Genomic DNA, 230686 nt, shown 5'->3' on the forward strand with positions numbered 1-230686 from the left:
GTGGCTTGCCATTTTTGCTCTTCATCGCCGCGTTACGTAAACGCCGTATTGATGTATTGGTTAACGACGCTCAAGTTCGAGGATTCGCGTACCTGTTCGTGTTCTCAAGCTTAGTGATTTCAGCTTGGTTAGTGATTCGAGACGGATACACCATTTTGGATGCGCTACGAGTGTCGATGTTTAATATCGTCTCTGTCGTCACCACAACCGGCTTTGGCTTAGAGGACTTCACCGCGTGGGGCGCATTACCCACAACTCTTTTTGCCTTCTTAATGATGGCGGGCGCATGTTCGGGGTCAACGTCTGGTGGGATCAAAATCTTCCGTTTCCAAATCGCAATGACACTGCTGAACAAACAAATGATGAAATTGATTCACCCTTCAGGTGTGTTTGTACAGCGCTACAACCAACGCCCAGTGAATGATGACATTGTTCGCTCGGTGGTCGCGTTTGGCTTGATGTTCTTTATCACCATCATCTTCATCGCGGGTTGCTTGAGTGCGCTGGGTTTAGACCCCATCACTAGCATCTCTGGTGCCATCACTGCGGTAGCCAACGTCGGCCCAGGTATGGGAAGCGTGATTGGACCGACGGGTAACTTCGCGCCTCTGCCAGATACCGCCAAGTGGCTCCTGAGCTTTGGCATGTTAATGGGCCGCTTGGAAATTCTGACTATTCTTGTACTGTTCTTCCCTGCGTTTTGGCGCCGTTAAGCAGACACAAATAAAAGGTATAACAATGAAAACATGGATCACTCTGGCGACCCTACTTGCCGCCTCATCCACATACGCCGCTGAAGTCATCACTTTAGCCGATGGTCGAGAAGTGAAGTTAAACGATGACTTTACTTGGGAATACGTCATGAAAAAACCTGCGCAGCAAGCAACAGAGACGCAAGCGACAACAAGTGCGGTTGAAACGATCGCATCTCCCGCAATTGCGACAATTCCAGTGGTGACGAAAACTGTTGGCACTACCGTGGTGGTAAACGCCAAAAAGCCAACCATGCAGCTGTCTGACTCTGGTGTCGACGTACTGATTGGCTCCGCGAGCTATCAAGATGGTGAGCTCGTACTGCCAACGTCCATTACCAATCAAAGCTCACAATCGGTGATTCAAGTTGAAGTGGAAGTTCAGGTATTTGATATGTCTGGCCAGCAACTGGCGAAAGAAAAAGTCACAGTTTGGCAATCCATCAAGCGAATGGCGGATACTTACCTGCGACCAAAGCAAGCAGAACAGGGTAAAAGCATCAAACTGGCAGTGCCGCAGTCTCAGCAATACCAGTTTTCAGCCAAAGTGTTAGAAGTGAAAACTCGTTAATGTGATAACATATGTTTTGTCGAGTTCATATCTATCCGTTAGATAGGCTCGACAAAATAATAAATTGCGAAGAAGTGACACACACAACCCGCTAAAACGAAGCCGTGCCAAATCGCATGATTGAATGGAATACGCTTCGCAACGTAGAAAATCACCCCCAGTGAATACACTATCCCACCAGCTGCGAGTAATGTCAGTCCGCCAATATCCAAGTTGATCGCCAACTGATAAATCACAATCAACGACAGCCAGCCCATGACCAAATACGTCATCAAGGAAAGCTTTTTAAATCGGTAAACAAACGCGACTTTCATGATGATGCCGAGTAGAGCAATGGTCCAGATAACAATCATCAAACCAAACGCGAGCGGCGTACGTAAACTCACCAACAAAAAAGGCGTGTAACTGCCAGCAATGAGCAGATAAATGGCGCAGTGATCGAAAGTTTTTAGCCAGCGTTTGGCGTTGGGGTGCGGAATTGCATGATACAGCGTCGAAGCCAAAAATAGCACGATAATACTCGCGCCGTAGACAGCCATACTGGCCAGCGTCAGCGTATCAGCTTGCTGGTCTATGGCTTTGATTAGCAGCAGTATCAAGCCAACAATACCAAAAATCATCCCAATGCCATGAGTGATGGTATTGGCCAGTTCTTCGCGTTGACTGTATTGAGGTTTCTGCAGTTCAGACATCAATGCGCCTATACTAGAGTTTGAAATTTGCTCTAGTATGGCACATTAGGCTTACACGTGTAAGCTTAAATTAAGACTCATGAACGGCCGTGGTTTGATCGAGATAATTAAGTACAAGTTCTCCCACTTGATCAAGCTTAGTCGTGGCTGGAATGGTCAACTCTCGTTTGAGTTTTCCGCTACCCAGTAAGCTTGCGAGCATGCCACCCTCGCCCTTGCGTGTACGGTCAACTTCAAACCATAATTTGAGTTCTCGCTCGCTACGATGAGCGACAAATTCTAACTCACGCCACACACCATGGTATGGCCCGTCAGTCGGCACCATCTCAAATTCTTGCACAAATGGCAGGTCGAACCCTTTTACTTCCTCACACTCCACTTGGCGAATACGCAAACCTTGCGCTTCAAATGCGGATAACACCGCATCCATTAGTGGATCAGGTCGAACGGTGAGGATGTCTTTATCGGTCGGGTCTAAAGCAGCAGCAACGTCCAAGCCGGTTTCGAGCCACACTTTGGCGTCACCAATGGTGACAGGCGTATTCCAAGGCACATCGAGCTGAACATCGAAGGTACGCTCTTCGCCGGAATGGATGGTAAACGCATAAGGGAGGCTCCACTTAGCAAGCACATGAGTCTGAGGTACTCGGCGCATGCTGTGTCCTTCTCGCGCACCACGGTCATCAGGAGCTTCCGCGATATAGCGACAACACAGTTTTAAATCGATATTGTCGATCGCTTGTTCAGTGGCCCCACCATAAACATGGATAGACACATCCACACTTTGACCAGGATATAGCACGTCTTGATTTAGGATTGAGTCGACCTTAGCGCTCCCAATCCCAAAACTGGCAAGTGTCTTCTTCAAAAATGACATAGGCACCTCCTTCGTCGAGATCTCATACTACTACTGCTGATCGAGGGATCAAACAAAAATTGCCTCGATCATCGCGACAAAATGACAAAATCTAAACAATTCAATTGCTCAACTATCGACCAATTATTACAAGGATGCTAATCTTATACGTGATATGCATGCATATCGGTATTCCTGATTCATTAACTGGATTGGCGAGAGCCAGAAGAGTGATTCTTCAATCTTGTTGGAGCCTAGCTCATAATGATTCAGGCCATTACATCGGCAATGGATATGCCTGACAGTTAGGTAAATTAATGCGCCCAACAACAGTCAGGTTCGCACACACTAATACTAGTGCAATGCGCCGCCGCAGTGGCTTTACTACTGCACCAAAGGCAAAGCAAGTTGCGCCAGCAATGACATTGGTTGAGAAGACAGCAATGATGTCGAGTGTTCCGGCCAAAGTTATCAAAGCAGCTTAATCAAAAGCGCGGCGCCAGCTGCGCTTTTTTCTTTGCACGCGACTCAAACCACCTCAACGACTTAGAGCAAAACACAGTGAAATAGATAGTTTTTCCTATTTGGTCTTCGCAAAGCAATTTGGTACCTTTACAGCTAATTACACCTATAAATTCTGTGGAGAAAGAAATGAAGTGTCATCGCATTGAAGAGCTGCTTGAGCTACTAGAGCCTGAATGGCATAAAGACCAAGAAATGAACCTACTGCAGTTCATCGTGAAGCTAGCGAAAGAAGCAGGCTACGAAGGTAAGCTAGAAGATCTGACCGACGACGTGCTGATCTACCACCTTAAAATGCGTAACAGCAGCAAAGACGAAATGATCCCAGGTCTTAAGAAAGACCAAGAAGATGATTTTAAAACTGCGATTCTGCGCGCTCGTGGCATCATCAAATAATCGGTTCAACAGCCCAGTATTCTTTAAGCGACTCCCTCAAATGAGTCGCTTTTTTATAACTAAAATTTTTAGTCCCACAGTTGGTTATAACTGTTCAGCCAATTATCAGGTTAACTGTACTGACTTTTGTTGTTAAACGTTGACTGCGTTAAAGAAAAGGAATTGTTATTGATTGTATAATCGCCGTTCATCAGTATTTACTAAAATAATTATGTCCGGTCATGATTTATGATAAGGACGAAGTAGCAATGTCATCGAGCGACATCAATAGAAATGACGCCGTACATTATAAAAGCCTAAGAAGGATGAGTGCATGAGTCAGGATAAGATCGATATCAAAGATGTGACTCCTAAAACCTACAACCCTAAGACTCATAAAGGGAATGGGGATCGATTCAACCCAAGTAATCGCATCTATGTACGCGAAAGCAAAGGGACCTACCAGAAACTGCGTCGTTACGGTGGTTGGTTCTTACTGCTTCTCTTCGCTTTGATACCGTGGATCCCTTACGGTGAACGTCAAGCGATCTTGCTCGATATTGGCAACCAGCAGTTCAACTTTTTCGGTACCACGTTGTATCCGCAAGATCTTACCCTACTCGCCTTGCTATTTGTGATCGCGGCGTTTGGGTTGTTCTTTATTACCACCTTCTTAGGTCGAGTTTGGTGTGGCTATCTCTGCCCACAAACCGTCTGGACCTTCATGTATATCTGGTTTGAAGAGAAGCTAGAGGGCAGCGCCAATAAGCGTCGTAAGCAGGACTCCAATAAGCTGACGGCAAATTTAGCGATGCGCAAAACCGTCAAACATATCGCTTGGTTTGCCATTGCGCTCGCCACTGGTTTTACTTTTGTTGGCTACTTCGTACCAATGAAGCAATTGGTTATCGACTTTTTCACCTTTAACGCCACCTTCTGGCCCGTCTTTTGGATCATGTTCTTTGCCATTTGTACTTATGGTAATGCTGGTTGGATGCGTTCCATCATGTGTATCCACATGTGTCCTTATGCGCGCTTCCAGTCTGCAATGTTTGATAAAGACACCTTCATCGTTGGCTATGATGCCAAACGTGGTGAAAAACGTGGTCCACGTCCGCGCAAAGCCGATCCAAAGCAACTTGGTTTGGGGGATTGTATTGATTGTGATTTGTGTGTGCAGGTGTGCCCAACAGGTATCGATATTCGTGACGGCTTACAATATGAATGTATTAACTGTGGTGCCTGTATTGATGCGTGTGACAACACCATGGATCGCATGGGTTACGAGAAAGGACTAATCAGCTACACCACAGAGCATCGCTTATCGGGTAAGAGTACCAAAGTCATGCGTCCGAAGCTGCTGGGCTATGGAGCTGTGCTACTGGTCATGATTGGTCTGTTCTTTGCCCAAATCGCAGCGGTAGACCCAGCAGGCATGAGTGTTATTCGCGACCGTAACCAACTGTTCCGCGTTAATAGCTCGGGCGAAGTAGAAAACACCTACACCCTCAAGGTGATCAACAAAACTCAGCAAGTGCAAGAGTACTCGTTGGATGTTGAAGGGCTATCCGATGTAAGCTGGTACGGTAAGCAGACAATTCAGGTACAGCCAGGTGAGGTATTGAACTTACCAATGAGTCTTGGCGCCGATCCTGACAAGCTAAACTCTGCGATTACGACAATTCAGTTTATACTCACCGATAAGAGCAACGAATTCACCATTGAAGTAGAAAGCCGTTTTATTAAAAAACTATAGCGCTACTTCAGTGACTAACGGAAAAAGGCTCAGTAATGAGCCTTTTTGTTTATATGTCCCAAAGTATGTTTAACTTTGACGCCCTTACCCCAGATTTTATGTGGTACGCGTTAGAAAGCATCGGCGTTCGCGCAGAATCAGGCTTTCTTCCCCTCAATAGCTACGAAAACCGTGTTTATCAATTCACTGACGAAGAGCGTCGTCGTTATGTCGTCAAGTTCTACCGCCCTGAACGTTGGAGCAGCGAACAGATCCAAGAGGAGCACGACTTCACTTTAGAATTAATTGGCAACGAAATCCCCGTCGCACCACCTGTGCGCATCAACGGTGAAACCCTGCATCACTATCAAGGCTATGCCTTTGCGCTGTTTGAGAGCGTGGGTGGTCGCCAGTACGAGGTTGACAACTTAGATCAGCTCGAAGGTGTAGGGCGCTTCCTTGGTCGCATCCACAAAGTGGGTAGCCGCCAAGCCTTCCAACATCGCCCAACGATTGGCTTGCAAGAATACCTGTATCAACCAAGAGAGATTCTGCAAAACGCCAACATGATTCCAATGCATTTGGAGAACAGCTTCTTCAATGACTTGGATATGCTGATCAAATCGATTGAAAGCCACTGGCAAGAAGGCTTCAATACCATTCGGCTGCATGGCGATTGTCACCCAGGCAACATTTTGTGGCGAGATGGCCCTATGTTTGTTGATTTGGATGACGCTCGTAACGGCCCTGCTGTGCAGGACTTATGGATGCTGCTTAACGGTGAGCGCCAAGACAAACTGATGCAGCTGGATATTGTTTTAGAAGCTTATCAAGAGTTTTGCGACTTTAACCCCGCAGAATTGAAACTAATTGAGCCACTTCGCGGTCTACGAATGGTGCACTATATGGCATGGCTAGCAAAACGTTGGCATGACCCTGCGTTTCCTCTCGCTTTTCCATGGTTTAATGAGCCAAAATACTGGGAAGGTCAGGTCCTTGCATTTAAAGAGCAGATCGCCGCTTTAGAAGAAGCACCGCTGTCTTTAATGCCTCAATGGTAAGTCAGGCCACAAATTCAAAAATGGAGATATTTCGATGAAAAAACTGTTCGCACTGTTTTCTATGCTGATGCTAAGCCTGTCGGCACATGCAGCGCAATTCAAAGAAGGTGAACATTACAAAGTATTGGATCTTGAGGCATCAAAAAAACCTCTTGTGACGGAGTTTTTCTCTTTCTACTGCCCACACTGTAATAGCTTTGAACCGGTTATCCAGCAACTGAAAAAGCAGTTACCAGAAGGTACTAAGCTATTAAAAAACCACGTTTCTTTCATGGGTGGCAACATGGGCCCATCAATGAGCAAAGCCTACGCTACTATGGTTGCACTAAAAGTGGAAGACAAAATGGTGCCAGTGATGTTTAACCGCATCCACAATCTAAAGAAGGCACCACGTAATGATGAAGAACTTCGTCAAATCTTCCTTGATGAAGGTGTAGACGCGAAAAAATTCGATTCTGCATTCAAAGGCTTTGCGGTTGATTCCATGGTTCGCCGTATGGACAAGCAATTTGAAAACAGCGGTCTAACCGGCGTTCCTGCGGTTATCGTTAACAACAAATACCTAGTTCAAGCACAAAGCATCAAAACGATGGATGAGTACTTCTCTCTGGTGAACTACTTGCTGACACTAAAATAAGCACATCGATATCAATCAAAAGGGGAGCACATCGCTCCCCTTTGTTTATTTGTAAATCTCTTGTAGCAACCGATCTTTTTCTTGCCACACATCACCCAACCATTGCTGAAATTGTCGCTTATAGGGCTTATCGTTAAAGTAATCACCAAGCACTCGTTCATCGACGGGCAACACATTCACACGCACAACCACCTTGCGCATGCGGCCCATCAATAAATCCTTGAATGGCTTATTTGTATTTTCTGGGTACGCCAGCGTCACATCGATAATGTTCTCGAACTGCTCCCCCATTGCCGCTAACGTGTATGCGATCCCGCCCGATTTTGGTTGCAGCAAATATTGGTAGCTCGTCTTGCTCTTACGCTGTTTTTCTTCGGTAAATCGAGTGCCTTCGACATAATTAACCACTGTGGTTGGTGCATGTTTGAACTTGGCGCACGAGCGACGTGTCGTCTCTAAATCTTGACCTCGTTTGTGCGGGTTTCGGATCAGATACTCTCGCGAATAACGACGCATAAATGGCATGTCGAGTGCCCAACACGCCATCCCAATGAAAGGCACATACAACAGTTGTTGTTTGAGGAAAAACTTCGGCATAGGAATGCGGTCTTTAAACACGCAGCAAAGCACCACAATATCGGTCCAACTGAGATGATTACTGATCAGCAGATACCACCCGTCTTTTTTCAGCGCCTCACCGCCCTGAACATCCCAGTCAACACGGTTAGAAACCGCCAGAATGCCCGCATTGACGGTAGCCCATAACCACATCACCTTGTTGGCACAAGCGGTCGCTTTCGCTTTTAGCTCCACGCTTGGAAGCAATACTTTAAACACAGCGATAATACAAATTGCGAGTGAACACAGCGCAGAATTGAGAATCACAAAAGAAGCGTTAAAAAAAAATAACAAATATGCCAACATGATAGTCAAACAACAGTGATAATGTGTGAAGAATAAAACAGCGTGTAATTATACTGCGCCTTTGCCACATTGGAATATGCGTGGGAATGGTCAGATTTGTTACCTCAACCAATATTTGCACCACTCATTCGACAATAAGGAGATAACGAATGAAACCAAGGCTAATTCTCTTGCCTTTGGCCTTTGTCGTCAGTTCTGCTCAGGCTCAACTCGCTGAAACCGCAGGTTTTGGCGGTGAAATTTCGCTAAATGCCGGATTTGTATCATCAGAATCCAACTTCAATACGGAAAATAGTAACACCATCGATTCTCTCGATAAGCGCGCCGATAGTGACAGCTCCGTTATCGCTGCGCCGCTAGGAAGCATTACTTACACTTTTGGTAACCGACTCAATCACCAAGTGTACGCGGGTACCACACGTTCCGATGTCGCGGTTGGTACCCTCGCTTTTCAGTTGGGCTATCAACACGAGTTGCCGTCCGGCACCGTGCTAGATATTTCCTATCTACCGACCGTGCTCAAAAGCGAAACTTGGCGTAACCCATATCAAGTCGGAACCGCCCGTCAAGAAACGGATGTGGACGGCAATGCCTATCGCTTTCAAATCAAAGGATTGATTGATAAAAACTTCAACCTTGATCTCGCTTATGCTGATAAAGACATTGAGCAAGAAGAAGTAACGGACCGTTCACTCGCTCGCGATGCGAGCCTTTACTACGTTAAAGGTGACTATCGGATTTCACTTAATCAAACATCTATATTGCAACCGGCGTTTACCTACATTAATCAAGATGCCGACGGTAAGGCGGAATCATTTGATTCGTACGGATTTGACATCAGCTGGTTTAAATTTATCAACCGCCATCGGTTGGCCCTCACCGCAGGTTATGCATGGAAAGACTATCAAGCCGCTAGCCAAACTTTTGCTAAAACACGAAATGACGACACCGTCAGCCTATTTGCAGCCTATGAATATCAAAACGTATTTGACTGGCAAAACTGGTCGTTCATCTCTTTAGCCGGCTACAGCCAAACGGACTCAAATATCACGTTCTATGATGAGAAAGAGTACCTATTGTCGCTTGGTCTCAACTACACCTTCTAACGTCCTTCATCGCAACAAGGCACTTACAACACTTGTTGCGGTGATATTTGCACGTCTCTATACCGCTTGCGCCGTGAGTTGTTTCAGTAAGCGATCCATCGCTCGATACCCAAGCGCCTCGGCTAAGTGCGCTCGTTCAATCTGCTCCGCCCCATCAAGATCTGCTATCGTTCGTGCTACTTTGATAATGCGATGATACGCGCGAATCGAAAGCCCCAAACGATGCAAAGCGGTTTCAAGAAACTCCGCATCACTTTTGTGTAAGGGGCAAAACGCCTCGATTTCTCGACTGCCTAACAGTGCATTTACCTTACCGCTGCGGTTCAACATATTGGTACGCGCATGATTCACACGTTCTTTAACGATAGCGGTCGGCTCACCGCGATCACCACCTTCTGCTAATGTCCCTTTGGGCAAAGCTGGGATTTCTAAAGACATATCAAAGCGATCTAACAGTGGTCCAGATAATCGACCAAGGTAACGCAAAATAGCTTGTGGGTTAGTGCGAGCTTGATTGCCTTCGTAATACCCTGTCGGACTTGGGTTCAGTGCACCAACTAATTGGAAGCGAGCCGGAAAACGTGTTTTACCTTGCGCCCGAGAGATAATGATCTCACCAGATTCGAGCGGTTCGCGTAACGAGTCCAGCACCTTTCGGTCAAATTCGGGCATTTCGTCGAGAAACAACAAGCCGTTGTGGGCTAAAGAGATCTCCCCGGGTCTGGGTACCGAGCCACCGCCAACTAATGCCGCCATTGAACTTGAATGATGCGGCGAACGAAACGGACGCGACTTCCAATTGTGCTCATTAATTTCACTCTGCGTCAGCGACGCCACCGAAGCGGTTTCCATTGCTTCTTCGTCACTCATTTCCGGTAATAAGTCACACAAACGCGAAGCCAACATGGTTTTTCCAGTACCTGGCGGGCCAAGGAAAAGTAAGTTGTGGTTTCCAGCGGCAGCTATCTCCAATGCGCGCTTACCTTGTTGTTGGCCAATAATATCTTGTAAGTCTCGACCATGTTTTTCGACTATTTTGCGCTTAGGCGTTTGAAAAAGATTCAGTCGATGTTGACCACAAAGCTCGGCACATACTTCCAGTAATGATTGAGCCGATTTATGTTGTTCTTTCCCCACTAGCGCCGCTTGATCGCCATTCACATGTGGGACCACTAAATGACGTTGAATCTTACTGGCTTCCAGCGCAGCAGGCAGCACACCTTTTACAGGTCTCAAACCACCAGATAGCGCTAACTCACCAACAAATTCGTAGTTTTTAAGCTTATCTGTCGCGATTTGCTCCGAAGCGGCCAAAATTCCCAATGCAATAGGAAGATCAAAACGCCCTCCCTCTTTGGGCAAATCTGCTGGAGCTAAATTAACGGTGATCCGCTTAGCTGGAAACTGAAAATTAGAATTAATGATCGCGCTACGAACGCGATCTTTGGACTCTTTTACCGTCGTCTCTGGTAGCCCTACCAAGGTAAACCCAGGCATACCATTGCTAATATGAACTTCTACACTAACCGATGGCGCTTGCACCCCGACGCTTGCTCGACTATGAATGATTGCCAGCCCCATACGTTCCTCAATTTTTTGAACACTCTGTAAACAAATGTTTTATCTAGTTGGTTATGTTATATACCGCGTCCCAATTGAGAGTTAATGTGAAAAAAGAATGACTTTTTGCTTGTCATGCAGCGGAATTGTGTGATACCACTAATGACGCAAACAATTTCGTAGAACATTACACAACATTTTTTAACGAAAAAAGAACGACAGACAGATGAACCTTTTCGCTCATATCAACGCACTGCTAGCCCTGATTATCGTGGTCATTATTGGCACCGCGCGGGGTATTGTGGGCGAAAGGTAACCACAAATTACAAAAAACCCCCGCACTGAAAAGTCCGGGGGTTTTTTTACAACTACAAGTTGTCATCTGTCTAACCCTCGGACAGTTTAACGGGAAGAATGGGAGTGCACATGAAGTGCAATAAATATGGCAATCGCTACGAGCCACAACGTAGCAAAGGAGGTTTACGATGACTGGTGCACAACTTGTCGTAGCCGCTTTAAGACAGCAAGGCATCGAAACCGTTTTTGGCTACCCTGGCGGGGCCATCATGCCAATCTACGATGCTTTGTATGACGGAGGGGTGGAGCACATCCTATGCCGTCATGAGCAAGGGGCCGCCATGGCCGCCATCGGTATGGCTCGTTCCACACAAGACGTTGCCGTATGCATGGCAACTTCCGGCCCAGGGGCCACTAACCTTGTTACCGGCCTTGCCGACGCTTTCCTTGACTCCGTACCTCTAGTTGCCATCACAGGCCAGGTTGCTAGCTCTCATATCGGTACCGATGCATTCCAAGAAATGGATGTGATCGGAATGTCCCTAGCCTGTACTAAGCACAGCTATCTCGTGACCGAAATTGAAGACCTAGCGCCAACGCTAGCCGAAGCCTTTGAAGTGGCCAAAACGGGTCGTCCGGGTCCAGTCATTGTCGATATCGCCAAAGACGTTCAACTGGCTCAAACCCCAACAGATCTACTGCCTCCATACGTAGCGCCTGCAATCGAAGATGTCAGCGCTGAAGACATTAAGCGCGCGCAAGATGTACTGGCAGCCTCAACTCGCCCTGTGTTGTATGTTGGTGGTGGCGTGCAACTCGCGAAAGCAACCGATGCAGTACGCGAATTCCTTCGCTTAAACCCAATGCCAGCAGTTAGTACACTAAAAGGCCTCGGTACCATTGAACGCCATGATCCTCACTATCTTGGTATGTTGGGCATGCACGGCACCAAAGCCGCTAACCTAGTGGTTCAAGAAGCCGATCTATTGATCGTGGTTGGCGCGCGCTTTGATGACCGTGTGACGGGTAAGCTCGACACGTTTGCACCAAATGCGAAAGTGATTCACATCGACATTGATGCCGCAGAAATTCATAAACTGCGCCACGCCAACGCACCATTGCGTGGCGACATCAACACCATTCTTCCTCAGCTAGAGCTGACTCAAGATATCTCACCGTGGGTACATCACAGTGAAAGTCTGCGCAGCGGCTTTAAGTGGCGTTACGACCATCCGGGCGAGTTAATCTACGCACCGCTATTGCTTAAACAACTGTCAGACATGATGCCAGACAGCTCAATCGTCTCGACTGATGTAGGTCAGCACCAGATGTGGGCAGCGCAACATATCCAGCCACGCGAACCACAAAATTTCATCACTTCTGCTGGCCTTGGAACCATGGGCTTTGGCTTGCCAGCAGCGATGGGTGCAGCAGTCGCACGTCCTGATGATCAGTCTATCCTTATTACAGGTGACGGTTCATTTATGATGAACGTGCAGGAATTGGGCACGCTGAAGCGTCGTCAGATTCCAGTGAAGATTGTCCTTCTTAATAACCAACGTCTTGGCATGGTTCGCCAATGGCAATCGCTGTTTTTCGACGGTCGCCACAGTGAAACCATTCTTGATGACAACCCAGATTTCGTGATGCTAGCAAAAGCGTTCGATATCCCGGGCAAGACCATCACCAAGAAAGAAGAAGTCGAACCGGCTCTCAAAGAGATGCTAGCGAGTGAAACTTCTTACATGCTTCACGTTTTGATTGATGAAGAAGAAAACGTGTGGCCATTGGTGCCACCTGGCGCATCAAACAGTGATATGTTGGAAAATACATAGGAGACAATCGCATGGACAGATATTTACTCGACATCAAAGCCGATGACAAACCGGTACTGTTGGAGCGCGTTCTACGTGTGATTCGTCACCGAGGCTTCGTGATCAAACAAGTCGCTGCTACGCAAAACCATGAAAGTAAAGTAGCCAGCGTCGAGATCATCGTCGACAGCGATCGACCAATCTCGTTTTTGATCAATCAAATAGAGAAGTTGTGGGACGTTCGTAAGGTTGAGGTGCTAAAAATCCGCAACGATGAACTGCCAAATCACAACTTACAACAACACGTAAGTGCATAAGGAAGGCAACAAATGGCAACGAAAACTGCAGATTTCATTTGGTTTAATGGTGAGATGGTTCCATGGGCAGAGGCGAACGTGCACGTTCTGACTCACGCAATGCACTATGGTACATCCGTGTTTGAAGGCGTGCGCTGTTACAACACACCAAAAGGCCCAATTGTCTTCCGTCACCGTGAGCATGCACAACGTCTAAAAGATTCTGCCAAGATTTACCGCTTTCCGATACCTTTCTCTGTAGAAGAAATCATGGAAGCGACCCGCGAAACACTGCGCCAAAACAAACTCGATAGTGCTTACATTCGTCCATTAGGTTTTGTCGGTAATGTTGGTTTGGGCGTGTGCCCACCAGTTGGCACTGAAATGGATCTAATCATTGCGGCATTTCCTTGGGGCTCTTACTTAGGCGAAGAAGCGCTAGAAAAAGGTGTCGATGCGATGATTTCAAGCTGGAACCGCGCTGCGCCAAACACCATCCCAACTGCGGCTAAAGCAGGCGGTAACTACCTATCTTCACTACTGGTTGGTGGTGAAGCGCGTCGTCACGGTTACGACGAAGGTATTGCGCTAAGCGTAGATGGTTACCTATCGGAAGGCGCCGGTGAAAACATCTTCGTTATCAAAGATGGCGTAATCACCACACCACCAGCAACTAGCGCGATTCTACCGGGCATCACTCGTGACTCGATCATGACGATTGCACGCGATAAAGGCTACGAAGTGCGTGAAGCGAACATTGCTCGTGAAGCCCTTTACCTTGCCGATGAAGTCTTCATGACAGGTACTGCGGCTGAAATTGTGCCTGTGGCAACCATCGACAAAATTGAAGTGGGCACAGGTAAACGCGGCCCAATCACTAAAGAACTACAAGCAGCCTACTTTGGCCTATTTGACGGCACCACGGAAGATAAGTGGGGCTGGTTAGACTATGTGTACCCAGAACAGAAGTAAGAAGGATTTAAGAAATGCCAAAATATAGATCAGCTACCACCACACATGGTCGTAACATGGCGGGTGCACGCGCGCTGTGGCGTGCAACGGGTGTGAAAGAAGAAGACTTCGGTAAACCAATTATCGCCGTGGTGAACTCGTTTACTCAATTTGTTCCGGGTCACGTACACCTGAAAGACATGGGTCAGCTTGTGGCACGCGAAATCGAAAAAGCTGGCGGTATTGCGAAAGAATTCAACACCATCGCGGTTGATGATGGTATCGCAATGGGTCACGGCGGCATGCTGTATTCACTGCCATCGCGTGAGCTGATTGCAGACTCAGTAGAATACATGGTGAATGCGCATTGTGCTGATGCCATGGTATGTATCTCTAACTGTGACAAAATCACTCCGGGAATGTTGATGGCATCCATGCGTCTCAACATCCCGGTGATCTTTGTTTCTGGTGGCCCGATGGAAGCGGGTAAAACCAAGCTTTCTGATCAGATCATCAAACTAGACCTTGTTGATGCAATGATCCAAGGCGCGGATCCAAAAGTATCTGATGAGCAAAGCGAGCAGATCGAACGCAGCGCATGTCCAACCTGTGGATCGTGTTCAGGCATGTTCACGGCAAACTCGATGAACTGCCTAACAGAAGCACTGGGTCTTTCTCAGCCGGGCAACGGTTCTATGTTGGCGACTCACTCTGATCGTGAACAGCTATTCCTTAACGCGGGCAGACGCATTGTTGAACTGACTCGTCGTTACTACGAGCAAGATGACGAATCCGCGTTGCCACGCAACATTGCAACTTATGATGCCTTCGAAAATGCAATGGCACTGGATATCGCCATGGGTGGCTCAACCAACACCATTCTGCACCTACTGGCCGCGGCGCAAGAAGGTGAAGTGGATTTCGATATGGAAGATATCGATCGCCTATCACGCCAAGTACCACACCTATGTAAAGTGGCACCATCTACCCAGAAATATCACATGGAAGACGTACACCGCGCTGGTGGCGTCATGGCGATTCTCGGTGAGTTAGATCGTGCAGGTCTTCTACACAATGATGCGCGCACCGTGCTTGGCCTTTCGATGAAAGAGCAGTTGGCAAAATACGACATCATCCAAACGGAAGACGAAGAGGTACTTAAGTTCTACCGCGCAGGCCCAGCGGGTATTCGTACCACCCAAGCGTTCTCGCAAGATTGTCGTTGGGATCGCCTTGATGACGACCGTGCAGAAGGTTGTATTCGCGCGAAAGACAACGCCTTCAGCCAAGAAGGTGGCCTAGCCGTTCTATCAGGCAACATCGCATTGGATGGCTGTATCGTTAAGACAGCCGGTGTTGATGAAAGCATTCTTAAGTTCACTGGTCCAGCTGTGGTATTTGAGAGCCAAGAAGATGCGGTGGAAGGCATCTTGGGTGGCAAAGTCAAAGCAGGTGACGTGGTTGTTATCCGTTACGAGGGCCCTAAAGGTGGTCCGGGCATGCAAGAAATGCTTTACCCAACCACTTACCTAAAATCGATGGGCCTTGGTAAAGAATGTGCACTGCTGACTGACGGTCGCTTCTCTGGTGGTACATCAGGACTCTCTATCGGCCATGCTTCTCCTGAAGCCGCTAACGGCGGTGCTATTGGACTGGTGAAACCGGGCGATATGATCGCGATTGATATTCCGAACCGTTCAATTTCACTCGAAGTGTCTGAACAGGAACTTGCAGAGCGCCGTGCAAAACAAGACGAACTTGGCTGGAAACCTGTTGATCGTCAAAGAGAAGTTTCCTTTGCACTTAAAGCGTACGCGAGCATGGCCACCAGTGCTGACAAGGGTGCAGTACGAGACAAGTCGAAGCTAGAGGGCTAGCAATGATGGAATCTCAACCCGAAAAGAAAGTAAATCAAACTGGCGCAGACTATCTGCGCCAAATCCTCCGCGCTCCGGTGTATGAAGTCGCAACAGTAACACCACTGCAAGAAATGCCTCGTTTATCTGCGCGTATTGGTAACAATGTGCAAATCAAGCGCGAAGATCGCCAACCCGTGCACTCATTTAAATTACGCGGTGCGTACAACATGGTGGCAAGTTTATCTGAAGCGCAGAAAGCCGCTGGTGTCATCGCTGCATCGGCAGGTAACCACGCTCAAGGCATGGCACTGTCTGGCACTAAGCTGGGAATCAAAACCACTATCGTGATGCCAAAGACCACGCCGGATATCAAAGTCGACGCCGTACGCAGCTTTGGTGGCAATGTGGTACTACACGGCAGCAACTTTGATGAAGCAAAAGCAGAAGCCGAACGTTTGTCAGAGCAATATGGCTATACTTTTGTGCCCCCCTTTGATCACCCACTGGTGATCGCAGGTCAAGGCACCATCGGTATGGAAATGCTGCAACAAAATGGTCACCTTGATTACATCTTTGTTCCTGTCGGTGGCGGCGGTTTGGCCGCTGGTGTTGCGGTACTCGTGAAGCAGTTAATGCCAGAAATCAAAGTCATTGCTGTAGAGCCGGAAGACTCATCTTGTCTTAAAGCCGCGCTGGATGCTGGTGAACCTGTCGTACTAGACCAAGTCAGCATGTTTGCCGATGGCGTCGCAGTAAAGCGCATTGGTGAAGAGACTTTCCGTCTGTGCCAGAAGTACATTGATGGCCATATTGCGGTCTCTAGTGATGAAATCTGCGCAGCCGTAAAAGACATCTTTGAAGATACCCGTGCGATTGCTGAGCCTTCGGGTGCTCTTGCTCTGGCGGGGCTGAAGAAATTTACTGAACAGAACAAACTGAAAGACAAAAACCTAGGCACGGTACTGTCTGGCGCAAACACCAACTTCCACGGGTTACGTTATGTGTCAGAACGTTGCGAGCTAGGTGAAAAACGTGAAGGTTTATTGGCAGTGACGATCCCTGAACGCCAAGGAGCGTTCTTTGAGTTCTGTAACTTGATTGGCGGCCGTGCAGTTACGGAGTTTAACTATCGTTATAACGATGACGAACTCGCTAATATCTTTGTCGGTGTTCGTCTGCAAGGCGGTCAAGAAGAGTTGGAAAACATCATTCACGATCTACGTGAAGGTGGCTATCCGGTGGTTGATCTTTCTGATGATGAAATGGCGAAGCTACACGTTCGCTACATGATCGGCGGGAAGCCATCGAAGCAACTCAAAGAGCGACTCTACAGCTTTGAATTTCCAGAGTACCCAGGTGCCTTGCTGAAATTCTTAAGCACTCTTGGTACCCATTGGAATATTAGCTTGTTCAACTACCGTAACCACGGCGCAGACTACGGACGCGTTTTATGTGGTTTCGAGTTAGATGAAGGAGATTTAGCTCAGTTTTCGGCACATTTGCGCGAACTTGGCTATCAATGCAAAGACGAAACAGACAACCCGTCTTACAAGTTCTTCCTATCATAAAACGCCACGCTCCAAACATATCAAATAAAACACCTCGCTATTGCGAGGTGTTTTTTTATGACTGTAACCAATCTTGATGTAGCTGATTAGGCGATCCTAGGTAATCCACCATCCATTGGATCAATTTATGATTATCATCTTTGCGCCAGACCAAGCAACAATGACTGAGCGGCTTATCATCTGGCATCACCTTCTCCACCAGCACACCATCATTGATTAAGGGTGTTGCAATATGACGTGGCATGTAACCCACGCCAACTCCATTTTTCAAACATTCAATTGCACTGTACCAATTGGGCAATAATAATCGGCGCTGTTGCGGATAATGGCCAGTATGGCGTTTTGGCAGCACGTTCGAAGTATCATCAAGACAGATCGCCGGAAATTGACTCACAAACTCTTCAGTAAGTACTTGTTGTCGAACGCAAGGATGAGCGGGTGACATTACAAATGCCCAATCTAATACGCCCATATCTTTGACTTCAAAGTCTCCCCCAACGGGAACCGCAGATGTCGCGCCAACGACTATATCAGCTCGTCCTTGTGCTATAGCCTCCCAAGAACCATTGAAGACCTCCATATTGATCTGCAATTCAGCAAATTCAAACTCGCGATAAAAATCTTCCACCAAAGGTTTTAGCTTCTCCAGTTTCACCACGTTATCTAAGGTCAGTTTTAATGTACTCTTCCATCCCTGAGCGGCTCGGCGTGTTTGTGCTTTCACCTCTTCCATTTGACGCAGCAAAGAGCGCGCCTCAGCCATAAAAAGCTCACCTGCTGGAGTTAACTCCACTTTCCTCGGTAAGCGTCGAAACAGCACCACATCTAAATCTTGCTCGACCTGCCTTACTCCATAACTGATGGCTGAAGGGACTTTATGCAGCACCTCAGCCGCAGCGGTGAAACTGCCTAAACGGGCAACCGTATCCAGCATTTCCAGAGACGCTTTAGAGAACATGATTTAACCTTTCAAAAAATTTGATTGATAACCAACAATTTTAGCGTTTTATTTTCTTAAAATCGAAAAATAGAATAATAAGGTAAATAAATCAGGGTTGGCGCCAACTGATGTTGATTAAAAAATGATTAAATAATTTGACTGGTTGAATCATGAAAATATCAAAACTACAGCTCATTTATCTGGCAGCATTATCGATGCTTGGCTTCGTTGCTACCGATATGTATCTGCCAGCATTCAAAGCGATGGAAATCGACTTTGCAACAGGCCCTGAGCAAATAGCGCTCTCTTTAACAGTATTCCTAGTTGGTATGGCGGTTGGCCAGCTAATGTGGGGATTGGCATCCGATAAATTTGGCCACCGCAATACACTCGCGGCCGGGTTAGTGCTGTTTACTATCGCGTCATTCGGTTTGGCTTTCTGTGACCAAGTATGGCAACTACTGACACTGCGCTTTATCCAAGCTATCGGTGTATGTGCACCAGCCGTGATCTGGCAAGCCATGGTCATTAAACGCTACTCAAGCAGCAGTCAGCAAATTTTCGCAACGATCATGCCGTTAGTCGCGCTATCACCAGCACTAGCACCTCAATTAGGGGTAGTGTTGGCAGATAACTTCGGCTGGCACAGTATCTTTATTACGCTAACACTAGTTGGTGTCTTCTTGGTCTTTGCGACAATGGCCCAAAAAGACGAGAAAGCAGAAATCAAACAAACCAGTATGTCTGCCGACATCAAAGCGCTGCTGAGTTCTAAAAAATACCTTGGCAACGTATTTATGTTTGCGACGGCTTCGGCTGCATTCTTTGCTTACCTAACTGGTATGCCAGAAATCATGGCGCAACTAGGCTATGAAGCAAAAGATATTGGTTTGAGCTTTATCCCACAAACTATCGCGTTTATGGCTGGTGGTTACTTGGGTAAAGTCGGCGTTCGTAAATTTGGTGATGAAAAAGTTCTACGTCAATTGATTGGACTATTTAGTGTCGCGGCAATAATGATATTCATTGCCTCACAATGGGAACTGTCTTCTATCTGGCCAATTCTAGCGCCTTTCTGTTTAATTGCGGTAGCCAATGGTGCGCTATACCCAATCGTAGTAAACCGCGCGTTGGCAAGTGCTAAGCAAAGCCCTGCAACAGCTGCAGGCCTGCAAAACAGCTTACAAATTACTGTGAGCAGTCTATCAAGCGCATTAGTTGCTGCAATGGCAAGCCAAGCTCAAATGGTAACGGGCGTTGCAATCATCATCTGTATGGGTGGTCTTTGGATGGGTTACATCTTATCTAACCGTGAATTGTCTCAGCACTTCACGACTCCAGACAATGCTCGTGTAGTGAGTGAAGACGAACTTTAATTGTTCAGATAATAAAAAAGAGCCGCGTAATGCGGCTCTTTTTGTTTATAAGCTTTTCAACCCCCACTTCTTGGCAGTCAGCTTGAAAAAGCCTTGGGTCTTTTTCAGCTCAACCCAATGGTTGATGTAATTAATCCATACTTGATCGTCTTGCGGCAACAGCATCGCAATTGGTGTCGGTTTACGCGGAGCGGTCACTGGCACTATCGCCAACTGTTTAAACTTGTCCACCAACGTCGCTGCTTCCACATTGGACGTCACCGATACATCGGCCCTGCGAGCTAGTAATTCTTGGAAGTCGCGCGCTGGCGCTTCAATCACAATGTGTTGAGCCTGCGGGAAAAACTCTTTCACCATTTTTTCTTGCACCGTTCCTAGTGTCGCCGCGACTTTCACATCAGGCGTATTAAAATCTGCCCAATCAGAGAATTTGGCGAGATCTTTCTTTTGCACAACGGGTACAAAGGCAAGGTAGAAATACGGTTGGCTGTATCCAGCGACTTTCGCGCGCGACATATTCAGGGACGCGCTGCCAGTAATATCGTATTTGTTGGCGGTAATGCCATTGACTAGTGTCTTCCAATCCGTGGCTACATACTCTACTTTTACACCGAGATCTTTAGCAAGCTCGGTCGTTACGTCGATATCAAAGCCACGATAACTGTTGGTTGCAGGGTCTTTCATCGTCATCGGATTCCAATCTCCCGTCGTTCCAACACGGAGTACACCATTGTCTAAAATGGATTGAAGACGGCTTTCAGCATGAGCAATTTGAGTTGCAGCAAGTAAACACATTCCTAGCGCTAGTAAAATCTTTTTCATTTTTATTCCCTTAAAAATAATGACCTTATGCGGTTTAATGATTAACCTTTATTAAAGCTCTATTGATAACATAGCAGCAACAATGGAAGTTTTTTAGTTAATTCAGGGAGTAAATGTGACCTTTCGAACTCTATGGCTGATTTCGCTGCTGTTGCTCACAGGTTGCTCAGATTATCAATGGGGCTGGTATGTGCTCGATCCCTCCACGGAGCAAGGACTCACCAATCTGAAGTTTTTAATCGCCGGATTTAGTGACACCATCCAAGTATCACTCCTCAGTATGTTATTTGCCATGACCTTAGGTTTAATCATCGCCCTACCGGCTCTGTCGAACTCTCCCTACTTGAAGTGGATCAACCGCATTTATGTCGAGGTAGTCCGTTCAGTGCCTGTTTTAGTCTTACTACTTTGGGTGTATTACGGCATGCCAACGCTATTGGATGTCTCGCTTAATCATTTTTGGGCAGGAGTCATTGCACTGACCATTGCTGAGAGTGCGTTTATGGCGGAGGTGTTTCGCGGCGGAATCCAAGCCATCAGTCGTGGCCAGCATGAAGCGGCTGAATCTTTGGGCTTAAGCTATTGGCAAAAGATGCGCTTGGTAATTCTTCCTCAAGCGTTTCGGCAAATTCTCCCACCACTGGGCAATCAATTTGTGTATATCCTGAAGATGAGTTCTTTGGTTAGTGTGATTGGTTTAAGCGATCTCACTCGCCGTGCCAATGAGCTGGTGGTGAATGAGTACTTACCCCTAGAGATTTATACCTTCCTCGTTTTGGAGTACTTGTTGCTCATTCTATTCGTATCCCAAGCTGTTCGTTGGCTCGAAAAACGCATCGCCATTCCCAGTTGCTAACGATGAAACCTTTAGCTAGAAACAACAAAGCCGCTCTTGTTGAGCGGCTTTGACAATATAGCGACAGAGTGCAGGTACTGCTTATTTCTGTTTTACAGGGCGTTGCCAACCATTAATTTTGCGCTCTTTGACGCGAGTAATCACTAACTCGCCTTCTTCAACATCTTTTGTCAGCGTCGTGCCTGCACCGATGGTTGCGCCATCAGCGATAGTGACGGGAGCCACCAGCTGGCTATCAGAACCAACAAATACATCATTACCGATGATGGTCTTAAACTTGTTCGCACCATCGTAGTTACAAGTGATAGTGCCGGCACCGATGTTCGTACGTTGACCTATTTCAGCATCACCAAGGTAAGTTAGATGGTTCGCTTTTGAGCCTTCTCCGATACGCGCATTTTTCACTTCTACGAAGTTACCCACATGGGAATCGTTACGCATCTCAGCACCAGGACGAAGGCGAGTAAATGGACCAACGGTACATTCTTCACCAACCGTTGCACCTTCAATTACACTGTAAGGGCGAACGATGGTGTTGTCGTCGATTTCGCAATCCTTCAGTACACAACCCGCACCGATAACCACGTTATCACCGAGTGATACTTTACCTTCGATGATAACATTCACGTCAATTTCACAGTCCATACCGCACTGCAACTCACCACGCAAATCAAAGCGTGCTGGGTCGCGTAGCATCACACCTTGCTCTAGTAGCTTCTGAGCTTGCATTGATTGGAAAGCACGCTCTAAACGAGCAAGCTGTGCGCGATCGTTGACCCCTTCCACCTCAATGGCATTGACTGGGTGTACTGCTTCAACGGCGCGACCTTCATCGTGTGCGGCTGCAATAACGTCAGTTAGGTAGTACTCGCCTTGCGCGTTGTTATTGTTTAAGCCAGACAACCAACGCTTAAGATCCCCACCAGTCGCAACCATCACGCCAGTGTTGATCTCTTTAATTTGTTTTTGTTCTTCCGTTGCATCTTTTTGCTCAACGATCGCAACAACAGGACCATTTTTACGAATAATACGACCATAACCTGTTGGGTTATCAAGCATCACTGTAAGCAGTGCAATACCACCAGTTGGTTGAGCATCCAACAAGTTCTCGATGGTTTCGGCTGAGATTAATGGCACATCACCATAAAGCACGAGGATTTTCTCATCGTCTTCAAAGCGAGGAGATGCTTGGTCAACCGCATGGCCAGTTCCCAACTGATCCGCTTGCAGCACCCAGTTTACTGGCTCTTCAGCAAGAGTGGTTTGCATTTGATCACCACCGTGACCAAATACTAAGTGAATATTTTGTGCACCAAGACCAGTACATGTATCAATCACATGTTTTGCCATTGGCTTCCCTGCCAAAGTGTGTAGCACTTTAGGCATGTTCGAATGCATACGGGTACCTTTACCCGCAGCAAGAATCACAGCACTGAATTTCATTGATAACCTATTGACGTTTTATGTTAATTGGCCGTTATTTTAAACAGCTCTTTTAAAATAGTTAATGGAGTAAGGTAAATTTCCAACTAAAATTAATCAAAAAGGCGACCATTTGGCCGCCTTTTGTCATGCAACGTTGCTAATTGAGCTTAGCGACGCTTTTTTGTCAGCTCGATAACTCGTAGCTGAGCAATGGCTTTAGCCAGTTCACTGGCCGCTTGTGCGAAGTCCATGTCACCATGCTGATTCTGGATTTGCTCCTCAGCGCGGCGCTTGGCTTCTTCTGCCTTCGCTGCGTCTAGCTCTTCACCACGGATAGCGGTATCAGCCAGTACAGTCGCTGTACCAGGCTGAATCTCTACCATACCACCAGAAACATAAATGATTTCTTCGTGGCCGTGCTGTTTCACAATACGCACCATACCAGGCTTGATAGCGGTCAGCAGCGGTGTGTGACCATGGAAAATACCAAGTTCACCTTCGCTACCGGTCACCTGAAACGTTTCAACACGACCAGAGAAGATTTTCTTCTCAGCGCTTACTACGTCTAGGTGAAAGGTTATTGCTGCCATATCGCCTCCTAGTTAGCCTTATAGCTTCTTCGCATTCTCAATAGCATCGTCGATGCTACCGCAGTACATGAATGCCTGCTCAGGAATGTCGTCGTATTCACCAGCTAGTAGACCTTTAAAGCCACGTAGAGTCTCTTTTAGAGGTACGTAAATACCAGGGTCACCTGTAAATACTTCTGCTACGTGGTAAGGCTGAGTTAGGAAACGCTCAATCTTACGTGCACGAGATACAACTTGCTTATCTTCTTCAGATAGCTCGTCCATACCTAGGATAGCAATGATGTCTTTCAGCTCTTTGTAGCGCTGAAGTGTCTGCTGAACGCCACGAGCAACTTCGTAGTGATCTTGACCAACTACTAGTGGATCAAGCATACGAGATGTTGAATCTAGTGGGTCGATCGCAGGGTATAGACCCATTGCAGCGATGTTACGGTTAAGTACAACCGTTGCATCCAAGTGCGCGAACGTTGTTGCTGGAGACGGGTCAGTCAAGTCATCCGCAGGTACGTATACCGCCTGTACAGACGTGATAGAACCTGATTTCGTTGACGTGATACGCTCCTGAAGTACACCCATCTCTTCTGCAAGAGTTGGCTGGTAACCTACCGCAGAAGGCATACGACCTAGCAGTGCCGATACCTCTGTACCTGCAAGTGTGTAACGGTAGATGTTATCAATGAACAGTAGTACGTCACGACCTTCGTCACGGAAACGTTCTGCCATTGTTAGACCAGTCAGTGCAACACGTAGACGGTTACCTGGTGGCTCGTTCATCTGACCGTAAACCATCGCTACTTTCGATTCTTCAGGCTTCTCAACGTTTACAACGCCCGCTTCCTGCATCTCGTAGTAGAAATCGTTACCTTCACGAGTACGCTCACCAACACCCGCAAATACGGATAGACCTGAGTGCTGTAGTGCGATGTTGTTGATAAGTTCCATCATGTTAACGGTCTTACCTACACCTGCACCACCGAATAGACCGATTTTACCACCCTTAGCGAATGGACAAATTAGGTCGATTACTTTAACGCCCGTTTCTAGAAGTGCGATCTCGTTTGATTGTTCTTCGTAGCTTGGTGCGCTGCGGTGGATAGAGTAAACCTCTTCCGCGCCCACTTCACCACGCTCATCAATCGCGTCACCTAGGACGTTCATGATACGACCTAGAGTTTTAGTACCGACTGGTACTGAAATTGGAGCGCCAGTGTTAACCACTTCAACTCCACGACGTAAACCATCAGAGCTACCCATTACGATACAACGAACTACGCCACCGCCTAGCTGTTGTTGAACTTCAAGAACTAGACGCTCTTTTGAGTCCGTTACGTTTAGAGCGTCATATACACTAGGTACATTGCTCTGTGGGAACTCTACGTCGACTACCGCACCGATGATCTGTACGATCTTACCTGTAGCCATCGTTAATCCTCTAAACTATTTCGTTTTACCTAAGCTTAAACCGCAGCTGCACCACCAACGATTTCCGATAGTTCTTGTGTGATCGCAGCCTGACGGGCTTTGTTGTACACAAGTTCCAAATCGTCAATCAAGTTGGTTGCGTTATCCGTTGCAGCCTTCATCGCAATCATTCGAGCCGCTTGTTCACAAGCAAGGTTCTCAACCACACCTTGGTATACCTGAGACTCTACGTAACGCACTAGTAGCGTATCCAGTAGAGGTTTTGGCTCAGGCTCATAGATGTAGTCCCATGAGTGCTCACGCTGCATCTCTTCGCTGTCCGATTTAGGCAAAGGTAGCAATTGATCGATCGTTGGTTGCTGAACCATAGTATTCACAAACTTGTTGAATACTACGTATAGACGGTCCAGTTCACCTTCATCGTATTTCTTCAGCATTACGCCAACAGAACCGATTAGGTCTTCTAAGCTTGGGTTATCACCCAGGCCAGAAACCTGTGCCGCAACTTTTGCGCCACCATGTTTAAAGAAAGCTGTTGCTTTTGAGCCAACAACGGCAAGCTCAATCTCAGCACCTTTCTCTCTCCATGCTTGCATGTCTGTAACGGCTTTTTTGAACACGTTAATGTTCAAACCACCACACAGACCACGGTCTGTCGAAACGATGATGTAACCAACACGTTTAGCTTCACGCTCTTCTAGGTACGGATGACGGTACTCTAGGTTTGCGTTAGCCACATGACCGATCACTTTACGCATTGTTTCAGCGTATGGACGAGAAGCTTCCATTGCATCTTGAGAACGACGCATTTTTGAAGCTGCTACCATTTCCATCGCTTTCGTAATTTTCTGCGTGCTTTTAACACTACCGATTTTATTACGTATCTCTTTTGCGCCGGCCATCGTTACTCTCCGTTAGTTGGTGGCAGAAACTGCCACCGACCTAATTACCAAGTTTGGGTTGCTTTGAAGTCGTCAGTCAGTTTCTTCAACTGAGCTTCGATTTCATCGTTGTAAGCGCCAGACTTGTCGATCTCAGCTGCTAGTTCAGCGTATTGACCGCGAGCGTACGATAGTAGAGCCGCCTCGAAATCTAGAACTTTGTTAAGTTCTACATCATCAAGGTAACCGCGCTCTGCCGCGAAGATAGTTAGAGCTTGGTCAAATACAGACATTGGAGCGTACTGCTTCTGCTTCATTAGTTCTGTTACTTTTTGACCATGGTCTAGCTGTTTCTTCGTTGCTTCATCAAGGTCAGAAGAGAACTGAGCAAATGCTGCTAGTTCGCGGTATGCAGCTAGTGCTGTACGGATACCACCTGATAGTTTCTTGATGATTTTCGTCTGAGCTGAACCACCTACACGAGATACTGAGATACCTGGGTCAACCGCTGGACGAACACCGGCGTTGAATAGCTCAGTTTGTAGGAAGATCTGACCATCGGTAATCGAGATTACGTTAGTCGGTACGAATGCTGAAACGTCACCGGCTTGAGTTTCGATGATAGGAAGAGCAGTCAATGAACCAGTCTTACCTTTCACTTCACCGTTAGTGAAACGTTCTACGTACTCTTCGTTTACACGAGCTGCACGCTCTAGTAGACGCGAGTGTAAGTAGAATACGTCACCTGGGAATGCCTCACGGCCTGGTGGACGTTTAAGTAGTAGAGAGATCTGACGGTAAGCTACCGCTTGCTTAGATAGATCATCGTAAACAATCAGTGCGTCTTCACCGCGATCGCGGAAGTATTCACCCATCGCACAACCTGCGTATGGCGCTAGGTATTGCAGCGCTGCAGATTCAGAAGCTGATGCAACTACAACGATCGTGTTTTGTAGTGCGCCGTGCTCTTCTAGTTTGCGAACTACGTTAGCGATAGTCGATGCTTTCTGACCAATTGCTACGTAGATAGAGAAAATACCAGAGTCTTTCTGGTTGATGATCGCGTCGATCGCCAGTGCTGTTTTACCAATCTGACGGTCACCGATGATAAGCTCACGCTGACCACGACCGATAGGGATCATTGAGTCAACTGACTTATAACCAGTTTGCACAGGTTGGTCTACCGATTTACGGTCGATTACACCTGGTGCGATCACTTCTACAGGCGAAGTCATTTTCGCTTCGATTGGACCTTTACCATCGATAGGCTCACCCAGCGTGTTTACTACGCGGCCTAGTAGTTCTGGACCAACTGGCACTTCAAGAATGCGGCCAGTACCTGTAACTTTCATGCCTTCCTTAAGGTCAGCATATGGGCCCATTACAACCGCACCAACCGAGTCACGCTCAAGGTTAAGTGCCAGTGCATAACGGCCACCCGGTAATTCAATCATTTCACCTTGCATCACGTCCGCTAGGCCGTGGATGCGGATGATACCATCGCTTACCGATACGATAGTACCCTCGTTGCGAGCTTCACTAACAACTTCGAAAGATTCGATACGTTGTTTGATTAGATCGCTAATTTCCGTGGAATTAAGTTGCATGCTCCAATCCCCATTAAGACTGCAATGCATCGCTCAGGCGGTTCAAACGACCACGCGCTGAGTCATCGATGACTAGGTCTCCGGCTCGAATAATAACCCCACCAAGTAGGGTCTCATCTACACTGCAATTCAGCTTCACTTTGCGTTCAAGACGCTTTTCAAGTTTGCTGCCAATGTTTGCAAGTTGCTCATCAGAAAGTTCTGTAGCTGAAATGACTTCAACATCGATTTCTTTCTCATGCTCTTTCTTCAGAGTGTAAAACTCTGTGCAAACATCAGGAAGGGCCGCTAAACGACCATTCTCAGCCATCACCTTCAAAAGGTTTTGACCGTGCGTATCAACTTGTTCGCCGCAAACTGCAACAAAAATCTCTGCCATTTTATCAGCAGAAACCGAACCGGTTAGAAGTTCGTTCATTTGTTCGTTTTTGGCCACTTCAGCAGCAAAAGATAACATTTGGCCCCATTGGTCCAACTGGTCTTTCTCTAAAGCAAAGTCGAAGGCTGCTTTAGCATAGGGGCGTGCGATAGTAGTCAAATCAGACATATGCGCCCCCAGACTTAAAGTTTTGCAGTAATGTTGTCGAGAATATCTTTTTGCGCATCTTTATCGATAGAACGCTCAAGGATTTTCTCAGCACCAGCTACAGCCAGAGTAGCAACTTGTTTGCGCAGGTCATCGCGCGCACGATTGCGTTCAGCTTCAAGTTCTGCTTCTGCTTGCGCTAGGATTTTCTGGCGTTCTGCCTGAGCTTCCTCGCGAGCTTCATCAAGAATTTGAGACTTGCGCTTGTTCGCTTGTTCGATGATCTCAGTTGCTGTGCGCTTCGCTTCTTTCAATTGATCAGAAGCGTTGGCTTGTGCTAGATCCAAGTCTTTCGCAGCACGTTCTGCTGCTTGAAGGCCATCAGCAATTTTCTTCTGACGCTCTTCGATCGCTTTCATCAATGGTGGCCATACATACTTCATGCAGAACCACACAAATAGTGCAAACGAGATTGCTTGACCTAGCAGAGTTGCGTTTATGTTCACAACAGCTACCCCTCTATTTGGACTTAGTGTTAATCAGTGACAAGCGCTAATCGCTCGTCCCGAGTTAAAGGTGATTAACCTAGTTGACCAACGAATGGGTTTGCGAAAGTGAATAGTAGCGCGATTACGATACCGATCATTGGAACCGCATCAAGTAGACCCGCGATGATGAACATCTTAACTTGTAGCATAGGAGCCATTTCTGGTTGACGTGCAGCACCTTCTAGGAATTTACCACCTAGCAGTGCGAAACCAATCGCTGTACCAAGAGAAGCAAGACCGACGATAATACCTACGGCGATTGCAGAAAAGCTCAGTAAAGTTTCCATTACTATCTCCAATTTATAGTTGTTGGCTTAGTGCCCAAATAAAAAGCTTTAAAAAAATTAATGATCAGGATCTTCGTGTGCCATTGACAGGTAAACAATTGTCAACATCATGAATACGAAGGCTTGAATCGTAATAACCAAGATATGGAAGATTGCCCACGGTAGTGAACCCATCCATTGTAAGTACCATGGTAGCATTGCCGCACAAAGAATGAATACAACCTCACCCGCGAACATGTTACCGAATAGACGCATACCAAGTGATAGAGGTTTCGCCAATAGCGATACCACTTCAATCAGTAGGTTAAACGGAATCATAAGTGGGTGATTGAATGGATGTAGTGCAAGTTCTTTTGCGAATCCACCTAGACCTTTCACTTTGATGCTGTAGTAAATCATCAATGCAAAAACGCCTAGAGCCATAGCCATGGTGATATTCACATCAGCAGACGGTACAACCTTAAGGTAAGGGATACCTAGCCAATGTTCTGCTGGGTACGGTAAGAAGTCGATAGGAACTAAGTCCATCACGTTCATCAAAAATACCCAACAAAAGATAGTCAGTGCTAAAGGCGCGATCAGTGGGTTGCGTCCATGGAACGTGTCTTTGACGTTATCGGCGACAAATTCAACGATCATTTCTACAGCACACTGAAGCTTACCCGGTACACCCGCTGTTGTTCTCTTCGCTACTTTGTAAAAAATTCCGAGGAAGATTAAACCAGTAAACCAAGAAAAAAACAGGCTATCGATATGTACGTTCCAGAAACTTGTCTCCGACCCTACTAAACCCAACTTATACAGCGATAGGTTAGAAAGGTGGTGGGCAATGTAACCGGACGATGTTAGCGCTTCACCTGGCGCAGCCATAACTCATCCTATTTTTTGTTGTTAATGAATAGCACTGGTGCACAGATATTAATACCTAGTACCAGCAAATAGGTTAGTTTGAGGGGAACAAGTTCCACCTGCATATACATGTAGGCAACATAGAACAGTGCAACCGTGATGAGAATTTTCAGTACTTCACCCGTATAGAAGGAAGCCGCGATGCGCTTGGCAGCGCGAGCCCCACTAAACATGAAAGCACACAACGCGAATACTGCATTGGCAACAACAAAAATGCCTCCGCCAATCAACGCTGAAAATCCCCAGTCAGGATTTATGGCTACCGCCATTCCTGCTGCCACAAAAATAACCGCGCCAGACTGGATCATTAACAATTGCCTTGCGAGCTCTCGTCCTGGTCTAGCTAACGCAGCTACCATGTATTCGTACCTCTAGTAATATCCACTTCGCACTAAACTCTCTGTGCTGGGAAATTGGCGAAAATTATACGTTCAGTTCAACGTAAAGCAATTCGATTGCATCAAAAACTTACAGTTTTGTTTACAAAACGACAACTTTCGCACAAAATTCGATTAATTAGATTAATTGACCTAAATCAATTATCTCATCTAGGCCTCAAGCTTGGCAATTAGTTGGTCCAATTTGTGAGGCTCATCAAGACTTATCGTCAATTTCGCTTTTCCGTTTGCAGAACGGGTCAGAGAAACTTTTGCATCAAGCAGCTGACTCAATTTATGCGACATTTGCTCAGCTTCGGTATCTTCTTGTTGCCCTTTTTGCTTATTTTGTGGGGCTAAGCACTTTTTTACTAACTGTTCGGTTTGGCGAACAGTCATTTGCTTTTTCGCGACTTGTTGAGCAACCTCAACCTGCTTCTCACCCTGCAAGGCCAATAGCGCTCGCGCATGACCCATTTCTAGCAATTTATCCGCAACCAAGCTTTTCACATCGGACTCAAGCTGGTTTAAACGTAACAAGTTACTGACCGTCGTTCTCGACTTACCAATCACTTCTGCGACTTGTTGATGCGTAAGCGTAAATTCGTCTTGTAAGCGCTCAAGCGCTTGTGCTTCTTCAATCACATTCAAGTCTTCACGTTGAATGTTCTCAATCAACGCCATGGCAATCGCCGCGCGATCTTCGACTTTCTTCACCAAACACGGCACGCGTTTTAAACCAGCCTGCCTTGCCGCACGCCAGCGGCGCTCACCTGCGATGATCTCAAACTGGCCGCTTTCAACCTGGCGAACCACGATTGGCTGAATAATGCCTTGTGACTGAATCGAAGCCGCTAATTCTTCTAGCGCTTCAGGCGCCATATCTTTACGCGGTTGGTATACGCCCGGTTGCAATTGACCAATCGCTAAGTCGGTTAACTCACCGTCTGCCGATAATTCTTGGCTATGCGATGCAATATGCTGTTTTTCACGAGCAAACGAACTGGTCGACAATAACGCATCCAGTCCTTTTCCGAGACCACGCTTAGACATGGGATTGAATTCCTTAGGTTAGAGTTAAACTGGGATTTCTTCGCGGCGGAGCATTTCGCCCGCTAGAGCAAGATACGCTTTGGCCCCTGCAGAGTACTTATCGTAGTACATCGCTGGTTTACCGTGACTTGGCGCTTCAGCCAAACGTACATTACGCGGAATGACGGTACGGTAAACTTTATTGCCAAAGTGTTTTTTAAGTTGATCGGACACTTCATTCGATAGGCGGTTGCGCGGGTCGTACATAGTACGCAGTAAACCTTCGATTTTGAGGTTTTCATTAACCACAGCCGCTAACTTGCTGATTGTGTCCATAAGAGCAGTTAAACCTTCTAACGCAAAGTATTCACATTGCATCGGCACCAGCACAGAATCAGCTGCCGCCATCGCATTGATTGTAAGAAGGTTTAGAGAAGGAGGACAATCAATAAAGATGAAATCATAGTTATCGCGAACTGACGACAATGCATTTTTTAAACGCACTTCGCGAGCGAACACTTCCATCAATTTGATCTCTGCCGCGGTTACGTCACCGTTCGCCGCGATCAAATCATACTTCCCTGTGGTTTGGGTACATACGACTTGATCGAACGGTGTATCTTCGACCAAAAGATCGTATGCGGTGGCATCGACCATATATTTATCCACGCCACTGGCCATCGTAGCATTGCCTTGCGGGTCGAGATCGATCACCAAAACCTTGCGCTTTGTTGCCGCCATCGAAGCCGCTAAGTTAATGCACGTTGTTGTTTTGCCGACCCCACCTTTCTGGTTGGCGATTGCTACAATTTTACCCACGATTACCTCGCTAATTTTCCTTGCGCGATAAGATTACTAGATGACGATCACCTTCCAACTCAGGAACAGCTAAAGATATGATCTCTGTCACACTGCACCATTCAGGAAGCTGATCCATTTCATCTTTAGGGTGCTGTCCTTTCAGCGCTAGAAACACCCCATGCTCTTGTTTCGGCAAATGGTGGCACCATTCCACCATGTCTGTCATTGAAGCAAAAGCTCGACTCAAAACGCCATCAAATTTTTCTTCAGGTTGGAATTCTTCGACGCGACTTTGAATTGGTGTCACGTTTTTCAGCCCTAATGTGTGCACGACCTGCTTGATAAAACGGATGCGTTTGCCAAGACTGTCGAGCAAGAAGAAGGTCTTCTCAGGGTTCATGATTGCCAAAGGTATGCCCGGTAAGCCCGGACCAGTACCAACATCAATAAAGCGCTCACCGGGCAGGTGTGTGCTCACCACGATGCTATCAAGAATATGTTTCACTAACATATCAAGCGGATCGCGCACCGACGTTAAGTTGTACGCTTTGTTCCACTTGTCGAGCAGTTCGACGTAACCGACCAATTGCTCTCTTTGTTGCTCTGACACTTCTAAATCGGTTTTCGCGATCAGTGAATCCAGTTTTGTTCGCAATGCGCTCATTATTCTTCCTCACCTTTCTTCAGCAAACCATGCTTTTTCAAGTGAACAAGTAGAATAGAAATTGCAGCAGGCGTAATACCAGAAATGCGCGATGCAATACCGATGCTCTCTGGTTTGGCCTCACTCAATTTAGCAACGACTTCGTTTGATAAACCTTTTACATCGCGGTAATCCAAATCAGCAGGTAACTTGGTATTTTCGTGACGCAATGATTTTTCGATCTCTTCCTGCTGACGCTTGATGTAACCATCGTATTTTACTTGAATTTCAACTTGCTCCGCCGCTTGCTGATCTTCAAGTGCAGGAGCAAACGCTTCAAGTTGCGTCAGTTGCGAATAAGTGATCTCTGGACGACGCAGAAGATCCTCACCACTCGCTTCACGTGCCATTGGGGTTTTCAGCAGCTTGTTCAGCTCATCAACGCCTTCTGATTTCGGATTCATCCACGTTGATTTCAAACGCTGACGTTCCGTTTCCATGTTATTGATTTTCTCGTTAAAGCGAGCCCAACGAACATCGTCAATCAAGCCTAACTCGCGTGCTTTTTCCGTTAAACGTAAATCGGCGTTATCTTCACGTAGCAACAAGCGGTATTCCGCACGAGAAGTGAACATGCGGTACGGTTCTTTCGTACCCATGGTCGATAAATCATCAATCAATACGCCCATATAAGCTTGGTCACGACGTGGGCTCCAGCCTTCTTTGTCTTGGCTGTACAAGCTTGCGTTTAGACCCGCCATCAAGCCTTGCGCTGCGGCTTCTTCGTAACCAGTCGTACCATTAATCTGACCAGCAAAGAACAGACCATGAATAAACTTGGTTTCGTACGTTTGCTTCAAATCACGTGGATCGAAGAAATCGTATTCAATCGCATAACCAGGACGAACGATATGCGCATTTTCAAAGCCTTTCATTGAGCGAACGATTTGTACTTGCACATCAAATGGCAAGCTAGTCGAGATACCATTAGGGTATAGCTCGTGCGTCGTTAAACCTTCTGGCTCAATGAAGATTTGGTGGCTATTTTTATCCGCAAAACGCATCACTTTGTCTTCAATCGACGGGCAGTAACGCGGACCAATGCCTTCAATCACACCCGCGTACATCGGACTGCGATCCAAGTTGCTACGGATCACGTCGTGCGTTTGCTCATTGGTGTGCGTAATAAAACATGGGATCTGACGCGGGTGTTGTTCGCGTTTACCCATGAATGAAAATACAGGGGTAGGGTTATCACCGTGCTGAGCTTCAAGCACTGAAAAATCAACAGTGCGAGCATCAATGCGCGGTGGGGTACCCGTTTTTAAACGATCCACACGGAATGGCAGCTCACGTAATCGATCCGCTAATGCGATCGACGGTGGATCCCCTGCACGTCCGCCTGAAGAGCTCTCCATGCCAATGTGGATCTTACCACCAAGGAACGTACCTACCGTTAGTACGACGGCTTTCGCATGGAAGCGAAGTCCCATTTGAGTCACCACGCCAACCGCGCGGTCTTGCTCAACAATCAGATCATCCACTGACTGCTGGAACAGCGTTAAGTTAGGTGCATTTTCTAATGCGTTACGGACATACGCTTTGTACAGAGCTCGATCCGCTTGAGCTCGAGTCGCTCGAACTGCAGGACCTTTGGAGGCATTTAGTGTACGGAATTGAATACCTGCATGGTCGATGGCTTCAGCCATCAAACCGCCCATAGCATCCACTTCTTTTACTAAGTGACCTTTACCAATACCACCAATCGCCGGGTTACAAGACATCTGGCCTAATGTATCGATGTTATGGGTAAGGAGAAGCGTTTTTTGTCCTGTGCGTGCAGATGCGAGCGCGGCTTCCGTTCCTGCGTGTCCGCCACCGACAACAATGACGTCAAAGTTTTCGTGATAAAGCATGAACTGACCTCAGGTATTCAAAGGGATTTAATGGACAGATAAAGGAGCAGTATTTTACCTGCTTTATGCCACAGAGAAAAACGTTTTCTCGTTTTATCCGTTTTAAGCTTCAAGATAAATATATATAAGATCTATATATATGATCTTTTATTAGATCTACTATTAGGATCGACCGTTTCTGTGGATAACCTAAAAATGATCAACAAGATCATGGATCTTCTTTGGATCATATCTTGTGATCATGATTGGATCAGATCGAGGATTACCTGGGATCAAAAGTGGTAGTTATACACAGGGGGTAAAATTGATCAAAGTTGTTATTGGGATAACTAAAGGAAAATCACTGGATCTTATCGTAGTTATCCACAGATCGTTTGGTTGGTTTTTGAGCAGTTAAACAAAATAATTTGACGGGAGTTATTCACATTGGGGAAAACAGAGCCGAATTTCGACTCTGTTGAAGGGAAAGCGGGGAGCTTAAAAGCGTTCGATATTCTCTTTTAACCATGCCTCAGCGGCGTCTTCGGGTACTGCATGGCTCAGTACATCAATCTTAAGACAATCAGCGAGCGGTGTGGCACCAATGTCCTCTAGTAAATCATAAGCGTGTTGACCAGCGGCGCAGAACGTATCATAGCTTGAATCACCAATCGCAATCACTGCGAACTTTACGTCGGTCATTTTCGGCGGGGTATTTTGTAATGCCGTGATAAAAGGTTGAATATTATCAGGGTACTCACCAGCCCCATGGGTTGAGGTGATCACCAACCACGTTCCTTGATTTTCGATCTCATCAAGAGATGGCTGATTGTGGATCGTTGTTTCAAATCCATTCTCGTTGAGTAGATCACTCAGGTGATCCCCTACGTATTCTGCGCCACCTAGCGTGCTGCCTGTAATAATGTGGATCATACTTCTTCCTTATTGAATGCGACGGCTAAAGCTCATGGATGGCTTGCCGTACAAAAAGAAACGCGGTGTGAGTTAAGCTCAGCACCGCGCGTTCGATTATTTACTTACCGATACAGAAAGTGAAGTTTCCCATAATAGCTGGCCTCGCGCGACGTCTTGGGGACCGATTGGGGACCAAATTGCAATTTATGGTCAAATTCTTACTTCCCAAGATGACTTCCATCATAGATCAGGATGGGAAAAGTGGGAATGGTGGGAAACCGGATCAGCTTTCACTATCTTTCTCTTCAGAAACGACAAACAAGAGAGGTTTTCCACTCTCTAGCAGGTAAGGTGCGATGATCGTTTCCTTACCAAAGTGAATCTTCCCTTTTGCTATATAAATGAAGATCCAATCGGGCAACTTATTACTAATAGCAGCATAAAGTGCATCAGAAGGGATGTCACTATTCTTGCCTGGCGAAATTCTAAATCTCTGGTAGTAGACGTGATGGTTGGATTCAAATGCAAAACTTTCCTGTCCATCGTTGACGAAAGATGGTGACATCGTTCTTCTCGGTTCGAAAACTTCTGCGGTGATATAGCATAGGTCCTGGTTTGTCATACCAGCTTGGTATTTTGGACATTGGTAGTCTGCACTATGGAAGTAGAACTCTATCTTTTGTTCTGAATTGCCATTCGTGCGCTCATAGTTAATAGATTGTTCTTGAAGCACGGTTTCGATGGCTGCGTTGAAGTGGTAGAGCAATTTTTGCTGTGCGTCTCGAGCGGATGTCGCTTCTTGTATAGGCATCCAAGCAATAATGCTGTTTCGTGAAGCGGTATCAGGTTGTTCCAGCAATGACGTTAGCAAACCAAGGCTTAGTCCTTCACTTAACTCAAGTCCCGCGCCTACTGAAGGCGTGAGCAACAATGTATTTCCTACGGCAGCTTTCGCGAGCTTAAATGCCTCAAAATCTTTCATTGGAATGACTTTGTCTTCTGTTTGGTAGAGCCCACCTGCATGAGCAATGTTATGAGCACGGCTATGGCTGTTGTCATATTGGATCGGAGTTGATGTAGAGGCGCATCCAGTGAGCAAAATGAGTAACGATAATAGAGTGGACCTAGCCTTCGGTTTCATGAGAAATTTCCTTTTCAAAACAATTTGATTTTGCAGTTATTTATCGGGTGATCACCAAATAGACACATTGTGGATAAGCAGGAGATATCTTTTGATCTTTAAACTCACCAGTTGTTGATCGGAGGCTTTGCTATGGATCGTGGATCATTTTGTTATTACGATCCTTCCCAGTGGGAGCGAAAGTGATCATCACCTACCCGTATCAATCAATCTTCCAGCCATAAGCTTCACCTGTCATGTCAAAGTGCCTGTTCTTCATCAACAAACCAGTGCTTGGGTTGATGCGTCGAGGCGCTCGCTTAACGTAAGACGAGTCATTGAGCGGAATGTTCTGTTGGTGCAAATGCCAGACATGAATGAAGAAATAGGTGAGGGCGGCGGCACTAGCGAATAGCCAGTTTATATAAAAGAGTACAAACCAAAATAACAACGCGATGTACTTATTTTTGTGGATAACATCCAGAGGCTTATGTAGCCAAATAACGCTTGGGAATACCATCAACATCACACCCCAGCTTTGATATACAGTCACTAACGCACCAAGACAAAAAACGCAAAATAGTGCGAACTTTTTTAGTGTTTTCATCTTAGTCTCCATCTTGTGCTTAGTTTTCCTAAGTATACAGGTATAATTAAAACTTAGAAAATCTAAGCATCGTAGGTTGATGATGATTCTCACTTGTCTAAAACAAACCCATTTCCACAGCGCCTTAAACAGGCAAGAAATCGCGTTGGTATCAGCCAGAGGGAGCTTGGTATCCGTTTGGGTATGGACCCAGGTTCAGCGAGTGGCCGTATGAATCATTATGAAAAAGGGCGTCATATGCCCGATATCGGTACGCTACAAAAGCTTGCTCAGGAGCTCGGTGTGCCTGTTGCGTATTTCTTTTCAGATTCCGACAGCTCAGCAGAACTGGCATGTTTGATTGAAAAGCTCAGTGAAACTAAAAAGCAGGCGCTTATTGAGCAGCTCAGGCTGGAGCTCGATAACATCGACCAGCAATAAAGTTATCGCTCTCGTCCGGAATACCAAAATACTCCACCGACTGCGGCGACTGTCAGTAATAAACCACCCAGCCAAATCCAAAGTTCCATAAAACCTCCATTATTTTTGTTTCTCTTTAGCTTAGTATTCCTAAGCCTCTACTTCCTTAATTTTACCATCTATTTTGAAAATGCAAGCCCAAGCGACAAAGCTCCACACCAAGCGATGTGGAGCAAGCAAATACATTAAGTGTTGTATTTCTTGGTGGCTTTAGTGAGTTCTTTAATGGCTTCGGTCAGTGTGCTTATACGGATGACACGTTGATCCAGCTTTTCTAACTCATCGAGCAAATGCAAATACAGCGGGATCTCCCAGGGCATTGCGTATGAAAAACGTCTCAATACACCGTTCGATACTTCTTTTTCTTCGAGCTCTTCGTCTGGGTAGCGATGAAGAATAAGGCGATACCATGTGATCTTTGGTAAGCCTTTTGATTTTTTGACTTTGAATTTGTAGCGTATTGGATATTTCACTTTGTACTCAGCTGTCAGAGCTTTGCACAGCTTTTCCAATCGAGCTTCAAGGTCTTTGGCCGCAACCATTAGTATCTTCGATTCATCGGCGACAAATAGAGGTAAATCTTTTATTAATTCTGGCTGTGGTGATTGTTCTGGCAGTGCAATATCAAAGTCTGACAGGTCTAGCTCTCCGTAATAGTTTGTGATGCCAACGGCAGGTTTTTTAGTCATGTTGCATCTCCATTTTTTTGAAGTGTTTATGTAGCTTGTGAAGTCGTTTTGTACAGGTTTGGGCCTTCTTCTTGATGGATAGGATTTCATGCCGCACTTCTCGTATAAGGGCGAAGGCATCTTCGGTGTACTCTATAAGGTCGGATTCCCATTCAGCGTTAGCTTTTGAAAAGCGGCTTGGTGGGTAGCGAAAGCCTTTTCCTTTGCGGATATGTGTCGAGCGAACACGGTGCTTTTTATTGTGTCGCTGCGCCATTTGATTCTCACTCATGTACCAGTTATGGTGCCATGCGGCCTCGAACGCGTTGTCACGGTTGCGGACTCGACAGGCGAAATGACCGGGGTTTGTGTCTTTATAAGAACGGTGGATTCGCCAGAAGTTGTTGGCGTAGCAACTTGCTAAAAACTCCAGCAAATAAGGCTCTTGATCAGTAAAATGCTCGACTTGTGCCAGAGCATTGAGTGATTGTGAAAGTGCTAGCTCGAAAGCTTGCTTCTCTTCGGTTGGTTTGCACTGCTGTGCCATTTTATGCCAGCGATAAGCTGCGCTGTTCTCATCTAACATCGTTACGTTACTCCTTGGTTTTGCTTGTTCGTCACCAATTACCGTAACCCAGACGTCCTTTAGCTATAACACGCGAAGTTGCCCATTTTGGGCGTTAGATATTTGCCCCATATCCCAGCAGCTAAAGCAGCAATAGAAGAGATTCCTTTCCTGGGAGCTGACCTGTTGCTTTCCAAATCTCTATCTTTGTGGGAGGTCGAAGCTAATAATCCATGACTGGTTAATGATGGTTGTTGGGATGCTGATACTCACAGTCCGGTATTTGTGGGATATGGCTTAAGATTTTTGTTTGTTCTGGGATTTGAGGAGTAGTAATCCAATTATTGTGGGATGTTGGAAGGATTTATTGTTGATGCTCCTGGCAACTTTCACATGTGAAAGCCCATGGGGCTGCACGTGGAGTGCTGTGAGCAAGAGTGCTTTTGGGTTGCTTTTCGGTAAGTAAAGATAAGTGGTACATGAAAAAATAGATTGAAAAGCTATCCTTAGATAGCATTTCATCGGCTTTTGTCCATTATCATGGCACTCTATATTCGTATTGAAATCACAGTAATACAGTGCATTTTTTAGTAATATGTAACCTATTGATTATTTGAAGGAATAATGACCGTTGAAATTTGCACAAGCTCTCAGCATTCTCTCAAAGTCTTCACCGTATGCGGTCAGTACTGAGAGAGAGCAGAATCAAGACCACCTTGCTGAATACAAGCGCTACATCTACATCAAGACAGATATAGAAGCGGATTTTAAGAAAGCTCTCTTATCGGCCAAGCCCAATCAAATCATCTTCCTATGCGGAAGTAGTGGTGATGGCAAATCCGAGATCTTGACGCAGTACAGCCAAAGAAACAAAGTGACTCATGACTTCCATTTGGATGCAACGCACAGCTTTAATCCGAGTCAGACTGCCATTCAAGCTCTCGATCAGCGTTTCTCCGAGTTCAAGCAAAGCAACAAACCACTCGTTGTGGGTATCAATGTGGGTATGTTGGGTAACTACGCAGAAGAAGGCTCTGAAGAACATAGCGACATCAAAAAGGTGGTTAGAGACTTTCTCTCCCGCAAGCTTTCGAAAATTCCAGAGCAGTACGTGTTCTTGGATTTTGAAGACTATCCAAAATTCACCTTCGATGCAGAGGGTAGTGCATCAGACTTTGCTGAGCAGTTTCTGAAAAGACTGACTGCGCAGACGCTTGATAACCCGTTTTATGTGCTTTACGACAATGAGCGTAAATCTGGAGGACATAATCGCCTGACCGCTAATTATGCGCTGCTGAGTCGGCCAGCAGTTCAGGAATCCCTGATTGGATTACTACTCAAAGCTCGCCTTATCAAAGATCAGTTCCTCACGGCTCGAGCGTTACTGGATTTCACTTTCCAGTTGCTTGCAGCTGATGGCTACTTGTTCGACAACTTGTTTTCAGGCAGCGATAACGAGCTGCTATCCCGCATTCAGGGTTTTGACCCAAGTAATCTGCACACGCGTAAAGTCGATGAGTTTGTGCTTCAGCATGGGCTGGGCATTGAAGATGAGCGGTTCAGTGCATTTAGGTCAAAAATTAACGAGCTTGGTTTTTACGAGTTAACCGAAGCAACGTCTTTCCTTCGCCTTTTCTATTTGCTTCGGGGTGACAACGAGCTAAGCAATGAGTTTGTAACGCCTATCCAAAACGAGTTTACAAACAATCTGGTAGAAACCTATGCATCTGTTTGGATGTTACATCGTGATTTCGATGGTTCAGGAAAGATGCGTAAAGAGCTTGGTAGTTTCTATAAGGAAACCCTGATCTCAGCGCTTCACCGCTATTGCAACCGACATGCACCAACACTCGATAAAGACGAGTATTTAGTCTCTGAGCTTAATGGCTACAAAACGGCGGTGTCTCTTGAAGTTAAGCCAGATTTTTCAGCAATACAAAACAACGTACTCGAAAAAATAGGCACCTTCAATGCGTATTTGAAAGTCGGTGATAAGTCGCTTAAGCCAATGCCGATTAGTGTCAGGCTGCTAGAGCTGCTCGTGAAAATTGGTCAAGGGTACCGCCCTAACAAGCATGACAAAAATGCAGTGCTTTTACTTGATGAAGCACTGGAGCAGATGCTGACAGTCGCTAAGCAAAAAGAGACCTTGTTTATCCTGAAGGGTGATAAGCGCTACAAAATCGTGAAAGAAGAAAGTGACTATTTTGAAGTGAGTGGTATGCGCTAATGACGACCGATAATTTTACATTACCGATAAAGACTGGTTTGCCACAAACTGCTGCCGACAAGTTCCAAAACAAGAACATCTTGAACAGTTACATCCCCATTCGAACCAAAGGCAACGACTTTGATTGGTCTTCTGTTGTGGGGTTGGTGCTTCGCGGATTACTTCGTAAAAAAATCGAAAAGTATACCTACCTAGATTTCGCAGCGGATTGTAAAGCCAACTTACAAAGCAAACTGGGCGAGGAAGATTTTTGGGAAGTACTGGAAGATATGTATTTTGCCAACCGAGACATCTTCTCGGTAAGCCCAGAATTTTTGTTGTTTAAGAGTCAGAAAAGTGAGTGCAAAGCAGGCGATCTACGTGTGGCATCTCTCTTTATCAACCTGTTAAATGGTCGACAAATTGAGCAGTTTGATGCCAACTTGAACTTCATCGAACAAGAGCTGTTAGAAACCCTGCGTTCCAAAACCAAACCAGATACCGACAAATCACTACGTGCTTCGGAAGCGCCCTATTTGCCATACATGGCCGAGGCATTTAAACGTGATCTCGAATTTTTAACCACGTATCCCAAATACCTGCTGGATGAGTTTGAACAATTCTTGGCATTTTACGGGTTTGCTTACACGGCTCAGCTCAGTCTATCGCTATCTGATTGGAAAACCGGTGAAGCCCCCAAAGCAAAACCGCTCTATTTCATCATGGATCATGAACGCGCCAGCGGTGAGCGAATTCATGTGAAAAAGCACGGCTACAAGCTCTTTAGTGAGTCTTCTTTCAAGCTGTTTCCTGTCCTTTCTATGTTGGAAAACATCCAGCCCAATCCGGACGAAACGAAGAAGCCTTTATGGCAGCTGGCGAGAGATATCGAAAACTCGCAAAGAAGCGACCTGGCTGATCAAATTAAAAACTATGCGCTGATGTTCCGAGCCAACCGCAAACTGGACACTGATATTCCCAGGGACGCAGTAACGGCCATTGATTGGCTGGAATACGCGTTAAAGCTAGCAGAAGAGCAGTTCCGGGACCCGAAAACAGACCGACCAGCCATTATCAAAAAGTACATGACTGAGGTTGAGAAGAATATGGCCGCTGACTTTGTGCAAGCCCGCGGTCGCTCAGGCCGAGTGCTTGTCCTTACGCAGGACCATATTATTTTGCTGACCAACCTGGTGGTGGGCAAAGAAGAGAAGCTCCGCTTCCATGAGCTAGTTCTCGGCTTTCAGGATAGGGGAATATTTGTTGATAAGCAGACAGAGCAAGAGCTTATCAAGTTCTATGAACGAATTGGTAACGTTGAACGCATGAGTGATAGTGGAGATGCAGTGTATGTGCGCAAAACAATTTGAATCGTTTCTGGTTGAGCAGTTTTTACTGCATGCGGAAGGAAACATACGCGCAGGCTATCGCTACCAGTTTAACTCACCTGATCACGGTAACAGCCAGCGTTTGTTTGATGCGTTACTCCGTCGTAAGGACGGTGAGATTATAGTTAGTAACAAGGTGGCGTTGAGCTACGTGAGCGTCCAAGGCTGCAAAGTGGTTCCTGTGCTTCATGGCGAAGAAGACGGAGAAAGCGGGTTTACCGAGAACTATATTTCTCACCTGCGTGATGAAATCGCAAGCCAAGAAGGTGCTCTGAAGGGCTGTGCGCTGGTGGTCATTCACAACAGCCGCCTTGATACCCTTATCAACTCAGCGGAAGACTTGGGGCAGCCTGGGCAAGTTTGGAGCCCTGAGAACATCAAAGTCGCACTTAGCGGTTTTATTGAACAAACTGACAAATCCCGAGATGTATCACTTTGCCTGCTGGATGACCAGTTTGACGCGATCCTAGAAGATGGCGCTACCATGTTTGGCTTCGAATCGCTGTACAAAGCGGTCGAAGATGGCGAGCTTTGTTTTAGCGAACTCGGGATGTTCGATGATCCTTTTGTCGCGGAGCTATCTGGTAATCGAAAGCAGATCAAACAACGGCTGGAAGAGAACCGCGCGCTTTACCAAGAGTTGTCGTTTGAAGTCGAGCACTTTGGTCAGCAACTCGAAGAAAGACTGAAAGGCTTTAGCAGCAAGTTTATCAAAGAACATTTTTCTGACGATGGTTGGAAAGATGTGGAGTTTGAAACTTATCGAGAAGAGATCAAAAAGAACAAGATTCAGCACCTTAAGCATGAAGGTGAAGAAGAGACCAATGATGCGCAAGTAATTGGTCGCTACCCAAAAGAAACCAAAGCGGGCTTGCGTGACCGTCACCTGATCATTGCCCTCGAGGAAGGACAAAGTGAGTTTGAACTTAAACTGAGCTTTTCTGGCACCAGTGATTTAAGCAAAGAGCAGTTTAAAGTCTCGCCAGCGAATGCACTAGGCAAGCAAGAGATCATCAGTACGCGCCTAACCAGTAAAGGAGCAAACGCCACTCTAGCGGCCAGTTATGCCAATGAGCCTCTGTTTTTCACGCTAGCATTGAAGCGTGACAATACCTCTGAAAATCATAACTTCCGTTGCTTGGTCGTCAGAAAAGGCGAGTTTGACTTCGAGGCATTTAAAAACATTTTCGTCGTTGAGCCTTCGAAAAAACGCCTTACCTTGAAAACAGAAGATAACAGCCTGGTTATCAACCCTGCGTTAACTGTAAGCCGAAGCCTAGATGATGTTGGTGAAGTGGTTGACCGCGCAGAATTTGGTGTTGTCGATTTTGAATCTTTGGCTAACGAGTCAGAAGATATCGGTTTTGTGGTGAAATCAGGTGATAACACACTGGCATTTCGCATAGAGGGTGAGACGGTAGAAAGCAGCTTGTCCTTCCCACTGCTGCTTAACCAATCGCGCTTCCATAAGTTGTTTGATGATGACGTGTTTGGCGAGCTTTACCCGAGTAAAGATGTTGTCGCGATTGATAATAGCGAATTTCGCGTTATGGAGCCGCGCATTAGCTTACTTCGTTGGGAAGAACGTTTCGTTCAGCAAAAGCAAGTCTATCTGGCTGAATCCAACAGCATATCGTTGGAAGAGTTAAGGTCTATTGATGACAATCTCCACTCTGCATACCAAGCACTGTTTGACTATCTAGCAAGCCGAAGGACAACGATTTCGCTAGTGTCGTGGGGGCCTCAATTTACCGCACTCGTGAAAGCGACCGTGGATGCATTCCTTGATTATTTTAATGCGATCAAAGTTGGCGGCATGCTAACCAAAGAGCAAAAGTTTGTGATGCAAATCGGTTTGGTTCGCGAGAATGGCGAAGAATACTACTCGCCTTTTCACCCGCTGGTGCTGGCGTACTACTTAAACCTTTGCAATGAAATGCAAAAAGATGACAGCTTTGCTGACTTGCCAACAGTTACGTTCAATCGCTTGGGGCCAAGTGGATTGCTTCCGTATGTTTATCATCCAAAGCATGAGTTTGCCTACAACCAGCAAGTGACTGAAAACGGGTTTTGGGTAAAAAGCGTCCCTCACCAGAAAAGCTGTCTGAAGTTCGTTCGCAAGCTAGTTAAAGAGAAGATCAACGAGTTCCAGAAAGCGTTTCGCCACTTGTTTACCGGCTCAGAGAAGAGTGTGCTGGTGAATGCAGTCAATCAAGAGAGTGCAGAAGAGCTATTCCTCGGTTTGGTCGACTATGTAAAAGACAACCTGGATAAAGCGGCGTCAATCCATATCAACCTGTACGATGATGCCTTGGTTTTCAACGCCTTTGATCAGTTTGCAGAAACGTCGAACTACGAAGAGTTAAAGTCTTGGCTGGAGCTGGACCGCGGAAAAGTGCGTGAAAACGCCGACACCATTATCGACATTCTTCGTACCCGCCTTACTTACAGCAAGTTCACCAATGCCCATAGCGAACGCGAAGGGCAAGCTTACTCGCACCTGTCATTTTTCAGAAACAACGACAACGTGAAGTTAACGACCTTGAGCGTTGACGACATGCCGAGCGGTATTGCGTGTGATGGCCTGCTAACGGGCGACGCCTCCAAAAGTGATGAAGGATCGTACTTCACTGCATTTGGTTTGCAAAACGTTCAATACCGTAACCAACCGCACCTGGAAATGGCGAAGTATGTTGGTTCGTTAATGGAGCCAGCATTAAAGCCAAGCACGCAATACACGGGTGCCAATGCTCCCGCGCTTGCGGTCAATGAAGACTTTAAATCGCTGCTAGATCGCTCTTATGACAGCTCGATTTGGACCACCATCATCGACCCTAAGGTGACGCTGGACTTCTTCCACGCCAATCAAGATGTTGTGCTTATCCATTATTCCGATCAGTACACCAGCTCTGCCAGTTACGATGCCATTACGGTAACCGCACAGCGCGGATTGTTCGAAAGGGTGGTGGCGCAAAGTGGCGGTGGTCAAATCAACGAGTTCAATGCCTTTAACGGTGATTGGCTGCTGAAGATGATGACCTGCAACGACACCATTCGCAAAGAGCGCACTGGCATTATCGGTGCCTATAAGTTTGCGACCTGTCTTGTGCATAAATCTGATATCACCTGGGTGCCGCTATCTGTCGGTGAGATGATCCGCGTATCAGGCAACATCGGCCTGAAAATGACGGACAGTGATTTCTCACGCAATGTGCAGGGATATAAAAAAGGCGCGATTTCAGATGATGTATTGCTGGTGGGCTTTAAAGAGGGCAACCTTTATCTGCTTCCTGTCGAAGTGAAAGCTGGCTCCACGCCAGACTACAAAAAAGCAGTACAGCAAGCGAATGAGCTTCGCCGCTATCTAACAGAGCTTTTGAGCGACGAGACACTGGCGTCGAAGCTATACCGAGGCTTGTTTATCCGCCAGGTGTTGATGCAAATCGACAAATACCGTCTCTACAACGTATTCAGCAATGACTATTTCGAAGCCCTGCTTGCAGAGAAAGAAGAGTGGCTGCGCGGCAACTACACAATCGCAGAGCTTGAGAACTACCCGGCAGGTCTAGTGGTTAGCCATCTTGAAAGCGGAAGCTGCTTCGAGCCTGGCTACAACATGCAAGATGGCGTGTTGAAGGTTGACCTTCCGATATCTTTGCTGCCTTCACTGGTGCAACACCCGCTTCAAGTGCTAATGAATGAAAAGGACATCGCGCAGATCTGCCATGTGCCAGCTGAGTATATGTTGGTGGAGCAGACAGCGTTGAAAAAAGAAGAGTCACTCGTCCCATTAGACGTTATGGTCGACAAGCCAGAGAATTTAAAACCGAACCTCCAAACTGAGGTTCCGTCAAAGTTAGCTGCAGAGTCAACCCCAGATTATGCGAGCGAATGCCGAGTGGAGATTGGTCAGAATACACTTACCGGCGAAAAAGTGTTCTGGGAGTACGGGCATAAAGATCTAGCAAACCGCCACCTGATCATTTTTGGTAGCTCAGGGCAGGGTAAAACCTACTGTATCCAAGGTTTGTTAATGAGCTTGGCCGATGCTCAAATTCGATCGCTGGTGATTGATTATACAAACGGCTTCTTGCCGAATCACCTTGAGCCGGAGTTCATTGAAAGATTGAACCCTAAGTCTAACATCCTCTGTAATGAGCCATTCGGCATGTCGCCATTCAGAGCTCAAACTCAGGATTTTGGCGGGATTTTAATCGAAGAAAAGCCTCATACAGTAGCGGGACGCGTCGCCTCTGTGTTCAACAAGGTTTATTCAACAATTGGCGAGCGACAGATCGCAGTGCTTAATGAAGTGATTGAGTTTGGTGTCCAGCGGTATGGCAGTGCTTACAGCTTGCAGAACATGCTGGATGATTTAAACGAAGAAGAAACCGCAGGTCCCGCGCTAGCCAGTAAACTTGCACCTCTCGTTAAGTCCAATCTCTTCTCATCTGACAGTGATAAAAGTTGGAGTGAGGTGTTTGAGAGTAAAGAACATAGTTCAACAATCATGCAGCTCGCGTCGCTTAACCACGATATTTCAATGCTTTGTACTGAGTTTTTGCTTTGGGATCTATACTCCTACGCATGTAGTTACGGTAGTAAGGAAAACCCGCTACCTATCGTGTTAGATGAAGTGCAAAACCTTGATCATCGTCTTGAGAGCCCGTTAGGAAAAATGCTCACGGAAGGGCGCAAGTTTGGGGTATCTCTGATTCTGGCGACTCAAACGCTAAGTATGCTACGCAAAGATGAGCAAGATCGCTTGTTCCAAGCGTCTCACAAGCTGTTTTTTGCTCCAGCTAAAACAGAGACAAAGACGTACGCGAAAATTCTTGAACTGAGCATGCCAGGAACAAAGCAGGCTGAGTGGGAAAAGCAACTCGGGGACCTATCAAAAGGGCAATGTTTATCAGTTGGTTACCATTTGGACAAAGGGCAGCTGAAGATGAGTGTGAAGAAAGTGAAGGTTTCTTCCATGTCATCCCGCCAGAACCGCCCTGAAGCTTGAAACGAGGTAAGTCGATGGAGCTTTCTGAAAAAATTCAGTTAATTTCGCGCTGGCGGCGAGGGGACCAAAGGGCCCCTCATAAGCCTTTGATGTTGTTATATGCACTGTCTGAGTACAAGCAGGGGCATCAGCGTCTCTTTCGGTTTGAGGATGAGGTAGACCAGCAAGTCAGAGACTTGCTGGTGCAATACGGCCCAACCAGGAAGGCCTATCATCCTGAGTACCCATTTTGGCGTTTAGCCAATGAAAAAGAGCCCTTCTGGGAGCTCATCAACGGTGAAGAGTGCATTCCAAGGAAGAGTAACACTGACCCCAAGAAATCTGAGCTGATTAAATACAATGTGATGGCAGGGTTTGATGAAGAGTCATTTCGGACAATTCTCGCAAACCCAAAGCTTATTGATGATATTGCATCAAAGATCATTCAGGATAATTTCCCTGAGACTCTGCAAGAAGAGCTGTTTGTGCGATTTGGCTTTGAGGTGAACACCTCGACCAAGTCGAGAGACCCAGAGTTTCGTAGGAAAGTGCTTCGCGCATACAACTATAAGTGTGCAGTATGTGGTTTTGATTTAGCGATGGATAACGTCACTGTTGGTGTTGAAGCTGCTCACATAAAATGGAAGCAGTATTTTGGTCCCTGTGATATTTCAAATGGTATTGCGCTTTGCAGCATTCACCATAAAGCATTTGATCGTGGAGCTATAACCTTAGATAGCCATTTCAAAGTCAACGTTTCTCCTGCTGTTACAGGTGGAGAGTTGGTGGAAAGGTTAATTTGGGATTTTGATGGTAAGGCTATTCGTTTACCTAGAGAGTCATATCATTATCCAGCTGACAGCATGGTTGAATGGCATGTGAGTGAAGTGTTTAAAGGTGAATAATTGATGAGTCGATTTTGTTTTGTCTATAACCGAGATTCCGCAGCCAATTTAGGAATAAACTGCTTCATACAGAACACCAAGAAGCTTAAGCAGCCGAGTCTGATGCTCTTGAACACCCGTTATGAAGCTTTGGCCGCCAAATTCGAGTGTGTCGATACCTTCGAATTTTAAGAATACCCAACGTGCCGTCGGTTTAGTTGTCGTCTTGTTCTTTACCATGCTAGGAAAGAATTCCTCGGTCTTAGTGAGACTCTCTCGGATTTTGTGCTCTAAGCTTGCGTAGACGAGTAGGCTCAGCGTCATGATCATCAGTAGTGCCTCGATTCGCTGAGGTTTCTTCAGGAAAATTGATGATGTTAAGAACTCAGGGCTTTTCAAAAAGCGAAAGCCGCGTTCGACCTTTTGCTGAGACTTGTAATGTTCAAGCAATGCAACCATTGTTAGGTCGGTGTTGTCAGTATCGTTGGTGGCGAGAATAAACATACCTACTTTAAGCTTGGCCAGTTTCACCTTTTCTAGATCGGTATAAGGCGTAGCATCTATCAAATAGTGGTATCCCGTCGGCTTTTCATCTTTCTTCGGCCGACCACGACCTGAATAAATTGGCTCTTTAACGATGGTTGATTGCGCGAAGCCAAGCAAATGACACTGGTTGGCGAAGTCGCTCATTGCTTGCTCGGCATCCACTGCGCAAGCAAACTGCTTTTTCTTTAGTTGTCCCAGCGCTTTCAGCTCTTTGGTGATATTTTTGTCTAAGTTCTTATAAAACGTTACCTGTTCTCGCTTGGTTGCTTGTTCACTATGAATCAACAGCCACTTCTGAGATACCGAGCCATAATCAGCGTCAACCCAACAACCCGAGTAGCCATTGCCGATATGGCTCAGCTGCTCTGGCTCAAGGTTCATTAAGGCCTCTTTGGCTGATTTAATGGTCATTGGAACACGCGTAATAAACTTCTGTTGTTGCTCATCCAGTGAACGAATGCCACGGAAAAGCCAGCTACCGCCTGAAGTAGAACAACAGGTGATGCCGCAATCTATGACCTTATCCCGCGCTATTTTCTGGCTCGTTACCGGTTTGGTGTTGCTGGTCGCGAGCTCTCGCATTTTAGTGTGGGGAGCGGTCAATATTGCTCAGGAACTGGGTGTCAGTGAACTGACGATTGTCGCTCTGGGGACTTCATTGCCGGAACTGGCGGCATCGCTTGCGGCAGCGCGTAAAGGTGAGCATGACTTGGCTGTCGGTAACGTGGTAGGCTCAAACATGTTTAATTCGCTGGCCGTGGTCGGTATTGCCGGTGCCATTGAGCCGATTTCCGATGTTGGAGCGGAAATTTTCTGGCGTGACTGGTCATCGGTCCTGTTCTGTACGGCCTTGCTGCTCTTCACTGCGGTAAAAATTGGTAAAGCAAAAACTATTTCCCGCCTGGAAGGGGGAGTGTTCGTTCTGTGTTATTTAAGTTATAACATTTACTTGATTCAAGGCAGTGTTGGTTAGCGCTGCTTAATGCTGGTGCCTGGTTGAGATATCCGGGTACCGTTTTACAACATCCATAACCCGTTACGGAGATAAAAATGGAGTTACTCGTCAGCTTTTACGAGACACATCAGGCGTTGATTCTGGATATCATCCAGAACTCAATTTTAACCCTGCTTATTTTAGTGATTGCTTCTATCGCATCAAAACTGATGCGTGCCGGTATTCAGAAAGCCATTATGAAAGTGAGCAATGGTGATGAGATTGTCGCGTCTCTGATGTCTAAAGTCGGTGGTTATATTGTCTACATTCTCGCTCTGGTCATTATTCTCGACCTGTTTGGTGTCAATACCACCAGTTTGGTTGCCTTAGTCGGTGCGGCCGGTTTGGCGATTGGCCTGGCATTAAAAGATACCCTGAGCAATATTGCTGCGGGGATTATGATTTTGTTCCTGAAACCGATAAAAAAAGGTGAATTCGTTGAGTTTGCCGGTTACAGCGGTACGGTAAAAGATATTGGTTTGTTCACCTCAGTATTTGAAACCGGTGACGGCCTGTATATTTCCAGCCCGAATCGCACCGTCTGGAACGCAACCATTCGTAACTTCAGCCGTAACGGCCGTCGTCGTATGGAAATCGTGGTAGGTATCTCTTACGAGGATTCAATTGAAACCGGCCTGAAAGTGCTTCAGGATTTAGCGCTCAGCCATGAAGCAGTCATGCTGGATCCGAAACCGCAGGTGATGGTTCAGATGCTGGCGGACAGCTCAGTGAATCTGCAACTACGCGCCTGGTGTACCACGGATAAATACTGGGAAACCTACTGGAGCATTCAGCGTCAGGTGAAAGGTAAGATTGAGGAAGCGGGTATGACCATTCCGTTCCCGCAACGTGATCTGCACATTACGATGACTCAGCCTCAAGCGCAGGAATTGCTGGGTCAGAACAAGGCCTGATGCTCAGCCATTAGCGTTTAATGCTACATAAAAAAGCCTCGCAGTTATCACTGCGAGGCTTTTTCGTATCAGTGTCTCGTCCTGAAATGTGTTTACATATTGATGACGAGAGACTGAATAGTCACTTTGTCAATGAGTGGCTCCGTTACACAAACTCGGACACGGAGCCTGCCCATTGTCTTTTAAAGTAAACCGTTATTTGGCTTTCTTAACCCGCGGTTCACTCATCAGGCCTTTAATCAGCGATATTGTCGCTATCAACAAGACGATAGTGAACGGGAAGCCGGTTGTTACCGCCATCGCCTGCGCCGCAGCCAAACCACCACCCAGCAGCAATGCTATCGCTACTAAGCCTTCGAAGGTACACCAGAACACGCGCTGTGGTGTCGGTGCATCCACTTTACCGCCGGCAGCAATGGTATCGATAACCAGCGAACCTGAATCCGATGATGTGATAAAGAACACAACGACCAGTACGATACCGATGAATGATGTAATTTCATGCAGAGGCATAACTTCAAGCATTTCGAACAGTTTCAATGGCAGGTCTGCGTCCATCACGGCTTTATAACCATCGTTGACGTATTGACTGATCGCGGTACCACCGAACGCCGTCATCCAGAACACACACACGGTTGACGGAACAATCAGCACACAGACGATAAACTCGCGTACGGTTCGGCCACGTGATACACGAGCAATGAACATACCGACGAATGGTGACCATGAAATCCACCACGCCCAGTAGAACGATGTCCAGCCTTGAGAATAGTTCACATCTTCACGGCCAAATGGCATCGACAGTGCAGGGAAGTTGGTCAGATAAGCACCGATATTATCGAAAAATCCGAGCAGAATCGCGGCTGTCGGACCGATGACTACCACGAAAAACAGCAGCAGTGCAGCCAGCAGCATGTTCATTTCTGACAGGCGTTTTACGCCGCCATCAAGGCCAGCCAGTACAGACAGCAGTGCAAATGCAGTGATCACAATGATCAGAATAATTTGCGTGGTGTCAGTCAATGGGATATCAAACAGGAAGTTTAACCCGGTCGCAGCCTGAGACGCGCCGTAGCCCAGAGATGTCGCCAGACCGAAGACCGTCGCCACAATTGCCAGAATATCGATGATATGACCAGTCCAGCCCCAGACTCGTTCGCCAAACAGCGGATAGAACACTGAACGCATAGTCAGTGGTAACCCTTTGTTGAACGAGAAAATAGCCAGTCCCAGAGCCAGCAATGCGTATATTGCCCAAGGGTGAAGTGCCCAATGGTAAATCGTCGCTGCCATACCGAGCGAACGTGCGGCTTCGGTATCACCCATCGCACCACCCAGTGGTGCCCAGTCGGTACGCACACCATTTTCCAGTGTGGTGCCGCCCAGCGCGGTAGTGAAATGGGTCATGGGTTCAGAAACGCCAAAGAAGACCAGGCCAATCCCCATGCCGGCCGCAAATAACATCGCCAGCCATCCTGAATAGGAATAATCCGGAGTGGCATCGGTACCGCCGATTCTGACCCGGCCTAACGGTGATATGGCCAGTCCGAGACAGACGACAACAAAAATGTTACCTGATAACAAGAAGAACCAATCAAGACTTGAGGTGAGCCAAGATCTTAAGTGAAGAAACAGGGGTTCGACTTGTTCGCGAAAGATTAGGGTTGCAAATACAAAGATGACAATCGCTAAGCCTGAGACGGCGAAAACCCGGTTATGAATGTCCAGGCCAAACGGACCGGCGGAAAGAACGACGTTGTCCTGACCAACGGTATAATCTGTATCGATTGGGTTTGCTTTGCCACTAGGGTGGGGAACACCACCGTTATCGCTACTCATTTTCTCTCCATTGTTGGTTATAAAAATTCACTAGATGTCGTGAGAAGCTAAGCACTCAGATAATGTGAGTGCTTCTCTTTTTCCAAGAAAATGATTTAGGTCATTTCCATTGGATATAAAACTCTCCTAATATAAAAAATACCCAGTTAGTACTGCCATAAATCACCATCTGAGATGGAAAAAATAATGAAAAACATGGCATTAAAAGGACCTTATTATTGTCCGTTATCTTACTGGTTGCAATCTCCGTTGCATTGGCCAATTTCGCCTCTTACTACGAGCAAAAACCTCTTTGACTAAGAGTATTATGGCTCAAAGTAACAGTTTTGTATTGGAGCAAGCGGAAATGATCAGCTCCTACATCGATGAGAAAGGGCTTTGTTGCGTAATTCGATGGAACTAAATCAAGAAACTACGATCTGAGCGGCTACGCCCATCAATCGTCGTAGCCTCATGCCTAAACCTCGTTACAAAACAACTAACTGGAAGCAGTACAATAAATCCTTAATCAACCGTGGTTCTCTGACCTTTTGGATTGATGAGGAAGCGATAGCTGAGTGGAAGCAAAACAAACAAGGCAAGCGTGGTAGACCTCGCCGATTCAGCGACTTAGCCATTACTACTGCACTGATGGTGAAACGCGTTTTCTCTATGCCCTTGAGAGCGCTACAAGGTTTTCTAGACTCCGTATTTAAGCTGGCTAACATCCCGCTTGTTTGCCCGCACTACACCTGTATAAGCCGCCGAGCTAAGGAAGTTGAAGTTTCATTTAAAACCAAAACCAGAGGAGCAATACAACATCTGGCCATTGATGCCACTGGCCTCAAGGTTTATGGCGAAGGTGAATGGAAGGTCAAGAAGCATGGAACTGATGGGAAGCGAAGAGTCTGGCGTAAGCTGCATATCGCGGTAGATACAAGCACCCACGAAATAGTCGCAGCAGAGCTGAGCTTATCTAACGTCACTGATGCCGAAGTGCTCCCCAACTTACTCAAGCAAACACGTCGTAAAATCATTGAGATATCAGGCGATGGCGCTTATGACACAAGGAATTGCCATGATGCCATACGGATCAAGCGAGCTGTTCCGCTCATCCCGCCAAGAGAAGGAGCAGCCTTCTGGGAACAAGGGCACCCTCGTAACTTAGCGGTAGGTTGCCAGAAGCTCTACGGCTCCAACAAGAAGTGGAAAAAGCGGTATGGCTATCATAAGCGCTCTCTGTCAGAGACCGCAATGTACCGAGTAAAACAGTTGCTAGGTGGGAAATTAAGTCTAAGAAATTACAACGCTCAGGTTGGCGAGACTTACGCCATGATCAAAGCACTGAACAAACTTACAGGGCTTGGTATGCCTGAAACTCAGTATATTGTATAAAAGTCGCTCAACTTTAGGAGGTTTGGTTTCTCGTCTGAATTACGCAACAAAGCCGTGTGGCGGCGCAGTTTTCACTATTAAAAGAGTTATTACTTAAGGGAAAGGTCACGCTTAACTCAGAGTTGGATTTTGATGAATTATTGGCTTGCTTTCAAGATATAAATCTTGACTCTGAATACTTTAGTCCAAGAACAGCGACTAAAAAAAGGTTGCTGGATGTGTTTAGACTCAGGTTAGCTCTAATTAAACCTGAAGGTTTGGATGAAGAGATAATTAGGGCGGCTGCTTTTAAATAAAGCATAATCTCTATTTACAACCCCTGTAAGTGTCTTAAATGACACTTTCAGGGGATAATTTAGGGTGTATATCTAAATGGCTCTTGATATCTCGCTGCAAGATTTAAAGTTTCTAATACTAGCTATTCCATCTTCAATATGCGCAGCCCAAGCTTGTTGATACTCTTTACTATCAAGCCCTGGGTAGTACATTTTCAGTATAAGTTCCGTCACATCACCAGTTTCACCTAGCCACGTGTACTTATCTAGTACAAGTGAGCCATCCAATTTAGCTTCTTGGCCTTGGTATCTAAAGTCACTTTCAATAGAACGGAAGAAAGCGATGCGAGCTGATACGTTTGGAGTGATGCCAGTATATCCCTTCAACTTTTTAAGCTGCTCTTCAGTAGTACGAGTCAGGTTCATACGATTAGGTAGCATTACACAGCCTCCTTAGTTGTTTCTCTCCAGAAGTAACCTTCCTTCAAGGTTGAAGACTTAGTTGTACCGTCGAAACAGATCTCATAAGTACGAGCAATATCGTCTTGGATAAGGCTGGTGTAGTTTCTATCGATCTCTGTATCGGTAGATAAAATCACAACTTGATGGCTAGCGGTAGGGAAGTAGTTCTCTACCAGTTTGTCACGGTGATGTGAGTCTAATCTGCCTAGCGGAGTGTCAATGATGATGGGCAGTTTACGACCAGATGTACGGCCAAGAGCCTCTAGAATCGAGATCGCGTAGATTTGCTTCTCACCAGCAGACATCGCCTTACGGTTGATCTTAATACCGTGTTCATCAACTAACTCAACATCGAATGTTGCTGGGTTGATTGAAGCTGTGAGCTGTAAATCTTCCTTACGAGCAAGCTTTTTGTAGGACTGAACGAACTCGTTTTCTAACTGATTGACGCGAGCTTTAGTTAACTGTTCGCCAAATTTCTCTAGCAGTAAGATTGAGTTTTGGGCATTGCTAATACTCTGATCTTTATTGGATTGATCTTTATTCTTATCGTGTAGCTTCTGAATTTGACGGGCTGTTTCTAGTGCTTGGCGCAATTCGCGTTTTGCTTCTTCAAGCAAAGCATGGTATTCGATAATCAGCTTTTCTTTTTTCTTATCTAATGCGCGCACGTCCGCAAAAAGCTCTTGCACCTGCTCTTGCTCAGGAGCTCGCGCGATATTGTTTGAAGCGTTGTCGATCTCTTCTTCGACTTTTTGAAGACGCACTCGTGCTTCATCGAAACGTGAAAAAGATTCTCGAGCCAGATTTGAGAGTTGATAGTCAATCGTATTCGCTTGACGGTCGGAGATATCTAAAAGCAGCTCAGCAGAATCAAATTCACCCACGTGTGCTTTAAAGCTATCAGCAATCGCACTTTGAGCCATCTCGGTATCAAAACTTGGGTACTTTGAACGTAGTGTTTCTAAGAATGAGTCCAGTTCATTGCCAAAGTTCTGTTTCTTCTTAATCTGTTGTTCTTGCTTGATCTGAGTTTGAAGGCGCTGCATTGCATTAGGTGCTAGTGCGAATGGAAGACTTGTCTCCATCTCCATGCGGATTTGCTTTTCAAGCTCTACTTTCTCTTTAAGCAAGCTATCTACTTTTTGTTGCTCATCTTCTCGAGTTTTAGCCCAAGCGCCGCCGTTTTGAGATAGCTTATTCTCTAGGCTAAGGATATCACGTGATACGAGCTCAATTTGTGCATCAACGATGTCCGCTTCACCACGAAGTTTCTCTGCATTGCGCTCGTGGCTGATACGTTGCTCATCAAGAGAATCCATTTCCTCTTTTAAAGATTGGCTTAGTGCGCTAGAACCTTGTTTCTTCAAGAATATATTTAAGTCACTCTTGAGCTTTGCGATAACATCTAGGCCCAATAGTCGACGGACTGCGGTCTTTAGCACCGTGCCTGACTCATCTTCCGCAAGCTCTGCGATTTTCTCGCCGTCGAAGAAGAACAGGTCAGCAATGCCTGTTGGGATCAGTTCATTAAGGAAGCCCTGACACTGCTCGTAGTTGAGCTCTGGTATTTGGATGCCATCTTTCTCAAGACACAGGCTATCTTTCTTACCGCGTTTCCAGCCGCGAATCACTTTATAAGTGTTTTCTTCGCCGTTTTGGCTGTATTTAAACTCAAGCTCAATCGATGCGTTATCTTGCACACCACCATGACCTACACCCTTGTGAATAAGCTCAGATAGAGCTTCAACATATTCGCCATTGGAAAGGACTTGGCTAAAAGATTGACGCCCAAATAGAGCTAAACGTACAGCGGTTAGGATCGACGTTTTACCAGCACCGTTAAGGCCACCAAACAGAATAATTGGTCGTTCGGTTCCTTCAATAGGGCCATTTTTACTCAGACGAGCAGGAGCAGGGCGCAAGTCGATTTCATGTACGCCACGGAACACTCGAAAGTTGTTTAGAGTTAGTTTTGTAATTAACATTTCAGTATTTAAAACTCTTTTTGAAGCTGCTTATCTAGCTCTGCAAGTTGGTCGTTGTAGCGCTCGATCTCTTTTTGGTGAATATCAAACTCAGCTTTACTCTGTAGTGAAGCATGTTTTTGTTTGATTTCTTCTAAGCTTCCCCAATCCCTTTTTAATAGCGATGCGATTTTATTGGAAATGCCACTACGACGGCTTAAGCCTTCCATCGAGACTTCTAGCTCGATAAGCTTCATGATCATCTCTGGTGCAATATCAAAGTTGTCACAAAGCTCATGGATAAGTTGAGCGTCATCTTTACCAAAGCTTGCGTTATCGTCATATACCCAATCAAGGTCGTAACCGTAAACTTCTTTGAAAATTTTAGGTAGAGAATCGTCCCAATCTGGCTCATTTGGATCGTGAATCCACTCTTGGCGAATAGCATGAAGTTCAGGTACTGTGATCAGCTCAATCTCTCTTCCTTCAGCTTTAAACTTCTTATCCAGCTCAAGTAACTCGCGCAACCATTGTCGACGATACTTGAGCCAGTAAGGTCCAGGGACGTGCTTACGCTCTGTTGCAATGTCTTCGCCTTCTTTTGCGTATTGGTAGCTAACTTTACCTGTGCGACGTTTATGGTTTCGGTACTCTTCTTTGTTCGCTGGGTCGGTTGTCATGGATAACTTATTGCGGAACTCAAGAAGAGGAGCCATCCACTCTTCACCGTTTTGGATAAGGCTTTCCATTGCACGGTCTTTGGTTACGACAGTACATGTCCAGCAACCAAAGCGAGAGTTACCACAAGACGGTGTTGTCTCATCAATGACCATTGGACATTCGCCTTGACCAGAGGAGTCTTTGTAGAGGTTCCACAGCACAAGATTTTTGCCGCCCCATGGGTTTTCCCATTCAAGATCATATTTATCGATCCAAATGTTTTTAGGCCCGTAAGGTGTTTGTTTCGTTTCTAAATGACAAAGACGCAGTAATTTCCATACATCGTCAACACCCCATGTATCGATGGGAGTAAAAATGAACGCATTCGCAAGTGTTGTATGGCGGGCTAATCGTGAGCCGTCAATTTTGTGTTTCGCGATGACCTGCGCGCGTGATGCACTCTCTTGGCTACGAGAGCCAAGTACAACAATCACTTCGTCAAACTGTGAGACTTTAGACTTGATAAAGTCACTCACAGGGTCAATCTTCATTCGCTCTGTACACCAACGGAAAGAGCGTGTTGGCGCTGGGTAGCCTTTACCAAGCAAGTTGGCCCAAAACGTTTGATTGTCTTTAGGGACGACTTTATGGCAAGTGATTGGTAGGTTATCGCGCTTTGCGCCTTTCTCTATAGCGGCTAACGAGTCTTTGATGTGGTTAACGACGACAGGTGTTTCAACTAGTGTGTCTGAAGATACAACAAAGACAGGCTTGTGGCGGTCTTTGGGTTCCAAACCAAGCAGTGCCAAGTAAACCAACGACATAACTGCTGATGAGTCTTTACCACCACTGTAACCAATTACCCATGGACGTTTATCCGCACAGTAAACACGCTGAACGTCAGCAATATAGTGGCTTAATTTGTTATTAGCGAAGTCTTCTGCATTGATAAAGTCTTCGTACTCGGCTAGGTCTTCTGCCAATTGTAGCTCGTGTATCATGATAACTGCTTCTCTAGAGCCTTTTCTTCAGGGGTTAGCGGTAACCCAAGTTCAATTTTTAATGCGTTGGCGGTAAGTTGGATATTCGTCGTCGACTTACTCAATTTTCCGTGGTTCATGCTTCGTTTAATCCACTCTGGGTTGGTTTTTAACCAGTTTACGTTTGCCAACTGTTGTAGTTTCTGTTTCCAATTGTTTGGCTCCTGGCAGAGGAGGTGCTTACCCAAAACACCAATGGCATGTAAGCCAACACCATGTGCATGAATGTACTCTTGTCTTAGTTGTGCAGGTGATACTTCTTTGTCTATTACCATCTGCCAATCTTTTATATGGCGAGTAACTTCAGCCCAAAACTCAGCAGCAAGTTTTTTTTCGTCTTCGTTGAAGCCGTCTTTTGGCCCTTTACTCAACAGTGCTCGGGTAGATTGTTTGATGCTACTTAATGTGAAAAGTTTATTTGATTTTGGGCTGATGCTGGATTTCTCCATTTCAGTCAGACCTACGAATGGTTTTACTTTGGTCGCTAATTCACGAGCGAGTTCTGAACTTTCATCTCTGTGGTCGTAAAGCGTACCCAGAGATGGACTTGGTTTGACGGCATACTTGTTTAGATCAGCAAACATTTGTTGGCTTCTATCTAGCCCTTCATCGATAAAGAACAAGACAGGAATATTGTCTTGGCCCAGATCGGGATTTTCTTTTAGAGCTTCTTCGATTGCTTTACGCCTATGCTGACCATCATTGATCAGAATTTGAGCGTCCATAGGGATTTGAAGTGTTCCCAAATTCGGAGCACCTTGATGATCGTGAAAAGAAATATTGACACCAACTGAAGCCGTTAATGCCGAAAATACATACTCTTTCGGGTTGTCGAGCAAGTACTTCACCATTTCAGGGATCCGAGTTTTGTTAAGCGTTCTTTGAGCTCGCAACTCTGGAGGGACATCATCTTCGTTGTAGCTGAATATCTTAGGGATAATCCGAAGAGGGCATGTCGCAATGTAAAACGGACGACCTGCTTGAATACCTCTGACAGCGGGAAAAGAGTAGCAATAGCCGGAATCTTGATTTTGCATAGTTGGCTCGAAGGTTATGTTATTTGTCCATGACATTTAATATAGATGGTGTGTCATTTTTTGACAAAGTTAATCTTTGAGTTTGTGATATTGTGTGTTTGTTATGTTTTATTGTTGGTAGATATGACAAACCAAGTCGTGCATTCTACAGGTATCAGGATCAGATTTCTATGGGGTGCTTGGTTTTTAAACTCTTTTTACGAAAGCGAGTGTGCCCTTAAGGTAAAGCCTTTGATTTCCTTGCTATGCTTTTCAAGCAAGACCTCAAATTCAGCGCGAACCATGTGGCTTTCTTCGGTTGGTTCAAAATCTAATAAGGTGGCTAAGCGTTTATCAAAGCTCAGTTGCTTTTTGTAGTTCTCGTGTTCGGGGGGCATGTAAAGATGCTTGTTTAACAGAGGCGGTCTACGCTTTTCATTCACATAATCAAAGAAGTCGATATCTTGTTCTGCCATTTTTATTTTTATGCGCTCAACTAAAAACGGTACGGAATGCTCGAAGTTATCATAAGCGGTTAAGGTGAGTTTACCTGACGTGATATGGATTTTGACAAGATCTATTTCTTCATCCAGTTCCCCGTACATTTGTAAACCTGCCCCCACGTATACACGTAGCAGCAAAGGTAAATCATCAATATAGTCTCGGTGTAGGATGATGGAATGCCCTTCATTCAATAAACTTGCGGGTAGTTGTTGGTGGGCCTTTTCACATTGCGTATTGATTAAGCTTGTATCGGCTATCGCAAACAGTAACTCCGCAGCTAGGTTAAGTGCGGTTTTATAATCATCAAATAGAGCTTTGATATCGCGTTTGAGTGACTCTGGTTGCTGCGTGTAAGGCTTTCTCTTTTCAAATAGCCCCATAGCAAAGTAAAGCAAAAGGTCTTCTTTGCGACGCTTTTCTGCGTTTTCGAACTCTTTGGTATCGAACATTTCTTGCAGTAAACCAAACACTTTTTTATGAGAACCAATTAGACTTCTCACTTCTTCAGAACGGTTAAATTCGTCATTCGCCGGTACCCGGCCAAGTTCCAGACATACGTTCCAAAAATCATCAAACAGAGTGCTGTTTTGGCTAATGGCCAACTTGGCTTTATCTTTACTCTCTATAGGCTGAGGCGATGTCAGTTGATGCCAAGTATGGTGCCGCTGGTACTTACTTTGGAGGTAACGTTGTTCTTCTAGCTTATCTTTGAATATGTAGAAGATGCCCGGTGCAACGGCAATCGCGTCTTCTTGCAAAGAACGTTCTAGGTACCCTTTGAATTCTGATTGTGCGTAGTATTTTTGGAATGTATTTCTTGTCGTAATCACCCCATCTTTATAGGGCTGAAACTGCGCAATGTACGAATCATTAGCCAGCATGACAGAGACGACCAGAATTTTGTTGGCGAGCTCCCAAGCGCTCAATAGTGCTTCAAGACGTTCATCTTGGTCTTCGATAACATTTAGGACAAACCCCAAGTTCACAATGTCCGAATTGACTTTATCGTTATCAGGCGAAAAAACCGGGTCCCAGCCCAATACATCGAGCCCGTGTGCTTCAAGTTCTCTCAGGTCGTCCCCTCGGCCGCATCCGTAATCGAAAATAGAAAACCGTCCATCTAAGTAACCTTGCTTCGCCAATGTCTTCATTGGGCCTGATAGCTCATGGCGTACAATGGCGGTTTTGTGACGATCTATTCCAGGCTCTTGTTGAGCATCATTCAATGCATCTGGTTCGTCTTTCAGTATCCTCCCATCGACTAACCGGTATCCCTTTTTTTGGATCAAATTTAACCACGACTGTTTGAAGCCAATAGTGCGGGTGTTCTCGTATAGGCCTGCCTCCACCCCTTCTTTAGTCAGCGCTGTGAAGAGCTCATAATGGTCACTGCTCGGCAGAATCATCGTCTCTTTTCTATGCAGGATCGGTGGGTTTTCTGAAGAGCGATAACAAGTCACTTTATGACTAAGTTTGCTCAAATCTACATTCAGGCTTTGCTCTAACGCTGGGTAGGAGTCGGTATAAAAGGTTGGGTAGTTCAACAACGATAAACGGAATTCCTTTTTAAACAGCTTGATGAGGTTCCATTGATTATCCGGCAAGTTCACTGCCTGAGCTACAGCTGGTATGAACTTTCTCAGTTCAGGTGGAATCTCACTCATAGCATCTCTGTGCAGGTATACCGCATCTGGGAGTTGTTTTCCGATATGAATTTGTTTTACAAGTTGCTTAAATGATTGAAAGTCCATTTTTTAGTAGCGATTCCAGTTTGTAGAGCCAAATAGATATTTTAGCTTTATTGTTAATGGATTCGCCCAACCAATCAGACATGTTTGACAGTAATTATAAAAAAAACACTTTCACATGTGAAAGTGAGTCTCTAATCACTATGCGTTAAACATGGTGAGCAGCTTAACGCATTAGCGGGTGACTTAACGCATAGCGATTTGTGGCTTGATGATTAACGGTGAAGCAGCGCCGAATCGCATTACTGCATCATTATCTGATCTTAATTTCCCTCTAGGGGCGCTCTGGCTTCAAGTTATCTGCTCTAGTTGCCCAAAATGGGCCTGAGCACCGCGCGCCTTTGCGTTACTCACCCTGCAAACTATTCCTTGATTATTCATTAACTGTCAGGAGTAGTTATGACCGAACAAAAACAATCAAATCAGCTATTAAGCTATCAAGAAGTTTGTCAGTTAACTCAGTTGTCTCAGGCAACCATTCGCCGTTATGTGAGAAATGGCTCCTTTCCTTCTCCAGTGAACTTATCACCAGGTGCACGAAGTGTGAGGTTTCGTCTTGAAGATGTGCAGAAGTGGCTTTTGAGCCTGTGACGGTGAGGTGTGTATGTATAGAAACAAAAATAACGCACTGGAATACTGTGACAAGGAAGAAGGTTGGGTGGCTATTAGCTCTGAGCTTTCTGTCGTAGCACGAGTTAGAGCGCAAGATAAAAAGTCAGGTTACGGTGCCTGTATTGAGTTTGTGAATATGGATCTTGTTCCTGTCCGGTTGGTTGTACCTGCAAATCGAATTTTAGGTAGCGCAAGTAACACACTTCGTGAGGAGCTATTTGATCGTGGCTTTTGGCTAGAAGATGAGAAGTACAACTGGAGCCTTGTACTACGCTACGTACGTCAACAGATAAAACAAGCGCCATCTGGCATCAGTGCATTTAATACAGGCTGGCATGACGATGTATTCGTGACGACGGAAACCACTTTTGGTGCATCCGAGGAGCCATATTTTTATGCGGGAGCAATTGTTGATAGTAATTTTCAAGTCAAAGGTAGTCTAGCTAATTGGCAACAGGAGATAGGTTGTCTTTTGAGTGGAAACCCAACCTTGATATTTGCTGTTGGAGTCGCACTTGCCGCACCGCTACTAGCACCATCGGGAGGAGAAAGCTCAGTCTTTCATTTAATGGGTTCATCAAGCCAAGGTAAGTCTGGTGCTATTTACGTTGGATCGTCTGTTTATGGTTCCCACTCTTACAAGAAGACTTGGTATAGCACGAACAATGGTATCGAATCTGTATCAGTCAATTACAACGATGTCATGTTGCCGCTCGATGAGATTGGCATGGCGAGAAGTGAGAATTTGGATACAGCGGCTTACCAGATTGTGAATGGCGATGGAAAGTTAAGAATGTTAATTACAGGGGCTTTGGGTAAACAAGCAAAGTGGCGAACCCTTGTACTTAGCACTGGTGAGGTTGGTTTGATTGATTTGCTGGAAGAGATCGGCAAAAAACCCGCCGCAGGCCAATTGGTCAGAATAGTTGAGATACCGCTGACGGAAAAATATGGCTGTTTTTCTAGCATTCACCGATTTAATGACTCTCACGAATTTGCCAAACATTTGGAAGAGGCAACGAAAAAGCACTATGGTTCGTTATTTCCAGCTTGGATGTGCTTGATAGTAAAGCAGCCAGATCTGGAACTGTTGTTAAGATCGGAAACGGATAGGTTGATGCAGCGCTGGAAAGAAAGCTGTATGTCAGCTCAAGTTCTTAGGGTGCTGCATCGCTTTTGCTTGGTTGCCGTTGCGCTCTCACTGGCCTCTCGACACAAACTCGTACCGTGGAGCGAAGAAGAGTCTTTATTCTCTGTGTACAGTATTTTTCAGCGCTGGATTGCAGCCAGAGGGCACACTCAAAATCACGAAGAGTTTGAAGTGCTTTTAGCATTGAAGCGGGCTCTCGCCAAATGGGAAAAGCAGTTAAGTGAGATATCCAGCGGAAGATCATCAAACACGGGGTACTTCCGACGTGATGGAGATGAGATCCAGTGGCTGATTCATAAAAATGTGTTTATTCGTGATCTCCAGCTGCGCAAGCAATACATCAGCCAGCTGACTCCTTTGGTTCAACGACGCTGGTTTGAATCAAACGAGGGAGCCAGGGGGACACTACGAGTAAAAGTGAACGGTAAGTTGGAAAGGTTTTTTGCTTTTACTCCAGCTCAAATTATCCAAGAACTAGAGGAGCTGACCGCCGATGCGTAATCCGTTTCCCAGTTTTCCCACATTTCCCAGAGCAGTGGCATGGAGGGGGAGTTATGACAAGCAATGAACAAGTCCTTCTCCAGTCCATTTTAGCAAAAATCGATCATGTAGAACGGGTTGTGTTAGAGCAGCGTTTGCAGCAACAAAAGGTGGAGCTGCTTGGAAAGGACATTCTAACCGTTGATGAATGTGCAGCCTTGTTGGGTTTATCAACCAACCAGCTTTATAAGTTAACGAGCTCGGCAGAGATCCCTTATTTTAAGCTTGGCAAACACCTCAGATTTGAGCGTCAAGCAATCATGGATTGGGTAGAGAAAATGCGAGTTTCATCTCGCTATGAGATCGAAAAAAGGGCAGCAAACTATGTCGCCACCACTTCTCGTAAGTAATACTTTCATAGCAGCGGCCTTAGGCCGCTGAATCTTTTCCAGAAGAAGCAAAAATATCGGGGAATGTGAGCATGGCTTCCATCCTACGTTGCTCTATGATGTCAGCGTAGATCTCGGTTGTCTTGAGTTCGCTGTGGCCGAGCAGTTTCGATACAGCGTATATATCGATTCCTCGGCTCAGCTGAATTACAGCAAAGGTATGACGACCAGCATGGAATGTAACGTGCTTACTTATTCCAGCAGCCAGAGCCCATCTAAGCAGTTCTACATTTATATAAGAAGAGTATTTCAATCCCTTGAATACGCGCTCGTGAGAGGCTTTGGGGCTACCCAAAAGTGATTCTGCTGACTTTGGGATGTCTAAATACTGAAGGCTCTTAGCATCGCCGTGAGAGAGTTTTACCTGGTCGAAGATAATTCGTTTGTGATTATTGAATGTCTCTATTTCTGACCAAGTAAGTCTGTGGATATCGCACCAACGCATCCCCGTTGCACATGAGAACAAAAACGCACTTTTAAGGACAGGGTAGCGACATTCTGTGTGAGCTAACGCGTTGACCTCATCCAGTGTTAAATAAACCCGCTTAGTCGTTTTCGCTTTAATACTGGTCACTTGTGCAAGCGGGTTATCACGAATAATACCTTCTCGATGTGCTTCGTTGATCGCCGCTCGAACTTTATTGAAGTAGGAGCTTTGTGTGTTGCGAGATAACGCGGTATCACTCTTGGTTTTCGCTTCATTGGTCAGGTAATACTTAAACCCATCTAACCAGTCTTTATCCAGCTCATCAAAGCTAAGATCATGTTTCCCGCAGTAGAACAGCAGGTGTTTACGAGCTGACAGCCATATCGAGTGGTTGGAAGTTGAGGTGGTTTGTTCTTTGATATCAACTTGCCGTTGAAAGTAATCAATGAAGCTAGCTGAACGCTTGGTTCGATCCTCAAAACCGTGCTTTTGGGATTGCCACTCAACCAGTCGTTTACTCTTAATGGTTTCGGCGAGAAGCATATGTTCTTTGTTGTGTTGGCGCTGGGTGGGTGTTTTAGGTTTGTCGTGAACGTACAGGTCTAAGGTTTCGTAGCTGCGCTTACGTTTATTTTGGCGTCCACCTTGCGTATTTGTGGTGTAGCCATAGTCATAAACTAAGCGTAGTGAGCGTGTGCCATCGGTTCTAAGTGTTCGTTTTTCAATGGAAATTTTCATTTTAGCCCCCAATTGGTCCCCAATACGGCATTTATCATGTCATTGGGGGCCAACTGGGGACTAGAATTGGCAATTAACGGCAATAGATGGAAACAAATGGCAAATGACGATCTAATAAAATCAGTGTGTTATCTACCGTTGCTTGCTGTTGTTTTCCGTTATTTGCCCACTTTACTTCCCGATACAGAATGAAGAGAAGATTCGGCCCAGTAAGTCGTCAGAACTGAACTCGCCGGTAATCTCGTTGAGATGCTGCTGGGTGATGCGCAGCTCTTCTGCCAGTATCTCGCCAGCCATATAGCCTTCAAGCTGTTCCTGGCCTATTTGAAGGTGCTGTGCGGCGCGCTCCAACGCATCGAGGTGACGGCGACGAGCCATAAAGCCACCTTCACTGTTGCCTGAGAAGCCCATGCACTCTTTTAGGTGTTCACGCAGAGCTTCAACCCCTGCACCAGTTTTCGCTGACAAGCGGATGAGGGTAGGGTTATTGACGTGGCAGATCCCCATTTCTTCACCCGTTTGATCCGCTTTGTTTCGGATCACGGTTATGCCGATATTGTCGGGTAGGCGATCCACAAAGTCTGGCCAGATATCTTTCGGATCGGTGGCATCGGTTGTGGTGCCATCCACCATGAACAAGACGCGGTCTGCTTGAGCTATTTCATCCCACGCGCGCTCGATACCGATTTTCTCGACTTCGTCGGAGGCATCACGCAGACCTGCTGTATCAATGATGTGCAGTGGCATTCCATCAATGTGGATATGCTCACGCAGGACGTCACGCGTGGTACCTGCGATATCGGTTACGATTGCAGACTCTTTGCCTGATAGCGCGTTCAGTAGGCTTGATTTGCCCGCATTTGGACGACCAGCAATCACGACTTTCATCCCTTCACGCATGATCGCGCCTTGGTTGGCTTCTTTGCGCACCGCATCTAGGTTGTCGATGATTGCTTGTAGGTCACCAGCCACTTTGCCGTCGGCCAGAAAGTCGATCTCTTCTTCTGGGAAGTCGATGGCTGCCTCAACATAGATACGCAAATGAATCAGCGACTCAACTAAGGTATTAATGCGCCCTGAAAAGGCGCCCTGTAAGGATTGCAGCGCCGATTTTGCTGCTTCTTCAGAACTTGCATCAATGAGGTCTGCAATTGCTTCTGCTTGAGCGAGGTCGAGTTTATCGTTCAGGAACGCGCGTTCAGAGAACTCACCAGGACGAGCAGCTCGAATACCATTAATACCTAGAATGCGTTTTATCAGCATATCCATCACGACGGGGCCGCCATGGCCTTGCAGCTCAAGTACGTCTTCACCTGTAAATGAGTGCGGGTTAGGGAAGTACAGAGCGATGCCCTGATCAAGCACAGTGCCATCTTCTGACTTAAACGGCAGGTACTCTGCATAGCGGGGCTTTAGTGTCTTACCCGTGACTTCTAACGCCACTTGGTTGGCTTTAGGGCCTGATACTCGAATAATACCGACACCGCCACGACCAGGCGCGGTCGCTTGAGCGACAATCGTATCTGTAGTCATAATTTTGCCTTTTGAGCTGGGCTCAAATTGAGCCATAACTTTAGTTAGCTGAATTGTAATCAGCCAAAAACAAAAAGGCGACCTTTTGGCCGCCTTTCTCAATCATTTCCTAAAAGGTTACTTGCTGTGTAAGCCTTTTTTCTCTAACCCTTTGTAGATAAGAGTTTGCTGGATAAGCGTTACGATGTTCGACACCAACCAGTACAGAACGAGACCTGATGGGAAGAACAAGAAGAAGAAGGTAAACATAACCGGCATAAAGGTCATGATCTTCTGCTGCATTGGATCCGTTACTGTTGTCGGGCTCATCTTCTGGATTAGGAACATAGACGCACCCATCAATAGCGGCAGGATGTAGTAAGGGTCCTGCGCTGACAAGTCGTGAATCCAACCAAAGAATGGTGAGTGACGAAGCTCTACCGATTCCATTAGCGCCCAGTATAGTGCGATGAAGATAGGCATCTGTAGGATAAGAGGTAAACAGCCACCGAGTGGGTTTACTTTCTCTTTCTTGTACAGTTCCATCATTTCTTGGCTCATACGTTGGCGGTCATCACCGATGCGCTCACGCATAGCTTGCAGCTTAGGCTGAAGCATACGCATTTTCGCCATAGACGTGTATTGCGCTTTCGTTAGTGGGTACATTGCACCACGAACGATGAAGGTCAGACAGATGATTGCCACACCCCAGTTACCAACAAAGCTCTGGATGAATGAAAGCAACATATGAAGAGGCTTCGCAATGAACCATAACCAGCCGTAGTCCACTACTAGGTCTAGGTTAGGTGCCACTTCTGCCATTTCATCTTGCAGTTTTGGACCAACCCAAAGTGTTGCTTCAAACTTAGCCTGATCGCCTGTTGCGATAGTTTTGTTCGGCATACGAACGCCGATATCGCCTAGGTTGCCAATTACACGAGTGTATAGGTTAGTACCTGGTTCGTTACGTGGGATCCAAGCTGCGGCAAAGTAGTGCTGAATCATTGCTGCCCAACCTTGGCCATCGGCTAGGTTAAGAGACAGGTTGCGATCCTGCATATCATCAAAGCTGTACTTCTTGTAACGCGTATCTTCTGTTGAGTATGCGCCACCACGGTAAGTAGGCATTGTGATGCTACCACCATCGTCCATTAGGTTTTGACGTAGGTGAGCGTACATACCAAATGTTGCGTTATTGCCTGAGTTGTTTACTACATCGTATTCAACATTAAGCGCGTAGCTGCCGCGTTTAAAGATGTAAGTTTTGGTGTATTCGATGCCGTTTGCAGTGAATGTCATCGGAACACGAAGTTCATCTTGACCGTCAGCTAGAGTGAAGCTGTCTGCACTTACGTTGTAGTGAGGGCGATTTGTGCTGCTCAAGTCGATACCTTGAGGACCCACTAGACCGCTTTGAGCGATAAATTGGTGACCTTGAGCGTCTTTAAGCAGAACAAAAGAATCTGATGAATCTAACTCAGCAGAGTATTCGTTAAGGTTGGCATGTACCACATCGCCACCAACGGTGTCGATCGACAGAGTTAAAACATCAGTCGTTACTGTGATAGTTTTTGCAGAAGCTTGCTGTTGGCCAGGAACTGGGTCAAGTTCATCAGCAAAAGATGGTGCAGGTAGAGTGCTGCTTGATTGAGCCTGTTCAACTGCTTGAGGTTCTGGATTCTTTGCAACTTGCCATTGTTGAAACAGCAAAAAAGAAACCAGGGCCAAACCGATGAGCAGGATATTACGTTGAGAATCCATCGTTAGTTATCTCTGTCTTGTTTTTGGACTGGTGGAACGGGGTCATACCCCCCTTCATTCAAAGGGTGGCATTTTAATAGACGTTTGCCTGATAACCAACATCCTTTTACAAAACCGTGAGCTCTCAAAGCTTCTAGCGCGTAAGTGGAACAAGTTGGTGTGAACCGGCAACGAGGACCAATCAAAGGGCTGATAAACCAGCGATACAGATAAACGAGCCCAATGGCTATCCACGTGAAGGGCGAGACAGGCGTTGCCATAGCTTATCAAACAACTTAAAAATTTCCTCATTGCTTAAATCTTGCGCGCTTTTCTTCGCAATCACAACAAAATCTTTGTTTGGAAGCTGATGTTGATTGTTACGAAAGCTTTCACGAGCCAAACGCTTAAATCGGTTACGACCGACAGCCGTTTTGATTTGCTTTTTTGGAACCGCTAAACCTAATCGTGGATGAGAAAGTTTGTTATTGCGAGCAATGATGGTGAAATGAGGCGAGCCAGCTCGATGAGCTTGCTGGAAGACGTTTTGATAATGCTCGGGAGTTAACAAACGTAACTCCCGATTAAACGCGTACGTGTTCAAAATAAACTAGCGATTATTTTGATAGGCGCGCACGGCCTTTTGCACGACGTGCGTTGATAACTTTACGACCGTTCTTAGTTGCCATGCGAGCACGGAAGCCGTGAGTACGCTTGCGCTTTAGAACTGTAGGTTGAAAAGTGCGTTTCATGATAATTACCTTTACTGATCAGTAGTTTTAGGTTCTTGTTAAACCCGGCGTGGGTATTTGCTTTCTTATATAAAGAAGCTCTTTATATAGAGAAGGACAACCGACGCCTCTCAACAAAGAGGCGGAATTGTAATCACACTCACATAATGTGTCAATGACTCAATGAGTACGAAATTCCGGCCGGGCGATTATACGTAGTGTGAGTAAAATCTCAAGGATCAATCGATCCTGATGCTTGATCGTTACTCTATTCCTACTTGGTTAAGGAATTTTTTCAAACGAGGATCTTGTGGATTATCGAAGATATCCTGTGGAGAACCTTGCTCTACGATATTGCCTTCCGCCATGAAGATCACTCTATCAGCGACTTCTTTCGCGAATTGCATCTCGTGCGTCACCACCAGCATGGTTTGATGCTGATTAGCTAACTTCTTCATTAATGAGAGAACTTCACCGACCCATTCAGGATCCAGCGCAGAAGTTGGTTCGTCAAATAACAGCAGTTCTGGTTGCAGCGCCATCGCTCGGCCGATACCCACACGTTGTTGTTGGCCGCCAGACAATGCCGCTGGATAACTATCGCCTTTATCCCCAAGGCCGATGTCATCCAGAATTTGTTGCGCTCGTTTGAGAGCATCGGCTTTTTTCCAGCCTCGAACGGTCACTAGACCTTCGGCAATGTTCTGGCGCGCATTCATGTGGGCAAACAGGGCATAGTTTTGGAACACAAAGCCAGTTCGACGACGCAGCGCTAATACTTCGGCTTTAGTGTGTTTTTGAGTATCAACGGAGATGTCATCTATCGTGATACGACCTTCATCTGCTTGTTCTAGAAAGTTCACCGTACGCAGCAAGGTTGATTTACCCGTGCCACTTGAGCCGATAATCACGATGATCTCACCTTGCTTAATATCGAGGTCGATGCCTTTCAGCACTTCAGTCTCACCAAAACGTTTGTGAATATTTTCTAACTTAATCATCGTACGTACGCCTTATTCAGTTTTGCTTCTGCCCAGATTTGTACGCGAGTCAGAATCACCACCACGCCCCAGTAAATAAGAGCAACCGCAAGGAAAGCTTCAAAGAAACGGAAACTTGATGAGGCTTCCATCTGTGCTTTCGCCATGATTTCGGCCACACCAAGCGTGAAAGCGAGAGACGTTGACTTGATCATATCGATGAAATAGTTCATCAATGAAGGCAGTGCGACACGCGTTGCTTGAGGTAAAATCACTCGGCGCATTGCTTGGGATGTCGTCATACCGACCGATAAGCTCGCTTCCATTTGGCTGCGATCAATACCAATAATGGCGGCACGAATACTTTCCGCCATATAAGCGGCAAAGTGCAGCGTTAAACCGATCACCGCTGCTGAGAAGGCATCAATACCCACCATCAATGGGAAGATTTGTGGTAAGCCATAATAAAGCAGGAAAAGCTGAACTAAGAGTGGGGTGCCACGGAAGAAGCTGATGTACAGTTGGCTTAATTGATCCAGAACTGGCAGTTTAAATACGCGAATATTGGCTAAAATGACGGATAAAATCAGTGAAAACACCAATCCCCACGTCGCCATTTCCATGGTAGTGCCAAGATATTTCAGCAATATCGGCAGCAGTTCCAACATGTAATTAAAGTCAAATCCCATACGGCTTACCTAAAGGCTAGAGAAAAGAAAAGGTGGAAAACAAGTTCCACCTTTACGTAAGTTTATTTTAGTCCGAGAGTGATACCACTTTGCGGCCTAAAGTACAAAGAGTTCTTATTTCGTGATGTCAGCGCCAAACCACTTCACGGAAATTTTCTCTACTGTACCATCTGCGCGCATCTCAGCCAGTGCTTTGTTTACTTCTTCTTGCAGCTTACGACCTTTCTCGTTGTCCACGAAAGGCCATGCGTTTTGAATGGTCTCAAACGGTTCGCCCGCCAATTCCAGAGGAAGACCGGTTTTCTTAATCAGCTCTAATGCAGAAAGACGATCCATTACAAATGCATCTGCACGACCGAGTGCCACATCATGTTCGATACCAGTGTCGTACGTTTTGATGTTGATCTTGCCATCTTTGTCGTACTGACGAAGCAGTTGCTCGAAGTTAGATCCTAGGTTCACAGCAACGGTTTTACCCGCGAGATCGTCAACACCTTTGATGCTGTCGTTGCCTTTACGCACGGTAATTTGTGCGCCATCTACAACGTAAGGGTCTGCGAATAGGTATTTGGCTTTACGCTCATCAGTCATGGTGATTTGGTTGGAGATCGTATCGATGCGACCGGTTTCTAGCAGACCAAATAAACCAGAGAAGTTGGCTGTTACGTATTCGATTTTGTAATCGTTGCGTTTGCCGATTTCATCCCACATGTCGACTTCAAAGCCTTGTAGCTTATCTTGCTTTACAAAAGTAAACGGGAAGTAGCGACCTGACATACCAACTTTGACTTCAGTAGCGGCTTGTACGGTTGCTGCCGACAGTGCAATGGCTGCAACGGCAACCTTAATCCAGTTTTTCATAATACATCTCCATAATTTTATGGTTGGAAATACTACTGTTAGTTAGCTCAATTAAATAAATAACCAAGAGCAATAACCTAGACCTGTGAGTTATTAGATAATAGAAGAAGAATGTTAAATGTGACGAAAATGCGAACTGAACCAGGGGAAATGATCGACAAAATCAGCATTGGGAATAAAATAATACACAGACTTATCACCAATCACTCGATCTTGTGAATTTTGCCCAATTGTGGATCGTTGTGTGGGCAAATTTGGGGCAAGGTGTGTTGATCTCATCAAGTTTGCAGAAATAATTGTGAATAACTTGGATCTTATTCACTGGATCGTCGATCAATCGCTGGCGATCTTGGTTATCAACAGGTAAAATTGCCAGTCTTTTCCGATAATTCAATTACTCAGTGGGGGCACCGTGTCATCTTCGCTTTGGCTGCAATGTTTGCAGCAGCTTCAAGAAGAGCTACCAGCTACAGAATTCAGCATGTGGGTTCGTCCGCTACAAGCGGAGCTCAATGACAATACTCTCACTCTATTCGCGCCAAACCGCTTTGTGTTGGACTGGGTGCGTGATAAGTATCTGAACAATATTACTCGCTTACTGCAGGAATACTGTGGTGGCGACATTCCTAACTTACGCTTTGAAGTGGGGAGTCGACCTGTCTCTGCTCCAAAACCAGCGCCGACACGTACGCCTGCAGATTTGGCTGCGGAGTCATCTGCACCTGCGCAATTACAGGCACGTAAGCCAGTACACAAAACCTGGGATGACGACGCTCAAGCGATTGCGGCGATCAATCACCGCTCAAACATGAACCCAAAACACAAGTTCGACAACTTTGTTGAAGGTAAGTCGAACCAACTGGGTTTGGCTGCGGCGCGTCAGGTATCGGATAACCCAGGTGCAGCTTACAACCCACTATTCCTATACGGCGGCACGGGTTTGGGTAAAACCCACTTATTGCATGCGGTGGGTAACGCGATTGTGGATAACAACCCGAACGCGAAAGTGGTCTACATGCACTCAGAGCGTTTTGTGCAAGACATGGTGAAAGCGCTGCAAAACAATGCGATTGAAGAATTCAAACGCTACTACCGCAGTGTGGATGCACTCCTTATCGATGACATCCAATTCTTTGCTAATAAAGAACGTTCGCAAGAAGAATTCTTCCATACCTTCAACGCACTATTGGAAGGTAACCAGCAGATCATCTTAACGTCTGACCGTTATCCTAAAGAGATTAATGGCGTTGAAGATCGTCTTAAATCTCGCTTTGGTTGGGGTCTTACTGTTGCGATCGAGCCGCCTGAGCTTGAAACGCGTGTGGCGATCTTGATGAAAAAAGCCGAAGATCACCAAATCCACCTTGCTGATGAAGTGGCATTCTTTATTGCCAAGCGTCTGCGTTCGAACGTTCGTGAGCTAGAAGGTGCACTGAACCGCGTTATCGCTAACGCGAACTTTACTGGCCGCCCAATTACGATTGATTTTGTTCGTGAAGCGCTGCGCGATCTGCTCGCTCTGCAAGAGAAGCTGGTAACTATCGACAACATTCAAAAGACGGTGGCGGAATACTACAAGATAAAAGTGGCTGACTTGCTGTCCAAACGTCGCTCTCGTTCTGTAGCGCGTCCTCGTCAGCTGGCCATGGCGTTAGCAAAAGAGCTAACCAACCACAGTTTGCCTGAAATTGGCGATGCGTTTGGGGGCCGTGACCATACGACCGTACTTCATGCGTGTCGCAAGATTGAGCAGCTGCGTGAAGAGAGCCACGATATTAAAGAAGATTACTCTAACTTGATTCGCACCCTGTCCTCGTAATCGGTTAGAATAACGGTATTCTAAGCAAATCATTTATTGAGCTGACAGCGTAAAGAGCCAAGCATGAAATTTACCATTGAACGTAGTCATTTAATCAAACCGCTACAGCAGGTTTCGGGCGCTTTAGGTGGTCGACCAACTCTGCCAATCCTAGGTAACCTACTTCTTAAAGTAGAAGAGAACGTATTGTCGATGACGGCAACCGATCTTGAAGTAGAGTTAGTAAGCAAAGTGACGCTAGAAGGTGATTTTGAAGCGGGCAGCATTACCGTTCCTTCGCGTAAGTTTCTCGATATCTGCCGTGGTTTACCGGACGATGCGATCATCACATTTGTTTTAGAAGGTGATCGCGTACAAGTTCGCTCTGGTCGCAGCCGTTTCTCATTGGCAACGCTTCCTGCGAACGATTTCCCTAATATTGAAGACTGGCAAAGTGAAGTGGAAGTATCACTGAGCCAAGCTGATTTACGTACGCTGATCGACAAAACTCAGTTCTCGATGGCGAATCAAGACGTTCGTTACTACCTCAACGGCATGTTGTTTGAAATTGACGGCACCACGCTACGCAGCGTGGCGACGGACGGCCACCGTATGGCGGTATCGCAAACTCAGCTAGGTGCAGACTTTGCGCAGAAGCAAATCATCGTGCCACGCAAAGGTGTGCAAGAATTAGTGAAGTTGATGGATGCGCCAGAGCAGCCCGTAGTACTTCAGATCGGTAGCTCCAATGTTCGTGCTGAGGTGAATAACTTTACTTTTACCTCTAAGTTGGTTGATGGTCGTTTCCCTGACTACCGCCGCGTATTGCCTCAGAGCACCAATAAGACCCTAATAGCAAGTTGTGACGAGTTGCGCCAAGCCTTCTCTCGTGCTGCGATTCTTTCCAACGAAAAATTCCGTGGCGTGCGTGTGAATCTGGCTGATACTGAAATGCGCATAACCGCGAATAACCCAGAACAAGAAGAAGCGGAAGAGATGCTTGATGTGACCTTTGAAGGTGACGCCATCGAAATCGGCTTTAACGTAAGCTATGTGCTTGATGTTCTGAACACGTTGCGTTGTGAAAATGTACGTGTGTCGATGTCGGATGCTAACGCTAGCGCATTGATTGAAAATGCCGACGATGACAGTGCCATGTACGTGGTGATGCCAATTCGTCTATAAGCCAACTGAATGCCTCTTTCTCGTCTCATCATTCAGCAGTTTCGAAACATTAAAGCCTGTGATATTGAGTTATCAGCAGGCTTTAACTTTCTTATCGGGCCGAACGGCAGCGGTAAAACCAGTGTCTTAGAAGCGGTTTACCTGCTCGGGCATGGCCGCTCATTCAAGAGTTCTCTCACCGGACGAGTGATACAAAATGAGTGTGACGAACTGTTTGTTCATGGTCGTTTTTTGAACTCGGATCAATTTGAGCTACCTATCGGCATTAATAAGCAGCGTGATGGCTCAACAGAGGTTAAAATAGGCGGTCAATCTGGACAAAAATTAGCGCAGTTGGCACAAGTTCTGCCTCTGCAGTTGATACACCCAGAAGGGTTTGATTTACTGACAGATGGCCCTAAACATCGTCGTGCGTTTATTGACTGGGGCGTGTTTCATACCGAGCCCGCTTTTTATCAAGCATGGGGAAGGTTCAAGCGCCTGAACAAGCAGCGCAACGCGTTGTTGAAAACCGCCAATAGTTATCGTGAACTCAGTTATTGGGATCAGGAAATGGCAGGGTTGGCTGAAAACATCAGCCAATGGCGAGCAAGTTACATCGAGCAGATGAAAACCGTCGCAGAAACTATCTGTCAGACATTTTTGCCAGAATTTGAGATCCAATTGAAGTATTATCGTGGCTGGGATAAAGACACCCCATACCACGAGATACTAGAAAAGAATTTTGAGCGTGATCAGGCATTGGGATACACCTTTAGTGGCCCAAACAAAGCTGATTTGCGCATTAAAGTGAACGGAACGCCCGTTGAAGATGTTCTGTCACGCGGTCAATTAAAACTCATGGTGTGTGCATTGCGTGTCGCGCAAGGGCAACACCTGACAGAGATGACCGGTAAACAATGCATTTACCTAATTGATGACTTCGCGTCGGAATTAGATAGCCAACGTCGCAAGAGTCTTGCTGACTGCTTAAAAGAGACGGGCGCACAAGTATTTGTAAGCTCTATCACTGAAAGCCAAATCGCCGATATGTTGGACGATAACGGTAAATTGTTTCATGTGGAACATGGCAGGATAGAGTCAAACTAGAAGAGAGAAACTCATGTCTGAAAATTACGATTCATCGAGTATTAAGGTACTGAAGGGTCTGGATGCGGTACGTAAGCGTCCAGGAATGTACATCGGCGATACGGACGACGGCACCGGCCTTCACCACATGGTTTTCGAGGTGGTGGATAACTCAATTGATGAAGCGTTGGCAGGTCACTGTAAAGACATCGTTGTGACAATTCATGAGGATAACTCGGTTTCCGTTAGCGATGATGGTCGTGGCATTCCAACAGAAATCCACTCAGAGGAAAATGTCTCTGCAGCAGAAGTAATCATGACGGTACTTCACGCGGGTGGTAAGTTCGACGATAACTCATACAAAGTATCGGGTGGTCTTCACGGGGTAGGTGTTTCAGTAGTAAACGCACTATCAGAGAAAGTTGAGCTGACGATTCATCGTGGTGGCCATATCCATACACAAACCTACCGCCATGGTGAGCCTCAAGCGCCACTAGCCGTTGTGGGTGATACGGATAAAACCGGTACACAAATTCGTTTCTGGCCAAGTGCCGAGACCTTCTCTAACACTGAGTTCCACTATGACATTCTGGCGAAACGCCTGCGTGAACTGTCATTCCTGAACTCTGGTGTATCGATCAAATTGGTTGATGAGCGTGAAGCGGACAAACACGATCACTTCATGTATGAAGGTGGTATTCAAGCGTTCGTTGATCACCTAAACACCAACAAAACGCCAATCATCGAAAAAATCTTCCACTTTAACTCAGAGCGTGAAGACGGCATTTCAGTTGAAGTGGCGATGCAATGGAACGATGGTTTCCAAGAGAACATCTTCTGTTTTACCAACAATATCCCACAGCGTGATGGTGGTACTCACCTTGCTGGTTTCCGTGCTGCGTTAACACGTACATTGAACAGCTTTATGGATAAAGAAGGTTTCTCTAAGAAAGCAAAAACAGCGACTTCAGGCGACGATGCGCGTGAAGGTCTAACTGCGGTTGTTTCGGTGAAAGTGCCTGATCCTAAGTTCTCAAGCCAAACAAAAGACAAACTGGTTTCTTCTGAAGTGAAATCAGCTGTTGAGTCTGCAATGGGTGAAAAACTGTCTGAGTTCCTGATTGAGAACCCGACAGAAGCGAAGATGGTTTGTTCGAAAATCATCGATGCAGCACGTGCACGTGAAGCAGCACGTAAAGCTCGTGAAATGACGCGCCGTAAAGGTGCACTAGACCTAGCTGGCCTTCCAGGTAAACTTGCAGACTGTCAGGAAAAAGATCCGGCACTCTCTGAACTATACATAGTGGAGGGTGATTCGGCAGGCGGCTCCGCAAAACAAGGCCGTAACCGTAAGAACCAAGCAATCCTACCGCTAAAAGGTAAGATTCTTAACGTAGAAAAAGCACGTTTCGACAAGATGCTGTCTTCGCAAGAAGTGGCCACTCTGATCACTGCACTTGGTTGTGGTATCGGTCGTGACGAGTACAACCCGGACAAGCTGCGTTACCACAACATCATCATCATGACCGATGCCGATGTCGATGGTTCGCACATCCGTACGCTACTATTGACCTTCTTCTACCGTCAAATGCCAGAGCTTATCGAGCGTGGTTACGTGTACATCGCTCAGCCACCACTTTACAAAGTGAAAAAAGGCAAACAAGAGCAGTACATCAAAGACGAAGAAGCGATGAACCAATACCAAGTATCATTGGCTCTGGATAATGCATCGCTACACGTAAACGCAGAAGCACCAGCATTGGCAGGTGAAGCACTAGAGAAGCTTGTTCAACAGTACAATGCGGGTATTAAACTGGCGGAACGTATGAGCCGTCGTTACCCAAGTGCTTTGGTAAACGAGCTGATTTACACTCCTCGTCTAACGCCTGAGCAATGCCATGACGCATCAGTTGTTGAAGCGTGGACGAAGCAGCTTATTGAGCAGCTGAATGCGAAAGAAGTGGGCGCTAGCCAATACAGCTACGAAGTTGAACAGCACGAAGAACTAGGCTTAAACTTGCCTAAGATCGTGGTTCGTACTCACGGTGTGACGCACGAACATGCAATTAGCATCGATTTCCTAAACTCGAAAGAGTACGGCAAATTGGCTGATCTATCAGAAGCACTGGATGGGCTTCTGGAAGAAGGCGCGTACATCAAACGTGGTGAGCGTACGATGCCAGTAGCAAGCTTTGCAGAAGCGCTTGATTGGTTGGTTAAAGAGTCAATGCGTGGTCTGAGCCGTCAGCGTTACAAAGGTCTAGGTGAGATGAACCCAGATCAGCTGTGGGAAACGACTATGGACCCAGAAACGCGTCGCATGATGCAAGTAACGATTGAGGATGCGGTAGGCGCAGACCAATTGTTCACAACACTGATGGGTGACCAAGTAGAACCTCGTCGTAACTTCATCGAAGAAAACGCGCTGAAAGTAGCGAACTTAGACGTGTAACGACAACTTATCTTAATAGAAAAAAGCAGCGAGAAATCGCTGCTTTTTTTTGTTTTAACCACCAATGAAAATCGCCACTTTCTGCCAAGACTTTGGTTTTTCTGGTGCTAATTGCCAATAACCTGATCAAGCTTGCCATTTTATTTCTGTTTTCTTTTTTTCTCGCCATTTTGTTCGCTTGGGCGCTTTTGCTTTCTTTTTTCTGCTCGCTATAGTGCTGAAGAGCTGATGAATAAGGAGGTTGAGAAAATGGTGATGACTTTCCTGAACTAAGCCGGAGGTGATGCACTTCCGGTTCAATGCACTGAATTTATTTGTAAGACAAGGCATTAAGAAGGAAATAATCATGTTTGAACGCTGGTTCTCGGCGTACTGTTTGGCGCTGCGAACTTGGTGGTTAACCAGTCGCTTTTTAACCTATCAATCACCACTAAGGTTGTTATCGCTATTTGAAACCTGCGAGCAACAGGCCCATTGCCGTAACCGAGCTCGTATTGCGGTTGGGGACACGGTTCGCTTAGTGGATGTTGAACGCGCCTATCAATATCGCATGACGTTAGTTAGCTCGCGCAAGGGGCAACCGATGACAGGTATGCTCGCGGTCGATTCTTATTTGGGGTCTCGATTGTTAGGTCGAGCTAAAAATGATGCGCTCGAAGTGGAAATTTTTAATCAGCGACGCTGCTTTGTGATTACTGAAATTGTTCATCAATCGCAGCCACCAGCGCAGAGAATGCTGTGTGGCTGTCTGTTGTGCCAATAAATAGAGGTGAAGTCATGAGTAAGAAAGACAAGAAACAACCACAGTTGAGTCTGAAAGAAAAGCGTAAGTTAAAACAGGAAAAAGCGGCAGAAAAGAGCGTTGTAAAAGCGCGTAAATCCTCCCGTAAGTAGAGTGCAGATTGAGCCCACCAGAAAGGTGGGCTTTTTAATACCGATCGCAAAGCGAGGGTAAACTGACCTTTCTGGGGGAGATAGCGAGCGCACTTAAAATTTTTTATTTTTTCCCTTGAAAGTCATTTTTGACGACCTTATATCTAGTTGTGAAGAGGATGACTGGCTTGCTAGAGACTAGAAGACAGCCCTCTGGAATCGCTAAAACGAGATCGCTCAAAAGAGGATATGGCGTTTTAGCACACAACTTAAACCTTTAGATTCAATATCATGTCTCCGAGCCAAACCAAGGCCAGTGGAATGATAAGAATCTCTTAGTTCGGCGTCGGTTTTTGCATAAACACGCCAGTAGGATGAAGTTCATCCGAACTAAGACTATTGCTTAATTAAGAGGATAGATTTATGCGTAACGTAGATTTCTCACCACTATACCGTAATGCAATTGGCTTTGATCGTCTGCTAAACCTGATGGAAGCGAATACAGCGAAAAATACTTCTGGCGGTTACCCTCCGTACAACATTGAGCAAAAAGACGAGCATAACTACCGTATTACTATGGCAGTTGCTGGCTTCTCTGAAGACCAACTCGATCTGACTCAAAACGAAAACATGTTGATTGTGAAGGGCGAACGCAAAGCAGAAGAAGGCAAAAACTACGTGTACCAAGGCATTGCTGAGCGCGACTTTGAACGTAAATTCCAGCTAGCGGATTACGTCAAAGTGACTGGTGCATCAATGGAAAATGGCTTATTACACATTGACTTGGTTCGTGAAATCCCAGAAGCAATGCAACCACGTAAAATTGCTATCGGCAGCAACAACCTGCTAGAAAATAACTAATCAGCAAGTAATTTGCTTATAGAGTGAGAAAGAGCGCCAGTTGGCGCTCTTTTTAATTTGTGTCTTTGATGTGGGAGTTTGCTTTACTGACCTTGTTGGTAAGCCTTTTCAACTTCTTCCGCGATAATCGCAATCCCTTTCTGCATCATCTCATCGTCTTGAACGTAGTTCATGCGTAAGCACTGATGAGCGTGGTCCCATTCGTCTTTCTGGCCAATAAAGAAGTATTCACCCGGGACTATCAATACCCCACGCGCTTTCAAGCGTTGGTACAGTTCCATTGTTGTTATTGGCAGTTCATCAAACCATAACCACAAGAAGATAGCGCCTTCCGGTTTGTGAATACGGAAGCGCTCATCGGTAATCGCTTCTTGCAGCAGTTCAACCGCACGTTGCGACTTCTGCTTGTAAAACGGCTTAATCACCTCTGAACTCAGTTTAAGCAGGTCGCCTTTAGCGATGATGTGGTTTGCCAGCGCTGGACCCACACTGCCTGGTGCTAGGCTGATGATGCCGTTCATATTGGTTAACGCTTGAGTGATTTCTTCACTCGCAATCACAATCCCGCAACGCACGCCAGGCAAGCCAAGTTTGGATAGGCTCATGCACAAGATGGTGTTTTCATTCCAGAACGGTTCGACATCTTCAAAGATGATGTTCGGGAACGGCAAGCCGTAGGCGTTATCGATGATCAGTGGGATGTTGTTTTCACGTGCGAGTTTGTCCAGTTTACGCACTTCTTCGTCTGTCAGTACGTTACCCGTTGGGTTGGTTGGGCGAGATGCGCAGATTGCCGCAACAGAATCGTCGACGGTTAGCTGTTCAAAATCGACGTGGTATTTAAACAATCCGTTATCTAACAGCTCGATTTCTGGGTGGTAAGAGACAAAAATATCTTCATCAATGCCAGCATCACCATAGCCGATGTACTCAGGCGCGATAGGCAGTAGCACCTTCTTATGCGAACCGTCAGGCTGTTTACCTGCGAGTAAGTTGAACAAGTAGAAGAAGCCACTTTGGCTGCCGTTAGTTAGGCTGATGTTCTTCTCTGAAATCTCCCAACCGTAAGTTTCACGGAATAACTGAGCCAGCGCTTTCACGAACGCGTCTTTACCCTGCGGCCCATCGTAGTTGGCGAGTGCGGCGACGAGTTCGCCACTGGCGAGCATTTCCTCACTGGCTTGGTGAAAGTAATCGAGCATGGCAGGAATGGCGGCTGGGTTACCTCCACCGAGCATGATGGCACCTGGTGTGCGTAGACCATCATTCAAATCGTCCATTAACTGCGTGATACCTGAATACTGATTAAATTTTTCACCAAACTTTGAGAACTGCATGCTGACTGATACCTAATTCATTGTGATTGCTTATGTGTATTGAATGCTGATGAAACATCAGCTTATAGAGTAATACTTGACCTTACCCTAATGTTATTACGACGCAAAGTGTGAATTTACTCGAAGAAGAAAAAAGTTTGTCATCAGACCAGATGATGGGGATATGAGCAGTGAACAGAAAAGGGAAGCGGGATGCTTCCCTTGCTGGTGGAGTGAATCGGCTATTCGCCAGTGTAGACGATCAGCACTTTGTCGTCGTGGTATTGGCGCTCGAACGCGTAATACCCTTCTTGATTGCGAGTGATGTGTTTGCCTTGCGCAACCGCTGGGTGGCGTTGACGGAACTCGCCGAGTTTTTGCCAATGTTGCAGCAAGTCTTCACGTTCGCCATGAATCTTATCCCATGGCATATCAGAGCGAGTACCTTGAGTAGGATCGGAGCCAGTCACGCCAAAGTCACGAGCAATCTCATCGCCGTAGTAGATTTGGACTGCACCCGGAGCCAGCATTAGTGCATTTGCAGCGCGTGCTTGGTCATCGAAGCTGCGGCTGCGCGCTGACCAAAACAGTTGAGTATCGTGCGAAGACAGGTAACTCAACACGTTGAACTCAGGATCGGAGTTAATACGTTCCGCGTAGCGGCGATAATCGCTATCGAGTTGAGCGAAGCATTTCAGCGCTTTTGGTGCTACGTCAGATTGGAACTCGAAGTTGATGATGGAATCGAAGCCGTTATCGAAATACGGGCTCTTCACCACGCTGTGTGCCCACACTTCACCTGTCATCCAGAAAGGTAGATCATCCAAGGCTTTGTCTGGGTTGTTTTGCTTCCACTGGGCAAGCGCTTGAGTGGTGCTGGCTTTCAGCTCTGCCCACGCTTCCATTTCAACGTGCTTAGCAGTGTCGACGCGGAAGCCATCAATGCCGTAGTCGCGTACCCAGTCGGATAACCACGTAATCAGATGCTCACGCGGGGTTTGCAGCTCATCTTGCGCATTGGTGTCTTTATTGCGGAAGAAGTTTGGTAATCCGGTTTTCTGAGTCGATTCGGTTTTGAGATCCGGTAGGTAGTTCAAAGACATGGTGATGTCATTGTAGCCTGGTGCATCGTAGTCGCCGATGTCGGTACGAAGCCAATCTTTGCCCCACCACTTTTCCCACGCTTCTCTATCACCGTATTTGATGTAATCGTTGAAGCTGTGCCAGCTTTGTCCCGATTTTGGCTGCCAGTCGGTCCATTTCTCACCAAGGATTTCTTTGGCTTCTTGGTCATCAAGGTAAAGCTGACCAAATCCGAATTCCTGCATGTCTGCTAATGTCGCATAACCTGTGTGGTTCATGACCACATCCCAAATCACGCGGATGCCTTTCTTGTGGGCGGTATCAACGAAGGTTCTGAGTTCATCTTCGGTACCCATGTTGGCATCAAGCTTGGTCCAATCTTGGTGGTAGTAGCCGTGGTAGCCGTAGTGCTTAAAGTCGCCTTTATCGCCGCCGCCAACCCAGCCGTGGATTTGTTCCAGTGGCGAGGTTATCCAGATAGCATTCACACCAAGTGATTCGATGTAATCGAGTTTTTTCGTCAGACCCGCCAAGTCACCACCGTGGAAGGTGCCAATCTCATATTTTCCGTCTTTGCTGCGACCGTAGCTGTTGTCGTTGTCTGGGTTACCGTTGTAGAAGCGGTCGGTCATGACGAAGTACACCGTCGCGTTATCCCAGCTGAATGGTTTATCGGCTTGTTGTTCAACTTCTTCTAGCAGCAATAGACCTTGGCTCATAGGACCCGGCTGCATGGTGACGCTGCCATTGGCGACTGTGGCTTCTTGTCCGGTTAAGGCATCGCGAACGACAGTGCCATCATTAAAGGTTTGAGCAACATTGATGGTTTTTGGCGTGTCAGTTGCGACAGGGCAAGAGTAGGTGATGTCCTGAGTCTGTTTTGGTTTGATCTTTACCGTCAGCTCGTTGGTGGTTGGATTGAGCGTAAATTGATAGGTATTGGCTTTGAAGATGCGCAGCGGCATTTGTGCATCAGTGGCGCAGTTATCCATTTTTAATGGACGATTGAACTTGATGCGATCTTCTTCTGTTAGGGCAAAGCTACTGCCACAACTTTGCTTGCTGTCAGCAATGGTAAAGGTATAACTGCCTTTTTCGAGTCTTTGCTCGGCGACAAGTAAGCCCTGTGAGTTTTCCTCAAAAACAGCGGTGTCATCACCAACGCTTAATACGATGGCATTTTCTGGAATCTGGCTGCAGGCGCTCAGTAGACCGATAGAGAGTGCGAGAATTGTTTTTTTCATTGTGTCCTTCCCCCGAATAAACAGTTCAGTTATAGCAAAACTGTGCCTCTACAATCCGAGCTCTACACCAACAAGTTAAACGCGTCTCACCCTACAAATTTTAGTCTTGTTCACAAAATGAATAATAAGCGTCACCTTCATCGGTTTGAAGGCAACAAAAAAGGGAAGTATCTGCTTCCCTTTTACTTATTTCTTAATCACTTCGAAGAGTAATGAATTACTTTTGAAGCAAAGAAATGTCTGCGATCTGAAGGAACAGGTTACGCAGGTTGTTCAGTAGTGTCAGACGGTTCTTCTTAAGTGCTTCGTCGTCTGCCATTACCATTACGTTATCAAAGAACGCATCCACTGGCTCACGTAGATCTGCTAGCTTGCTTAGGGCTTCTTGGTAGTTACCGGTCGCAAATGCAGGCTCTAGTGCTTCAGTCATGACTTCAACGCTTTCTGCTAGTGCTTTCTCTGCGTCTTCTTGTAGAAGTGCTAGGTCGATGTCTGCTGCTAGTTCGCCGTCGAATTTCGCTAGGATGTTACCTACACGTTTGTTCGCTGCTGCTAGAGACTCAGCTGCTTCTAGTTCACGGAAGTGAGAAACCGCTTTAACTCGTTGGTCGAAGTCTGCTGGTTTCGTCGGACGACGAGCTAGAACCGCTTGAATGATGTCTACGCTGAAGCCTTCGTCTTGGTACCAAGCACGGAAACGACCAAGCATAAACTCGATAACGTCTTGTTCAACGTTGTCGTTGGTTAGGCGGTCGCCAAACAGTGACTTCGCTTTCGCTACTAGGTCAACAAGGTCTAGGTTGTAGCCGTATTCAACGATGATACGTAGTACACCTAGAGATGCGCGGCGTAGTGCGAATGGGTCGCTGCCTTTAGGTGCTTGACCAATACCGAAGATACCTACGATAGTGTCTAGCTTGTCTGCCATTGCAACTGCAGTTGAAACGCCGTTTGATGGCAGTTCATCACCTGCGAAACGAGGCATGTATTGCTCGTTCAGTGCTACTGCAACTTCTTCTGCTTCACCGTCGTGGCGAGCGTAGTGCATACCCATAACACCTTGAGTATCCGTGAATTCGAATACCATTGAGGTCATTAGGTCACATTTTGCTAGTAGACCAGCACGCTTTGATTTCTCAACGTCAGCACCGATTTGCTCAGCAATGTAGCCAGCAAGTTCTGTAATGCGGTCTGTTTTGTCTTTGATCGTACCCAGTTGCTTTTGGAAGATCGCTTGCTCTAGTTCTGGCAGACGGTCGATAAGCGGACGCTTACGGTCTGTGTTGAAGAAGAATTCTGCGTCAGCAAGACGAGGACGAACCACTTTCTCGTTACCTTCGATTACGTAACGAGGCTCTTTTGATTCGATGTTCGATACGAAGATGAAGTTAGGTAGTAGCTTCTTGTTTTCATCGTAAACAGGGAAGTACTTCTGGTCACCCTTCATGGTGTAAACCAACGCTTCAGAAGGCACTTTTAGGAACTCTTCTTCAAACTTCGCTGTTAGTACTACTGGCCATTCAACCAGAGACGTGACTTCTTCTACTAAGTCATCTTCTAGGTCAGCGATACCGCCAACCGCTGCTGCCGCTTTTTGTGCGTCAGCTAGGATGATGGCTTTACGTGCTTCGTAATCAGCCATAACTTTACCGCGCTCTTCTAGGATTGCAGGGTATTGCTCAGCAGAATCGATAGTGAACTCTTGCTCACCCATGAAGCGGTGACCACGGATAGTGCGGTCAGAAGCAACACCAAGGATCTCGCCTTCGATTAGGTCGCTGCCCATTAGCATGGTTAGCGTCTTAACTGGACGGATGAACTGAGTCGTTTTGTTACCCCAGCGCATTGGTTTTGCGATAGGTAGGTTTGCTAGTGCTTTCGCTGCAAGTTCAACGACGATCTCAGACGTTGGCTGACCTTTCACTTCTTGTTTGAACAGTAGCCATTCGCCTTTGTCTGTAACCATGCGTTCTGCTTGGTCAACCGTGATGCCACAACCGCGTGCCCAGCCTTGAGCTGCTTTTGTTGGGTTGCCTTCCGCGTCAAACGCTGCAGAAACCGCAGGACCACGCTTTTCAACCACTTTGTCAGACTGGCTGTCTGCTAGTGCTGCTACTTTTAGAGCAAGACGACGAGGTGCCGCGAACCATTTCACGCCTTCGTGAGCAAGCTCAGCGCCTTTTAGTTCTGCTTCGAAGTTTGCTGCGAATGCTTCAGCTAGAGTGCGAAGTTGCGTTGGTGGTAGCTCTTCTGTACCTAGCTCGATTAGAAATTCTTTTGCCATGTTACTCTACCCCTTACGCTTGTTCTTTCTTACACATTGGGAAGCCTAGAGCTTCACGCGATGCGTAGTATGCTTCTGCAACTGCTTTCGTCAGGTTGCGGATGCGTAGGATGTAACGTTGGCGTTCAGTTACTGAGATCGCTTTACGTGCGTCTAGTAGGTTGAATGCGTGACCAGCTTTTAGAATGCGCTCGTAAGCAGGTAGTGGCAGTGGCTTTTCAAGCTCAAGCAACTCTTTACACTCTTTCTCACACTGCTCGAAGAAACCAAATAGGAATTCAACGTCTGCGTGCTCGAAGTTGTAAGTCGATTGCTCTACTTCGTTTTGGTGGAAGATATCACCGTAAGTCACCTTGCTGCCGTCTGGCGCGATGTTCCAAACTAGGTCGTAAACAGAGTCTACTTCTTGGATGTACATTGCTAGACGTTCGATACCGTAAGTGATCTCACCAGTGACTGGTTTACACTCAAGGCCGCCAACTTGTTGGAAGTAAGTAAACTGAGTTACTTCCATACCGTTTAGCCAAACTTCCCAGCCTAGACCCCATGCGCCTAGTGTTGGGTTTTCCCAGTTGTCTTCTACGAAACGGATGTCGTGTACAAGAGGGTCAATACCAAGAACTTCAAGGGAGCCAAGGTACAACTCTTGAATATTGTCAGGCGATGGTTTTAGCGCTACTTGGAATTGGTAGTAGTGCTGAAGACGGTTAGGGTTTTCACCGTAACGGCCATCAGTAGGACGACGTGAAGGTTGTACGTAAGCTGTCGACATTGGCTCTGGGCCAAGCGCTCGTAGACAGGTCATTGGGTGAGAGGTACCCGCACCCACTTCCATATCTAGCGGTTGAACAATGGTACAACCATTTTGAGCCCAATAATCCTGCAGCGCGAGGATCATTCCCTGGAAGGTTTTGATATCGTATTTTTGCATAAGTCAGGTTCGCGCGATTCTCTTGTTACTCGTTAATTCGTCATCTATGCCGAGTTTTTCAACTCTAACAACGGCGATAAAGAGTAATTACGGTTGAATAAATTAACAATCTAGTATAACCAGATATTGAGCATGGGAGTAGAGCTAATCTTGATTAATTCGTGGGCGATTTTCTCCTTTAATGAATTTTTACCGCGTTATCTGCTGTATTTTTCTTAAAAGGGAGTTTTTGCCTGCTTTGGCTCTTGAGAAGCGCAACAAAGGTGGCTAGAATTGCGCCTGTCTTTGGGGAGTAGCTTACCTGATGAAGTTTCTGTTTCATCTGGTTCGTCCGTCAACATAATTGGTGCAAAATCACCATGGCGTTCGAGACTTGAAGCCTTTCAAGTTTAGCAAGACCTTAGACAAATCATCACGAACCGGGGTAGGGGCGTGAGGTTTGTCTTTGGTTAAATATAATAATCCCTGCCCCAATGAGCATGTCGTGAGCGTTTTAGCTATTTCAATTACTACTGTAGCGTTAGCAGAAATTGGCGATAAGACCCAATTGCTATCTCTATTACTCGCAAGTCGTTACCGCAAACCAATCCCAATTATTGCAGCAATCTTTTTGGCAACCATTGCCAACCACGCTTTGGCTGCATGGTTAGGTGTGGTTGTCGCTGACTATTTATCACCTGATATTTTAAAGTGGGTGCTGGTGGTCAGTTTTGTCGCGATGGCGGCTTGGGTGTTGATTCCTGATAAGTTGGATGATGACGAACAGATTTCAAACCGAGGTCCTTTCATTGCCAGCTTTATTGCTTTCTTTGTGGCTGAGATTGGTGATAAAACTCAGATCGCCACTTCTATCCTAGGCGCGCAATACGCGGATGCGCTGAGTTGGGTCATACTTGGCACGACCATTGGTATGTTGTTGGCTAACGTGCCTGTGGTGTTAATTGGTAAGCTTTCAGCAGACAAGATGCCCCTGGGGTTGATTCGTAAAGTCACCGCTATTTTGTTCGTGTTGTTGGCGATTGGTGCGGCCTTCTTTTAATGTTTTTAGGCGGATAACGCAGCCTGAAAATGGAAAATGTTATCCGCGAACAATCGTTAAAATGATGCAAATAATCAATAACTAGCGAATTAGTGGCGTAGCTCAAACTCTGACTTAAAATCGCTCCGTAGCGTGACGGATGACATATTAGTGTCATACTTGTCATGGTAGTTTAATGGTGTGAATGATAGCGAGAGGGCAAGTTTATGCTTACACGTTACATGGGGATGACCCCAAAGAGTCAGAGTTATTTATTCACCTTTGGTTTGGCGCTGTGCTTGTTAGCGATGGTACTGACTGATATGTGGTTGCCGATTGTGGCAGGATCGTTCGTTCTTACTGGATTAACAGTAGAGGCGTGGATTCGCGTAGCCCACATCATTCCTATGCATGAAGAGATGCGGGCAATGAAAAAACAACTCAACAAGCTCCAATCAGAAGTTCGCACACTCGAATACGATGAATAAACAAACGGCAGCCAATCGGCTGCCGTTTTTAATTCGACCAGATTATTCCAATCCTTTCTTGATCAGGTACTGATACGGAACTTGCTCCGTTTGTGCCGCAATTAATTGGTGATCCATAAAACGGCAGAAACTCGGAATGTCTCGAGTCGTGGATGGGTCATCTGCTTTGACCAGCAAAATCTCACCATCTTGCATGTTGCGAATTGTCTTCCTGACCATCATCACTGGCTCTGGGCAGCGCAGTCCTTCCGCCTCTAATGTCTTTGTTGCCAGTTCAGGATTAAAGCTCATAGTGTGATTCTCGTAACTAACTTAGCGGTGAATTCTACGTTCGTTGAAAAAATATTCAATAACCACTTGGCAAACGGAATTTTTTGTTTTACCTTAAATTAACAATTTGGTAACAACTGGCAAGAGAGAGGCAATGTTAACAGCGTTAGACAGACTTACGATTTACTCCGTACTTTGTTTTATCTCGTTTTGTGCTTTGGTACTCAGAACGCCAGCTGACACCTCTTTGATGCCTCTTGTAGGCATGGTTGCCACTATTATTGGGATTTGGATCGAGATGCGCAAATGGTCAGGTGCATCTGAGCAAGAAAATTAGCGCTTTTTGCTTCGATCAGAATACTTTAATAACGCTCACCTATTTTTACCGACACTTCATTCCGACACTATCCCCATTTTTCTTGGGCTTCCCCGCTGAAAGGCGGGATTTTTTTTGCCTGAAGAGTACAATTTACCCAAACACATACAAAATAAGTGGCTAATTCGTGGAACTGGAAGACATCTATCGCCGAGATTTAAATTTACTGGTTGCGTTGCGAGTACTGATAGAAGAAAACAGCGTCAGTAAGGCGGCAACACGTCTGAATTTGAGTCAATCAGCAATGAGTCGTGTGCTTGGTCGTCTGCGTGACTTATTGGGAGACCCGCTGTTTACTCGTCAGGGGCAGCATTTGATCCCAACTCAGAAAGCGTTAGAGATCGATCGCTCATTAGGCGAGCCATTAGAGTCTTTACGTCAGTTGTTATCTCCGGTTGAGTTTGACCCATTGCAATGCGTACAGACTTTCAACATCGTGACCACCGACTATGCCATGCAAACGATCTTACCGTTCGCTTTGCCGAGAATTTACCAAGAAGCGCCAAACGTGTCTTTTAACTTCTTACCACTGCAACACGACCGTTTATCAGATCAGCTCACTTATGAAGGTGCAGACTTAGCGATTTGTCGCCCGACAGGCCCGGTGGAGCCGCTACGCAGTGAAGTGTTGGGGCGAGTGGGGGTGCTGTGTATGCTTTCAAAACAGCATCCATTAGCGGATAAAGAAATGAGCTTAGATGATTATCTGAGTCATCCACATGCCATGATCGCCATCAGTGATGGTGTTAAGGCACTGATCGAACAAGCTTTGATGGAGAAACCTAAGCGTAAAATGGTTCTGCGGGCTTACCATTTAGAAGCTGCATTGGCGATCATGGATACCCTGCCTATTATCATCACAGTGCCCGCGGATTTGGCGTATTTGGTTGCCGAGCGTTATGACTTGGTGGTGAAACCACTACCCTTCCAATTTACTCCATTTGAGTATTCGATGATTTGGCATGCGCGTTGCGAGCATTCTCCTGCTCAAGAATGGTTAAGAACGATTGTGCGTGAAGAATGTAGCCGTCTAATAGCTAAGCGTATCGAAGATATGGGACTAAACTGCTAACAAAAAGAGCCAGCATTGCCGGCTCTTCGTTTGTTTACGCTGAGTCAGTGTTTATAGCTTGATAACCACACGACCTGTTACTTGACCGTTGGTGATGTCTTCTGCGTATTTTGGTGCTTCTGCTAGTTCTACTTCAGTACACGCTTGCTCGAAATAGCTGTCTGGTAGTAGTTCAACCAGTTTTTCCCATGCTGCGATGCGTTTCTCTGTTGGACACATTACTGAGTCCACACCTTGTAGACGAACGTTACGTAGGATGAACGGCATCACTGTAGTTGGTAGATCAAAACCACCTGCAAGACCACAAGCGGCGACTGCACTGTTGTAATCCATTTGCGCCAGTACTTTTGCTAGTACTTTGCTGCCGACGGTATCTACCGCACCTGCCCATACTTGCTTTTCAAGTGGACGTGCTGGTTCCTCAAATTCAGTACGGTCGATGATGCGGCTAGCACCTAGTTTTTCAAGTAGCGGGCCGTTTGTCTCTACACGTCCTGTCACTGCAGCAACTTTGTAGCCAAGCTGTGCTAGGAGCGTTACTGCAACCGAGCCTACGCCGCCACTTGCGCCCGTTACTAGGATTTCACCAGCTTCAGGTTTGATGCCTGCATCAAGCAGTGCTTGAACACATAACATACCAGTGAAGCCAGCAGTACCAACCATCATTGCTTTCTTGCTGTCTAGACCTTTTGGTAGTGGCACTAGCCAATCCGCTTTTAGACGAGCACGTTGAGCCATGCCACCCCAATGGTTTTCACCCACGCCCCAGCCAGTTAAGACCACTTTGTCACCTGCTTGGTAACGCGAATCTTCAGAACTTACAACCGTACCCGCTAGATCAATGCCAGGTACCATCGGGAAGTTACGGATGATTTTACCTTTACCTGTGATCGCCAAACCATCTTTGTAATTCAACGACGAGTAATCGACTTCAACCAGAACGTCACCTTCCGGCAGTTGTGTTTCATCGATTTTCTCGATACTAGCGATAGTGCGTTTGTCTTCTTGGTTTAGAACTAGAGCATTAAACATAAGGTTCTCCGAAATTGCGTTAGCGTGACTCAGTTGCCACATACAGCAAGATATTAACTGTCTATAAGTCTATGTCTTCTCTATCTATGAATAAAATGAAAGTTACTCATTTCATGTATGCTTTGTATGCATGTTTACTATGTTTGGCGTAAAACAAAGGGCGACATCTGATGTCGCCCTTAAGTGTAATACTAAATTATTTTAGTATTTATTCATTTCATGCTGGTTGTTGAGTAGATCACTACGACCATCGTCGTTTTGAGCCTACTTCACTCAAAGCGTTAAGGCCTCTCAAATACGGTCGCTATACCCTGACCCAAACCGATACACATGGTGGCTAGACCGTATTTCGCGTCTTTCGCTTCCATTAGGTTGATCAACGTTGTTGAGATGCGTGAACCAGAACAGCCTAGTGGATGACCCAATGCTATCGCACCACCGTTAAGGTTGACCTTCTCATCCATCACATCAAGCAGACCTAAGTCTTTAGCACACGGCAGAGACTGCGCTGCAAATGCTTCGTTTAGCTCAACCACATCCATGTCTTCAATTGAAAGACCAGCACGCTTGAGCGCTTTTTGCGTCGCCGGTACCGGACCGTAACCCATGATGGATGGATCGCAACCTGCGATCGCCATGCCCTTAATACGTGCGCGAATTTTCAAGCCAAGCTCATTGGCTTTCTCTTCACTCATGATCAGCATCGCTGATGCGCCATCAGACAGCGCTGATGATGTACCGGCTGTTACTGTGCCGTTTGCTGGGTCAAACACAGGACGAAGCTGAGACAGACCTTCAACTGTTGTCTCTGGACGAATCACTTCATCATAGTCGAGAGTAAACAGTGTACCGTCAGCCGCATGGCCTTCAATTGGTAGGATTTCGTTTTTAAAGCGACCCTCTACGGTTGCTGCGTGCGCACGAGCGTGAGAGCGCGCGGCAAACTCGTCTTGTTGCTCACGGCTAATGCCATGTAATTTACCAAGCATTTCAGCCGTTAAGCCCATCATGCCCGCAGCTTTTGCTACGTTCTTGGACATACCAGGGTGAAAGTCTACCCCGTGGTTCATCGGCACATGCCCCATGTGCTCAACGCCACCAATTAGGCAGATTTCAGCATCGCCAGTCATGATCGCACGTGTACCGTCATGCAGCGCTTGCATGGATGAGCCACACAAACGGTTAACCGTCACAGCGCCAATTTCAATCGGCAGGCACGCGAGTAGCGCGGCATTACGTGCAACGTTAAAGCCTTGCTCTAGTGTTTGCTGTACACAACCCCAGTAGATGTCTTCAATCTCGCTTGGGTTCACTTGTGGGTTACGTGCAAGAATGCCTTTCATTAGACGCGCAGATAGATCTTCTGCTCGTGTATGACGGAAAGCACCACCTTTAGAGCGACCCATTGGAGTACGTAGACAATCGACTACGACAACATTTCTTGTTTGATTAGTCATTTTAGAATCCCTCCTTAGATAGAACCTTGCTGTTGTGCACCGTAAAAGCTTTCACCTTTCGCCGCCATATCAATCAACATTTGCGGTACTTGGTACATCGCACCTAGCTCGGCGTGTTGTTTTGCCATTTCAACGTATTCAGCAATACCCACGCTGTCTAGATAGCGGAATACGCCACCGCGGAATGGAGGGAAACCAAGACCATAAACCAATGCCATATCTGCTTCCTGAGGAGTCGCGATGATGCCTTCTTGTAGGCACAGCACCACTTCGTTGATCATTGGAATCATCATACGTTGAATGATGGTCTCATCGTCAAAGTCCTGCTTATCGGCACAAACGTCAGCAAGTACCGGTAATATCGCTTCTGAGAAGGTTTTCTTCGGCTTACCTTTTTTATCTATGGTGTAGCTGTAGAAGCCATTACCATTCTTCTGACCATATTTGTCTGCTTCGAATAGTGCATCAATCGCATCACGACCTTGTTTACCCATACGCTCAGGGAAACCCTCTGCCATCACAGCTTGTGCGTGGTGCGCGGTATCAATGCCGACTACGTCAAGCAAGTACGCCGGTCCCATCGGCCAGCCAAACTTACGCTCCATGACTTTGTCGATTTTCGTAAAGTCAGCACCATCACGAAGTAGCATGCTGAAGCCGCCAAAGTATGGGAACAATACGCGGTTAACGAAGAACCCTGGGCAGTCATTGACGACAATTGGTGATTTGCCCATTTTCGCAGCATACGCCACAACACGATTGATGGTTTCATCAGAGGTGTGCTCACCACGGATGATCTCAACAAGAGGCATACGATGCACTGGGTTGAAGAAGTGCATACCACAGAAGTTTTCTGGGCGTTTTAGTGATTTTGCCAATAGGTTGATAGGAATCGTCGAGGTGTTTGAGGTGATAACGGTGTCGTCACCGACATGGGACTCAACTTCACTCAAAACTGCTGCTTTTACTTTCGGGTTTTCAACGACAGCTTCAACAATCACATCAGAGTTTTCAATACCTGCGTAATGTAGGCTCGGTGTGATTGACGCTAAAATACCTGCCATCTTAAAGCCGTCAATGCGACCGCGAGATAAGCGTTTATTCAGCAGCTTAGATGCTTCAGTCATGCCTAGGTCGAGCGACGCTTGCGCGATGTCTTTCATTAAGACAGGCACACCTTTTAGCGCTGATTGGTAAGCAATGCCGCCACCCATGATACCTGCACCTAACACGGCTGCACGTTGCGTGTCTTTACTTGCTGACTTCGCTGCTTTTTTCGCAATGCCTTTGATGTATTGATCATTAAGGAATAGGCCAACGAGTGATTTTGCTTCTTCCGATTTAGCCAATTTCACGAAGTGCTTACGTTCAATGTCTAACGCTTCATTACGTGCAAAGCGAGCACCTTCTTCAATCGTGATAACGGCTGTCATTGGGGCAGGGTAATGAGGACCTGCTTTTTGTGCCACCAGACCCTTCGCCATGGTGAAGCTCATCATTGATTCAAGCTTACTCAGCGTTAGCGGAGATGTTTTCTGTGCTCGGCGTGCTTGCCAGTCAAGTTTCTCGTTAATTGCAGAGTTCAGCGTTTGTAGTGCCGATTCGTATAAAGCATCAGTCTCTACAACAGCATCGAGTAAGCCAATTTTCAATGCTTCATCAGCTCGGCATGCTTTACCTTGGGTGATGATTTCCATTGCGCTGTCTGCGCCAATAACGCGAGGTAAGCGTACACAACCACCAAAGCCCGGCATGATTCCCAGTTTCGTTTCTGGTAGGCCGATGCTGGTGGTTTTGTCACCAATACGCATGTCTGTTGCTAGCACACATTCACAACCGCCACCAAGAGCGTGGCCTTTGATCACCGAGATGGTCGGAACGGGTAAGTCTTCTAATTTGTTAAAGATGCTGTTAGCAAATTGCAGCCATTGGTCGAGCTCGGCATCCGTTTTAGCAAACAGACCTAAAAACTCGGTAATGTCTGCGCCTACAATGAATGCGTCTTTATCTGAAGTGAGCAACAACCCCTTAAGGCCTTGATGGGCAATGAGCGCATCAAGAGCTTTATCTAGCGATTCTAATGTCGCTAGGTCGAGTTTGTTGACGGATTTTGGAGAGCAGAAGCTTAGCTCTACAATACCATCTTGTATTTCCTTTACCTGTAGGGTTTCGGCTTGGTAAATCATTGTCTATCTCCATGACATACAATCGTGGATTGTCTGTATACCTATTTCAACGACGCCGTGTACCTCGGCAAATAGGTATCGAGGAAGTCGTTTTATTTTTGTTCTGGTTTGACCAGTAAAGTTAGTTTGGATCGTGGATTGTCTAATTTCAATACATTTTTTAAACAAGTGTTTAACATTGTGCGCTGTGGCAGATCTTATGCGACGGGTAAATCACACTCGTGATAGACTTCAGGCAAATAGACCTGAATCCATAATCCTATGAATGACAAGCCTTATCTGATTCCAGCAGAGCCCGCTCAATTTGAAGAAGAAATTAAAAAGAGCGTCTTCATTACTTATTTGGCACACACGCCAAGTATCGAAGCTGCAAAAGCATTTGTTGATCAAATCAAAGCTAAACACGCTGATGCTAGACATAACTGTTGGGGCTTTGTTGCTGGTCGACCAGAAGATTCGATGAAGTGGGGCTTTAGTGATGATGGGGAGCCGTCCGGAACTGCAGGCAAACCGATCCTGGCGCAGCTGTCTGGCTCTGGGGTGGGGGAAATCACGGCAGTGGTCACGCGATACTCTGGTGGAATCAAGTTAGGTACAGGCGGCTTGGTTAAAGCGTATGGGGGTGGGGTACAACAAGCGCTCAAGCTGCTTCAAACTATTGAGAAAAAAATAACCACAAAGCTCAGACTAACGTTAGACTATGGGTTTATGCCGATCGCACAGTCAATCATGCCGCAATTTGGTGCGGTAGAAGTCGAGGCTGAATACAGCGATCAGGTGGTATTAGTGGTGGAAATTGAGCTTCGAGAAGTGAGCGCGTTTACCCAAGCAATCATCAATAAAAGCGGGGCAAAGGCAATTGTCACTCCGCTAGACGGACAATAATGAAAAACAGGAAGCAACAGGGACAGCTTCGCTAGTCAATTTATCCATGCAATTTCGTTCAATTATTCGAATCGTCGGGCTACTGCTCGCACTCTTTAGTGTCACTATGCTTGCGCCAGCACTCGTTGCGCTGATCTATCGAGATGGTGCAGGTGTGCCTTTTGTCACGACATTTTTTGTTCTGCTGTTTTGTGGGGCCGTTTGTTGGTACCCAAACCGCAGGTATAAGCACGAGCTTAAAGCTCGAGATGGCTTTCTTATTGTCGTTCTGTTCTGGACAGTACTTGGCAGCGCAGGCTCGATCCCCTTTCTAATAGCTGACAACCCAAACGTCTCAGTCACGGATGCGTTTTTTGAATCGTTTTCTGCTCTCACTACGACCGGGGCGACCGTTATTGTTGGTTTGGATGAGTTACCTAAAGCGATTCTATTCTATCGACAGTTATTGCAGTGGTTCGGCGGTATGGGAATCATCGTATTAGCAGTGGCGATTTTGCCAGTACTTGGCATTGGTGGTATGCAGCTTTACCGCGCCGAGATCCCTGGTCCAGTCAAGGACACTAAAGTGACGCCGCGCATAGCAGAAACCGCTAAAGCGCTTTGGTACATCTATTTGAGCCTGACTATCGCCTGTGCATCGGCTTTTTGGTTAGCTGGTATGACGCCATTTGACGCCATCAGTCACAGCTTTTCCACCATTGCCATTGGTGGCTTCTCTACCCACGATGCCAGCATCGGATACTTTGATAGTTACGCGATTAACCTGATTACGGTGGTTTTTCTGCTTATATCTGCATGTAACTACACGCTGCACTTTGCTGCATTTGCATCGGGTGGTGTGCATCCCAAGTATTATTGGAAAGATCCTGAGTTTCGCGCCTTCTTGTTTATTCAAGTGCTGCTATTTGTTATTTGCTTTCTATTATTACTGAAACATCACTCTTACACATCGACATACGATGCTTTCGATCAGGCACTTTTCCAAACCGTGTCAATTTCGACAACTGCGGGCTTTACGACGACAGGTTTTGCGGATTGGCCGCTCTTCTTACCTGTACTGCTATTGTTCTCCTCTTTTATAGGTGGTTGTGCTGGTTCAACAGGCGGCGGCATGAAAGTGATCCGTATCCTGCTTCTTACCTTACAAGGTGCGCGTGAACTAAAACGTTTGGTCCATCCACGCGCGGTTTACACCATCAAAGTAGGTGGCAGTGCCCTACCGCAACGTGTTGTCGATGCGGTTTGGGGCTTCTTCTCCGCATACGCATTGGTATTTGTGGTTTGTATGTTGGGCTTGATTGCTACAGGGATGGACGAGCTCAGTGCATTCTCTGCGGTGGCTGCAACTCTGAACAACCTCGGTCCAGGCCTGGGGGAAGTGGCGCTTCACTTTGGTGATGTTAACGACAAAGCAAAATGGGTATTGATAGTTTCTATGCTGTTTGGTCGTTTGGAAATCTTTACCTTACTTATTCTACTTACGCCGACATTTTGGCGTAGCTAAGGGGAAATCGTGGCAAAAGCATTATTTCTATACTCTTCCCGCGAAGGGCAGACTAAAAAAATTCTCCACTATATAGATGAACAACTTCCAGACTTCGATTGTGAGCTGGTGGATTTACATAATGTCGAGACGATTGACTTCAGTCAATACGACAGAGTGTTGATAGGCGCCTCTATTCGTTATGGTCATCTTAATAAAAAGCTATACCAGTTTATTGAGCGAAATCTCAATCAATTGGAGCAAAATAAAGTGGCATTTTTCTGCGTAAACCTAACCGCTCGTAAAGAGGACCAAGGAAAGGATACACCTGAAGGTAGTGCTTACATTCGTAAGTTTCTAATTAAGTCGCCTTGGAAACCAACGCTAATCGGTGTTTTTGCTGGTGCACTTTATTACCCACGTTACAGCTGGTTCGACAGAACTATGATTAGGTTCATTATGTCGATGACAGGTGGCGAAACCGATACGACCAAAGAAGTGGAATACACCAATTGGGAAAAAGTGGCTCTTTTCGCAGATAAATTCAGAGAACTGTAGAAATAACGTGCTCTTTTGACTGCTTTTGATGCAAATTTATCCGAACGATAAAAAAATCAAAAAAAACGAGAAAAAGGGCTTGCCAATGTGATCGCAATCTCTATAATGCCACCTCGCTGACACGGCAACGCTTCGAAAGAAACGAAGTCGAGGTTAGCAAGCCAAATTAGCCAAGCGGAAACGCTTGAAGAAAGTTTGAAAAAAGTGATTGACACTAAACTTTAACTCGCTAAAATGGCCGTCCTGTTTTGAGCAAAGCTCAACAGGAAAAGCTCTTTAACAATATAGACCTATCAATCTGTGTGGGCACTCGTTGATGATAATCCAATTAGAAGCTTCGGCTTCAAATTAGGTTTCAATGAAACGAAGTGACCATTGAATCTTCGGATTCAGCACAGTCAATTCAAACATTACTTATGTAATGTTCAGTATTCATTGAGCCGAACAAAATCTTAAATTGAAGAGTTTGATCATGGCTCAGATTGAACGCTGGCGGCAGGCCTAACACATGCAAGTCGAGCGGAAACGAGTTATCTGAACCTTCGGGGAACGATAACGGCGTCGAGCGGCGGACGGGTGAGTAATGCCTAGGAAATTGCCCTGATGTGGGGGATAACCATTGGAAACGATGGCTAATACCGCATGATGCCTACGGGCCAAAGAGGGGGACCTTCGGGCCTCTCGCGTCAGGATATGCCTAGGTGGGATTAGCTAGTTGGTGAGGTAAGGGCTCACCAAGGCAACGATCCCTAGCTGGTCTGAGAGGATGATCAGCCACACTGGAACTGAGACACGGTCCAGACTCCTACGGGAGGCAGCAGTGGGGAATATTGCACAATGGGCGCAAGCCTGATGCAGCCATGCCGCGTGTATGAAGAAGGCCTTCGGGTTGTAAAGTACTTTCAGTCGTGAGGAAGGCGGCGTCGTTAATAGCGGCGTTGTTTGACGTTAGCGACAGAAGAAGCACCGGCTAACTCCGTGCCAGCAGCCGCGGTAATACGGAGGGTGCGAGCGTTAATCGGAATTACTGGGCGTAAAGCGCATGCAGGTGGTTTGTTAAGTCAGATGTGAAAGCCCGGGGCTCAACCTCGGAATAGCATTTGAAACTGGCAGACTAGAGTACTGTAGAGGGGGGTAGAATTTCAGGTGTAGCGGTGAAATGCGTAGAGATCTGAAGGAATACCGGTGGCGAAGGCGGCCCCCTGGACAGATACTGACACTCAGATGCGAAAGCGTGGGGAGCAAACAGGATTAGATACCCTGGTAGTCCACGCCGTAAACGATGTCTACTTGGAGGTTGTGGCCTTGAGCCGTGGCTTTCGGAGCTAACGCGTTAAGTAGACCGCCTGGGGAGTACGGTCGCAAGATTAAAACTCAAATGAATTGACGGGGGCCCGCACAAGCGGTGGAGCATGTGGTTTAATTCGATGCAACGCGAAGAACCTTACCTACTCTTGACATCCAGAGAACTTTCCAGAGATGGATTGGTGCCTTCGGGAACTCTGAGACAGGTGCTGCATGGCTGTCGTCAGCTCGTGTTGTGAAATGTTGGGTTAAGTCCCGCAACGAGCGCAACCCTTATCCTTGTTTGCCAGCGAGTAATGTCGGGAACTCCAGGGAGACTGCCGGTGATAAACCGGAGGAAGGTGGGGACGACGTCAAGTCATCATGGCCCTTACGAGTAGGGCTACACACGTGCTACAATGGCGCATACAGAGGGCGGCCAACTTGCGAAAGTGAGCGAATCCCAAAAAGTGCGTCGTAGTCCGGATTGGAGTCTGCAACTCGACTCCATGAAGTCGGAATCGCTAGTAATCGTGGATCAGAATGCCACGGTGAATACGTTCCCGGGCCTTGTACACACCGCCCGTCACACCATGGGAGTGGGCTGCAAAAGAAGTAGGTAGTTTAACCTTCGGGGGGACGCTTACCACTTTGTGGTTCATGACTGGGGTGAAGTCGTAACAAGGTAGCGCTAGGGGAACCTGGCGCTGGATCACCTCCTTATACGATGATTATTGCGATGAGTGTTCACACAGATTGATACGGTTTATGAAGTTTAAGAGATAGAACATCCCCCAAGATGTTCAACTTAGTGTCCCGTTCGTCTAGAGGCCTAGGACACCGCCCTTTCACGGCGGTAACAGGGGTTCGACTCCCCTACGGGATACCATTGGGTCGTTAGCTCAGTTGGTAGAGCAGTTGACTTTTAATCAATTGGTCGCAGGTTCGAATCCTGCACGACCCACCATTCCTTCCATTAGGAATTAAAACTCAAAATATGGGGCTATAGCTCAGCTGGGAGAGCGCCTGCCTTGCACGCAGGAGGTCTGCGGTTCGATCCCGCATAGCTCCACCATATTTTGAAACAATGGGCGATTAGCTCAGTTGGGAGAGCACCTGCCTTACAAGCAGGGGGTCACTGGTTCGAGCCCGGTATCGCCCACCATCTTTAAGCGCATTCAATGAGTGCTTTTAAAAATGGTTTTCATCAGAAAATCTCGCTCTTTAACAATTTGGAAAGCTGACAAAACAACAATTTATTGTTGTTTGTAAAGTTCTCAAAGTATTCCTTATGGAATACAACTAAAAACACATTCAAGTGTTCTTGGAATTTGAGTCCGGCAAAATCGATATGTCTCTCGCTCATTCAAATAATGAGAGACAACTTTGGTGATTTGATTATCAACTCGAAACTCCTTCGGGTTGTATGGTTAAGTGACTAAGCGTACACGGTGGATGCCTTGGCAGTCAGAGGCGATGAAGGACGTATTAACTTGCGATAAGCCCAGATTAGGTAGTAAAAACCATTTGAGTCTGGGATTTCCGAATGGGGAAACCCACTTACATAAGTAAGTATCGTTATGTGAATACATAGCATAACGAGGCGAACCGGGGGAACTGAAACATCTAAGTACCCCGAGGAAAAGAAATCAACCGAGATTCCGAAAGTAGCGGCGAGCGAAATTGGACTAGCCCTTAAGCTTTATAGGCGTCAGGTGAACAAGCTGGAAAGCTTGGCGATACAGGGTGATAGCCCCGTAACTGACGACGCATATTCAGTGAAATCGAGTAGGGCGGGACACGTGATATCCTGTCTGAATATGGGGGGACCATCCTCCAAGGCTAAATACTACTGACTGACCGATAGTGAACCAGTACCGTGAGGGAAAGGCGAAAAGAACCCCTGTGAGGGGAGTGAAATAGAACCTGAAACCGTGTACGTACAAGCAGTAGGAGCAGGCTTTGTCCTGTGACTGCGTACCTTTTGTATAATGGGTCAGCGACTTATATTCAGTGGCAAGGTTAACCATCTAGGGGAGCCGTAGGGAAACCGAGTCTTAACTGGGCGTTTTAGTCTCTGGATATAGACCCGAAACCAGGTGATCTAGCCATGGGCAGGTTGAAGGTTGAGTAACATCAACTGGAGGACCGAACCGACTAATGTTGAAAAATTAGCGGATGACTTGTGGCTAGGGGTGAAAGGCCAATCAAACCTGGAGATAGCTGGTTCTCCCCGAAAGCTATTTAGGTAGCGCCTCGGACGAATACTACTGGGGGTAGAGCACTGTTAAGGCTAGGGGGTCATCCCGACTTACCAACCCTTTGCAAACTCCGAATACCAGTAAGTACTATCCGGGAGACACACGGCGGGTGCTAACGTCCGTCGTGGAGAGGGAAACAACCCAGACCGCCAGCTAAGGTCCCAAATTACTACTAAGTGGGAAACGATGTGGGAAGGCTCAGACAGCCAGGATGTTGGCTTAGAAGCAGCCATCATTTAAAGAAAGCGTAATAGCTCACTGGTCGAGTCGGCCTGCGCGGAAGATGTAACGGGGCTAAGTAGTAAACCGAAGCTGCGGCAATGCACTTTTGTGCATTGGGTAGGGGAGCGTTCTGTAAGCGGTTGAAGGTGTGTGGTAACGCATGCTGGACGTATCAGAAGTGCGAATGCTGACATGAGTAACGATAAAGGGGGTGAAAAACCTCCTCGCCGGAAGACCAAGGGTTCCTGTCCAACGTTAATCGGGGCAGGGTAAGTCGACCCCTAAGGCGAGGCCGAAAGGCGTAGTCGATGGGAAACGGGTTAATATTCCCGTACTTCTTACAATTGCGATGGGGGGACGGAGAAGGCTAGGTGGGCCTGGCGACGGTTGTCCAGGTTCAAGTGCGTAGGCTGAAGAGTTAGGTAAATCCGGCTCTTCTTAAGGCTGAGACACGACGTCGAGCATCTACGGATGTGAAGTCATTGATGCCATGCTTCCAGGAAAAGCCTCTAAGCTTCAGATTGTAAGGAATCGTACCCCAAACCGACACAGGTGGTCGGGTAGAGAATACCAAGGCGCTTGAGAGAACTCGGGTGAAGGAACTAGGCAAAATGGTACCGTAACTTCGGGAGAAGGTACGCTCTCGACGGTGAAGTCCCTCGCGGATGGAGCTATTGAGAGTCGCAGATACCAGGTGGCTGCAACTGTTTATTAAAAACACAGCACTGTGCAAAATCGCAAGATGACGTATACGGTGTGACGCCTGCCCGGTGCCGGAAGGTTAATTGATGGGGTTAGACTTCGGTCGAAGCTCTTGATCGAAGCCCCGGTAAACGGCGGCCGTAACTATAACGGTCCTAAGGTAGCGAAATTCCTTGTCGGGTAAGTTCCGACCTGCACGAATGGCGTAATGATGGCCACGCTGTCTCCACCCGAGACTCAGTGAAATTGAAATCGCTGTGAAGATGCAGTGTACCCGCGGCTAGACGGAAAGACCCCGTGAACCTTTACTACAGCTTGGCACTGAACATTGACCCTACATGTGTAGGATAGGTGGGAGGCTTTGAAGCGCAGTCGCTAGATTGCGTGGAGCCGTCCTTGAAATACCACCCTTGTAGTGTTGATGTTCTAACGTCAACCCCTTATCGGGGTTGCGGACAGTGCCTGGTGGGTAGTTTGACTGGGGCGGTCTCCTCCCAAAGCGTAACGGAGGAGCACGAAGGTGGGCTAATCACGGTTGGACATCGTGAGGTTAGTGCAATGGCATAAGCCCGCTTGACTGCGAGAATGACAATTCGAGCAGGTGCGAAAGCAGGTCATAGTGATCCGGTGGTTCTGAATGGAAGGGCCATCGCTCAACGGATAAAAGGTACTCCGGGGATAACAGGCTGATACCGCCCAAGAGTTCATATCGACGGCGGTGTTTGGCACCTCGATGTCGGCTCATCACATCCTGGGGCTGAAGTCGGTCCCAAGGGTATGGCTGTTCGCCATTTAAAGTGGTACGCGAGCTGGGTTTAGAACGTCGTGAGACAGTTCGGTCCCTATCTGCCGTGGGCGTTGGAGAATTGAAAGGGGCTGCTCCTAGTACGAGAGGACCGGAGTGGACGAACCTCTGGTGTTCGGGTTGTGTCGCCAGACGCATTGCCCGGTAGCTAAGTTCGGGATCGATAACCGCTGAAAGCATCTAAGCGGGAAGCGAGCCTTGAGATGAGTTCTCCCTGATACTTTAAGTATCCTAAAGGGTTGTCGTAGACTACGACGTTGATAGGCAGGGTGTGTAAGCGTTGTGAGGCGTTGAGCTAACCTGTACTAATTGCCCGTGAGGCTTAACCATACAACACCCAAGGGGTTTTGATGGACTCAATGAAAGAACATTGAATGTGTAAGAACGAGAATTAAAAAACAGCTTTCCGAATTAAAGAATTTGCTTGGCGACCATAGCGTTTTGGACCCACCTGATTTCCATGCCGAACTCAGAAGTGAAACGAAATAGCGCCGATGGTAGTGTGGGGCTTCCCCATGTGAGAGTAGGACATCGCCAGGCTTTAAATTTTGGACACTTGCTGATTAAAAGCGAGTGATACCACTGCGGAGTGGTAGTTCAGTTGGTTAGAATACCGGCCTGTCACGCCGGGGGTCGCGGGTTCGAGTCCCGTCCACTCCGCCACTTAATATCGACAACCTCGCTCATGCGAGGTTTTGTCAAATCTAGAATATAAGAATTCTACAGGGGTGTAGCTCCAATTGGCAGAGCAGCGGATTCCAAATCCGCGTGTTGGGAGTTCGAATCTCTCCACCCCTGCCAGATATCAAGGCTCTGACTTAGGTCAGAGCCTTTTTTGTATCTGCTTGCCACTATGCATTTGTCCTCTTATCCCACCCATATGCCTTTCTGCTGCCTGCTGCTCTTTGTAAGTATTTATTACTTACCAACCTATTAGACTAGTCGTTATAATCAAGTGCTCCGAAATGTTAGCAATAAATGAGAATCATTATTTATATTTAGTTACACTCAACCGATCTGGATTAATGGGTAACTATGTATGGATATATCTCGTCGACGCTTCCTTCAATCATCCTTAGCGATCTCCGCGCTTACTGTTCTACCTGCATGTTCTCTATCTAGGAGTGCTAATAAGCAGGGGCAGTATATATACGATATCACTGCAGAGCCTTCTACGGCTGAACTAGTGCCCGGTTTCAATACTGAGGTATTAGCTTTTAATGGGCGTATACCTGCACCTATAATTCGTTGCTGACAAGGGGAAAGGTAACAATCAACTTCATCAATAAGCTATCAGAGCCGACGACGATTCATTGGCATGGCTTGAGGATTCCTATTGAAATGGATGGAGTTCCGTTTTTAAGCCAGGCTCCTATCATGCCCGGAGAGACTTTTACGTATGAGTTTATTCCGCCAGATGCAGGTACGTTTTGGTATCACCCACACATGAACAGCGTTAAGCAGCTTGGTATGGGGTTGGTTGGGCTAATAATTGTTGAAGAGGCTGAGCCTGTTCAGTTTGATGAAGAGCATGAAGTCGTCCTCAAGCATTGGCATTTAGACAAGCAAGGACAGTGGAAGAATCTAATGGTGCCGCGCTTGAGTGCACGTATGGGAACGCCAGGAGAGTGGAGTAGCGTCAATGGTATTCATGAGCCTGTTTATACGCTGAAGCAGAACGCGACTACGCGATTAAGAATTGCTAATGTCGATAACACCATTACCTATCCGATCGCGATTGAAGGCACAGAGGCTTGGGTTATTGCTATCGATGGCAATCCAGTTAAAACGCCTTATAGGCTCACTCAACACAAAATTGGTCCGGGAATGAGATTGGGTATCGGATTGATTGCTCCGAAGGCTGGAGAGCGTGTTTATGTGCGTCAAATGAAAGGGCGCTTCCCATTCTCTTTGTGTGAGTTTGAAGTTGTTGAGTCTGACCTGCCAAGCAACAAGAAACTGCCTTTATTGCCTCTCAACCCTGTGCCTGATCTTGATTTGGAAAATGCGGAGCAAATCGATTATGTGTTTGAATGGGAGGGGGCGATCACTCCTGTCGATAAATCGGGCAAAGCGATACCTAAATTCTGGCTGATGAACAAACGGGCTTGGGAGGGAATGAGCATAGATAATATCCCTGCGCCACTTTCAACATTGGAGCTTGGAAAAACCTATATCTTCAATTTGAAGAACGTTACTCAATATCATCATCCTATTCATCTTCATGGGCATACATTTACTGTTCTTGAGTTAGATGGAAAGAAACTCGACGAACCGTTCCATACCGATACGGTTTTACTTGGAAAAAATGGCAGTGCCAAAGCTGCCTTTGTTGCTAACAACCCTGGACGTTGGATGTATCACTGCCATGTTATTGAGCACATGAAAACCGGTTTGATGGGGTATATTGAAGTAAAGTGACTCCTGTAACTTTTTTAATCTCAGCGTGTTTTAAATGCAATACGTTGTCGAATTCTAAAATTTCACCATCAATATTGCTTTAGTTTTGGTTACAATATCGTCATCAATAGTGTTGGGGGAATTATGGGGCAGTTTTCCATTCTTGGTTTTATTGCACTAGGTGGTGCTTTCGGTGCGTGTTCTCGTTACTTGATATCTGAACTGTGTGTCATTTTATTGGGGCGTAGTTTTCCATACGGTACGCTAACCGTTAATGTGGTTGGTTCATTTATCATGGGCTTGTTGATTGCTGCGTTCGACAATGAACTGTTGGCAACAGAACCTTGGCGACAAGTGATTGGTTTGGGCTTTTTAGGGGCACTGACGACGTTTTCCACCTTTTCTATGGATAATGTTTTACTTATGCAGCAAGGTGCGTTTTTTAAGATGGGGTTAAATATTTTATTAAATGTGGTGCTGAGCATCTCTGCTGCGTGGATCGGTTTCCAATTATTGATGCGCAGCTAGCAAAGTAGTTAAAAATTAAACAGGTCGGCTTGGTTTAACCAGGCCGTTTTTATATACTGATATCACTTGTCGGAGTGCCATAAGGCTGAGACCGTTAATTCGGGATCCGTTGAACCTGATCAGATTAGAATCTGCGAAGGGAACAAGAGAAGATATTTATACCGGAGTTCTTTCTGGTTGACCTATCAAATAGTCGAATGTTGTTATAGGCAAATTACTTAAGCTTTATTTAGCCTTAATTTGACTCCTCTTGTCGCATCTATCCGCCAAGCATTTTTATCCAATTACTTTTTATCTAGTATAACAAAGCAAGGAAAAATGCTATGTCGAGTCGCAAACAAGCGAGACTGGAAGCAAAACAGTTTATTGAAACACTCTCGGTACAGCCGTACCCAAATTCCACAAAAGTATATGTAGAAGGTTCACGTCCAGATGTTCGTGTACCTATGCGTGAAATAGCGCTAGCAGATAGTCTGATTGGTGGCACAAAAGAAGCGCCTATTTTCGAGCCGAATGAAGCCGTCCGAGTCTACGATACGTCAGGTGTTTATACTGATCCGAACTACGATATTGACCTTTATAGCGGCTTACCAAAGCTAAGAGAAAGCTGGATTGAAGAGCGTGGTGACACAGAGTTACTCGATGAAGTAAGCTCGGTGTACACCAAAGAACGCTTAGAAGACGAAACACTAGACGATCTTCGTTACGGTAATCTACCACGTATTCGACGTGCCAAAGATGGGCAATGCGTCACTCAACTGCACTATGCTCGCAAAGGTATTATCACCCCAGAAATGGAATTCATCGCGCTGCGTGAAAACTTGGGTCGTGCCAAGTACCGTGATGATGTGCTGAATCAACAGCATCCTGGTCAAAGCTTTGGAGCTAATCTTCCAAAAGACATTACCGCCGAGTTTGTTCGCAAAGAAGTTGCCGAAGGTCGCGCGATTATCCCTTCTAATATCAACCACCCAGAATCCGAACCAATGATCATTGGACGTAACTTTTTGGTCAAAGTGAACGCCAATATCGGTAACTCATCGGTGACGTCTTCGATTGAGGAAGAAGTTGAGAAGCTCGTTTGGGCGACACGCTGGGGTGGGGATACCGTTATGGATCTCTCTACTGGACGTAACATCCACGAAACTCGCGAGTGGATTCTGCGTAACAGCCCGGTTCCGATCGGTACCGTACCTATGTATCAAGCGCTGGAAAAAGTGAATGGAGTTGCCGAAAACCTTAACTGGGAAGTGATGCGCGATACTCTGATTGAGCAAGCAGAGCAGGGCGTTGATTACTTCACTATCCATGCCGGTTTACTACTTCGCTATGTGCCAATGACTGCAAAGCGTGTTACTGGCATCGTCTCTCGTGGTGGTTCTATCATCGCGAAATGGTGTTTAGCGCATCACCAAGAAAGCTTCTTATACACCCACTTCCGAGAGATCTGTGAAATCTGTGCCAAGTATGATGTGGCACTTTCTCTCGGTGATGGTCTGCGCCCTGGTTCGGTTGCCGATGCTAATGACGAAGCGCAATTTGCGGAGCTTCGTACTCTTGGTGAGTTGACTAAGGTTGCGTGGGAATACGACGTACAGGTGATTATCGAAGGTCCTGGCCATGTTCCAATGCACATGATCAAAGAGAACATGGAAGAGCAGCTAGAGCACTGCCATGAAGCTCCGTTCTACACCCTTGGTCCACTGACGACAGACGTCGCTCCTGGTTACGACCATATTACGTCAGGAATTGGCGCTGCCATGATTGGCTGGTATGGCTGTGCGATGCTTTGTTACGTAACACCTAAAGAGCATCTTGGCTTACCAAACAAAGAAGACGTGAAGGTAGGCATGATCACTTACAAGCTTGCTGCTCACGCTGCTGATTTGGCTAAAGGGCACCCTGGCGCACAAGTTCGTGATAACGCGCTTTCTAAAGCACGTTTTGAATTCCGCTGGGAAGACCAATTCAACTTGTCACTTGACCCAGAAACCGCGCGCGCTTTCCATGATGAAACCTTGCCTCAAGAGTCGGGAAAAGTTGCTCACTTCTGTTCGATGTGCGGACCAAAGTTCTGCTCGATGAAGATTTCGCAAGAGGTTCGAGAATACGCGAAAGATACTGAGCAAGTTGCTGCGGACCAAGCTATCTCGATCAAAATGCTTGATGATCCTCTTGAGGGGATGCGTCAGAAATCGCAAGAATTTAGAGAGTCAGGTTCTGAGTTATACCACCCAGCAGCACATGCCGAGGTAAGTGACTAATGAGCAAAATCCTTATTCCGTCATCATTGATTGAACTGACAGGTTTAGTTCAGCAATGTTTGTTGTTGGCGAAAGAACAGGGTTTTATAATCGAAGACATTGAGTTGGGCGTGAGCCCAACTCAATCTATTAAGCTTGTTCGCGACCAACAGACCACACACATAACGACTGATCTCATTGATGGATATGACTCTGAACATGAGAGTTTATTTGTGCTTTATTACCGCTCTACTTTGTCGGTAGAAGCGTGTGCTAAGCAACCGTCGAAAGCGATTTATATTGGTATTGCTGATACTCAGGTTTCCGATAAAAAGGAGAAAGTGCATCAGCTTGATATCTGGCGTCACCCCTTTAACGACGAAGTGAGAGCGCTTTCCGTTAAGTCCAAACCCAACGCAATGTTCGATCCCGAACATCACCTTGCTTGGATAGTAGCGCTGACAGTACTCGATTTTCCTATCGAAGATGCGTTAACACTTGCTCGAGGAATGCTAACTCAACAAGCGAATGTTTCACGTGAAACACTGTTGAATGACAACTTCGACGGAGAGCGAACTACTCAGTGGGCTAACCAATTTGATGATTTCCCCACACCAGTACTGGAAGATAACCGACTCGGTATTCAAGTTGGTTGGTCAGCACAAGGAGAGAGCGTTAGCTTTCCAACTCTAACTAAGCAAAGTCTAGGGCTCTATCCAGTCGTTGATGATGTTGCTTGGATTGAGCGTTTACTGCCTTTAGGCATCAACACTATTCAACTACGAATCAAGAACCCGCAACAAGTCGATTTAGAACAACAGATCATCCGAGCGATTGAGCTAGGTCGTCAGTATCAAGCACAAGTGTTCATCAATGACTATTGGCAGTTGGCAATCAAGCATGGCGCTTATGGCGTTCACCTAGGACAAGAAGACATAGAAGAGTCGAATTTGGCTCAGCTAACTAAAGCCGGCATTCGTCTTGGTCTTTCTACTCATGGTTATTACGAACTACTGCGCATCGTACAAATTCATCCTAGCTACATCGCGCTAGGGCATATTTTCCCAACCACCACAAAACAGATGCCATCGAAACCACAAGGTTTGGTGCGCTTGGCACTGTATCAAAAGCTGATTGATAGCATTCCTTATACAAATACAGAGTCGGCTTTCCGTCCTTCAAAAGACAAAGCAGTTAGTGACGATGTGCTTGGCTTTCCGACGGTCGCGATTGGTGGCATTGACCAATCTAATGCAGACCAAGTTTGGCAAACAGGTGTTTCTAGTTTGGCAGTTGTGCGAGCTATTACGTTGGCGGAATCGCCTCAGTCCGTCATCGAGTTCTTTGCACAACTTATGAAGGAAAGACAACTAACGCTTACTGATCAGAATAGTGAATTGGCGGATACCAAGAGAGGCGAGCATGCTCACGGATAAGCAGTTCCTTCGCTATCAACGCCAAGTCGCTCTGCCCGAAATTGCTGAAGGTGGGCAAGAGCGTTTGAGCAAATCGCATGTGCTGATCATCGGTTGTGGCGGGTTAGGGAGCGCAGCGAGTTTGTACTTGGCATCAGCGGGCGTTGGTAAATTGGTTGTGGTTGATGATGATGAGGTTGATAGCAGTAACCTACAACGTCAGATCATTTATCGTGAACAAGACCTCCAAGTTGCGAAAACAGAAGCGACTATAAAGCAACTCACTGAACTTAATTCTATGGTCCAAGTTCGTGCTCTCAATAAGCGATTAGACAAAGCACAGCTGCAGCTTGAGGTGATGCTAGCGGATGTGGTGCTCGACTGCACCGATAACATGCCAACGCGCCAGCTCATTAACCAAGTTTGTTTCGAACAAAATACGCCGCTCATCTCGGCGGCGGCAATTGGTTGGCAAGGGCAATTCGCTGTCTTTGATTACCAAACACCAAGTGAACAAGAAGCGCAGAGTAAAGCCTGTTACCGCTGTTTGTATCCGTTCGACGAATTACCGCAAACGCAAAAGTGCAGTGACAGCGGTGTCGTTGGTCCGGTGGTGGGCACACTTGGTAACTACCAAGCGATAGCGGCAATTCAAAAACTGGCGACGGGAAAGTTTCATGTCGAGACTGCCAAGTTGCACCTATTTGATGGATTGAAACTGCAATGGCAAACCATGGCGATAAGCAAAGACAAACAGTGCCAAGTGTGTGCTCAGATTTAGCTTACGAGTAATGGGCAGAATTAAGAGAGTTGGAAGCAATGACGTTATCAGAACAACAAACAACACAAATGACCGCTGCTGACCTAGATGTGATCACTATTGTCATCAATGACCAGTCACATCAAGTTGCCAGTGAGTCGAATCTACAGCAAATCATTAGCCAATTTGCGCTGCCTGAAATGGGCTGTGTTTTTGCAATTAATAACCATGTTGTGCCGCGCAGTGAGTGGGCTAGCACAGTTCTTTCACAGGGAGATAGCATCTCTTTGTTTCAAGCGATCGCAGGGGGTTAAAGTCGATGCTTAAAATTGGTGATAAACAATTCGAATCTAGACTGTTCACAGGAACAGGGAAGTTTGCCAACAGTCGACTAATGGCAGAAGCGATTAAAGTGTCGGGTTCTCAACTTGCGACTATGGCGTTGAAGCGTGTGGATGTGAACGATCAACAAGACGATATTTTGCTGCCGTTAGTACAAGCGGGCGTGAACTTATTGCCGAACACCTCAGGTGCAAAGAATGCTAAAGATGCTGTGTTTGCTGCACAACTGGCGCGAGAAGCGTTGGGTACTAACTGGCTAAAACTGGAAATTCATCCAGACCCGAAGTACTTGATGCCCGATCCTATTGAGACACTAGCAGCCGCTGAGCAACTGGTTCGTGAAGGCTTCATTGTGCTTCCTTATTGTCATGCTGACCCGGTTCTGTGTAAACGATTGGAAGAAGTAGGCTGTGCTGCAGTCATGCCATTAGGTGCGCCGATCGGTTCCAATAAAGGGATAGTTTCTCACGACTTCCTAGAGATCATTATCGACCAAGCTAATGTTCCTGTCGTTGTTGATGCGGGTATTGGTGCTCCTTCACATGCCGCGCGTGCGATGGAAATGGGCGCGGATGCCGTGCTCGTCAATACTGCGATTGCAGCTTCGAGCGATCCCGTTGCGATGGCGAAGGCATTTAAGTTGGCGGTAGAGTCGGGGCGTATGGCTTATGAAGCCGGACTTGCAGGTAAGGTTTCTCATGCGGTTGCGTCGAGTCCACTGACGTCATTTCTAGATGAGCTTTAGTCCTAGGTTGATTAGCTATTAAGCGAGGAAAACATGAGCTTCGTTGAGCAATTTAAGCAGCTTAATTGGGATGACATTTCGATGTCGATCTATGCGAAAACAGCACAAGATGTTGAGCGAGCATTGAATAAATCCAAGCGTGATTTGGAAGATTTTAAGGCGCTAATTTCACCGGCGGCAGAAGCGTACTTAGAGCAAATGGCGCAGTTGTCATACTCGGCAACTCGCAAGCGGTTTGGCAATACTATGTCGCTTTACATTCCACTGTACCTTTCTAACTTGTGCGCCAATGCTTGTACTTATTGTGGCTTCTCAATGGAGAACAAGATCAAGCGTCGTACCTTGAATAGGGACGAAGTGGCAGCAGAAGTTGAAGCCATTAAACGCATGAAGTTTGATAGCGTATTGCTGGTGACTGGCGAACACGAAACCAAAGTGGGCATGAAATACTTCCGCGAAATGGTTCCGATGATTAAGCAACGCTTTAATTATTTGGCGATGGAAGTGCAGCCGCTAGATCAAGACGAATACGCAGAGCTCAAGACATTGGGTTTGGATGCGGTGATGGTTTATCAAGAAACGTATCATCCTTCGACTTATGCTGAGCACCATTTACGTGGCAATAAGATGGATTTCGAATACCGATTGGATACACCCGATCGTCTTGCAAAAGCGGGCATCGATAAGATCGGTATTGGCGCTTTGATAGGATTGGAAGAGTGGCGTACAGATTGTTTTTATGTGGCAGCTCACTTGGACTATCTCGAGCGCACGTATTGGCAGACTCGTTACTCAATTTCTTTCCCGCGTTTGCGTCCTTGTGAGGGCACGCTCCAACCAAAATCAGTCATGACGGATAAGCAGCTTGTTCAGTTGATTTGCGCTTATCGTTTGTTGAATCCAGAAGTGGAGTTGTCATTATCGACTCGTGAGTCACCGAAGTTTAGAGACAACGCATTGGCTTTAGGCATTACCAGTATATCTGCAGCATCGAAAACTCAGCCGGGTGGTTATGCGATGGATGATGTTGAGCTCGAGCAGTTTGAGATCAGTGATGAGCGAAGTGCTGGTTCTGTGGAAGATATGATTCGAGCCAAAGGCTTTGACCCTGTATGGCGAGATTGGCACTCGGCGTATTCTGGATAAGCAACAAATAAAGTCACTGACCATCGTTATGTTTCACGTGAAACATAGGAAAAGAAAGAGGGTTGATGCAAAACATCAACTCTCTATTTTTTCTAGCTTCTAGCTTCTAGCTTCTAGCTTCTAGCTGTGTGCTACAGGTAGCGTTGCTTGACGAAGCCACTCTTTCACATCACCTTCAACTAGCGGGCTGATCTCATCCCATACTTTCTGATGGTAATCATTCAGCCAAGCAAGTTCTGGACGAGTTAGCATATCAACATTGATGTTGCGTTTGTCGATTGGGCAGCGTGTTAGTGACTCAAATGACAGAACAGGGAAGTCACCGTTAGTTGGTGTTTCAACAACAAGCTCTAGGTTTTCAATACGGATACCAAACGCATCTGCACGGTAGTAACCTGGCTCGTTGGATAGCACCATACCTTCTGTTAGAGGCACGTCGATTTGCTTCTTCGAAATGCTCGCTGGACCTTCATGAACACTTAGGAAGTGACCAACACCGTGACCAGTACCGTGATCGTAATCGTAACCTTCCGCCCATAGGTGCTGACGAGCTAGAGTATCGATTTGGTAACCACGTGTGCCTTTCGGGAAACGAGCTCGAGCAACGCCAATATGACCTTTCAGCGCCAACGTAAATTGCTTCTTCATTTCTGAAGAAGGTTGACCAATCGCGATAGTACGCGTGATGTCGGTAGTGCCATCGAGGTACTGACCGCCTGAGTCCACAAGGTAAAGCGTGTTGAGTTCTAACTTCCCAGGTTCAGGTTGGTTCTCGTGATTGTAGTGACACATGGCCGCGTTGCCGCCCGCGGCTGAAATGGTATCGAAGCTGAGATCCATTAGCGTAGGGTCTTCGCTACGAAATGCTTCCAGTTTGTCTGCTAATGTCGCTTCATCATGCAGGTTACCAGCAGCAACTTCCGCATCTAACCAACATAGGAACTTGCTCATTGCCACGCCATCGCGGATATGACAGGCCTTCATACCGGCAATTTCAACCGCGTTCTTCGCCGCTTTTGGCATCAGACATGGGTCTGCTGCTGCAATCACGGACGCACCAGAGTTTTGTAGTACTAGCTTAAACCAAGCGTTACTGATTGCAGGGTCAACTAATACCTTTTTACCTGTCATGGCTTCAAGGCGAGATTGAAGTGCTTCCGGGTGGTGAACGGTCACACCGGTGCCTACGTGAGCGTCAAAATCAGCAGGTAGGCGAGCAGGATCGAGGAAGTATTCCACGCTTGAATCTGAGTGCAGAATCGCGTGAGAAAGCAGAACTGGTAGGCGTGATACATCTAAACCACGTACATTCAGCAGCCAACAAATAGAATCTAATGCTGTGATCACAGCGCTATCTGCACCCGCTTTTTTTACCAGTTGGGCGATCTCTTGACGCTTACTCTCACTTGATTGACCGACGGCTTCTGTTGGCATCAGGCGAACGTTAGAGACAACAGGCGCTGGGCGGTCATGCCACAACTCATCAATTGGGTTGTTGGTCAGAATATTTAGCTCAAGCTTTCCAGTCAGTTTAGCTTGTGCCATGTCTAGCCAAGCTGAGCTGTGCATACGAGGATCAATTGCGACAGATGCGTTTGTTGGCAGGTTGTCTAGAACCCAATCTAAAGCTGGTTCTTCAATAAGGTGACGATATTCAAATAGGTCACCAGGGACTTGTTTGGTGACTTGAACGGTATAGCGGCCATCAACAAAGATAGCGGCTTTGTCTTTGGTGATTACCGCAGCACCAGCAGAACCAGTAAAGCCTGTTAACCAATGTAAGCGCTCGTTGTGCGCTGGGACGTATTCACCCAAATACTCGTCCTCGTGCGGAACCAGTAGGGCATCAATATTATGTTGTACAAGCCATTCGCGAATCGCATTCACGCGGCTGAGAGTTTCGTTGTGCATCTGTTTTATTCCTTCAAATTACCGCTCCTTCATGCTCAGGTGTGGGAGCTGTTTCCTTCTGCTTCATGCAGTTTATGATCAACGCAAGTTTGCAATGACTTAGGTTGAGTCGGAGTACAACTAGGCCATAGATGAGCCAAAAAGGACTACGACAGTTAAGCTACTCATTTTACCCGCTAAGCGCAAATTGAGTGCGGTATTTTTATCTAAGGTGATCGGTTTTTTGTGTGATCATCGTACGTAGCCAACCCAATGCAGGGTCGTTTTCTCTGTCTCGGTGCCAGAATAAAGTGTAAGCCATAGGTGGAAATTCTAGCGGGAGTGGTAGTACGACCAAATCAAGCTGTTTAGCAGCGAGCTGCACAAAATGGCTTGGGGCGGTAAAAATAAAGTCAGTGTAGGAACATAAACTTGCGGCACTATTAAAGTCCGGAACGGTGACGGCAATATCCCGGTCGGCTCCAATATCGGCAAGGCGATAATCTAACAGCCAACGGTCGTTGCCGTCACAACGCACTTGTACGTGACGCAGGGCGAGATACGCTTCGAGGTTCCAAGGCTGTTTTAATGCTGGGTGATTTTTGCGAATAATACACATCTGGTGATCTCGATAAATTTCCAGTTCGCATATGTCATCGGGTGGCAGCAGAGTCAGCTTGGCATCATTAATATCGATGTCTTTGCCAGTTAAGCCTAAGTCTAGCTCGCCACGTTGCAGCATTTTAAAAGTATTATCGGACCAAGGGTGAGTGCTGATCGTCACCCCTGGAGCTTGCTGAAAAATCGCCGGTAAGAAATGAGGCAGAATCAGAGGGTAAACACTTTCAACCGCTGCTATTTGAAAACGGTATTCGCTGCTTTGTGGAGAGAACTCTTCTGGTTGAGTCAGTACTTCTAACTGGTTTATCAACAGATCCAGTTTCGGTTTAAGAAACAAAGCGCGTGGTGTTGGCGTCAATCCATGCGAGTTTCGGGTGAACAGGGGATCATCAAATTGGATACGTAATTTCGCTAAGGACTTACTCACGGCAGACTGACTCAAGCACAGTCGGTGGGCGGCTCGGGTGACATTTAACTCTTCTATCAAAACTTTAAAACAGACCAATAGATTTAAATCGATACGAGCCAGTTTTTCGACGTTCACGGTGAATTTCCTCTAAGGAATAATGCTCATGATTATACATCATTTCCATTCATATCATCAGATGATTAAGCTCTATCAAAAGTTCTTTATCCAATTCGGAGTGTTGTGTGCCTAGCCAGTTTTCTAATAGTAAAAAACAGATGGCGTTATTGACCCTTTTGGTTCTTTTCAGTCCTCTTGCGATTGATATTTATCTACCTGCTTTACCTCTTATTGCTTCCACTTTTCAGGTCGATAATGCGCTAGCACAAGACACGATCACTTGGTTCTTATTTGCGATGGGTGTCGGGCAACTGTTTGCTGGCCCTTTGGCAGATAAACTCGGACGTCGAACTGTTGCATTGGGCGGTATCACTATCTATGCGATGAGCGCTTTATTGGCGTGGAGTGCTCAAAATATTGAATGGATGTTGGTTTCCCGACTGCTACAAGGCTTAGGTGCGTGTGCGACATCGGTAGCAGCCTTTGCAACAGTTCGCGATATCTTTGGCCCGGAAAAAAGCGGCAAAATGATCAGCTATCTTAACGGCGCGATTTGTTTCATTCCGGCATTAGCTCCAATTCTAGGTAGTTGGTTAACTCAGCAATTTGACTGGCGTGCTAACTTTAGCTTTATGGCGGGTTTTGCTGTGGTGTCTGGATCATTGATGTTTTTCATGATGAAAGAGACTAACCCGTCAACGGAAAAGCAAGCAGTGTTTAAGCTCAGCCGTTATTGGGCAGTGCTTAGTACGCCATCTTTTGTTTTCCATGCGTCATTATGCTTGATGGCTATGGCGGTTATTCTTGCTTACGTTACCTCAGCACCGTCGGTATTGATGACGGGGATGGGGTTGTCGATGAATGAGTTCACCTTCTGGTTTGGTGTGAATGCGGTGATAAACATTGCGGCATGTATGTTGGCGCCTAAGTTTATGGAGCGCGTTGGCACGCACAACACTTTGGTTACGGGGATCTCGACTCTGGGCCTCGCAGGTGTGATCATGCTAGTGATGAATGGTCAGAATACCGCGCTTTCTTTCATGCTACCTATCTTCATGTCTTCTGTAGGTTTTGCATTCATTCTGGGTGCAGCGGCAGGGAAAGCATTAGAGCCGTTTGGTGATAAGGCGGGCACGGCAGCTGCACTGCTTGGATTGTTCCAAATGAGTGGCTCTGGTTTGTTGGTTGGTACGTTGCAGCGTTTATCTTTGGAACCTCAAACACTGATCGCAATTCATATGTGGGTTCTATTGCCTGCGTTAGTGGTTCTGTTTACAAAAGCAGGTAAGAACTGGCATTCAAGCTTTGCGAAAGCGTAAATCAGTGTAATTTAGTATTTTCCAATGTAAGTAAGGCGTGTATATTTGTCGTTCAGACTTTTCCTGACACCATAACGGAACTCAAAAAGTAATGTCGTTAACCACGTATGAAATGGCTCGTATTCTAGAGCAAATGGAAGATTCACCAGAAAAGGTGATGTTTGGCAAGTTGCTTAATGAGCTGGGTAATCAAAGCTCCGAGCGTATTCGTAGTGCGGCTAAACAAGTACCTCTGCCAATTTTGCGTGATATCGTGTACCAATTCCAGCAAGTGATTGAGTCGCGCAAAGGTGAACAAGTTGAGCTGTTGGCAAAAGATCTTGCTCAACAGGGCATCTCAGCTGATGAGCTTCTTGCTTACTTAAATAAACAATAAAAAGTCCCCGCCACTGCGGGGATTTTTTTATCGCGTCAGCTTGTTCTTTATAACATGGTCGATAGAGATGACTCCTGGTCCCCATACGATGACCACTAAAATCATGAATCCCCACAACTGATGGTCATAGAACCCTTTTTCCCACAGTACCGGGTAAGAGATGACCGCGATGATATTGAACACAAACAGAATCGCAGCCATCGGGCGGGTAATTAATCCCAACGCTAAAAATACTGGCAGAATCAACTCGGCAGCCGTTCCCATGTAGGCCGCTAACTCCCAAGGTAAAAGTGGTACTTGGTATTCCAATTCGAATAGATACAGCGTGCTATCCCAAGAAGAAACTTTGATTAACCCTGAATTGAAGAACACCCATGCAACCCATAAGCGACAAAAGAGAAGTAGTAAAGGGACAAAGCCAGCTTGTAAGGTATTGATCAAGTCGTCGTACCGATTGACTAAGTTTTTAACCGTATTCGTCATAGAGTGCTCCTTAGATTGATTTCAATGTAAAGCCGTCAACGAGATCGAGTGCCATGATGCTATTAAGGTGAACGAGCAAAGCTTCGGGTATTTCGCTCAAACTCTGCTTCTGCTCTAAACATTGCAGCAGTTGAAAAACATCGGTATCGAGTGCGTGACATTGAGCTTCTCCATTGGCTTGAATCGATATGACACCTCGCTGTAATTGATTGATATTGAGCTGTTCAAAATCTTGGTGTTGAATCGTATGAAAGAGATCAAATACGGCGTAGTTTGAGTCAAAGCTGCGACTGCCAGTGCGCAAATGAAACACCAATTGAGGTTGTTGTTCTTCCGTCACTTGGGCAAGTGCAGATAAAGGGATTCGATTTGGTTTTTCGACTTTCTCATTCTGTATTTGTCGAGCTAAGTCTATATGCCATTCAAACCTTGCGACTTCAGGAGTGTACGGGGCTTGGGTCATGACCTGACTAAACTGCATAATCGTATCTTGAAAGCCCACACCATAATGTACGACATTACCTTCTGCTAAGGGGTGAGAAAGTACGTATTGGCGAGCAATTTGATCGAAGCACTCTTTTCCAACTAAGGCTTCAACCATTGGGTAGGTCGCTGCCAATACCTCACTCAAGCTGATGATAAAGTTATTGCGGTAAATCTGTATGCGTTCATCTGCGGTAAACTTGTCACTCACAATGTCGCATTCTTCACCGAGCGCTTGATAATGTAGGGCTTTAGCAAATTGACTCTGCAAGGTCGCAAGATTCATGACGCTTTCCTTTTGCTCTTTTGGTCAATTAAATGATTTTTCTGCAATAGTGAGGATGCTTTTTCTGCTTCGCCAAGAAGTATTGCTGGTGCAGGAATATCCAAATCCCATTCAATCAGCGTATGGCGAGGGCCGTGTTTTTGTGTCCAACTAACGAACAGCTGCCATACTTCATCACTGACGGGACGGCTATGAGTATCAATCCAAATCTCACCTTTATCCAACGTCTTAATAGTAAAACCTGCCAAATGAATCTCGTCGACTTTGTCGGCTGGAATCGCATCTAGGTATGTGTCGCAATCAAAACCGTGATTGAAGGCGGAAACATATACGTTATTTAAGTCGAGTAATAAACGACAGTCGGTGCGCTTTTGCACTTCGGTAAGAAAGTCCCATTCACTGATGGTTGAATGGTGAAACTTCACATAACTAGATGGGTTCTCAATTAAGATTTCACGTTGTAGATGTTCTTGCACTTCAAGCACGTTACGAGTGAAGACTTGCAGCGCTTCTTCCGTGTAAGGCAAGGGAAGTAGGTCATTGAAGTAGTGACCAACATTTTCACTCCAACTTAAATGGTCAGAAACGAAGAACGGGTCAACTGTATTTATCAATGCTTTTAGTTGCGCTAAATGTTTTGGGTTCACACGTTCCACCGAACCCAGCGACAAACCAATACCGTGGCAACTAATTTGGTAGTGCTCGCGTAATGCTTGCAGTTGATGGCGCTCTACTGAGTTGGGCTGAAAGTAGTTCTCGCTGTGGATTTCTAGCCACGACAGCTCAGGTTTGTGTTGGCTAAAATAATCGAGATGAGGGGAGCGTAATCCAACGCCAGCAAGAGGATGGAAAGAGTGATGTTTCACGTGAAACTCCTTTTCTGATTGGCGAGTAACTGGGGGCGTTGGTTAAAGTGCAACGCGCCCCACAGAAACTTGTAATGTTGAGTTATGAGTCGCTGGTGCTACCGCCAGCCAATTTGTCACACAATCCTTTAGGAACGACAACAAAAGCATCTTTTTGGTTGTCTTCTTTAGAGGTACCCGCGCAAGAGCTGTTTTTCGTTGCGCAGTCATTTTTACCGGCTTTCGCCACGCCATAACACTTTTCTTTTTCTGCTGCGACAGCAGGGGCTGCGGTGAGCATGGTGCCACCAAGAGCAAGAAGGCCAGTAACAGCTGCAGTAACAGCAAGGTTCGATTTTTTCATCATAATTTCCTCTGAGTGATTTCCTTTTACTTTCATTCGGCAAGTCGATTCGCCGTTTGGCGTACAACCTTTATCCACTTGCTTAAATTAAAAGATAGAGATGAGGCAGAAAAACTTTCATAAAAATAACTGTCGCGAATGGTTTTGGGGTGATTACCTTCGTTAACTCTTTGAATGAAAGATTAAAAAAACAACGAATTTTTTATCAAGTTTTGTCTAAACAGCACCCAGCTGTTTAGGTTATAATCGGTTTTTATGTATAAATAACCAGTAGCTCATCATGATGGATCCATCTCTATTACTCGACGGTCTAAACGATAAACAGCGTGAAGCCGTTGCAGCTCCTCTAGAAAACTTACTTGTCCTTGCTGGTGCAGGGAGTGGTAAGACTCGCGTTCTTGTTCACCGTATCGCTTGGCTTATGTCAGTCGAGCAAGCTTCTCCTTTCTCGATCATGTCGGTCACCTTCACCAATAAAGCGGCAGCAGAAATGCGTGGTCGTATTGAAGAGTTGATGATGGGCAGTGCATCTGGCATGTGGAATGGGACTTTCCACGGTATTTGTCACCGCATTTTGCGTGCACACTATCTTGATGCCAAGCTACCGGAAGATTTCCAAATCATAGACAGCGATGATCAGCAGCGCTTGTTAAAGCGTTTGATCAAAGCACAAAACTTGGATGAAAAGCAGTGGCCTGCACGCCAAGTTTCATGGTGGATTAATGGTAAGAAGGACGAAGGATTACGCCCATCGCATATCGACGCTTATCACGATCCAGTGACCAAAACTTATTTGCAGCTGTATACCGCTTACCAAGAAGCGTGTGATCGTGCTGGCTTAGTGGACTTTGCGGAAATTTTGCTGCGCGCGCATGAGCTACTGCGTGACAACAAGTTTGTGCGTGAACACTACCAAGCACGCTTTAAGCATATCTTGGTTGACGAATTCCAAGACACCAACAACATTCAATACGCTTGGCTACGCATGATGGCTGGCCCAGATTGTCACGTGATGATTGTTGGTGACGACGACCAGTCAATTTATGGTTGGCGCGGTGCAAAAGTCGAGAACATTGAGAAGTTCACGCTGGAGTTTCCGAGCGTGAACACCATTCGTCTCGAACAAAACTATCGTTCGACCAAGACGATTCTTGAAGCGTCCAATACCTTGATTGCGCACAACACTGAACGCATGGGTAAAGAGCTGTGGACGGATGGCAATGTGGGCGAGCCGATCTCGGTTTACAGCGCTTATAACGAGCTTGACGAAGCGCGCTTTGCGGTCAATAAAATCAAAGAGTGGCAAGAGAATGGCGGTGCATTGAATGATGCTGCGATGCTGTATCGTAACAACGCGCAATCTCGTGTTTTGGAAGAAGCATTAATTCAGGCAGGCTTACCGTACCGTATTTACGGAGGTATGCGATTCTTCGAGCGTCAAGAAATCAGAGATGCGTTGAGCTACTTGCGTTTGATGGCGAACCGCAATGATGATGCCGCGTTTGAACGTGTCGTGAATACCCCAACACGTGGTCTGGGTGATAAGACGCTTGAAACTATCCGTCGTGCAGCTCGTGATAGAGGGTGCACCATGTGGGAAGCCAGTCTGGCAATGCTCGATGAGCAAGTATTAACGGGTCGAGCAGCTGGTGCGTTAAGTCGTTTTGTCGAATTAATCACCGCGCTGGAAGACGATACACTAGAAATGCCATTGCACGAGCAAACGGACCACGTGATCAAGTACTCGGGTTTGTTTGCGATGTATGAGCAAGAGAAGGGCGAAAAGTCTAAAGCTCGCATAGAAAACTTGGAGGAGCTGGTTACCGCCACTCGCCAATTCGAAAAACCAGAAGAAGCGGAAGAAATGTCTCTGCTGACGGCATTTTTAACACATGCGGCTCTAGAAGCGGGCGAAGGTCAGGCGGACGAATTTGAAGATGCAGTCCAACTGATGACGCTTCACAGTGCGAAAGGTTTGGAATTCCCATTGGTATTCATGGTCGGTGTGGAAGAAGGTATGTTCCCAAGCCAGATGTCCGCTGAAGAGGCAGGGCGCTTAGAAGAAGAGCGCCGTCTGTGTTATGTGGGTATGACGCGCGCGATGCAAAAGCTCTACATTACTTACGCGGAAATGCGTCGCCTATATGGCCAGGACAAATACCACAAACCATCGCGCTTTATTCGTGAATTACCAGAAACGTGTTTGGATGAAGTGCGCATGAAGGCGCAAGTGAGTCGCCCTTCAAGTAGTGGACGTTTTAGCCAAACCGCAGTAAAAGAAAACTTCAATGAGACTGGTTTTTCACTAGGTTCTCGTGTGATGCATCCGAAATTTGGTGAAGGAACGATCATCAACTTTGAGGGCAGTGGCCCACAAAGCCGAGTGCAGATTGCTTTCAATGGTGAAGGCATTAAATGGTTAGTCACCGCTTACGCGAGACTGGAGAAGCTGTAGGGCTTTATGAAAAAATAAACATAAGAGCTGCTTCGGTGGCTCTTTCTGTTTTGGCTGTTTTGAATCAACAAAATGCTGAAAGATAGGGAGCTAAATGACGCTATTCGAAAAGGCTCTTAGTCTAAATCGCTTATCTTTAGACAAAGAAAAAACCCGAGGGCTTACGCCCGTCGGGGTTATAGTCTTACTCGCAGCAATCCAGCTACTAAAAGTGCTCCATGCATCAAATCCTTGATAGCGTGCTGCATTCCTTCAGCTTAATCCTTTCGTCGCCTTCCTAGCGGTGTCCTTGACCTTATCCTGGTCTGCTAACCATCCTCGTTAGCTCTCATCACTTGTTCCCTGAGCGGTGTCCATGACATCATCCTGATGTTCAGTCCTTTCCTCGTCCAGAGGTGTCCATTTCCCGTCCTTAGTAGCAACCGTCCTAGTTGCTATTGATTCCGTTCAATGTCCAGTTTTGCAATCCATGCCCGACTATTCATCCTGAATACCCGTTTCTTCTTTCTGAAGTTCACCAAATCCGTGGTGTTTCCTGTTCCGTGTCAGCATCCTTCCGACAAGGTTCATATTACGCTCTTCACGATTCTCAACAATGGTCGAAGCCCACATTTTTCTCAATCAAAAGCGTTTGAAAAACAAACATATTTATATTATTCAATATCTTATGTTTGTTTGTGGGCTGTTTTACCATTAAAAAAGAGAGGTTTGCTCCACTCCTTGTGAGAGATCTCGCACAAGGAGTCGAGCAAAACAGGCCTATTTGCCGATTGCTGCTCCTTCTCGACGAGGATCTGCGGCACCTTCTAGTCCATCTTTTGTTATGCGTATCGCATGCAGTCCAGAATTCAAATCACGAACATTGGTTTTAAAGCCCATCTTCTCCAGCTCTGGCTGTAAGCCTTCTGCAGCGGTACCTTGTTCAATATCTAAGGTGCCAAAACGGTCGAGTAATCGTGGTTGATTGATTGCTTGTTGGATATCCATATCCCATTGCGTGTGGGCAATGATGGTTTGCGCCACGTAACCGATGATTCGACTGCCACCCGGAGAACCTATCGCCATGTAAGGTTTGTTATCTTTCATCATAATGGTCGGGGCCATTGAAGATCGTGGACGTTTGCCTGGTTCTATGCGGTTGGCGATTGGGATTCCTTCGTTATGAGTACGGAAAGAAAAATCGGTCAGTTCATTATTGAGCAAGAAGCCACGCACCATTAAGCGTGAGCCAAACGCATTCTCAATGGTGGTCGTCATGGAAACCACATTGCCTTGCTTATCGACGATATTGAAATGGCTGGTGGAAGGGAGTTCAATGGATTCGTCCATGCTTAAGTTCATTGCGTGCGACCACGGAGGATTGCCCGCTTCAACTTTGCTTAGTGCTTTGCCGACTTGGATCAGCTCTGCTCGCTGCTGGAGGTAGCTTTTATCGAGCAAGCCTTGAGTTGGCATCGGCACGTAATCTTGGTCTGCCATGTATTTACCACGGTCAGCAAACGCTAGACGCGATGCATCGGCGAGTACTTGCCAAGATTTAATGCTGTTGGCCCCCCAGCCTTTGAGATCGTACTGTTCAGTGATCGCCAAAATCTGACCAATGGTGAGCGCGCCAGAGCTTGGTGGTCCCATGCCGCAAATGTCATAGCTTTGGTATGCTGCACAAACCGGCTCACGTTGTCTGATTTGGTAGGTATCAAAGTCGGGTTGGGCTAATACGCCGGGGTTACCCGGCGCGTTTTGTACCGTCTTGATAATGTCTCTGGCGATATCCCCGTGGTAGAAGGCTTGAGCACCTTGCTTAGCAATAGCACTCAGCGTTTGTGCGTATTCAGGGTTTTTTAATAGCGTACCTTCGGTTTTTGGCGAGCTATCCGAGTTAAAGAAATAGGCTTTTGTGACTGGAAAGCGTGATAAACGCTCGGCGTCTTTTTCTATCAAGCTTGCTAGGCGAGGACTGACTTTGAATCCTTGCTCCGCAAGCGAGATAACAGGCTGAATGATCTTTTTCCATTCCAGCTTGCCGTATTTCTGGTGGGTATCCCACAATAGTTTCACGGTGCCTGGTGTTGCGACAGAGCGTCCACCAACCACGGCATCGTAGAATTGCAATGGCTGACCGTTCTCATCTAAAAATAGCTTTGGCGTTACGGCGAGGGGGGCGGTTTCACGCCCGTCGTAAGTGGTCAGTTTTTGCTTTTCGCTATCCCAATACACTAAGAACGCACCGCCACCAATACCTGATGACTGGGGTTCAACTAAGCCAAGCATCAATTGCACCGCGACCATGGCATCTATCGCATTCCCGCCTTGCTCAAGTACGTCTGCACCCGCCTGGGTCGCCAGTGGGTTAGCAGCGGTAACCATATAATCTTTAGCTTTGACCAGCTGCTTTTGCTCAATGCCAGTGCTGTGCTCTGGTGCGACCGAATCTGCAGCTTGGTTAGCGAAGGCTTGTCCAATGAAGGTGAAAGGGGAAGTAAGAAAAAGACCCGAGAGTACGAGTCGGTTAAATGTCCATTGCATGATGACTCTCCATGTTGCCAACTAAGGTCATTCAGCTTGGCAGCCACGGAGATAGTCGTCGAGTTTCCTATTAAAGAAATGTCGAGTGTGCGACGCTTTTAAATCAGAGAGTTATCGAGAAAGGAGCGGAAGGTTTGCACTAAAATACTGCTGCCAACTAGAGTAAATACCACACCACATAAACCATCTATATAAATGCTGGCTTGCTGCAATCTTGTTTGCAAGCGCTGCGTTGACAGCATCCATGCAAGGCTAGAAAACCAGAGTAGCGACAAACCAAACAAAATCACCAGAGCAATTCCTTTTCCTGTCACCGACATGCCCACTGGGACAAGGCTCGACATTAAACTCACAAAAAATACTAAGGCTTTGGGGTTGAGAATATTGGTTGCGAACCCCTTGGTAAACGCCTGACGTTTATTACCGATCACAAGGTTACTGTTTTTGCTTGGCTGATCAGAAAGTGGGTTTTTGATCATCGCGATCACGCCGCGCAGTGCACCGATACCCAAATACAACAGATAGCTGCCCCCAAGCAATTGTAAGACGGAATAGAGCAGAGGATGCTGGTGAACTAAATAGCTCACCCCCGTTAGGCTGAATAAAGAATGCAGCAAAATACCGACTGATAAGCCAAGCGCAATGTATAAGCCAGTTTGACGGCCATGACGAGTGGCATTTTGTACCACAAGCGCAAAATCCGGACCTGGGCTCATTAAGGCAATGAAGTGGATACTGGCAAGCGTTAAAAGGATAGTCGATTCATTCATAACACATCTCAAAACATAGTGGATATGAGCTATTGTCGTGATTCTTATTCGGTAGTGCTTGTAAAAAACTAGCAGTACTGAATACCACCGCGTATGAGATATTAGCGTGCCACTTGTGAAGGCGAGACGCCATAGGTTTGTTTAAACGCTTTACTAAAGTGGGCCTGATCATAAAAGCCCACTTGATAGGCGACGTCCGTACCACACCATCCTGCTTGGAGTAGTTTCATTCCTTGCTCTAATCGCAAGCGAGCAAACCAAGCGTAGGGAGTCATACCTGTTTGCGCTTTGAAATGGCGTTGAAATTGCGTGGGGCTCAGTTGACAGAGCTCTGATAGTGCATCTAAACGAACTGTTTGGTCGAGATTCGCCATTAAGTAATCTTTTAAGGTATGCAAAGACTGTTTTCCAAGCGGAACCACTTTTTGCCTCGCGAGTGATCCGTAGCGATCAAAAAGTTGATTAAATCCTTCAAAAGGAAGGCAATCTTTGGTGAGTTGGCTGAGGTTCTCGCGGCGAAGAAGAGCATGCAAGTTACTAAGTTGTGAAAATATCTGTGGATCGGAGATGATCAATTCATTAAAGCGGATTATTTGACCATTTTGACTAAGATCGGCAAGATCGCTGAGTAGGTGCGGCTCGATCGCAAATACATTCACTTCATAGCCACTTTCGAGCTTAGAGTGCCCATCGTGCAGTTCATCTGGCGGCATAATTACGATTTGCCCATGACCCACTTGATGGCTACAGCCTTGATATTGGAACTTTTGCGTGCCATGCGTGATCAGACCGAGGTGAAAGTCCAGATGATAGTGCCTTTGGAAGGCAAACTTCTGGTATTTCGCCTCGATCAGGCTCAGCTGATCATGGTCGGTTGCGTAGTATTGAATCTGTTCCATTACATACAAAAAAAGCTTGGTCACATTATGACCAAGCTTATCTGGCAATTTCTAACTTGTCTTGTAAAAAACGATCACTGTGGCTGAACGATTCGGCGTGAGTGACGGTTGTTGCGCAGTCCATCAAAGCTAAATACGACTAGCGCTCCCCAAATAAAGGCAAAGGTAATCGCTTTATCCATGGTAAAGGGTTCGCCATACATCAGTACTGCCAGTAAGAACATCAAGCTTGGGCCGATGTACTGGAAAAAGCCCAACGTTGATAATTTGAGTCTTGTTGCCGCACCCGTAAAACAAAGTAGGGGCAGTGTGGTAATCACCCCTGCTGCAATCAACAAGCTATTTAATGCTAACGGGTTAGTGAGCATATTCGACGTTGGGGTTTCTGCAATAAACAGCAGATACACGGCGGCGACAGGCAGAAGAAGTAATGTTTCGATAAACAATCCTGTTTTTGCATCGACACTGACTTTCTTCCTTAAGAGGCCATAGAAGCCGAAACTCATTGCTAACGCCATCGCAACAACGGGCACGGAGCCGAATACAATCAATTGGACCAGTACGCCACAGCCCGCTAATACGACAGCAAACCATTGCAACTTACGAAGTCGCTCTCCCAAAAAGACCATGCCGAGCAAGACATTGATTAATGGGTTGATGTAATAGCCTAAGCTCGCGTCAAGCATATGATTGGAATTGACCGCCCAGATGAAAATCAGCCAGTTTCCGCCAATTAATACAGAACTTGCGATCAGGTAAGCGATCTTCGTTTTGTCTTTCGCGATGTAGTAAACCGAGCGCCAGTGACGGCCAAAGTGAAGGAGTGCGGCAAGCAAAAAGAAAGACCAAATCACCCGGTGGCTCAGAATTTCCAAAGGGGATACTTGTGCGATGGATTTAAAATACATCGGCGCAATGCCCCACATGGTATAGGCACCAATCGCCAGCAAGATACCTTGCCGAGCGCGTTGTTGTTCGTCTTCTGGTGTCATGAGGTGTCACCTAATTGTGTGTTTATAGAGCAGAAAATCAGTATACGAGTCGTGATGCGAAACACCTAGCAATTTGCGGTTTTATTCACCACGAAACCCCATTACAATGTGCCCTCACTTTGTGTGCCTGGGCATGCAAAAGCATTTCTACGATCACTCAATCTGAGATTATTCATGACCTCAACCTTGCTAGCCGAACAATCAGATACGCCTGTAACGCCTCAACGTGTGTTGGAGGAAGTCTTCGGTTACCAGACGTTTCGTGATGGTCAGCAAGAAGTTATTGAAGCCGCTATCGAAGGCAAAGACAGCTTAGTCATCATGCCGACTGGTGGCGGTAAATCTCTCTGTTACCAAATTCCGGCGTTAGTGCGCTCAGGGATTACCTTGGTGATTTCACCGCTGATTTCATTGATGAAAGACCAAGTTGATCAACTGAAAGCCAATGGCGTAGCTGCGGAGTGTGTGAACTCGACCATGAATCGAGAAGAGCTACTGAGTGTGTATAATCGCATGCACTCTGGTCAGCTTAAGCTAGTGTATGTTTCGCCAGAGCGCGTGTTAATGCGTGACTTTATTGAGCGTTTAGAAAACTTACCCTTATCTATGATCGCCGTGGATGAAGCACATTGTATCTCTCAGTGGGGACATGATTTTCGCCCAGAATACGCGGCTTTAGGTCAGTTAAAGCAACACTTTTCACATGTACCTTTTATGGCACTCACTGCCACTGCCGATGATGCGACGCGTCGTGATATTCTAGAACGCTTACGCTTACATGAGCCTCAGGTGTATCTAGGAAGCTTTGATCGTCCCAACATTCGTTACACCTTGGTAGAAAAGCACAAACCGGTTTCTCAAATCATTCGCTATCTAGCCACCCAAAAGGGAAGCTGCGGCATTATTTATTGCGGCAGTCGTAAGAAAGTTGAAATGGTGACCGAGAAGCTATGCAACAACCATATCCGCGCTGCTGGTTATCATGCAGGGATGGATACTGAAGAGCGAGCTTACGTTCAGGAAGCTTTTCAACGTGATGACATTCAAATCGTCGTTGCGACGGTTGCATTCGGCATGGGTATCAATAAGCCAAACGTGCGCTTTGTTGTGCATTTTGATATTCCACGTAACATCGAGTCCTATTATCAGGAAACTGGTCGAGCAGGGCGAGATGGCCTGCCTGCCGAGGCGATGATGTTGTATGACCCAGCCGACATCAGTTGGTTGCGTCGTATGTTGGATGAAAAAGATGATGGACCGCAGAAGCAGGTAGAAAGCCACAAACTCAATGCGATGAGTGCTTTTGCGGAAGCGCAAACCTGTCGTCGTCAGGTACTGCTCAACTATTTTGGAGAGTATCGCGAAAAGCCGTGTGGTAACTGCGATATCTGCCTGGACCCACCAAAACACTTTGATGCGACCGAAGAAGCGCGCAAAGCGTTGTCGTGTGTTTACCGCGTTAACCAAAGTTTTGGTATGACGTATGTGGTTGAGGTGCTGCGTGGGATGCAAAACATTCGTGTGCGCGAACATGGCCACGATAAAATTTCGACTTACGGCATTGGTCGTGATCACAGCCATGATTACTGGGTGAGTATCTTCCGCCAGTTAATTCATAAAGGGCTGCTATTTCAAAACATCACTCGTAACTCGACGTTGCAATTAACCGAAGAAGCACGTCCATTACTACGTGGTGATGTGTCTTTAGAACTTGCAGTTCCACGTTTAGATACCGCAGCACGTGCCGCGAAGTCGGATAAACTGACCAGCAAAAACTACGATAAGAAGTTGTTTGCCAAATTACGTAAGCTACGTAAGTCGATCGCCGATGAAGACGGTTTGCCACCATACGTGGTATTCAGTGATGCGACCTTGATTGATATGGCAGAAATGCTGCCAACGTCATACGGCGAAATGTTAGCGGTTAGTGGCGTTGGTCAACGTAAACTAGAAAAATACGCCGATCCATTCTTGGATCTGATCCAAGAACACATTACTCACCACGGATAAGGAATCCATATGCACAAGGAATTTGGTCTCGCTGATTACATTGTTGAAGAAGGACGTCTTATTATTACCGCTCCAAGCTTCGACCTCGATACTTTTCCGGCACTGGGTGAGCGTTTGGTGGGATTATTATCTGCGTCTGTGGTAGAAAAACAGTGGGATGCGGATATTCACTCTTGGTTGATCGATTTTGAAGGCTGCCGCTTATTTATGAAAGCGGAGCACTACAGCGAAGCGATTTGGTTTGAAGCGCTAACAATAGAAGAGAGTAGGGAAGAGCTCGATTATTTAGCCGGATTGTTCCAACGCGGCTTCTAAATTCAAGTTATCTATTCTTTAAAGGGTGTTTCACATGAAACACCCTTTCTTATTTTTGCATCAAAGCCCTTGGTTTTGACGTGATGTTCGCGATGAAACGTTTGCGTATAAAACACCGCTTGTGAGTAAAATTGGTTAATGTATAATCGCCCACCGCTTTACTCTGAATGAGTTAAGTTAGTTTAATCGTCATTTTTTACATTGTTGGTAAGAGTGCTTTTCTCTGTAGAAAACGCTCGATTTGGGTTCCCTCGCCCCCAAACCAAACTAAAAAGGTATCGCATGAGTAACTTTACCCCTGCGCAGCAGCGCAACGCCCTTATCTATCTGGTTTTATTCCATCTAGTCATTATTGCATCCAGCAATTACCTAGTTCAGCTACCGTTTACTATCTTTGGCTTACATACCACCTGGGGTGCATTCACCTTCCCATTTATTTTCCTTGCGACGGATTTAACCGTACGTATTTTCGGTGCTCAGTTGGCGCGTAAGATCATTTTCTTAGTAATGTTGCCTGCTTTGGCTGTATCTTACTTCTTATCGGTGGTGTTCTTCGAAGGGCAGTTCCAAGGTTTTGGTCACTTAGGGGAATTTAACTTATTCGTTGCTCGTATCGCGATTGCTAGCTTCATGGCGTATCTGCTTGGTCAGATTATGGATGTGCACGTGTTCAACCGCCTACGCCAAATGAAACAGTGGTGGGTGGCTCCAACGTGTTCAACGCTTTTTGGTAATGCACTGGATACCATCGCCTTCTTCGCGATTGCGTTCTACCAAAGTCCAGATCCATTTATGGCGGAACATTGGACGGAAATCGCGCTGGTGGACTACGGCTTTAAGTTAGTGATTAGTCTTGGTCTGTTTGTGCCTATGTACGGCGTACTACTGAATTACTTAATTAAGAAGCTAACGGCAGTGAACCCTAACTTTAAAGTTACGACGACGGCATAGTTTTCATCAGTTAATAGCAACAAAGCCGCTTTTGATAGCGGCTTTGTTGTTTCTAAAGCAAATGTACAGCGAAATGAGTATTTAGATCATCGGTGTCTCAAAACTCTATGAGTTGTACATAGGATAATAACGGGTATTAAAAAGGCTCCAGAAGGAGCCTTTGTCATGGGATAACAACCATTAATCAGAGGTAATCGTTAATGGCCAACCGATATCAGTTTGACGGTTGGATTCGATTTCTAGCTCAGCGGCGGTCAACGGGTTGGCCGCTAGCCACTGTGCATCAATGTTTAATGTTAGGTTGTCACCTTCAGCCGTTAATACGACGTTTGGCTCTAAGTTTTGGTTGCGACGGTGAGTCAACAACACCGCTAAGCGCAACAACCGCAGTACGCGCTTGGCACTTGAGCCTGATAACGCGTGTTGCTCAGGCAGTGAGGTGAGTTGTTCTCGATAACGACGGGCAATCTCACCAATAAAGAACTTCTGCGCGCGAGTGTAGCCAGGTAAATCCAAATTCTGGAGTAGGTAAGCACTGTGCTCACCGCCTTTTTTGAAATCGATCGTTAAGCCGATTTCATGCAGCTTTGCGGCGGTTTCAAGCAATATCTTGCCTTGAGGTTCCGTAATCCACTCATCGCCGCCGGCTTGCTCCAACAGTTTGCTTGCCAGTGTCGCAACTTGTTCACCGTATTGGTGATCGAGCTGATAACGATTTTGTACGCTGGCAATTGTGCGAGCACGGATGTCTTCTTGACGTAGCTCTTCAACCATCTCGTAGACTAAGCCTTCACGTAGTGCGCCGCCAGCGAGTGTCATCGCGTCGATTTCCAGTAATTCAAAAACGGCAATCAAAATAGATAGGCCACTAGGGAATACTAACGCACGCTCAAGTGTTAAGCCTTCAATGTCGAGCTCTTCTAAATGATCGGCTAACATGGCTTGCTTCTGCAGGCGTTTCAATTTGGAGTGAGTGATTACTTCGTCCATACCTTGCGCTAGCATTATTTCTTGCAATGCCTGAACGGTGCCTGATGCGCCAACGCACACATCCCAACCGATTTCTGTATAGCGCTCTAGAATTGGCTGGATTGTCTGCTTCGCGCCTTCAATTGCTGCGTCAAAGTTACGCGCATTCAACTGGCGATCTTTAAAGAAGCTTTCCAGCCAAGTCACACAACCCATTTTTAAACTGGTCAGTGCTTTGGCTTCGAAACCTTCACCGATGATGAGTTCTGTACTTGCGCCACCAATATCGACCACAAGACGGCGACCGCTGCCTCCAGAAGTGTGTGCGACACCTTTATAGATAGTGGCCGCTTCTTCTTCACCGGAGATAACGTCGATTGGTTGACCAAGAATCTGGTTCGCTTTCTCCAGAAACACATCTACATTCGTGGCGGTACGTAAAGTGGCTGTGCCTACAATACGAATGTTTTGTTTAGGAATATCCTGCAAGCGTTCCGCAAATAGACTTAAGCAGTCCCATCCTCGCTGCATAGCTTCCATACTAAGAGAATTATGTTCATCTAGGCCCGCTGCTAGACGAACCTTGCGCTTAATTTTAGCCATTGTTTGAACGCTGCCATCGATATGACGCACAACGAGCATGTGAAAACTGTTCGACCCGAGGTCGATGGCGGCGTATAGCGGCGATGATCCTGCTTGACTCATAAACGAACTCAGTTTCCTTTTACGATTGTTTTGGTGCCGATTGACGCGGTTGGCGCGGACGACGTCCTTGCGGCTTGCGGTTACCTGAACCTGAACGAGTACCGCCAGTATTCGTACGACGCTGTTGGTTGCGTGGCGCACGCATACGAATTGGCGCTGGCAGATCTTGGATCAGCGCTGACGAATCGTATTCTGAAACTGGGATAGTGTGCTCAATGTATTCTTCGATTGCAGGCAGGTTAATTGCGTACTCTTCACACGCAAAACTGATCGAGTGACCGCTTGCACCAGCACGACCGGTACGGCCAATACGGTGAACGTAATCTTCACAGTCGTCAGGAAGGTCATAGTTGAAAACATGCGTCACTTGAGGAATGTGCAGACCACGCGCAGCAACGTCAGTTGCAACAAGAATGTCGACATCACCTTTGGTGAATTGCTCAAGAATCTTTTCACGTTTCTTCTGCGGTACATCACCAGTAAGAAGACCGACACGGTGTCCATCGGCAGCCAAGTGACCCCAAACCGATTCACACTTGTGTTTCGTGTTCGCAAAAATGATGGCGCGATCTGGCCATTCTTCTTCAATCAAAGTTTGAAGGAGGGCCATTTTATCTTCGTTAGAAGGGTAGAAAAGTTCTTCCTGAATGCGGTGACCAGTTTTCTGTTCTGGCTCTACCACAACATGCTCAGGAGTGTTCATGTGCTCAAATGCCAGTTCTTGAACACGGTAAGAAAGCGTCGCTGAGAACAGCATGTTCAAACGCTCTTTTGGTTCAGGCATACGACGGAACAAGAAGCGAATGTCTTTAATAAAGCCAAGATCGAACATGCGGTCGGCTTCATCCAGAACAACGGCTTGAATGTTGTTAAGGTTGAATACGCGCTGTTTGTAGAAATCGATGATACGACCTGTCGTACCAATCAGAATATCGACACCATCTTGCAGCTTATTCAATTGCTTATCGTAGCTTTCACCACCGTAAGCCAAAGCGGTTTTTAGACCAGTGCTCTCAGTTAATGCTTCTGCATCATTGTAAATCTGAATAGCAAGCTCACGTGTTGGCGCCATAATGATTGCGCGTGGCTGCGTAGGTTTACGACCTTCATGCTCCGGTGTCGTCAGAAGGTGGTTGAATGTAGCAGTAAGAAACGCGAGCGTTTTACCAGTACCCGTTTGGGCCTGGCCTGCGATGTCTTGGCCGGTGAGCAGGACCGGCAACGCCAAGGCTTGGATAGGGGTACAAAATTCGAACCCTTTTTTGTCCAATCCTTCAATAACTTGGGGCTTTAAGCCCAAATCGGCGAACTTTTGCTCTGTGATATGCGTCTTTTTCATGGCTATAGAATATCAGCTAAAGCTTGCAATACGAAAGTAAATACATTCCAATAGGGCATCTAATTACTGGTTATCATCCAACCAGTTTCGAAAAACACATTGGAGTGGAAGATGAGTGATAAGATTTTGCAGCTAACTGATGACGGTTTTGAAAACGATGTAATCAACGCTGCAGGCCCGGTTCTAGTGGATTTCTGGGCAGAATGGTGTGGTCCTTGTAAAATGATCGCTCCTATTCTGGACGAAATCGCAGACGAGTACGAAGGCAAACTCACTATCGGTAAACTAAACATCGACCATAACGCAGGTACACCACCTAAGTTTGGTATTCGCGGCATTCCAACGCTACTGCTATTCAAAGACGGCAACGTAGCGGCAACGAAAGTTGGTGCTCTGTCTAAAACTCAACTAAAAGAGTTTTTGGACGCAAACTTATAATCACCAAGTGATTACAGATAAAACCGTGCAAAGTAACAACGCACGGTTTTGTTTTTCTAACTCTGGACTAGAATACTAATTAGTGCTAACTTATCGCGCGTTAATTGAACAAATTTCTCTTCTTGGTCGATCCTGAGACCAAATCCATCTTAACTAGAAAACAGATCTTATTTTGACTAAACAAGAATCCACCACCATGAACCTTACCGAACTGAAGAACAGACCTGTGTCTGACCTTGTAAAACTGGGCGAAAGCTTAGGATTAGAGAACCTAGCTCGCTTAAGAAAACAAGACATCATCTTCGCGATTTTAAAAGCGCACGCTAAAGGCGGCGAAGACATCTTTGGCGATGGGGTTCTGGAAATTCTGCAAGACGGCTTTGGTTTCCTACGCAGTGCAGATAGTTCATACCTTGCGGGTCCGGACGATATCTACGTATCACCAAGTCAGATTCGTCGCTTTAACCTACGTACTGGTGACTCTATCGCTGGTAAAATTCGTCCACCAAAAGACGGTGAACGCTACTTTGCCCTTCTAAAAGTCAATACCGTTAACGACGACAAACCAGACAACGCTCGTAACAAGATCCTATTTGAAAACCTTACCCCTCTGCATGCAAATGAACGCATGGTAATGGAGCGTGGTAACGGTTCTACAGAAGACATCACAGCACGTGTTTTAGATTTGGCATCGCCTATCGGTAAAGGTCAACGTGGTCTGATTGTTGCTCCGCCAAAAGCGGGTAAGACAATGCTTCTGCAAAATATTGCTCAAAGCATCGCATACAACCACCCAGAGTGTGAGTTGATGGTACTTCTTATCGACGAACGTCCAGAAGAAGTAACAGAGATGCAGCGTCTAGTTAAAGGTGAAGTAGTCGCGTCGACTTTCGATGAGCCAGCATCTCGTCACGTACAAGTAGCGGAAATGGTAATCGAGAAAGCGAAACGTCTTGTTGAACACAAGAAAGACGTGGTTATCCTGCTTGACTCTATCACTCGTCTCGCTCGTGCTTACAACACCGTAGTACCTTCATCAGGTAAAGTACTGACAGGTGGTGTGGATGCAAACGCACTACACCGTCCTAAGCGTTTCTTTGGTGCAGCACGTAATGTTGAAGAGGGCGGTAGCCTAACGATCATCGCAACGGCACTAGTAGATACTGGTTCTAAGATGGATGAAGTTATCTACGAAGAGTTCAAGGGTACAGGTAACATGGAACTGCACTTGAACCGTAAGATTGCTGAGAAGCGTGTATTCCCTGCGATTGACTTCAACCGTTCAGGTACACGTCGTGAAGAGCTACTGACGAAGACTGATGAACTACAGAAAATGTGGATTCTGCGTAAGATCGTTCACCCAATGGGCGAAATCGACGCGATGGAATTCCTCATTGATAAGCTAGCGATGACGAAGACCAACGATGAGTTCTTCGATGCGATGCGTCGTCAGTAATAGCTGAGTCCTTATTCTAAAAAAGCCACCGTTAACGGTGGCTTTTTTGTTGCTTTCTCCCGATGGAAGCATCAGAATGAGGAGAAATGTTATCGGGAGGTTAACATGCAACAAGGAATGTTGTCGTCATTACTCCTGAGCTTGTCACTTATCACACTACCCGCGACGTTATCTGCCAAGGAAATGCAGGAGTCTGTAGTAGAACAGTGGCTTCAGGATACTCAAATACAGGCTAAAGTCTCTGAACTGCTTGATTACGTTGTCAGGGATGAGGTCGACTCGCTTAAATTTGCCCTTGATCGACTAGCTTTACCTCAACAAGAGGTCGTGCGTTTTCGGTTATTGGAAAAGCTTGAGAAGCAAGATGTGATTCTCACGCCTAGAATGGCTCTGTTTGTTGAGTCTCAGATCCGTATGACTCCTACTTATCAGGTTCTAGAGCGAGGGGACGGGTATGAGTTTAGTGTGCCTGCCTTTAACTTTCCTGCCATTGCAAGCCGCTTGATTAAGCGTTGGAAGCAAGACCAAAGTACCTTGGACTTTGTACTACAAGCTGAGCGGAAAGAGCTCGACTTAAAGCAATGGCTTACAGGGCAATCTCAACAAGCTCAGGCGCGTGAAGCACTTTTGATTCGAGAGTTGGACAGCTTATCACCGCATGCGCTTGCCGCATTAACCACTCAGTTAACCAAAGCGAATGTGACCAGTTGGCTACCATCGACAGCCGTGATCGTGAGATTAGCGCAAGTAAGTCAAGATGAGGAAGTGTACAACTTACTCTGGCGGATGAGAGCGGATTACAATAGCCAGTCCGAACTCGAGCGTTTAGCTACGGTTGGGGACGTTTTTTCAATTCAGCAATTGATGAACTCCACCGTCAATCCGTCACTCAAACCAGAAGCCATTAGTCTACTCACAAAATCCAACCCTTTATCTCCGCAAGTGAAACAGTTTCTAGTGAGCAAAATGGCACTATCGGAAGAAGCTACCATGGTCGCTCGAGAGCTGGCGCAGCAAGGGCATCAAACCTGGTTGGAAGAGTTAGTCTCTAACAACCATCAAGTGAAGACCCGGCAGATAGAGCAAGTATTAAAGTAATCTGGCTCACATACCCACACAAAATAGGAGGATCTTAGCGTCCTCCTATTTGTTATACTGCGGACAGTTTAATCAGCCAGTCATGAAGGCCTATGAGTTTTAAGGATTTACGCGAATTTATCGACCACCTAGAACAGAAAGGTCGACTTAAACGCATTGCTCACCCCGTCGACCCCGCTTACGAAATGACAGAAATCAGTGACCGCACCTTGCGTGCTGGTGGACCTGCGCTGTTGTTTGAGAACCCAATTGGCTACGACGTACCTGTTTTGACCAACCTATTTGGTACACCAGAGCGTGTCGCGATTGGTATGGGACGTGAAGATGTTAAAGAATTAAGAGAAGTCGGTAAGCTGCTGGCTTATTTGAAAGAACCTGAGCCACCAAAAGGCTTCAAAGACGCATTGGAAAAATTGCCAGTGTTCAAGCAAGTATTGAACATGCCAGCCAAGCGCTTAAGAAAAGCATCGTGCCAAGAGACTGTGTGGCAAGGTGATGAAGTCGACTTGGACAAAATCCCGGTAATGAGTTGCTGGGCGGAAGACGTTGCACCACTGCTTACGTGGGGCTTAACCGTGACCAAAGGTCCAAACAAGAAACGTCAGAACCTAGGCATTTATCGTCAGCAGAAAATTGCCAAGAACAAAATAATCATGCGTTGGTTAGCTCACCGTGGTGGTGCGCTTGACCTGCGCGATTGGATGGAAACCAATCCAGGTAAACCTTTCCCAGTTTCGGTCGCGTTTGGTGCAGACCCAGCAACCATTCTTGGCGCAGTAACGCCAGTGCCAGATACGCTATCGGAATACGCGTTTGCAGGTTTGCTGCGTGGCAGCAAAACGGAAGTCGTTAAGTCAGTCAGCAATGATTTGGAAGTGCCAGCAAGCGCGGAAATCGTCATGGAAGGCTATATCGACCCAAACGAGTTTGCTGATGAAGGCCCATATGGTGATCACACTGGTTACTATAATGAAAAAGAAAAGCACCACGTGTTTACCATTACGCACATTACCATGCGTAAAGACCCAATCTACCACAGTACCTACACAGGCCGTCCGCCAGATGAGCCAGCTGTATTGGGTGTGGCATTAAACGAAGTCTTTGTGCCGATTCTGCAAAAGCAGTTCCCAGAAATTGAAGACTTCTATCTACCGCCTGAAGGTTGTTCGTACCGAATGGCAGTCGTCACCATGAAGAAGCAGTACCCAGGACATGCCAAGCGCGTAATGATGGGTGTGTGGTCTTTCTTACGTCAATTCATGTACACCAAGTTTGTTATTGTGTGCGATGAATCGGTAAACGCGCGAGATTGGAATGATGTCGTTAAAGCCATGTCAGAGCATATGGACCCTGTACGTGATACCTTGATGATAGATAACACGCCAATCGACTCGCTCGACTTTGCTTCACCAGTGGTTGGGCTTGGCTCCAAAATGGGCTTGGATGCGACCATTAAATGGGATGCTGAGCTGGCGACGCGAACCGAGGTCACTGAGCGAGACAGCAAAGCGATTACCGAAGCAGAACTTAATGAGTTGAAACAGCAACGCCCTGAGATTGTTGACGTCTATCTTCCAGTTACAGCAAACAACCAATTTGCTGTCGTAACTATGAAGAAAGACCAAGCTGGTCAATCCCAAGAATTGATGGAATATCTATGGGGCTTCTTTGCTCAGTACACGGATAACAAATTCATCATTTTGTGCGACGATGACGTTAATGCACGAGATTGGAATGACATCATTTGGGCGGTGACAACTCGAATGGACCCAGATAGAGACACGATTCAAGTGCTTGGTAAGACTGAGAGTTCATCCAAATTAGGACTGGATGCGACCAACAAGTTCGAATCTGAAGTCACGCGCGAGTGGGGTACGCCTATCAAAAAAGATCCTAAACTTGTGGCTAAAGTCGATGAGATTTGGGACCAGTTAGGTATTCTATGAGTCATCAAGTCCACCTTCTACCAATGGACGTTACGTTTCCAGTAAAAGAAGGGGAGACGGTGCTGGAAGCTGCGCTCAACAACAATATTTGCTTCCCACACCGTTGCCAAGTTGGCGCTTGCGCCATGTGCATGTGTAAAAAGCTAACGGGCGAGGTGAGCTATCACCTCGAACCTATGCTAACCGAAAAAGAGCAACAGCAAGGTTGGATATTCCCTTGCCAAGCCTATACAGAAAGTAATTTAGTGCTTACTTTTGACGAGTAAGCGAGAGGAACACCATGACCATCCAATGTAAAGTAAAGTCTATTCAGCCGTTAGCTTGTAATACTTACCAAATCCTTCTTCATCCAGAATCACCAGTGCCTTTTAAAGCGGGTCAGTACCTAATGGTGGTGATGGGTGAAAAAGACAAACGTCCTTTCTCTATCGCGAGCAGCCCTTGCCGTCATGAAGGTGAACTTGAACTGCATATCGGTGCGGCGGAACACAACGCTTACGCTCAAGAAGTTGTCGAAGCAATGCAAGCGGCGCTTGAAACTGATGGTCAGATTGAAATTGATGCCCCGCATGGTGACGCTTGGGTTCAAGAAGAAAGTGAACGTCCACTATTATTAATTGCTGGTGGTACAGGTTTTAGTTACGTGCGCTCGATTCTGGATCACTGCGTCGCGCAGAATAAAACCAACCCTATCTATCTATATTGGGGTGCGCGCGATAACTGCCAACTTTATGCAAAAGAAGAACTGATCGAGATCGCCGATAAGTTTACTAACGTTCACTTTGTTCCAGTTGTAGAAGAAGCACCTGCTGATTGGCAAGGTAAGGTTGGTAACGTGCTACAAGCGGTGAGTGAAGATTTCGAAAGCTTAGAAAACTACGATATCTATATTGCAGGTCGATTCGAAATGGCTGGCGCAGCACGTGAACAGTTCACTCAGAACAAGAAAGCGAAGAGCGAACGTATGTTCGCAGACGCGTACGCATTCATTTAAATACGGCTTGTGAGGCAGAAAAAGAGGGTTTTTTACCCTCTTTTTTGCTTTTTTGATGAAATAGTCATCGAACAGTCGGTTTTTCCCATTTTTTTCCAAAAAAGGGTTGCGAACGGATCTGAGTTCCCTATAATGCGCATCCACCGACACGGCAGAGGCGATAAGGCTTCAGCAGGGTCGGAGAGGTAAAAAGCTTCTGCGAAAATAAAATTGAAAAAGTGTTTGACACTGCCAATTAAATCGCTAGAATGCACCTCCGCTTTGAGAGAAAAACTTCTCGTAAAGCAAGCTCTTTAACAATATAGACCTATCAATCTGTGTGGGCACTCGTTGATGATAATCCAATTCGATACTTCGGTATCAAATTAGGTTTCAATGATACGAAGTGACCATTGAATCTTCGGATTCAGCACAGTCAATTCAAACATTACTTATGTAATGTTCAGTATTCATTGAGCCGACAAAATCTTAAATTGAAGAGTTTGATCATGGCTCAGATTGAACGCTGGCGGCAGGCCTAACACATGCAAGTCGAGCGGAAACGAGTTATCTGAACCTTCGGGGAACGATAACGGCGTCGAGCGGCGGACGGGTGAGTAATGCCTAGGAAATTGCCCTGATGTGGGGGATAACCATTGGAAACGATGGCTAATACCGCATGATGCCTACGGGCCAAAGAGGGGGACCTTCGGGCCTCTCGCGTCAGGATATGCCTAGGTGGGATTAGCTAGTTGGTGAGGTAAGGGCTCACCAAGGCAACGATCCCTAGCTGGTCTGAGAGGATGATCAGCCACACTGGAACTGAGACACGGTCCAGACTCCTACGGGAGGCAGCAGTGGGGAATATTGCACAATGGGCGCAAGCCTGATGCAGCCATGCCGCGTGTGTGAAGAAGGCCTTCGGGTTGTAAAGCACTTTCAGTCGTGAGGAAGGCGTTGTAGTTAATAGCTGCATCGTTTGACGTTAGCGACAGAAGAAGCACCGGCTAACTCCGTGCCAGCAGCCGCGGTAATACGGAGGGTGCGAGCGTTAATCGGAATTACTGGGCGTAAAGCGCATGCAGGTGGTTTGTTAAGTCAGATGTGAAAGCCCGGGGCTCAACCTCGGAATAGCATTTGAAACTGGCAGACTAGAGTACTGTAGAGGGGGGTAGAATTTCAGGTGTAGCGGTGAAATGCGTAGAGATCTGAAGGAATACCGGTGGCGAAGGCGGCCCCCTGGACAGATACTGACACTCAGATGCGAAAGCGTGGGGAGCAAACAGGATTAGATACCCTGGTAGTCCACGCCGTAAACGATGTCTACTTGGAGGTTGTGGCCTTGAGCCGTGGCTTTCGGAGCTAACGCGTTAAGTAGACCGCCTGGGGAGTACGGTCGCAAGATTAAAACTCAAATGAATTGACGGGGGCCCGCACAAGCGGTGGAGCATGTGGTTTAATTCGATGCAACGCGAAGAACCTTACCTACTCTTGACATCCAGAGAACTTTCCAGAGATGGATTGGTGCCTTCGGGAGCTCTGAGACAGGTGCTGCATGGCTGTCGTCAGCTCGTGTTGTGAAATGTTGGGTTAAGTCCCGCAACGAGCGCAACCCTTATCCTTGTTTGCCAGCGAGTAATGTCGGGAACTCCAGGGAGACTGCCGGTGATAAACCGGAGGAAGGTGGGGACGACGTCAAGTCATCATGGCCCTTACGAGTAGGGCTACACACGTGCTACAATGGCGCATACAGAGGGCGGCCAACTTGCGAAAGTGAGCGAATCCCAAAAAGTGCGTCGTAGTCCGGATTGGAGTCTGCAACTCGACTCCATGAAGTCGGAATCGCTAGTAATCGTGGATCAGAATGCCACGGTGAATACGTTCCCGGGCCTTGTACACACCGCCCGTCACACCATGGGAGTGGGCTGCAAAAGAAGTAGGTAGTTTAACCTTCGGGGGGACGCTTACCACTTTGTGGTTCATGACTGGGGTGAAGTCGTAACAAGGTAGCGCTAGGGGAACCTGGCGCTGGATCACCTCCTTATACGATGATTATTGCGATGAGTGTTCACACAGATTGATACGGTTTATAAAGTAAAGAGACGATACTGGGTCTGTAGCTCAGGTGGTTAGAGCGTTCGCCTGATAAGCGAGAGGTCGGTGGTTCGAGTCCACTCAGACCCACCAATTTCCTTCCCAAGGAATTGGCATACAGTATCGACACCTTGATGGGGCTATAGCTCAGCTGGGAGAGCGCCTGCCTTGCACGCAGGAGGTCTGCGGTTCGATCCCGCATAGCTCCACCATCTTTAAGTGTTCTTGAAAAAGAATCTTTAAAAATGGTTTTCATCAGAAAATCTAGCTCTTTAACAATTTGGAAAGCTGACAAAATAACAATTTATTGTTGTTTGTAAAGTTCTCAAAGTATTCATTTATGAATACAACTAAAAACACATTCAAGTGTTCTTGGAATTTGAGTCCGGCAAAATCGAATGTCTCTCGCTCATTCAAATAATGAGAGACAACTTTGGTGATTTGAACATCAACTCGAAACTCCTTCGGGTTGTATGGTTAAGTGACTAAGCGTACACGGTGGATGCCTTGGCAGTCAGAGGCGATGAAGGACGTATTAACTTGCGATAAGCCCAGATTAGGTAGTAAAAACCACTTGAGTCTGGGATTTCCGAATGGGGAAACCCACTTACATAAGTAAGTATCGTTATGTGAATACATAGCATAACGAGGCGAACCGGGGGAACTGAAACATCTAAGTACCCCGAGGAAAAGAAATCAACCGAGATTCCGAAAGTAGCGGCGAGCGAAATTGGACTAGCCCTTAAGCTTTATAGGCGTCAGGTGAACAAGCTGGAAAGCTTGGCGATACAGGGTGATAGCCCCGTAACTGACGACGCATATTCAGTGAAATCGAGTAGGGCGGGACACGTGATATCCTGTCTGAATATGGGGGGACCATCCTCCAAGGCTAAATACTACTGACTGACCGATAGTGAACCAGTACCGTGAGGGAAAGGCGAAAAGAACCCCTGTGAGGGGAGTGAAATAGAACCTGAAACCGTGTACGTACAAGCAGTAGGAGCAGGCTTTGTCCTGTGACTGCGTACCTTTTGTATAATGGGTCAGCGACTTATATTCAGTGGCAAGGTTAACCATCTAGGGGAGCCGTAGGGAAACCGAGTCTTAACTGGGCGTTTTAGTCTCTGGATATAGACCCGAAACCAGGTGATCTAGCCATGGGCAGGTTGAAGGTTGAGTAACATCAACTGGAGGACCGAACCGACTAATGTTGAAAAATTAGCGGATGACTTGTGGCTAGGGGTGAAAGGCCAATCAAACCTGGAGATAGCTGGTTCTCCCCGAAAGCTATTTAGGTAGCGCCTCGGACGAATACTACTGGGGGTAGAGCACTGTTAAGGCTAGGGGGTCATCCCGACTTACCAACCCTTTGCAAACTCCGAATACCAGTAAGTACTATCCGGGAGACACACGGCGGGTGCTAACGTCCGTCGTGGAGAGGGAAACAACCCAGACCGCCAGCTAAGGTCCCAAATTACTACTAAGTGGGAAACGATGTGGGAAGGCTCAGACAGCCAGGATGTTGGCTTAGAAGCAGCCATCATTTAAAGAAAGCGTAATAGCTCACTGGTCGAGTCGGCCTGCGCGGAAGATGTAACGGGGCTAAGTAGTAAACCGAAGCTGCGGCAATGCACTTTTGTGCATTGGGTAGGGGAGCGTTCTGTAAGCGGTTGAAGGTGTGTGGTAACGCATGCTGGACGTATCAGAAGTGCGAATGCTGACATGAGTAACGATAAAGGGGGTGAAAAACCTCCTCGCCGGAAGACCAAGGGTTCCTGTCCAACGTTAATCGGGGCAGGGTAAGTCGACCCCTAAGGCGAGGCCGAAAGGCGTAGTCGATGGGAAACGGGTTAATATTCCCGTACTTCTTACAATTGCGATGGGGGGACGGAGAAGGCTAGGTGGGCCTGGCGACGGTTGTCCAGGTTCAAGTGCGTAGGCTGAAGAGTTAGGTAAATCCGGCTCTTCTTAAGGCTGAGACACGACGTCGAGCATCTACGGATGTGAAGTCATTGATGCCATGCTTCCAGGAAAAGCCTCTAAGCTTCAGATTGTAAGGAATCGTACCCCAAACCGACACAGGTGGTCGGGTAGAGAATACCAAGGCGCTTGAGAGAACTCGGGTGAAGGAACTAGGCAAAATGGTACCGTAACTTCGGGAGAAGGTACGCTCTCGACGGTGAAGTCCCTCGCGGATGGAGCTATTGAGAGTCGCAGATACCAGGTGGCTGCAACTGTTTATTAAAAACACAGCACTGTGCAAAATCGCAAGATGACGTATACGGTGTGACGCCTGCCCGGTGCCGGAAGGTTAATTGATGGGGTTAGACTTCGGTCGAAGCTCTTGATCGAAGCCCCGGTAAACGGCGGCCGTAACTATAACGGTCCTAAGGTAGCGAAATTCCTTGTCGGGTAAGTTCCGACCTGCACGAATGGCGTAATGATGGCCACGCTGTCTCCACCCGAGACTCAGTGAAATTGAAATCGCTGTGAAGATGCAGTGTACCCGCGGCTAGACGGAAAGACCCCGTGAACCTTTACTACAGCTTGGCACTGAACATTGACCCTACATGTGTAGGATAGGTGGGAGGCTTTGAAGCGCAGTCGCTAGATTGCGTGGAGCCGTCCTTGAAATACCACCCTTGTAGTGTTGATGTTCTAACGTCGACCCCTCATCGGGGTTGCGGACAGTGCCTGGTGGGTAGTTTGACTGGGGCGGTCTCCTCCCAAAGCGTAACGGAGGAGCACGAAGGTGGGCTAATCACGGTTGGACATCGTGAGGTTAGTGCAATGGCATAAGCCCGCTTGACTGCGAGAATGACAATTCGAGCAGGTGCGAAAGCAGGTCATAGTGATCCGGTGGTTCTGAATGGAAGGGCCATCGCTCAACGGATAAAAGGTACTCCGGGGATAACAGGCTGATACCGCCCAAGAGTTCATATCGACGGCGGTGTTTGGCACCTCGATGTCGGCTCATCACATCCTGGGGCTGAAGTCGGTCCCAAGGGTATGGCTGTTCGCCATTTAAAGTGGTACGCGAGCTGGGTTTAGAACGTCGTGAGACAGTTCGGTCCCTATCTGCCGTGGGCGTTGGAGAATTGAAAGGGGCTGCTCCTAGTACGAGAGGACCGGAGTGGACGAACCTCTGGTGTTCGGGTTGTGTCGCCAGACGCATTGCCCGGTAGCTAAGTTCGGGATCGATAACCGCTGAAAGCATCTAAGCGGGAAGCGAGCCTTGAGATGAGTTCTCCCTGATACTTTAAGTATCCTAAAGGGTTGTCGTAGACTACGACGTTGATAGGCAGGGTGTGTAAGCGTTGTGAGGCGTTGAGCTAACCTGTACTAATTGCCCGTGAGGCTTAACCATACAACACCCAAGGGGTTTTGATGGACTCAATGAAAGAACATTGAATGTGTAAGAACGAAAACAGCTTTCCGAATTAAAGAATTTGCTTGGCGACCATAGCGTTTTGGACCCACCTGATTTCCATGCCGAACTCAGAAGTGAAACGAAATAGCGCCGATGGTAGTGTGGGGCTTCCCCATGTGAGAGTAGGACATCGCCAGGCTTTAAATATCGTTATTTGCATAGACAAGTAACAACATCATCAGTGTACTAATCTGTTGATGACAATTTGTGGAGAGATGGCTGAGTGGTTGAAAGCACCGGTCTTGAAAACCGGCATACGTTAATAGCGTATCTAGGGTTCAAATCCCTATCTCTCCGCCACTATTCAGAAGCCTCGCTAGAAATAGCGAGGCTTTCTTCGTTTCTGACGCTTGGAAATTCGTTAGGGACTGGAATCAATCCCTTAGCTGATCGTATCCCCGGACTAGGTATCCCTGCACTATGTCACTTGAGAAGCCTTGCTTTAAGCGCGTTCTCGTTATCCACGGGTTGTGCAGCGACAGAAGTCTATAACTTTATCTTCTAACGAGAACCATCAAGTCTGAGTATTGGCATTCTTACCTCTAAGGGTGAAGTGTTTCTGTTAACAAGAGACTTGTTTTTACTCTTTACTCGATGTTACGTGCGTTAGCGCTCTTAGTGTTACCTAATGGCTCTTCGCTATCTTGCCCTAGTTGGTACAATAAACACGCTCTAAGCATTGTATAGGACAGCCCTTCATTGAAGAGAATGGAGAGTATCGGAGCTTATGTACCTATTTTGCTTCCTGCACTATTTCAAGTTACCTGTATTTTGTTAGTAGAGCTCCTTCCTAGAAACTTATATTTGGTTGTTCGCCTTGAAGAAAGTGAGTAAGCTATCTTTTAGAGGCTTTTAGTGAGCTTAATGGAGTGCTTCTGGGAACGAACTAAAGAAGCTTTGCTGGGGCTTCCCAAAGAAGTTTAGGCGATTACAGGGCATTAGCTCTAGTGGATATTGCAGGTTTGTGTAGTGTTGATGAGTGACAGGCAATAAAAAAGCCGACAGTAAACTGCCGGCTTGGTTAGATGACCGCTACTTAGTCGTTCTGGACGAGCGTGAGAGCTTTACGAGAGACTTCGTGAGCGGCTTTAGTTAGATTCTGCTTCTCTAGTGTATCTGCTAGGAATGCATAATCAGAGACGTCAGAGCGAAGCTTTAAGGCGATCTCAAAGTGGTCTTGGGCTTCTTGCCACTTCTCTTGACGGAAATAGAAGTGCGCTAATGCGCTATGCGCAGCGGCGTTATCTGGCTCTTTCTTCACTACTCCCTCTAAGAAAACCACGACAGGGTGGATATCTGGCAGGTTTAGATCTGGCAGTAGTTGATAAAGCTCAGGAGCCGGTTGTTTTTTCAATGCTTCTTTTAGCACAGTAAAGGCTTCAGCATCTGCTTTCCGGGCTATCAACTCACGAGCAAAACAGGCGACTAGGTGTGTGTCTTGTTTTACTTTGCGTGCAAGGCCATTCCAATGAGAGATAAGCCCTTCGCTACCTTGCTGCTGTGCCACTTCATGGAGTAAGCCGCATTGCGCCTTTTGAATCAGCTCTGCGTGTTCTTCTTCCGTGATGAGTTTTGCTTTGGTGAGTTGTGGCAAGAGGTCAATAAGAGGTTGCCACAATTTTAGCTGCATGTACGTTGTTTTCAGCAAGTTCAATACAATCGAATTACTCGCATACTGACCTTTTAACGATTGCAAAGTATCGAAAGCAGCCTCGAACTCGTTGTCGCGGATAAATTGTTTCGCTCGAGTCAGTTCTACTGCGAGATGGGCGTTCTCTTGTTGGCTCGCTAGCTCTAGATAGTGATCACGTTTTGCTTTATCACCTTGACCTTGTGCAGCTTCAGATGCGACTAAGTAACAAAGTAGCGGCATATCGTGATGATTCGCCCAACGAGTCACTTTTTTCTCGGCACCTTTCCAGTCTCCTTCTAGGAGTTTAATAATGCCTTCATTGGTGTATCGACGAGAATGGCGCATTTTGCGCACACTGAAGTAGTTCCATGTTGTAGAACTTGCGTAAACTAGCTTTTTAATTAGGTACTCAAGTAGAAAAAGACCTGCGAGTGCTGCGATAACGAATACGACCAATGTCGTTACGCTCATCTCGATCGTTTTCTCAGCGATGGAGATGAGTACATAGCCTTGCTGACCAGAAAATTGAGTGCCAACAAATAGTCCTGCACCTAGTACAACAAATAGGAAAATAAGACGAAACATTACTTATCCTCCATACCTGTCATCGTTGTGACTTCGCGACGTAGGCGCTCACGGATGACATCTGATAGTTGAGACTGACTTTGCAGCTTCGTTGGGTACTCCACTTGAATGTTTTGCTGGCTTAACTGGTTAACCGTTTTGTTGAACTCTTTAACGGAATTATCGTCTTGGTTGAAGAAAGCTAATGCCCATTTGTCGGCCGTTTTTAGAGACGTGGTGTAAATTTCACCTTGCTCTTGGTACACCGCTTTTATTGCTGTCTCCAATTTGGCTTTGATGTTTTCTTTTAGGTAAAAGTGTTGCTCAGGAGAAAGCAGTGGAATGACGTTACCATCGCGCGTGCGGAAGGTAATGAAGTTTTCTGAAAAGTCCTTCAGAGAGGTCATTAAGTTATCTTGCCAGTTTGCAATATCTTCCGACACTTCAGTGTTCTCTACGGCTTCTGCTTCTGGGAGTAGTGCATTGGCGAGAGGCAGCTTGTCCACTTGCTGTTGCAGAGCAGTTAAGCGTAGTACCAATCCATCACGGTCAATCAGCGGGATAGTACGAAGTTTGGTGATATCGTTCGCCATTGCTTTACGTAGTTTGACGAGGCTAGGGTCATTCAGTGCTGCAATGCGTTGATCAGCACTTTCCATTAGTTGAGTTGCGCTTTCTACGTCATGTTCTAAGAACAGTTTACGACCTGCTAATTTGACGAGGTAATCGGCTTCAGCAAGTAGCCAGTCGTTTGGTCGACGACCTTTCACATCGGCAACGGCAAGCTGTAAGCTTTCAATGCTCTTCTGTTGCTGTCCAAGTACCACTTCCGCTTTGTGTGTAACGGTCGTTGCTTTCTCGATGGTTTCTTCTTGTATCCGGCTGAGCTCTTGCTTCATGGAAGCTTGAGTGCTTTCTAGCTGACTTTTTAGTTGGGCGATCTGCGCTTGGTAATCGGCTTGCTGCTGATGCAGCTTGTATGCGAGGCCACCGCCAAAAATAATCGATAAGATGATAGCTACTGTGCCTAGTTTAACTCCGCGCTTGCCTTGTTTTTCTTCAAATTCGACTTTGGCTGGCTCGGCTGTTTTTGGGGGCTCGGCCACTTTTGGCTGTTCTTTTTTAGGGGCCGCATCCTGCTGCGATGTGTTTTTTTCGGCTAGCGGTGCCGATGAGGTTTCTTCGGAAAGGTTTTTATCGTTATTTTTTTGGTCGTTATTTTTACTTGTCATGCCTATATCCTGTGTAGCTAGGGCTGGAGAGCCGCCAGTAATTCTTGGTTGGATGCGCTTCCCGTGCATCTCACCCGAGTGAACCCCCTTTGAAGTGCGATATCAGCGATACGCTGACTGGGGATATACAACTCTTGTTGATTAAGCCAAGTCAATTGCTCTGACGTCAATTGGCTGCACAAATAATCCAGTTGCTCACCACTGGTGACGATGATCTGGTCAATTTGTAGGGTTTTCCATAGTGAGACACAGCTTACTGGATCGAATGGGATGAATTCTCTCTTGTAAGTCTCACTATAGTGAACTTTTGCGCCACGTCTCACCAATGCATCTTTGATCAGCTCTCTTCCACCGTTCCCACGAAGGATAAGAACCTGTTGTTGGGCCACATTATTGAGCTCTGGCAGTCGCAATAAATGTTCACTGTCACTGACTTGGGGATAGTGTACTTTCTGTTGGGTACATTTGCTTAAATAGTGTGCTGTTTTTTGACCAACGGCAAGGTAAATGGCTTGTTTCGGCCATGATGTCTCGTTGCTGGCTAAGATTTGCTGTGCACATTGCACGGCATGTCGACTAACAGCGATAACAATTTGAGCTTGATGCAGGTGTTTAGAGAGGTGCGTGTCCGTGAGATCGGCGACAATGTCGATCAGAGGATGGTGATATGCAGAAATGCCGTGCCTTTCGAGCAGAGAGCAAAGCGCGCTGCCTTGCTCTCCCGGCCGAGTGACCAACACTGCCATGATTATTCGTGATCTGCGTACAGCTTAGTTAGGATTTCACGAGCGCCGTTATCCAGTAGTTCATTGGCTAACTGCACTCCTAACGTTTCGCCGTCTTTACGATGGCCACGGATTTCACCACGAACAATTTCGCTGCCATCTGGTTCGCCAACTAATGCGCGTAGCCAAATGTTATCGCCATCTAGTAGGGCATAGCTGCCGATAGGTACCTGACAGCCGCCTTCTAGCGTCAGGTTCATTGCGCGCTCACACAAAACACGGTCTACGGTGTCTTGGTGGTTAAGTGGCTCAAGTAGCTTAAGCAGCCTTTCATCGTCAAGGCGGCACTCAATACCGACAGCACCTTGGCCAACCGCAGGTAATGATTGCTCTGGCTCGATAAAGTTACGAATGCGCTCTTCAAGCTTCAATCGTTTAAGGCCTGCCGCAGCAAGAATGATCGCATCGTATTCACCCGCATCTAGTTTACCAAGGCGAGTGCCCACATTACCGCGAAGCTCTTTAATGATGATATCTGGACGATATTCTTTCAGTTGGCATTGACGGCGCAAACTGCAAGTACCAACCACTGCACCTTGAGGGAGTTCATCAATGTTGCTATAGGTATTAGAAACGAAAGCATCACGAGGGTCTTCACGTTCACAAATGGTCACGAGGCCAAGACCTTCCGGGAAATCGACGGGCACGTCCTTCATTGAGTGAACGGCAAGGTCTGCACGGCCTTCTAGCATTGCGACTTCAAGCTCTTTTACGAATAAGCCTTTGCCGCCAACTTTTGCTAGCGGTGTATCTAAAATCACGTCACCTTTGGTCACCATGGTTACTAACTCGACTTCCAAACCAGGGTGAGCGGCTTGAAGGGCGTCTTTGACAAAGTAAGCTTGCCATAAAGCAAGAGGGCTTTTTCGAGTTGCAATGCGAATAGGTGTGGATTGTGTCATGATCTTCTCAATGCTGTTTGGATTTGGGTTTATCCTACCATTCTCATCAAGAAATGCTTACTGTTAGTTCGTTATCTCTGAGAGCTATGAATGGAATTACATGACGTTATGAAAATAGTGTGACTGGATTCTCAATTAGACTAAGGACTATTATTAGTAATAGGTAATAAGAGCGACACTACCGCGCGATTAATTTTGTGACTAAAGTATGGTTTTGCACCCTGAGTGGTGCGTGGGCGTGAAACTTTACCCGCACCAATAAAAGTGTTAAATTGATCACGTTTTTAGGCCGTTTTGGTTTAAAACGTCAGCAGATTTTCGTGATTGTTCAACCAAGGAATTCCCCTTGCAGGCTTACACCCAAAAAATCATTCAGCGACTAGATAATTTGAATCAGCAGCGAGTTGATCGCGCGCTGGCGCTTATGGATTCGCAAAGCCAGCAAGTCTTCCACTTGATTCCTGCCTTGTTGAACTACAACCACCCTGTGATTCCTGGCTATTACGATGCCGATGTCCCGTTTGGTGTACATGGGCTGGCGCTAAATAGCATTCAACAGCAATTCATTGATGACATTCAACTCGCGATTGGTCAGCCACTTAAGACGGCAGAGAAACCGGCTATCTTGGGCTTATACACCATGGGCAGTACCTCATCAATTGGTCAAAGTACTTCTAGTGATTTAGATATTTGGGTGTGTATTTCGCCAGATATGGATTGTGACGAGCGAGAATTGCTGACCAATAAATGCTTGCTGATCACCGACTGGGCACAAAGCCAAGGGGTGGAGGCGAACTTCTTCTTAATGGATGAAGAACGCTTTAGAAGCAACCATTCTGAAGAGATGACAGGTGATAACTGTGGTTCATCTCAGCACTTACTTTTGCTTGATGAATTCTATCGCAGCGCGGTGCGTATTGCTGGACAGCGTTTATTATGGCAAATAGTGCCGCCAGAAATGGAAGAGTGTTACGACGAGTACGTTTCTCAATTGTGCAGTGAAGGTTACATTGACTGTAGTGAATGGATCGACTTTGGCAAATTGAACCGCATTCCTGCTGAAGAGTACTTCGGCTCGAACTTGTGGCAGCTATACAAAAGTATCGATTCTCCCTACAAATCGGTATTAAAAGCCATTCTGCTTGAAGCTTATTCGTGGGAATACCCACATACGCAACTGTTAAGCATCGACACCAAGCGTCGTTTCTTTGCCCATGAGCCAGACCTCTATGGCATGGATGCGTACTACTTAATGCTGGAAAAAGTGACTCGCTATTTAGAGCGAATCCAAGACGACACTCGTTTGGATTTGGTGCGCCGTTGCTTCTATCTCAAAACCCACGAAAAGTTGTCGCGTGAACCGGATGTCGGTTCAGTGGCTTGGCGCCGTGAAGCGCTGAGCGACATGATTGCAAAATGGGATTGGGATGCCAGCGTTGTTGCTGAGCTCGATGATCGCCGCAACTGGAAAGTTGAACAGGTAAAAGTGGTGCATCATGCGTTGCTGGATGCGTTGATGCAGAGCTACCGTAATTTGATTCAATTTGCGCGTCGCAACGACATTACCTCCGCTATCAGCCCGCAAGACATCAGTATTTTGGCTCGTAAGCTTTACGCCGCTTTTGAAGTATTGCCGGGCAAAGTGACGTTGCTCAACCCACAGATTTCCCCTGATTTGCATGAACCGGATTTAAGCTTCATCGAAGTGAAAGATGGTGGTGTGAACAAGTCTGGTTGGTATCTCTATAAACAACCTCTGATCGCGCACCGCATTTTGGGGCAGCCATACTTAGAACATCATGAATACTTGAGCAAGTTAGTCTCTTGGGCATTCTTTAATGGTTTAATCACCGAGTCGACTCGTTTGCACGCGGTGGTGCGTGAAGCGCAACTGGATATCGATAAGTTCTACCAAATGGTGAGCGACTTACGAAATACCTTTGCGCTGCGTAAGCGCCGTCCGACGATGCAGGCATTAGCGAGCCCATGTGAGATCAGCCAGCTAGCGATGTTCATCAACTTTGAAAATGATCCTACGTCAGAGCTTTCGGGCCGTTCACTGAAAGTGGATGTGAAAAATACCGATATCTTCAGTTTTGGTCCGGAACATAAAAACTTAGTCGGCAGTGTCGACTTGGTTTACCGTAACTCCTGGCATGAAGTGCGTACGCTGCATTTCAAAGGGGAAACGGCGATGCTGGACGCACTGAAAACTATTCTGGGCAAAATGCACCAAGACGCGTTGCCACCAGAATCGGTGGATGTGTTCTGTTATGCGAAGAACATGCGTGGTGTGATGCGTAATATGGTCTACCAGCTTTTAGCGGAATGCATCGACTTACGCTTGAAGCCAGTAGAGCAAGAAAAACGTCGCCGCTTTAAAGCGATGCGCCTTGGTAACCAAACTTACGGGCTGTTCTTTGAACGTCGTGGTGTGTCGGTGCAGAAGTTAGAAAACTCCATTGATTTCTATCGCAGCATTTCTACTAACAAACTTAAAGGCTCGCCGCTATTAATGCTCGATCGTGAGCAAGAGTATCAAATGCCAGAAGCGGTGGATGGTTTTGCTAGTGAAGGTCTGGTGCAGTTCTTCTTTGAAGATAACGAAGATGGCTTCAATATTTATGTGTTGGATGAGTCAAACCAAGTTGAAGTGTATCACCAGTTCAGTGGCTCCAAAGACGAAATGATTTCGTCCGTGAACAGCTTTTACACATCAGTAAAAGACGACAGTCGTGTCGCGTCGAAATTTATCAACTTTAACCTGCCGCAGTACTACCAGATTATCCATCCTGAAGAGGGCAATGCTTATATCATCCCTTATCGCAATGATGGGTGCTCACCGCATCGTCCCACTAAAGCGGTAAACGCGTAATTAAACCCGTATCAAAAAACAAAAAGAGCACCGAAGTGCTCTTTTTGTTTTGGTGACGATTGACGGACATTATGCCCAATCAATGGCTTCGCCCGCGTGCTTTTCACACTCTTGCTTCACCATTTCAAATAGCTCCATGCCCGTTTTTGAGCAGGTCCATTTATCTTCAATAAGCTTGAAGTGGAAACCACCAGATTTGGACGCTAGCCAGATCTCATGCATCGGCTCTTGGCGGTTAATGATGATTTGGCTGCGGTCTTCAAATTCCAATGTCATTACGTTGCCAGTGACTTCGTAATCAATGTCTGCGCCTGAATCATCGATGGATTCTTCGATGATTTGTATCTGCGCATCCACCAGTTGATGAAATTCAGTATCGTTCATCCGTCTATCCTATTGCTTTTCCTGAGTGTGGTGCGATTATAGGGGGCATTGATTCAATAATCACGATATGCGAAATGAAAAAATTAGTTACTGTGTTGTTTGTGATGGTTGCCGCGACGTTAGCGGGATGTGGCCAGTCTGGCTCACTATACATTCCAGATGACACTCAACAGAATGAGCAATCACAATAAATAACCGCGCCTTAGGGTGAAATTAGGGTTCAGCAGTCGAATAAAATAAGGGAAGCGAATTTTGGATTACTTCAACTATCAGGATGATGGCCAGCTTTGGGCCGAAGACGTCCCACTTCAAGCTCTTGCAGAGCAATATGGCACTCCTCTTTACGTATATTCTCGAGCCACGCTAGAGCGCCACTGGAAGGCGTTTGATAGTGCTGTGGGTCAACATCCTCATCTAGTTTGCTACGCGGTGAAAGCGAACTCAAACCTAGGCGTATTGAACGCACTGGCGCGTTTGGGTTCGGGCTTTGATATCGTATCAGGTGGTGAACTTGAGCGTGTGATTGCCGCAGGCGGTGATCCGAAGAAAGTCGTCTTCTCTGGTGTTGGGAAAACACCTGCAGAAATGAAGCGTGCTCTTGAGCTAGGTATCAAATGTTTCAACGTTGAATCTGAGCCCGAGCTAGAACGTTTGAATAAGGTTGCGGGTGAGCTTGGTGTGATTGCGCCAATTTCTCTGCGTATCAATCCAGATGTCGACGCGAAAACACACCCTTACATTTCGACTGGTCTTCGCGACAATAAATTCGGCATTGCATTTGATCGTGCGCCAGATGTTTATAAATTCGCGCAAAGCCTGCCGAACTTGAATGTGCAAGGCATCGACTGCCACATTGGTTCTCAGCTCACTAATATCGACCCATTTATCGACGCGACAGACCGTTTATTAGCCCTGATTGATGATTTAAAAGCGCAAGGCATTAACATTCGTCACCTTGATGTCGGCGGCGGTTTGGGTGTGGTCTATCGTGATGAATTACCACCTCAGCCTTCAGATTACGCGAAAGCGTTACTAGGCCGTCTTGAAAATCACCAAGACTTGGAGCTGATTTTTGAGCCGGGCCGAGCAATTGCTGCGAATGCAGGTATCTTGCTAACGCGTGTTGAGTTTTTAAAACATACTGAGCACAAGAACTTTGCCATCATCGATGCGGCAATGAACGACTTGATGCGTCCTGCACTATACCAAGCATGGCAAGATATCGTGCCAGTTTCGCCGCGCACGGGGGAAGCACAGACTTACGATTTGGTTGGCCCTATTTGTGAAACCGGTGACTTCTTGGGTAAAGATCGCGCACTCGTTTTGCAAGAAGGTGATCTACTCGCGGTTCGTTCAGCAGGTGCCTATGGTTTTGTGATGTCTTCGAACTACAATACTCGTACCCGAGCGGCAGAAGTAATGGTGGATGGTAAACAAAGCCACTTAGTTCGCCAGCGTGAGGAGCTGACCAGTTTGTGGCAGCTGGAACAGATTCTACCGGAGTAACACACAACAAATGCATTTCCACTTTTCCAAAATGCACGGTTTGGGCAACGACTTCATGGTCGTCGACTGTATTACCCAGAACGTGTTTTTCTCGCAAGACCTGATCCGCCGTTTGGCGGATCGTCATACCGGCGTTGGTTTTGACCAATTGCTTGTGGTAGAAGCCCCTTACGACCCTGAAACTGATTTCCATTATCGGATTTTCAATGCCGATGGTAGTGAAGTCGAGCAGTGCGGGAATGGCGCGCGCTGCTTCGCGCGCTTTGTTCGCTTGAAAGGGTTGACCAATAAATACAGCATCAGCGTGAGCACCAAAAAAGGAAAGATGATTCTCAACATCGAAGATGATGGAGAAGTGACGGTCAACATGGGTGTGCCAGAGTTTGAGCCGAACAAAATTCCTTTCAAAGCCAAGCAAAAAGAGAAAACCTACATCATGCGCGCTGGTGAAAAAACGTTGTTCTGTGGCGCGGTAAGCATGGGTAACCCGCATGTGGTGACGGTGGTCGATGACGTGGATACTGCTGATGTCGATACATTAGGCCCGCTGCTTGAGTCGCACGAGCGTTTCCCAGAGCGCGTCAACGCTGGCTTTATGCAGGTGGTGAGTCGTGACCATATTCGTCTTCGAGTTTACGAGCGAGGCGCAGGTGAAACACAAGCTTGTGGTAGTGGCGCATGCGCGGCGGTAGCGGTAGGGATTCTTCAGGGTCTGCTGGATGAAAACGTTAAGGTTTCTCTACCAGGTGGTGAACTGCGAATTGCGTGGCAAGGTCCGGGTAAGCCGTTGTTTATGACCGGACCTACAACGCATGTATTTGATGGTCAATTGTCTTGCTAGTAGAAGAAAAAGGAAACGGTTTGTCTCAAGTAGAAGCAGATGCCTTAACGGCTGAAGTGGTGGCCGAGTACCTCAAAGATCATCCCGATTTTTTTGTGCAGCGTCCGGAGCTTGTGGATCGTCTATCTTTCCCACACTCAGACTTGGGTGCGGTGTCTTTGGTGCACATACAAATGAATCGCCAACGTCAGCGCATTGAAGAGTTAGAGGAAGAGATCACCACACTGATGTCGCTTGCGGCGAACAACGATCGCACCTTTTACGAATTTATGGATTTGCAGGGGCAGATTCTAAAGTGTGGTGACTTTAAACAAGTCATTCATTCTATTGAAGAGAAAGCTAAAGCACTTGGCTTACGCGCGTTTGTTCGATTGTTTAGTCAATGCGACGCATCGATTCAATTGAGTAAGGAAAGTTATCAACGTTTTGCGACCACTCACTTAAATGGCAAAGACGCGTACTTAGGACGTCTTCGCAAAGTGGATCGTGAAGCTTTGTTTGGCAATATGGATGTGCCGGAAATGGGGTCCTATGTGGTACTGCCGCTCGTGAAACAGCAAACACTGGGCGTGCTTGCTTTTTCTAGTGAAGATGGCGGCCATTTTCAGCCAGATATGGATACCTTGTTTTTGCGTCACCTATCATTAGTAGTGGCACATCTCGCTCAAACATTGGTATGGCAAAGTTACGATGACGACAACTCCCAACACTCCTCTGCCAAATAGTCTGCAAAAGCCTCTTGAGCGCTTCTATGAATTCTTACGAAGCGAAAAGGGGCTCAGCCTACATACTCAACGCAATTACAAACAGCAGCTAGAAACCATGGCGCAGCACTTGGCTGAAATGGGACTTAAAGATTGGTCTCAAGTGGATGCAGGCTGGGTACGCCAATTAGCAGGTAAGGGCATGCGGGAAGGCATGAAAGCCAGCAGTTTGGCGACGCGCCTCTCATCGCTGCGTAGCTTTTTCGATTTCCTTATTCTGCGTGGCGAGATGTCAGCTAACCCTGCCAAAGGGGTTTCAGCGCCACGTAAAAAGCGCCCGTTGCCGAAAAACCTCGATGTTGATGAAGTGAGCCAACTGCTTGAGGTCAACGAAGACGACCCGTTGGCTGTGCGTGATCGCGCCATGATGGAGCTGATGTACGGTGCAGGCTTGCGTTTGGCTGAGTTGGTGAGTGTGGATGTACGTGATGTACAACTGCGCAGTGGCGAGCTTCGTGTTATCGGTAAAGGCGATAAAGAACGTAAAGTACCATTCTCTGGCATGGCAACTGAATGGGTTGCCAAGTGGCTGAAAGTCAGGGGCGATCTTGCTGCGCCAGGTGAACCCGCCTTGTTTGTGTCTAAACTCGGAACGCGTATTTCGCACCGTAGCGTGCAAAAACGTATGGCAGAATGGGGACAGAAACAGTCTGTGGCGAGCCATATTAGTCCGCATAAATTGCGTCACTCGTTTGCGACACATATGCTCGAATCCAGCAATAACTTACGTGCGGTGCAAGAGCTTTTAGGGCACGAGAACATTTCGACGACCCAAATCTACACGCATTTGGATTTCCAACATTTAGCGCAAGCCTACGATCAAGCCCATCCACGCGCACGTAAAAAGAGCGGGGAGTGAGCCGAAGTATGAAATTCTATCGCCGTATTGAGCCCATTAAGGCCATGACCTTCGATCTTGATGACACGCTGTATGATAATTACCCGGTGATTATCCGTATGGAGCGTGAGTTGCTGGCTTGGTTGCAGCAAACACATCCTGCCGTGGCGCACATGGATAAGGCTGATTGGATGCAGGTAAAAAAACATGTGCTCCAGCAGAGACCGGATCTCAGAAGCGATGTGACGCTTTGGCGTTTAGTGCAGCTAAAGCATGGTTTTCTTTCAGTTGGCTATGATGAAGCGCAAGCTCAAGCCGCAGCTGAAGAGGGTGTGCAGCTCGCTTTGGATTGGCGCAGTCAGTTTGAAGTGCCCCAATCAAGCTTAGATGTTTTGACACAATTGGGAGAGCGAGTTCCGCTCGTGGCGATCACAAACGGCAACGTCGATTTAGATAAAATTGGCTTAACGCCGTATTTTCAATGTGTGCTCAAAGCGGGGCCAGATGGGTTAGCGAAACCCGCCACTGATATGTTTACTAAGGCGAAACGGTTCTTGGATATCCCAGCAGAGAACATTCTGCATGTCGGTGATCACCTAACCACAGATGTGCATGGTGCAAAGTCGGCTGGTTTTGCGGCTTGTTGGTTCAATGATATGAATAAAAATGTCATTAACCATTCAAAAACACGTACTTTACCTGATATTGAAATCAATAGTTTGCAGCCGTTACTCACACTTTTTTAATTGCTTTCGCATTAATCCATTCTAATCTCATTTTGTGTCTAGAAAAGCAGCGTAAAGCCACGTAAATTATTCACTATTAAGTAAAAAGAGTAACGCCACACGTCGTGGTGAAGATAGTGTTACGGCAGTGGTAGGTGCATGCGAGCTTTTTCAAAACTAGTTCATGATGTCAGTCAGTTAAATGACTTTTTAGTCACTTCTCAGTTCTCTTCAAGTAAACAATATTTGGTGCAAATATTGTCGACTCAATCACGCGACTTTACGACCACACTTGCGGACGCTGTTTTATTGTTGCTGCCGAATGCTCATGTCATGGGGCATAGTACGCGTAATGTCATTCTGGAGGGGGAGATATTTACCTCTGGCTGCCTGATCAGTGTGACTGAGTTCGAACAAACCACGCTTACTTCTGCCGTCCAAACCTACTCTTACTCCCCCGATATTGATGGTGGAGAGCTCAAACGCTCGCTTCTGTTGCAGTATAATTCGCAAGTGATCCTCAGCTTTGCTGTGCAAATTGAACGACGTGACTATCCCTTGTTTCAAACCTTCGCCAGTGAAGAAGTCGTGATCTCTGGAGGGTTGGCACAGAGTATTGATGATGGCTGTTGGGTGCTATATCAAAACCGAGTTTACGATAATGCCGTGGTCGCCGTAGCTTTGCACAGCGATACCTTGAAGCTATGGACGGATGCGTATTCGGAATGGAACCCGATTGGCATGCCACATAAAGTCACCCATGCAAAAGGAACGCGCTTGTATTGCTTAGGTGAACAGAAAGCGTTGGACGTATACAAGCGTTACTTGGCGGATGGGCATGACGTGACGCTGAGTCAACTGCTCAGCTTTCCTTTATATCGAGAAAGCTTGGGGCGCAAGGAAGTTTGCACGGTAACGGAGCTGCACGCTGATGGCAGTATGAGTTTCGACAGGCCTTGGTGTCTTGGTGACGAAGTACAATTTTGCTATAACCACCCCTCATTAACGCTCGAACAGGTGCGACATGGTGTGGTTGAGTTAGCCATGCACCAACCTGAAGTCGTGATGATTTTTAACTGCGCGTCACGGTTAGACTTTATTGACAGCAGCGACGAAGTCCAAGCCTTCAAAGATATCGCGACGACGTTTGGTAGTTATTGTATGGGGGAACTGCATGGCGGTATTGGACAGCCAGAAATTCTTCATCACAGTCTGACGTATTTAGCGATGCGAGAGGGAGATGAAGTACAAGCATTGAACTTGCCTAAGTCGCCCGTTAGCTCCTCTATTTCACCATTGTTTAGCTTGATTCGAAATGCGATTGGCGACCTCAACCATATGAATGCGCATATGGGGTATCAACTCGATCGCCAAACGCGCAAGTTACAAGAAAGCTATCGGCGAGATAGTCGCACTGGATTACAAAACCGAGTCGCGCTGCAAGAACGGCTGAGTAGCATTGATTTGGATGAGCACTTGCTGACTCTAAAACTACTTAACTTCAGCCATATCAATGAAAAATACGGTTATAGAGTAGGGGATCAGCTACTTAAAGACCTCTCAATGCATTTTACGAATCGACTGCGAAAGCGTTTTGGCATGCCAACGGCTTTGCAGCTTTATAGTATTGGGGTTGGTGAGTGGGCGTTCATATTTAAAGCTGACCAAAGCAGCGAAACCATCAAACAGCACTTTACTCGTTTTGCCGACGCGGTAGAGCAAACTAATTTTGAGCCAATTGGTCTGCGCGAAATAGATTATCTTTCTATCTCGCTGTGCGGTGGCTTAGTGAGTCGTCGAGATTTTCCATCAGCTTCTGCGGATGAGCTATTGCTCAAAGGCATTGAAGCGAGGCGTTCCGGTGTGCGCAGTAATACCCATATCTGCAATGCGAAAGACATCGAAGTCAGTGAGGATGTACGTAAAGAGCAACTTGGATGGTTGAGTTGCGTCAGTAAAGCCATTCTCAAACAGAACATCATCACCTATAGCCAGCCGATAGTGCATGCGGATAGCCATAAATTGGCAAGCCAAGAATGTTTGGTTCGCATTTTGGAGGAGGATGGAACGGTGATTGCGCCAGGGCGCTTCCTGCCTATTATTTCCGATACGCATCTTTATACTCGATTGAGTCGGCACATGATCCATTCTACGTTACATTACATGCGAGATAAGCAAGGTGACTTTTCTATTAACTTATCGCCGCAAGATTTGCTTAGTGATAAAACTTTAATGCTTTTAGAGCATGAAATTTGTCAGCTCAATGACCCTAGGCGAATTGGTTTGGAAGTGTTGGAATCTGAGCAAATCAAAGACTACGGTCGAATGATCGAAGTATGCAGTCATTTCAGAAGTTTAGGAGCGCGTATCATTGTTGATGATTTTGGCTCAGGCTATTCCAATATTGATGAAATCCTAAAGCTGGAGCCGGAAGTCATAAAGCTCGATGGCAGCTTGATCCGTGATATCGATAAAGACTTAAAGCAGCGCAAAATAGCTTCTCAGTTGGTGCGTTTATGTCAGGTGTTTAACGCGGAGACGGTGGCGGAGTTTGTCCACAATCGAGAGGTGTGCAAAATCGCGCAGGATATGGGCGTCGACTATCTGCAAGGCTACTACTTGGGTGAACCTACGCGTTTGTTTTAGTTGTGTTTCACGTGAAACCATTCCAATAAAAAAACGCAGCCTTGGCTGCGTTTTTTTATTTTGAGCAATTCGGTTTTAGTTGAGTTAGCTCGGTGATTGCTTGAGAGCGTGTCCACTTTTTTCGGCTTGAAATAGTGCAAGGTAGTGAGCAAAGAATGTGAGCATTTTTTGCTGGTTATTTTGCTCGCCTAGTTGTCCGAGTAAATGTGCGGCGACTTCAAACGTGCACAAGTTACCTTGTTGTTGGTTGCGTCGCAGCTGATATTGCGAGTCTGCCGATGTAGACAGCGCCATAGTAGGGATACTTTCTAACCAACGGCTCTTGTTGATCATCTTGCGCGCCTCTTGCCAGGTAGCGTCCAAAATAATAAACAGCGGATTTTTGGTTTGTTGCTGGCTTTGGAGCGCCACATGTTCGAGTGTGACGCTTTCTTCACTTGGGAATAGAAGCACTGGATACAGCGACGGATCAGCTAATCGAGCGAGCAATTCTGCTGGTGGTTGTTTTCGGTCCCAGGTTACTCGCTCAATATTGAGTTGGCACTGCTCTAGTAGCTGGCCGGTATTAGTATCACGCGTCAGTTCATTCGGATGCATCAACAGCAAGATGTTGTGCTCGCTGGTAAGTTTCGGCACCAGTGAGCACATACAGTTGAATTGAAAACCACAATTTGGACACGGTTGCGACATTACAGACGAACTCCTTCGCGAACCGGGCTAATCCCATCCGAGAACAGACGCACGCCACTGATTTGGTTTGGCGTTGCCGTTGGTGCCATGCTTGGGTTGAGTGGGTAGCTAACCCCACTGTATTGCATCACGTGTTGGGCCGCCTTAGATCCGCCACCGCTGACATTAAAAATAAGATCTCGCCAGCCATGAGAGGTTTGTTGGCCGAGCATAATTGGGCTTTGTACCAGTGTGATGCGGCTATTGAAGCGCCACTCTTTTTCGTGATGTTCAAATATCAGCAATGTACAGCCACCGGAACCACACCAATCCAGCTGTACTAATAGCTCTTCGTTACCATCGCCGTTGAGGTCGTAAGTTAGCCAACGGTACTGGTTGTTGTTGGGGTTGGTTTGGTGAATGAAGAAGTAGTTGCGCACGGCGGCATCTACTTTGGAGTCAAACTCCGCACTAGAAGGTACGTCTGCACTGCTGATGGGCTTGTTAGCGCGTTTCTCGGCTGGTTGCATCATGCCCTCATCACGAGTGGTGGCAGGGTAAAGCACTAAACCACCATCGGCGATTGGGTATACCAAGTTACCGACTTTTTCTTTGGTCGCTTTGAGCTGATTGCCTTCTCGCGTAAACAGTCGTTCTGACATCAGTCTTTGTTGTTGATGATGCGTCATGACGACTTGAACCTGAGACGGACTTAATTGTTGCCAGTACCCACGCTCGATTAACGGTGCTTGCCCATTAGCGTAACTGTATTTTGTTGTGGCGCTGTGGTCTGGGTTTAAGGTCATTTGCACCTCAAAACCTTGTGATTGGGTTGAAGTCGCGACATAGGTATTGGCCCAGCTAAGCGTAGCGTCCACGTTTGCAGCCGTACCACAACCTTGATAAGTGTCGCCATCATGTTTTAGCGTCGCTTTCCAGCCATACAAAGAATCACTCATCGTATCTGAGCAGAGGTTTTCTGTTAGGCGAAGTTCACCATCTTGTAGTTGATATGTGCGCTGGCGAGGTTGAAGTTGACTGCTCTTAATCGCTAATTTTTTGGTTTGTTTGCCGATTTGCTGGAATGTCAGTCCATTAGCCTCAAAGCTTGCCGACCAAGAAGGCTCATTACCAAACACGCGAGTTGGTTTGTTTGGTTGCTGACAACGGTTTGGATTTTCCGTTGTGAGGAAGTTCACTTGTTCCACGACAAAGTTAGCATCGAAATCGGCAGAGAACCCATCGATGCCCGGTGGGTTGAGATGGCCGATAACCTCGCCATACATGGTCTGGTAAGGCTCGTTATTTAACTGAATTGCTCGTTGCATTTGCTGTGGTGACAGTTGTAACCAATATTGCTTGTCGCTGCCACAAGGCATGATGTATTGACTCTCGTGACCGACGATCACTTTTCCACGTAGCATAAAGGTTTGAGGTTGAATGGTGTCAGGCTTATCTAAGGTGGCTGGTGGAGAAGTTGGGTCGGCAGCGCCAGATTGTGGCGGCTGCGAACTACATGCTTGCAGAACCAGCAGAGTGGCAAGCGCCACTGGGTTTTTCAAAGCCTTCATGTTATATCTTCCTCATTATTGTTACTCAATCGGCATCGGATGGCATTATGGCATATTGGTTATTTAAAACTGAACCAGATACCTTTTCTATTGACACGCTTCGAACCCAAAAGGTTTCATGTTGGGAGGGAGTTCGTAATTATCAGGCGCGCAATATGATGCGTGACCAAGTAAAGGTGGGCGATTTAGTCCTGATTTATCACTCTTCTTGCAAGAATGTTGGCGTTGCCGGTATTGCTAAAGTCGTGAGAGAAGCCTATCCCGATCATTTCCAGTTCGATCCTGAAAGCGATTATTACGATCCAAAGTCAGACCCAGACAACCCGCGTTGGATTATGGTGGATGTCGAATTCGTGCGTAAAACGACGCGAGTGATTCCGTTATCGGTGATGAAAGCGATGCCAGAACTTGAGAACATGCCATTGGTGAAACGTGGAAATCGCTTGTCGATCATGCCTGTGGCAGAAGAAGAGTGGGAAGCGATCCTTGGCAAAGAGAAGTTGCCAAGTCAGCGATAAAAGAAAAGGGCTGCGAATGTCAGCCCTTTGTTATTGTTTGGAGTATTGCTGCTTATAGCAAGTGATCTTGTAGGTAGTGTGCAACCGCATCTTCTGCATTGCTGCCAATCACTTCGTTATTTGGCAATGCTTTCATCACTTTCTCGTGTGATGTACCCATGACCAATCCTTTACCTGCCATCGACAGCATTTCTACGTCATTCATGCCATCACCAAATGCCACGCAATTTTCTAACGTGAGGCCGAGTTTTTTCGCTACCGCTTCAAGAGCATGGCCTTTAGACACACCTGCACTCATTACTTCCAAGCACCATGGTGTTGAAAACGCAATATTCAGCTTATCGCCAAATTGTTCACGTAGTTTGTTTTCAAACACCACCAAGCGTTCGTGGTCTTGTGCTGGATGGGTGAAGAAGATTTTCGCAATACCGTCAGTTGGCGCTTGGTCTTCATCGAATAAGACGTATGTGAATTCGTCATGGAAATCACGCAATGTTTCGTCGTCTTTGTTCATCAACCAACTGTCATTTTGATACATGTGGATAAGTATTTCTTGATCGTGCTTGATCGTGTCGATCACGCCTTGAACCAGTTCTGCAGGGACATTCTCGCTGTACATCAGCTGATCTTCCTGGTCATGCACACGGGCACCGTTCGAGGTGATCATGTAAGCCGGAATACCGACCTGACGACGGATGCTCGCAACGTCTACGTGGTGACGGCCTGTTGCAAAGACAAAGGTGTAACCCTTTTCATGCAGCGCTTTTAGCGTCTCTTTTGAGTAAGCACTGAGCTGATGGTTTGGTGCGAGTAACGTGCCATCCAGATCAGAGGCAACGATTTTAGTGATCTCTTTGCAAGGTAGCGATGTGCTCATGAAGTCCTCGTAAACGGTTTGGATAGTGTGGAACAGGTGAATTGCAAACGGAGTACAGCAGACTGACTAGATCATGCTGCTCCGAATGCGGGGGAACTTTGGTCGGTTGCATCTGCATGGTTCAACGCAGCCAGACCCAAGCAGTGTACGTCAAAATGAGGATGAAAAAGAGGGCAAATCAATGTGCAGACATTTCCTCTTTAATCATGGCCGTGAAATGGTCGCCTAGAGTTCTTATTATGTTTTTTCGTTTGGCGATGATTTCGGGTCATTCATAAAGCGGAAGATCGCATCGAGTGCTTGATTACGATACTGGTCGGTCTCGAATAAGATCTCATGCTGTGCGCCTTCGATAGAAAGTAGCTCCGCATATGGGTTGGTTTTACGCAATTTATCGATAAAACGTTTTTGTGCCAGATTGCTGACAATACGATCGTTCCCAGCTTGAATCAGGAGCACCGGTACTTTGACTTGGCGAGTCAATAAAAAGCATTGTTTTGCTGCCATTAGCCCTTGCCATACCCATCGAGTGCTCGGTCCACCGACTTGCAGTTCCGGTTTTTCCGTATAGAGATTTCGGAACCATTGGTAGCGACCATAGCTTTGGCTGAGCGGGTTATCTTCAAAGGGTTTAGGAAAGTAGGCCTGATGTCCTGGCGCATAACGTGGCAAAGTGGATACCGCTGACATAATTTGTGTCACTGGAATCGCTATTGGTGATAAGTACCATGGCAGATTAATACCAAACATAGGCGCACTAAGAATCAAACCAGTAAAGGGATGCTCTGGGTGAGTTTGCAGATAACGTGTAGCGATTGCGCCGCCCATGGAGTGGGCAATGATGAAACATTGCTGATAGTCGCTAAGGTCGTGTTTGTTTACGACCATGTCCATATCGTCAATATAATCAGTAAAGTCATAGACGTGACCCATATCTGAGTCAGACAATAGACGATCTGATAAACCTTGTCCGCGGTGGTCAAAGGAATAGACGTCGAAGCCTTGGCGATAGAGATCGTAAAACAGTTCTTGGTATTTCCAGGAAGATTCAATGCGCCCATTAACGATGAGCACGGCTTTTTTATGTTCTGGGTTGGTCAGTTTGCACCAGTAGATGTTCTTTTTCTCAGTTCCTTTAACAAAGCCTTCTTGGCGAGTTTGCCAAAGTGCCGCGATCGGACCACCAATTGCTTGCTCAAATAATGACTCTTGAGTATAAGTCAAAGGTGAATGGTTAGTAGCCATTAGTCGATTACCTGAAGATACGTTGTTTACGCGATGTATCATCGAAGAATTAGTGAGGAAATGCAATGGATACCCACGTCTGGTTAGCTTATGTAGTAACTGCAATCGTTTTTAGTTTGGCTCCGGGGTCTGGCACGGTGAACTCAATCAGCAATGGTTTGAGTTACGGTACTCGCAAATCTTTGGGGGCTGTGATCGGTCTCCAAATTGGTTTGGCCATTCACATTGCGTTAGTTGGGGCGGGAATTGGTGCGCTGGTCGCACAGTCGGCAACGGCATTTTCTGTCATTAAATGGGTTGGTGCGGCTTATTTAGTTTGGTTGGGTATCCAGAAATGGCGAGACACCTCCAGCTTGGTGGCGGCTGAGAGCCACAAAGACATGTCTGGCATGGCACTCTTGTACAAAGCTATTTTGATTAACCTGACGAACCCTAAATCGATTGTTTTTCTGGTGGCGTTGTTTCCACAGTTTATTGACCCGGCACAAGACCAACTGACGCAACTGTTGGTGCTTGGTGTTACGACTGTTGTGATCGACGCGTGTGTGATGTTGGGTTACACCACCTTGGCGGCGCAAATGGGACGTTTTATTCGCTCCGATAAAATCATGGGGAAAATAAACAAAGTCTTCGGTTCAATGTTTATGGGTTGTGGTGCATTATTAGCAGCTGCAAAGTCATAAGCCATTTATAGGTCCTTCTTTAGCATGAATACAACGTATGTTGCTCGCCAGCCGATCTTTAACCGCAAAAGACAGACGCTGGGTTATGAATTGTTGTTTCGAGATGGTGAGAGTAACGCATACCCTTCGCACATTGAGTCAAACCGGGCAACATACCGATTAATTGTCGAGAATTTCCTATCACTGGGCACTAACCCAGTGATTGCTTCTTCGCGATGCTTTATCAATTTTCCTCATCAAAGCTTGGTGCGCCGCTTACCGCGCAGCTTGCCAAAAAACAAAATCGTCGTCGAAGTCCTGGAAACTTGCCAGCCGACCGATGATCTTCTCGATGCGATTCGCGAGTTGTATCGAGAAGGTTATTTGATCGCGCTGGATGATTTCACCTTAACGCCGGAGTGGCGTCGCTTCTTACCTTACGTGCACATCGTTAAACTCGATATCATGGCAATGGGGCTGGAAAAAGCGTGTGCGTTGGTCAAAGCTCACCTTGCTAAACGCGTCAAATACCACTTTTTGGCGGAACGTGTTGAAACCGCAGAAGAGTTTGAGCAAGCCAAAGCGGCTGGCTTTAAGTTTTTCCAAGGCTACTTTTTTAGTAAGCCATTAGTTTCGCAAACAAAATACGTGAGCCCTGAGCAAGTGTTAGCGCTACAGCTTTTTCGTGAAGTCTGCTCACCAGAGCCAGACTTTACTCGTATTGAAACCATCATTACGCAAGATGTCGCGTTGTCGTACAAATTATTGCGCTTTGTAAATACGCAAGCGCCAAACCTCGCTGTCGAAATCAGCTCGTTTCGTCAGGCCTTGATCTACCTTGGTCAGGATAATCTTAAGCAGTTTGTCTCCTTGGTCGTGGCGTCGTATATCTCTAGTAACAAGCCTCGAGAGCTGTATCACCTTTCATTACAACGAGCGCAGTTCTGCCAATTAATGTCGCGTTATCAGCCATTTTCCCACCTCAACGAACAAGGGTTTATGGTCGGCTTATTATCGATTTTAGATGCGATGCTTGATTTGTCGGTGGAATCTTTAGTCAAGCAATTGCCACTCAGCGAATCCGTACAACAAGCCTTATTACATCGCAAGGGGGTTTATGGTGCGCTGATTTCTCTCGAAGAGTGTTACGAGCGTGCCGACTGGTCAGGCGTTGAAAAAATCACGACGCAGTTGGGATTGTCTTTGGAAGAGGTCAAGCTCTCGTTAGGCGAAGCGGTTCGCTGGAGTCAAAACGTCGCAACCGCGTAAATTTCTGCCGTATCTTTATTCTCTCTAACCGTTCTTCTCTCAATCTTTATTGGCTGTTTCGATGTGAAACTTTTATGACGATGATGGGATCACTCTTGACGACATCTCAGAGTTAAATAAATATATACGCATATCCATATATAGGTATGTTTATTATGCTTCCACATCAGTTTTTCAAGCTGTTATCCGATGAAACGCGCGTACGTTGTTTAATGCTGGTGGCCCGTGAAGGCGAAACTTGCGTGGGTGATTTGGCGTTTGCGTTGCAAGAGAGTCAGCCGAAAGTTTCTCGTCATCTTGCTCAGTTACGCTCCAGTGGCATCTTGGTGGATAAACGCCGAGGGCAATGGGTGTACTACGAGTTATCGCAGCAATTACCAGGTTGGATGCGTAAGCTGATTGAAGACTTAGTGGCATCAAACTGTTTGAAGCAAGAGTACCAAGACGACATCACACGCTTGCACGATAAAAGTCGTGAGGCTTGCTGTTAATAGCAAACAGAGATTCAAGGTAGAAGATTAAAGGGTAAAACTATGACAATTAAAGTAGGCATTAATGGCTTTGGCCGAATTGGTCGTTTAGCACTGCGAGCGGCATTCGACTGGCCAGAGTTAGAGTTTGTGCAAATCAACGATGTCGCAGGTGATGCAGCGACGCTTGGCCACTTATTAGAGTTCGATTCAGTGCAAGGTCGTTGGCACCATGAAGTGCAGGTTGAGGGCAATGAGCTCGTCATCAATGGCAAGCGCATCGCCACGACTCAGCAACGTGACATTGACGCCGTGAACTGGTCTGGCTGCGATGTTGTGATTGAAGCGACAGGTGTACACCGCAAAACCTCGTACCTAGACCAATACCTCGATCAAGGTGTGAAGCGCGTGGTGGTGAGTGCGCCAGTGAAAGAAGAAGGCATTGCGAACATTGTAGTTGGTGTGAATGACCACATCTTCGATCCTGAAAAACATCGTATTGTGACAGCCGCTTCGTGCACAACAAACTGTATAGCGCCTGTGGTGAAAGTTATTCATGAGAAGTTGGGCATTGAGCAATCCTCTTTCACAACAATTCACGATTTGACCAATACGCAAACCATTTTGGATGCGCCACATAAAGATCTGCGCCGTGCTCGTGCGTGCGGCATGAGTCTTATCCCGACCACTACCGGTAGTGCGACAGCCATTGTGGAAATTTTCCCAGACTTAAAAGGCAAGATTAACGGCCACGCGGTACGTGTACCGTTGGCGAATGCGTCATTGACCGACATCATCTTCGATGTAAAACGCGATACCACAGCAGAAGAAGTGAATGCTTTGCTGAAAGAAGCGTCGGAAGGGGAGCTAAAAGGCATTCTTGGCTTTGAGGAACGTCCGTTAGTGTCGATCGATTACAAAGGCGACCAACGCTCAACCATCGTTGATGCACAATCCACCATGGTGGTTGGATCACGAATGGTGAAGATTTACGCCTGGTACGATAATGAAATGGGATACGCAACACGCACCGCAGAATTGGTTCGAAACGTTGGTCTGGCATAACAGGAGTTCATAATGTCTCATCCTACATGGCAATTAGATTTGGACTCCGGTGCATTAGTTCTGACACCGTGCCCGGGTACCAAAGACGTCGAGTTGAAAGCGTCGTTGGAACAGTTGAAGGAGCAGGGGGTTCAAGCGGTCGTTACCGCATTGGATGATAGCGAGTTAGCAGCGAAAGACGTTGCGGCTTTGGGTGACACCACTCAGCAGCTGGGCATGAAATGGTTCCAGATCGAGATTGAAGATGACTGCGCACCAAGTGAAGAATTTGCGGCGAAGTGGCACCAAGCCAGTCCGGAACTGCATGCGGTTCTTGCTCAAGGTGGCAAAGTCGCGATGCACTGCATGGGCGGCTCGGGCCGCACAGGTTTGTTTGCGGCTCACTTGTTGCTAGAGAAGAAATGGCAGTTAGAAGATATCGTGCGAGAAGTGCAGGCTCTTCGCCCTGGTGCGTTTACAAAACCGGTGCAGCTTGAGTACATCGAACGCGTGGCGAAAGACGCTTGATCAGCTTAAATAGCTTTTGGAACATCATGATCCAAAAGCTATGTTCCAGTTTATATAATGGAACATAGGTCAGCAGTAAAACTAAAAATTTCAATTTAAGTTTTTGTTTTTATTGGTTATCTTTGTCCATTTGTAAATTTCGGTGTGTTTGTGAATTCGAACTAAGGTTGTATCGCCTTATGGTTGGTGTACAGGTTAATAAGCATTTGGCACATGATGATCTAAATGCTTCTATCGCTGTACATAAGAGGTCAATATGATTTCTCAATTGAGCAAAAGTATTCGTCAGTACATGTTAGTGACGTTTAACTATTGGAACTTTACCGTGACCGACGGAGCGCTGCGTATGCTGGTAGTGCTCTATTTTCACGACTTGGGTTATTCCACGTTAGCTATTGCCTCACTGTTCCTTTTCTATGAATTTTTTGGTGTGGTGACCAATTTGATTGGTGGTTGGTTGGGCGCAAGGTTAGGCTTGAACAAAACCATGAACATTGGTTTAGCGATGCAAGTGTTTGCGTTGTTGATGCTGGCAGTACCCAACGCATGGCTGACGATTCCTTGGGTGATGGCGGCACAAGCTTTGTCGGGGATTGCCAAAGACCTCAACAAGATGAGTGCCAAGAGTGCGATTAAAACGCTAGTGCCAGACGAGCAGCAAGGCGCGCTTTACAAATGGGTGGCGATTTTGACGGGCTCGAAGAACGCGCTCAAAGGAGCGGGTTTCTTTGTCGGTGGCTTGTTGTTGTCTTGGGTGGGTTTCCAAAACTCGATGTTTATTATGGCGAGTGTGCTGGCATTGGTGTTTGTTTGCAGCATGATCTGGCTAGAAGCTGACATGGGTAAAGCAAAGAGCAAGCCTAAGTTTCGCCAAATTTTCTCCAAATCTGAATCTATAAATATTTTATCTGCGGCACGTATGTTCTTGTTTGGGGCGCGTGATGTTTGGTTTGTGGTCGCTCTGCCTATTTATCTCGGCAGTGTGTTTGGCTGGGATCACTTGTGGGTCGGTGGCTTTTTAGCCGCATGGGTCATTGCTTATGGGTTTGTGCAAGGCTTTGCGCCGCGTATTACTGGCAAAGCGCAAGGTCGCGTGCCTGATGGTAGTGCAGCATTAGTATGGGCAGGAACTCTTGCGTTAATTACGGGCGGTATTGCTTATGGTGTGCAAATCGGCTGGCAGCCTGAGTTGGTAATTGTTGTGGGGTTAATGATTTTTGGTGCTGTGTTTGCCATTAACTCTTCACTTCACTCGTATCTGATTGTGAGCTATGCCAAAGGCGATGGTGTGTCTCTGGATGTTGGCTTCTATTACATGGCCAATGCGATGGGACGTTTGATTGGCACGGTATTATCGGGTTGGATCTACCAAGAGGCTGGTCTTGCGGCGTGCTTATGGGTCTCCTTTGCTTTCTTGGCGCTGACGACGTTGATTTCGATTAAGTTGCCAAAAGCTAACGTTGCCACAGCGTAAATTTTGCCCGGTGTTTTTATCTGTAGATCGTACAAAATGGCTCCAACTTGGAGCCATTTTTGTTTCTTATGCGCCGTTTGATGTAATCAAACTGTGTGGGTTTGGCATCGAGGGTGAATGCTGATGTTTGGTTCTCGTTAATTGATTAGAGTGGCGATGAAATCCCCGTTGTAGGTCATTGTTGCGTTAAAAATAAGCAAAAACAGATTGTTAACCATTTCACTGGCTGAGATTTACCCTATGCTATAAACGATAAGCGACTCAAAGTAGGGAAAGGTATGAGAGAAAGGGTTCTGTTTTTTGATTTATTGCGCTGCTTTGCTGCGGTGGCAGTGATCGCCATTCACGTCTTGGCCCCTTATCGAAATGAGTTAGGAGTGATTCCGTTTGACCAGTGGTTGACGGCGGTAGGCGTTAATAGCGTTACCCGCTGGGCGGTGCCAGTTTTCATTCTGATCACCGGAGCGTTGATGCTCAGTGACACTCGACCATTTGACGGTAAGTATTATATCAAAAGGCGTTTAGGCAAAGTCTTAGTCCCATTTCTTATTTGGTCGATGTTTTATGCATACCTCTCTGGCTGGACGGCTCAAGGGTTTGACTTTGAAACCGTAAAAGAGGTGTTAAGCAATAGCCCATTTCACGCAACGTATTACCACCTCGGTTTTTTCTATTACTTTATACCGCTGTATTTTGTGATTCCGTTGTTCCAATGGATGGTACGCAACGTTGATGACAATGTGTTGTATACCTATCTCGCATTTTGGCTTTTCACCAGCACGCTGTTTTTGTTCAAGATTGATGGTCCGTGGAGCAACCAAATGTGGCTCTACATGGGTTACCTTCCTCTGGGTTATGTTCTATTTCAAAAAGTGCCTTTGAACCGCTCTATGGTGGCCTTATTTACAGGGTTTGGCCTCGTCGCGTTGGCTGTGACATTTACTATGGTCGTGACGAACAGTTTAGAGGCGGAGAAGTACACGGTTGGACGCTGGCTTTCTTACAAAACACTGAATGTCATTCTAGCGGCTTCGATGATTTTCATGATCGGTCGTTACTTTGGGGAAGGCTTGTCACCAAAAGTACAAAAAGTGGTGAGTGTGATCAGTCAGCACAGCTTGGGGATTTACTTACTTCACCCAATTTTCTTATGGCCGATGAAAGCGTTTGGTTGGTACACCGGACATCCCGCATGGGTGATTCCAGTCTGGATCATTATCAGTGGAGCTGGAGCCTTGGCGATGAGCTATCTCTTTTCTCGCTCTGCCAAGACTCGTTGGTTACTGCCTTAACGTTTGATGGCGAAGTGAAGGAATTTGTTACCACGATAGGTTAGCGTTCCTTTATCTCCAGGGTTGAGTGCATGGTAGTAGTGCACTCCAATTTGGAACTCTCGTTTAGGGCCAATAGAACCGCGTTGGACATAAATCCAATATTCTTGGTCGTCTTGGCCTGGTGGTGCATCTGGGACGTCGATAGCTTGCTTATCTAAAATAGTTACCTGTGCACTTTGTTCTGGAGCGTCTTCGCCCACATAGTGCTTGCTATAGAAACGAAAAAATACCCATGCGCCCAAAGCAATAAGGGCGAACAGGGCGACAATAAGTGAGATTGGCATGTTAACCTCCGATGTTTCATTGAGCTCTATTCTACAGAACTCACTGATGAAACGATGAGTTGAGATAACTTATTCATAATCTAATGAAAGGGACATGAATTTTATTCGGCGCACTTCACGGTTTACCTCAATGGGCGCGCGATGAAATCGTTGCTTCATCTGCAAGCTACGTCACTAAAGCTGAACTAAGCAGCTTTCACTTGTCTGGCTATATGCGCTCAAGGGCACAAATTGAAAGTAAAATTGCACTTAACGGCTCGAAAAAGCTCTAAATTTATAGAAGAATAAAAATAACGAACACGGGAAGGGTCTGGTAAGGAGGGTTACGATGTCAGATATTGAAAAAGTAGTCATGCGTACCCGAACGATCGAAAAACTTTTGCGTACTCAGTACCATGCAGAAGGGAAAGGGTTACACCAACTTATTAATAGTTGTGAAGAACGTTTACCACATGACGTGATAGCGAAGCTTCGTTTTATCGCTACTGTGCGTAATAAAGTGGTTCACGAAGACGATTATAAGCTGGATGATCGGAAAGGCTTTATGGCGGCATGTGACGCTTGTGAAAAAGAGCTAACGCCAAGAAGCTCTCGTTTTATTTGGCGTGCAGCAATTTTGCTAATGACGTTGATTACGCTCGCCGCTCTTGGTTTCTACTACATGCATTGGGATATCTTGTCCAAACACATACAGTAGAAAAGCACAGATAAATAAAAAAGGACGCATTTGCGTCCTTTTTTATTTTTAATCAGTAGGTTAGTACATCATTGGCAGTGTCATTAAACCCACAACCACTGCAATCATTACCAGCCCTTGTTTTTGAGAAGATGAAATCATAACACTACCCCTTAATCTTTGATGAACTCGATGAATTTAATATAGCACTGTTTTTGGGGTTTGATCAACATATGCTCGATAATCTTTTCAAAAAATACACTTAACTTGTCTTTTTTTACGTGTTTTTGACTAATGAAACTGTGTTTTTTGTGTTGTATTTAAAATGCTCGTATTGTGTGATTGTTGTTCGTGTTTGATTTAAGTGTATGATTTTAAAGTGTAAATATTGGTTTGTTGTTGGCTTGGAAATTGTTTTTTGTTTCGGTTGGTATGTTGATTGCCTATTTTGTCTGTGTTTCTCAAAAATTGAGAAAATAAAAAGATGTGCTATGGAGGTGCATCATTGAGTTGCGGTGTGGAAGGGGAATTTTCTTATCTAATGAGAAAATATGGGCTTAAAAAGTGTTTAGTGATTTGATGGTTTATGAAGTCGGTGTTTTCGATGGTTATTGAGAGTGTGGCTTTATTTATCATTAGCTTACGTTCGCTATTTGATGTTTTTGTTATTGAGTTAAGATTGATTTTTCATGTTGTTCTAATCTGTTCATCGGTGGTTTCTACTATCTTAGCTCGCTACCAAGACGATTTTCTGTTTTGTGTCTGTTATTTATTCTTGTTGCCTGTGATGTATACAGTCTGATGGTTTAGTCATCAGTTTTTGACGTGATGGGTTACCAAGGCCATTGGGCTGCTTTTTAGTTAAATGGCCTGACTAAGCGCGGGTTATTGTGCCGTGTGATTTGATGAACTTGGCTCATGGGATAGGGCTCTGTCCCATATTTATGGCCGTCACTAAGGCTTATCGACTTAATTGTTGTGCAGACTGAGGGTTACAAAATGTTTCGAATCGCTAGCGAGATCCAACTTTCGCAGATTGTGTCTTTACATCAAAACTGGTCTACCTAGACTAGCGGCGAGTTTAAGTAAAAGGTGTATACGGCATGTGGAGTTGGCTGGCGATAGGGCTATCAGGTGTGTATTCCGTGTTGGGAGCAAAACAAGCTAACCCGACACAATCCCTCGTGTTTAAAATCTTTACTCTGCTACTTCTTCTTGTGTTGGTGTTAACTCAAGGCGCATCCGCAACATATACCTACTGGATTGCGGGTGGGCTTATTGTGTCTATGGTGGCAGATACGCTGCACTCGTTTAAAACTCGCAAGCTAATTTACTTTGCTGCGTACTTACTTGCTCAGGTGTGCTATAGCAAGTCATTTTGGGTGCAGCTTAATGGTGAGATTGTCTGGTGGCTGTTGGCCCTACTGCTCGCAGCGAGTATCGTGGCGTTCTTTTTGTTGCTACCTCAACTCGACTCTCTGGTGTTTCCTGTTGTGATCATGGGGATGATGTTGGTTCAGCTTGCTTGGGCGGCGGGTGAAGTTTGGTTGCAGGCCCCGAGCTATGCCAATGCTATCGGTTTCAGCGGAACCCTAGTTTTGATCTATTCGGCGTTGGCGTATGCGATACACGGTTACCGAAAACCGATGAAACACGCCTATTTGTGGGTAAGTGGTAGCTACTTCTTTGCCCACGCCCTCATTGTTGCCTCCATCATTTACTAATTTAAGTCAAAGCAGCTCCCGAAGATTTCAGTAAACTGGACGTATTGTTCTTGATGACTGGAGTAAATAATGAGTGAAATCCATGCCCACGAGCTGCTAAACCTACTTCGAGAAACGCCAATGGATCGCGAAGCGCTGGCACAGCACTTTGGCAACACCGTTCGCTTTCACACCTGTAAACTGAATGATCTAGACTTAGATACATTGCTAGCATTTTTGCTCAAGCGCGACAAAATCCGTGAGCTTGAAGGTAAGTTTGTGGTCAATATGGCGCGTGTCTGCAATCACTAAGCGGCGGCTATGATGCGAGGGTGAATATGCTGTTTTCGCCCTCAGCCATATACTCACGTTGTCAGTTTGCTATACACTGGCCGCCATTTTTTAGGTGAGGCCAGAATATGGACATTCTTTCTGCAGCGACCATGCTGTTTCTAATCATGGACCCTCTCGGTAATTTGCCGATTGTGTTGTCTATTCTCAAGCACATCGATCCTAAGCGTCGCCGTAAGGTATTGATTCGTGAACTACTGTTTGCCTTACTGATCTTGATGTTGTTTCTGTTTGCAGGACAAAGCATCTTAAGTTTTTTGCATGTCCAGCCAGAAACGCTCAGCATTTCAGGTGGCATTATTCTCTTCATTATTGGAGCTACCCCTAAAACTATAATAATCTACCGAGTGAGTGAGTGGGTGAGCAGAAATACAAAGGGATTGGTGGGTAAATCAAAAATGTTATACATAACATTTTGTCATAATATTTCTGCTCACCAGAAAAACAGTTTCTCCGAACCCCTTATGGCGTAATCGCTCTAATATGATCTAAATAGCTATGGATACCATTCAAGAACATCTGTACCGCAATCATCAATAGCAACATTCCCATCAATCGTTCTACGGCCTTCAGGCCTCGTTCTCCGACTAACCGATCGAACACTTCACCAAACATTAAAATAACGGCTGAGGCTCCCCACGCTAAAACTACCGCTATTGTCCAGTCCAGCATTCGGCTTGTGTCTTGATGCGCAAATAAAATCAGGGTAGCTAGTAAAGATGGGCCAGCAAGCATAGGGATAGCAAGCGGCACAATAAATGGTTCATCACCTGCCGCAGTGTGACTGTTTGTGTCATGAGACGGAAATATCATCTTAAGCGATATTAAGAACAGAATGATCGAACCAGCAATAGAGATAGCTTCACGTTGTAGTGACAGAAAGTTCAGGATTGACTCTCCGGCATACAAAAACAACAACATAATTGCGAGTGCAATAAATAGTTCTCTAGCAAGAACAATACGACGCCTTTTCTTCTCAATATGACGAAGAATCGATGAGAAAACAGGTAGATTTCCCATTGGGTCCATAATCAAAAAAAGCATGACAGCAGCGGAAATTGTATCCATAGAACAGCACTCAAATTAACAGGGTCGAGAAAGTCGCCACTATACACCATCAAGATGGTCACTTTTACCTGCTTTAGGTTAATTTTGTATTGATCTAAATGTGCGGATATTTGTTAGGTTCTGGGCTTTTATGGCTCTGTTATAGTTACGTATTGTTGGTAACAACGCCATGAAAAGTACCATTTACTAGAACCATAGGGGGTAGATGAACGGGTGGCGTGACACGTTTTTGGACATATCGTTGTAGAGATTGATCTTTAGAGTATTTTTCGCGAACGTAGGTTCTAAGTGGTTGATAAGGCTGCCACTAACTCAAGAGTAGACATTTGCGCGTTTGATATATAAATTTCATTCCACTCACTAAGTTCGACTGCTAATGCAAATCCTGATCTGGTTTAATGCAAATCCTGATCTGGGAGCTACTTTAATGCAAATCCCGATCTGGTTTAATGCAAATCCCGATCTGGTTTAATGCAAATCCCGATCATCAAGTGATAGTGAATGCTAATCTCAGTTAGTCCATATTTCGTTGAGGGGGTGTTGCGCTTTTCGTGAACATAGGAAAGATCGCACATGGACTACATCATTGATAGTAAAACGTATCTGGACAAACCTGAGCTCGGTTAGAGCATTTCATTCGTTGTTATCCGAAAACGAGGATTGTTAGAATGATGAGCAACGCTATTGGTACTGCAAGGAGTCAAAAATGGAACTGGAACTGACAGATGAGCAAGTGCAAATATTATTGCATCTAATAAAAACAGAGATGAGCGGTTTTTGCGGTGACGTGGGGTACGCAGAACTTTCAAAAATACGAAACATCTTAGAGCGGCAACTAGATAAAAACACTATAGATGAGCCCTCTATCTCATAACGAGGCAAAGGTGTGTTTGCCGTGATCGGATCAAGCACACCTCAGGACAATACCTTGATGGAGGCTTTGCTAATTTAGCATTTAACGGATTAACAGCGGTATTGAAAATACTCTAATCTGATGGCCAAATTCACTCATCCACTGAACTAAGCTCTATCTAATTTTGAAAATCAAAATGTCGCTTAACGACGTGTCCAAACTTGCTGGTGCAGATCATTCTGGTTGGTAGAGGGTAAAAGGGCTTATTTTCTTCTTTCTCTCTATCCGCAACAACCTTACGAATTACCATCACATAATTAACTCAGGTCAATAGTCTAATACATTGAAATAAAATAGAATAATGTGACTATTGTTCAAAGATGCGTAATGTTATGGGTGAGTTTTCAAAGTATGTTGGTGAAGTAGGCGAAGGGATTGTCAATGACTTCCTTACCTTATTCAGGTGGAAAAACATGTGCAAAAACAAGGAGTTACCTTGTTGCACTCCTGCTCATAATAAAAAGACCCACGGGATTGACTCGCTTTTTATCTATAATTCACCATTGCAGAAGCAATCACTCGTAAGTGTAGTGGTTTCAACAAAATACTCGTCTAAACCTTATGATAAGGTTAGTACAACTTTTGGTTCACATTTCAGGGACATAGCCCATACCGTGGAATGCTATGGCAAGTCTCGTCTTAAAAGAGATTTAACCAAGGGGTTCAAAGGCAGCTCTCGCAAGGACGATGTAGGTGTTCTATTTTACATCAATAATGATAACAGTGGGACAAAAGACGACATCAAGCAGGACATAGCCAAGCGTCGAATTGGTGGTGATTTGAAGTTCAATACCATCCATGTGATTGACAATGCAAGAGCGGACTTCCTGTATGAATCACTGAATTTCATCAATAATAAATACTCGTCCTATGAGTTCTTCTGTTTAACGACATCACTAAATGTAGCAGCAGATAACCAGACAAACCACTCGCCGATAATGCCTGTCGAGTACATCACATCACCAATCATTCCTCTATCTGTATCAACCGATTCAGGCAAGAAGTTCGTAATGCTATGTGATTTTGCATTCACACAAGAATCTCTAGTGCTGGTCTACAAACTTGCACGTAAGTTGTGTGCTGAGTTTGCCAACCATTATGAAATCTATTTCCAAAACTACAACGCACTAGAGCATGACCCTATCCGTGATGAGGTCAAAATGTCCTCTGAGTCAGAAGCAGAAATCGAGCTATTCGTTGGAAGCTACAACAAGAACTTTAGGAGTGAAGTTAATGGCTGACACCAATTTCATACCGTGGGGTGAGAACCTGAAAGGCTTAGTTAGCCAAACCAAGTGTACCGCTCCGACAATCAATGACATTCTGCGAGAACGTGGTGTATTCTGTTCATCCTCTGAGAAGGTCAACACTGTGCCAAACTTGATTAAGTCACTACTTAGTCCAGCAGAATCATACGAGTTACTAAACGGTATCAAGACCAAAGAGAAGCTAGATAAGGTCAACTTTCGTAGCTATGAGGTTAAGCAAGATAGTGACCTTCTTGATTTGGTAAGTGGGCTAATGGATACCGATGACCTTCAATCCAATGATTACGTAAATTATCAGATTTCCGACTTTAATGACTTCACATCCCTAGACGGAACAAGTTCTAACTCCCTTATACTTGATTTCGAGGTCTGCCGTAAGGACATCCTTGATGATTGGTATGAATCAGAGAAGTTCTTCAAGGGTTCGGTTGAAATCAAGAAAAGCTCAGATGACAACAAAGCCATAAGCATGAGTGTTAAATTGAATCACTCATCACCTGAAACTAAAGAAGTAGCGGATAAAGTCATCTCTATCGTAGAAAAGTCCCTTATTGAAGATGGTGTGATTGACGAGCCAAAGCAAGGCGGTCGAGTTCTCTTCGATGACTTTACTAACGAGAACAGGATTAATTTCTTGAACTCTCTTGCTTCTCAGCACACTGGCTACGACTTCTACCACACGAAGATTGATGATTTCAGCTTCACCCCAGATAAGGATTTGGACACAAAACACCTCAAACAGGATACCAACCTTCTTGAGAAGGACATCAACAGACTCCGTGTATCAGGTGATTTAGAAAAGATTATTACGGTGAAGTGGAAGCACATTCACCCTTACATTAAAGCGACTAAGGTAGTCGCCACTTACACTATTGACCATAAATCCTATTCGGGTGAATGCAGGGTCTCTTACGAGTTTAGTGACTACAACAAAAGGAAGTTGATTAACCCAGAGTTGTGCATCAACTTTGTCAATCTAAAGCTCAAAGGCGCACCACCATCTGTTATTCATGACGTCCAGTCAATCATCATGAGAGAGATTGAAACCCGTAAGAATGAGTTACTGGCAAAATACAAGAAGCCATAAGCCCCAAATATAAAAAGGGAGGTGATTAAGCCTCCCTATCTTATTGAGCAAAAATTACACAACACGCTTAAATGCTGGTAGAATGTACAGGCATTTTGCAAATCACATTAACAACCCAGAGGTGACATTATGGGAAGAAAGCGTGTAACTACTACTCAAGAATCTAGTAGCGGAAGAAATACCAAGTTTCGTGACAATTACACTGGCGAAAGCATGACTAGAAGTCAGTTCGTTAAGAAGATTGAGAGTGGTGAATATTCCAAGTACCACGTAAGAGAAATCAAAGGTGTTAAAACTCCAGTATCAAACCCAGACCCAAGCAAAGACAATAACTTGGACTAATCCACAACCTGTAGGGAATGGAGTCCCTAGCATTATCCCACCGTCTTCTTTACACGCTGCACTAACTAACACCCCACAACCTAGCTTTTCAGCGATCTTGAAACTTTTCTTATCACGACCAGCTTGAGCACTAGCAACGCGCGCTAGTAACGTCAACTGCCCACCAACAAGCATGTCCTCAGTAGCCTTACCTATGTATTTAATCACTAACTCTTTGTTCATTGTCTTCAATACAACACCACGCTTGCCAAGCATTTGAGCCATTTCCCTAGCATCGTGATAGTTACTACCAAACGGTCACACCACCACACCATTAGCTCGTCGCCTCTGCGTAACCCCGTCACCTACAGATCACTCAACCAGACGTTATGCCATTAGCAAAAGTACGGGAAAAGGAGAGTCAGCTACCAGTGTGGAGTATCTGCTCTAACGAAGAATGGGGCACTTTTGAGTTACATGAAGTTACTAAGCTAACGAACGTTAGCCTAACATCCGTTAGCTTAGTGAAGAGGTTTGGTTCGACTATCCATGCCCTCGGACACGTTTTAAAGCCAAAACGATCTACACCTTCATAGCATCAGTAAGCCAGCAATATGTAAGTACAACAGAGCTTTTTTATGGGCGCTACTCACTTAGTTGATGAATGGCGTATGTGAACATAAAACAGAGGGCTGGTTATACATTTCAGCTGTAACACGTCGACTTGTAGCGGTGGCAAAAATTGTTACTTCGAAAGAAGGTAAAGAAGAAGTACTTGAGAGTTAAGAGAAACATACCTAATATTAAGTGGCTACAATAACCGTGTCACTAATCCCAAAGATGTTGCCGCATCAGTTGGGCTGAGCTGGGAGTTTGGCGACTCCCAGCATTCGGCAGTCTCTTTTTGCTCATCTCGAAACGTGTGTCAACAAGCCTTAGTAGCAATTATCTGTGATATCAGAGCATCACTGATACCTTCATCAAACTTACTTACTAGATAGCGATTCGGAAATGACTTGAAACGTTCATCAGACGCTATATCACCACAGACGTACCACTGCGCATCCAAAGCACTAGCATGAGCAAACATACGCCGAACTGGATCGCTGTCATCAAGTCGCATTTTCAAAGACAAGTCTACAAATGGTGCTAGTTGCCAATCGAAGAAAACTCTGTGCTTTATTAGCAACTCTCTAGTGTAAGAAGTACCTGTCGGATATAGAAGTAGATTTGCTTCATGTGCGGCCTGCGCCAGCTTTTGAGCGCCTGCTCTGTCTGGCTCAACATTTCCCAGTAAAGTGTCTGTGGAGCAAAATTGTTTTTGCGACTTAAACGAATCAAACACATCCTCGTGTTTGTTCAAGTAGTCAATTGAATACAGGAGCGCATGTAGGTCAATGTACAGAATTCTCAATAGTATCTCCTTAAGTCAAGGTAATTGGCTCAAAGGATTTGATTAATGATACTTGATAATCTGACCTTTTCATCAGCATCACCTTCCTGTTTGAGCTTCTTGGTAGAACTGGGGAGCTGCAACTCCCCAGTTATTAAGATTCACTCACCTTGCGATGTGCTGCAATATCCAATGACAAGGCTATTGTAGCAGGGTAATGACGTCGTTTTTTGGCTATATAGCCAACTTTTTACATTGTGTGCGTTGTGTGTCGGTAGGGGCTTGGCAGGGGGCGCATTGCTGCGCATGTAACTTTGCCCCATGAACTATGTAGGGTTTCGGGCGGGGTCTAGGTTTGGTGGCCTCTTGAACCGCTTTTCCGCCCTTATATCGCTGCGCGATGTTATGCCGCCAACAATCGATGTAATGTTGTTTTACGCTGTTCTGCTGCGCTAGTCCGTCGAATTGCATCCTCGAACTGCTGTGGGGTGCCAACAATGTCAATGTGCGTTTCTGCTCGGGTCAGGGCTGTATAAATCCATGAGCGGTCAATCATTCTTGAACCAGTTAGTGCCACGATCACCCTCGGGAACTGGCTACCCTGAGCTTTGTGTAGGCTCACAGCATAGGCTGGCTGTACGATGTTGATTAGCGATTCTGTCAGTTCCACTGTACGCCCATCATCCAGCTCAACCATACCGAACTGAGATTCTTCGCCAGTGCTAACTAAGCGCCCCATGGTGCCGTTTTGAATATCGTTATCCCATTCGTTTTCGGTGAAAATGATTGGGTCGTTTACTCTGATGTTTAGATACATCCGGTCACCAAACAAATCGAACTCTAATCGCTCACCTGTCGGGTTACATTGTTCCTGACATAGATTGTTCAGAGTATTGATGCCGCCATAGTTTGCGCTGTATGTAGCACCTACAATCTGAGTGTTACTTGGATCTTGAGCATATAGTTCTGTGATTTTTTGGTTCAACGATTCAGGCTGGGCAAAATGGAACCTGATATTGGGGCTGGTGAATGTGGGAACTTGCCCATTCCGAACCGCTAGGGTGAACTCAGGGATGCCCGTTGAACCCTTCTGACGCTTAACGATATTCAGTTCTGTTCCGGCAATGGATGAGGTCTTAACAACATCATGCAGGATAAGGCCATAGCCGATTGGTGACAGCTGTGCTGGGTCGCCAACTAGCAATATTCGAACGTTACAATGCAAAGCCATTACCAGTCGATACATGGTGTGTAGGTCAACCATGGACGCTTCATCGATAACGATAATGGCCTGCTCATCATCCGATATCTCAACATTTTTCAGGAATCCAGCAATGGTGCTAGCGTGGAAACCTGTGCCTTCCTTAATGCGCTTAGCTGCACGGCCTGCGAGTGCCATCGGATAAATCTTGTAGCCGAGTTTTTGATAGGCTCGGAGGATAACTCGGAGGACTGTGGTTTTGCCCGTCCCAGCCCCTCCCGTGAGCACTGAAATAGGATTCAAAAGACTCGAACAAACCGCATCAACCTGCCGCTCTAACAATGGAAATGCTAGGTTTTCCATACCATGTGCAAGCGCCTCATCAAACCGACCATCCCATGTGTCATTCTGACCTGCTAGATGTAGGAAGCGATGAGCTACAACCTTTTCCATTACCAATGCAGATGTTGGGTGGTAATTGCCGTCGTCGTCGAGAATAAAGTCGCCGTTCTCATGTGATGTCATCATCGCCTGTTTAGCCAGTTCAGAACAGTCTAGGACTCGATTTAAGATGGTTTTTAGATCACTGTGGCTAGCAACCGTATGACCCTTCTTGGTGAACCTATAGAGTGACTCCTCAACTGCCGCAACCAGCCTGCGGGAGTCGCTTTCTGCTATCTTAAAATGGCTTTTCGCCATCTCATCAACAGCACTAAAATCCATACCGAATGACTGGAGGATATATGGGTTTGCTTTTACCAGCTCAATGGCTCTTTCATCGTGATACTTCATAATGTTAGAGCTAATGCTAGGTGGTACGGCATGTTCAGCAAACCAGTGGAGATGCTTCAGGTTGGAGTACTTTTTCCATGCCTCGACCATCGTTTGGGCGGTTTTTGTGGTCAGTACCATTTCCAGCATTTCTACATCACCAGATTCGAGGATTTTGTAGATACCAGTTTGGAACTTATCCCAGAGTTTCCTTGCGTACACATCGCCAACACCAACAAACTCCTTGTCCGAAGCTACAAATTCGACAAAGTTATCGCCAGTTTCTGGCATGGTTACCCTCAGTCGAGTTGCCTGAACATCTACTTGAGTTTGAATAAAACCACCACGTTGCACCTGTCCTTCTGTTTTTGAGCCCGATATGCGCCAGTGCTGGCCTCTGACGGGCAACATAGGGAGCAACTTGATGTTGGCCTTAACTACAATGACTTTCTTTGCAGAGGCTCGTTTGGAGCCTTTTAGCGGCACACCACAGAAAGTGATGATTTCATCCTTAGTATTCCAGACCGAAGTTATACGAATATTGAAGCGGCTGATTTTCATCGTGGCAGCCTCCCGACATCCGCCAATGCTGAGCTCAAAGCATCAAAACGCTCTAACTTACGCTTTAACTCTGCGTTTTCGGCCTCCAGTTCGACGACTCGTTGCTCTAGACGACGTGTGTGAACCCCTTGTTTGTCGCGCTTAATCTGCGCTTGGTCTAACTCCTGTGGTTCATTGTCAGAGCTAGACTTTTTCTCATTTAGCGATGGAAGCACACCACGGACGCGCAGATCTGACTCAAGTTCGCCAAGCAGCTTTTTTACTGCTGGGTTTTGCTGCAATACGGATTTGGCAAAACCACATCCTTTGGCTATTGCACTTCGTTTAAGGTTGCCGCGATATTCCATTTCACGATAATCATCATCAGTCAGAGACGCACGCCAACTCTCGAACTTTTCGATGTTTTCCTTCGCTATCTCTTGCCCATTAGCCATTATTCAGTCCCATTAACATCCAATGTCTTTTCAATCGCTTTTACAAATCCCGGTTTAAATACAGGTTTGCCGTCTGAACCGATAATTTCACCGCGCTCACCGATACTCAGTCCTTTACGCCTTAGATGGTTGGGGTCGATAGCTGACTTGAGAGCATTAATCTCACTATCTGTATAGCTGGCCTTGCTAGGCAGAGCATCCAACTCAGGGTTCAGGGCGTTTTTACTGATCACCTGAATTGGCACTTCCGCGTTGTGTAAGTCGCTTTTTAGCTGGTTAACCTCTGCTGTCAGTGCTGTCTTCGCAGCTATCAAATCACGAACTAACCACTGTATAGTCGGGTTTTCGATGCCATTAACCCAGTCGTGTTCTTTGTTTCGAATAGCCGGAGAGACTGACTTTGCTACAGATTCGGCATAGACGTTAATCAAGTCGCGATATAGTTGCCCAGACGTATTGCGGATAGCCTGTGTGCTGGGGCCGCCTTTCGTCTCAGAGTATGCCCCGATATTTGCTACAGAGAAATTAATCTCACCTGATTGCAATTGCTCCAGACAAATATCATTAATAATCCCAAGGCTCTTTCGAGCCTTGTTGGACTTGGCTTGTTCGCAGATCGCCTCATAAGCGATTTTGATTTGGTTATTAGGCGTATTCATGAGAACGATCCTCTATTTTATTAGCGTTTTCTAGTAGGGCTTTAACGTCTTCTGATAGCGGGGTTAAGTCTGTGTTACTGGTGTGGCCTAGGACATCTAGGGGGCGTTTACCATCAAGGACATTATTAAGCTCACCCCATCCACCTAGTCGGGCTAGCATGGTCTGTGTCAGGTGGTTACCGAGCGCTAGCTGCTGTTTCTCATTGAGCTTGAAGAATTGAGGGGCAATGCCATTTGCTTCTAGCATTTTGTCCATCATTTGGCTGCGGCGAGGAAGGGCACTATCGGCATTAGCAGACATGAAGATTTCTGCGTTTTCACACACCTCAGCAAGAGCTTGGTGGTGTGAAACTTCATCAACACTAATCGACAGCTTATTACTGTTCATAAGCATCGGTACTTTCTCGCCATTGGACACAGGTTTGTTCAGTAGCTCGATAGCACTATCGGTTAATTGGAATGCTGACAAGAAGTCACAGGACAGCATGTCACAACGAGTTTGCTCTTGTTCAAGCAGATTGTTGAGTCGCTTGTATTCCATTTTGATATCGGCAGGCGCTTCTTTCCCGCTTATTTCAAAGTCGTAGACCTGCTCATCCAGTCTTTCGATTTGATCGTTAATATCCAGCGTCTTGTTTAATACGTGCTGTCTTGCCTCAGCGATTTCGTTCCCTTTGGCGACCAGACCACCAATGTAAGCTGCACCAGTGACAAAATGCCTGCATCGGAAGCAGTTTTGACGCCCTAAGTATCCAGCGGGAACGGGGTTAAAGTAAGTGAGGTTGGCGTTTTTTTTGGTTTCTTCTCGCTCTTCGCCACCATCATGACAGCGACTTCCACCGTATGGACAGAGTCCATAATCGAAAAACTGAATAGACGCTTTCGGCCAGTCAGGGTCGTGCAGAGCTGAGTCGTCTGGGATTAGCAATTCGGCCTTGTGATTATGGATTTTGTCTTCCATAAGCAGGGCATTTTTACGGTCTTGTGACCGTTCCAATGCCTTTTTCTCACCCGCGCCAACCTTATAAACGATGTCTGCGTGCGTAACTTTCGTGTAATGCATGGTCATGATGATTTGTGCATGACCAACTACCTTCATCAAAACGTGCAGAGGCACATCCCCATACAGCACTAGCGCAGTAATCAAGGTTACTCGCATACAGTGAGGTGTGTATTTTGAATTGTACAGAGAGCCAACTTTCTCCGCCAGTGGAAACGATTCATCCTGAATCTCGTATAGGACTTTAGCTAATGCATTAGCGAAGATACTCTGACTACAGGGTAGATAACTTGCTGTATCTACTGAGCGGTTGCTGTTCGTTGGGTTACGGAATAGGAAACACTGAGTGCCTCGTCGGGCTAACACAGCGTCGGATGGCCTTTGCTTCTTAGAAAAATTAACATCCATCCAACGTGTTGGTTCTTTCAAAGGGTTGTATTTAGATTGCCAGTCTCTTAAGCGGATAATCCAAGGGATGATGCGGGTTGGAATGTATGACGAAACAAATGGTTTGCCCGTTTTGTTCGTGTTGGTGAACATACCAATTTCGTCACCCATCTTATGCAATACACCTAGGTTTGGCTTTTTTTGCATACCAACAAGTGGATTATCGTTTTTGACCCACTCAAAATCAGGTACAAGCTGAATTTTCTCATCCAGATTGATTGATTTGAAACCTTTATTGACGAGCTTGAAGTCATCGGCTTCTCCAGAGTCGAGCCAAAGAATTTGCTGGCCGCGAGTGGGCAGGCTAAGCAAGCAGTAAAGCGCCACAGCACGCACTGGTGACCACATTTCATAAACTGTCATCTTGCAGTGTCGCTTGCCATCAACCTTTTTGAATTTTGTGCGTACACGCCAAACGCAATTTGGGTCATCCTTGTCGATGATGGATTCATCAACTTCATACCAGTCGGCGCTATTAAGTTCTTGAGCTACACTCAGCTGACTAAAGTATTCACAACGGACTTGTTTGCCATTCTCCTCTACAAATTCAGGTATCAGATGTTCACGAGCTTTAACAACGTATTCATAAGGCAAGTCTGGCTTGTTAGTTCCCGTTTTGTTATCGGTGTCAGTGTCGATATCCACGTTCAAGTAAGGGATATGGTACAGACCAAAGCCGCCGACAGGGGTTCGCTCACCAGTCTCTTCATCTTCGATATAGAATGATTTATCGAAGACATACTTCAAAAAGCTAACAATTATGTTTTTTCCAGCGTTATTTCGTTGGCTTTTAGGTAGCGAGTTTATGTAGCTTTCAATAGAGGGTGCTTCATGCCTACGCTCAAAAAATGGCGCTACCATATCCACGGCACCAACTTTAGAGATAAATGGCATGCAGTGTAATAGGTAGTGCCCAATCCGAGCTTGGGTTGTGCCAACATTGTGTTTAAGCGAACTGCAATAATCTTCGGCAAGTTCTGCCCATGTAGTCATGCCAAGATCTAAAAGAGGCTGGAATGTCGCTGGCTCCCACAGGATGTCTTTCGAATTTTTATAGCCCTCAATCTGATTTGGATTAACTTTTAGCTTCGGATGCAGATGTGCGTGTTCTTTGTACTCCCTAATTTTGGAAATTCGTTTTTCTTGGCAATATTGCTTCACTTCTTCCAGTGACCAATACTGCAAGTTAAGAAAATCTTTGTATGAATCAAAGCCATAGTGAGATGATGGGTTTGACGGTAGGCGTTTGTTGCTCTTGTAGTTTTGGTTGTATTCGGTACGCGTCCACAGTTCTCGTTCACGGCAGAACGTTCTGGCTTCCACTAGAGTGTATTTTTCTACAACCTCTCTGCCAAAGAACACATCCCAGCACGGGAAATCTGGGTAATGTTTATCAGGATTTGAATGAAGTTCTGGGTCTTGTTTGTAATGCTTGCTATAGCCAGTTTTTGTCTGCTCCTGAACAGGCACAATTTTACAAGCGGCCTGAGATGCCTCCTGCCATGTATTATAAAATCGCTGACATAAAAATGACGACCAATGCGGTAAGCCATAGCTCTTAACTGGATCTACTGGTAGTTTTTTATCCAATGAGCAAATTGCAGCATACGCAAGTATTGTTGGTTCGGCGTCACCAATCAGCATCTTAAAACGAGTAAGTGCTTCTTTTGCTGTAGGGTAACAAATTTTTTTACCAAGGAACTCAGACCATGATGAGAAGTTGTCATAATATACATTAGGGGTTATTGGAAGCCTCGGGTCTTCCTTGTAATGTTTTATGTATAAGGCGGAAGTAGGCTTTTCGATGCCATGTTTCTTGAATAGGGTAATGGTAGCGGCAGAGGCTTCTTCTAGTGTCTCGTATTTTTCCACAAGCGCTTCTCTGCCCAAGAATTCAGACCATGAGGTGAAGCTCTCGTAGCATCTGTTTGGGTTTGCTGGGAGTTTTGGATCTAGTTTGTAATAGTCTTTATATGAGGCTCTCATAGGCTTTTTACCCAGATCTTTAAGCAGGGCAATAGCAGCGGCAGAGGCTTCTTCCAGTGTTTTGTATTTTTTCACAGGCGTTTCTTTGCCCAAGTATTCATGCCATGAGATGAAGTTGTCATAGCTTTTATCTGGGTTTGCTGGGAGCCTCGGGTCTTCCTTGTAATGTTTTATGTATAAGGCGGAAGTAGGCTTTTCGATGCCATGTTTCTTGAATAGGGCAATGGTAGCGGCAGAGGCTTCTTCTAGTGTTTTGTATTTTTTACTCATGCTGATTCCTTGAGTGCCAGAATCCTAGCTTTGTTTGGCGATAGTTCTTCTTGTTTCATTTCTAGTAACTTGGTTTTTTCTGCTGTTGAGGCGCATGCTTTTCTTTCAGCCTCAATCATTGCTGCTTGAATCTCTTCATGTGTTTTGTGACCGTAGGGATCTTGGGACTTGATGCTCTTGTGATGCATCATGGTCATGATGGATAGCTGATTTAAACCAAGGTCTTCCAGCTCGGCCTTAAACAGATGGCGGAGGCCATGAGGCGTAGTACCTTCACTCTTCCTACTTACTAGCCCAACCTTTTCCACAGCCCGTTTAAGGCCGTCTTGCATTGCTTTGTAGGATAATGGTTTTCCATTCTTGAGATTGGAAAAAGCAAAGGGGTGAGATTGATTTCTAGGAGCTTGATATTTCAAATACAGCTGCCAGTAAATCATAAATATTTCAGCTGCTTGCGAATTGTTGAAGTACGCAACCATGTAAAATTGATCTTTGATTAAGACAGGGTTTTTCCAACCTGTGTATAGACATTTTGGAGAGCTATTGTCGTCTCGTGGCAGTATTGCGTACTCAGCTTTTAAGTACTCAGCTCTGGTCGCAGTTGGCTTGTTGTATTTTTTACGCCATTCGTTGGGAGCAAAGCCTTTCTCTGGGTGATGGACTTTAACTAAAGGTATTTTCTTATCTAGTTGTCTGTTGGTCAAAACAGGATCAACGGAGATATCACACACATATACATTAAGAGACTCGGAAATTCTGAGCCCACAGAAGCGCATGAGCATAAAAGCCAGCACTTTTGCCAAATCTAGGCGCTTATGAACAGGATCGCCCGTTTTAGAGCCACGGATAGTGAAGCCTTCCTCAATTACCTCCCACGTTTTATCTTTAGGGAACGTGTATGTCGCTTCTGTTGTTTGTGGCTCCTTGTGCCTTCCGACAGACCGCACATACTCTGCTTGTTTGTTAGCTTTTGAGTCATCAAAGGTATGTTTCAGAAAGGAGTTGTTCTTTCTGTGGTGATAGGCAGCTAGGTTCAGCATTTTTTCATATGGCGTTGCCTTACGGAGTGGGTTCAACAATGCTGATTCCTCACCAGTATCATTAAACAGCCAATCCGAGTATGCCGTAATGTGTTTTATTAACTTGTTTGCTTGAGCTGCACTACGTGGGTGCCAACGTAGCCCCGTTGGATCTGAGCCATCGGCTAATATCGTTCCATAGCGAACCGCATCTGAATATGCTTCAAACATCAATCGAGGGGAGGCAAATTTTCCTTGTGTTGTTTGCCAGTAGTTGAGGAGCAGAACCATGGCTTGAGCATTTTCTCTATGCCACGTCTTCCCTCTGTGCTTTCTGCTGATCTGATAGTGCAGGAAGGTTTCCAGTAGCGCACCGTTCAAACTGATCACTCGCAATGTAATTGTTCGTAATCCATCTAGCGAGACTTTTCTATCTCTGCAAATAACGGTGAATCTGTCCATAATTATGCACCCTAAAAATATTAAATATTATATTTATTGGGTGTATCATATGAATCTTGGGGAGTAAAGTAAATGCTCTAAAAGCCTTTTGAGAAGAAAAAGTGAGAAAAATCAATAAAAAATATTATGCTTTCTTAGGGGTATCTCTTATCGCGATTAAGATGATCTTTCCGAGTGCTGGCAGCATCACTGGACTGGCGGCAGGCGAGGAACCCTTTATTGTTCCGATGGCCATTCCTATGATCGCGGGCCCTTCAGTGATTGCAGCATTGCTTTTGCTCTCTTCACAGCATCCAGAAAAAATGTTGGAAATGTCCGCATCAGTTGTGATTGCGTGGGGCGCAACATTTTTTATTCTAATGTTTTATGGCTTCTTTAATCGTTTGTTGGGCGAGCGTGGCTTAAAAGCGGTAGAGCGTTTAATGGGCTTGTTGCTGGTGATGATCTCTACTCAAATGTTTTTGGATGGTGTTAAGAGCTATCTTGGGTGATGGAAGAAACGCAATAAAAAAGCCGCTCTTGTGAGCGGCTTTTTAGTATTTGGGCGATTACATCATGTGTTTACGACGAATATCGAGCAGGGCAAAAATACCAAAGATCAGGATGGAATATTTTTCCCAACTGCTCATTTTAATTTTGTCGCCAAATGCGCCAATGAAGATGGCCATTTGTAAACCGTGCATGATGAACAAAAAAGCGGTCATGATGTACAGCGCAATCGCGGCATTACCGGGAAACGGCATAAAAATATTTAGGATTAATACTAACCAAACAAAGGCGATAGCCGCTTTGGCCAGCATAATTAGTGCTTTCATTTAAGTATCCTTTTAAATCGAGGCGTTATGCGGAGGTACGTTCATACAGACGATAGCTCACTTGGCCTGCTGTTTTTTCTCGATGTAACTGCCAGTTTTCTGGTAAGTCGGCAATATTGAGTTCTTTTTCTGTTTCAATATAAATCATCGCATCTTCCGCGAGCCAGCCATTTTGTTCTAGCAGAGCCACGGTTTCATCTAATAGTCCCTTACGAAACGGTGGGTCAATAAACACCACATGGTGAGCAGTACCCGGCTGTTCTAAAAAGCTCAGTGCGTCGGTATTTACCACTTGGATGTTGTTCGCGTTAAGAGAGGCAACATTCTTTTGTAACTGTTGGAAAGCTTGTGGGTTCAGCTCGACCATGGTCACTTGCTCTGCTTGGCGCGAAGCCGACTCAAAGCCTAAACCGCCGGAGCCGGCAAATAAGTCGAGACATTTTGCTTGCGGCACATCTTGAGCCAGCCAGTTAAATAGCGTTTCTTTGACGCGATCGGTCGTTGGGCGTAAGCCTTCAGCATCGTGTACAGGAAGTTTTCTGCCTCTCCATAAGCCACTAATAATGCGAACAAAGCCCGTTGTTGGCTTTTTTTGTGATGAGTTTTGCTGGCGACGTCTTACCATAGATTTTTTGACCGCTAATAAAGTGATACTATATCTAATCGCCCAAGCCGTGAGCTTGGAGCTTGGATACAGCCCAGAATATTCAAGATGACAGAGTGTAACACTAATAAGATTAGAATTACCTAATCGGAAAGTTTTCACAACTTTGTCATTAGCCTTTTTTAGACAGATAATAATCTTGTCAAAAAAGAGTCATTAATAGATAAAAGAACAATCTAGGATAGCCCCAGATGACGGAAAAAAAGAAGCGCGGATTACTTTCGTGGCTAGGTTTTGGTGACGAAGAACAAAGCCCAAAACCAAAAACTGAAGAAACAGTAAAAGAAGAAGCAGTGGAAGCGCCTTCTGAAGAGCAGCAAACCGACGCGGCTGCTGAGCAAGCGGAAGCAACGCCAGAACTTGAAGAAGAATCGAAAAAAGCGGAGGCTGCCCCAGCAGAAGCAGAAGCAGAAGCAGAAGCAGAAGCAGAAGAGCCTGCTCCACCTCGCGTTCAAGAACAAGAAAAGCCAACAGAGAGCTTTTTTGCTCGCCTCAAACGCAGCCTAAGCCGCACAAAAGCAAACATCGGCGCTGGCTTCTTCGGTCTGTTCAGCGGTAAGAAAATCGATGAAGACTTATTTGAAGAGCTAGAAGAGCAACTGCTTATTGCTGATGTGGGCATGAATACCACAACAAAAATTATCAACAACCTGACAGAAAAAGCCACACGTGGCGATCTGAAAGACGGCGAAGCCCTTTATGGTTTGTTGAAAGAAGAAATGGCTGAGATTCTTTCTAAAGTCGAGCAGCCACTAGAAATCGATAGCAACAAAACGCCTTACGTTATCTTAATGGTGGGTGTAAATGGCGTGGGTAAAACCACGACCATCGGTAAGCTTGCCAAGCAGTTCCAAACTCAAGGCAAAAAAGTGATGCTTGCAGCGGGCGATACTTTCCGTGCCGCAGCGGTTGAGCAGCTACAAGTGTGGGGTGAACGTAACAACGTTCCTGTGATTGCCCAGCATACTGGCGCAGACAGTGCTTCTGTTATCTATGATGCGATTGAAGCGGCAAAAGCACGTGGTGTGGATGTTGTGATTGCCGATACCGCGGGTCGTTTACAGAACAAAGCGAACCTAATGGAAGAGCTGCGTAAGATTGTACGTGTGATGAAGAAAATTGATGACTCTGCACCACACGAGATCATGCTGACGCTAGACGCAGGTACAGGGCAAAATGCCATCAGCCAAGCGAAACTTTTCAGTGATGTTGCCCCTCTAACCGGGATTACCTTGACTAAGCTGGATGGTACAGCGAAAGGCGGCGTAATTTTCGCTATTGCCGATCAGTTTGGTATTCCAATTCGTTACATTGGTGTGGGTGAAGGTATCGAAGACTTGCGTCCATTTGAAACTCAAGAGTTTATTGACGCACTGTTTAGTCGTGAAGAATAAAAAGAGTTAGAGGAAATCAACGGTGATCAAATTTCAGCAAGTGAGCAAAGCTTACCGAGGTGGTCGACAAGCACTGCAAAAAGTCGATTTTCACCTGAGGCGCGGTGAAATGGCGTTTTTAGGCGGGCATTCCGGGGCTGGTAAAAGTACCTTGCTGAAATTGATCTGCGCGATAGAGCGCCCAACCGATGGAAAAATCCATTTTAATGGTCACGATATCACGCGTATTCCAAGCAAAGACATCCCTTTTTTGCGCCGCAATATTGGGATTGTTTTTCAAGATCATCGCCTATTGATGGATCGCAGTGTGTACGACAATGTCGCTCTGCCAATGCGTATCGAATCGATTTCTGAAAACGAAATCAAACGCCGTGTTTCTGCGGCGTTAGATAAAACGGGCTTACTCGATAAAGCTCGTTGCCTACCTAGTCAACTTTCTGGTGGTGAGCAACAACGCGTCGGTATTGCTCGTGCCGTAGTCAATCGACCAACGTTGCTGGTGGCTGATGAGCCGACAGGTAACCTTGACCCAGAATTATCCAACCGTGTGTTGCGTCTATTCGAAGAATTTAATCGTGCGGGAGTGACCATCTTACTCGCCACGCACGATGTGGGGTTAGTAAATACTCGCCCACAGTATCGTCATTTTGAATTAAACCAAGGCTTCCTAAGTGAGGTAGAAGACTATGGCAGGTAACAAGCACTCCCAAAAGAAGGGGAAAGGCCGCAGTGCCAAGCGTGCAAATACCGATGGTTTTTTCTCTGTCCACGCAAAACAAGCAAAATCCTCTTTTAGCGCCTTATGGCAACGACCTTTAGGTAATATCCTGACCCTAGCCGTGATTTCAATGGCACTTGCTATGCCAGCTTGTTTGTATCTACTGGGCAAAAACGTCGCGGGTGCCGCGGAAGATGTGGCATCTCCCTCGCAAGTTAGTGCTTACTTAGTAGAAGGCATGCCGGATGCACGTGTGATGGTTCTCAAAGATCAAATTGAAACTTGGCCTTTGGTAAAAGAGGTGGAATATATTTCACCGCAACAAGGTCTATCTGATTTAAGCCAATATGCAGGATTCGATCAGGCTATCAGCCTTTTAAGTGGCTATGCGCTACCCGGTGTGTTGGTGATTACGCCAGCCTCGGAGCTAAAGAGTGATATTCAGTCATTAGCCAAAGACGTTCGAGAGCAACAAGATGTGACCGACGTGAGACTTGATGAAGATTGGCTGGCGCGTCTTGATGCGATCAAAACTCTCGCGAGTATTATTGTCATTACTCTGACAGTGTTGATGCTCGGTGCGGTATTTTTAATCGTTGGCAACACGTTGCGATTTAATGTGCTGGCGAATAAAGAAGAGATTCAAACCATGAAACTGATCGGTGCGACGGACAGTTTTATTCTGCGCCCTTATTTGTACACGGGGATGTGGTTTGGCGTATTAGGTGCCACCATCGCGTGGTTGGTAACGGCTTTAGTGACCATTGTTATGAATAGTGCGGTGGAAGATCTTGCTGCGTTGTACGACAGCCAGTTTCGCCTGATTGGTCTAAGCTGGGATGAATCTTTGCTATTAATCATCATTGGTAGTCTTTTGGGATGCATTGCGGCGCGCTTTTCTGCGCAACGACATTTAAAAGAAATTGAACCAGTTTAAGTGATGAAGGTCTTACTACTTGGATTTTATTAGCACTAGCTAATCTGGATCCCTTGTTTAGACCGAATGTTTATGGATAATTGCTTCCCCTTCTTGAAACTTGTTCATTTTGAGTTCAAGATATCGAAGCTAAATTTGCAATGTAATGCTCCAGATCAGAGATTGATGAGGAATTGAATGACAAAAGAAGCGTATCCGATGGCTCTAGTCACGCAAGATAGCCTTGATAGCTATATTCGCTCAGTAAACAGCTACCCAATGCTGACTGCAGACGAAGAGCGTGAGCTGGCAGAACGATTACACTACAAAGGTGAGATTGAGGCTGCAAAAGGTCTAATTCTTTCGCACCTACGATTCGTTGTTCACGTTGCTCGTGGTTACTCTGGCTACGGTTTGCCAATGGCGGACCTTGTGCAAGAGGGTAACATCGGTCTAATGAAAGCCGTTAAGCGTTTTAACCCAGAGGTAGGGGTTCGCTTGGTGTCTTTTGCTGTCCACTGGATCAAAGCAGAGATCCACGAATACGTGCTACGTAACTGGCGTATCGTGAAAATTGCGACCACTAAAGCGCAACGTAAGTTGTTCTTCAACTTGCGTAAGTCGAAAAAGCGCTTGGGTTGGTTTAACAACGGTGAAGTCGAAACCGTTGCGCGTGAGTTAGGTGTTGAGCCTTCTGAAGTTCGCGAGATGGAATCACGCTTAGCGGCGGTGGATTCAACCTTTGATATGCCAACTGATGAAGACGACAGCTCAAACGCTTACACAGCGCCGATGCTGTACCTAGAAGACAAATCGTCTGATGTGGCTGACAACATCGAAGCTGCAAACTGGGAAATGCACACCAACAACCGCTTGGGTCATGCATTAGCGAGTTTGGATGAGCGTAGTCAGCGCATCGTGCGTTCTCGTTGGTTAGATGATGAGAAAGCAACATTGCAAGACTTAGCTGATGAGTTTGGCGTTTCTGCAGAGCGTATTCGTCAGTTAGAAAAAAACGCAATGAAGAAACTAAAATTGGCCGTGGGTGAATTTTAAGTTCCACTGCTAATTGAAAGTAAGATTTTCATAGAAAGCCGAGATCATGTGATCTCGGCTTTTTTATTGTCGATCGAAAATCGATAGCGTTTGCGATCCGGATTTTATGTGCTACCTGTGTATAACTCTGTGAAGTAATTATTTATCAACTGTTCGAAACCCGGACAAAATAAGGGATTCAAGCACTTTTCCATCTGGGGATAGTTATAGATATACACACAGTTAGATCAGGATCATCACTACATATTGTGGATCAAAAGATCCAAATATACTTTATCAACGCAATTCACAGCTTTATCCACAAATGGTTGGAATGTGTACACTTTTTAAAACCCTGATTATCCATGTGTCTAAGTTTTTCGTTGGATAGGTTACAATAGCGGCAGTATACCCAAGCGGCTTCAAATATAGACTTTATGCTGTACCACGGGTGCTGATTAGTACGTTAGGTTCGAGGTTGCTTGGGTATATTAATAAGACAATGAGAAAGTAAATGGATCAGTTTAAGCATATCGATGTACAAGGTGCGCAAGCGCTGCTCGAGCAGGGTGATGCGAAGCTTGTAGATATCCGTGACGCTCAATCGTTTGCCGTTGCGCATGCGGAGTCCGCGTATCACTTAACCAACGATACGATCGTTGCGTTTATGGATGAAGTGGAGTTCGAGCAACCCATTCTGGTGATGTGTTACCACGGCATTAGTAGCCAAGGTGCCGCACAATATTTAGTTAACCAAGGCTTTGAACAGGTGTACAGTGTGGATGGTGGCTTTGAAGCCTGGCACCGAGCAGAACTACCGATAGTGAGAAGTTAATGAAAAGATTGGTAACGTTAAATAATCCACGTATGGCGCAAGCCTTTATTGATTATATGGCCTCTCGCCAAATTGACATCGAAATGATGCCAGAAGGGGATGGACAATTTGCGCTGTGGCTGACCGATAGCCAGCATGAAATAGAAGCGGAAGCCGAACTCAAGCAGTTCCTTGCTAACCCGTCTGATTCAAAATACAGCGCCGCCTCGTGGGACGTTGCCGATACTCGCAAGAGCACCTTTCATTATTCTAGCCCGAGTATCATGAGCATGGTCAAAGCAAAAGCTGGCCCCATGACTTTGCTGATCATGACGGTGTGTACCATCATCTACTTGTTACAAATGTTTGGCTTTGGCAATGGCGTGTTTAAGTTGTTGCACTTCCCAGCCTTTGAGGGACAACAATGGCAAGTGTGGCGATGGCTAAGCCATGCGTTACTGCACTTTTCAGTGACTCACATCGTGTTCAACTTACTATGGTGGTGGCAGTTGGGTGGCGACATCGAACGTCGTCTCGGTTCCGGTAAGCTATTGCAACTCTTTGTGGTGTCGGCAGCGCTTTCTGGGGCTGGCCAATTCTATGTTGAAGGGGCAAACTTCGGTGGCTTGTCTGGCGTGGTCTATGCGTTGCTTGGTTATTTGTGGATATTGGGTTACCGCTTGCCACATTTAGGCCTTACGCTACCCAAGCCAATCATCGTTTTTATGTTGGTGTGGTTAGTACTTGGTTTTGTGCAGCCGTTCATGGCGATTGCAAACACCGCTCACTTGGTGGGTTTACTGTCGGGGATGGCGATTGCGCTGTTTGATTCAGGCAAGATGAAATACCAACAGCAAGCCTAAATCTGAAATGAAAAGACCGCTCAAGAGCGGTCTTTTTTATGCTCAAAACGATTTGGGTTTATTGGTAAAGGTATTTTGTAAACAACAAATCGGCAATGATGGTTTTACCTGTTTCGGGCAAAAGTGTTTCGTTGAGGGTCGTCACTAAGGTTTTGCGCAGATCTTCTCGGCCAGAAAGGGACTTAATAGTATCTTCTGTTTGCTTACCCAGTAATTCAATTACTGCATCGCGAATCAAAGGTTGGTGATGCTCAACAATCGATAAATCTTGTTGGCTCATTACCATGATGTCGATGCGCACTTGCACATAACCTAACTTTTTGCCTTTGGTGTAAAAGTTAGTAGTGAGATCAGGCTCAAGGGTAAAGTATGCCAACTTAGGTCCAGTTTCTTCCGTTTCAGCCCAACTTGGTGCGGCGAACAGTATGGTTAACGCAAAAATAATTTGGGCTATATAACGTTTGTACATATTTCTAACTTTTCTTTCTCTGGATCGCGATATTCGAATCGCTTCAGTCTTGATACAATGGGCCGTCTATAACAAATAACGGAACTTACGGTTACATACATTACTATGGACGGTAAGTTGTTGCTTTATTGTACGCATAAAGCCTCCAATTGAATACTAGTATGAATCAGCCAACATCACTCTATCTTGCTTCTTTATTGGAAGTAGAGTGGCAAAACCCCGAAGAATTCGAATTTCCAAATGAATTTGCCAAGCACTGGCTTGAAGAGCAAGGGTCTTTGTCACGTCGTTTAAAGCAACACTGCCAAGCATTAACGGTAGAATTGCTACAAAATCAGATCGTCACTGCGGCGACGTTAAAACAGGACGAAAGCCAGTTATTGTCCGAACAAGATTGCTTACTGCGAGAGGTAATTTTGTGTGGTGACAATGATAACTGGGTTATCGGACGGACATTAATTCCTCGCTCAACCTTAGTTGATCAGCAGTATGATTTGGCTCAACAAGGGGATATCCCATTAGGACTAACAGTGTTCAGCGCAGACAACGTTGAGCGGGACTCTTTGCAAATGGGATGGGTAGCCGTACCAGAAGGACGTTTGTTAGCGCGACGCTCAAGGTTGTGGATGAATCACAAACCGATGCTGGTCGCCGAGTTATTCTTATCTAATTCACCAGTTTACGCTAAGGAGACAGTGTAAATGTCCGCAGAAAAAGCCAAAGCATATTGGCAACTGATGCGCATGGATCGCCCAATTGGTTCACTGTTACTGATGTGGCCAACGATTTGGGCGCTGATTATCTCAGCCCAAGGGATGCCGAGTTGGGATGTATTTATCGTGTTTGTATTGGGTGTATTCCTAATGCGTAGCGCGGGGTGCGTGATTAATGATTTTGCTGACCGCAAAGTCGACGGCCATGTAAAACGTACCAAGCAACGCCCACTGCCATCAGGGAAAGTGACAGCAAAAGAAGCGATTGGATTATTTTTGGTTTTGGGTATCAGCTCATTCTTGTTAGTGCTGACCATGAACCCGTTGACGATTCAGCTATCCTTCGCTGGCATCGTGTTAGCGTTCATTTATCCATTTATGAAGCGTTACACTCATATTCCACAGCTCTTTTTAGGCTTGGCGTTTAGCTGGGCAATTCCAATGGCGTGGGCTGCACAAACCGGGGAGCTACCACTGATAGTTTGGTTTGTGTTTCTGATTAACGCTTTATGGACCATTGCTTATGATACTCAGTATGCGATGGTCGATCGCGATGATGATTTAAAGATTGGCATTAAATCGACGGCAATTTTGTTTGGTCGTCATGACAAACTCATCATTGGGGTATTGCAACTGATTACGCTCGCGATGTTGGTTTGGTTAGGGCAGTTCTACCAATTGGGGCAAAGTTACTACTGGACCCTTTTGATTGCAGCGTCGTTGTTTGTTTATCAGCAGCACTTAATTCGTCACCGCGAGCGGGAGTTGTGCTTTAAGGCTTTCCTCAACAACAACTATGTTGGCATGGTGATAGCGATAGGGTTATTGGTCGCATTTTGGTAAGCGAAGAAATAGCAAAAAGGCATCCGATTGGATGCCTTTTTTCTTATTTTGGAAGAAGGTAAAACGGTTACGACTGAAGTTGATGAATACTCTCTTCGATCGTCAGTTTCACTTCTGGATAAAGCAGAGTGAATAGTAATCGTGCAAATTGCTGCGTTTTCTTCGTGTCACAGTTACCATCGTTATCGAGGTATTTTTGCTGTTTGAGCGTATTGAACATAGCGGTAAACACACCTTTATCGAAGAATTCTGGCGCATTAATACCGTGTAAGCGTCCTAAACGTTGAGCAATATCTTGGCTCTTCTGTTCTAGGTCCGATTTACCGAGCTCTGGGTAAGCAACAAGCAAGTTCATCGCGATAGAGTAGCGCTGCAGTGTTTCCGTGATTGTACGACCTAGCAGAACCAAAGGCTGGTTGTTCGACTGATTGATCTCCAGCTTATCACCATCGAGGCTAATCATTTTCTGATCGGCAAACTCATGCAGTGTTTTAACGACCAATTCATCCAACTCGTCTTCTTGATAGCTTAAGAACAACTCTTTCTTCAAGAATGGGTAGATTTGCGCGACATTCGCTTGAATCTTTTCTACCGAGAGGTTGCGCTGACGAATGATCATCTGAGCAATTAATGATGGCAGAGCAAACAAGTGGATGATGTTGTTGCGGTAGTAGGTCATCAGGATCGACTGGCTACGATCCAGCGAAATGATGTCACCCATGCTATCGGTTTCAATCACGAACTTATCAAGCGAAATTGCATGATCGACCAACTCCTCAGCACTTTCGGTAGGGATAGTGGAGGTGCTTGAGTACGGGTTGTTTTTGAGTAGCTTTAAGTAACACTCAATCTGGTTGATCAGCGAGTCACGAGAAAGTGCACGTTGACGAGAAGCAAGCAGTGCGGTTGCACACAAGGTCAACGCGTTTGCCGCCGCCGCATCGTTGATGTGCGTCATCATCTTATTAGCAAGGTCGTTGACCACAGGGTTCATCCATTGTGGTTTGTTACCACCCATGCTGTCGATGTCTTTCGTCCATTCAGGAGCGTGCTCGTTCAAGTATTGGTTGAGCTGAATTGGCTCACCGAAGTTCACATAGCCCAAACCAAAGTTACGCAGTTTACGCAGAGTACGCAGTACAAGCCCTGCGTTTTCTTTCTCTTTGCGTTTGCCACGCAGCTCTTTCGCGTAAGTGCCTACTTCCATTACGTGCTCGTAGCCGATGTAGACCGGCACTAGCGTTACTGGGCGGTTTAGACCACGTAGCATTGCTTGGATGGTCATAGCCAGCATACCCGTTTTCGCTTGCAGTAAGCGACCTGTACGTGAACGACCACCCTCACTGAAGTACTCGACTGAATAGCCTTTGGCAAACAGCTCAGCTAGATACTCGCGGAAAATGGTTGAGTACAGTTTGTTACCTTTAAAGCTACGACGAATAAAGAACGCCCCACCGCGACGGAAAAGAGGACCGGCCGGGAAGAAGTTCAGGTTAATGCCTGCCGCAATGTGCGGAGGCACCATGCCTTCATGGTATAGAACGTAAGACAACAGTAGGTAGTCCATGTGACTACGGTGACACGGAACGTACACAATTTCGTGGCCGTCTTGCGCTAAACGACGCACAGTCGAGGCGTTATTGATGTGCAACCCTTGGTATAGCTTTGTCCATAGCCAACTCAGTATGCGGTCGCCGTTTTTCACTAGACCATAGGAGAAGTCGGCGGCGATTTCATCCATGATGTCATGTGCTTCTTTACGTGCCTTATCAATCGAGATGTTTTTGCTCTTGGCTTCGTCAGCGATCGCCAGTTCAATAGCTGGAGATTTTAGTAAACGAGCAAACAACACTTGGCGTTGTGGCAGGTTTGGGCCTGAAGCCGCAAGTTTTTGGCGAGAGAAGTGGATACGCGCCACGCGAGCCAATTTGTGCGCAATTGCGCTGTCGGTACCGTGAGAGTCTGCCATATAACGCAGAGATACCACGGGACTAAAGCGAACCAAGCAGTCGCGTCCTGCTGCTATTACCGCTTTCGCCTTTTGCGGGCCATTCATTGGCTGAAGGTAAGGCTTTTGGTTTTCTTCTTTACCTGGTTTACGACCCCAAAGCACGGTTGCAGGGATCATTTGAACGTCCAATTCACTGTCCAGTTTATGCAGTTCCAGCAAGTCCGTGAACAGAGAGACAGAGTCGGTTGGGACATCATTATCGTTGTTCATCACAGTTGGACGCGCAGCGATAAAGACGAAACGGTTCAACGTTTTGCCATTGATTTCCAGCGGACTGAGCGGGTCAGGCAGACCAAGGCTCATGGCTTGTTTTTGCAGTGTCAGCAAATCCACGTTCGAGCGGAACGGTAGGGCATATACAATCGGCTTAGCGAGGTCGATATTCAGATCTTCAATCGGGTTCGACGGGATTGTGGTGCCCTTTACCAGTACCGATAAAGGTAGTTTTAGTAATGAACGTGAAAATGATTGTCCAGAAGACATAAAGTTCACAGCCTCAATAGGTATTCAAACAGGCCTAACCTTATTTCAGTGTCCGCTTGCATGTCTTCTATAGAAAAAGAAATGAGTACGGCAAAAGAAATAAGCCTAGGCGATAAAATTTAAGCGCAGCAAGGATACCAGAAACTGGTCAAACCTTTTAATTTTATTGGCTGTAAATTAGTCGAACTCCTAAGTTGTTGCTTTACTTTGATTAACTGAAAAGGCGGTGTTTTAAACGCATGAATAATGAACTTGGGCAGCAAACGAAGTGCACTCCACAAATAAATTAAAAAACAACCAATTGGGTTTTCATTTGAGCATTTACTGGATATACTCACAGTTAACTGTATAAAAAGACAGGTGAGACATGAAGCCGTTAACGCCACGCCAACAACAAGTCTTCGATTTGATCAAAAGTAAAATCGATGACACCGGAATGCCACCAACTCGTGCAGAGATTGCGCGTGAGCTTGGCTTCCGCTCTGCGAATGCCGCAGAGGAACACCTAAAAGCGCTTGCTCGTAAGCAAGCAATTGAAATTATTCCAGGTGCATCGCGTGGGATTCGTATCCTACTTGATGACTCTGCCGCTAATGACGAACAGGGCTTGCCTTTGATTGGTCAAGTTGCTGCGGGTGAGCCCATATTGGCTCAGGAACACGTAGAAGCGCATTACCAAGTCGATCCTGCGATGTTCAAACCGCAAGCGGATTTCTTACTTCGTGTAAATGGCGAAAGTATGAAAGACATCGGGATTATGGATGGCGATCTGCTCGCGGTGCATAAAACCCAAGACGTGAGAGACGGTCAAGTTGTCGTTGCGCGCGTTGATGATGATGTGACAGTAAAGCGTTTAGAGCGCAAAGGTTCAACCATATTACTGCATGCTGAGAATGAAGAGTTTGCCCCAATTCAAGTGGACTTAACGTCTCAGCACCTTACGATTGAAGGCTTAGCCGTTGGTATTATTCGCAATACCGATTGGATGTAAGTGTGTTTAAGCAGCCCAGTTCATCTGGGCTGTTTTGTCTCTTCTCTTCTTTTCTCTTTTTCTACTTCCTCCAAAAGCTTGCTTATCATCTTGACCTTGTTTGTTTTGAGCAATTTATAAGCTTGATAATGTAATTGATATTCATTATCATCTTTATTAATGTCTATGTTTTCTCTCTGGCGCAGGAAATGCCCATGTCTCAGTCTAAACATCAAGTTCCTAACCATTTATTAAAGCCACTGTTATTGCGTAGCCGTGAAAGCATGGTCGACAATGGCTTGGTGTACGATCCGATAGCTGCTAAAGCGTGTTTGAGTTGTAAGATGGCGCCGGATTGTTTGAGTGGTGATATTGCGCAGAAGCAATTGCTGCACGTGACGCTGACTCAGCTTTGTGACCAGCAGGTTAGTCACTTCTTACAGCAGTATCCCGATGCTTGGATAATCAATGTTGGAGCTGGGCTGGATACCCGCTTTTATCGTTTGGATAATGGGCGCTGCCATTGGATAGAGCTGGACGTGACGGAAAATTTGGTATGGCGTCAGCGCTTGTTCCACAAAAATGAACGTTATGAACATCGCTGTGGCAGTGTGGATGAAATGTCGTGGCTAGAGACGTTAGCCATTCCAGAGCAAGCACCGGTGCTCATTTTATGTGAAATGGCACTGCTCGATTGCACAGAGCGTCAAGTCGCGAAATTTATTCAAACCTTGGGTCGACATTTTGTTTCTGCTGAACTGTGTATGGTGCTGGCAGGAGATTTAACGGAAACCAAGTGGGGGCAAAAGCTTGGCTCTGATCGTTATGCTCATGGCTTTGAAGCGCCTGCAGCACAGATATTGCAATGGTTACCATGGGCACAATGGGTGAAAGCTTTCTCGCCATTCGATAGATTCTGTTCTCGTTGGAAAGCTTGGCAGCGTTGGCTTAATAAGATTCCAATGTTGAAGCATCGCCTCACGCCAGTCCTCGTTCACATCAAGTGGTAATTGGCTAGTCGTTAAGCGCTCAGGTACACTCGTCGATCTTACTGATGAGGTGCCTGTGACAAATTCAATCTTCTCTCCTTTATCTAACCCAAAAGTTCATCGCCAAGTCTTAGCTTTAGCGATACCTATGGTGCTGTCGAATATTACTGTTCCATTGCTCGGTTTGGTCGATGCTGCGGTGATTGGTCATCTAGACCACGCTTGGTATTTGGGTGGTGTTGCGTTGGGCAGCACCATGATCAGCGTGACGTTTTGGCTGCTTGGTTTTTTGCGTATGTCGACTACTGGGTTGGCGGCGCAGTCCTATGGCGGTGAAGACCGAAAGCAACTTGCCTTGGTGTTTATGCAAGGCTCACTTATGGCGCTGCTGTTTGCGTTAGTCTTCCTTATTGCCCATACCCCGATTGCTGATTTGATCTTTGGTTGGAGTGACGCCAGTGCTGAAGTGAAGCACTACGGCATGCAATATTTCTCTATCCGAGTGTGGAGTGCCCCCGCTGCGCTAATGAACTTTGTGTTGTTGGGGTGGTTGCTCGGAACGCAAAATTCCAAAGCACCAATGTGGATGGTGATCATCACCAACGTGACTAATATTGCCCTCGATTTGTTGTTTGTGATGGGTTTGGGGTGGAAAGTAGAAGGTGCTGCGCTGGCATCGGTGATTGCTGACTACTCAGGTATGGGTTTTGGTCTCATGTGTGTCTGGAAAACCTGGCGAGAGAGGAAATTACCATCACCTCAAAAGCTGCTAGCCAGCACTCAACACGGGTTAGGGCGCTTCGTGAAATTGAATCGCGATATTTTCTTGCGCTCTTTGTGTCTGCAAGCGGCTTTTAGCTTTATGACGTTCCAAGGCGCAAGCTTTGGTGATGAGGTTGTCGCTGCAAATGCGGTACTGATGAGCTTCCTGATGATTATCTCGTATGGCATGGATGGCTTTGCTTATGCAATGGAGGCCATGGTCGGGAAGGCGATTGGCGCCAAAGATAGGCAACAATTGAGTGCATCACTTGTCGGTACTTTTTTTTGGAGTTTGGTTATTTGCTTAGGACTGACCGCGCTCTTTGGTTTGGCGGGATCGCAGTTGATCGCCATGATCACTTCAATTGAGGCGGTACAACAGCAAGCCGCGGTGTATCTACCTTGGCTGGTGGTGATGCCACTTGCGTCGATGTGGTGCTTTTTATTGGATGGCATTTTTGTCGGTGCAACCAAAGGCAAAGACATGCGCAATAGTATGTTTGTCGCGACCAGCAGTTTCTTCGTTGTCTTTTACTTGTTCGCCGAGTGGGAAAATCACGCGCTGTGGTTTGCAATGACGAGCTTTATGTTGATGCGGGGTATTGGCTTAGGGGTTATCTTTCTCTACCAATGGCGTAAGGATACCTTCCTCGCACAATGTTGATATAAAAACAGCAGGTCCAAGCCTGCTGTTTTTCTGTTTGCTATCAAGAAGCATAGATTAGAACAAGCGGTTCAAACCATTCAATGCAGCGACACGATACGCTTCGGCCATCGTCGGATAGTTGAAGGTGGTATTGACGAAATACTCGATGGTATTCGCTGAGCCTTTTTGCTCCATAATGGCTTGACCGATGTGGATAATTTCCGCGGCACGTTCGCCAAAGCAGTGAATCCCTAAAATTTCTTTGGTTTCACGATGGAACAATATCTTCAAGCTGCCGATGTCTTTCCCTGCGATCTGTGCACGAGCTAGATGCTTGAAGGAAGAGCGTCCTACTTCATACGGTACTTTCGCAGCTGTTAGTTCTTGCTCGGTTTTACCCACAGAGCTAATCTCTGGGATGGTGTAGATACCTGTTGGAATATCATCAATCAGATAGTTTTCTGCCTGACCTTTCGTAATGGCTTGTGCGACAAATCGCCCTTGGTCATAAGCGGCGCTTGCAAGGCTAGGGTAACCGATGACATCGCCTACAGCGTAAATGTGCTCAATATCGGTTTGGTAGTTACGGTTTACTTTTAGTTGTCCGCGAGAATCCGCTTCCAGACTCACTGCACCCAAATTCAACTTATCGGTGTTACCTGTTCGACCATTCGCATACAACAAACAGTCCGCCTTCATCTTCTTGCCAGATTGTAGGTGAATAATCACGCCATCTTCTGTGCCTTCGATTTTTTCATAGGTCTCATCATTACGAATTACCACACCGCTGTTCCAGAAGTGGTAAGACAGCGCATCTGACACTTCGTTATCCAAAAACTCCAACAAGCGGTCTCGGGTATTGATAAGGTCGGTTTTCACTCCAAGTCCGCGGAAGATAGATGCGTATTCACAACCGATAACGCCTGCACCGTAAATGATGATATGGCGAGGGTCGTGTTTCAGGCTCAAAATGGAATCACTGTCGTAGATGCGCTCATGCAAGAAATCAACGTCGTTAGGCTGATACGGACGAGAACCCGTCGCGATGACAAACTTATCCGCAGAATAGATTTCTTCTGTGCCGTCGCTTTGCATCACTGCAATAGAGTAGTTATCGATAAATCGCGCGGTCCCGAACAAAAGTGTGCATGAGTTACGGTCATAAAAGCCCTGACGAAGTCGAGTTTGCTTATCAATGACCGACTTGGCATGACCTAAAATGTCAGAAAATGTTGCATGAACGCTGGTGTTGTTTCGACAAAATAGCGGGTTGCTATTAAATTCGATGATGCGGCTAACGGCATGACGCAGTGCTTTTGATGGAATGGTACCCCAGTGAGTACAACCGCCGCCGACACTGCTTTCTTTCTCGACAATGGCAACATTCAGTCCCGCTTTGGTTAATCCCATTGCAGCCCCTTCTCCGCCAGGGCCACTACCGATTACGATCACGTCATAGTGATTAACATGCGCCATGATGCCTTCCTTGTTATATTTGCTTAACATTGCTTTAGCGCGATTTTAACTCATTTACTCTATTGGTACACGTCATGCCTGTTAGAGAGTGGAAGTGATCACGCAGAATCGAACAAAAGGATGATTTGGTATGTTGTATGTCTATAAATTGCATCGAGAACATTGCAATTAGATGCATGCCAATAGTAACGTTCTCGGCGCTCAGAGCGAGCGAAGTAACATATCTTTCTCCGTAGGAGCAAATTGCGTTATATTGAGGCTCTTGTACCCTACAGAAAAAGAGCAAGTTAAGAATGAAATCGATGGGAATCCGCGCACAGCAAAAAGAGAAGACACGTCGATCATTGATCGATGCGGCATTTAGTCAATTAAGTGCGGATCGCAGCTTTTCCAGCCTTAGCTTGCGAGAAGTCGCCCGAGAGGCAGGGATTGCACCGACTTCTTTTTACCGCCACTTCAAAGATATGGATGAGCTAGGCTTAACTATGGTCGATGAAGGCGGTTTGCTACTACGTCAACTGATGCGTCAGGCGCGTCAACGTATTGTGAAAGAAGGTAGCGTAATTCGTACCTCGGTCGAAACCTTTATGGAATTCATTGAAAGTAGTCCGAACGTCTTTCGTTTGTTGTTGCGTGAGCGCTCCGGCACTTCTGCTGAATTTCGTACCGCAGTTGCTCGAGAAATCCAGCATTTTGCGGCAGAATTAACCGAGTATTTAATGAGCACCGGCGTGACCAGAGAAGAGGCGTATACTCAAGCAGAAGCGTCTGTGACTTTGGTTTTCAGTTCGGGGGCTGAAGCTTTAGATTTAGATCGACGTGAGCGCGATGAACTCGCCGAGCGATTGATCATGCAATTGCGAATGATAGCCAAAGGGGCCTATTGGTATCGCAAAGAACGTGAACGTAACCGATTAAAAGGCGGGATAGAATAATGTCGAATGGAAATAAATCTGAAAAGAAAACGCTGATTTTGGCACTGGTTGCAGGTATGTGTGGTGATGCTTTGTTGTCATGGTTGACCATGAGCGAAGTGTCTTTTTCCATCTTCCCTCTGATTGCACTCGTGCTAGCTGTACAGGCGCTTTACCAAGAATATCTTAACAACCCAGTATCAGAAGATATCCCACTTGTTGGTCTGGCGTGTTTCTTCGTGGGTGCATTTGGTCACTCTGCGTTTATCAAAGCGCAATACCCAGAAGCAGGCTCAAACTTCTTTGCGATCATGGTTTCAATGATCTTACTCGCATGGATTGGTAAGAAGCTAGGTTTTGTCAGCAAGAAGACTTCTGCGGAATAAGCAAAACGAATCAAATTAAAAAAAGCGAGCCATTGAGCTCGCTTTTTTGTATTTGACGCGGTGGGTTAAGCTTTGCGTTCCAATAGCACGCCCGCTTCCATATGGTGGGTATAAGGGAATTGGTCAAACAGAGCAAAACGCGTCACGTTGTGTGTTTCGCATAGAATGTCCAAGTTCTCTTTTAGAGTCTCAGGGTTACAAGAGATGTACATGATGCGCTCGTAACCTTGCACCATTTTACAAGTATCGACATCCATCCCAGCACGTGGTGGATCGACAAAAATCGTATTGCAGTTGTAGCTCTTCAGATCCACGCCTGCATCTTGTAGACGACGGAATTCACGTTTACCTTCGATTGCTTGAGTAAATTCCTCTGCTGATAGACGTAGGATTTGTACGTTATCAATCTTATTGGCGGCGATGTTGTACTGTGCAGATACAACCGATGGTTTTGCTAGCTCAGTTGCCAGGACGCGGTCGAAATTCTGTGCCAAGGCCAGCGAGAAGTTACCGTTACCACAGTAAAGTTCTAGTAGGTCGCCAGTGCTTTCTTGGGTGCAGTCGACCGCCCATTCCAGCATCTTCTCTGCGACTTTGCCGTTCGGCTGAGTGAAGCTGTTCTCTACTTGTTGGTAGATGTAGCTCTGACCATTTACATCGAGTTTCTCGACCACGTAGTCGCGGTCTAGGACAATCTTCATCTTACGAGCACGACCAATGATGTTTAGGTTGAAGCCTTCATCATTTAAGCGCTGTTTAAGGGCTTTCGCGTTTTCAATCCACTCTTCATCAAGTTGGCGATGGTAAAGGAGTGAAACCAGAATCTCACCACTTAGCGTCGATAGGAAATCCACCTGGAACAGTTTACGACGTAGCGAGTCGTTGTCTTTCATCGCTTCAACCAATAGCGGCATCAGGTCGTTGATCAGACGGCTTGCTGCAGGGAATTGGTCAACTCGGTATTTTTCACGAGTTTCTTGGTTGAACATGATGTAGTAAAGATCTTCGCCTTCATGCCAAACACGGAACTCAGCACGCATGCGGTAGTGCTGCTCTGGTGATTCAAACACTTCCAGTTCTGGCATGTTGTATGGCGCGAACATATCCGTGAGACGTTCGACTTTTTCAGCCAGTTGTTCTTGGTAGCGTTGTGGGTTTACATCAAGAGTAGCCATGATCTTACCTTTTATGGTGCATTCAATTTAAGAGCGCAGATTTTATTCAATCTCAATAGGATGTCCAGTTTTGTACTGGAATTGATTTAAAGATAGTGCGTACAGACAGAGTAGAAAGCAAAATCAATCAAAACGTTACAACTTGTAAGGGCAATATTGGCTGGACAAATAATCAATAGCTGAATAATATTTGCCTCAAGCTGGTGCTATCTAGCAATCTAGATGGCTGAAATGGGAATCTGGTGTGAATCCAGAACTGACGCGCAGCGGTAAAAGAGAACGAACGCTCATCAGACACTGCATTAGTTTATGTGGGAAGTCGAGTAAGTAGGCGGTACACCCGTGCTCTTGAGTCCGAATACCTGCCAGCAACTGAGCCACAGCACTGGACTGTCATGACGACAGGGCTCGGAAGGAATTACGCGATTTAGGACAATACAATGAGAAAATCCGCACTGGCGATCACTTTGGCATCGCTGCTTTCACCTGTCTCTTATCTACAGGCCCAAGAAACCTCTACTGACGAAACCATCGTTGTGACTGCAAACCGTTTTGAGCAAGCCGAAAGCCGTACGTTGGCAGATGTCGAAGTGGTTACTCGACAAGACATCGATCGCATTCAAGCGAAAACCCTACCAGATGTATTGCGTCGTCTTACGGGGATTCAAGTTTCACAAAATGGTGGCCGTGGTCAGTTAGCGTCTTTATTTGTTCGTGGAACCAGTTCCGACCAAGTTTTAGTACTGGTTGATGGCGTACGTTTTGCACGAGCAGCGAAGGGCGCTGTGGACTTTAACCAAATCCCACTTACTTACGTTCAACGGATTGAGTACGTGCGTGGTGCGCGTGCGTCACTTTATGGCTCAGAAGCGATTGGTGGCGTGATCAATATCATCACCATTGCGCGTGCTGACGAAGAAGGAACGAAGTTAAGTGCGGGTTTAGGTAGCTTAGATTACCAAGAATTGAGTGTGGCATCTGGCATTAAAGTCACAGAGAGCGGCCAGCTGAATATCGCGCTTGGTAGTGAAAGTGATGATGGTTATAACGTTCGTCCTGTACCTGGAGTTAATGACGGCGATCGCCATGGCTTTGATACAAAGAATGGTCTGCTAGGTTACGTGCATAACTTCAATGATCAGTGGTCTGTATTTGGTAACCTACGTGCTTACGAAAATGTTTATCAATATGACAGCAGCTACGGCAGTCGTGGTTATTACGAAGCAGAAAAAGACGACCTTTCTGCCACTCTGGGCGGTAAGTATCAGTCTGATAATGTAATGTCAGAACTACAAGTAACAGCACAGAAACAGAAGTCTTGGAACTATGAGCAAGCAAAAGGCAAACACTCAGGTACTGAAGATGAACTTGAGCAGCAAAATGTCCAGTGGACCAACAGTTACTTGCTAAACAACAATACGACGTTGGCTGGTGGTATTGATTGGCGTAATGAGTCTTATAAAGACAAGAATGCGAATAAAACGTTTGATCGTACCAATGGCGCTCTGTTTGGTATGGCAACCACCAGTATTGATAAAGCAATGCTTGAGGGCAGTGCTCGCCTTGATGATAACGAAGAATACGGTAGTGAGTTCACTTACAGTTTAGCTGCTGGTTACCAATTTGTGCCAGAGTTTGGGGTTAAAGCTTCTTTTGGTACTGCGTTTAAGGCTCCAAACCTATATCAACAGTATGACCCAACGTACGGTGAGAAAGATCTTAAGCCGGAAGAGTCAGATGCTTGGGAGCTAGCATTCAGCGGTGATGTCCAAGGCGTTTTTTGGTCCGTAACGGGTTATGACTATAAAATCACGAATCTTATCGATTACCATCCAACCACATATAAATATTTGAATGTCGATGGTGAAACACATATCCAAGGTGTGGAGCTTGTTGCTGAGTTTGATACAGGGATTGTGCAGCACCAGTTGAGTGCGGATTACAAAGATGCTGAAGACGATAAAGGGCATCAGTTGCAGCGCCGCGCTAAAGAAATGTATAAGTGGAACGCTTTAGTGAGCTTCGATAAAGTGGACTGGTCGGTTAGCTATCAGTACGTAGGTAAGCGTCCAGATGTGGATTACAGCACTTGGCCTTCACAAGATATCACGCTTTCTTCTTACTCGTTGGTTGATACGGCTGTGACTTACTATCCGAATGAGTCGACCTCTATTAGTGCTCGTATCGATAATCTATTTGATGAAGAGTATGAGATGGCAAAAGGTTACCCTGCCGCGGAGCGAGCGTACTATCTAAACGTTGGCTACGAATTCTAATCGTGAATGAACACAAACCGCCTTCGGGCGGTTTTTAATATTTTTGTGATGGAAAATCGAATGACGAAACCTAAGCAAGTGGTGATCAGTTGGTCCAATGGCAAAGATTCGACATTAACGCTTGAGCGCCTTAACGAGAATCCAAATTATCAAGTTGTCGGTTTGTACACGACTTACGTAGGGAAAGAAGTCCCTTTCCAAGCAACTCCGCTTGAGGTTGTACAAATGCAAGCAGACTTACTTGCGCTTCCGCTCATTACTATCGAACTGCCTGAAGTCTTTCCGAGTAACGACATTTATCAATCGACCATCGTTAATGCATTACAAAGTAGTGGTCTGAATATAGAAGCTGTCGCATTTGGCGATATGTTTTGCAATGGCATTGCCGAGTACCGACGCAGCTATATTGAACCTGCTGGCTGGGAGTGCGTCTTTCCGCTATTAGGGGAGAGCAGCGACAAACTAGCGATGGAAATCATAGAGCGTGGTATTCAAACGATGTTGATCACCATCGACGGAAGTGTTCTCCCTCCAGAGTGGTGTGGTCGCTGGTATGACAAAGTCCTAATAGAGTCATTACCAAGTCAAATTGATCCCTGTGGGGAAAATGGTGAATTTCACACACTGGTCACGTCTTCGCCGTCTTTTCAAGGGCATATCGAGCTAACGAAGCGAGATGTAGAATCTGGAGATAGATTCAGCCATCAAAGATACCATGCTAAAGCATTGCCAAAACAAATCTAAGCAGTATGATCGCAACGTTTCTGTTCTTTAGGTAAGGCTCGTGCGAGTAGCAAGTAAGAAAAAAGTCCTAGTTTTTGACTCCGGTGTTGGTGGTCTTTCTGTATTCCAAGAGATACATCGCCTATTGCCGCATCTTGACTACTTATACTTATTCGATAATCAGGCTTACCCTTATGGTGAACTCGATCAGGCGGTACTCATTTCACGAGTTAACCAACTGGTCTCTTCATTAGTCGAAGAACACCAAGTCGACATTGTTGTCATTGCTTGTAATACGGCAAGCACCATAGTGCTTCCTTCCTTACGTGAAAATCTATCGATTCCCGTTGTTGGTGTTGTCCCTGCGATTAAACCCGCATCGCTTTTGGCATCAAAAGGGGTAGGGCTGATCGCCACTCCGGCGACAGTAACACGCCAATATACTCACGAGTTAATACGAGACTTTGCGCAAGGCAAACCAGTTGAGCTGTTGGGATCAACTCGCTTGGTGGATATGGCCGAAGAGAAGTTGCGAGGCAACAGCGTTTCTCTAGACGAACTGACAAAAATCCTGCTTCCGCTTCGCGATAAAGTAGACGTTGCGGTACTCGGTTGTACTCACTTCCCTTTAATCAAAGAGGAAATTCATCAAGCTTTGGGTGGGGACGTTACTTTAATTGATTCGGGTGCAGCCATTGCACGTCGAGTAAAAGCATTACTATTAAGTGATGAAATTGAGGATACGGAAGAGGGAAGTAAGTCGATTTATGCCAGTGCAACTCCTTGGCAGGAAGATGCACTGAACATTTGTTTAAAGAAGCTAGGTTTTAATCCTGTTCTGGTTTACCACCATCCGGGTGTTTAGGATCGTTCGCAATTCTCACTTTTAGCGTTCTCTCCATATATTCCTTTTCATTCAGTTTAGCGATAGCTGGCTTGGCATCTGCCGCAGCCATCACGACAAAACCAAACCCTCTTCTTTTTCCAGTGCGCTTATCTTTCATTAAGCGTACTGCATAGACCTGTCCATATTCAGCAAACAAATCGCGAACGTGACTCTCATTGGCCTTATAAGGAAGGTTGCCGACATACAGAGTTTTAGTTGATGGATCCGAGTCCGTTGATTGAATAGAAGGTGTCTGGCTAGAAAATGAAAATAAAAAAGCAGTAGCGATAACACCAATGAGAAAACTCAAGGCTGGTGGGATGGTGACTTGAGAGAAGACGATTCCCCCAACGACGGCCAGCCCAGCACATAAAATCAGATTTTTTTTAGACGTCATTTTAATTACTACACATAGTGATAAAGAGATCGATTGTCCATTAACAGAATAGACACATGAATCTTACGTATATGGTTGGTGTTTTTCCAACCAATTGCTGTGATATGTCTCAAATGTGACGAAGAAATATGCAAATATCACGCTTTTGGCTAACTAATGACCTGTTGAAAGTTTTTTTGCAAAAAACGCTTGTACTAATTTCTCAACTCCCTATACTGCGCATCCACCGACACGGAGTGAGACGAAAGTCACACAGCGAGTCGGAAGTGAGAGAAAAAGAAATTTGAAAAAATGCTTGACTCTCTCACGGTGCGGAGTAAGATACGCACCCCTAACGACGAGCAACTAAGTTGCTGGATAAGTTAGAAAAGCTCTTTAAAAATATAAACCTATCAATCTGTGTGGGCACTCGTTGATGATAATCCAATTAGAAACTTCGGTTTCAAATTAGGTTTCAATGAAACGAAGTGACCATTCGAATTGGGAAGCAGCCTTGAGCTGTTTTGTTTTACTTTTCTAAAGTGAAAACCAATAAGAGCACAGTCAATTCAAACATTACTTTATGTAATGTTCAGTATTCATTGAGCCGACAAAATCTTAAATTGAAGAGTTTGATCATGGCTCAGATTGAACGCTGGCGGCAGGCCTAACACATGCAAGTCGAGCGGAAACGAGTTATCTGAACCTTCGGGGAACGATAACGGCGTCGAGCGGCGGACGGGTGAGTAATGCCTAGGAAATTGCCCTGATGTGGGGGATAACCATTGGAAACGATGGCTAATACCGCATGATGCCTACGGGCCAAAGAGGGGGACCTTCGGGCCTCTCGCGTCAGGATATGCCTAGGTGGGATTAGCTAGTTGGTGAGGTAAGGGCTCACCAAGGCAACGATCCCTAGCTGGTCTGAGAGGATGATCAGCCACACTGGAACTGAGACACGGTCCAGACTCCTACGGGAGGCAGCAGTGGGGAATATTGCACAATGGGCGCAAGCCTGATGCAGCCATGCCGCGTGTGTGAAGAAGGCCTTCGGGTTGTAAAGCACTTTCAGTCGTGAGGAAGGCGGCGTCGTTAATAGCGGCGTTGTTTGACGTTAGCGACAGAAGAAGCACCGGCTAACTCCGTGCCAGCAGCCGCGGTAATACGGAGGGTGCGAGCGTTAATCGGAATTACTGGGCGTAAAGCGCATGCAGGTGGTTTGTTAAGTCAGATGTGAAAGCCCGGGGCTCAACCTCGGAATAGCATTTGAAACTGGCAGACTAGAGTACTGTAGAGGGGGGTAGAATTTCAGGTGTAGCGGTGAAATGCGTAGAGATCTGAAGGAATACCGGTGGCGAAGGCGGCCCCCTGGACAGATACTGACACTCAGATGCGAAAGCGTGGGGAGCAAACAGGATTAGATACCCTGGTAGTCCACGCCGTAAACGATGTCTACTTGGAGGTTGTGGCCTTGAGCCGTGGCTTTCGGAGCTAACGCGTTAAGTAGACCGCCTGGGGAGTACGGTCGCAAGATTAAAACTCAAATGAATTGACGGGGGCCCGCACAAGCGGTGGAGCATGTGGTTTAATTCGATGCAACGCGAAGAACCTTACCTACTCTTGACATCCAGAGAACTTTCCAGAGATGGATTGGTGCCTTCGGGAACTCTGAGACAGGTGCTGCATGGCTGTCGTCAGCTCGTGTTGTGAAATGTTGGGTTAAGTCCCGCAACGAGCGCAACCCTTATCCTTGTTTGCCAGCGAGTAATGTCGGGAACTCCAGGGAGACTGCCGGTGATAAACCGGAGGAAGGTGGGGACGACGTCAAGTCATCATGGCCCTTACGAGTAGGGCTACACACGTGCTACAATGGCGCATACAGAGGGCGGCCAACTTGCGAGAGTGAGCGAATCCCAAAAAGTGCGTCGTAGTCCGGATTGGAGTCTGCAACTCGACTCCATGAAGTCGGAATCGCTAGTAATCGTGGATCAGAATGCCACGGTGAATACGTTCCCGGGCCTTGTACACACCGCCCGTCACACCATGGGAGTGGGCTGCAAAAGAAGTAGGTAGTTTAACCTTCGGGGGGACGCTTACCACTTTGTGGTTCATGACTGGGGTGAAGTCGTAACAAGGTAGCGCTAGGGGAACCTGGCGCTGGATCACCTCCTTAAACGATGATTATTGCGATGAGTGTTCACACAGATTGATGGTTTTGAAGCGAAAGCTTCGAGCTATTATTGCTCTTTAACAATTTGGAAAGCTGACAAAACAACAATTTATTGTTGTTTGTAAAGTTCTCAATGTTTATCGAAAGATAAACACCAAAAAACACATTCAAGTGTTCTTGGCTTTTTGTTTTCATTTTTTCTAAAAATGAAGGTAAAGAGATGAGTCCGGCAAAATCGAATGTCTCTCGCTCATTCAAATAATGAGAGACAACTTTGGTGATTTGAACATCAACTCGAAACTCCTTCGGGTTGTATGGTTAAGTGACTAAGCGTACACGGTGGATGCCTTGGCAGTCAGAGGCGATGAAGGACGTATTAACTTGCGATAAGCCCAGATTAGGTAGTAAAAACCACTTGAGTCTGGGATTTCCGAATGGGGAAACCCACTTACATAAGTAAGTATCGTTATGTGAATACATAGCATAACGAGGCGAACCGGGGGAACTGAAACATCTAAGTACCCCGAGGAAAAGAAATCAACCGAGATTCCGAAAGTAGCGGCGAGCGAAATTGGACTAGCCCTTAAGCTTTATAGGCGTCAGGTGAACAAGCTGGAAAGCTTGGCGATACAGGGTGATAGCCCCGTAACTGACGACGCATATTCAGTGAAATCGAGTAGGGCGGGACACGTGATATCCTGTCTGAATATGGGGGGACCATCCTCCAAGGCTAAATACTACTGACTGACCGATAGTGAACCAGTACCGTGAGGGAAAGGCGAAAAGAACCCCTGTGAGGGGAGTGAAATAGAACCTGAAACCGTGTACGTACAAGCAGTAGGAGCAGGCTTTTGTCCTGTGACTGCGTACCTTTTGTATAATGGGTCAGCGACTTATATTCAGTGGCAAGGTTAACCATCTAGGGGAGCCGTAGGGAAACCGAGTCTTAACTGGGCGTTCAGTCTCTGGATATAGACCCGAAACCAGGTGATCTAGCCATGGGCAGGTTGAAGGTTGAGTAACATCAACTGGAGGACCGAACCGACTAATGTTGAAAAATTAGCGGATGACTTGTGGCTAGGGGTGAAAGGCCAATCAAACCTGGAGATAGCTGGTTCTCCCCGAAAGCTATTTAGGTAGCGCCTCGGACGAATACTACTGGGGGTAGAGCACTGTTAAGGCTAGGGGGTCATCCCGACTTACCAACCCTTTGCAAACTCCGAATACCAGTAAGTACTATCCGGGAGACACACGGCGGGTGCTAACGTCCGTCGTGGAGAGGGAAACAACCCAGACCGCCAGCTAAGGTCCCAAATTACTACTAAGTGGGAAACGATGTGGGAAGGCTCAGACAGCCAGGATGTTGGCTTAGAAGCAGCCATCATTTAAAGAAAGCGTAATAGCTCACTGGTCGAGTCGGCCTGCGCGGAAGATGTAACGGGGCTAAGTAGTAAACCGAAGCTGCGGCAATGCACTTTTGTGCATTGGGTAGGGGAGCGTTCTGTAAGCGGTTGAAGGTGTGTGGTAACGCATGCTGGACGTATCAGAAGTGCGAATGCTGACATGAGTAACGATAAAGGGGGTGAAAAACCTCCTCGCCGGAAGACCAAGGGTTCCTGTCCAACGTTAATCGGGGCAGGGTAAGTCGACCCCTAAGGCGAGGCCGAAAGGCGTAGTCGATGGGAAACGGGTTAATATTCCCGTACTTCTTACAATTGCGATGGGGGGACGGAGAAGGCTAGGTGGGCCTGGCGACGGTTGTCCAGGTTCAAGTGCGTAGGCTGAGAAATTAGGTAAATCCGGTTTCTCTTAAGGCTGAGACACGACGTCGAGCTACTACGGTAGTGAAGTCATTGATGCCATGCTTCCAGGAAAAGCCTCTAAGCTTCAGATTGTAAGGAATCGTACCCCAAACCGACACAGGTGGTCGGGTAGAGAATACCAAGGCGCTTGAGAGAACTCGGGTGAAGGAACTAGGCAAAATGGTACCGTAACTTCGGGAGAAGGTACGCTCTCGACGGTGAAGTCCCTCGCGGATGGAGCTATTGAGAGTCGCAGATACCAGGTGGCTGCAACTGTTTATTAAAAACACAGCACTGTGCAAAATCGCAAGATGACGTATACGGTGTGACGCCTGCCCGGTGCCGGAAGGTTAATTGATGGGGTTAGACTTCGGTCGAAGCTCTTGATCGAAGCCCCGGTAAACGGCGGCCGTAACTATAACGGTCCTAAGGTAGCGAAATTCCTTGTCGGGTAAGTTCCGACCTGCACGAATGGCGTAATGATGGCCACGCTGTCTCCACCCGAGACTCAGTGAAATTGAAATCGCTGTGAAGATGCAGTGTACCCGCGGCTAGACGGAAAGACCCCGTGAACCTTTACTACAGCTTGGCACTGAACATTGACCCTACATGTGTAGGATAGGTGGGAGGCTTTGAAGCGCAGTCGCTAGATTGCGTGGAGCCGTCCTTGAAATACCACCCTTGTAGTGTTGATGTTCTAACGTCGACCCCTTATCGGGGTTGCGGACAGTGCCTGGTGGGTAGTTTGACTGGGGCGGTCTCCTCCCAAAGCGTAACGGAGGAGCACGAAGGTGGGCTAATCACGGTTGGACATCGTGAGGTTAGTGCAATGGCATAAGCCCGCTTGACTGCGAGAATGACAATTCGAGCAGGTGCGAAAGCAGGTCATAGTGATCCGGTGGTTCTGAATGGAAGGGCCATCGCTCAACGGATAAAAGGTACTCCGGGGATAACAGGCTGATACCGCCCAAGAGTTCATATCGACGGCGGTGTTTGGCACCTCGATGTCGGCTCATCACATCCTGGGGCTGAAGTCGGTCCCAAGGGTATGGCTGTTCGCCATTTAAAGTGGTACGCGAGCTGGGTTTAGAACGTCGTGAGACAGTTCGGTCCCTATCTGCCGTGGGCGTTGGAGAATTGAAAGGGGCTGCTCCTAGTACGAGAGGACCGGAGTGGACGAACCTCTGGTGTTCGGGTTGTGTCGCCAGACGCATTGCCCGGTAGCTAAGTTCGGGATCGATAACCGCTGAAAGCATCTAAGCGGGAAGCGAGCCTTGAGATGAGTTCTCCCTGATACTTTAAGTATCCTAAAGGGTTGTCGTAGACTACGACGTTGATAGGCAGGGTGTGTAAGCGTTGTGAGGCGTTGAGCTAACCTGTACTAATTGCCCGTGAGGCTTAACCATACAACACCCAAGGGGTTTTGATGGACTCAATGAAAGAACGTTGAATGTGTAAGAACGAGAATTAAAAAAACAGCTTTCCGAATTATTCGATTTGCAAGCAAATCTCACCCTAAAGGGTCGCACTAAAGTGCGTTTGAATTTGCGAGCAAATTGATAAAGAATTTGCTTGGCGACCATAGCGTTTTGGACCCACCTGACTTCCATGCCGAACTCAGAAGTGAAACGAAATAGCGCCGATGGTAGTGTGGGGTTTCCCCATGTGAGAGTAGGACATCGCCAGGCTTTATTTTGCACTTGCTTAAGATTTAAGCAAGTCACCATAAAGCTCTAATCTTTTTAGAGTTTTATGTTGACTTTCAAAGTGGAAAGCGTATTATACGCACCTCGCTTAAGTGCTAAGGCACTGAAAGCCAAGCTCTTTAACAATATAGACCTATCAATCTGTGTGGGCACTCGTTGATGATAATCCAATTAGATACCTCGGTATCAAATTAGGTTTCAATGATACGAAGTGACCATTGAATCTTCGGATTCAGCACAGTCAATTCAAACATTACTTATGTAATGTTCAGTATTCATTGAGCCGAACAAAATCTTAAATTGAAGAGTTTGATCATGGCTCAGATTGAACGCTGGCGGCAGGCCTAACACATGCAAGTCGAGCGGAAACGAGTTATCTGAACCTTCGGGGAACGATAACGGCGTCGAGCGGCGGACGGGTGAGTAATGCCTAGGAAATTGCCCTGATGTGGGGGATAACCATTGGAAACGATGGCTAATACCGCATGATGCCTACGGGCCAAAGAGGGGGACCTTCGGGCCTCTCGCGTCAGGATATGCCTAGGTGGGATTAGCTAGTTGGTGAGGTAAGGGCTCACCAAGGCGACGATCCCTAGCTGGTCTGAGAGGATGATCAGCCACACTGGAACTGAGACACGGTCCAGACTCCTACGGGAGGCAGCAGTGGGGAATATTGCACAATGGGCGCAAGCCTGATGCAGCCATGCCGCGTGTGTGAAGAAGGCCTTCGGGTTGTAAAGCACTTTCAGTCGTGAGGAAGGCGTTGTCGTTAATAGCGGCATCGTTTGACGTTAGCGACAGAAGAAGCACCGGCTAACTCCGTGCCAGCAGCCGCGGTAATACGGAGGGTGCGAGCGTTAATCGGAATTACTGGGCGTAAAGCGCATGCAGGTGGTTTGTTAAGTCAGATGTGAAAGCCCGGGGCTCAACCTCGGAATAGCATTTGAAACTGGCAGACTAGAGTACTGTAGAGGGGGGTAGAATTTCAGGTGTAGCGGTGAAATGCGTAGAGATCTGAAGGAATACCGGTGGCGAAGGCGGCCCCCTGGACAGATACTGACACTCAGATGCGAAAGCGTGGGGAGCAAACAGGATTAGATACCCTGGTAGTCCACGCCGTAAACGATGTCTACTTGGAGGTTGTGGCCTTGAGCCGTGGCTTTCGGAGCTAACGCGTTAAGTAGACCGCCTGGGGAGTACGGTCGCAAGATTAAAACTCAAATGAATTGACGGGGGCCCGCACAAGCGGTGGAGCATGTGGTTTAATTCGATGCAACGCGAAGAACCTTACCTACTCTTGACATCCAGAGAACTTTCCAGAGATGGATTGGTGCCTTCGGGAACTCTGAGACAGGTGCTGCATGGCTGTCGTCAGCTCGTGTTGTGAAATGTTGGGTTAAGTCCCGCAACGAGCGCAACCCTTATCCTTGTTTGCCAGCGAGTAATGTCGGGAACTCCAGGGAGACTGCCGGTGATAAACCGGAGGAAGGTGGGGACGACGTCAAGTCATCATGGCCCTTACGAGTAGGGCTACACACGTGCTACAATGGCGCATACAGAGGGCGGCCAACTTGCGAGAGTGAGCGAATCCCAAAAAGTGCGTCGTAGTCCGGATTGGAGTCTGCAACTCGACTCCATGAAGTCGGAATCGCTAGTAATCGTGGATCAGAATGCCACGGTGAATACGTTCCCGGGCCTTGTACACACCGCCCGTCACACCATGGGAGTGGGCTGCAAAAGAAGTAGGTAGTTTAACCTTCGGGGGGACGCTTACCACTTTGTGGTTCATGACTGGGGTGAAGTCGTAACAAGGTAGCGCTAGGGGAACCTGGCGCTGGATCACCTCCTTATACGATGATTATTGCGATGAGTGTTCACACAGATTGATACGGTTTATGAAGTTTAAGAGATAGAACATCCCCCAAGATGTTCAACTTAGTGTCCCGTTCGTCTAGAGGCCTAGGACACCGCCCTTTCACGGCGGTAACAGGGGTTCGACTCCCCTACGGGATACCATTGGGTCGTTAGCTCAGTTGGTAGAGCAGTTGACTTTTAATCAATTGGTCGCAGGTTCGAATCCTGCACGACCCACCATTTCCTTCCACGGAAATCAAAATAATGTGGGCGATTAGCTCAGTTGGGAGAGCACCTGCCTTACAAGCAGGGGGTCACTGGTTCGAGCCCGGTATCGCCCACCATTCTCTAAGTATTTTTGGAATAAAACGTCCAAACCAGAACAAGCAATTGATACTGGTTGGCATTTTTGACTCTGAAAGTCTTTAGAAAATGTAACTTCCTTGTGAAGAAACATAGCTCTTTAACAATTTGGAAAGCTGACAAAACAACAATTTATTGTTGTTTGTAAAGTTCTCAAAGTATTCCTTATGGAATACAACTAAAAACACATTCAAGTGTTCTTGGAATTTGAGTCCGGCAAAATCGAATGTCTCTCGCTCATTCAAATAATGAGAGACAACTTTGGTGATTTGATTATCAACTCGAAACTCCTTCGGGTTGTATGGTTAAGTGACTAAGCGTACACGGTGGATGCCTTGGCAGTCAGAGGCGATGAAGGACGTATTAACTTGCGATAAGCCCAGATTAGGTAGTAAAAACCACTTGAGTCTGGGATTTCCGAATGGGGAAACCCACTTACATAAGTAAGTATCGTTATGTGAATACATAGCATAACGAGGCGAACCGGGGGAACTGAAACATCTAAGTACCCCGAGGAAAAGAAATCAACCGAGATTCCGAAAGTAGCGGCGAGCGAAATTGGACTAGCCCTTAAGCTTTATAGGCGTCAGGTGAACAAGCTGGAAAGCTTGGCGATACAGGGTGATAGCCCCGTAACTGACGACGCATATTCAGTGAAATCGAGTAGGGCGGGACACGTGATATCCTGTCTGAATATGGGGGGACCATCCTCCAAGGCTAAATACTACTGACTGACCGATAGTGAACCAGTACCGTGAGGGAAAGGCGAAAAGAACCCCTGTGAGGGGAGTGAAATAGAACCTGAAACCGTGTACGTACAAGCAGTAGGAGCAGGCTTTGTCCTGTGACTGCGTACCTTTTGTATAATGGGTCAGCGACTTATATTCAGTGGCAAGGTTAACCATCTAGGGGAGCCGTAGGGAAACCGAGTCTTAACTGGGCGTTCAGTCTCTGGATATAGACCCGAAACCAGGTGATCTAGCCATGGGCAGGTTGAAGGTTGAGTAACATCAACTGGAGGACCGAACCGACTAATGTTGAAAAATTAGCGGATGACTTGTGGCTAGGGGTGAAAGGCCAATCAAACCTGGAGATAGCTGGTTCTCCCCGAAAGCTATTTAGGTAGCGCCTCGGACGAATACTACTGGGGGTAGAGCACTGTTAAGGCTAGGGGGTCATCCCGACTTACCAACCCTTTGCAAACTCCGAATACCAGTAAGTACTATCCGGGAGACACACGGCGGGTGCTAACGTCCGTCGTGGAGAGGGAAACAACCCAGACCGCCAGCTAAGGTCCCAAATTACTACTAAGTGGGAAACGATGTGGGAAGGCTCAGACAGCCAGGATGTTGGCTTAGAAGCAGCCATCATTTAAAGAAAGCGTAATAGCTCACTGGTCGAGTCGGCCTGCGCGGAAGATGTAACGGGGCTAAGTAGTAAACCGAAGCTGCGGCAATGCACTTTGTGCATTGGGTAGGGGAGCGTTCTGTAAGCGGTTGAAGGTGTGTGGTAACGCATGCTGGACGTATCAGAAGTGCGAATGCTGACATGAGTAACGATAAAGGGGGTGAAAAACCTCCTCGCCGGAAGACCAAGGGTTCCTGTCCAACGTTAATCGGGGCAGGGTAAGTCGACCCCTAAGGCGAGGCCGAAAGGCGTAGTCGATGGGAAACGGGTTAATATTCCCGTACTTCTTACAATTGCGATGGGGGGACGGAGAAGGCTAGGTGGGCCTGGCGACGGTTGTCCAGGTTCAAGTGCGTAGGCTGAAGAGTTAGGTAAATCCGGCTCTTCTTAAGGCTGAGACACGACGTCGAGCATCTACGGATGTGAAGTCATTGATGCCATGCTTCCAGGAAAAGCCTCTAAGCTTCAGATTGTAAGGAATCGTACCCCAAACCGACACAGGTGGTCGGGTAGAGAATACCAAGGCGCTTGAGAGAACTCGGGTGAAGGAACTAGGCAAAATGGTACCGTAACTTCGGGAGAAGGTACGCTCTCGACGGTGAAGTCCCTCGCGGATGGAGCTATTGAGAGTCGCAGATACCAGGTGGCTGCAACTGTTTATTAAAAACACAGCACTGTGCAAAATCGCAAGATGACGTATACGGTGTGACGCCTGCCCGGTGCCGGAAGGTTAATTGATGGGGTTAGACTTCGGTCGAAGCTCTTGATCGAAGCCCCGGTAAACGGCGGCCGTAACTATAACGGTCCTAAGGTAGCGAAATTCCTTGTCGGGTAAGTTCCGACCTGCACGAATGGCGTAATGATGGCCACGCTGTCTCCACCCGAGACTCAGTGAAATTGAAATCGCTGTGAAGATGCAGTGTACCCGCGGCTAGACGGAAAGACCCCGTGAACCTTTACTACAGCTTGGCACTGAACATTGACCCTACATGTGTAGGATAGGTGGGAGGCTTTGAAGCGCAGTCGCTAGATTGCGTGGAGCCGTCCTTGAAATACCACCCTTGTAGTGTTGATGTTCTAACGTCGACCCCTTATCGGGGTTGCGGACAGTGCCTGGTGGGTAGTTTGACTGGGGCGGTCTCCTCCCAAAGCGTAACGGAGGAGCACGAAGGTGGGCTAATCACGGTTGGACATCGTGAGGTTAGTGCAATGGCATAAGCCCGCTTGACTGCGAGAATGACAATTCGAGCAGGTGCGAAAGCAGGTCATAGTGATCCGGTGGTTCTGAATGGAAGGGCCATCGCTCAACGGATAAAAGGTACTCCGGGGATAACAGGCTGATACCGCCCAAGAGTTCATATCGACGGCGGTGTTTGGCACCTCGATGTCGGCTCATCACATCCTGGGGCTGAAGTCGGTCCCAAGGGTATGGCTGTTCGCCATTTAAAGTGGTACGCGAGCTGGGTTTAGAACGTCGTGAGACAGTTCGGTCCCTATCTGCCGTGGGCGTTGGAGAATTGAAAGGGGCTGCTCCTAGTACGAGAGGACCGGAGTGGACGAACCTCTGGTGTTCGGGTTGTGTCGCCAGACGCATTGCCCGGTAGCTAAGTTCGGGATCGATAACCGCTGAAAGCATCTAAGCGGGAAGCGAGCCTTGAGATGAGTTCTCCCTGATACTTTAAGTATCCTAAAGGGTTGTCGTAGACTACGACGTTGATAGGCAGGGTGTGTAAGCGTTGTGAGGCGTTGAGCTAACCTGTACTAATTGCCCGTGAGGCTTAACCATACAACACCCAAGGGGTTTTGATGGACTCAATGAAAGAACGTTGAATGTGTAAGAACGAGAATTAAAAAAACAGCTTTCCGAATTAAAGAATTTGCTTGGCGACCATAGCGTTTTGGACCCACCTGACTTCCATGCCGAACTCAGAAGTGAAACGAAATAGCGCCGATGGTAGTGTGGGGCTTCCCCATGTGAGAGTAGGACATCGCCAGGCTTTAAATTTTGGACACTTGCTGATTACAAGCGAGTGATACCACTGCGGAGTGGTAGTTCAGTTGGTTAGAATACCGGCCTGTCACGCCGGGGGTCGCGGGTTCGAGTCCCGTCCACTCCGCCATTTATATTAAGCCTCAGTCGAAAGACTGGGGCTTTTTCCGTTTTGGTTACCCGACTTACCTTAACCTCATTTCCATATTGAAACCTTGCATCGAGAGGCAGGCTCCTCTCTTCGCTATGCTTTCTAAGCCCTGTCATGAGTGAGGTGTTGCGCAGTTCTTTCTGTGTGGTTTCTGCTGAACAGGATCCCAGTCTCGAGCGCTAGTTTTGAGTCCCTGTGCTGACTCATTAAAGCTCCCTTTTATTACGTGTTAGAGAGCTTATTCACTAGCGTAGTGTAAGAAAGAGTAAGATCGGAAGACTGAGTTATTAAGCACCTAGCCACTAACTCATGTATTGCCTTTCTAGATTCTAGGTTGTTGCGTTTGGGGTTAAGTTGCGTCTCGCAAGCTTATTTTACTGAAGTCTACTAATATAGAGGTCTAATAGAGTATTAAGCTGTTGGATCCAGGAATAATAAAAAAGCCCAGCAGGAAAATGCTGAGCTTTGAAGCTAACTATGCTTATAAGATGCGTTTTAAAACCCCATCTGCTTTTAGGCGGGTTATTTTTCTTACTAACCGCTGCACCCCTATCGGATAATCTTCCACTTTTTCTAGCTGTTTATAAGTACAGATAAGATGGGTATGCTCAAGGATACGCGAAACTTCATCTTCGAACTTCTCAGTGAGCTTCGCATAATTGTCTTGGATGAGTAGCCCATTTTCTAGATCAAGTGACCAAGCCCGAGGATTTAAGTTATTCCCCGTCAGTAGCATATAGCGTTTATCAACCCAAATGCCTTTGAGATGGAAGCTATTATTGTCATGCTTCCAGAGGTGAATTGACAGTTTACGCGCAGCGATATTCGCTTCATTTGCTTTCGCAAAGCGGCGTAGGTTTACTTCATACAGATATGGAAGCCCGCCAATGGTTTTAAAGTCTTCCTCAGGAGCAATATAAAAGTCGTTTGCTGTCTTGTCGCCCACAACAATAGTTACTTTCACACCGCGTTTCATGGCTCGCTTCACTTCACGATGCAGCGCTTTAGGGAAGTTAAAGTAAGGCGTACAGATAAAGATTTCGTTTTGGGCGGCCGCTAGTAACTTTACAATCTGTTGATTGAGCAGATTGCGGCGTTTGCCTAGACCAACTAGCGGGGTGATTTTTACACTTTCCTCTGTTGCAGGTTGGTCTTCAAACTGATAATTAGCTTGAGCAAGTGAAGCTCTCAGTTGACGAATCGCCGACTTAATTTCTTTGGTTTCTGGCTTATCTTTTCCAGCAAGATCATTGACAGCTGGGTGAGCAATCATCTCTTCCTGAATGAATTGCACCATTGAATTAGCTAAAGACTCATGTCGAATCACATGGTAACGATCAAAGCGATAGCGTTCGTGATAGTGCAGATAAACGTTATTTAAGCTTGCCCCACTGTAGATTACAGTATCATCGACAATGAAGCCTTTTAAATGCAGTACCCCAAAAACCTCTCTGCCACGCACAGGTATGCCATAGACAGGGATCGGATGTTGGTACTTATTGGCATACGCTTTGTAAAGCGCAGAATTACCCTCAGATGTTTCCGCACCAATCAGGCCACGCTGCGCTCGATGCCAGTCGACACAGATATTGATGTCCAACCCAGGATTGCGCTGTTTCGCTTCATAAAGCGCAGTGAGAATTTCACGTCCAGCTTCATCATCTTCCAGATATAGAGCGACTAGGTAAATTCGCGACGTTGCTTTGCTGATTGCATCCAAAAGACGAGTCCTGAATGATTCTGCTGAATACAGAACATCAAAGTCTTCCGGATTGACAGCGAGACTTGGCAACTGTTCGAATGGATTCCTACTTACTATCATATCGGTATGAGTACCTTAGTTTAGTGCAATATTGCGAACCTGCCATTTTATCAAAGATATGATTTACCTGGCTACAAAAGCGCGCGTTTTGATGTCGTTGAAGAGATGAATTGCATTGGAATGAGATCTTTACCGCTATCTACATAGCGTTGAAATGCCATTTTTAGCGGGTGTGGTAGCTCAGAGCAATCAATGGTTTTGAATCCATGCTTGGAATAATAGGATTCGAGATGTGTAAACGAGAAGCAATAATCGCCATCAATGAAAACATTGTTTTTACAATGAGTTAGTAGTTCTTTTCCAATGCCAGTTCCCCTAAGTGTCGGAATGACCAGCATTCCCGTCAGCAACCGAGATCTATCTACGGTTTTTAAGCGTAGTAACGCAACAATTTCACCTTTATGGCTAGCTGTAATGATCAGTTCATCCTTTTTGGCTCGACCCGAAGGGTAATGCGCTTTGTACAACCTCTTAATGAGAGGCAGCTTGATAGGATTTAACACTTCTATGATTAATGAGTCAGGTATTGTCACTGCGGTTAAAAGATAACTAATGTAGAATGTCGACAGTTTAAGAGAATCTTATCTGACGTTGCAAACCTACTATGCAAATTAAAACAAATGCAAGCCTTAAGGCTTACCATACTTTTGGGATTGAACAGTCGTGTTCCTATTTAGCGACCATCGAGTCGCTCGAGGAGGTTATCCAACTATTTCAAGACCCGAGATTCACCCATTTACCGAAACTTTTTTTAGGTAAAGGAAGTAATGTTCTTTTCACTGAGCATTTTGACGGGTTAGTGATCGTTAATCGAATCATGGGTAAAGATGTGACGGAAACGGATGACCAATACCTATTGCATGTTGCAGGTGGTGAAGACTGGCCTGAGTTGGTTTCCTGGTGTGTGAGTCAGGGAATTGGTGGGTTAGAAAACCTAGCCCTGATCCCTGGCTGTGCAGGCTCGGCTCCTATTCAAAACATTGGAGCCTATGGGCTAGAACTAAAAGACATTTGTGATTACGTGGATGTTCTTGATCTAACTACATTTGAACATAGAAGAATGAGCGCCAGAGACTGTGACTTTGGCTACCGAGACTCCATTTTTAAACACGCTTTGCATGAAAAGTGCTTTATTACCGCACTAGGGCTTAAGTTGGCTAAGCAATGGCAACCGGTTAATCAATATGGTCCTTTAAAAGATATTCCGGAAGAACAACTTAGCCCAGCAACAATCTTCGAGCGAGTTTGCCAAGTGCGAACGGAGAAACTGCCGGATCCAGTCAAGGTAGGTAACGCAGGAAGTTTCTTTAAAAACCCAGTGATCACTCAAGATCATTATGATCGGCTCATGAAGCAACATACTAATATCGTGGCCTATCCAACTCCTGGCGGAATGAAAGTCGCGGCTGGTTGGCTGATTGATCAGTGCGGATTAAAGGGGAAGTCTGTGCATGGTGCACAGGTCAACCCTATGCAAGCCTTGGTTTTGACCAACATGGACAACTGCAGTGCCGATGATGTTGTCGCACTTGCTTCCCTAGTGAAGCAGGCAGTGTGGGATAAATACCAAATAGAACTTGAGCATGAAGTTCGATTTCTGAACCGTACCGGGGAAACCAACCTGGCTCAGATCGAGGCGTTAAGATGAGAAAAGATCACTCTACGAAACTTCATATCTTAAAGTCATTAAGTAACGGCGAGTTTCATTCTGGAGAGGCGCTGGGCGAAGCCCTGAATGTATCCAGAGCGGCAATAGCTAAGCATATTAAAGGTCTTAGTGAGTGGGGCATTGATATTTATCGAGTGCAAGGGCGCGGTTACCAGTTGGCATCACCATTGCAGTTGCTAGATGAAGCTCTCCTTACTGCTAGTGCGGAGTCACTTGTTGAGCTTGTTCCTGTGATTAACTCAACCAACCAGTATTTGCTTGATAGAGTTGCAGAGTCAGAAAAGGGCCGTGTTTGTATAGCTGAGTATCAAGCACAAGGACGTGGTCGCCGCGGTAGACAATGGATCTCTCCATTTGGCTCTAACTTATACCTATCCATGTACTGGCGATTAGATGCGGGAATGGCCGCGGCAATGGGCTTAAGCCTTGTTATTGGTATTGCCGCAGTGGAAGCACTAGAAGAAATGGGCATACAAGGCGTTAAACTCAAGTGGCCAAATGACCTGTATTATCAAGATAAAAAACTGGCAGGAATCTTAGTGGAGATGTCAGGGCAGGCCGGTGGTGCTGCTCATCTTGTGATTGGGATGGGGCTCAATATTGGAATGCCTGATGAGCAACCTGAGATTGATCAACCATGGACAACATTGAATCAGGTAAACGAGAGTCTCGTGATCGATAGAAATGTCCTAGCGACGACGCTTATCAAGCATTGGAATTCCGCACTTATCGAGTATGAACTGAAAGGGCTTACCAGCTTTGTCGAACGTTGGAATCGATTAGATAACTTTCTCAATCGTCAAGTCAAGCTGCTCATCGGACCTAGAGAGGTGCACGGCGTCGTACGCGGCATCGATCATCAAGGCGGGATATTACTCGAAACCTCGCAAGGGCTAGAGACTTACATTGGTGGCGAAATCTCGTTGCGTAAAAGCGATTGACGTTCAATTACTTTCGTAAAGACACCTTATCAACCAAGTGGTTGACGCCTTTGTGTAGAATCAAATGGGCTCTTTCTCGGGTGGGAAGAATATTCAGCTCCAAGTTGAGCCCATTAATATCATGCCAAATTTGTTTCGCTTTTTGCTTTGCTTCATCGACTGACAGTTGCGTGTAGTGACTAAAATAAGAACCGGGTTTAGTAAAAGCCCCTTGGCGAAACTTTAAAAATCGTTCCACATACCACTGTTCAATTGTCTCTGTTTCAGCATCGACATAGATCGAAAAATCCAAAAAATCAGAGACAAAGACGCGATGTGGATCATGCGGATAATCCATTCCACTTTGTAGAACGTTTAAACCTTCAATGATAAGAACATCCGGTCTATCCACTTTTCTTAGTTCATCAGTAATGTCATACGTGATGTGAGAATAGATGGGTACTTCAAGATCGGGTTTTCCCGCCTTTACGTCAGACATGAACTCGACTAAACGCTTGATATCATAGGACTCAGGAAACCCTTTACGATGCATGATACCGCGTTCTTCTAGTACCTTTTTAGGATATAGAAAGCCATCTGTAGTGACCAAGGACACTTTGGGATGATTCTCCCAACGAGAAAGCAATGCGGTCAGAATACGAGCTGTCGTACTTTTGCCTACAGCGACACTGCCGGCGATACCAATCACAAAAGGAGGGGCATGTTCTTCCGTATTCAAGAATTGTTGTAATACAGAGTTGCGGCTTTGACGCGCTTGGACATACAGATTCAAAAGACGAGACAAAGGAAGGTAGATTTCTACCGCTTCCTCCATGGTTAGGTTTTCATTAATGCCCTGAAGCGCAGTCAAGTCGTCTTCAGAAAGTGTCATCGGTACAGAGTTTCTTAACTCGGCCCAGTTTGCAC

Annotated in this window: 188 protein-coding genes, 13 tRNA genes, 12 rRNA genes, 4 pseudogenes and 2 riboswitches (2 of these 219 only partly in view); of the genes and pseudogenes, 128 read left to right on the top strand and 89 right to left on the bottom strand. The window is 46.3% G+C overall.

The window, feature by feature from the left end:
* Together ACZ5ZC_RS16905 and ACZ5ZC_RS16910 are read left to right on the top strand one after the other, a co-directional pair.
* A protein-coding gene (locus tag ACZ5ZC_RS16905) for a TrkH family potassium uptake protein (protein ID WP_005394042.1) crosses the window boundary here: on the top strand, nt 1–713 show its end. 733 nt of this gene lie to the left of the window's left edge; 713 of the gene's 1446 nt are visible here — the last part of the coding sequence; its start codon lies beyond the left edge, outside the window; the stop codon is at nt 711–713.
* A 25-nt stretch (nt 714–738) separates the two neighbouring features.
* Nucleotides 739–1323, top strand: coding sequence for a DUF3157 family protein (locus tag ACZ5ZC_RS16910; RefSeq protein ID WP_065646623.1), 585 nt, complete (start codon nt 739–741; stop codon nt 1321–1323).
* Nucleotides 1324–1361: 38 nt separating this feature from the next.
* Here ACZ5ZC_RS16910 and trhA read toward each other — a convergent pair whose 3' ends face one another.
* Both trhA and ACZ5ZC_RS16920 read right to left on the bottom strand, forming a co-directional pair.
* Entirely contained in the window at nt 1362–2015 is a 654-nt protein-coding gene (gene trhA, locus ACZ5ZC_RS16915) for a PAQR family membrane homeostasis protein TrhA (RefSeq protein WP_005394044.1), read from the bottom strand.
* Nucleotides 2016–2085: 70 nt separating this feature from the next.
* Nucleotides 2086–2892 carry a sporulation protein gene (locus ACZ5ZC_RS16920; protein ID WP_253658763.1) on the bottom strand — a complete coding sequence of 269 codons (807 nt, stop codon included), beginning with the start codon at nt 2890–2892 and terminating at the stop codon, nt 2086–2088.
* A gap of 296 nt (nt 2893–3188) precedes the next feature.
* Between ACZ5ZC_RS16920 and ACZ5ZC_RS16925 the strand changes: the two genes are divergently transcribed.
* The 5 genes from ACZ5ZC_RS16925 (at nt 3189) to ACZ5ZC_RS16945 (ending at nt 7201) form a co-directional block, all read left to right on the top strand.
* Nucleotides 3189–3356 carry a hypothetical protein gene (locus ACZ5ZC_RS16925; RefSeq protein WP_005379043.1) on the top strand — a complete coding sequence of 56 codons (168 nt, stop codon included), beginning with the start codon at nt 3189–3191 and terminating at the stop codon, nt 3354–3356.
* Between the two features lie 166 nt (nt 3357–3522).
* A complete protein-coding gene (locus ACZ5ZC_RS16930; protein ID WP_048625604.1) occupies nt 3523–3789 on the top strand; it encodes a YihD family protein in 267 nt (88 codons plus the stop codon).
* Between the two features lie 313 nt (nt 3790–4102).
* Nucleotides 4103–5524: a cytochrome c oxidase accessory protein CcoG gene (gene ccoG / locus ACZ5ZC_RS16935; RefSeq protein ID WP_046874594.1), complete on the top strand. Its 1422-nt coding sequence runs from the start codon at nt 4103–4105 to the stop codon at nt 5522–5524.
* Nucleotides 5525–5577: 53 nt separating this feature from the next.
* Nucleotides 5578–6564 (top strand): serine/threonine protein kinase, encoded by a 987-nt coding sequence (locus ACZ5ZC_RS16940; protein WP_258622492.1) that lies wholly within the window; start codon nt 5578–5580, stop codon nt 6562–6564.
* 34 nt (nt 6565–6598) lie between these two features.
* On the top strand, nt 6599–7201 hold the full coding sequence (locus ACZ5ZC_RS16945) for a thiol:disulfide interchange protein DsbA/DsbL (RefSeq protein WP_005379036.1): 603 nt from the start codon (nt 6599–6601) through the stop codon (nt 7199–7201).
* A gap of 45 nt (nt 7202–7246) precedes the next feature.
* Here ACZ5ZC_RS16945 and ACZ5ZC_RS16950 read toward each other — a convergent pair whose 3' ends face one another.
* Nucleotides 7247–8125: an acyltransferase gene (locus ACZ5ZC_RS16950; protein ID WP_301950436.1), complete on the bottom strand. Its 879-nt coding sequence runs from the start codon at nt 8123–8125 to the stop codon at nt 7247–7249.
* Nucleotides 8126–8274: 149 nt separating this feature from the next.
* On the opposite strand from ACZ5ZC_RS16950, the gene ACZ5ZC_RS16955 reads away from it, so the two are divergent.
* The gene (locus ACZ5ZC_RS16955) at nt 8275–9231 is read left to right on the top strand and encodes a DUF2860 domain-containing protein (protein ID WP_258507630.1); all 957 of its coding nucleotides are present in this window, start codon (nt 8275–8277) and stop codon (nt 9229–9231) included.
* Nucleotides 9232–9288: 57 nt separating this feature from the next.
* Here the strand turns inward: ACZ5ZC_RS16955 and ACZ5ZC_RS16960 are convergent, their stop codons facing one another.
* The gene (locus ACZ5ZC_RS16960; RefSeq protein ID WP_006742918.1) at nt 9289–10812 is read right to left on the bottom strand and encodes a YifB family Mg chelatase-like AAA ATPase; all 1524 of its coding nucleotides are present in this window, start codon (nt 10810–10812) and stop codon (nt 9289–9291) included.
* A gap of 464 nt (nt 10813–11276) precedes the next feature.
* Here ACZ5ZC_RS16960 and ilvG point away from each other — a divergent pair, with 464 nt between their 5' ends.
* The 5 genes from ilvG to ilvA are packed head-to-tail and all read left to right on the top strand — an operon-like array spanning nt 11277 to nt 17576.
* A complete protein-coding gene (ilvG, locus tag ACZ5ZC_RS16965; RefSeq protein WP_005394061.1) occupies nt 11277–12923 on the top strand; it encodes an acetolactate synthase 2 catalytic subunit in 1647 nt (548 codons plus the stop codon).
* An 11-nt stretch (nt 12924–12934) separates the two neighbouring features.
* Entirely contained in the window at nt 12935–13219 is a 285-nt protein-coding gene (gene ilvM / locus ACZ5ZC_RS16970; RefSeq protein ID WP_005378958.1) for an acetolactate synthase 2 small subunit, read from the top strand.
* Nucleotides 13220–13231: 12 nt separating this feature from the next.
* Nucleotides 13232–14170 (top strand): branched-chain-amino-acid transaminase, encoded by a 939-nt coding sequence (gene ilvE / locus ACZ5ZC_RS16975; RefSeq protein WP_005378953.1) that lies wholly within the window; start codon nt 13232–13234, stop codon nt 14168–14170.
* 14 nt (nt 14171–14184) lie between these two features.
* On the top strand, nt 14185–16026 hold the full coding sequence (gene ilvD / locus ACZ5ZC_RS16980; RefSeq protein ID WP_464932147.1) for a dihydroxy-acid dehydratase: 1842 nt from the start codon (nt 14185–14187) through the stop codon (nt 16024–16026).
* A 2-nt stretch (nt 16027–16028) separates the two neighbouring features.
* A complete protein-coding gene (gene ilvA, locus ACZ5ZC_RS16985) occupies nt 16029–17576 on the top strand; it encodes a threonine ammonia-lyase, biosynthetic (protein WP_457885107.1) in 1548 nt (515 codons plus the stop codon).
* Between the two features lie 55 nt (nt 17577–17631).
* Here the strand turns inward: ilvA and punR are convergent, their stop codons facing one another.
* Nucleotides 17632–18534 carry a DNA-binding transcriptional activator PunR gene (punR, locus tag ACZ5ZC_RS16990; RefSeq protein WP_005394068.1) on the bottom strand — a complete coding sequence of 301 codons (903 nt, stop codon included), beginning with the start codon at nt 18532–18534 and terminating at the stop codon, nt 17632–17634.
* Between the two features lie 152 nt (nt 18535–18686).
* On the opposite strand from punR, the gene punC reads away from it, so the two are divergent.
* Nucleotides 18687–19892 (top strand): purine nucleoside transporter PunC, encoded by a 1206-nt coding sequence (gene punC, locus ACZ5ZC_RS16995; RefSeq protein ID WP_031780373.1) that lies wholly within the window; start codon nt 18687–18689, stop codon nt 19890–19892.
* Between the two features lie 45 nt (nt 19893–19937).
* On the opposite strand, the gene ACZ5ZC_RS17000 is transcribed toward punC, so the two are convergent.
* Entirely contained in the window at nt 19938–20714 is a 777-nt protein-coding gene (locus tag ACZ5ZC_RS17000) for a transporter substrate-binding domain-containing protein (protein WP_464932148.1), read from the bottom strand.
* Between the two features lie 115 nt (nt 20715–20829).
* Here ACZ5ZC_RS17000 and ACZ5ZC_RS17005 point away from each other — a divergent pair, with 115 nt between their 5' ends.
* Complete coding sequence (locus tag ACZ5ZC_RS17005) at nt 20830–21570, top strand: amino acid ABC transporter permease (RefSeq protein ID WP_420665584.1); 741 nt, start codon at nt 20830–20832, stop codon at nt 21568–21570.
* 81 nt (nt 21571–21651) lie between these two features.
* On the opposite strand, the gene glmU is transcribed toward ACZ5ZC_RS17005, so the two are convergent.
* The 17 genes from glmU to ACZ5ZC_RS17090 form a co-directional block, all read right to left on the bottom strand.
* Nucleotides 21652–23013 carry a bifunctional UDP-N-acetylglucosamine diphosphorylase/glucosamine-1-phosphate N-acetyltransferase GlmU gene (gene glmU, locus ACZ5ZC_RS17010; protein WP_005394079.1) on the bottom strand — a complete coding sequence of 454 codons (1362 nt, stop codon included), beginning with the start codon at nt 23011–23013 and terminating at the stop codon, nt 21652–21654.
* 149 nt (nt 23014–23162) lie between these two features.
* Nucleotides 23163–23585, bottom strand: coding sequence for a F0F1 ATP synthase subunit epsilon (locus ACZ5ZC_RS17015; protein ID WP_005378937.1), 423 nt, complete (start codon nt 23583–23585; stop codon nt 23163–23165).
* Between the two features lie 18 nt (nt 23586–23603).
* Entirely contained in the window at nt 23604–25007 is a 1404-nt protein-coding gene (gene atpD, locus ACZ5ZC_RS17020; RefSeq protein WP_005383849.1) for a F0F1 ATP synthase subunit beta, read from the bottom strand.
* Nucleotides 25008–25042: 35 nt separating this feature from the next.
* A complete protein-coding gene (gene atpG, locus ACZ5ZC_RS17025; RefSeq protein ID WP_005394082.1) occupies nt 25043–25909 on the bottom strand; it encodes a F0F1 ATP synthase subunit gamma in 867 nt (288 codons plus the stop codon).
* 44 nt (nt 25910–25953) lie between these two features.
* Nucleotides 25954–27495 carry a F0F1 ATP synthase subunit alpha gene (gene atpA / locus ACZ5ZC_RS17030; RefSeq protein WP_005394084.1) on the bottom strand — a complete coding sequence of 514 codons (1542 nt, stop codon included), beginning with the start codon at nt 27493–27495 and terminating at the stop codon, nt 25954–25956.
* 13 nt (nt 27496–27508) lie between these two features.
* The gene (gene atpH, locus ACZ5ZC_RS17035; protein WP_005394085.1) at nt 27509–28042 is read right to left on the bottom strand and encodes a F0F1 ATP synthase subunit delta; all 534 of its coding nucleotides are present in this window, start codon (nt 28040–28042) and stop codon (nt 27509–27511) included.
* Nucleotides 28043–28056: 14 nt separating this feature from the next.
* The gene (gene atpF / locus ACZ5ZC_RS17040) at nt 28057–28527 is read right to left on the bottom strand and encodes a F0F1 ATP synthase subunit B (protein ID WP_031780375.1); all 471 of its coding nucleotides are present in this window, start codon (nt 28525–28527) and stop codon (nt 28057–28059) included.
* A gap of 74 nt (nt 28528–28601) precedes the next feature.
* Nucleotides 28602–28856, bottom strand: a complete 255-nt coding sequence (gene atpE / locus ACZ5ZC_RS17045) for a F0F1 ATP synthase subunit C (RefSeq protein ID WP_002540812.1) — start codon at nt 28854–28856, stop codon at nt 28602–28604.
* 57 nt (nt 28857–28913) lie between these two features.
* A complete protein-coding gene (gene atpB / locus ACZ5ZC_RS17050; RefSeq protein ID WP_005378922.1) occupies nt 28914–29726 on the bottom strand; it encodes a F0F1 ATP synthase subunit A in 813 nt (270 codons plus the stop codon).
* 8 nt (nt 29727–29734) lie between these two features.
* Nucleotides 29735–30124, bottom strand: a complete 390-nt coding sequence (locus ACZ5ZC_RS17055) for a F0F1 ATP synthase subunit I (RefSeq protein ID WP_005378921.1) — start codon at nt 30122–30124, stop codon at nt 29735–29737.
* Nucleotides 30125–30313: 189 nt separating this feature from the next.
* Nucleotides 30314–31195 (bottom strand): ParB/RepB/Spo0J family partition protein, encoded by an 882-nt coding sequence (locus tag ACZ5ZC_RS17060; RefSeq protein ID WP_330944723.1) that lies wholly within the window; start codon nt 31193–31195, stop codon nt 30314–30316.
* A gap of 24 nt (nt 31196–31219) precedes the next feature.
* A complete protein-coding gene (locus ACZ5ZC_RS17065) occupies nt 31220–31993 on the bottom strand; it encodes a ParA family protein (protein ID WP_005383838.1) in 774 nt (257 codons plus the stop codon).
* 10 nt (nt 31994–32003) lie between these two features.
* Complete coding sequence (gene rsmG, locus ACZ5ZC_RS17070) at nt 32004–32639, bottom strand: 16S rRNA (guanine(527)-N(7))-methyltransferase RsmG (RefSeq protein ID WP_005394093.1); 636 nt, start codon at nt 32637–32639, stop codon at nt 32004–32006.
* Nucleotides 32639–34534 (bottom strand): tRNA uridine-5-carboxymethylaminomethyl(34) synthesis enzyme MnmG, encoded by a 1896-nt coding sequence (gene mnmG, locus ACZ5ZC_RS17075; RefSeq protein WP_005394094.1) that lies wholly within the window; start codon nt 34532–34534, stop codon nt 32639–32641. The genes rsmG and mnmG overlap by 1 nt, the downstream gene beginning before the upstream one ends.
* Nucleotides 34535–35011: 477 nt before the next feature.
* A complete protein-coding gene (gene mioC / locus ACZ5ZC_RS17080; protein WP_134648231.1) occupies nt 35012–35446 on the bottom strand; it encodes an FMN-binding protein MioC in 435 nt (144 codons plus the stop codon).
* A 265-nt stretch (nt 35447–35711) separates the two neighbouring features.
* A complete protein-coding gene (locus ACZ5ZC_RS17085) occupies nt 35712–36569 on the bottom strand; it encodes a hypothetical protein (RefSeq protein ID WP_005491622.1) in 858 nt (285 codons plus the stop codon).
* Nucleotides 36570–36771: 202 nt separating this feature from the next.
* The gene (locus ACZ5ZC_RS17090) at nt 36772–37155 is read right to left on the bottom strand and encodes a hypothetical protein (RefSeq protein ID WP_025533981.1); all 384 of its coding nucleotides are present in this window, start codon (nt 37153–37155) and stop codon (nt 36772–36774) included.
* A 93-nt stretch (nt 37156–37248) separates the two neighbouring features.
* Between ACZ5ZC_RS17090 and ACZ5ZC_RS17095 the strand changes: the two genes are divergently transcribed.
* Nucleotides 37249–37575 (top strand): helix-turn-helix domain-containing protein, encoded by a 327-nt coding sequence (locus ACZ5ZC_RS17095; protein ID WP_079852334.1) that lies wholly within the window; start codon nt 37249–37251, stop codon nt 37573–37575.
* Nucleotides 37576–37799: 224 nt separating this feature from the next.
* Here ACZ5ZC_RS17095 and ACZ5ZC_RS17100 read toward each other — a convergent pair whose 3' ends face one another.
* A complete protein-coding gene (locus ACZ5ZC_RS17100) occupies nt 37800–38303 on the bottom strand; it encodes a hypothetical protein (RefSeq protein ID WP_005491616.1) in 504 nt (167 codons plus the stop codon).
* Complete coding sequence (gene mobI / locus ACZ5ZC_RS17105; protein ID WP_005491607.1) at nt 38296–38868, bottom strand: conjugative transfer protein MobI(A/C); 573 nt, start codon at nt 38866–38868, stop codon at nt 38296–38298. The genes ACZ5ZC_RS17100 and mobI overlap by 8 nt, the downstream gene beginning before the upstream one ends.
* A gap of 610 nt (nt 38869–39478) precedes the next feature.
* Between mobI and dptF the strand changes: the two genes are divergently transcribed.
* From dptF to ACZ5ZC_RS17125, 4 genes are read left to right on the top strand one after another with little or no spacing between them, the layout of a single operon-like run.
* Nucleotides 39479–41077, top strand: coding sequence for a DNA phosphorothioation-dependent restriction protein DptF (gene dptF / locus ACZ5ZC_RS17110; protein WP_005491605.1), 1599 nt, complete (start codon nt 39479–39481; stop codon nt 41075–41077).
* On the top strand, nt 41077–42426 hold the full coding sequence (gene dptG, locus ACZ5ZC_RS17115; protein ID WP_021454597.1) for a DNA phosphorothioation-dependent restriction protein DptG: 1350 nt from the start codon (nt 41077–41079) through the stop codon (nt 42424–42426). Before dptF ends, dptG begins: the two co-directional genes overlap by 1 nt.
* Nucleotides 42407–47455, top strand: a complete 5049-nt coding sequence (gene dptH / locus ACZ5ZC_RS17120) for a DNA phosphorothioation-dependent restriction protein DptH (protein ID WP_022591088.1) — start codon at nt 42407–42409, stop codon at nt 47453–47455. The genes dptG and dptH overlap by 20 nt, the downstream gene beginning before the upstream one ends.
* Before the next feature lie 14 nt (nt 47456–47469).
* Complete coding sequence (locus ACZ5ZC_RS17125; protein WP_005491618.1) at nt 47470–48339, top strand: phosphorothioated DNA-binding restriction endonuclease; 870 nt, start codon at nt 47470–47472, stop codon at nt 48337–48339.
* A gap of 48 nt (nt 48340–48387) precedes the next feature.
* Here ACZ5ZC_RS17125 and ACZ5ZC_RS17130 read toward each other — a convergent pair.
* Nucleotides 48388–49323, bottom strand: a pseudogene (locus tag ACZ5ZC_RS17130) (IS1634 family transposase); the annotation flags it as partial.
* Here ACZ5ZC_RS17130 and ACZ5ZC_RS17135 point away from each other — a divergent pair.
* A complete protein-coding gene (locus ACZ5ZC_RS17135) occupies nt 49322–49837 on the top strand; it encodes a sodium:calcium antiporter (protein WP_229651930.1) in 516 nt (171 codons plus the stop codon). The pseudogene ACZ5ZC_RS17130 and the gene ACZ5ZC_RS17135 sit on opposite strands and share 2 nt — an antisense overlap.
* A 77-nt stretch (nt 49838–49914) precedes the next feature.
* Nucleotides 49915–50772: a mechanosensitive ion channel family protein gene (locus ACZ5ZC_RS17140; RefSeq protein WP_004729635.1), complete on the top strand. Its 858-nt coding sequence runs from the start codon at nt 49915–49917 to the stop codon at nt 50770–50772.
* A gap of 195 nt (nt 50773–50967) precedes the next feature.
* On the opposite strand, the gene ACZ5ZC_RS17145 is transcribed toward ACZ5ZC_RS17140, so the two are convergent.
* On the bottom strand, nt 50968–52611 hold the full coding sequence (locus ACZ5ZC_RS17145) for a BCCT family transporter (RefSeq protein WP_005491666.1): 1644 nt from the start codon (nt 52609–52611) through the stop codon (nt 50968–50970).
* Nucleotides 52612–53064: 453 nt separating this feature from the next.
* Between ACZ5ZC_RS17145 and ACZ5ZC_RS17150 the strand changes: the two genes are divergently transcribed.
* Nucleotides 53065–53985, top strand: coding sequence for an IS5-like element ISVa2 family transposase (locus tag ACZ5ZC_RS17150; protein WP_010446562.1), 921 nt, complete (start codon nt 53065–53067; stop codon nt 53983–53985).
* A gap of 56 nt (nt 53986–54041) precedes the next feature.
* A complete protein-coding gene (locus ACZ5ZC_RS17155; protein WP_025533780.1) occupies nt 54042–54281 on the top strand; it encodes a hypothetical protein in 240 nt (79 codons plus the stop codon).
* 72 nt (nt 54282–54353) lie between these two features.
* On the opposite strand, the gene dndE is transcribed toward ACZ5ZC_RS17155, so the two are convergent.
* The 5 genes from dndE to ACZ5ZC_RS17180 form a co-directional block, all read right to left on the bottom strand.
* On the bottom strand, nt 54354–54701 hold the full coding sequence (gene dndE, locus ACZ5ZC_RS17160; RefSeq protein WP_005491668.1) for a DNA sulfur modification protein DndE: 348 nt from the start codon (nt 54699–54701) through the stop codon (nt 54354–54356).
* Nucleotides 54701–56710, bottom strand: a complete 2010-nt coding sequence (gene dndD, locus ACZ5ZC_RS17165; protein ID WP_005491632.1) for a DNA sulfur modification protein DndD — start codon at nt 56708–56710, stop codon at nt 54701–54703. Before dndD ends, dndE begins: the two co-directional genes overlap by 1 nt.
* Nucleotides 56711–56718: 8 nt before the next feature.
* Complete coding sequence (locus ACZ5ZC_RS17170; RefSeq protein ID WP_005491667.1) at nt 56719–58350, bottom strand: DNA phosphorothioation system sulfurtransferase DndC; 1632 nt, start codon at nt 58348–58350, stop codon at nt 56719–56721.
* Nucleotides 58347–59426, bottom strand: a complete 1080-nt coding sequence (gene dndB / locus ACZ5ZC_RS17175) for a DNA sulfur modification protein DndB (RefSeq protein WP_022591085.1) — start codon at nt 59424–59426, stop codon at nt 58347–58349. The genes ACZ5ZC_RS17170 and dndB overlap by 4 nt, the downstream gene beginning before the upstream one ends.
* Nucleotides 59427–59623: 197 nt before the next feature.
* A complete protein-coding gene (locus ACZ5ZC_RS17180; protein WP_005491620.1) occupies nt 59624–61660 on the bottom strand; it encodes a DNA phosphorothioation-associated putative methyltransferase in 2037 nt (678 codons plus the stop codon).
* Between the two features lie 396 nt (nt 61661–62056).
* Between ACZ5ZC_RS17180 and ACZ5ZC_RS17185 the strand changes: the two genes are divergently transcribed.
* The 3 genes from ACZ5ZC_RS17185 to ACZ5ZC_RS17195 are packed head-to-tail and all read left to right on the top strand — an operon-like array spanning nt 62057 to nt 64309.
* Nucleotides 62057–62248 carry a helix-turn-helix transcriptional regulator gene (locus ACZ5ZC_RS17185; protein WP_005491636.1) on the top strand — a complete coding sequence of 64 codons (192 nt, stop codon included), beginning with the start codon at nt 62057–62059 and terminating at the stop codon, nt 62246–62248.
* Nucleotides 62249–62261: 13 nt separating this feature from the next.
* Entirely contained in the window at nt 62262–63920 is a 1659-nt protein-coding gene (locus ACZ5ZC_RS17190) for a DUF927 domain-containing protein (RefSeq protein ID WP_005491634.1), read from the top strand.
* Nucleotides 63921–63973: 53 nt separating this feature from the next.
* Nucleotides 63974–64309, top strand: a complete 336-nt coding sequence (locus tag ACZ5ZC_RS17195) for a helix-turn-helix domain-containing protein (protein ID WP_005491665.1) — start codon at nt 63974–63976, stop codon at nt 64307–64309.
* Nucleotides 64310–64328: 19 nt separating this feature from the next.
* On the opposite strand, the gene ACZ5ZC_RS17200 is transcribed toward ACZ5ZC_RS17195, so the two are convergent.
* The 9 genes from ACZ5ZC_RS17200 to ACZ5ZC_RS17240 form a co-directional block, all read right to left on the bottom strand.
* Nucleotides 64329–65513, bottom strand: coding sequence for a site-specific integrase (locus tag ACZ5ZC_RS17200; protein ID WP_005491669.1), 1185 nt, complete (start codon nt 65511–65513; stop codon nt 64329–64331).
* A 171-nt stretch (nt 65514–65684) separates the two neighbouring features.
* Nucleotides 65685–67046: a tRNA uridine-5-carboxymethylaminomethyl(34) synthesis GTPase MnmE gene (gene mnmE / locus ACZ5ZC_RS17205; protein WP_104969982.1), complete on the bottom strand. Its 1362-nt coding sequence runs from the start codon at nt 67044–67046 to the stop codon at nt 65685–65687.
* A 117-nt stretch (nt 67047–67163) separates the two neighbouring features.
* Entirely contained in the window at nt 67164–68786 is a 1623-nt protein-coding gene (yidC, locus tag ACZ5ZC_RS17210; RefSeq protein WP_005394100.1) for a membrane protein insertase YidC, read from the bottom strand.
* 2 nt (nt 68787–68788) lie between these two features.
* The gene (gene yidD, locus ACZ5ZC_RS17215) at nt 68789–69046 is read right to left on the bottom strand and encodes a membrane protein insertion efficiency factor YidD (RefSeq protein ID WP_005378822.1); all 258 of its coding nucleotides are present in this window, start codon (nt 69044–69046) and stop codon (nt 68789–68791) included.
* Nucleotides 69013–69336, bottom strand: a complete 324-nt coding sequence (gene rnpA / locus ACZ5ZC_RS17220) for a ribonuclease P protein component (protein ID WP_005394102.1) — start codon at nt 69334–69336, stop codon at nt 69013–69015. Before rnpA ends, yidD begins: the two co-directional genes overlap by 34 nt.
* Before the next feature lie 46 nt (nt 69337–69382).
* Complete coding sequence (gene rpmH, locus ACZ5ZC_RS17225; protein WP_005378825.1) at nt 69383–69517, bottom strand: 50S ribosomal protein L34; 135 nt, start codon at nt 69515–69517, stop codon at nt 69383–69385.
* A gap of 242 nt (nt 69518–69759) precedes the next feature.
* On the bottom strand, nt 69760–70497 hold the full coding sequence (locus ACZ5ZC_RS17230; RefSeq protein WP_005378827.1) for an amino acid ABC transporter ATP-binding protein: 738 nt from the start codon (nt 70495–70497) through the stop codon (nt 69760–69762).
* A complete protein-coding gene (locus ACZ5ZC_RS17235; protein ID WP_005378829.1) occupies nt 70494–71165 on the bottom strand; it encodes an amino acid ABC transporter permease in 672 nt (223 codons plus the stop codon). Before ACZ5ZC_RS17235 ends, ACZ5ZC_RS17230 begins: the two co-directional genes overlap by 4 nt.
* Before the next feature lie 114 nt (nt 71166–71279).
* Nucleotides 71280–72026, bottom strand: coding sequence for an amino acid ABC transporter substrate-binding protein (locus ACZ5ZC_RS17240; protein ID WP_005378831.1), 747 nt, complete (start codon nt 72024–72026; stop codon nt 71280–71282).
* A gap of 412 nt (nt 72027–72438) precedes the next feature.
* On the opposite strand from ACZ5ZC_RS17240, the gene dnaA reads away from it, so the two are divergent.
* From dnaA to ACZ5ZC_RS17270, 6 genes are all read left to right on the top strand, one after another.
* Nucleotides 72439–73845, top strand: coding sequence for a chromosomal replication initiator protein DnaA (dnaA, locus tag ACZ5ZC_RS17245; RefSeq protein WP_395195846.1), 1407 nt, complete (start codon nt 72439–72441; stop codon nt 73843–73845).
* A 63-nt stretch (nt 73846–73908) separates the two neighbouring features.
* Nucleotides 73909–75009 (top strand): DNA polymerase III subunit beta, encoded by a 1101-nt coding sequence (gene dnaN, locus ACZ5ZC_RS17250; protein WP_005394106.1) that lies wholly within the window; start codon nt 73909–73911, stop codon nt 75007–75009.
* A 9-nt stretch (nt 75010–75018) separates the two neighbouring features.
* Nucleotides 75019–76098 (top strand): DNA replication/repair protein RecF, encoded by a 1080-nt coding sequence (recF, locus tag ACZ5ZC_RS17255; protein ID WP_464932150.1) that lies wholly within the window; start codon nt 75019–75021, stop codon nt 76096–76098.
* A gap of 13 nt (nt 76099–76111) precedes the next feature.
* Entirely contained in the window at nt 76112–78529 is a 2418-nt protein-coding gene (gene gyrB / locus ACZ5ZC_RS17260) for a DNA topoisomerase (ATP-hydrolyzing) subunit B (RefSeq protein ID WP_005394109.1), read from the top strand.
* Nucleotides 78530–78875: 346 nt separating this feature from the next.
* Nucleotides 78876–79292, top strand: a complete 417-nt coding sequence (locus tag ACZ5ZC_RS17265) for a GreA/GreB family elongation factor (protein ID WP_005394112.1) — start codon at nt 78876–78878, stop codon at nt 79290–79292.
* A gap of 533 nt (nt 79293–79825) precedes the next feature.
* Nucleotides 79826–80263, top strand: coding sequence for an Hsp20 family protein (locus ACZ5ZC_RS17270; RefSeq protein WP_005394114.1), 438 nt, complete (start codon nt 79826–79828; stop codon nt 80261–80263).
* An 83-nt stretch (nt 80264–80346) separates the two neighbouring features.
* Here the strand turns inward: ACZ5ZC_RS17270 and ACZ5ZC_RS17275 are convergent, their stop codons facing one another.
* From ACZ5ZC_RS17275 to glyQ, 4 genes are all read right to left on the bottom strand, one after another.
* Nucleotides 80347–81600 (bottom strand): valine--pyruvate transaminase, encoded by a 1254-nt coding sequence (locus tag ACZ5ZC_RS17275; RefSeq protein ID WP_046874585.1) that lies wholly within the window; start codon nt 81598–81600, stop codon nt 80347–80349.
* Nucleotides 81601–81821: 221 nt separating this feature from the next.
* Complete coding sequence (locus ACZ5ZC_RS17280; protein ID WP_464932151.1) at nt 81822–83906, bottom strand: alpha-amylase; 2085 nt, start codon at nt 83904–83906, stop codon at nt 81822–81824.
* A 217-nt stretch (nt 83907–84123) separates the two neighbouring features.
* Entirely contained in the window at nt 84124–86190 is a 2067-nt protein-coding gene (gene glyS / locus ACZ5ZC_RS17285) for a glycine--tRNA ligase subunit beta (protein ID WP_005378875.1), read from the bottom strand.
* Nucleotides 86191–86203: 13 nt separating this feature from the next.
* Nucleotides 86204–87121 (bottom strand): glycine--tRNA ligase subunit alpha, encoded by a 918-nt coding sequence (glyQ, locus tag ACZ5ZC_RS17290; RefSeq protein ID WP_005383818.1) that lies wholly within the window; start codon nt 87119–87121, stop codon nt 86204–86206.
* 484 nt (nt 87122–87605) lie between these two features.
* Here glyQ and ACZ5ZC_RS17295 point away from each other — a divergent pair, with 484 nt between their 5' ends.
* On the top strand, nt 87606–88160 hold the full coding sequence (locus tag ACZ5ZC_RS17295) for a TMEM165/GDT1 family protein (RefSeq protein ID WP_012841256.1): 555 nt from the start codon (nt 87606–87608) through the stop codon (nt 88158–88160).
* Nucleotides 88161–88366: 206 nt separating this feature from the next.
* A complete protein-coding gene (locus ACZ5ZC_RS17300; protein WP_031780377.1) occupies nt 88367–88627 on the top strand; it encodes a hypothetical protein in 261 nt (86 codons plus the stop codon).
* A gap of 42 nt (nt 88628–88669) precedes the next feature.
* On the opposite strand, the gene tusA is transcribed toward ACZ5ZC_RS17300, so the two are convergent.
* On the bottom strand, nt 88670–88918 hold the full coding sequence (gene tusA / locus ACZ5ZC_RS17305) for a sulfurtransferase TusA (RefSeq protein ID WP_005394130.1): 249 nt from the start codon (nt 88916–88918) through the stop codon (nt 88670–88672).
* 133 nt (nt 88919–89051) lie between these two features.
* On the opposite strand from tusA, the gene ACZ5ZC_RS17310 reads away from it, so the two are divergent.
* Both ACZ5ZC_RS17310 and ACZ5ZC_RS17315 read left to right on the top strand, forming a co-directional pair.
* Nucleotides 89052–89234 carry a hypothetical protein gene (locus ACZ5ZC_RS17310; RefSeq protein ID WP_005394131.1) on the top strand — a complete coding sequence of 61 codons (183 nt, stop codon included), beginning with the start codon at nt 89052–89054 and terminating at the stop codon, nt 89232–89234.
* Nucleotides 89235–89400: 166 nt separating this feature from the next.
* Nucleotides 89401–90345, top strand: coding sequence for a LysR family transcriptional regulator (locus tag ACZ5ZC_RS17315; RefSeq protein WP_005378881.1), 945 nt, complete (start codon nt 89401–89403; stop codon nt 90343–90345).
* Nucleotides 90346–90396: 51 nt separating this feature from the next.
* Here ACZ5ZC_RS17315 and acuI read toward each other — a convergent pair whose 3' ends face one another.
* The 3 genes from acuI to fadB all read right to left on the bottom strand — a co-directional run bounded on the left by acuI (nt 90397) and on the right by fadB (nt 95020).
* Entirely contained in the window at nt 90397–91377 is a 981-nt protein-coding gene (gene acuI / locus ACZ5ZC_RS17320) for an acrylyl-CoA reductase (NADPH) (RefSeq protein WP_464932152.1), read from the bottom strand.
* Between the two features lie 281 nt (nt 91378–91658).
* The gene (gene fadA / locus ACZ5ZC_RS17325) at nt 91659–92834 is read right to left on the bottom strand and encodes an acetyl-CoA C-acyltransferase FadA (RefSeq protein WP_464932153.1); all 1176 of its coding nucleotides are present in this window, start codon (nt 92832–92834) and stop codon (nt 91659–91661) included.
* 14 nt (nt 92835–92848) lie between these two features.
* The gene (gene fadB, locus ACZ5ZC_RS17330) at nt 92849–95020 is read right to left on the bottom strand and encodes a fatty acid oxidation complex subunit alpha FadB (RefSeq protein WP_464932154.1); all 2172 of its coding nucleotides are present in this window, start codon (nt 95018–95020) and stop codon (nt 92849–92851) included.
* 261 nt (nt 95021–95281) lie between these two features.
* Here fadB and ACZ5ZC_RS17335 point away from each other — a divergent pair, with 261 nt between their 5' ends.
* From ACZ5ZC_RS17335 to thiH, 20 genes and pseudogenes are all read left to right on the top strand, one after another.
* Nucleotides 95282–95905 (top strand): YigZ family protein, encoded by a 624-nt coding sequence (locus tag ACZ5ZC_RS17335; protein ID WP_193448136.1) that lies wholly within the window; start codon nt 95282–95284, stop codon nt 95903–95905.
* A gap of 46 nt (nt 95906–95951) precedes the next feature.
* Nucleotides 95952–97409, top strand: a complete 1458-nt coding sequence (locus ACZ5ZC_RS17340) for a TrkH family potassium uptake protein (protein ID WP_006743175.1) — start codon at nt 95952–95954, stop codon at nt 97407–97409.
* Between the two features lie 9 nt (nt 97410–97418).
* Nucleotides 97419–97946: a menaquinone-dependent protoporphyrinogen IX dehydrogenase gene (gene hemG, locus ACZ5ZC_RS17345; RefSeq protein ID WP_005378894.1), complete on the top strand. Its 528-nt coding sequence runs from the start codon at nt 97419–97421 to the stop codon at nt 97944–97946.
* Nucleotides 97947–98400: 454 nt separating this feature from the next.
* Nucleotides 98401–99953, top strand: a 16S ribosomal RNA gene (locus ACZ5ZC_RS17350).
* 90 nt (nt 99954–100043) lie between these two features.
* Nucleotides 100044–100119, top strand: a tRNA-Glu gene (locus ACZ5ZC_RS17355).
* Between the two features lie 2 nt (nt 100120–100121).
* Nucleotides 100122–100197, top strand: a tRNA-Lys gene (locus tag ACZ5ZC_RS17360).
* Nucleotides 100198–100229: 32 nt separating this feature from the next.
* Nucleotides 100230–100305 (top strand) — tRNA-Ala (locus ACZ5ZC_RS17365).
* A 14-nt stretch (nt 100306–100319) separates the two neighbouring features.
* Nucleotides 100320–100395: transfer RNA gene (locus ACZ5ZC_RS17370), tRNA-Val, on the top strand.
* A 263-nt stretch (nt 100396–100658) separates the two neighbouring features.
* A 23S ribosomal RNA gene (locus ACZ5ZC_RS17375) occupies nt 100659–103550 on the top strand.
* 93 nt (nt 103551–103643) lie between these two features.
* Nucleotides 103644–103760: ribosomal RNA gene (gene rrf / locus ACZ5ZC_RS17380) — 5S ribosomal RNA — on the top strand.
* The 16S, 23S and 5S rRNA genes sit together here with 6 tRNA genes alongside, the layout of an rRNA operon.
* A 46-nt stretch (nt 103761–103806) precedes the next feature.
* Nucleotides 103807–103883 (top strand) — tRNA-Asp (locus ACZ5ZC_RS17385).
* 61 nt (nt 103884–103944) lie between these two features.
* Nucleotides 103945–104021, top strand: a tRNA-Trp gene (locus tag ACZ5ZC_RS17390).
* A 238-nt stretch (nt 104022–104259) separates the two neighbouring features.
* Nucleotides 104260–105641, top strand: a pseudogene (locus ACZ5ZC_RS17395) (multicopper oxidase domain-containing protein).
* A gap of 123 nt (nt 105642–105764) precedes the next feature.
* Nucleotides 105765–106148 carry a fluoride efflux transporter CrcB gene (crcB, locus tag ACZ5ZC_RS17400; RefSeq protein ID WP_464932155.1) on the top strand — a complete coding sequence of 128 codons (384 nt, stop codon included), beginning with the start codon at nt 105765–105767 and terminating at the stop codon, nt 106146–106148.
* Nucleotides 106149–106208: 60 nt separating this feature from the next.
* A riboswitch (TPP riboswitch) is annotated at nt 106209–106307 on the top strand.
* Between the two features lie 164 nt (nt 106308–106471).
* Nucleotides 106472–108412 carry a phosphomethylpyrimidine synthase ThiC gene (gene thiC, locus ACZ5ZC_RS17405; protein WP_464932156.1) on the top strand — a complete coding sequence of 647 codons (1941 nt, stop codon included), beginning with the start codon at nt 106472–106474 and terminating at the stop codon, nt 108410–108412.
* Nucleotides 108412–109827: a thiamine phosphate synthase gene (locus ACZ5ZC_RS17410; RefSeq protein ID WP_464932157.1), complete on the top strand. Its 1416-nt coding sequence runs from the start codon at nt 108412–108414 to the stop codon at nt 109825–109827. Before thiC ends, ACZ5ZC_RS17410 begins: the two co-directional genes overlap by 1 nt.
* On the top strand, nt 109814–110587 hold the full coding sequence (locus ACZ5ZC_RS17415; RefSeq protein ID WP_054868330.1) for a HesA/MoeB/ThiF family protein: 774 nt from the start codon (nt 109814–109816) through the stop codon (nt 110585–110587). Before ACZ5ZC_RS17410 ends, ACZ5ZC_RS17415 begins: the two co-directional genes overlap by 14 nt.
* A gap of 38 nt (nt 110588–110625) precedes the next feature.
* Nucleotides 110626–110880, top strand: a complete 255-nt coding sequence (gene thiS, locus ACZ5ZC_RS17420; protein WP_054868329.1) for a sulfur carrier protein ThiS — start codon at nt 110626–110628, stop codon at nt 110878–110880.
* 5 nt (nt 110881–110885) lie between these two features.
* Nucleotides 110886–111653: a thiazole synthase gene (locus tag ACZ5ZC_RS17425; protein WP_253645154.1), complete on the top strand. Its 768-nt coding sequence runs from the start codon at nt 110886–110888 to the stop codon at nt 111651–111653.
* Between the two features lie 33 nt (nt 111654–111686).
* Nucleotides 111687–112799 carry a 2-iminoacetate synthase ThiH gene (gene thiH, locus ACZ5ZC_RS17430; protein WP_054868327.1) on the top strand — a complete coding sequence of 371 codons (1113 nt, stop codon included), beginning with the start codon at nt 111687–111689 and terminating at the stop codon, nt 112797–112799.
* 120 nt (nt 112800–112919) lie between these two features.
* Here the strand turns inward: thiH and ACZ5ZC_RS17435 are convergent, their stop codons facing one another.
* Nucleotides 112920–114710, bottom strand: a complete 1791-nt coding sequence (locus ACZ5ZC_RS17435) for an aminopeptidase P family protein (RefSeq protein ID WP_464932158.1) — start codon at nt 114708–114710, stop codon at nt 112920–112922.
* A 202-nt stretch (nt 114711–114912) separates the two neighbouring features.
* Entirely contained in the window at nt 114913–115854 is a 942-nt protein-coding gene (locus tag ACZ5ZC_RS17440; protein WP_006743068.1) for a LysR family transcriptional regulator, read from the bottom strand.
* Nucleotides 115855–115994: 140 nt separating this feature from the next.
* Between ACZ5ZC_RS17440 and ACZ5ZC_RS17445 the strand changes: the two genes are divergently transcribed.
* Both ACZ5ZC_RS17445 and tsrA read left to right on the top strand, forming a co-directional pair.
* Nucleotides 115995–117155, top strand: a complete 1161-nt coding sequence (locus ACZ5ZC_RS17445; protein ID WP_031780601.1) for a multidrug effflux MFS transporter — start codon at nt 115995–115997, stop codon at nt 117153–117155.
* 91 nt (nt 117156–117246) lie between these two features.
* Complete coding sequence (gene tsrA / locus ACZ5ZC_RS17450; protein WP_005397034.1) at nt 117247–117531, top strand: H-NS-like global regulator TsrA; 285 nt, start codon at nt 117247–117249, stop codon at nt 117529–117531.
* Between the two features lie 27 nt (nt 117532–117558).
* Here tsrA and ACZ5ZC_RS17455 read toward each other — a convergent pair whose 3' ends face one another.
* From ACZ5ZC_RS17455 to ACZ5ZC_RS17470, 4 genes are all read right to left on the bottom strand, one after another.
* On the bottom strand, nt 117559–118014 hold the full coding sequence (locus ACZ5ZC_RS17455) for a DoxX family protein (RefSeq protein ID WP_012841278.1): 456 nt from the start codon (nt 118012–118014) through the stop codon (nt 117559–117561).
* A 10-nt stretch (nt 118015–118024) separates the two neighbouring features.
* A complete protein-coding gene (locus ACZ5ZC_RS17460; RefSeq protein ID WP_074190846.1) occupies nt 118025–118783 on the bottom strand; it encodes an HvfC/BufC N-terminal domain-containing protein in 759 nt (252 codons plus the stop codon).
* On the bottom strand, nt 118780–119649 hold the full coding sequence (bufB, locus tag ACZ5ZC_RS17465; RefSeq protein WP_054868324.1) for an MNIO family bufferin maturase: 870 nt from the start codon (nt 119647–119649) through the stop codon (nt 118780–118782). Before bufB ends, ACZ5ZC_RS17460 begins: the two co-directional genes overlap by 4 nt.
* A gap of 82 nt (nt 119650–119731) precedes the next feature.
* The gene (locus ACZ5ZC_RS17470) at nt 119732–119992 is read right to left on the bottom strand and encodes a BufA1 family periplasmic bufferin-type metallophore (protein WP_464932383.1); all 261 of its coding nucleotides are present in this window, start codon (nt 119990–119992) and stop codon (nt 119732–119734) included.
* 280 nt (nt 119993–120272) lie between these two features.
* Here ACZ5ZC_RS17470 and uvrD point away from each other — a divergent pair, with 280 nt between their 5' ends.
* Nucleotides 120273–122447: a DNA helicase II gene (gene uvrD / locus ACZ5ZC_RS17475; RefSeq protein ID WP_464932159.1), complete on the top strand. Its 2175-nt coding sequence runs from the start codon at nt 120273–120275 to the stop codon at nt 122445–122447.
* Nucleotides 122448–123206: 759 nt separating this feature from the next.
* Here uvrD and ggt read toward each other — a convergent pair.
* The 4 genes from ggt to rarD form a co-directional block, all read right to left on the bottom strand.
* Entirely contained in the window at nt 123207–124973 is a 1767-nt protein-coding gene (ggt, locus tag ACZ5ZC_RS17480) for a gamma-glutamyltransferase (protein WP_464932160.1), read from the bottom strand.
* Between the two features lie 98 nt (nt 124974–125071).
* The gene (locus tag ACZ5ZC_RS17485) at nt 125072–125743 is read right to left on the bottom strand and encodes a LysE family translocator (RefSeq protein WP_258431742.1); all 672 of its coding nucleotides are present in this window, start codon (nt 125741–125743) and stop codon (nt 125072–125074) included.
* Between the two features lie 101 nt (nt 125744–125844).
* Nucleotides 125845–126642: an AraC family transcriptional regulator gene (locus ACZ5ZC_RS17490; protein WP_006743074.1), complete on the bottom strand. Its 798-nt coding sequence runs from the start codon at nt 126640–126642 to the stop codon at nt 125845–125847.
* Nucleotides 126643–126716: 74 nt separating this feature from the next.
* Nucleotides 126717–127634 carry an EamA family transporter RarD gene (gene rarD, locus ACZ5ZC_RS17495; protein ID WP_464932161.1) on the bottom strand — a complete coding sequence of 306 codons (918 nt, stop codon included), beginning with the start codon at nt 127632–127634 and terminating at the stop codon, nt 126717–126719.
* A 174-nt stretch (nt 127635–127808) separates the two neighbouring features.
* Here rarD and recQ point away from each other — a divergent pair, with 174 nt between their 5' ends.
* From recQ to ACZ5ZC_RS17510, 3 genes are all read left to right on the top strand, one after another.
* Nucleotides 127809–129644: an ATP-dependent DNA helicase RecQ gene (gene recQ, locus ACZ5ZC_RS17500; RefSeq protein ID WP_005397012.1), complete on the top strand. Its 1836-nt coding sequence runs from the start codon at nt 127809–127811 to the stop codon at nt 129642–129644.
* A gap of 9 nt (nt 129645–129653) precedes the next feature.
* Nucleotides 129654–129959, top strand: a complete 306-nt coding sequence (locus ACZ5ZC_RS17505; RefSeq protein ID WP_005397009.1) for a DUF3630 family protein — start codon at nt 129654–129656, stop codon at nt 129957–129959.
* A gap of 282 nt (nt 129960–130241) precedes the next feature.
* A complete protein-coding gene (locus ACZ5ZC_RS17510) occupies nt 130242–130910 on the top strand; it encodes a 7-cyano-7-deazaguanine/7-aminomethyl-7-deazaguanine transporter (protein ID WP_005397008.1) in 669 nt (222 codons plus the stop codon).
* Nucleotides 130911–131090: 180 nt separating this feature from the next.
* On the opposite strand, the gene gppA is transcribed toward ACZ5ZC_RS17510, so the two are convergent.
* Both gppA and rhlB read right to left on the bottom strand, forming a co-directional pair.
* Nucleotides 131091–132584: a guanosine-5'-triphosphate,3'-diphosphate diphosphatase gene (gene gppA, locus ACZ5ZC_RS17515; RefSeq protein WP_054868321.1), complete on the bottom strand. Its 1494-nt coding sequence runs from the start codon at nt 132582–132584 to the stop codon at nt 131091–131093.
* A gap of 19 nt (nt 132585–132603) precedes the next feature.
* On the bottom strand, nt 132604–133923 hold the full coding sequence (gene rhlB / locus ACZ5ZC_RS17520; protein ID WP_005397003.1) for an ATP-dependent RNA helicase RhlB: 1320 nt from the start codon (nt 133921–133923) through the stop codon (nt 132604–132606).
* A 111-nt stretch (nt 133924–134034) separates the two neighbouring features.
* On the opposite strand from rhlB, the gene trxA reads away from it, so the two are divergent.
* From trxA to ACZ5ZC_RS17580, 12 genes are all read left to right on the top strand, one after another.
* Nucleotides 134035–134361, top strand: coding sequence for a thioredoxin TrxA (gene trxA / locus ACZ5ZC_RS17525; protein ID WP_004745500.1), 327 nt, complete (start codon nt 134035–134037; stop codon nt 134359–134361).
* Between the two features lie 196 nt (nt 134362–134557).
* Nucleotides 134558–135817 (top strand): transcription termination factor Rho, encoded by a 1260-nt coding sequence (gene rho / locus ACZ5ZC_RS17530; protein WP_005378757.1) that lies wholly within the window; start codon nt 134558–134560, stop codon nt 135815–135817.
* A gap of 105 nt (nt 135818–135922) precedes the next feature.
* On the top strand, nt 135923–136915 hold the full coding sequence (locus tag ACZ5ZC_RS17535; protein ID WP_005398448.1) for a hypothetical protein: 993 nt from the start codon (nt 135923–135925) through the stop codon (nt 136913–136915).
* Between the two features lie 92 nt (nt 136916–137007).
* Nucleotides 137008–138861, top strand: coding sequence for a 4-hydroxy-3-polyprenylbenzoate decarboxylase (ubiD, locus tag ACZ5ZC_RS17540; protein ID WP_464932162.1), 1854 nt, complete (start codon nt 137008–137010; stop codon nt 138859–138861).
* Nucleotides 138858–139127 carry a 2Fe-2S iron-sulfur cluster-binding protein gene (locus tag ACZ5ZC_RS17545; protein WP_054868319.1) on the top strand — a complete coding sequence of 90 codons (270 nt, stop codon included), beginning with the start codon at nt 138858–138860 and terminating at the stop codon, nt 139125–139127. The genes ubiD and ACZ5ZC_RS17545 overlap by 4 nt, the downstream gene beginning before the upstream one ends.
* Before the next feature lie 14 nt (nt 139128–139141).
* Nucleotides 139142–139855, top strand: a complete 714-nt coding sequence (gene fre, locus ACZ5ZC_RS17550; protein WP_074190854.1) for an NAD(P)H-flavin reductase — start codon at nt 139142–139144, stop codon at nt 139853–139855.
* Between the two features lie 470 nt (nt 139856–140325).
* Nucleotides 140326–141878 (top strand): 16S ribosomal RNA (locus ACZ5ZC_RS17555).
* Nucleotides 141879–141944: 66 nt separating this feature from the next.
* Nucleotides 141945–142021, top strand: a tRNA-Ile gene (locus tag ACZ5ZC_RS17560).
* Between the two features lie 43 nt (nt 142022–142064).
* Nucleotides 142065–142140: transfer RNA gene (locus tag ACZ5ZC_RS17565), tRNA-Ala, on the top strand.
* Nucleotides 142141–142403: 263 nt separating this feature from the next.
* Nucleotides 142404–145295: ribosomal RNA gene (locus tag ACZ5ZC_RS17570) — 23S ribosomal RNA — on the top strand.
* Nucleotides 145296–145380: 85 nt separating this feature from the next.
* Nucleotides 145381–145497 (top strand): 5S ribosomal RNA (gene rrf, locus ACZ5ZC_RS17575).
* Between the two features lie 70 nt (nt 145498–145567).
* Nucleotides 145568–145658: transfer RNA gene (locus ACZ5ZC_RS17580), tRNA-Ser, on the top strand.
* Between the two features lie 736 nt (nt 145659–146394).
* Here ACZ5ZC_RS17580 and ACZ5ZC_RS17585 read toward each other — a convergent pair.
* The 4 genes from ACZ5ZC_RS17585 to hemC are packed head-to-tail and all read right to left on the bottom strand — an operon-like array spanning nt 146395 to nt 150474.
* Nucleotides 146395–147576 (bottom strand): heme biosynthesis protein HemY, encoded by a 1182-nt coding sequence (locus tag ACZ5ZC_RS17585; RefSeq protein WP_005393852.1) that lies wholly within the window; start codon nt 147574–147576, stop codon nt 146395–146397.
* Nucleotides 147576–148787, bottom strand: coding sequence for a uroporphyrinogen-III C-methyltransferase (locus ACZ5ZC_RS17590; protein WP_464932163.1), 1212 nt, complete (start codon nt 148785–148787; stop codon nt 147576–147578). Before ACZ5ZC_RS17590 ends, ACZ5ZC_RS17585 begins: the two co-directional genes overlap by 1 nt.
* A gap of 17 nt (nt 148788–148804) precedes the next feature.
* Nucleotides 148805–149533 carry a uroporphyrinogen-III synthase gene (locus ACZ5ZC_RS17595; RefSeq protein WP_074190035.1) on the bottom strand — a complete coding sequence of 243 codons (729 nt, stop codon included), beginning with the start codon at nt 149531–149533 and terminating at the stop codon, nt 148805–148807.
* 2 nt (nt 149534–149535) lie between these two features.
* Nucleotides 149536–150474 carry a hydroxymethylbilane synthase gene (hemC, locus tag ACZ5ZC_RS17600; protein ID WP_464932164.1) on the bottom strand — a complete coding sequence of 313 codons (939 nt, stop codon included), beginning with the start codon at nt 150472–150474 and terminating at the stop codon, nt 149536–149538.
* Between the two features lie 346 nt (nt 150475–150820).
* On the opposite strand from hemC, the gene ACZ5ZC_RS17605 reads away from it, so the two are divergent.
* Nucleotides 150821–153349, top strand: a complete 2529-nt coding sequence (locus tag ACZ5ZC_RS17605) for a class I adenylate cyclase (RefSeq protein ID WP_005393844.1) — start codon at nt 150821–150823, stop codon at nt 153347–153349.
* A 69-nt stretch (nt 153350–153418) separates the two neighbouring features.
* Here the strand turns inward: ACZ5ZC_RS17605 and cyaY are convergent, their stop codons facing one another.
* Entirely contained in the window at nt 153419–153733 is a 315-nt protein-coding gene (gene cyaY, locus ACZ5ZC_RS17610; RefSeq protein WP_054868105.1) for an iron donor protein CyaY, read from the bottom strand.
* A 74-nt stretch (nt 153734–153807) separates the two neighbouring features.
* Between cyaY and lptM the strand changes: the two genes are divergently transcribed.
* The 7 genes from lptM to ACZ5ZC_RS17645 all read left to right on the top strand — a co-directional run bounded on the left by lptM (nt 153808) and on the right by ACZ5ZC_RS17645 (nt 161053).
* Entirely contained in the window at nt 153808–153924 is a 117-nt protein-coding gene (gene lptM / locus ACZ5ZC_RS17615) for an LPS translocon maturation chaperone LptM (RefSeq protein WP_005378746.1), read from the top strand.
* A gap of 61 nt (nt 153925–153985) precedes the next feature.
* On the top strand, nt 153986–155239 hold the full coding sequence (gene lysA / locus ACZ5ZC_RS17620) for a diaminopimelate decarboxylase (protein WP_006743007.1): 1254 nt from the start codon (nt 153986–153988) through the stop codon (nt 155237–155239).
* A 10-nt stretch (nt 155240–155249) separates the two neighbouring features.
* Nucleotides 155250–156080: a diaminopimelate epimerase gene (gene dapF, locus ACZ5ZC_RS17625; RefSeq protein ID WP_006743008.1), complete on the top strand. Its 831-nt coding sequence runs from the start codon at nt 155250–155252 to the stop codon at nt 156078–156080.
* Nucleotides 156074–156805 carry a DUF484 family protein gene (locus ACZ5ZC_RS17630; protein ID WP_006743009.1) on the top strand — a complete coding sequence of 244 codons (732 nt, stop codon included), beginning with the start codon at nt 156074–156076 and terminating at the stop codon, nt 156803–156805. The genes dapF and ACZ5ZC_RS17630 overlap by 7 nt, the downstream gene beginning before the upstream one ends.
* The gene (gene xerC, locus ACZ5ZC_RS17635) at nt 156771–157703 is read left to right on the top strand and encodes a tyrosine recombinase XerC (protein ID WP_085344475.1); all 933 of its coding nucleotides are present in this window, start codon (nt 156771–156773) and stop codon (nt 157701–157703) included. The genes ACZ5ZC_RS17630 and xerC overlap by 35 nt, the downstream gene beginning before the upstream one ends.
* 8 nt (nt 157704–157711) lie before the next feature.
* Nucleotides 157712–158428: a 5-amino-6-(5-phospho-D-ribitylamino)uracil phosphatase YigB gene (gene yigB, locus ACZ5ZC_RS17640; protein ID WP_006743011.1), complete on the top strand. Its 717-nt coding sequence runs from the start codon at nt 157712–157714 to the stop codon at nt 158426–158428.
* A 138-nt stretch (nt 158429–158566) separates the two neighbouring features.
* Nucleotides 158567–161053, top strand: a complete 2487-nt coding sequence (locus tag ACZ5ZC_RS17645; protein ID WP_164667071.1) for an EAL domain-containing protein — start codon at nt 158567–158569, stop codon at nt 161051–161053.
* An 84-nt stretch (nt 161054–161137) separates the two neighbouring features.
* Here ACZ5ZC_RS17645 and ACZ5ZC_RS17650 read toward each other — a convergent pair whose 3' ends face one another.
* Entirely contained in the window at nt 161138–161743 is a 606-nt protein-coding gene (locus ACZ5ZC_RS17650) for a tRNA-uridine aminocarboxypropyltransferase (RefSeq protein WP_054868110.1), read from the bottom strand.
* Nucleotides 161743–163293, bottom strand: a complete 1551-nt coding sequence (locus ACZ5ZC_RS17655) for a COG3650 family protein (protein ID WP_464932165.1) — start codon at nt 163291–163293, stop codon at nt 161743–161745. Before ACZ5ZC_RS17655 ends, ACZ5ZC_RS17650 begins: the two co-directional genes overlap by 1 nt.
* Nucleotides 163294–163340: 47 nt before the next feature.
* Here ACZ5ZC_RS17655 and ACZ5ZC_RS17660 point away from each other — a divergent pair, with 47 nt between their 5' ends.
* Entirely contained in the window at nt 163341–163811 is a 471-nt protein-coding gene (locus ACZ5ZC_RS17660) for an EVE domain-containing protein (RefSeq protein ID WP_046874390.1), read from the top strand.
* 52 nt (nt 163812–163863) lie between these two features.
* On the opposite strand, the gene ACZ5ZC_RS17665 is transcribed toward ACZ5ZC_RS17660, so the two are convergent.
* Nucleotides 163864–164688 carry a Cof-type HAD-IIB family hydrolase gene (locus ACZ5ZC_RS17665; RefSeq protein WP_005393831.1) on the bottom strand — a complete coding sequence of 275 codons (825 nt, stop codon included), beginning with the start codon at nt 164686–164688 and terminating at the stop codon, nt 163864–163866.
* A gap of 237 nt (nt 164689–164925) precedes the next feature.
* The gene (locus tag ACZ5ZC_RS17670; protein ID WP_046874389.1) at nt 164926–165933 is read right to left on the bottom strand and encodes an alpha/beta fold hydrolase; all 1008 of its coding nucleotides are present in this window, start codon (nt 165931–165933) and stop codon (nt 164926–164928) included.
* Between the two features lie 65 nt (nt 165934–165998).
* On the opposite strand from ACZ5ZC_RS17670, the gene rhtB reads away from it, so the two are divergent.
* The 7 genes from rhtB to ACZ5ZC_RS17705 all read left to right on the top strand — a co-directional run bounded on the left by rhtB (nt 165999) and on the right by ACZ5ZC_RS17705 (nt 172672).
* Nucleotides 165999–166616 carry a homoserine/homoserine lactone efflux protein gene (gene rhtB, locus ACZ5ZC_RS17675; protein ID WP_005393828.1) on the top strand — a complete coding sequence of 206 codons (618 nt, stop codon included), beginning with the start codon at nt 165999–166001 and terminating at the stop codon, nt 166614–166616.
* Between the two features lie 24 nt (nt 166617–166640).
* Entirely contained in the window at nt 166641–167864 is a 1224-nt protein-coding gene (locus ACZ5ZC_RS17680; protein ID WP_005393827.1) for an EAL and HDOD domain-containing protein, read from the top strand.
* A 155-nt stretch (nt 167865–168019) separates the two neighbouring features.
* Entirely contained in the window at nt 168020–168355 is a 336-nt protein-coding gene (locus ACZ5ZC_RS17685; RefSeq protein WP_005393826.1) for a metalloregulator ArsR/SmtB family transcription factor, read from the top strand.
* Nucleotides 168356–168397: 42 nt separating this feature from the next.
* A complete protein-coding gene (locus ACZ5ZC_RS17690) occupies nt 168398–169399 on the top strand; it encodes an ArsJ-associated glyceraldehyde-3-phosphate dehydrogenase (protein WP_005393824.1) in 1002 nt (333 codons plus the stop codon).
* Between the two features lie 12 nt (nt 169400–169411).
* The gene (locus ACZ5ZC_RS17695; protein ID WP_258681531.1) at nt 169412–169906 is read left to right on the top strand and encodes a cyclin-dependent kinase inhibitor 3 family protein; all 495 of its coding nucleotides are present in this window, start codon (nt 169412–169414) and stop codon (nt 169904–169906) included.
* A gap of 256 nt (nt 169907–170162) precedes the next feature.
* Complete coding sequence (gene arsJ, locus ACZ5ZC_RS17700) at nt 170163–171380, top strand: organoarsenical effux MFS transporter ArsJ (protein WP_114324082.1); 1218 nt, start codon at nt 170163–170165, stop codon at nt 171378–171380.
* 278 nt (nt 171381–171658) lie between these two features.
* Nucleotides 171659–172672: an acyltransferase gene (locus ACZ5ZC_RS17705; RefSeq protein ID WP_203343726.1), complete on the top strand. Its 1014-nt coding sequence runs from the start codon at nt 171659–171661 to the stop codon at nt 172670–172672.
* On the opposite strand, the gene ACZ5ZC_RS17710 is transcribed toward ACZ5ZC_RS17705, so the two are convergent.
* Nucleotides 172669–172998, bottom strand: coding sequence for a DUF2500 domain-containing protein (locus ACZ5ZC_RS17710; protein WP_012841295.1), 330 nt, complete (start codon nt 172996–172998; stop codon nt 172669–172671). The two genes, ACZ5ZC_RS17705 and ACZ5ZC_RS17710, sit on opposite strands and share 4 nt — an antisense overlap.
* Before the next feature lie 328 nt (nt 172999–173326).
* Here ACZ5ZC_RS17710 and ACZ5ZC_RS17715 point away from each other — a divergent pair, with 328 nt between their 5' ends.
* From ACZ5ZC_RS17715 to ACZ5ZC_RS17730, 4 genes and pseudogenes are all read left to right on the top strand, one after another.
* Nucleotides 173327–173695: a hypothetical protein gene (locus ACZ5ZC_RS17715; protein ID WP_005393815.1), complete on the top strand. Its 369-nt coding sequence runs from the start codon at nt 173327–173329 to the stop codon at nt 173693–173695.
* A gap of 1082 nt (nt 173696–174777) precedes the next feature.
* Entirely contained in the window at nt 174778–175398 is a 621-nt protein-coding gene (locus tag ACZ5ZC_RS17720; protein ID WP_005393811.1) for a lysoplasmalogenase, read from the top strand.
* Nucleotides 175399–175467: 69 nt separating this feature from the next.
* Complete coding sequence (locus tag ACZ5ZC_RS17725) at nt 175468–175689, top strand: YecH family metal-binding protein (protein WP_053807604.1); 222 nt, start codon at nt 175468–175470, stop codon at nt 175687–175689.
* Between the two features lie 107 nt (nt 175690–175796).
* A pseudogene (locus ACZ5ZC_RS17730) lies at nt 175797–176042 on the top strand (MarC family protein); the annotation flags it as partial.
* Nucleotides 176043–176190: 148 nt separating this feature from the next.
* Here ACZ5ZC_RS17730 and ACZ5ZC_RS17735 read toward each other — a convergent pair.
* Nucleotides 176191–176796, bottom strand: a complete 606-nt coding sequence (locus ACZ5ZC_RS17735; protein WP_025558739.1) for a YhgN family NAAT transporter — start codon at nt 176794–176796, stop codon at nt 176191–176193.
* A 706-nt stretch (nt 176797–177502) separates the two neighbouring features.
* On the opposite strand from ACZ5ZC_RS17735, the gene ACZ5ZC_RS17740 reads away from it, so the two are divergent.
* The 4 genes from ACZ5ZC_RS17740 (at nt 177503) to ACZ5ZC_RS17755 (ending at nt 180406) form a co-directional block, all read left to right on the top strand.
* Nucleotides 177503–177670 (top strand): hypothetical protein, encoded by a 168-nt coding sequence (locus ACZ5ZC_RS17740; protein ID WP_154218569.1) that lies wholly within the window; start codon nt 177503–177505, stop codon nt 177668–177670.
* A gap of 371 nt (nt 177671–178041) precedes the next feature.
* A complete protein-coding gene (gene gapS4a / locus ACZ5ZC_RS17745) occupies nt 178042–178950 on the top strand; it encodes a GapS4a family protein (protein ID WP_182101334.1) in 909 nt (302 codons plus the stop codon).
* A complete protein-coding gene (gapS4b, locus tag ACZ5ZC_RS17750) occupies nt 178943–180064 on the top strand; it encodes a GapS4b family protein (RefSeq protein ID WP_182101335.1) in 1122 nt (373 codons plus the stop codon). The genes gapS4a and gapS4b overlap by 8 nt, the downstream gene beginning before the upstream one ends.
* Before the next feature lie 129 nt (nt 180065–180193).
* On the top strand, nt 180194–180406 hold the full coding sequence (locus ACZ5ZC_RS17755; protein WP_053321081.1) for a DUF3892 domain-containing protein: 213 nt from the start codon (nt 180194–180196) through the stop codon (nt 180404–180406).
* Here the strand turns inward: ACZ5ZC_RS17755 and ACZ5ZC_RS17760 are convergent.
* From ACZ5ZC_RS17760 to gmtY, 7 genes are all read right to left on the bottom strand, one after another.
* Nucleotides 180368–180670: a hypothetical protein gene (locus ACZ5ZC_RS17760; protein ID WP_054868115.1), complete on the bottom strand. Its 303-nt coding sequence runs from the start codon at nt 180668–180670 to the stop codon at nt 180368–180370. The two genes, ACZ5ZC_RS17755 and ACZ5ZC_RS17760, sit on opposite strands and share 39 nt — an antisense overlap.
* Before the next feature lie 640 nt (nt 180671–181310).
* Nucleotides 181311–181799 (bottom strand): hypothetical protein, encoded by a 489-nt coding sequence (locus tag ACZ5ZC_RS17765; RefSeq protein ID WP_054868116.1) that lies wholly within the window; start codon nt 181797–181799, stop codon nt 181311–181313.
* A gap of 382 nt (nt 181800–182181) precedes the next feature.
* Nucleotides 182182–184311, bottom strand: coding sequence for an AAA family ATPase (locus tag ACZ5ZC_RS17770; RefSeq protein ID WP_182101336.1), 2130 nt, complete (start codon nt 184309–184311; stop codon nt 182182–182184).
* A complete protein-coding gene (locus ACZ5ZC_RS17775; protein WP_025558745.1) occupies nt 184308–184745 on the bottom strand; it encodes a VPA1267 family protein in 438 nt (145 codons plus the stop codon). The genes ACZ5ZC_RS17770 and ACZ5ZC_RS17775 overlap by 4 nt, the downstream gene beginning before the upstream one ends.
* A complete protein-coding gene (gmtX, locus tag ACZ5ZC_RS17780; protein ID WP_182101337.1) occupies nt 184745–185404 on the bottom strand; it encodes a gamma-mobile-trio protein GmtX in 660 nt (219 codons plus the stop codon). Before gmtX ends, ACZ5ZC_RS17775 begins: the two co-directional genes overlap by 1 nt.
* The gene (locus ACZ5ZC_RS17785) at nt 185391–189107 is read right to left on the bottom strand and encodes a VPA1269 family protein (protein ID WP_464932166.1); all 3717 of its coding nucleotides are present in this window, start codon (nt 189105–189107) and stop codon (nt 185391–185393) included. The genes gmtX and ACZ5ZC_RS17785 overlap by 14 nt, the downstream gene beginning before the upstream one ends.
* Nucleotides 189104–190588: a gamma-mobile-trio recombinase GmtY gene (gene gmtY / locus ACZ5ZC_RS17790; RefSeq protein ID WP_182101339.1), complete on the bottom strand. Its 1485-nt coding sequence runs from the start codon at nt 190586–190588 to the stop codon at nt 189104–189106. Before gmtY ends, ACZ5ZC_RS17785 begins: the two co-directional genes overlap by 4 nt.
* Nucleotides 190589–190734: 146 nt before the next feature.
* Here gmtY and ACZ5ZC_RS17795 point away from each other — a divergent pair.
* Nucleotides 190735–191079 (top strand): annotated as a pseudogene (locus ACZ5ZC_RS17795) (MarC family protein); the annotation flags it as partial.
* Between the two features lie 57 nt (nt 191080–191136).
* On the opposite strand, the gene ACZ5ZC_RS17800 reads toward ACZ5ZC_RS17795, so the two are convergent.
* Nucleotides 191137–191403 carry a DUF1145 domain-containing protein gene (locus ACZ5ZC_RS17800; protein WP_005378704.1) on the bottom strand — a complete coding sequence of 89 codons (267 nt, stop codon included), beginning with the start codon at nt 191401–191403 and terminating at the stop codon, nt 191137–191139.
* A gap of 25 nt (nt 191404–191428) precedes the next feature.
* Nucleotides 191429–192028, bottom strand: coding sequence for a 16S rRNA (guanine(966)-N(2))-methyltransferase RsmD (gene rsmD / locus ACZ5ZC_RS17805; RefSeq protein ID WP_054868128.1), 600 nt, complete (start codon nt 192026–192028; stop codon nt 191429–191431).
* Between the two features lie 230 nt (nt 192029–192258).
* Between rsmD and ftsY the strand changes: the two genes are divergently transcribed.
* The 6 genes from ftsY (at nt 192259) to glpG (ending at nt 197807) form a co-directional block, all read left to right on the top strand.
* Nucleotides 192259–193461 (top strand): signal recognition particle-docking protein FtsY, encoded by a 1203-nt coding sequence (ftsY, locus tag ACZ5ZC_RS17810; protein WP_464932167.1) that lies wholly within the window; start codon nt 192259–192261, stop codon nt 193459–193461.
* A gap of 22 nt (nt 193462–193483) precedes the next feature.
* Nucleotides 193484–194158 carry a cell division ATP-binding protein FtsE gene (gene ftsE, locus ACZ5ZC_RS17815; protein ID WP_005393800.1) on the top strand — a complete coding sequence of 225 codons (675 nt, stop codon included), beginning with the start codon at nt 193484–193486 and terminating at the stop codon, nt 194156–194158.
* Nucleotides 194148–195116, top strand: coding sequence for a permease-like cell division protein FtsX (gene ftsX / locus ACZ5ZC_RS17820; RefSeq protein ID WP_005393793.1), 969 nt, complete (start codon nt 194148–194150; stop codon nt 195114–195116). The genes ftsE and ftsX overlap by 11 nt, the downstream gene beginning before the upstream one ends.
* A gap of 177 nt (nt 195117–195293) precedes the next feature.
* On the top strand, nt 195294–196151 hold the full coding sequence (gene rpoH / locus ACZ5ZC_RS17825) for an RNA polymerase sigma factor RpoH (RefSeq protein WP_005378693.1): 858 nt from the start codon (nt 195294–195296) through the stop codon (nt 196149–196151).
* 493 nt (nt 196152–196644) lie between these two features.
* The gene (gene glpE / locus ACZ5ZC_RS17830; RefSeq protein WP_054868131.1) at nt 196645–196965 is read left to right on the top strand and encodes a thiosulfate sulfurtransferase GlpE; all 321 of its coding nucleotides are present in this window, start codon (nt 196645–196647) and stop codon (nt 196963–196965) included.
* Nucleotides 196965–197807, top strand: coding sequence for a rhomboid family intramembrane serine protease GlpG (glpG, locus tag ACZ5ZC_RS17835; RefSeq protein ID WP_005393785.1), 843 nt, complete (start codon nt 196965–196967; stop codon nt 197805–197807). Before glpE ends, glpG begins: the two co-directional genes overlap by 1 nt.
* A 58-nt stretch (nt 197808–197865) precedes the next feature.
* Here the strand turns inward: glpG and ACZ5ZC_RS17840 are convergent, their stop codons facing one another.
* Nucleotides 197866–198276, bottom strand: a complete 411-nt coding sequence (locus ACZ5ZC_RS17840) for a flagellar basal body-associated protein FliL (RefSeq protein WP_054868132.1) — start codon at nt 198274–198276, stop codon at nt 197866–197868.
* Between the two features lie 161 nt (nt 198277–198437).
* Here ACZ5ZC_RS17840 and ACZ5ZC_RS17845 point away from each other — a divergent pair, with 161 nt between their 5' ends.
* Nucleotides 198438–198977 (top strand): chorismate lyase, encoded by a 540-nt coding sequence (locus ACZ5ZC_RS17845; RefSeq protein ID WP_005393781.1) that lies wholly within the window; start codon nt 198438–198440, stop codon nt 198975–198977.
* Complete coding sequence (ubiA, locus tag ACZ5ZC_RS17850; RefSeq protein WP_005393780.1) at nt 198978–199832, top strand: 4-hydroxybenzoate octaprenyltransferase; 855 nt, start codon at nt 198978–198980, stop codon at nt 199830–199832. It begins immediately after the preceding gene.
* 67 nt (nt 199833–199899) lie between these two features.
* Here the strand turns inward: ubiA and plsB are convergent, their stop codons facing one another.
* Nucleotides 199900–202326 (bottom strand): glycerol-3-phosphate 1-O-acyltransferase PlsB, encoded by a 2427-nt coding sequence (gene plsB / locus ACZ5ZC_RS17855; protein ID WP_139059595.1) that lies wholly within the window; start codon nt 202324–202326, stop codon nt 199900–199902.
* Nucleotides 202327–202693: 367 nt separating this feature from the next.
* Between plsB and lexA the strand changes: the two genes are divergently transcribed.
* The 3 genes from lexA to dinF all read left to right on the top strand — a co-directional run bounded on the left by lexA (nt 202694) and on the right by dinF (nt 205711).
* Nucleotides 202694–203317 carry a transcriptional repressor LexA gene (gene lexA, locus ACZ5ZC_RS17860; protein WP_005393778.1) on the top strand — a complete coding sequence of 208 codons (624 nt, stop codon included), beginning with the start codon at nt 202694–202696 and terminating at the stop codon, nt 203315–203317.
* Nucleotides 203318–203511: 194 nt separating this feature from the next.
* On the top strand, nt 203512–204306 hold the full coding sequence (locus ACZ5ZC_RS17865) for a class I SAM-dependent methyltransferase (RefSeq protein WP_005378679.1): 795 nt from the start codon (nt 203512–203514) through the stop codon (nt 204304–204306).
* A 55-nt stretch (nt 204307–204361) separates the two neighbouring features.
* The gene (gene dinF / locus ACZ5ZC_RS17870; RefSeq protein WP_464932168.1) at nt 204362–205711 is read left to right on the top strand and encodes an MATE family efflux transporter DinF; all 1350 of its coding nucleotides are present in this window, start codon (nt 204362–204364) and stop codon (nt 205709–205711) included.
* Between the two features lie 57 nt (nt 205712–205768).
* On the opposite strand, the gene sthA is transcribed toward dinF, so the two are convergent.
* Complete coding sequence (gene sthA / locus ACZ5ZC_RS17875) at nt 205769–207199, bottom strand: Si-specific NAD(P)(+) transhydrogenase (protein ID WP_167426147.1); 1431 nt, start codon at nt 207197–207199, stop codon at nt 205769–205771.
* Between the two features lie 263 nt (nt 207200–207462).
* Between sthA and fabR the strand changes: the two genes are divergently transcribed.
* Nucleotides 207463–208104: an HTH-type transcriptional repressor FabR gene (gene fabR / locus ACZ5ZC_RS17880; RefSeq protein ID WP_005378632.1), complete on the top strand. Its 642-nt coding sequence runs from the start codon at nt 207463–207465 to the stop codon at nt 208102–208104.
* Nucleotides 208104–208469: a YijD family membrane protein gene (locus ACZ5ZC_RS17885; protein WP_005378634.1), complete on the top strand. Its 366-nt coding sequence runs from the start codon at nt 208104–208106 to the stop codon at nt 208467–208469. Before fabR ends, ACZ5ZC_RS17885 begins: the two co-directional genes overlap by 1 nt.
* Before the next feature lie 65 nt (nt 208470–208534).
* Here the strand turns inward: ACZ5ZC_RS17885 and trmA are convergent, their stop codons facing one another.
* Entirely contained in the window at nt 208535–209644 is a 1110-nt protein-coding gene (gene trmA / locus ACZ5ZC_RS17890; protein WP_054868136.1) for a tRNA (uridine(54)-C5)-methyltransferase TrmA, read from the bottom strand.
* Nucleotides 209645–209830: 186 nt separating this feature from the next.
* Nucleotides 209831–210028: riboswitch (cobalamin riboswitch) on the top strand.
* Nucleotides 210029–210084: 56 nt separating this feature from the next.
* Here trmA and btuB point away from each other — a divergent pair.
* The 3 genes from btuB to murI are packed head-to-tail and all read left to right on the top strand — an operon-like array spanning nt 210085 to nt 213508.
* Nucleotides 210085–211920: a TonB-dependent vitamin B12 receptor gene (btuB, locus tag ACZ5ZC_RS17895; RefSeq protein WP_395204466.1), complete on the top strand. Its 1836-nt coding sequence runs from the start codon at nt 210085–210087 to the stop codon at nt 211918–211920.
* Between the two features lie 60 nt (nt 211921–211980).
* A complete protein-coding gene (locus tag ACZ5ZC_RS17900; protein WP_464932169.1) occupies nt 211981–212664 on the top strand; it encodes a Dph6-related ATP pyrophosphatase in 684 nt (227 codons plus the stop codon).
* 40 nt (nt 212665–212704) lie between these two features.
* Nucleotides 212705–213508, top strand: a complete 804-nt coding sequence (gene murI, locus ACZ5ZC_RS17905) for a glutamate racemase (protein ID WP_046874611.1) — start codon at nt 212705–212707, stop codon at nt 213506–213508.
* Here murI and ACZ5ZC_RS17910 read toward each other — a convergent pair.
* The gene (locus ACZ5ZC_RS17910; RefSeq protein WP_031780357.1) at nt 213471–213926 is read right to left on the bottom strand and encodes an RNA-binding protein; all 456 of its coding nucleotides are present in this window, start codon (nt 213924–213926) and stop codon (nt 213471–213473) included. The genes murI and ACZ5ZC_RS17910 overlap by 38 nt on opposite strands.
* Nucleotides 213927–214525: 599 nt before the next feature.
* Between ACZ5ZC_RS17910 and ACZ5ZC_RS17915 the strand changes: the two genes are divergently transcribed.
* The 10 genes from ACZ5ZC_RS17915 to ACZ5ZC_RS17960 all read left to right on the top strand — a co-directional run bounded on the left by ACZ5ZC_RS17915 (nt 214526) and on the right by ACZ5ZC_RS17960 (nt 225327).
* Nucleotides 214526–216078: ribosomal RNA gene (locus ACZ5ZC_RS17915) — 16S ribosomal RNA — on the top strand.
* Nucleotides 216079–216391: 313 nt separating this feature from the next.
* Nucleotides 216392–219283: ribosomal RNA gene (locus ACZ5ZC_RS17920) — 23S ribosomal RNA — on the top strand.
* 165 nt (nt 219284–219448) lie between these two features.
* Nucleotides 219449–219565, top strand: a 5S ribosomal RNA gene (gene rrf / locus ACZ5ZC_RS17925).
* A gap of 315 nt (nt 219566–219880) precedes the next feature.
* Nucleotides 219881–221433: ribosomal RNA gene (locus ACZ5ZC_RS17930) — 16S ribosomal RNA — on the top strand.
* 90 nt (nt 221434–221523) lie between these two features.
* A tRNA-Glu gene (locus ACZ5ZC_RS17935) sits at nt 221524–221599 on the top strand.
* Nucleotides 221600–221601: 2 nt separating this feature from the next.
* Nucleotides 221602–221677: transfer RNA gene (locus tag ACZ5ZC_RS17940), tRNA-Lys, on the top strand.
* 28 nt (nt 221678–221705) lie between these two features.
* Nucleotides 221706–221781 (top strand) — tRNA-Val (locus ACZ5ZC_RS17945).
* Between the two features lie 322 nt (nt 221782–222103).
* Nucleotides 222104–224993, top strand: a 23S ribosomal RNA gene (locus ACZ5ZC_RS17950).
* Nucleotides 224994–225087: 94 nt separating this feature from the next.
* A 5S ribosomal RNA gene (gene rrf / locus ACZ5ZC_RS17955) occupies nt 225088–225204 on the top strand.
* A gap of 46 nt (nt 225205–225250) precedes the next feature.
* Nucleotides 225251–225327 (top strand) — tRNA-Asp (locus ACZ5ZC_RS17960).
* 502 nt (nt 225328–225829) lie between these two features.
* On the opposite strand, the gene pssA is transcribed toward ACZ5ZC_RS17960, so the two are convergent.
* Together pssA and ACZ5ZC_RS17970 are read right to left on the bottom strand one after the other, a co-directional pair.
* Entirely contained in the window at nt 225830–227170 is a 1341-nt protein-coding gene (pssA, locus tag ACZ5ZC_RS17965) for a CDP-diacylglycerol--serine O-phosphatidyltransferase (protein WP_046874695.1), read from the bottom strand.
* Nucleotides 227171–227241: 71 nt separating this feature from the next.
* Entirely contained in the window at nt 227242–227673 is a 432-nt protein-coding gene (locus tag ACZ5ZC_RS17970) for a GNAT family N-acetyltransferase (protein ID WP_054868475.1), read from the bottom strand.
* A 101-nt stretch (nt 227674–227774) separates the two neighbouring features.
* On the opposite strand from ACZ5ZC_RS17970, the gene murB reads away from it, so the two are divergent.
* Together murB and birA are read left to right on the top strand one after the other, a co-directional pair.
* Nucleotides 227775–228818 carry a UDP-N-acetylmuramate dehydrogenase gene (murB, locus tag ACZ5ZC_RS17975; protein ID WP_464932170.1) on the top strand — a complete coding sequence of 348 codons (1044 nt, stop codon included), beginning with the start codon at nt 227775–227777 and terminating at the stop codon, nt 228816–228818.
* On the top strand, nt 228815–229780 hold the full coding sequence (gene birA / locus ACZ5ZC_RS17980) for a bifunctional biotin--[acetyl-CoA-carboxylase] ligase/biotin operon repressor BirA (RefSeq protein ID WP_053809528.1): 966 nt from the start codon (nt 228815–228817) through the stop codon (nt 229778–229780). The genes murB and birA overlap by 4 nt, the downstream gene beginning before the upstream one ends.
* Nucleotides 229781–229787: 7 nt before the next feature.
* Here the strand turns inward: birA and coaA are convergent, their stop codons facing one another.
* A protein-coding gene (gene coaA, locus ACZ5ZC_RS17985; protein ID WP_005398335.1) for a type I pantothenate kinase crosses the window boundary here: on the bottom strand, nt 229788–230686 show its 3' portion. The gene runs 25 nt beyond the window's last position; only the last 899 of its 924 coding nucleotides appear in the window; the start codon falls outside the window, past its right edge; its stop codon occupies nt 229788–229790.

It is taken from the genome of Vibrio sp. JCM 18905 (assembly GCF_055393305.1).

Excerpts from the sequence above, each read along its gene's own strand:
- gmtX (WP_182101337.1), bottom strand. The coding sequence starts at position 185,404 with ATGAATACGCCTAATAACCAAATCAAAATCGCTTATGAGGCGATCTGC.
- glpG (WP_005393785.1), top strand. The coding sequence starts at position 196,965 with ATGAAAAGATTGGTAACGTTAAATAATCCACGTATGGCGCAAGCCTTT.
- ACZ5ZC_RS17150 (WP_010446562.1), top strand. The coding sequence starts at position 53,065 with ATGCCTAAACCTCGTTACAAAACAACTAACTGGAAGCAGTACAATAAA.
- birA (WP_053809528.1), top strand. The coding sequence starts at position 228,815 with ATGAGAAAAGATCACTCTACGAAACTTCATATCTTAAAGTCATTAAGT.
- rho (WP_005378757.1), top strand. The coding sequence starts at position 134,558 with ATGAACCTTACCGAACTGAAGAACAGACCTGTGTCTGACCTTGTAAAA.
- ggt (WP_464932160.1), bottom strand. The coding sequence starts at position 124,973 with ATGCAATGGACATTTAACCGACTCGTACTCTCGGGTCTTTTTCTTACT.
- ACZ5ZC_RS17435 (WP_464932158.1), bottom strand. The coding sequence starts at position 114,710 with ATGCACAACGAAACTCTCAGCCGCGTGAATGCGATTCGCGAATGGCTT.
- ACZ5ZC_RS17190 (WP_005491634.1), top strand. The coding sequence starts at position 62,262 with ATGTATAGAAACAAAAATAACGCACTGGAATACTGTGACAAGGAAGAA.
- ACZ5ZC_RS16960 (WP_006742918.1), bottom strand. The coding sequence starts at position 10,812 with ATGGGGCTGGCAATCATTCATAGTCGAGCAAGCGTCGGGGTGCAAGCG.
- ACZ5ZC_RS17595 (WP_074190035.1), bottom strand. The coding sequence starts at position 149,533 with ATGGCAGTGTTGGTCACTCGGCCGGGAGAGCAAGGCAGCGCGCTTTGC.
- gyrB (WP_005394109.1), top strand. The coding sequence starts at position 76,112 with ATGTCTGAAAATTACGATTCATCGAGTATTAAGGTACTGAAGGGTCTG.
- ilvM (WP_005378958.1), top strand. The coding sequence starts at position 12,935 with ATGGACAGATATTTACTCGACATCAAAGCCGATGACAAACCGGTACTG.
- ACZ5ZC_RS17910 (WP_031780357.1), bottom strand. The coding sequence starts at position 213,926 with ATGACGTCTAAAAAAAATCTGATTTTATGTGCTGGGCTGGCCGTCGTT.
- ACZ5ZC_RS17655 (WP_464932165.1), bottom strand. The coding sequence starts at position 163,293 with ATGAAGGCTTTGAAAAACCCAGTGGCGCTTGCCACTCTGCTGGTTCTG.
- ACZ5ZC_RS17865 (WP_005378679.1), top strand. The coding sequence starts at position 203,512 with ATGTCTCAGTCTAAACATCAAGTTCCTAACCATTTATTAAAGCCACTG.
- ACZ5ZC_RS17310 (WP_005394131.1), top strand. The coding sequence starts at position 89,052 with ATGTTAACAGCGTTAGACAGACTTACGATTTACTCCGTACTTTGTTTT.
- ACZ5ZC_RS17415 (WP_054868330.1), top strand. The coding sequence starts at position 109,814 with ATGCTCACGGATAAGCAGTTCCTTCGCTATCAACGCCAAGTCGCTCTG.
- trxA (WP_004745500.1), top strand. The coding sequence starts at position 134,035 with ATGAGTGATAAGATTTTGCAGCTAACTGATGACGGTTTTGAAAACGAT.
- ACZ5ZC_RS17055 (WP_005378921.1), bottom strand. The coding sequence starts at position 30,124 with ATGGTAGCTGCGTTAGCTAGACCAGGACGAGAGCTCGCAAGGCAATTG.
- ACZ5ZC_RS17695 (WP_258681531.1), top strand. The coding sequence starts at position 169,412 with ATGTCTCATCCTACATGGCAATTAGATTTGGACTCCGGTGCATTAGTT.
- ACZ5ZC_RS17100 (WP_005491616.1), bottom strand. The coding sequence starts at position 38,303 with ATGACTAAAAAACCTGCCGTTGGCATCACAAACTATTACGGAGAGCTA.
- ACZ5ZC_RS17685 (WP_005393826.1), top strand. The coding sequence starts at position 168,020 with ATGCTTCCACATCAGTTTTTCAAGCTGTTATCCGATGAAACGCGCGTA.
- ACZ5ZC_RS17770 (WP_182101336.1), bottom strand. The coding sequence starts at position 184,311 with ATGAAAATCAGCCGCTTCAATATTCGTATAACTTCGGTCTGGAATACT.
- ACZ5ZC_RS17180 (WP_005491620.1), bottom strand. The coding sequence starts at position 61,660 with ATGGACTTTCAATCATTTAAGCAACTTGTAAAACAAATTCATATCGGA.
- dnaN (WP_005394106.1), top strand. The coding sequence starts at position 73,909 with ATGAAATTTACCATTGAACGTAGTCATTTAATCAAACCGCTACAGCAG.
- ACZ5ZC_RS17425 (WP_253645154.1), top strand. The coding sequence starts at position 110,886 with ATGCTTAAAATTGGTGATAAACAATTCGAATCTAGACTGTTCACAGGA.
- ACZ5ZC_RS17705 (WP_203343726.1), top strand. The coding sequence starts at position 171,659 with ATGAGAGAAAGGGTTCTGTTTTTTGATTTATTGCGCTGCTTTGCTGCG.
- ACZ5ZC_RS16920 (WP_253658763.1), bottom strand. The coding sequence starts at position 2,892 with ATGTCATTTTTGAAGAAGACACTTGCCAGTTTTGGGATTGGGAGCGCT.
- ilvD (WP_464932147.1), top strand. The coding sequence starts at position 14,185 with ATGCCAAAATATAGATCAGCTACCACCACACATGGTCGTAACATGGCG.
- ACZ5ZC_RS17015 (WP_005378937.1), bottom strand. The coding sequence starts at position 23,585 with ATGGCAGCAATAACCTTTCACCTAGACGTAGTAAGCGCTGAGAAGAAA.
- murB (WP_464932170.1), top strand. The coding sequence starts at position 227,775 with ATGCAAATTAAAACAAATGCAAGCCTTAAGGCTTACCATACTTTTGGG.
- gmtY (WP_182101339.1), bottom strand. The coding sequence starts at position 190,588 with ATGGACAGATTCACCGTTATTTGCAGAGATAGAAAAGTCTCGCTAGAT.
- ACZ5ZC_RS17485 (WP_258431742.1), bottom strand. The coding sequence starts at position 125,743 with ATGAATGAATCGACTATCCTTTTAACGCTTGCCAGTATCCACTTCATT.
- atpD (WP_005383849.1), bottom strand. The coding sequence starts at position 25,007 with ATGGCTACAGGTAAGATCGTACAGATCATCGGTGCGGTAGTCGACGTA.
- glpE (WP_054868131.1), top strand. The coding sequence starts at position 196,645 with ATGGATCAGTTTAAGCATATCGATGTACAAGGTGCGCAAGCGCTGCTC.
- ACZ5ZC_RS17090 (WP_025533981.1), bottom strand. The coding sequence starts at position 37,155 with ATGAAAACACTAAAAAAGTTCGCACTATTTTGCGTTTTTTGTCTTGGT.
- uvrD (WP_464932159.1), top strand. The coding sequence starts at position 120,273 with ATGATGGATCCATCTCTATTACTCGACGGTCTAAACGATAAACAGCGT.
- ACZ5ZC_RS17665 (WP_005393831.1), bottom strand. The coding sequence starts at position 164,688 with ATGAGCACATCGCTACCTTGCAAAGAGATCACTAAAATCGTTGCCTCT.
- ACZ5ZC_RS16955 (WP_258507630.1), top strand. The coding sequence starts at position 8,275 with ATGAAACCAAGGCTAATTCTCTTGCCTTTGGCCTTTGTCGTCAGTTCT.
- crcB (WP_464932155.1), top strand. The coding sequence starts at position 105,765 with ATGGGGCAGTTTTCCATTCTTGGTTTTATTGCACTAGGTGGTGCTTTC.
- thiC (WP_464932156.1), top strand. The coding sequence starts at position 106,472 with ATGTCGAGTCGCAAACAAGCGAGACTGGAAGCAAAACAGTTTATTGAA.
- ACZ5ZC_RS17410 (WP_464932157.1), top strand. The coding sequence starts at position 108,412 with ATGAGCAAAATCCTTATTCCGTCATCATTGATTGAACTGACAGGTTTA.
- thiH (WP_054868327.1), top strand. The coding sequence starts at position 111,687 with ATGAGCTTCGTTGAGCAATTTAAGCAGCTTAATTGGGATGACATTTCG.
- ACZ5ZC_RS17085 (WP_005491622.1), bottom strand. The coding sequence starts at position 36,569 with ATGAAACCGAAGGCTAGGTCCACTCTATTATCGTTACTCATTTTGCTC.
- ACZ5ZC_RS17195 (WP_005491665.1), top strand. The coding sequence starts at position 63,974 with ATGACAAGCAATGAACAAGTCCTTCTCCAGTCCATTTTAGCAAAAATC.
- ACZ5ZC_RS17800 (WP_005378704.1), bottom strand. The coding sequence starts at position 191,403 with ATGAAAGCACTAATTATGCTGGCCAAAGCGGCTATCGCCTTTGTTTGG.
- ilvE (WP_005378953.1), top strand. The coding sequence starts at position 13,232 with ATGGCAACGAAAACTGCAGATTTCATTTGGTTTAATGGTGAGATGGTT.
- ACZ5ZC_RS17735 (WP_025558739.1), bottom strand. The coding sequence starts at position 176,796 with ATGGATACAATTTCCGCTGCTGTCATGCTTTTTTTGATTATGGACCCA.
- ACZ5ZC_RS16940 (WP_258622492.1), top strand. The coding sequence starts at position 5,578 with ATGTCCCAAAGTATGTTTAACTTTGACGCCCTTACCCCAGATTTTATG.
- ACZ5ZC_RS17455 (WP_012841278.1), bottom strand. The coding sequence starts at position 118,014 with ATGACGAATACGGTTAAAAACTTAGTCAATCGGTACGACGACTTGATC.
- ACZ5ZC_RS17140 (WP_004729635.1), top strand. The coding sequence starts at position 49,915 with ATGGAGTTACTCGTCAGCTTTTACGAGACACATCAGGCGTTGATTCTG.
- rsmG (WP_005394093.1), bottom strand. The coding sequence starts at position 32,639 with ATGAGCGCATTGCGAACAAAACTGGATTCACTGATCGCGAAAACCGAT.
- mobI (WP_005491607.1), bottom strand. The coding sequence starts at position 38,868 with ATGTTAGATGAGAACAGCGCAGCTTATCGCTGGCATAAAATGGCACAG.
- lptM (WP_005378746.1), top strand. The coding sequence starts at position 153,808 with ATGAAAAAATTAGTTACTGTGTTGTTTGTGATGGTTGCCGCGACGTTA.
- ACZ5ZC_RS17720 (WP_005393811.1), top strand. The coding sequence starts at position 174,778 with ATGTGGAGTTGGCTGGCGATAGGGCTATCAGGTGTGTATTCCGTGTTG.
- fre (WP_074190854.1), top strand. The coding sequence starts at position 139,142 with ATGACCATCCAATGTAAAGTAAAGTCTATTCAGCCGTTAGCTTGTAAT.
- hemC (WP_464932164.1), bottom strand. The coding sequence starts at position 150,474 with ATGACACAATCCACACCTATTCGCATTGCAACTCGAAAAAGCCCTCTT.
- arsJ (WP_114324082.1), top strand. The coding sequence starts at position 170,163 with ATGATTTCTCAATTGAGCAAAAGTATTCGTCAGTACATGTTAGTGACG.
- yigB (WP_006743011.1), top strand. The coding sequence starts at position 157,712 with ATGAAATTCTATCGCCGTATTGAGCCCATTAAGGCCATGACCTTCGAT.
- gapS4b (WP_182101335.1), top strand. The coding sequence starts at position 178,943 with ATGGCTGACACCAATTTCATACCGTGGGGTGAGAACCTGAAAGGCTTA.
- ACZ5ZC_RS16925 (WP_005379043.1), top strand. The coding sequence starts at position 3,189 with ATGCGCCCAACAACAGTCAGGTTCGCACACACTAATACTAGTGCAATG.
- ACZ5ZC_RS17535 (WP_005398448.1), top strand. The coding sequence starts at position 135,923 with ATGCAACAAGGAATGTTGTCGTCATTACTCCTGAGCTTGTCACTTATC.
- ACZ5ZC_RS17060 (WP_330944723.1), bottom strand. The coding sequence starts at position 31,195 with ATGTCTAAGCGTGGTCTCGGAAAAGGACTGGATGCGTTATTGTCGACC.
- mnmE (WP_104969982.1), bottom strand. The coding sequence starts at position 67,046 with ATGACTACAGATACGATTGTCGCTCAAGCGACCGCGCCTGGTCGTGGC.
- ACZ5ZC_RS17840 (WP_054868132.1), bottom strand. The coding sequence starts at position 198,276 with ATGTACAAACGTTATATAGCCCAAATTATTTTTGCGTTAACCATACTG.
- ACZ5ZC_RS17510 (WP_005397008.1), top strand. The coding sequence starts at position 130,242 with ATGAGTAACTTTACCCCTGCGCAGCAGCGCAACGCCCTTATCTATCTG.
- ACZ5ZC_RS17125 (WP_005491618.1), top strand. The coding sequence starts at position 47,470 with ATGGAGCTTTCTGAAAAAATTCAGTTAATTTCGCGCTGGCGGCGAGGG.
- ilvA (WP_457885107.1), top strand. The coding sequence starts at position 16,029 with ATGATGGAATCTCAACCCGAAAAGAAAGTAAATCAAACTGGCGCAGAC.
- ACZ5ZC_RS17185 (WP_005491636.1), top strand. The coding sequence starts at position 62,057 with ATGACCGAACAAAAACAATCAAATCAGCTATTAAGCTATCAAGAAGTT.
- atpB (WP_005378922.1), bottom strand. The coding sequence starts at position 29,726 with ATGGCTGCGCCAGGTGAAGCGCTAACATCGTCCGGTTACATTGCCCAC.
- ACZ5ZC_RS16950 (WP_301950436.1), bottom strand. The coding sequence starts at position 8,125 with ATGTTGGCATATTTGTTATTTTTTTTTAACGCTTCTTTTGTGATTCTC.
- fadB (WP_464932154.1), bottom strand. The coding sequence starts at position 95,020 with ATGATTTACCAAGCCGAAACCCTACAGGTAAAGGAAATACAAGATGGT.
- rsmD (WP_054868128.1), bottom strand. The coding sequence starts at position 192,028 with ATGGTAAGACGTCGCCAGCAAAACTCATCACAAAAAAAGCCAACAACG.
- ubiA (WP_005393780.1), top strand. The coding sequence starts at position 198,978 with ATGTCCGCAGAAAAAGCCAAAGCATATTGGCAACTGATGCGCATGGAT.
- ACZ5ZC_RS17275 (WP_046874585.1), bottom strand. The coding sequence starts at position 81,600 with ATGCAGTTCTCAAAGTTTGGTGAAAAATTTAATCAGTATTCAGGTATC.
- fabR (WP_005378632.1), top strand. The coding sequence starts at position 207,463 with ATGAAATCGATGGGAATCCGCGCACAGCAAAAAGAGAAGACACGTCGA.
- ACZ5ZC_RS16930 (WP_048625604.1), top strand. The coding sequence starts at position 3,523 with ATGAAGTGTCATCGCATTGAAGAGCTGCTTGAGCTACTAGAGCCTGAA.
- pssA (WP_046874695.1), bottom strand. The coding sequence starts at position 227,170 with ATGATAGTAAGTAGGAATCCATTCGAACAGTTGCCAAGTCTCGCTGTC.
- plsB (WP_139059595.1), bottom strand. The coding sequence starts at position 202,326 with ATGTCTTCTGGACAATCATTTTCACGTTCATTACTAAAACTACCTTTA.
- ACZ5ZC_RS17230 (WP_005378827.1), bottom strand. The coding sequence starts at position 70,497 with ATGATTAAGTTAGAAAATATTCACAAACGTTTTGGTGAGACTGAAGTG.
- recF (WP_464932150.1), top strand. The coding sequence starts at position 75,019 with ATGCCTCTTTCTCGTCTCATCATTCAGCAGTTTCGAAACATTAAAGCC.
- ACZ5ZC_RS17900 (WP_464932169.1), top strand. The coding sequence starts at position 211,981 with ATGACGAAACCTAAGCAAGTGGTGATCAGTTGGTCCAATGGCAAAGAT.
- ACZ5ZC_RS17335 (WP_193448136.1), top strand. The coding sequence starts at position 95,282 with ATGAATGACAAGCCTTATCTGATTCCAGCAGAGCCCGCTCAATTTGAA.
- ACZ5ZC_RS17240 (WP_005378831.1), bottom strand. The coding sequence starts at position 72,026 with ATGAAAAACTGGATTAAGGTTGCCGTTGCAGCCATTGCACTGTCGGCA.
- ACZ5ZC_RS17590 (WP_464932163.1), bottom strand. The coding sequence starts at position 148,787 with ATGACAAGTAAAAATAACGACCAAAAAAATAACGATAAAAACCTTTCC.
- lexA (WP_005393778.1), top strand. The coding sequence starts at position 202,694 with ATGAAGCCGTTAACGCCACGCCAACAACAAGTCTTCGATTTGATCAAA.
- dptH (WP_022591088.1), top strand. The coding sequence starts at position 42,407 with ATGTGCGCAAAACAATTTGAATCGTTTCTGGTTGAGCAGTTTTTACTG.
- gapS4a (WP_182101334.1), top strand. The coding sequence starts at position 178,042 with ATGGGTGAGTTTTCAAAGTATGTTGGTGAAGTAGGCGAAGGGATTGTC.
- ubiD (WP_464932162.1), top strand. The coding sequence starts at position 137,008 with ATGAGTTTTAAGGATTTACGCGAATTTATCGACCACCTAGAACAGAAA.
- ACZ5ZC_RS17445 (WP_031780601.1), top strand. The coding sequence starts at position 115,995 with ATGGCGTTATTGACCCTTTTGGTTCTTTTCAGTCCTCTTGCGATTGAT.
- ACZ5ZC_RS17545 (WP_054868319.1), top strand. The coding sequence starts at position 138,858 with ATGAGTCATCAAGTCCACCTTCTACCAATGGACGTTACGTTTCCAGTA.
- cyaY (WP_054868105.1), bottom strand. The coding sequence starts at position 153,733 with ATGAACGATACTGAATTTCATCAACTGGTGGATGCGCAGATACAAATC.
- ACZ5ZC_RS16945 (WP_005379036.1), top strand. The coding sequence starts at position 6,599 with ATGAAAAAACTGTTCGCACTGTTTTCTATGCTGATGCTAAGCCTGTCG.
- ACZ5ZC_RS17710 (WP_012841295.1), bottom strand. The coding sequence starts at position 172,998 with ATGCCAATCTCACTTATTGTCGCCCTGTTCGCCCTTATTGCTTTGGGC.
- ilvG (WP_005394061.1), top strand. The coding sequence starts at position 11,277 with ATGACTGGTGCACAACTTGTCGTAGCCGCTTTAAGACAGCAAGGCATC.
- tsrA (WP_005397034.1), top strand. The coding sequence starts at position 117,247 with ATGTCGTTAACCACGTATGAAATGGCTCGTATTCTAGAGCAAATGGAA.
- ACZ5ZC_RS17265 (WP_005394112.1), top strand. The coding sequence starts at position 78,876 with ATGTTTGAACGCTGGTTCTCGGCGTACTGTTTGGCGCTGCGAACTTGG.
- dndB (WP_022591085.1), bottom strand. The coding sequence starts at position 59,426 with ATGCAAAATCAAGATTCCGGCTATTGCTACTCTTTTCCCGCTGTCAGA.
- rhlB (WP_005397003.1), bottom strand. The coding sequence starts at position 133,923 with ATGAAAAAGACGCATATCACAGAGCAAAAGTTCGCCGATTTGGGCTTA.
- dapF (WP_006743008.1), top strand. The coding sequence starts at position 155,250 with ATGCATTTCCACTTTTCCAAAATGCACGGTTTGGGCAACGACTTCATG.
- atpA (WP_005394084.1), bottom strand. The coding sequence starts at position 27,495 with ATGCAACTTAATTCCACGGAAATTAGCGATCTAATCAAACAACGTATC.
- ACZ5ZC_RS17775 (WP_025558745.1), bottom strand. The coding sequence starts at position 184,745 with ATGGCTAATGGGCAAGAGATAGCGAAGGAAAACATCGAAAAGTTCGAG.
- trmA (WP_054868136.1), bottom strand. The coding sequence starts at position 209,644 with ATGGCTACTCTTGATGTAAACCCACAACGCTACCAAGAACAACTGGCT.
- ACZ5ZC_RS17490 (WP_006743074.1), bottom strand. The coding sequence starts at position 126,642 with ATGGAACAGATTCAATACTACGCAACCGACCATGATCAGCTGAGCCTG.
- ACZ5ZC_RS17740 (WP_154218569.1), top strand. The coding sequence starts at position 177,503 with ATGGAACTGGAACTGACAGATGAGCAAGTGCAAATATTATTGCATCTA.
- ACZ5ZC_RS17660 (WP_046874390.1), top strand. The coding sequence starts at position 163,341 with ATGGCATATTGGTTATTTAAAACTGAACCAGATACCTTTTCTATTGAC.
- ACZ5ZC_RS17145 (WP_005491666.1), bottom strand. The coding sequence starts at position 52,611 with ATGAGTAGCGATAACGGTGGTGTTCCCCACCCTAGTGGCAAAGCAAAC.
- rpmH (WP_005378825.1), bottom strand. The coding sequence starts at position 69,517 with ATGAAACGCACTTTTCAACCTACAGTTCTAAAGCGCAAGCGTACTCAC.
- ftsY (WP_464932167.1), top strand. The coding sequence starts at position 192,259 with ATGACGGAAAAAAAGAAGCGCGGATTACTTTCGTGGCTAGGTTTTGGT.
- ACZ5ZC_RS17645 (WP_164667071.1), top strand. The coding sequence starts at position 158,567 with ATGCGAGCTTTTTCAAAACTAGTTCATGATGTCAGTCAGTTAAATGAC.
- ACZ5ZC_RS17280 (WP_464932151.1), bottom strand. The coding sequence starts at position 83,906 with ATGAAAAAAACAATTCTCGCACTCTCTATCGGTCTACTGAGCGCCTGC.
- ACZ5ZC_RS17460 (WP_074190846.1), bottom strand. The coding sequence starts at position 118,783 with ATGAATCTTGCGACCTTGCAGAGTCAATTTGCTAAAGCCCTACATTAT.
- rarD (WP_464932161.1), bottom strand. The coding sequence starts at position 127,634 with ATGACACCAGAAGACGAACAACAACGCGCTCGGCAAGGTATCTTGCTG.
- ACZ5ZC_RS17340 (WP_006743175.1), top strand. The coding sequence starts at position 95,952 with ATGCAATTTCGTTCAATTATTCGAATCGTCGGGCTACTGCTCGCACTC.
- ACZ5ZC_RS17690 (WP_005393824.1), top strand. The coding sequence starts at position 168,398 with ATGACAATTAAAGTAGGCATTAATGGCTTTGGCCGAATTGGTCGTTTA.
- ACZ5ZC_RS17300 (WP_031780377.1), top strand. The coding sequence starts at position 88,367 with ATGCTTACACGTTACATGGGGATGACCCCAAAGAGTCAGAGTTATTTA.
- glyQ (WP_005383818.1), bottom strand. The coding sequence starts at position 87,121 with ATGCAAAAATACGATATCAAAACCTTCCAGGGAATGATCCTCGCGCTG.
- rhtB (WP_005393828.1), top strand. The coding sequence starts at position 165,999 with ATGGATACCCACGTCTGGTTAGCTTATGTAGTAACTGCAATCGTTTTT.
- punR (WP_005394068.1), bottom strand. The coding sequence starts at position 18,534 with ATGTTCTCTAAAGCGTCTCTGGAAATGCTGGATACGGTTGCCCGTTTA.
- dndE (WP_005491668.1), bottom strand. The coding sequence starts at position 54,701 with ATGCTACCTAATCGTATGAACCTGACTCGTACTACTGAAGAGCAGCTT.
- ACZ5ZC_RS17000 (WP_464932148.1), bottom strand. The coding sequence starts at position 20,714 with ATGAAAAAGATTTTACTAGCGCTAGGAATGTGTTTACTTGCTGCAACT.
- atpG (WP_005394082.1), bottom strand. The coding sequence starts at position 25,909 with ATGGCCGGCGCAAAAGAGATACGTAATAAAATCGGTAGTGTTAAAAGC.
- fadA (WP_464932153.1), bottom strand. The coding sequence starts at position 92,834 with ATGACTAATCAAACAAGAAATGTTGTCGTAGTCGATTGTCTACGTACT.
- ACZ5ZC_RS17270 (WP_005394114.1), top strand. The coding sequence starts at position 79,826 with ATGCGTAACGTAGATTTCTCACCACTATACCGTAATGCAATTGGCTTT.
- trhA (WP_005394044.1), bottom strand. The coding sequence starts at position 2,015 with ATGTCTGAACTGCAGAAACCTCAATACAGTCAACGCGAAGAACTGGCC.
- ACZ5ZC_RS17470 (WP_464932383.1), bottom strand. The coding sequence starts at position 119,992 with ATGAAAAAATCGAACCTTGCTGTTACTGCAGCTGTTACTGGCCTTCTT.
- ACZ5ZC_RS17785 (WP_464932166.1), bottom strand. The coding sequence starts at position 189,107 with ATGAGTAAAAAATACAAAACACTAGAAGAAGCCTCTGCCGCTACCATT.
- ACZ5ZC_RS17670 (WP_046874389.1), bottom strand. The coding sequence starts at position 165,933 with ATGGCTACTAACCATTCACCTTTGACTTATACTCAAGAGTCATTATTT.
- rpoH (WP_005378693.1), top strand. The coding sequence starts at position 195,294 with ATGACAAAAGAAGCGTATCCGATGGCTCTAGTCACGCAAGATAGCCTT.
- ACZ5ZC_RS17235 (WP_005378829.1), bottom strand. The coding sequence starts at position 71,165 with ATGGGATTTGACTTTAATTACATGTTGGAACTGCTGCCGATATTGCTG.
- yidD (WP_005378822.1), bottom strand. The coding sequence starts at position 69,046 with ATGGCAACGCCTGTCTCGCCCTTCACGTGGATAGCCATTGGGCTCGTT.
- dndD (WP_005491632.1), bottom strand. The coding sequence starts at position 56,710 with ATGTTAATTACAAAACTAACTCTAAACAACTTTCGAGTGTTCCGTGGC.
- thiS (WP_054868329.1), top strand. The coding sequence starts at position 110,626 with ATGACGTTATCAGAACAACAAACAACACAAATGACCGCTGCTGACCTA.
- tusA (WP_005394130.1), bottom strand. The coding sequence starts at position 88,918 with ATGAGCTTTAATCCTGAACTGGCAACAAAGACATTAGAGGCGGAAGGA.
- ccoG (WP_046874594.1), top strand. The coding sequence starts at position 4,103 with ATGAGTCAGGATAAGATCGATATCAAAGATGTGACTCCTAAAACCTAC.
- dptG (WP_021454597.1), top strand. The coding sequence starts at position 41,077 with ATGACGACCGATAATTTTACATTACCGATAAAGACTGGTTTGCCACAA.
- acuI (WP_464932152.1), bottom strand. The coding sequence starts at position 91,377 with ATGTTTAATGCTCTAGTTCTAAACCAAGAAGACAAACGCACTATCGCT.
- mnmG (WP_005394094.1), bottom strand. The coding sequence starts at position 34,534 with ATGCTTTATCACGAAAACTTTGACGTCATTGTTGTCGGTGGCGGACAC.
- xerC (WP_085344475.1), top strand. The coding sequence starts at position 156,771 with ATGACGACAACTCCCAACACTCCTCTGCCAAATAGTCTGCAAAAGCCT.
- ACZ5ZC_RS17650 (WP_054868110.1), bottom strand. The coding sequence starts at position 161,743 with ATGTCGCAACCGTGTCCAAATTGTGGTTTTCAATTCAACTGTATGTGC.
- ACZ5ZC_RS17760 (WP_054868115.1), bottom strand. The coding sequence starts at position 180,670 with ATGGCTCAAATGCTTGGCAAGCGTGGTGTTGTATTGAAGACAATGAAC.
- ACZ5ZC_RS17505 (WP_005397009.1), top strand. The coding sequence starts at position 129,654 with ATGCACAAGGAATTTGGTCTCGCTGATTACATTGTTGAAGAAGGACGT.
- glyS (WP_005378875.1), bottom strand. The coding sequence starts at position 86,190 with ATGGCAAAAGAATTTCTAATCGAGCTAGGTACAGAAGAGCTACCACCA.
- gppA (WP_054868321.1), bottom strand. The coding sequence starts at position 132,584 with ATGAGTCAAGCAGGATCATCGCCGCTATACGCCGCCATCGACCTCGGG.
- atpE (WP_002540812.1), bottom strand. The coding sequence starts at position 28,856 with ATGGAAACTTTACTGAGCTTTTCTGCAATCGCCGTAGGTATTATCGTC.
- ACZ5ZC_RS17845 (WP_005393781.1), top strand. The coding sequence starts at position 198,438 with ATGAATCAGCCAACATCACTCTATCTTGCTTCTTTATTGGAAGTAGAG.
- ACZ5ZC_RS17725 (WP_053807604.1), top strand. The coding sequence starts at position 175,468 with ATGAGTGAAATCCATGCCCACGAGCTGCTAAACCTACTTCGAGAAACG.
- ACZ5ZC_RS17170 (WP_005491667.1), bottom strand. The coding sequence starts at position 58,350 with ATGATACACGAGCTACAATTGGCAGAAGACCTAGCCGAGTACGAAGAC.
- recQ (WP_005397012.1), top strand. The coding sequence starts at position 127,809 with ATGACCTCAACCTTGCTAGCCGAACAATCAGATACGCCTGTAACGCCT.
- mioC (WP_134648231.1), bottom strand. The coding sequence starts at position 35,446 with ATGATCCACATTATTACAGGCAGCACGCTAGGTGGCGCAGAATACGTA.
- ACZ5ZC_RS17680 (WP_005393827.1), top strand. The coding sequence starts at position 166,641 with ATGAATACAACGTATGTTGCTCGCCAGCCGATCTTTAACCGCAAAAGA.
- ACZ5ZC_RS16910 (WP_065646623.1), top strand. The coding sequence starts at position 739 with ATGAAAACATGGATCACTCTGGCGACCCTACTTGCCGCCTCATCCACA.
- ACZ5ZC_RS17200 (WP_005491669.1), bottom strand. The coding sequence starts at position 65,513 with ATGAAAATTTCCATTGAAAAACGAACACTTAGAACCGATGGCACACGC.
- glmU (WP_005394079.1), bottom strand. The coding sequence starts at position 23,013 with ATGAAATTCAGTGCTGTGATTCTTGCTGCGGGTAAAGGTACCCGTATG.
- ACZ5ZC_RS17755 (WP_053321081.1), top strand. The coding sequence starts at position 180,194 with ATGGGAAGAAAGCGTGTAACTACTACTCAAGAATCTAGTAGCGGAAGA.
- ACZ5ZC_RS17585 (WP_005393852.1), bottom strand. The coding sequence starts at position 147,576 with ATGTTTCGTCTTATTTTCCTATTTGTTGTACTAGGTGCAGGACTATTT.
- ACZ5ZC_RS17135 (WP_229651930.1), top strand. The coding sequence starts at position 49,322 with ATGCCACGGAAAAGCCAGCTACCGCCTGAAGTAGAACAACAGGTGATG.
- yidC (WP_005394100.1), bottom strand. The coding sequence starts at position 68,786 with ATGGATTCTCAACGTAATATCCTGCTCATCGGTTTGGCCCTGGTTTCT.
- atpH (WP_005394085.1), bottom strand. The coding sequence starts at position 28,042 with ATGTCTGATTTGACTACTATCGCACGCCCCTATGCTAAAGCAGCCTTC.
- ACZ5ZC_RS17715 (WP_005393815.1), top strand. The coding sequence starts at position 173,327 with ATGTCAGATATTGAAAAAGTAGTCATGCGTACCCGAACGATCGAAAAA.
- ACZ5ZC_RS17885 (WP_005378634.1), top strand. The coding sequence starts at position 208,104 with ATGTCGAATGGAAATAAATCTGAAAAGAAAACGCTGATTTTGGCACTG.
- punC (WP_031780373.1), top strand. The coding sequence starts at position 18,687 with ATGAAAATATCAAAACTACAGCTCATTTATCTGGCAGCATTATCGATG.
- sthA (WP_167426147.1), bottom strand. The coding sequence starts at position 207,199 with ATGTTAAGCAAATATAACAAGGAAGGCATCATGGCGCATGTTAATCAC.
- ftsX (WP_005393793.1), top strand. The coding sequence starts at position 194,148 with ATGGCAGGTAACAAGCACTCCCAAAAGAAGGGGAAAGGCCGCAGTGCC.
- btuB (WP_395204466.1), top strand. The coding sequence starts at position 210,085 with ATGAGAAAATCCGCACTGGCGATCACTTTGGCATCGCTGCTTTCACCT.